This window comes from Methylobacterium sp. D53M, from assembly GCF_053345625.1.
The window spans coordinates 1-182,228 of record NZ_JBKFAL010000010.1 but is presented as its reverse complement, the minus strand read 5'-3'; the positions used below and the strand labels follow the sequence as shown (position 1 = coordinate 182,228).

Here is a 182,228-nt window from a genome sequence, read left to right as displayed (position 1 = left end):
CCTGTCCCCGCAACCAAATCCGACACACAGAACCCGCCGCGCTTAACAGCGCGGCGGGTTCTGTGTTTATGGCTGTCTGTCGCATTGAAGCGCTCGTGACGCGGACACGCTCCGCGACCAGGCCTGCCCTCCGCGAGGGGAGGGGAGTCCGAGCACCGCGCCGCCCCGGGTTTGCGGTCTGTGCCGTCTGCATCACGCGCGTCGAAGCCCGTCGTCGACCAGCCTCATCGCGAGCGGCCGAACCGGTTCCCGGGCGCGGTCCCCGGGCCGCGACCTTGGCGGTGTTGGCCTCGCGGGCACCTGGCCTTAAGATGCGGTGGGGTACGTCGTGATACGGCGTAAGGGGGGAGCGGCAATGATCTCACAGGCAGGCGGCACGGCCGACCTCGATCGGAGCTGAAGAGCGCGGTTTGCGCGTCTCCGCTCCCTCTCATCGTCCAGGCCGACCGGTGATGCGTCGCGCATCGCCGCCGAGGCTGGCCGCCCTGGCCCTGGCCCTGCTGGTCGCCGCGGGGAGCCAACCCGCGCGCGCCTTCGACCTGTTCGGCCTGTTCGGCAGCGAGCCGGAGCCGCCGCCACCGAGCGCCACGGCGCTTCCGTACACGCTGCGGATCACCGGCACGGACGATTCCGACGTACTGCGAGCCCTGCAGGACACGTCCACCCTCTATCGCCTGCGGCAGGAGCCCCCGCCCGACGGCGAGGGCCTGCTGCGCCGGGCCGAGACCGACCGCGCCAAGCTCGCCGACGTCCTGTCGGGCTACGGCTACTATCAGGGAACGGTCACGATCCGGATCGACGGCGCGCCGGTGCCGGGCCAGGCGGCGTCGGCGGTCGGTGCCGCGGAGGCGTGGCGCAACCGCGGCCTCGTCCCGGTGCGGATCGCGGTCGATCTCGGGCCCCTCTACCAGTTGCGCCGGATCACCGTGCGCGATCTGGCGGGCAATCCGTTCCCGGACTCCGCGCTACCCGCGCGGGTCACCCGCGTCGACGACGACGTGCCCGCGCGCTCGGCGACGGTGCTGGCGCGGGAAGCGCAGATCGTCGACCAGTTCCGCGCGCAGGGCCATCCCTTCGCCAAGGTGGTCGCGCGCGACCCCGTGGTGGACGATGCCGCCCACGTCATGGACGTGACCTTCACGGTGGCGCCGGGCCCGGTGGCCGGACTCGGCCCGGTCACGGTCAGCGGTGCGCCGGGCATCGACCCGGCCACCATCCGCTCCTTCATCTACGCCGAGCCGGGCGACCCGTACTCGCCCCAGGCGGTGGCGGCGATCCGCCGGTCGGTGGCGCGGATCGAGGGGATCGGCGGCGTGCGGGTCCGCGAGGGCACGACCCTCGACGCCGACGGGAACCTGCCGCTGTTCGTCGCGGTCACCGAGCGCGAGCGCAACCTCGTGGGCGTCTCGGCGCGCTACTCCACCGTCGACGGGCCGGGCGTGCGGGCCTACTACGCCAACCGCAACCTGTTCGGTGGCGGCGAGTCCTTCCGGGTGGATGCCGACCTCTACTATCTGGGTCTCGGCAACGACCCGTTCGCCAACCAGCGCAAGCTCGCGGGGATCGGCACGAACGGCCTCGGCGGCCGCCTCTCTGCGACCTACGTCCAGCCGGCCCTTTGGGGGACGCGCAACGACTTTCTCGCGAACGCCTTCGTCACCCGCGAGGTGCAGCAGAGCTACCTCGTGGATGGCGGCGGCGTCTCGGGGGCGATCCGGCACCGGTTCTCGGACACGTTCTCGGCGCAGATCGGGCTCGACGCGCAGGCGGGCCGGTCGAAGGACGCCCTCGGCACGGTCAATTACCGGCTGATCGGCGTGCCAGCCTCGGTCACCTACGATTCCACCGACAGCCTCCTCGACCCGACCCGGGGCGTCCGGGCCATCGCGTCGCTGGCGGTCTATCCCGGCGCGATCTCCTCGCCCGGCATCGTCGTGGCCAAGGCGCAGGGCTCCACCTACTACGCCCTCGACGACGAGGCCCGCGTGATCCTCGCCGGCCGCGTCGGCTTCGGCTCGGTCTCGGGGGCGCCGCTTGGGGAGATCCCCGACAATTTCAGGTTCTTCGCGGGCGGCGGCGGCTCGGTGCGGGGCTACCCGTACCGGACCCTCGGGCCGATCGGTCCCTTCAACCTGCCGATCGGCGGCCGCAGCCTGCTGGAGGCCTCGCTCGAGGCACGCATCAAGGTCACCGACACGATCGGCGTGGTGCCGTTCTTCGACGCGGGCACCGCCTTCGCCTCGGCGACGCCGGATTTCGACGAGAAGATCCGCAAATCCGTGGGCATCGGCCTGCGCTACTACACCGGCATCGGGCCGATCCGCGCGGACGTCGCCTTCCCGCTCGACCCCTACAAGGGCGGACACGTGCGTCCCGCCGTCCTGTATCTCAGCCTGGGGCAGGCGTTCTGAATGGTGTTCCGAACCGGACTCACGCCGCGCACCGCGCGTCCGACCGCCCGTCCCGGCCAGTGGAGCCTGGCGCTCGTCCTGGTCTGCCTCGCCCTGCTGCCCTGGACCCTCGCGGCGACGCGCGCCGACGAGGGCGACAAGTCCGTCCTCGGCGGCCTCCTGTCCCGCGCCCTGTCGACGCCCTCGTCGCGGGTGGCGATCGGCGCCATCGACGGCGCCCTGTCCTCGGACGCGACCATCCGGGACGTGGCGATCAGCGACCGCGACGGCGTCTGGCTGAAGCTCGACCGGGCCCGCATCGTCTGGCGGCGGCTGGCCCTCCTGTCGGGACGGCTGGAGGTCGACAGCCTCGAGATCGGGCATCTCGACGTGCTGCGCCGCCCGATCCCCGGACCGCCGCCGCCCGAGGCCAAGCCCGACGGGCGGCTCCTGCCGGACCTGCCGGTCAAGGTCGAGATCAAGGGCTTCAAGCTGGCCGAGCTGACACTGGGCGAGGCGGTGGCCGGGCAGCCGGCGCGGCTGTCGGCGGAGGGCCGGGCGAAGCTCGGCGCCGCCAGCGAGGGGCTCGACCTGCAGGCGAGGGCGCAGCGCCTCGACGCGCCGGGCCGCTTCCTGCTGTCGCTGCTGTTCGTGCCGAACGGCGAGCGGCTGGAACTCAAGGCGAACCTGGTCGAGCCGGCGGGCGGCCTGCTCTCGAAGGCCGCCAACCTGCCCGGCACCCCGCCGATCGACTTCGCGCTCGACGGGACCGGGACACTGGATGCCTGGGGGGCCAAGCTCGACTTCACGGCCGGTCCCGACATCGGCGCTAGGGGCGGGGCGAAGATCTCCCGCATCGGGGCCGAGCGGCGCCTCGCCCTCGACCTCGCGGCCCGGATCGAGGGGCTGATGCCCGGTCCGGCGGCGGCGGTCTTCGCCGGCACCACCAAGCTCGACGGCGGCCTCGCCTTCGCGGATAGCGGCGCCTTCCGGATCGACCGGCTGGAGCTGACCTCCCGCACGGCGCGCCTGACGGCCGGCGGCAGCCTCACCCGCGACCGGGTCGCCGACCTGACGTTGCAGGCGCGCGCCCTGCCGACGGAGGGCGACGTCACCCGGGCCGGCGAGGCCGAGATCGGCAAGCTCGTCTTCGACGGCAGCCTCAAGGGACCGCTGGGGGCGCCCACCGTCCGGGGCCGTCTCGACGCGGCCGCCCTGCGCAGCCGCGATTCCAGCCTGGACCGGATCGAGGCCAGCCTCGGCATCGACCCGCAGGGCGAGCCGTCGGCGCAGCGTTTCGCCATCGCGGCGGACGGCCGGGTCGACGGGCTGAAGCTCGCCGACCCGGCCCTGCGCCGGGCGATCGGCAGCCGGGCCACCGTGACGCTCCGGGCCTCGGCCGGCGCCGACGGCGTTCTCGATATCGCGGCGCTCAACCTCGATTCCGACACGGCGCGGGCCGCCTATGCCGGCCGGGTCGGCCAGAACACCCTGACCGGCACCGTGGACGCGGCGCTGCCGGACCTCTCCGTCTTCTCGGGCCTCGCGGGCCAGGGTCTCGCGGGCAGCCTCGACGCCAAGGCGCGGCTCAGCGGCGACCCGGCGCGCAAGGCCGTCGCCGCCGACCTCGCCGTGACGACGAGCGGCGTCGTCACCGGGATCCGGGCGGCCGACCGCACCCTCGGCCGCGCGCCGAGCCTCCAGGGGCGCGTCTCCCAGACCTTCGACGGGTACGGCTTCGACCATCTGCGCCTGGAAGGCTCCGGCGTCACCGCGACCCTGCAGGGCGAGGCGACGGCGACCCGCGCGGACGTCACCGGCAGGATCGACCTCAAGAGCCTCGCGGATCTCGACGGGCGCCTCACCGGCAGGGCGGGCGTTGACGCGCGCCTGACCGGATCCCTCGAGCATCCGGACGTGACCGCGACCCTGACGGCGCCCTCCGCCACCGCGGCCGGCAAGCCGATCCGGGACCTGCGCGTCGAGGCGGTCCTGCGGGACGCGCTCCTCGCGCCGGACGGCACGGTCCGGCTCGGCGGCGATGTCGGCGGCAAGCCGCTGACCGGCGGCGCGCACCTCGCGCGCGCCGGCGGGGACTGGGTCCTCGACCGGCTCGGCCTCGATCTCGGCTCGGTCTCCGTCGCCGGCCAGGCGACGGTCGCGGCCGACACGTGGCTGTCGGCCGGCGCGCTCACCGTGCGGGCCGGCGACCTGACGGACATCGCGCCCCTGGTCCCGGAACCGGTCGCGGGCCGCCTCGACGCCGCACTGACCCTCGCCCGCGACGGCGGGCGCCAGGACGTGACCGTCCGCGCCACCGGGGCCGGTCTCCGCTACGGCGAGACCGCCCTCGCGCGGCTCGACGCGGACCTCTCGGGACGCGACCTGCGCGCCCACCCGGTCCTCGACGGGCGCGTCGAGGCCGACCGGCTCGTGGCCGCCGGCCAGCAGGTCGACACGATCCGGCTCCTCGCGAACGGCACGCCCGCCTTCAGCGACGTGAACCTCACCGCCCGGGCGCGCGGCTTCACGCTCGACGGTGCCGCGCGGGTCGTCCCGGCCGCGGACACGCGGATCGAGATCCAGCGCCTGTCGGCGGCCCGCGGCAACGACCGCTTCGCCCTCACCGGGCCGGCGGCGATCACCCTCCGGGACGGCGGCGCGGTGATCGACGGCCTGTCGATCGCGGCGGGCTCCGGCCGCGTCACGGTCGCGGGCCGCGCCGGGCGGGATCTCGACCTCAAGGTGGCGATCCGGTCGCTGCCCCTGTCGCTCGCCCGGATCGCCGCACCGAGCCTCGCCCTCTCGGGGACCCTGGACGGGGAGGCGGATCTCCGCGGCCCCGCGACGCGGCCGGAGGGGCGCTACGCGGTCAGCGTCGCCAAGCTCGTTGCCCCGCAGACGCGGCAGGCCGGCTTGCCGGCGATCGACGCGACCGCCAAGGGCACGCTGTCGGACGGGCAGGCGAGCCTGGACGGGCGGGTCACGGCCGGGCGCGGCGTCGCCCTGACGGTCTCCGGGTCGCTGCCCGTGGAGGCCGGGGGTCCGCTGGACCTGCGCGCGCGCGGGACGCTCGACGCCGCCCTCGCCAATTCCCTCCTGAGCGTCGGCGGCCAGAGCGTCACCGGCAAGATCGCCGTCGACGGCGGCGTCACCGGCACGCTCGCGGCGCCGCGGGCCCAGGGCGCGGCGGTGCTGAGCGGCGGGAGCTTCACCGATCCGCTGAACGGGCTCCGCTTCACCGGGATCGAGGGTCGCGTCACCGGCCGCGGCGACAGCGTCGTGGTCGAGCGCCTGACCGCGACCGCCCGCAACGGCGGTCAGGTCTCCGTCACCGGCCGCGTCTCCCTCGCGCCCGACTTCCCGGGCAATTTCCACGTCGTCGCCGACAAGGCCGAACTCGTCTCCAGCCCGCTGATGACGGCCGTGTCGAGCGTCGACATCACGCTGGCGGGGCCGCTGGCGCGGACGCCGCGGATCGCCGGCCGGGTGAACGTCGTGTCGATCGACGTCGCGGTTCCGGACCGGCTGCCGGCCACCATCCGGCCGCTGCCGGGCGTCCGCCACGTCAACACGCCGCCGGCCCTGAAGGCGCGTCTGGCGCAGCGGGCGGAGCGGAAGGCCGCGACCCGGTCCGGGCGACGGGGCGGGAAGCCGGCCGTCCCGTTCGACGCCACCCTCGACGTGACGATCGACGCGCCGAGCCGCATCTTCGTGCGCGGGCGCGGCATCGACGCGGAACTCGGCGGTGCGCTGCGCGTGACCGGCACCTCGGCGTCGCCCAACGCCAACGGCGCGTTCTCCCTACGGCGCGGACAGTTCGAGCTCGTCGGCCAGCGCCTGGATTTCAGCCGCGGCCGGCTGACCTTCGCCGGCAGCCTGACCACGCCGGAGCTCGATTTCGTCGCCGAGACCAAGGCTACCGACGTGACCGCCCGCATCGCGGTCTCGGGCTTCGCGGACGCGCCGCAATTCTCCCTGACCTCGGATCCGGTCCTGCCGCAGGACGAGATCCTGTCGCGGATCCTCTTCAAGAAGGCGTCGGCCGGCCTGTCGCCGTTCCAGGCGCTGCAGCTCGCCCAGGCCGTCGCCCAGCTCTCGGGTGGCGCCGCCGGTCCGGACGTGTTCGAGCAGGCGCGCAAGAGCCTCGGCCTCGACAGCCTCGACGTCTCCACCGGCGCGAGCGGCGGGCCGGCGATCGGCGCCTCGCGCTACATCTCGGATCGGGTCAGCGTCGGCGTGAAGGCCGGGGCGAAGCCCGCCGACACCGCCGTCGGGGTCGACTTCGACGTCACCCGCCGGATCAAGCTGAAGGGCGAGGCCGGGACCGACGGCCGCACCAGCCTCGGCGTCGGCGCCGAGTACGAGTGGTAGCCGGCACGGTCACACAGCCGCCCGTTCCACCGCGCCCGCGGGGCTGCGGGATCGACACGCCCGGTCAATGGTTTAGGTTCGGGACGAGCGGCCGCCAGGGCCGCCGATCGGGCGGGAAACACCACGGGCGATGGACGAGCTTTTCGAGACCGATGACGATCCGCCGGTTCCGGAGGGCGGCCTTATCCGCAAGCTCCCGATCATCAACAGGCGGGGCCTCCACGCCCGCGCCTCCGCGAAGTTCGTGCAGACCGTGGAGCGCTACGACGCCGCCGTGACGGTCACCCGGGCCGGCGAGACGGTCGGCGGGCGCTCGATCATGGGCCTGCTGACGCTCGGCGCCGCCATGGGCACACGCATCGCCGTCACCGCCGTCGGCCCGGACGCGGAGGGCTGCCTCGACGCCATCGAGGCCCTGCTGGCCAACCGCTTCGGCGAGGACGAGTAGCGTCTAGGCCGTCGCCTTGCCCGGCCACGCGCACAGGTCGGAGACCGGGCACCGGGGGCAGGCGGGCTTCCGGGCCGTGCAGGTGTCGCGCCCGTGCCGGAACAGCCAGACATGGGCGTTGTCCTTGAACGCGTCCGGCACGATTCGGGCGAGGCCGTCGGCCACCGCGTCGACCGTCGCGCCCGGGGCGAGGGGGATCCGGTTCGCGATCCGGAAGATGTGGGTGTCGACCGCGATCACCGGCTCGTGGAAGGCGAAGTTCGCCGTGACCTCGGCGCTCTTCCGGCCGATCCCCGGCAGGCGGCGCATCTCCGCGGCGCTGCGCGGGACGGCGCCGCCGTGCTCCGCGAGCAGGACCGCCGACAGCCTGACGATGTTGCGCGCCTTGGAGGGCCCGAGCCCGACCGGCCGGACGATCTCGGTGATCCGGGCCTCCCCCAGGGCCGCCATGGCGGCGGGATCGCGGGCCTCGGCGAACAGCGCGTCCGCGATCCGCGAGACGGTCGGGCCGGTGGACTGGGCCGAGAGCAGCACGGTCACGAGCAGGCGGAACGGGTCGGTGCGGTCGAATCCGGCCTTCGGATCCGGGTCCCGCTCGGCGAGGCGCGCGAGGATGGCGGCCACCCGGTCGGCCTCGCCCGCCCCGCGCGAGCGCGGCACCGTCCGTGCGGCCGCCTTCCGGCGCGGAGCGGGTCGAACGCCGTGGGGCAGGTCGCGGGTCATGTCGGCCAGCTAGGGTTCGCCGCCCCCGTCGACAGGCGCCCCGGACGCGGCGGATTGACCGCTCACCGGCCACTCAGGCCCGGGCGCGGCGCCAGGGCACCGCGTTGGCGCCGGCGCACAGGTGGAGCGTCCCGGCGACCACCGCGCCGGCCCGACGGCGGAACTCGACCCGCAGCGCGCCGCGGCGGGCGAACAGCCGGGTGACCACACGCACCAGCGACGCCTCGGCCGGGTCGGCGATGATCGGCCGCGCGGCCGTGCGGGCGTCGAGGGCGAGGAAGGTCTCGACGGCGTCGCGGACCGCTTCCGGCTCGGTGACGGCGAGCATCTCGGTCTCCGCGGGCTCCCAGCCCTCGGGACGCACGCCGAGCAGTTTCCCGGCCGGGATCGGCCGGGAACGCGCCGGGCGGCTGGCCGCCAGGACGGGGCGCCGCGGCTCCGGATCCGGGGCGGGTGCGGACTGGCCGACGAGTCGGAGCGGGCGGCGCAGCGCCCCGAGCCGCTCCCGCAGCGCCCGGTCGACGGCCTCCGCGGCCGCGCGCTCCACGAGGGCGGCCGCGTCGGGCTCGGCGGGCTGCCAGGGCCGGGCGCGGCGGCCCCAGACCGGATGCGGCATCGCCAGCGGGACCACGCCGCGCAGGGTCTCGTGGCCGTCGCGCGCGTCCCGGCTCCAGGCGAGGGCGACGGCCACGGGACGACCGGCCGGGCAGTGCTGGGCGAGCGGGAGGAGGTGGTCCGGGTCGCGCAGCGGGTCGGTCACCGCGTTGCGCACGAGCATGGCCCGCCACGCGGCGACGGAGGCCGCGTCGACGGCACCGGGTCGCCGCAGATCGACCCGCCAGGTCCCGGTCTCGGCGCCGTCCTCGGCGCCGTCCTCGGCACCGGCTCCGGCTTCCGGATCCGCCGCGCGGTCCGGCCGCTCGGTGAGCCCGCCCTGTATCACGGTGAAGCGTCGCGCCATCCGCGTGTCCTGCCTCTCGACGACCCGTCCCGATCCGGGACGATCCGGCGCCTCCGGGGCGCCCTTCGCGTCGAGGGCTTCAAGGACGGTGCCGACCGCCGGCGTCAGGGGCCGGGGATCGCCAGGGGATTGTCGAAGAGGGCGGCGGCATCCGGCGCGTCGACCCGGGGGCGGCCGAGGAAGGCGTCCCAGAGCTGGCGCACGAAGGCCGGATCGAGGTCGCGCAGGATCAGGACGAGGCGCGAGGTGTGGTCGGGATCCGGCCAGGCCGGGAGGGTGACCGGCGCGTGGAACACGTGCTGGACGCCGTGGACGACGAGGGGACGCTCGGGATCGTCGGCGAGGGCGACGAGGCCCTTGAGCCGGAGCAGCTTCGGCCCGTGGCCGGAGCGCAGGAGATCCATGAACATCTCGAAGGCGGGGCGCGGCACGGGCGCCGCGCTGGTCAGGCAGATCGCCCGGATCGACGCGTCGTGGTGGTTCACGTCGGCGTGGCGGTGATGCGCCTGCTCCAGGGCCGCGTCGCCGAGCCACGCGCGCACGTCGGCGGTCTTGCCGTCGAGGCCGAACAGGCCGCCGAGGAGCGTGTCCGCGGGGGCGTCGGGCGCGACGATCGGGGCGGCCGGGTTGAGCGCCGCGAGGCGCGCGCGGATCCCCGAGAGGTCGCCCGCGAGGTCGGCCTTGGTCAGCACGATCCGGTCGGCGACCGCGGCCTGCCGCAGGGCTTCCGGATGGGCGTCGAGGGTCGCGGCGCCGGTAGCCGCGTCCACCACCGTCACCACGGCCTGGAGACGGTACCGCAGCACCAGATAGGGATGGTAGATCAGCGCGTGCAGGATCGGCGCCGGATCGGCGAGGCCCGTCGTCTCGATCACGACCCGGCGGAACGGCCGGATCCGGCCGTTGTCGCGCTTGCGCAGCAGATCCTCGAGGGTGGCGATCAGGTCGCCCCGCACCGTGCAGCACAGGCAGCCGGCGCCGAGCAGGATCATGTCCTCGTCGACGGTCTCGATCAGCAGGTGGTCCAGGCCGATCTCGCCGAACTCGTTGACGATCACCACCGTGTCGGCGAGCGCGGGATCGCGCAGCAGCCGGTTCAGCAGGGTGGTCTTCCCGGCTCCGAGGAAGCCGGTGAGCACGGTCAGCGGGATGGGCTCCGGGCGGCGCGGGTCCGGAGCGGGGGCGGAAGACTCTGACAGAGGCGGCGACATGGGCGACGAAGTGGGGTGTGGCGACCTCCGCGGCAACGCGGCGGCCGCACGGACACCCGCGCGGACCTACTCGTCGGCCGCCGCCTTCTTGGCGGCCGGCTTCCTGGCCGGGGCCTTGGCCGCCGCCTTGTGGGACGTCGTATCGGCCTTGGCGGGCGCCGCCTTGTGGGCGGCCGCCTTCGGAGCCGGCTTGGTCAGGCCCTTCCCGGGCTTGGCCTCCGGCATCCCGGGCGTGACGTCCGACGTGTAGGCGCTGGCGTTCCGCGGCACGCCGTGGCCCGGCTTCGCGGCGACCTTGGGAGCGGATTTGGCGGCCGCCTTCGCGGCCTCGGCCCGCTCCAGGCGCGCCGCGCGCGCCTGCTTGGCCGCCTCGAGGGCCGCCGCGCGCTTGGCCTTGGCGGCCTCGAGCTTGGCGGCGCGGGTGTTGGCGGCGGCGGCCTTCTGCTCGGCCTCCTGCGCCTCGAGGATCTGCTGGCCCTCGGCCGGGTTGCGACCGACCCAGACGGCGATCGGCTGGAGCGGCGCCCGCGGCGGCAGGGACCGCGCCCGGAGGGCCGGGTTGGAGAACGCGGCGAGCGCCAGCGCCGGCGAGTTCGCCGCCGAGCCGCCGATCAGCTGCGCGGCCGAACCGGGGGCGCTCAGCGCGCCGGGACCGTCCTCGATGGCCGGGGGCTTCTTGCCGCCGCACACGAAGGGACGCATGTCCGGCGGCGCCGGGATCGCGGAGGCCGGCAGCGCGTCGAGGGTCGGGCTGGTCCAGCCGGCGCTCTGGCCGAAGGCGTAGTCGAACAGGTCGGCGGTCTTCACGTCGCGCTCGCGCGGGGTCGGCTGCCCCATCACGATGGTGACGATCCGCCGGCCGTTGCGCGTGGCGGTCGCCACGACGTTGAAGCCGCCCGAGCAGATGAAGCCGGTCTTCATCCCGTCCGTGCCGGGATAGCGCCCGAGCAGCCCGTTGTGGTTCGCCATCACGGCGCGGCCGAACTGGATCGCCGAGATCGAGAACAGGTCGTGGGAATCCGGGAAGTCGCGGATCAGCGCCCGGGCGAGGACCGCCATGTCGCGGGCGGAGGTCCACTGGCGCGGGTCGGGCAGGCCGTTCGGGTTGAACCAGCGGCTGTCGTGCATGCCGATCCGCTGCGCGGTCTCGTTCATCAGCGCGGCGAAGTTCTCGACGGATCCCCCGAGCGACTCGCCGATCGCGTAGGCGACGTCGTTCGCCGACTTGACCATGATGATCTTCAGGGCGTTGTCGAGGGTGAGCTGCGTGCCCGGCTTGAAGCCCATCTTCGACGGCGGCTCCGCGGCGGCAGCGGCCGAGATGGTGATCATCGAGTCGAGCGAGACCTTGCCCTGCCGGACGAGGTCCAGAGCGACGTAGGTCGTCATCAGCTTCGTGATCGAGGCCGGGTACCAGGGATCGGTCGGCGCCTGCGCGTAGATGACCTTGCCGGAATCCACGTCGGCCACGAGGATCGGCACCGTCACGGCGTTCGCGGCGCCGATCCCGACGAGACCCGCCCCGAGCAGACCCGTCAGCGCCGCAAGCCCGACGGTGAGGCGTCGGTAGAGAGAAGAGGACATTCGAGCCCGACTCGTCAGAGGATCGCCTGGATCGACGCCCTGGGGGCGTCGGATTTCCGGCCGGCCAGCCGGAGAGCGGCGCAGCCCGGTCGGCCGAAGGCGGTCGCCGGACTGCATCTCGGCATGAACGAGCCTACCGTGGCAAGAGCAAGGCGAGATCACATCGCGGGTCTGCACGGCGCGGTTGTCGGTGGCCCGCGCGGGCGGCACGGCTTATGTGCAGACCGGGCGCGCAAGCCGGATCGCGCGCGACGGTGACTGGGACGGTTGTGGCTTACGCGGTCAAGGAGATCTTCCACACGCTCCAGGGCGAGGGCGCGCAGGCGGGCCGTGCCGCCGTGTTCTGCCGGTTCGCCGGATGCAACCTCTGGTCTGGGCGCGAGGCCGATCGCGCCGCCGCGGCCTGCCGGTTCTGCGACACCGATTTCGTCGGGATGGACGGGGAGGGCGGCGGGCGCTTCGCGGACGCGGCCTCCCTCGCCGACGCGATCGCCGCCACCTGGGCGGGCGGCACCGCGAACCGCTACGTTGTCTTCACCGGCGGCGAGCCGCTGCTCCAGCTCGACACGCCGCTGATCGAGGCCGTCCACGCGGCCGGGTTCGAGATCGCCATCGAGACCAACGGCACGCTGCCGGCGCCCCCGGGGATCGATTGGATCTGTGTCAGCCCCAAGGGGAGCAACGCTCTCGCACAGGTCTCAGGCCACGAGCTGAAGCTCGTCTACCCGCAGGCGGACAACGATCCCGCGGCCTTCGTGGATCTCGCCTTCCAGCACCGCTTCCTCCAGCCCATGGACGGCCCCGACCGGGTCGCCAGCACCGAGGCGGCGATCGCCTATTGCCGCCGGGACGCCCGCTGGCGGCTCTCTCTGCAGACCCACAAGATGATCGGCATTCCCTGAGAGGCCTGGATTTGGTCCCGGGATTGGGTTCGGACGAAGTGATCGCCAAGCCGGTGCCGCACGAGGCGCCGGTCCCCTCTCCCGTGCGGGAGAGGGACAGGGTGAGGGATCAGGGCCATCCGGACGAGTCGCGGCCTGTCGGCAACCCGAGAGCGCGCCTGATCCTGAAGCTTCTCGTCCCTCACCCCGACCCTCTCCCGCACGGGAGAGGGGGTTACGGCGCGGTTGTCTCGACCGGGATCGCCGTCTCTCCGAACCGTCAGGACGCGATCGGGGACGGCACTACCTGACGATAGCCCCCCGCTGAGCGCGCGCCGCGCGGATCGCCGAGCGCGCGAACCGTCCGCCCGCGCGCGGCGGATCGGGATCCTGGCCGTCCAGCACAGCGCGGCGCAGGGCCACTAACGCGGGATCGCCCCATCGGTCGAGGACGCGTCCGAACGCGGCTTGGCGCCCGGCATCGAACGGGACCGGTCGCCCGGCCCCGTCCCGCGCGGGATGGGCTGGATGCAGCGTCCCGCAGGGTATCCAACCCGGCGGGATCGGCGCGGTGGCCGCGTGCGTGCGTGCGAGTCGCAGGAGTTGCGGCAGCAGGTGGCACCGCGGCCCGGGCCCCGCGGCCGCCCGATCGGCCTCCGACGCGAAGACCTCGACACGACCGATGCGGGTGATGACGATCTGGTCCAGGCCCGAGATGACAGCGGACGGCATCGCCGCGGCGCCGGCGGCGAGGAGCGGACGGCCCGCCAGCGCCCGCAAGCGGGCGATCCGCGCGGGGTCGGCGGTCCGGATGCAGGCATCCGCGGCGCGCAGACCGAGGTCGAGATCGAACAGGCGCGCGGCGCGGTCCTCCGGCCGGATTGCCGCCTCGTCGGGACCCAGTTCGGTCAGAACGGTGCGCCGGCCCATCGCGCAGGCGGCCTCGGGAAGGCAGAGCGCGACCGTCTGGCTCCAGCCGTCGGCGAAGCCGGTCTCGTAGGCGAACGGCCTGAGATCCGGATGCGCCCGGACCGCGAGCGCGCCGCGGGCCGTGCGGAGCCCGATCGCGTCGTCCTCGAGGGGCCGTGCCGGCTCGTCGGGTTCCCGCGCGAACACGGCGGCGGCTCCGTAGCCGCCGAGGCTCCACGTGCAGGCCGGATCGGCCAGCTGGGCACGCAGCAGGCCGCCCACCGCGGGTCCGGCTCCGCCCGTCATCGGCTCCCCTCGTGCACGCCACCGCAGCCCGCACGCCTTGACACGGACGGCGAATGACCGGAAGTCGCGGTGCATCACCGAGGTTGTGGTCGGCGAGGCGGGCGCGCGACCCGGAACGACCGACGCGGAGACGTCCGCTGGACCTCGCGACGGGATCCGCAAGAAGGGCGCTGGCATGGACGTCATCGAGACCGAGATCCCGGACGTGAAGCGCATCGTCCTGAAGCGCTTCGGCGACGCGCGGGGCTGGTTCTCGGAGACCTTCCGGGCCGACACCCTGGCGCGGGCTGGCATCACCACGCCGTTCGTGCAGGACAACCAGTCCTTCTCGGCCCCGCAGGGGACGGTCCGCGGCCTGCACTTCCAGATCGCCCCCCGCGCGCAGGCCAAGCTGATCCGCGTGCTGCAGGGCGCGATCCTCGACGTCGCGGTCGACATCCGCAGCGACTCGCCGACCTACGGGAAGTACGTCGCCGTCACGCTCGACGCCGAGAACGGCGAGCAGCTCTACATCCCGCACGGCTTCGCGCACGGCTTCTGCACCCTGACCCCCGACGTCATGGTCGCCTACAAGGTCGACGACTACTACAGCCCCGAGCACGACCGGGCGCTGTTCTGGAACGATCCGGCGATCGGGATCCCGTGGCCGGTCTCCGGCGAGGCGGCGATCCTGTCCGACAAGGATCGCCGGGCGCCGAAGCTCGCCGATCTCGGCCGCGTCTTCTGAAGAGCGCGGCCCGGCCGCAATTTTGTCACGACGGCCGGTCTTAGGCTGCCCCGGCTTTCTCAGTTCTCGATCGATCCGAAGAGGTAATCCGCCATGCGCATCCTGGTGACCGGAGGCTGCGGCTTCATCGGCTCGGCGCTGGTGCTGCACCTCGTCAACGATCTCGGCCACGACGTCTGCACCCTCGACGCGATGACCTACGCGGCCAACCCGGTCTCGCTGGCGCCGCTCGCCGACAACCCGCGCCATCGCCTGGTCGAGGCCGATATCTGCGACCGCGTTGCCGTGCAGAAGGCCTACGCGGACTTCAAGCCCGAGGCGGTGATGCACCTGGCCGCCGAGAGCCACGTCGACCGCTCGATCACCGACCCGGGCGCCTTCGTGCGCACCAACGTGATCGGCACGCAGACCATGCTGGACGGCGCCCGCGGCCATTACGAGACGCTGCCGGAGGCCGAGAGGAAGACCTTCCGCTTCCTCCACGTCTCGACCGACGAGGTCTACGGCTCGCTGCCGCCGGACGCGTTCTTCACGGAGGAGAGCCGCTACGATCCGCGCTCGCCCTACTCGGCCTCGAAGGCCGCCTCCGACCACCTCGCCCGCGCGTGGCACGAGACCTACGGGCTGCCGGTCCTGGTGACCAACTGCTCGAACAATTACGGGCCGCGTCACTTCCCCGAGAAGCTGATCCCGCTGATGATCCTCAACGCCCTCGAGGGCAAGAAGCTGCCCGTCTACGGCGACGGCCTGAACGAGCGCGACTGGATCCACGTGGAGGACCACGCCAAGGGCCTCGTGGCCGTGCTGGAGCGCGGCCGGATCGGCGAGACCTACCTGCTCGGCGGCCGCGCGGTGCGCAACAACCTCGCGGTGGTCAAGGCGCTGTGCGCCGCCTTCGACCGGCTGCGCCCGCAGGGCGCGCCGCACGAGCAGCTGATCAGCTTCGTGGCCGACCGCCCGGGCCATGACCGGCGCTACGCGATCGACTGCACCAAGGCCGAGACCGAGCTCGGCTGGCGCCCGCAGAAGACCTTTGAGCAGGCGCTGGAGGAGACCGTGGCGTGGTACCTCGGCAACGAGGGCTGGTGGCGCCCGATCCGCGAGGGCCGCTACAAGGGCGAGCGCCTGGGGCTCAACGGCTGATGGACGTCCTCGTCCTCGGCGGCGCCGGCCAGGTCGGCACCGAGTTGCAGGCCCTGACTTGGCCGGACGGCGTCACCGTCCACGCGCCGGGCCGCGCGGATCTCGACATCACCGACGCGGACGCCGTCGCGGCGGCGCTCGCCGCCCGCGACTACCGGGCGGTGATCAACACCGCCGCCTACACGGCCGTCGACAAGGCCGAGTCCGACGTCGTCGCGGCGTGGCGCCTCAACGCGCTGGCCCCGGCGATCCTGGCGGCCGCGACCGCCGCCAAGCGAATCCCGCTGGTGCACGTCTCGACCGACTACGTCTTCGCCGGGACCAAGCCCGACGGGGCCTACGCGCCCGACGCGCCGATCGACCCGCAGAGCGTCTACGGTGCCAGCAAGGCCGCCGGCGAGCTGGCGGTGCGCACCGGCAACCCGCGCCACGCCATCGTGCGGACAGCCTGGGTGGTGAGCCCGCACCGGGGCAACTTCGTCAAGACGATGCTGCGGCTCTCGGCCGAGCGCGACGCCCTGACCGTGGTGAACGATCAGCACGGCTGCCCGACCTCGGCCGCCGACCTCGCCGCGGCCCTCGCGACGATCGCGCAGGCCATGGCCGCGGATCCGGAGGCGCCGACCGGCACGTTCCACTGCGTGAACCGGGGCGACACCACGTGGTGCGGCTTCGCCGAGGCGATCGTGGCGGGCTCGGCCCGGCGCGGCGGGCGCTCCGTGCCGGTCAAGGGCATCCCGACCTCCGCCTACCCGACACCGGCCCGGCGGCCGGCCAATTCGCGCCTGTCCACCGACAGCCTCAACGAGGCCTACGGCATCGCGCCGCGGCCCTGGCAGGCGGCGCTCGACGACATCCTGGACCGGCTCGTCGGGCCGGTCTCAGAGGGAGTTTCCAAGCCATGAAGGGCATCGTTCTGGCCGGCGGATCCGGCACGCGCCTGCACCCGGCCACGCTGTCGATCAACAAGCAGCTCCTGCCGGTCTACGACAAGCCGATGATCTACTACCCGGTCTCGGTGCTGATGCTCGCCGGCATCCGCGAGATCCTGATCATCTCGTCGCCGGAGCACCTCGACAACTACAAGCGCCTGTTCGGCACCGGCGAGCAGTTCGGCCTCAAGTTCTCCTACGCCCTGCAGCCGCGACCGGAGGGCCTCGCCCAGGCCTTCGTGATCGGGCGCGACTTCGTCGGCGACGACGACGTGGCGCTGATCCTCGGCGACAACCTGTTCTTCGGCGCCGGCATGGGCGAGCTCCTGGAGCGCGCGTCGAGCCGCAAGCAGGGCGCGACCGTCTTCGCCTACCACGTCGACAACCCCCAGGCCTACGGCGTCGTCAACCTCGACAAGTCGGGGCGGCCGACGAAGATCGTCGAGAAGCCGCAGAACCCGGAATCGACCTGGGCGGTGACCGGCCTGTACTTCTACGACAACCAGGTGCTCGACATCGCCGCCGACGTGAAGCCCTCGGCCCGGGGCGAGCTGGAGATCACCAGCGTCAACGAGGCCTACCTGCAGCGCGGCCAGCTGCACGTGGAGCGCATGTCGCGCGGCTACGCGTGGCTGGATACCGGCACCCACGACAGCCTGCTGGAGGCGAGCGAGTTCGTCCGCACCCTGCAGAACCGGCAGGGCCTGCAGGTGGCGTGTCTGGAGGAGATCGCCTACCTGCAGAAGTTCATCACCCGCGACCAGCTCGTGGCCCGCGGCGAGATGTTCGCCAAGACCGCCTACGGGCAGAACCTGCTGCGCCTCTCCCGCGAGAGCGAGGACGACCTGCGCCTGCGCCGCGGCAAGTAGCGCCGCCGGCGGCGCGGGGACGCCGCCCCGTCGCCGCCCCCCTTATCGGGGGGCGCAGCCGATGCAGATGCCGCGCATGAGCTTGTCGTTCTTCGCCTCGCGCGGCGTCCGCACGCGCCGGTCGTTCGGCGTCTCGGCACCGCCGCCGCGGCTCGGCGGCATGACGCGGCCGACCGACGAGGTGTTGGGGGCGGTCGCCGTGGAGGCGGGGCCGCCGCCGGTGCCGGTCTGGGCCTGAGCCAGCGCGGGGCCGGTTGCCAGGACCGGCAGGAGGATCGCGAGGCCGAGGGCGGTGAGGGGGCGGGTCATGGGTGCGGAACTCCGTGCCGGGCCATAACGCGGGTGTGACCGTCCGGTTCGATCGGGCCGCGCGATCCCCACCTTTGTTCGCCTTTGCAGAAGCGATGCGGCGCCGTATCAGGGGCCGCGTTCCCGCCGCCACCATCCTGATGCGTCGAAACTCGGAGCCGCCGCGACGATGCGGGACCCCAACGCGATCGACTTCTGGCGCGGCTTCGCCCTGATCACGATCTTCATCAACCACATCCCGGGCAACACCTTCGAGCGCTACACCTTCTCGCAGTACGGCATCTCGGACGCGGCCGAGCTGTTCGTGTTCCTGGCGGGCTGGTCGATCGGGATCGCCACCCGCGGGCGCGACGGCCATCCGGAGCCGCCGGGCCGGAGCGTGGTGCGGCTCCTCGCCCGCACCGTCGAGGTCTACCGGGCGCAGCTGACCGTGATGCTGCTGGCGCTCGCGATCATCGCGGGGGCGGCGCTGCTGCTCGACAACCCGCTGATCCTCGAGTGGCACAATGCCGGCGGCTTCTTCGCGGACCCGATCCAGTCGGTCTGCGGGATGGCGCTGCTGACCTACCAGCTCGGCTACTTCAACATCCTGCCGCTCTACGTGCTGCTGATCGGCATCGCGCCCGTCTTCGTCCTGGTCGGCCGGTTCAGCCTGCTCGGGGCCCTGGGACTGTCCGTGAGCGTCTATCTGGCGAGCCTCGTCTTCGGGTGGAACGTCCCGTCCTGGCCGGGCGAGGGCGACTGGTTCTTCGATCCGCTCTGCTGGCAGCTCCTGCTCGTCCTGGGCTTCGTCCTGCAGGGCTGGAACCTCCGCTCCGACGCCCTGCGCCGCTGGTCGCGGCGCCTGATCCCGGCGGGCGTCGTGATCGTTGTGCTCGGGATCGTGCTCGCCGTGACGGAGATCCGCCCGGATCCGATGCTCGTTCCGGAGCCGCGCCTGCTGTTCACGTTCGAGAAGACTTACCTGACCCCGGCGCGACTGGTTCATTTCCTGGGGGTATTGTTAGCGTTTGCACCGCTTTACGCGGTGCTCGCCCCCCGAATCGGCCGCGTCGTCGGTTATCTGAGTCAGATGGGCCGGAATTCACTGGCTGTGTTCTCGATGGGCTCGATCCTGAGCCTGATCGGACAGCTCGTGCGTTTCCAGACGGGCGGCGGCGCGCTGATCGATATGCTGGTCGCCGGCTCGGGCCTCGTCGGGCTGGGGTTTACGGCATGGTTCGTCGAATGGCGCAGCCGCAGCAGATCGTCGCGACCCCGCGCATGACGCGGGCCCGGCTCGCCGCGGCGCTGGCCGTGCTCCTGCTGTCGGGCCCCGCCGGCGGCGCGGCCGCGGCCGAGCAGGCCGCCGGCCCCGTGGCGGACGATCCGGCCCTGTCGCAGGAATGCCGGGTCCCGGGGGCGCAGCTCTACAGCGTCGCCCAGCTCGGCGCCGTCAAGGCGGCGCTGGCGGAGAACCGACCGCTCAAGATCCTGGCGATCGGCGGCAGCGCGGCGCCGGGCGCCTCGGCCTCCTACCCGGCCAAGCTCGAGGCCGCCCTGGAACACGCCCTGCCGAAGGTCGACGTCGTGATCGACCACCGCGGCCTGCCGGGCGAGATCGCCTCCGGGGCCGCCGAGCGCCTGCGCACCATGGTGGCCGAGGCCGAGCCCGACCTCGTCGTCTGGCAGGTCGGCACCCACGACGCCATCGCCCGCGTCGACGTGGACGCCTTCGCGAGCGCGCTGGCCGAGGCCGTGGGCTGGATGCGGTCCCACGGGATCGACGTGGTGCTGGTCGACCCGATCTACACGGCCAGCATGGCGGCCGACGTCGACTACAACCGGATCGTCGAGGCCGTCCGGAGCGTCGCGACCCAGCAGGGCGTGCCGCTGGTCCGGCGCTACGAGGCCCTGCAGTACCTGTCGCGCCGCAGCGACAAGGGCGAGGGTCACATGCTCGGCCGCCAGTTCCGGCTCAACGACCTCGGCCTGCGCTGCATGGCCGAGCACGTGGCGCTGACGATCGCCACCTCGCTGATGCGGACCGAGGCGCCCAAGGAGCCCAAGGCGGCCCCGGCCCAGCCGCCCTTAACCGAGCCGCAACGCGCCCCGGGCTAGACCGGACGGCCAGAGATCGGCCTCCCGCCGAGTTCGGGACCGGCGCGGAGCGCGTAGTGTCAGCCACGGCCCTCCCTGTCCTCGCGCTCCGGCACCTCCGGGCGCTGCGCAGCGGCCCGCAGCGGGCGGCCCTGACGGTCTTCGCGATCCGCGTGGGGTCGGCCGGCTTCGCCTACGGCGCCCAGGTGCTCGCGGCGCGGCTGATGGGCTGGGACGCCTACGGGATCTTCGCGTCGGTCTGGGTCTGGACCGCGATGCTGGGCCACACCCTGACCCTCGGCCTCTCGCAGGGCGCCTGCCGGTTCGTGCCGGGCGACCAGGCGCAGGGCGACCTCGACCTCGCGCGCGGCTACATCCGGGCCGGCGCCCTCGTGACCGGCGGAGCGGCGCTCGCCGTCGCCTGCCTCGGCGCGGCGCTGCTCGTGCTCGAGCCGGACCTGTTCGCCCCCGCCTACTGGGCACCGATCCTGGTCGCGCTCTGCGTGATGCCGCTCTTCGCGCTCCAGGACTACCTCGAGGGCGTGGCGCGCAGCCAGAACTGGGTCGGGCTCGCCATCGCGCCGCCCTACCTGCTGCGCCAGACCCTGATGATGGCCTGCATGGTCGCGGCGATCCTGCTCGGCGCGCCGCCCCGGGCCGAGGTCGCGATGGCCTGCATGCTGGTCGCCGCCGCGGTCGCGACCGCCCTGCAGGCCGCCCTCCTCGCCGCGCGGCTCCGGCGGGAGCTGCCGGCCGGGCCGCACCGCTACCGGTGGCGCACGTGGCTCGGCACGGGCCTGCCGATCGCCGCGATCGACCTCGCCAATGCCGGCTTCACCTTCGTCGACGTGATCGTGCTCGGCGCCCTGGTGAGCCCGGCCGAGGTCGGGATCTACTTCGCGGCGACCCGCATCCAGCAATTCGTGGTGTTCGTGCACTACGCGGTCAGCGCGGCGACGCTCCAGCGCTACAGCGCCGCCCATGCGCAGGCCAACCGCTTCCTCCTCGCCGAGCTGGTCCGGCGCCAGGGCCGCCTCACGGCGGCCGCGACGCTCGTGGTCGGCGGCGCGATCTTGGCCGTCAGCCCCCTGCTGCTGGCCATGTTCGGGCCGGGTCTCGGCGACAGCGTTCCGATCCTGTGCATCCTGATCGCCGGCAGCGTCGGGGCGAGCCTGTTCGGCCCGGGCGAGGATCTGCTGACCATGCTGGGCGGGGAGCGGCTCTGTGCCGGCATCACGGCGGGGAGTCTCCTCGCCGCCGCCGGCCTGTGCCTCGCCCTGGTCCCGGCGCTCGGGACGCTCGGCGCGGCCGTGGCGGTCGCGGTGGCGAGCGTGGGCCGGGCCGCCCTGCTCGCGCGCGCCGCGGGGCGGATCCACGGGTTGCCGACCCCGGTCTGGGCCGCCGGAGCGGTCCGATGATCCCGGCGAGCCCCCTCCGCGCGCCGTCCGGAGCCGTCGTCACCCTCGGCGACGCGCCGGAGCCGGAGGCCTGGGACGCGCTGGTCGCGGCGGGCGCCGCGGCGCACCCGCACTTCTCCCGGCACGTCATCGAGGCCCATCGGACCGCCGGGCTGCTGCCGGCGGCCCTCCGCTACGTCACGGTCCGCGCGGGCGACCGTCTCGTCGGGCTGCTCCCGTACCGTGAGGCCCGGGACCTGACGGGCCTCGGCGGCCGGGTCCTGCGGCCCTTCCTCTCGCCTTACGTGACCGCCACGGCTCCCCTGGTCGCCGACGGTCCGGACCGGGCCGCGCACGCGCTGGCCCTGGTGGCCGGCCTCGAGGCCGCCTCCGGCGGATGCCCCTGGCGCTGGCCGCTGCTGCCGACCGGGGAGGGCGCCGTGCCGGAGATGCTCGCGGCGATGCGCGCGCGCGGCTGGGCCATCGGCACGGTGGCGGGCTTCGACCGCCCGGTCATGGACCGGCGCGCCGACCACGCGGCGTTCCTCGCCGACCATCCCGGCCGGGCGCGCTTCAAGGATCTGCGCCGCCGGGCGCGCCGCCTGTCGGAGACCGGAACCGTCGCCCACGCGTGCGCCACGGGCGGATCGGATCTCGCCCGCCTCGTCGCGGCCTTCCTCGACCTGGAGCGCGCCGGCTGGAAGGGGCAGGCCGGCACCGCCATGGCCTGCCGGCCCGAGAGCGCCGCGCTGGCCGAGGCGCTGTTCACCGCGGTTCCGGGCCCGGTCGCCGTCCGGGCCGACGCGCTGACCCTCGACGGCCGGCCTGTCGCCGTCAGCCTCGCCCTGGTCAGCGGCGGCACCGCGACCCTGCTGAAGACCGCCTACGACGAGGATCTGCGCGGCCACGCCCCGGGCCTGCTGCTCGAGGCCGAGATCGTGCGGGCCTGCCACGAGACCGGCTTCGCCGACCGGCTCGACTCGGCGACGCTGGAAGGATCGGCGCTGGAAGGTCTCTACCGCGACCGGGTTCCGGTCGCCGAGATCATCGCGGTCCCGCCCGGTCGACAGGTCATCTCGCTGGAGCGGCGCCTCCGGCTCGCCCGGTTCGAGCGGGACGCGCGCGCGGCCGCGAAGCGGGCCCTGCGGCGGCGCTAGGGCCGGTCCCGGTCGGGTTCGAGAGCGTGGACGGAGCCGCTGATCCCGGTCGAGACATCCGCGCCGTGCCCCTCTCCAGCACGGGAGAGGGGTATCGCGCCTCGCTCGGCTCTGGCCCGATCATCGCCGCCGTCGCGCATCGGGCGTGAGCGGGACTACCGGCCCCGGTACAGACCGTCGCCCTGCACCCGATCGTAGACGCCGTGCCCGGTCCGGGCACGATAGGCGCGGCCGGCGATCGCGCCGGGGGTCGGCGGCGTGCCGGGCTGCGCGAAGCTCGTCTCGGGCCGGTAGGCCGGCCCCCAGCCGATCTCCTCGTCGCCCGCGGGATCCTTGCCCGGGAAACCCGTGACGTAGCCCGTGCTCTGGGCGAGCGCGGGCCCGGCGGCGAGCCCGAGCAGGAGCGCCAGCGTGCAGCGGTACGTTGTCCTGGATCGCATCGGCCGTATCCTCCAGTCCGGTCCGCCGGGCGGACCACCTGCGGGGCAAACCCGGATCCGGAACGGAGGGTTTTCCGGCGTGTACTCATGCCGCGGGCGAGACGGCGGGCGGGCTGTTGGGAATTCCGGCCGGCCGCGGGGGCGGGCGATGATCGCGGAGGCGGGCGTCATGGACGACTGGAAGGCGGGGCTCCGGGCGGAAATGCGGGCCATCGACATCGCCACGGGCGAGGCGGCCTCGGCGCAGCTGCCGGACCTGCTGCGACGCCTGAGCCGGCATCAGGCCGGTCTCGGCGGCAACCCGGTCCTGTCGCTGTACCGGCGCTGGCGCATCCGGCGCCTGGCACGCGCCGTCGCGGACGCGCGCTGGCACGCGGAACAGGGCCGCCTCGCACGCCGCGGCGGGCTCGATCCGCGTCCGTGAACGGTCCCGCTCAGGCGGCGGAACGGCCCGCCCGCGGCGCCTCGCGCCTGACAATCGTGGAATCGGCCGTCGCGGAAGGGGCCGAGCCGGCCGGAAAGTTGGCCTCGCGCTCGGCCGGCGTGGCCGGCAGGCGGACGAGCACGATGGTGCCCACCGTCTCCTCGGAGCGGATCCGGAGCGAGCCGCCGTGGAGCTCGACCATCGAGCGGGTGATGGCGAGGCCCAGGCCCGAACCCTTGTGGCACCGGGTCATCTGCCGCTCGACCTGCGTGAAGGGCCGGCCGAGGCGGGCGAGGTCGGAAGTCGGGATGCCGATGCCGTTGTCCTCGATATAGAGGTGGGTGCACGCGCCGGCGCGGCGGCCCCGGACGGCGACGCGGCCGCCGGCGGGCGTGAACTTCACGGCGTTCTGCACGAGGTTGGCGAGGATCTGCCGGATCGCCTGCGGATCGGCCAGCAGCTCGAGGCCGGGCACGACGTCGACGCTGACGGTGATCGCCTTCTCGCGGGCGGCCGCCTCGACGGGCGCGAGGGCCGCGCTGATCGCGGTCTCGGCGGAGATCGCCCTGGGGCTCAGGCGCACGCGCCGGGCCTCGAGCCGGGCCATGTCGAGGATGTCGTCGATCATGGACAGCAGGTGTGAACCGCTCTCGCGGATGTCGCGGCAATACTCGGTGTAGCGCGGGGTGCCGAGCGGCCCGAGAACCGCGTTCTCCATCACGTCGGCGAAGCCGATGATGGCGTTGAGCGGCGTGCGCAGCTCGTGGCTCATATTGGCCAGGAACTCGGCCTTGGCCTGGTTGGCCGCCTCGGCGGCCGCCTTCTGGTCGAGGTAGCGCTCGGCGAGGTCCGCGAGCTGCTGGGTCTGGAGTTCGAGGGTGCGGCGGGACCGTTTGAGGTCCTTGACGGTCTCGATCAGCTCGCGCTCGGAGGCGAGGAGCTGCTCCTGGTTGCGCTTCAGGCTGGTGATGTCGGTCCCGACCGACACGTAGCCCCCGTCCTTCGTGCGCCGCTCGCTGATCTGCAGCCAGCGGCCGTCGGCGAGTTCCGCCTCGAAGGTGCGGGCGGCCATGTCGGTCAGCGCCATCCCGGCCTCGGGCGATTCCCGCCGGACCTGGGGCAGCACGCCGCGTCCCATCACGTCCGTGTAGCTCCGGCCCGCCTGCGCATCCTCGGGGCTCAGGGCGTGGAGGTGGCGGAATTTCGAATTGCACAGGACCAGGCGGTTGCCGGTATCCCAGAGCACGAAGGCTTCCGAGATCGCCTCGACGGCGTCGCGCAGGCGCATGTCGGCCGCGGCGTTGGTCTCCTCCAGGGCCCGCTGCTCGCTGATGTCGTTGGCGATGCCGACGAGGTGGCGGCCGCCGTCGGCGGCGTCGGCCACGACCTCCGCGCGGGCGCGCAGCCAGACGTAGGACCCGTCGGCGCCGCGCATGCGGAAGGCGTGATCGATATGCGTCTGGTTGGCCGCGAGCCCCCGGGCGAGGCTGTACAGGTCGCCGTCGTCGGGATGGACCAGGCCGTTGACGTCCCCGAACGAGAGGTACTCGTGCTGCCGCCTGTAGCCGAGCAGCGTGTACATCGAATCGGACCAGTAGATCCGGCCGCGCGCGATGTCCCAGTCCCACAACCCGCAGGCGCCCCGGCGCAGGGCGGTCTCCAGGCGGCCGCGGATCTGCTCGCGGGCCCGGTCGGCGCGGGCGGCCTGGCGGGTCTGCAGGCCGTAGGCCAGTCCGACTCCGACGATCACGATCGCGGCGGCGGCGATCAGGACGATCTGGTCGCGGGTCCGGGCGCTCCAGCCGCGCAGCAGCGGCTCGATGGGCTGGAGCACCGCCACCTGTCCCGCGCCGCCGGGCAGGCTGTGCACCGCGGCGAGCACGCTCTCGCCGCCGGGAAGCTCGAGGGCCATCGCGCCGGCGCGCTCGCCGAGGCCGGAGAGCGGCTCGCTCTCGCCGAGCACCGCCGAGAGGGTCGTGCGGTCGGCCGGCAGCGGCGGATGGGCGGCGACGATGCGGGTGTCGGGGCGGACCACCAGCAGGCGGCGGCCGGGATGCCGCTCGCTCTCGGGCATCAGGGCGCGCAGGTCCTCCGCCACGGTGCCGGCCGGATCCACCGCCCGCGCGGCCAGACGGGCGAAGCCTTCGACCTCGGCCTTCGCGCCCGCCAGGATCTCGGCACGCTGGCCCTGGATATGGAGGGTGGCGAGCCCGACGAGGCAGGCCAGGAACACCGCGAGCGTTCCCGGCACGGCGTAGCGCAGCCAGCGCTCGGCCTGGCCGAGCCGCGGATCCCGGCTCCGCATGGGCCACGAGATCGTGAGACTCGAATCCGCACGCGCGGAGAAGGAAGCGGAAGCCGCCTCCGGCATGGCCGAACCTCGCCCGTGGGAACTGTGATCCGGTGTGGGCACCCGGCCCCCGAAGGCCCCCCGAATCTGACTGAATACAATCACTTCGGGGGGCAGTTTGTCCACGGATTTTTTACCATAAGGGCTTGACGGAACCCAGGTGTTGCCTGGGAGCCCGAGAATCGATTTCTACCGCAGGTTCAGACGGTTAGCCGCCTCCGAGGGTGCGCGCGAGGATGTCGGCGGTGTCCCGGGAAAGCCCCGGGATCGCCTTGATCCCATTCAGCATTTCGACCGCTTTGGCGCCGCGTGATTTTTCCAGCCGGCGCCAGGATCCGAAGGCCGTGAGGAGCCGTGCGGCCACCTGTGGGTTGGTCGAATCGAGCGCCGCGACCGTCTCGGTCACGCGGGCGAATCCCGCCCCGTCCCGCCGGGCGAACTGGGTCGGGTTGCCGAACGCGAAGCTCCCGATCAGCGCCCGCACGCGGTTCGGGTTGGTCATGGTGAAGGCCGGGTGTTCCTGCAGCCGCGCGATCCGGTCGAGGGTGCCGGGCTCGGGGATCTGGGCCTGGAGGGCGAACCACTTGTCGAGGACCAGTGGCTCGTCGGCGTAGCGGGCCGCGAACTCCGCGAAGGCGGCCTCGCGGGTCTCTCCCGGGATCAGCGCCAGCGTGCCGAGGGCCGCGAGCCGGTCGGTCATGTTGGTCGCCTCGGCCAGCTGCGCGGCGGCGCGGGCGGCCCCCTCCCGGGGATCGCCGGCGGCGATCAGGTCGAGGGCCGCGTTGCGGAGCGACCGGCGCCCCGCCGAGGCGGCGTCGGGGCTGTAGGGCGCACCGGCCACCGGCGCGAGCGCCGCGTCGATCGATTCGAGCCGCGGCCGCAGGGCCTGGCCCAGACGCGCCCGCAGGTTGAATCGCGCCCGGTGGATCGCGTCGGGATCCACGTCGGCCGGCACCGCGTCGGCGGCCTCGCCCTCGCTCGGCAGCGCCAGGACCAGGGCCGCGAAGGCCGGGTCGGCCAGGGCCTCGTCTTCGAGGAACTGGCCGAGTGCCGCGGCGAACGCCTCCGTCCGATCGGCGTCTGGCTCGAGGATCAGCCGCAAAGCGACGTCCTGCGCGGCCTGCCAGCGGTTGAACGGGTCGCTGTCCTGCGCGAGGAGCCGCATCCGCTGCGCGTCGGTCAGGGCGAGGTCGAGCCGCACCGGGGCGGAGAAGTCGCGCAGGAGCGAGGGGACCGGCTCCTCGGCGACCGCGTCGAACACGATCTCGGCCTCGGGGCGGTCGAGCACGTAGACGCCGTCCCGCACGTCCGGGCAGGTCGCCGCCGTCAGCGGCCCGGACGCCCCGACCAGCCCGAGGGCCACGGGGATCACCAGGGGCGGCCCGTCGGACTCCCCGCCGCCGCCGGGCAGGCTCTGGGCGAACCGGAGGGTGTAGCGGGCGGCGGCCGGATCGTACGCGGCCGCGACGGCGAGGCGGGGCGTGCCGGGACGCTCGTACCAGCGGGCGAAGGCGCCGAGATCGCGCCCGGTCACCGCCGCGAAGGCCGCCAGGAAGTCCTCGACGGTGGCGGCGCGGCCGTCATTGTCGGCGTAGTACCGGTCCATGCCGGCCCGGAAGGCCTCGGGACCGATCAGCGTCCGCAGCATCCGGACGATCTCGGCGCCCTTGTCGTAGACGGTCGCCGTGTAGAAGTTGTTGATCTCCGCGTAGGCCCGCGGCCGCACCGGGTGCCGCAGCGGCCCGGCATCCTCGGGGAACTGGCGCGCCCGCAGGGAGCGCACCTCGGCGATGCGGTGCACCGGCCGGGAGCGCATGTCGGAGGAGAATTCCTGGTCTCGGAAGACCGTGAGACCCTCCTTCAGGCAGAGCTGGAACCAGTCCCGGCACGTGACGCGATTGCCAGACCAGTTGTGGAAGTACTCGTGCGCGATGATCGCCTCGATCGCCGCGTAGTCGCCGTCGGTCGCGGTCTCGGGACTCGCCAGGACGTATTTGTCGTTGAAGATGTTGAGGCCCTTGTTCTCCATGGCGCCCATGTTGAAGTCGGACACCGCGACGACGTTGAACACGTCGAGGTCGTAGGCGCGGCCGAAGGCGGTCTCGTCCCAGGCCATGGAGCGGATGACGGCGTCGAGGGCGTAGCCCGCCCGGTCTTCCTTGCCGGGCTCGACGTAGACCGCGCAGGTGACGGGGCGGCCCTCCATCGTGGTGAAGCGCGTCTCGACCTTCCCGAGCCGGCCGCCCACGAGGGCGAACAGGTAGGCGGGCTTCGGGTGGGGATCGTGCCAGATCGCGAAGTGGCGGTCCGGCCCGGCCGCGCCGGTCTCGACGGGATTGCCGTTGCCGAGCAGGACCGGCGCCTCGGCCCGGTCGGCCTCGATGCGCGTGGTGTAGACCGACAGTACGTCCGGCCGATCGAGGAAGTAGGTGATCCGGCGGAAGCCGTCCGCCTCGCACTGGGTGCAGTAGACGCCGTTCGACCGGTAGAGGCCCATCAGCTTCGTGTTGACGGTCGGATCCACCTCCGTGACGAGGCGCAGCGCGAAGGGCCGCTGCGGCGGATCGCGGAGGATGAGGCCGGACGGCGTCGCCGCGTAGGCGTCGGGCGCCAGCGGCGCGCCGTCGAGCGCGACCGAGACCAGCCGGAGATCGTCGCCGTCGAGGGTGAGCGGCGCCGCCGGCACGCCGGCCGGGTTCGGCCGCAGCGTCAGCGTCGCGTCGATGCGGGTCGCGTGCGGGTCGAGACGGATGTCGAGGTCGACGCGATCGATCAGGTAGTCGCTGTGCCGGTATTCCTCGAGGCGGATCAGCGGCGGCGTCTCGGTGCGCATTCGGCTCACTCCGGGTGCGGGGCGGGTCCGTTCTGGTCCCTCGGAGCGCGCGGTGCAACGATCGGAGCCGTCGAAACGGCCGGCGTGGCGCGGTCCTCGCCCGGCTCAGAGCCCGGGGGCGGGGCGTCCTTCCGCGCGGAGCGGCCGCTCGAGGCCGACCCTGTCGAGCGTGGCGGACAGGCGGGCGCGGACGAACGGCTCGGCCCAGCGCATCACGGCGTAGCTCAGCAGGAGCATGGCGCAGCACGCGGCCACGAGCGCCGCGTAGGGCGGAACCCCGCCGCCGACGAGGCGGTGGATCAGGGCGGCTCCGTTGACGTTGTGCAGGAGGTAGAGCGGGTAGGTCATCAGTCCGAGCCGTCGGGCCAGCGCGCAGCCCCGCTCGCCGAGCCGCGCGCGGAGCCACGCGTTGCCGCGCACGCTGGCCACGATCATCAGGACGCAGCCCGCGAAGACGAGGCGCGGGAGGAGCGGATCCTCGCTGCGGCCCATCTGGAACAGGAACGACCCGGCCGCGTCACCGATCTCGACGAGCGCCCCGACGGCGCAGACGGCGATCACGCAGAGCCGACCGGCCGTCGGCCCCTTGACGAGCGACAACCACAGGAAGACGCCGAGCGCGAAGAAGCAGCCGTGGCGCAGGAGCGTCAGCTCGGCCGCGCGGTTCGCCGCCAGGGCGGGGAGGTTCGGCACGGCCAAGGTCGCGACCCAGAAGAGGGTGCTCACACCGCCGACCACGGCGCAGACCGGGCTGATGCTCCGGAATCGCCCGAGCCGCAGCAGCGCGAAGACGAGTGCGTAGAAGGCGATCTCCACGCCGAGGGTCCAGTAGACGCCGTCCAGCCACGGCTCGACCGGAACGAACAGGACGCAGTCGAGATAGGCCCGCAGCACGTGCCGACCGGACCCCATGCGGCCGATGGCGAGCGAGACCAGGGCGGTGAGCGTGGCGCAGATCCAGACCGCCGGCACGAGGCGCAGGATGCGGCTGCGCAGGAAGGCGCGCGCGGTCGCGTGCTCGGCCGAGTAGGCGATCACGAAGCCCGAGATGACGAAGAACAACTCGACCCCGATCCATCCGAACCACGTCCAGGCGAAAAGGCCGGGGTAAGCTGCGGCGGAGTCGAAGGCGCGCCCGGCCGTCGAGAGCGGCGCCTGCCACGCGTAGGCGCCGAGATGAAAGACCATGACCAGCATTGCGGCTAGGAATCGTGCCGCATCGAGACCGATCATCTGTGCATCATGCCTGCCGCCCTCGGATCCCCGCGTCCTCATCACGGCCCCCGACGTTCGAAACCGCTCTCATCATCCCACCGAGTAAGACCAATCCGTCGCGGCTGGGCTACATCTTGCTGGGTAAGACGCGCCCATACTTTCGGCCGAAGGGTCTTTCCTCCGGCGGATCGAGAGTTCGCGGCGGGGCCGACGGGACGCACGCGACGCGAGGCCCGCCGCCGGGCCGACGATGTCGGGGGCTGCCGAAACGCCCGCCCGGTCGGCTCGACGGGGTCCGACCGTGCAAACGCCCGGGCCCGATTGTCCCGAGTCTGTATCGGACGGCCTTCTCACCGCCGGACCGGCCGCTAGCTAGCGGGGCGGGTCAGTCGGAGCGGACCGGCGGTCCGTCTTCGAAGAGAACAGGACAGGATCCGATGGAATTTCTGCACACCATGGTCCGGGTCGCCGACCTCGACCGGGCACTCGCCTTCTACGTCGACACGTTCGGCCTGAAGGAGGTGCGCCGCGTCGAGAACGAGAAGGGCCGCTTCACCCTCGTCTTCCTCGCCGCGCCCGGCGATGTCGAGCGGGCCTCAGCGACCAAGTCGCCCCTGATCGAGCTCACCTACAACTGGGATCCGGAAACCTACTCGGGCGGGCGCAATTTCGGCCATCTCGCCTATCAGGTCGACGACATCTACGGCTTCTGCGCCAAATTGCAGGAGAAGGGCGTCACCATCAACCGGCCGCCGCGCGACGGCTACATGGCCTTCGTGAAGTCGCCGGACGGCATCTCCATCGAGATCCTCCAGAAGGGCGGCGCCAAGGAGCCGCAGGAGCCGTGGAAGTCGATGGAGAACACCGGCACCTGGTAGCGGGCCCGCGCCCTTGACCCGGACGGCCCCGCGGGCGCATCTGCCCGCGGATCAGCCGGCCGGGCGGCCGCTCCGGACGCGCGAGCGTTCGGGGAGGAAAGTCCGGGCTCCATGGAGAGACGGTGCCGGATAACCTCCGGCGGGGGCGACCCCAGGGACAGTGCCACAGAGAGCAGACCGCCCCGGATCCGTCCGGGGTCAGGGTGAAAGGGTGCGGTAAGAGCGCACCGCGGACGCGGCAACGCGGACGGCACGGCAAACCCCACCGGGAGCAAGACCGAATAGGGGCGGCGCGCCCTTCGCGAGAAGGGCAGGCCGGCTCTCCAGGCCAGTCGCCCGGGTTGGTTGCTCGAGGCGATCGGCGACGATCGTCCCAGAGGAATGGCTGCCACGCCGGCGCGCGCGAGCGCTCCGGCCCTACAGAACCCGGCTTACAGGCCGGCTGATCCACCTCCCGATAAGACTTGCACCTGCAAGGCTTTATCGCCCCGCCGGCGTTCCCGCGCGGACGGCCGGCGCGCCGAAGATTCCGCGGCGGTAAAAACCTTCGGTTAACCTTGCCGGGTTCAGATCGGTCCGCGCGGCAGTGCCAAGCTTGTGCGTTGACGATCCTCCGAGGCCCATGATACCCGGCATCCTCCCGTCAACGGCGTGTATCGGATCGCCGGGCGCACCCTGCCATCGCGCAGGTCCCGTCCGTGCGCGGCGTCTTGCGCGCTCCGCATCCGGTGCCGTTCCCGTCACGCGCGCCGCGCTCGCGCGGCCCGGCACAGGGCACCATGAGACGCACGAGCCGCATCCGCGCCCGGGTTTCCGGGACGCGCCGACAATCCGCCCATCCGCGCGCGCCACGGCGCGCCGGCGCGTCGAGGCGGCCATGAGCAGGCGCCGCTCCTCCCCCGAGAGTTCGCCCCGCCACGGCGGCGCCGAGGCGCCGTCCGAGCCGCACGTCCCCGTCCTCCTCGCGGAAGTCGTCGACGCGCTCGGCACCGCGGGCGGGATCGCGGTCGACGGCACGTTCGGTGCCGGCGGCTACACCCGCGCGCTCCTCGCGGCGGATCCGGCCCTGCAGGTCGTCGCGATCGATCGTGACCCCACGGCCATCGCGGGCGGACAGGCGCTCGTCGCGGAGTCCGGCGGGCGCCTGCGCCTCCTCTCCGGCCGCTTCGGCGACCTCGACAGCCTCCTCGCGGAGGCCGGCATCGCGCAGGTCGACCGGGTCGTCCTCGATATCGGCGTCTCGTCGATGCAGCTCGACGCGCCGGAGCGGGGCTTCTCGTTCCGCAGCGACGGCCCCCTCGACATGCGCATGGCCTGCGACGGGCCGAGCGCCACCGACCTCGTGAACGAGGCCGACGAGACCGTTCTGGCCGACATCATCTACCATTTCGGCGAGGAGCGGCGCTCGCGCGCGGTCGCCCGGACCATCCTCGAGGCGCGGCGCCGCGGGCGGATCGAGACCACCGCGCAGCTGGCCGAACTCGTCGCCGGCGTGGTCCGGACCGAGCCCGGCAGCCACATCCACCCGGCGACGCGGACCTTCCAGGGCCTGCGGATCGCCGTGAACGACGAGCTCGGCGAGCTGGTCCGTGCCCTGCACGCGGCCGAGCGCGTGCTCAGACCCGGCGGCCGGCTCGCCGTCGTGACGTTCCACTCGCTCGAGGACCGCATCGTCAAGCAGTTCTTCGCGGCGCGCAGCGGCCGCTCCGCGCAGGGCTCCCGGCACCTGCCCGGGGGCCCGGTCGAGACCGTCCGCAGCTTCCGTCCCGTCACGAAGGGCCCGGTCCTGCCGGGCGAGGCCGAGACCGCCCGCAACCCGCGCGCGCGCTCGGCCAAGCTCCGGGCCGCGGAGCGCACCGAATCCGACGTTCCCGAGCCGCTGGCCGCGCTGACCGCGCTGGCGAGCCTGCCCGACGCGGCCCGCGGAGGCCATCGCCGATGATCCGCCTCCTGAACCTGCTGGCGGTGGCCGGCCTCGTCGCCTCGGCGATCTACGCCTACTCGATCAAGTACGACACGCTCTACCAGGGCGGTCAGGTCTCGAAGCTCCAGACCGCCCTGCACAAGGAGCGGCAGGCGATCGCCGTGCTGCGCGCCGAGTGGCAGCTCCTGACGCGGCCCGACCGGCTCCAGGCGGCCGTCGACAAGCATCTCGCCCTGGAGCCGATCGGCACCAGCCACTTGGCGCGCCTCTCGGATCTGCCTGCCCGGCCGGAGCGCGGCGACGAGATCGGCCGTCTGCTCGCCGCCACGGCGACGCCCAAGGACAAGGGCGCGATCGAGCCGCGCACGACCGGCTCGATCACCCGCACCGTCACCACGACCCGCACCCCGACGACGGCTTCGAGGTAAACCCCCGTGTCCGATCACGCCGACGAGACCCTAGACCCGGCGGTCGAGCCCGCCGTGTCGGACCACGAGGCGGCGCTGCTCGAAGCCGCCGCGCTGGCGCATGCCGCCGGCGCGCCGCGCCCCTTGGAGGAGGAGGCGCGCGAGCCCGAGCCGCGCGCCGACCGCGCCAAGGCGCTCCTGCGCAGCATGTTCCGGCTAGCGATCGAGCGCTCCCACCTGCGGGTCGCGATGGTCGGGCTGGTCTTCGTCGGCGTGTTCGGGACGATCTCGGCCAAGCTCCTGATGATGGCGATCTTCGGGGAGCCGCCCAGCCAGGAGCACCGGGTCGCGGCCGCGTCCTCGACCGCCTTCCGGCCCGACATCATCGACCGCAACGGCGAGATCCTGGCCACCGACATCCGCACGGTCTCGGTCTTCGCCGAGCCGGGCAACATCTACGACAAGGACGAGGCGGTCGAGCTGCTCACCGCCGTCCTGCCGGAACTCAACGCCTCCGAGCTGCGCGCCAAGCTCACGCAGCGCAAGGACAAGAGGGGCGCGGGCTTCGTCTGGGTGAAGCGCGAGCTGACCCCGAAGCAGCAGGCCGAGGTCCACCGGCTCGGCATCCCCGGCATCGGCTTCCTGCCCGACCACAAGCGGGTCTACCCGAACGGCGTCGCGGCCGCCCACATCCTGGGCGCGACGAACCTCGACGGCATCGGCATCGCCGGCATGGAGAAGTACATCGACTCCACCGGGCTGCAGGCCCTCAACAGCTTCGGGCTGATCAACAAGCAGGCCGACCTGAAGCCGGTGCAGCTCTCGCTCGACCTGCGCGCGCAGTTCGCCGTGCGCGACGAGCTGGCCTGGGGCATCGACCACTTCAAGGCCAAGGCCGGCGCCTCGATGATCCTCGACGTGAAGACCGGCGAGGTCATCGCGCTCGTCTCCATGCCGGATTTCGACCCGAACGACCCCAAGGACGCGCTCTCGCCCGACCGCATCAACCGGATGAATGTCGGCGTCTACGAGATGGGCTCGACCTTCAAGGCGATGACGCTCGCCATGGCGCTCGATTCCGGCAAGTACAACGTCAACTCGACCTTCGACACCCGGGGCGGCGTGCTGAACTGGGGCCGGCAGAAGATCCACGAGTACCACGGCACGAACCGCGTCATCACCATGCCGGAGGTGTTCACCCACTCCTCCAACATCGGCTCCGCCAAGATGGCGCTCGGCGTCGGCGTCCCCGGCCACAAGGCCTTCCTGAAGAAGATGGGCCTGCTCGACCGGCTGCGCACCGAGCTGCCGGAGAGCGCGGCGCCGATCGTCCCGTCCCGCTGGACCGAGATCAACACCATCACCATCGCGTTCGGCCACGGCATCGCGGTGGCGCCGATCCAGGCCGCGGCCGCGGTGGCGGCCATCGCCAACGGCGGCGACCTGATGACGCCGACCTTCCTCAAGACGACGCCCGAGGCGGCGCGGGCGCGGGCCACGCACGTCCTCTCGGGCCAGACCTCCGAGGCGATGCGCTACATCATGCGGCTCAACGCCGCCGAGGGCTCGGCCAAGAAGGCGGCGGTCCCGTACTACTTCGTGGGCGGCAAGACCGGCACCGCCGAGAAGGTCATCGGCGGCCGCTACATCCACAACCGCCTGTTCACGACCTTCATGGCGGCGGCGCCGATGAACGATCCGAAGTACCTGTTCGTCACGATCATGGACGAGCCGCAGGGCCTGCCGGAATCGGGCGGCTACGCCACGGCGGCCTGGAATTCCGGCGTGGTCACCGGCAAGGTGATCGAGCGCGTCGCGCCGATCCTCGGCCTGCCGCCGCAATTCGAGCCGCCGGTGAGGCCGTTCCCGCAGATGGTCAAGCTCAACGCCTACCACGTCAACCAGCTGGGCGGCCCGTGAGATCGGATCGATGAGGGTGCAGCGATGAGCGCGCGGCTCGCCGACCTCTTCCCCGAGGCTGCTGGCCCCGCCGCGGACCTGACCGTCTCGGACCTCACGGCCGACAGCCGGCAGGTCGCGACCGGCACGGTGTTCGTCGCCGTTCCCGGCACGAAGGCCGACGGCCGACGTTTCGCCGCGCAGGCCGCGCAGCGCGGCGCCGCCGCGGTCGCCGGGGAGGGGACTCGCCCCGCCGACCTGCCCGACGCGGTCGCCTGGATCCCGGTCGCCGACGCGCGCCGGTCGCTCGCCCTCGCGGCGGCCCGCCTCGCGGGCCCGCAGCCCGAGACCGTGGTGGCGGTCACCGGCACCGCCGGGAAGAGCTCGGTGGCCGACTTCGTCCGCCAGATCCTGGCGCGTCTCGGCCGCGACTCCGCGAGCCTCGGCACCGTCGGCATCGTCACCAACCGCGGCGCGCAGTACGGCTCCCTCACGACCCCGGACCCCGTGACGCTGCACCGGACGCTGGCGCAACTCGCCGCGGACGGCGTCACCGACCTCGCCATGGAGGCGTCCTCCCACGGGATCGAGCAGCGCCGGCTCGACGGCGTGCGCCTCGACGCGGCCGGCTTCACCAATCTCGGCCGGGACCATCTCGACTACCACGCGAGCCTCGAGGAGTACCTCGCGGCCAAGCTGCGGTTGTTCACCGAGCTGCTGCCGCCGGGCCGCCCGGCCATCGTCAACGCCGACGGCGCTTACGCCGAGCGCGTCATCGCCGCCGCCGAGGCCGCCGGCCGGCCGGTCCGCACGGTCGGGCGGGGCGGCCGGGACCTGCGGGTCGAGGCGGTCCGCACGGAGGGGTTCGCGCAGGTCGCCCGGATCCTGTTCGCGGGCCGGGCCCGGGAACTGCGCCTGCCGCTCGTCGGCGAGTTCCAGGTCGAGAATGCCCTGGTGGCGGCCGGCCTCGCACTGGCTACCCCGGCGGGGGCGGCCGATCCCGACGGCGTCCTGGCGGCCCTCGACCATCTCACCGGCGTCCCCGGCCGCATGGAGCGGATCGGCGAGGCGCGGGGCGGCCTCTGCCTCGTCGACTACGCCCACAAGCCCGAGGCCCTGGAGAGCGTGCTCGCCGCGCTCCGCCCCTTCGCGTCGGGCCGGCTGATCGCGGTGTTCGGCTGCGGCGGCGACCGCGACCGGGGCAAGCGGCCGCTGATGGGCGCCATCGCGCAGCGGCTCGCCGACGTCGTCATCGTCACGGACGACAACCCGCGCACCGAGGACGCGGCCGCCATCCGCCGGGCCATCCTGGACGCGGCGCCGGGCGCCGAGGAGATCGGCGACCGGTCGGAGGCGATTCACAGCGCCGTCGACCGGCTCGGGCCGGGCGACGTGCTGGTCGTGGCCGGCAAGGGTCATGAAACCGGCCAGATCGTGGGAGATCGCACGCTGCCGTTCTCGGACCACGCGGTCCTGCGCGCCGCGATCGCCGCGGCGGCCTGAGGACGACGGGGGACCGACGATGACCGCACTCTGGACGCGGGAGGAGCTGGAATCCGCGACGGGCGGCCGGTTGGCCGGCGCCGGGCGCGCGATCGGCGGCGCCTCGATCGACACCCGCACGCTCCAGCCCGGCGACCTGTTCTTCGCGATCCGCGGCGACACCCGCGACGGCCACGATTTCGTCCCCGACGCCCTGGGGCGCGGCGCCGGCGCCGCCGTGGTGAGCGCCGCGCGCGCAGAGGCGCTCGCGGTCCACGGCCCCGTCCTGGCGGTGCCCGAGGGGGGCGCCGACCCGGTTCTCAGAGCGATGGTGCGCCTCGGAGCCGCCGCCCGGGCCCGGACGCGCGCGCAGGTCGTGGCGGTCACCGGCTCGGTCGGCAAGACCGGGACCAAGGAGGCCCTGCGCCACGTCCTGTCCGAGCAGGGCGAGACCCACGCCTCGGCGGCCTCCTACAACAACCACTGGGGCGTGCCCCTGACCCTGACGCGGATGCCGCGCTCCGCGCGCTACGGCGTGTTCGAGATCGGCATGAACCACGGCGCCGAGATCGTGCCGCTGACCGCGCAGGTCCGGCCGGACATCGCGCTGATCACCACGATCGCGCCCGCCCATATCGAGCATTTCGCCTCGCTGGCCGCGATCGCGGACGCGAAGGGCGAGATCTTCTCCGGGCTCCAGCCCGGCGGCGTCGCCATCCTGAACCGCGACGCCCCGCATTTCGACCGCCTGGCCGCCCACGCCCAGGCCTCCCGGGCGGGCCGGGTGGTGACCTTCGGCGAGCACGCGGATGCCGACGTCCGCGCCCTGAAGATCGTGCTCCGGCCCGACCTGTCGGTGATCGACGCGGTGGTGATGGGCCAGCCCGTCACCTACAAGCTCGGCACCGCCGGCCGGCACGCGGCGCTGAACTCCCTGGGCGTCATGGCGGTGGTGCACAGCCTCGGGGCCGACCTCGCGCGCGCGGCCCTGTCGCTCGGGGGGCTAAAGCCGCCGGCGGGGCGCGGCGAGCGCACCGCCCTCGAGGTCGGCGGCGGCACCGCCTACCTCGTGGACGAGAGCTACAACGCCAATCCCGTCGCCGTCCGCGCGGCGCTGGCGACCCTGGCGGGGATCGAGACCGGGCCCCGCGGCCGCCGGATCGCGGTGCTGGGCGACATGCTCGAGCTCGGCGCCGCCGCGCCCGACCTGCATCGCGGCCTGGCAGAGGCGATCGAGGCGGCCCGGGTCGACCTCGTCTTCACGGCCGGTCCGCTGATGCGCCACCTGTTCGAGGCCCTGCCGGTGAGCCGCCGCGGCGCGGTGGCCGACACCGCGGCCGACCTGCTCGAGCCGCTCGCCCGGACCCTGCGGTCCGGCGACGCCGTCATGGTGAAGGGATCGAACGGCAGCCGCATGGGCCGGATTGTCGAGGCGCTGAAAGCCCGCTACGCGGTCGATCCGACCCGGCGGACCCAGGCCGTCCCGTGACCGGCACGCCTGCGCGTGCGGCGCCGTCCCCCGAAACCTGAGCCTGAACAAGGGGGCCGAGCGCCCGGATGCTGTACCTTCTCTCGGATCTGAGCAGCAGCTTCACGCCGCTCAACGTGTTCCGCTACATCACCTTCCGCACCGGCGGCGCGCTGTTCACGGCGGGCCTGTTCGTGTTCTGGTTCGGGCCCTGGATCATCTCGCTGCTGCGGATCCGCCAGGGCAAGGGCCAGCCGATCCGCGAGGACGGGCCGCAGACCCATCTGCTGACCAAGCGCGGCACGCCGACCATGGGCGGCCTGATGATCCTGGCCGGCGCCGTCGTGGCGATCCTGCTCTGGGCCAACCCGCGCAACCACTACGTCTGGGTGACGCTGACCGTCACCCTCGGCTTCGGCGCGATCGGCTTCTACGACGACTACCTCAAGGTCACGAAGCAGTCGCACAAGGGCTTCTCGGGCAAGTTCCGCCTCGCCCTCGAGGCGGTGATCGCCATGGCGGCCTGCGTGACCATCGCGGTCTACTCGCCTGCCGCGCTGCAGAATCAGCTCGCCTTCCCGGTGTTCAAGGACGCGCTGCTGAACCTCGGCTGGTTCTACCCGCTGTTCGGCGCCTTCGTGATCGTCGGGGCGGGCAATTCCGTGAACATGACCGACGGCCTCGACGGCCTCGCGATCGTGCCGGTGATGATCGCCTGCGGCACGTTCGGCTTCATCGCGTACCTCGTCGGCAACTCGTTCACCGCTAGCTACCTGCAGGTGAACTACGTCCGCGACACGGGCGAGCTCGCCGTCGTCTGCGGCGCGGTAATCGGGGCCGGGCTCGGCTTCCTCTGGTTCAACGCGCCGCCGGCCCAGATCTTCATGGGCGACACCGGCTCCCTGGCGCTGGGCGGCCTGCTGGGCTCCATCGCGGTGGCGACGAAGCACGAGATCGTCCTGGCGATCGTCGGCGGCCTCTTCGTGCTGGAGATGATGTCGGTGATCATCCAGGTCGCGTCGTTCAAGCTCACGGGCAAGCGCGTGTTCCGCATGGCGCCGATCCACCACCATTTCGAGCAGAAGGGCTGGAAGGAGCCGCAGGTCGTGATCCGCTTCTGGATCATCGCGGTGATCCTGGCGATGGCCGGCCTGGCGACGCTGAAGCTGCGCTGAGAAATCGTGCTAGAGGGGCGGCCTGAGAGGTCGATCCGATCCTCGCCCTCGTCCTGAGGCGCGGCCGCGGAGGGGAGCCTCGAAGGAGGCTTCCGGTCGGCCGCGCGATCCCGGGAGCCCGCCTTCGGGGTCGCCGATGCGGGGCGCCCGGGAGGAGGGTCCGGTTCGGGTCGGCCGGGTCCGGTCGCCGCATCCAGAGTTCCGCATGACACCCGTCACCGTCTTCCAGGACAAGACCGTCGCCCTGTTCGGGCTCGGCGGCTCGGGGCTCGCCACGGCGCTGGCGCTGAAGGCGGGTGGCGCGGCCGTGCAGGCCTGGGACGACAATGCCGACAGCCTCGCCCACGCGCGGGAGGCCGGCATCGAGACGCGGGACCTGCGCGCGGCCGACTGGTCCGCGTTCGCCGCCTTCGTGCTGAGCCCGGGCGTGCCGCTGACCCATCCCGAGCCGCACTGGAGCGTCCGGCTCGCCCGGGATGCCGGCGTCGAGATCATCGGCGACATCGAGCTATTCTGCCGGGAGCGGCGGGCGCAGGCGCCGGGGGCGCCGTTCGTGGCGATCACCGGGACCAACGGCAAGTCGACCACCACGGCGCTGATCGCCCACGTGCTCGCGCAGGGGGGCCGCGACGTGCAGATGGGCGGCAACATCGGCACCGCGATCCTGTCGCTGGAGCCCCCGGCCGCCGACCGCGTCCACGTGATCGAGATGTCGTCGTTCCAGATCGACCTGACGCCGAGCCTCGACCCGAGCGTCGGCGTGCTGATGAACATCACGCCGGACCATCTCGACCGGCACGGCACGATGGAGCAGTACGCGGCCATCAAGGAGCGTCTGATCCAGGGCGCCGGCCTCGCGGTGGTCGGCGTCGACGACGCCCCGAGCCGCGCCATCGCGGACCGCCGCGGCGCCGACCTCGTGCGCGTCCACGTGCCCCACGGCGACGTGCTGTGCACCGACGCGCTGACGGTGCGCGACGGGATCGTCCGCGAGCCGGACGGGACGGCCCTCGCCGACGTCAACGGCATCGGCTCGCTCCGGGGGGCGCACAACTGGCAGAACGCCGCGGTGGCGGTGGCCGTCGCGCGGGCCCTCGACCTGTCGCCGGAGCAGATCCAGGCCGGCCTGACCTCGTTCCCGGGCCTGCCGCACCGGATGGAGGAGGTCGGGCGGCGCGGCCACGTGCTGTTCGTCAACGACTCCAAGGCGACGAACGCGGATTCCACCGAGAAGGCCCTCACCGCCTTCCGGGACATCCACTGGATCCTCGGCGGCAAGGCTAAGGAGGGCGGGATCTTCCCGCTGGTGCCGTATTTCGAGCGGGTCGCGCACGCCTACCTGATCGGCGCGGCGTCGGACGCCTTCGCGGCGACCCTGGAGGGCGCCGTGCCCTACACGCGCTGCGAGACCCTCGAGAACGCCGTCCCGAAGGCCGCCGAGAACGCCGCCGCCTCGGGCGCACCGGAGCCGGTGGTGCTCCTGTCGCCGGCCTGCGCGTCCTACGACCAGTTCCGGAACTTCGAGATCCGCGGCAACCGCTTCCGCGAGCTGGTGCAGGCGCTGCCCTGAGGCAGCGCCACCTCAGCGCACCAGGACCTCAGCGCGCCAGAACCTTGGCGGCGTCGCGGGTGGTGTCGACCGCATGCGAGACGTTGGCCACCGACTGGACGATCGCCCCGATATTGCCGGTGATCTCCGTGACGGCCCCCGCGGCGCTCTGCATGCTCTCGGCCAGATCCCGGGTCACGGCACTCTGCTCCTCGATGGCGGCCGCGGTGGCCACCACGGTCTCGCGCATCACCGAGACCGAGGACCCGATCGAGCTGAGAGCCTGCACGACCTCCTGCGAGACCCGCTGCACGCTGGCGATCTCGCCGTTGATCTGACCGGTGGCGCGCGCCGCCTGGTCGGCCAGCGCCTTAACCTCGGAGGCGACGACCGCGAAGCCGCGGCCCGCCGCGCCCGCGCGGGCGGCCTCGATGGTGGCGTTCAGCGCCAGCAGGTTGATCTGGCCGGCGATGTCCTGGATCAGGCCGACGATGCCGGTCATGGCGGTGGCGGTCTCGGCCAGCCGCTTGGTGTGGCCGTCCGCGTCCTGAACGCAGGCATAGGCGGTGTCGGTGGCGCTCTGGGAGCGCACGATGCTCTGGGACATCTCCGCCACCGAGGCCGCCAGCTCCTCGGCGGCGGCCGCCACGGTCTGGACGTTCCCGGAGGTCGAGTCCGCCGCCGACGAGGCCAGCGAGGCCGCCGTGGTCGAGTGCGTCACCGCCTGCTCGATCTCGCCGAAGTTCTGATCGATCAGGGTCCGCAGGTTGGCGAACAGCCGGACCTGGTCGCTGATGTCGGTGGCGAATTTCACCACCTTGTAGGGCCGGCCGGCGGCGTCGAGGATCGGGTTGTAGGAGGCCTGGATCCAGACTTCGCGCCCGTCCTTGCCGATCCGCCGGAACTGGGCCGCCTGATAGGTGCCGTTCCGCAGGGCCGCCCAGAAGGCCCGGTAGGCCTCGCTCTCCCGGTAGGCGGGCTCAACGAACAGGCTGTGATGCTGCCCGAGCACCTCGGCGCGGCTGTAGCCCATCGCGGCGAGGAAATTGTCGTTCACCGCGATCACCGTGCCGTCGAGGTCGAAGGCGATGACCGCCTGCACCTTGTCGATCGCGGCGATCTGCCCGGCGCGGTCGGCCTCCTCGGTGCGCTGCTGCGTGATGTCGGTGGCGAACTTCACCACCTTGTAGGGCCGGCCGCGGACGTCGAGCATCGGGTTGTAGGAGGCCTGGATCCAGATCGACCGGCCGCCCCGGCCGACCCGCTGGAACTGGCCCGACTCGAAGGTGCCGGAGCGCAGGCGTTCCCAGAAGGCCCGGTAGTCCGGCGCGTCCCGCCGGGCGGGCTCCATGAACATGCTGTGGTGCTGACCGACGATCTCCGGCAGCGTGTACCCGACGACGTCGAGGAAATTCCGGTTCGCCGACAGGATCCGCCCCGCCAGGTCGAACTCGATCACGCCCTGAACCCGGTCGAGGGCCGCGAGCTTGGCATGCGCTTCACGGACGTTCAGGGCAGAGAACATGGCGCGTCGGCTTCCGCTGGGCGGATCGGGCGCGGCGCACCGCGACCCGCCGGGTCGATACATCCGAAAGTTGCAATGGGAAGATTAACATAGAGTGTCTTTTTACTAGTATTGCGCGGTCCTAATACAGCATCCCAGGGGCCGCCGGCTGCGTGGCCGGCGCGTCCTGACGTGCCCCGGCGCGCCCCGACCTGTCGGTCATAAGGCTCCGTTTACCATTCCTGCCGAGGATCCCGGCCGACCCGCGCGGATCGGCATCCGCGCGGCCTGGAGTCGTTGCCCGGCATGATGTCACGCGCGGAACGCACCCCCCTGACGGACTGGTGGTGGACGGTGGACCGCGGCCTGCTCGCGGCGCTGTTCGCGCTGATGGTCGCGGGCCTCGTCTTCCTGATGGGCGGCGGCCCGCCCGTGGCCGAGCGGATCGGCCTGCCGACCTTCTACTTCCTCAATCGGCAGGCGATGTACCTCGCGCCGACCATCCTGCTGATCTGCGCGGTCTCGTTCCTGTCGCTGCGCGGCATCCGGCGGCTCGCGCTCGTCACGTGGATCCTGGGCGTCATCCTGTGCCTGCTCGCCGGCAAGTTCGGGCCCGAGATCAAGGGCGCGCATCGCTGGATCCAGTTCGGCTCCTTCGGCCTGCAGCCCTCGGAGTTCGTGAAGCCGGCCTTCGTGGTCGTCGCCGCCTGGGCCTTCTCGGAGGGCGCCCAGCGCCGCGACATGCCGGGCGGCATCCTGGCGCTGCTGCTCCTGCCGATCACCATCGTGCCGCTGCTGCTCCAGCCCGATTTCGGCCAGACCATGCTGATTACCATGGTGTGGTGCGCGCTGTTCTTCGTGGCCGGCCTCCACCTGATCTGGGTGGCCGTCCTCGGCGTGCTGGGCCTCGGAGGTGTGTTCGCTGCCTACCTGTTCTTCCACCACGTCCGCGAGCGCTTCAACAAGTTCCTCGACCGGGATTCCGGCGGCGGCTTCCAGGATTTCTGGTCGCGCGAATCGTTCCGCTCGGGCGGCTGGTTCGGCACCGGGCCGGGGGAGGGCGTGGCCAAGCGCCACCTGCCGGACGCGCATACCGACTTCATCTTCTCGGTCACCGGCGAGGAGTTCGGCGTGATCGTCTGCCTCTGCCTCGTGGCGCTGTTCGCCTTCATCGTCCTGCGCGGCCTCAAGCTGGCGCGGCGCACCGACGACACCTTCTCGCGGCTGGCGATCACCGGCCTGACCACGCTGTTCGGCCTCCAGGCCTGCATCAACATGGCGGTGAACACCCAGCTGATGCCCGCCAAGGGCATGACGCTGCCGTTCGTCTCCTACGGCGGCTCCTCGCTGATCTCGCTGGCGCTCGGCACCGGCTTCCTCGTCGCCCTGACCCGCAAGCGCCCCCGCACCGTCATGCTCAGCCAGAAGCCCCCCGGCACCGCGCCGGCCACCGTCGCCGGGGTGATGCGGTGACCGTCTTCACCCCCACGATCCTGCTCTGCGCGGGCGGCACCGGCGGCCACCTGTTCCCGGCCGAGAGCCTCGCCCACGCCCTGCGGGCCCGCGGCATCCGCGTGGCGCTCGCCACCGACGCCCGGGTCGATTCCATCGCGTCCGAGTTCCCGGCCTCGGAGGTCGTCACCATCGCGTCGGCGACGCCGTCCGGCCGCTCGCCGCTGAAGCGGGCCGGCGCCGTGCTGACCCTCGGCCGGGGCTTCGGCGTGGCCGCGAAGGAGATCCGCCGGATCAACCCGGCCGCCATCGTGGGCTTCGGCGGCTACCCGACCGTGCCGCCGGTGCTCGCCGGCCAGATCCTGCGCGTGCCGACGATCCTGCACGAGCAGAACGCCGTGATGGGCCGGGCCAACGCCTTCCTGGCGCGGGGCGCGCGCACCATCGCCACCGGCTTCAAGGTCGTGCGCGGCGTGCCCGACAAGGCCAAGGCCCCGCGGATCCACACCGGCAACCCGCTCCGCCCGGCGGTGATCGAGGCGGCCAAGGTCCCGTATCCCGCTTTCGGCGAGGGCAACGCCCTGCGGCTCCTAGTGTTCGGCGGCAGCCAGGGCGCGCGCGTGATGGGCGAGGTCGTGCCGGAGGCGATCGCCCGCCTGCCCGACGCGCTGCGCGCCCGCCTGCACCTCGTCCAGCAGGTCCGCCCCGAGGACCTGACGGCCGTTCAGAACCGCTATCTCGCCATGGGGCTCGCCGGAATCGAGGCGGCGCCGTTCTTCAAGGACCTGCCGGCGCGGATGGCCGCGAGCCACCTCGTGGTCTCACGCTCCGGCGCCTCGACGGTCTCCGAGCTCGCGGCGATCGGCCGCCCGTCGATCCTCGTGCCGCTGCCGGGCTCCCTCGACCAGGACCAGGCCGCCAACGCCGCGACTCTCGACGCCATCGGCGCGGCGCTGGCGGTGAAGCAGCCGGATTTCACGCCCGAACGGCTCGCCGCGGAGCTGACCGCCTGCTTCGAGACGCCAGCAAAATTGACCGCGGCGGCCGATGCGGCCAGAAGCGCGGGCATCCACGACGCCGCCGAGCGGCTGGCCGAGGTCGTCGTCGAGACGGCCGCCCGCACCTGATTTCTTGAGGGATTCCGCACCGGCGGTCCCGCCACCAGACGGTTCGACCCATGAAGCTGCCCGACAAGCTCGGCCCCATCCACTTCATCGGCATCGGCGGCATCGGCATGTCCGGCATCGCCGAAGTGATGCACAACCTCGGCTACACGGTGCAGGGCTCGGACGCCTCCGACAACGCCAATGTCCGCCGTCTCGCCGAGAAGGGCATGCGCACCTTCGTGGGCCACGATGCCAAGAACGTCGAGGAGGCCGCCCTCGTCGTCGTCTCGACCGCGATCCGGCGCGACAACCCCGAGTTGCAGGCCGCCCGCGAGCGACGCCTCCCCGTGGTGCGACGGGCCGAGATGCTGGCGGAGCTGATGCGCTTCAAGTCCTGCGTGGCGATCGCCGGCACGCACGGTAAGACCACGACCACGTCGCTCGTCGCCACCCTGCTCGACGCCGGCAACCTCGACCCGACCGTGATCAACGGCGGCATCATCAACGCCTACGGCACCAACGCCCGCATGGGGGCGGGCGAGTGGATGGTGGTGGAGGCCGACGAGTCCGACGGCACCTTCCTGAAGCTGCCGGCCGACGTCGCGATCGTCACCAACATCGATCCCGAGCATCTCGACCATTTCGGCTCGTTCGACGCGATCAAGGACGCGTTCCGGCGCTTCATCGACAACATCCCGTTCTACGGCTTCGCGGTGATGTGCATCGACCACCCGGTGGTGCAGGACCTCGTCGGCCATATCGAGGACCGGCGGATCATCACCTACGGCGAGAACCCGCAGGCCGACGTGCGCCTGATCGACGTGGACCTGCGCGGCGGCCAGAGCCGCTTCCGGGTGATGATCCGCGACCGCCGTCCGGGCTACCGGATGGAGATGGAGGATCTCGTCCTGCCGATGCCCGGCAAGCACAACGCCCTCAACGCCACCGCGGCGCTCGCCGTCGCGCACGAGCTCGGCGTGAAGCCGGACGCGATCCGCCAGGCGCTCGCGGGCTTCGGCGGCGTGAAGCGGCGCTTCACCCGCACCGGCGAGTGGAACGGCGCGACGATCTTCGACGATTACGGACACCATCCGGTGGAGATCAAGGCGGTGCTCAAGGCCGCCCGCGCCTCGACCGAGCACGGCGTCGTCGCCATCGTGCAGCCGCACCGCTACACCCGCCTGCAGTCGCTGTTCGACGATTTCTGCACCTGCTTCAACGATGCCGACACGGTCATCGTCGCGCCGGTCTACGCGGCCGGCGAGCAGCCGATCGAGGGCTTCGACCGCGACAGCCTCGTGGCCGGCCTGCGCTCGCGCGGCCACCGCGACGCCCGGGCCCTGGAGCGGCCGGAGGAACTCGCGGGTATCATCGCGGAGCTCGCCAAGCCCGGCGACTACGTGGTGTGCCTCGGCGCCGGCACGATCACCCAGTGGGCCTACGCCCTGCCGGACGAACTCGCCGCGCGGGGACGGTAGGCGCGGTGCGCGCGCCCGCCCCGGGAGGCCTCTCGGGTCGGCAGCACCCTCGACCGTCCACACTGGGCTGCGCTCCGAGGATGAACCCGGCGGTGACTCTCCGGACCCCGGCCTCGCAGCGTCCGCTGCCACCCCGATGCGACGACACCAGGATCGCCGCATCCCTCTCCCCGCGGGCGGGGCGAGGGGAGACACACAGATGACCGCCTCTCTGCACGATCGCATCCGGGCCGCCGCGCCCGACCTCCGCGGGCGCCTGCTCGCCGACCAGCCGCTCGCCGACCTCACCTGGTTCCGGGTCGGCGGACCGGCCGAGGTGCTGTTCACCCCGGCCGACGAGGAGGATCTCGCCCGCCTCCTCGCCGCTCTCGATCCGGACGTGCTGGTCACGGTCATCGGGCTCGGCTCGAACTTGATCGTGCGGGACGGCGGCGTGCCGGGCGTGGTCGTGCGCCTCGGCGGCAAGGCCTTCGGCAGCATCGCGATCGACGGCGACGCGCTGACCGTCGGCACCGCGGTCCCGGACATGCGCCTCGCCAAGGCGGCGGCCGAGGCCGGGCTCGACGGGCTCGCCTTCTACCGCGGCATCCCGGGTTCGATCGGCGGAGCGCTGCGCATGAACGCGGGCGCGCATGGTGGCGAGACCACCGACGTGCTGGTCGAGGCCCGCGGCATCGACCGCGGGGGCGCGCTGCGCACCTTCAGCCACGCCGACATGGGCTTCTCCTACCGGCACTCGGACGCCCCGGAGGACGTGATCTTCACGCGCGCCGTCTTCCGCGGACGGCCCGGCGACCGGGTTGCCATCGAGGCCGAGATGGAGCGGGTCACCGCCGCCCGCGAGGCCGCGCAGCCGATCCGCGAGCGGACCGGCGGCTCGACCTTCGCCAACCCGGACGGCGGCAAGGCGTGGCAGCTCGTCGACGCCGCCGGCTGCCGCGGATTGAGGCGGGGCGGCGCCCAGGTCAGCGAGATGCACTGCAACTTTCTGATCAATACCGGTACTGCGAGCGCGGCCGATATCGAGGGTCTCGGCGAGGAGGTCCGCCGCCGCGTCCGGGAGACCAGCGGGGTCGCATTGCGCTGGGAGATCCGGCGCATCGGCCAGCCCGCCGGCACGACGTGAGAGCGGTGTTCCGGACGGTCCGGTGCGCTCAGATCCTAAATGAAGCCGACCTATTCGAGGTGCCCTGATGTCCAAGCACGTCGCCGTCCTGCTGGGCGGCACCTCCGCCGAGCGCGAGGTCTCCCTCAGTTCCGGCAAGGCCTGCGCCGACGCGCTCGAAGGGGAGGGCTACCGGGTCACCCGGGTCGATGTCGGCCCCGACATCGCCGCGGTGCTGACGGCGCTCCGGCCTGACGTGGCCTTCAACGCGCTCCACGGGCCGGACGGCGAGGACGGCACCATCCAGGGCCTGCTGGAGATCCTCAAGATCCCCTACACCCATTCCGGCGTCCTCGCGTCGGCGCTCGCCATGAACAAGGAGCGGGCCAAGACCGTCATGCGCGCCGCCGGCGTCGACGTGCCCGAGGGCCGGATCGTTAACCGTCGTGAGGCCGCCAGGACACACCCCCTGCCGCCACCGTACGTCGTGAAACCGATCGCGGAAGGCTCATCGGTGGGTGTGATCATCGTGCGCGACGGCCGCTCGCACCCGCCCCAGATCCTCGCCTCCGAGGAGTGGACGTTCGGCGAGCAAGTCCTTGCAGAACCTTACATTGCTGGCCGCGAACTCACCTGCGGCGTGATGGGCGACAAGGCCCTCGGAGTGATCGAGGTGAAGGCCGCCACGGGCGATTGGTACGATTACGACGCCAAGTACGCCCCGGGGGGCTCGGTGCACGTGCTCCCGGCCGAACTTAAACCAAATGTTTACCAGCGTGTCCAAGAACTGTCGTTAACGGCGCATCAAGCACTGGGCTGTCGGGGCGTCAGCCGTGCCGACCTTCGCTACGACGACACACCGGGTGGAACCGGTCTGCTCGTGGTGCTGGAGGTCAACACGCAACCCGGCATGACCCAGACGAGCCTTGTGCCGGAGATGGCGGCCCATGCGGGCCTGAGTTTCGGTGAGCTCGTCCGATGGATGGTGGAGGACGCTTCCCTGAATCGCTGAGCGGCGACGCCGCCGGCCGGAGTGGTCCCGCGCGCCTCGCCGGCGCGATCCTGGGCCGGCTCACCGGCCGCGGCACGTCCCGGTCGCTCTCGGTTCGTCGGGCCCGCCCGAGTCAGCGCCTGAGCGAGCGCCTGCCCCGGGGCGCCGGGATCGTGGCGGTCTCCGTCTCCGCCGCCGCCGTGGCGCTCGCCGGTTTCGTGGCGAGCGGCCGCTACGACGCGTTCGTGGCCGAGCAGGGCCGCCCCCTCGACATCGCCGCGCGCGTCGCCGGCTTCGGCGTCGAGCGCGTCACCATCTCGGGCATCTCCCGCATGTACGAGCGCGAGGTCCTGGCGGCCGCCGGGATCGACTGGCGCTCCTCGGTTCCCTTCCTCGACGTCGCCGACGTGCGCGAGCGGCTGCTCCGCGTGCCGCTGATCGCGCAGGCCTCGGTCCGGAAGATCTACCCCAACGAGATCGCCATCACCCAGGTGGAGCGCGAGCCCGCGGCCCTCTGGCAGAAGAACGGCGAGATCAGCGTGATCGCCGCCGACGGCACCGTCATCGACGCCATGCGCGACGACCGCTACGCCAGCCTGCCCCTGGTGGTCGGCGAGGACGCCAACACCAAGCTTCCGGAATACCTCGCCCTCATCGCCGCCGCGGGGCCGCTCGCCGAGCGGATCAAGGCCGGCACCTACGTGTCGGGCCGGCGCTGGACCCTCAAGTTCGACGGCATCGACGTGCGCCTGCCCGAGGTCGATCCGGCCGCGGCGCTCGCCCGCCTCGTCCGGTTCGAGCGCGAGGCCCACCTGCTCGAGAAGGACGTCATCGCGGTGGACCTGCGCATGCCGGACCGCCTGGTGGTGCGCCTGACCGAGGAGGCCGCCGCCGCCCGCGCGGAAGCCCAGAAGGCGAAGAAGAAGGGCGCGGCCAGCTGATGCCCTTCCTGTCGATCTCCGCCCGTCCCGCATCCCGCGCCCGGTAGCGTCAATGCACAGCCAACACGGCCTCACGCCGCGCTTGAAGCCGCTCTCCGCCCGGCGCTCGACCACCCTCTCGGTGCTCGACATCGGCACGAGCAAGGTGGTCTGCCTCATCGCCGAATTGCAGCCCGCCGAAGCGCTCACGACGCTCCGCGGCCGCACGCACCTCGCGCGCATCATCGGCATCGGCCACCAGCGCTCCCTGGGCCTGAAGGGCGGCGCCATCGTCGATCTCGCCGCGGCCGAGAGCGCGATCCGTCAGGCGGTCCACGCCGCCGAACGCATGGCCAAGGTCGAGGTCCAGTCGGTCATCGTCAACATGTCGGGCGGCCGGCTCGCCTCGCAGCATTTCCAGGCGCGGGTGAACGTCCGCTCGGGCACCGTCACGGGCAGCGACGTCGAGCGGGTGCTCGAGACCGCCAGCGCCCACGGCGTCAGCCCCGGCCGGGCCGTGCTGCACGCGCTGCCCACCGGCTACGCCCTCGACGGGCAGGGCGCCGTCATCGACCCGTCGGGCATGATCGGCGAGGCGCTCAGCGTCGACCTGCACGTCGTCACCAGCGAGCTCGCGGCCGCCCGCAACGTCATGCTGGCGGTGGAGCACTGCCACCTCGGCGTCGAGGCGGTGATCGCCACGCCCTACGCGGCCGGCCTCTCGGCGCTGGTCGACGACGAGGCCGAGATGGGCGTCTGCGTCGTCGACATGGGCGGCGGCACCACCAGCGTCGGCGTGTTCTCCGGCGGCCACCTCGTTCACGTGGACGCCCTCGCGGTCGGCGGCCACCACGTCACCATGGACATCGCCCGCGGCCTCTCCACCCGCATGGCGGCGGCCGAGCGGCTGAAGACCCTCTACGGCTCGGCCCTCTCCACCCCCTCCGACGACCGCGACATGATCGCCGTGCACGGCGTCGGCGAGGACGAGGGCGAGGCGCCGGCCCACATCCCGCGCTCGCAGCTCGTGCGGATCATCAAGCCGCGCGTCGAGGAGGTGGTCGAGCTGGTGCGGGACCGCCTGCGCGACGCGGGCTTCGCCGCCCAGGCCGGGCGGCGCGTCGTCCTCACCGGCGGCGCCAGCCAGCTCGTCGGTCTGCCCGAGGTCGCCCGCCGCGTCCTCCAGGGTCAGGTGCGGATCGGACGGCCCCTCGGCATCCGGGGCCTGCCGGAAGCCGCCAAGGGTCCGGCCTTCTCGGCGGCGGTCGGCCTGCTCGTCTACCCGCAGGTCGCCCATGCCGAGCATTTCGAGCCGCGGGGGCACGGCGCCTTCGCGGCGACCGGGACCGACAACTACCTGAACCGGGTCGGCCGCTGGCTCCGGGACAGCTTCTAGGTTTCACGCCCGCCCGCTCGCGCGGGGGGATCGAAGGGATCCGGCGCCCAGGCGTCGCACGGACAGCACAGTTAGCGAGAGGCTCGACACCATGGCCATCACCCTCCAGGCGCCGGACATCCGGGAACTGAAGCCCCGCATCACCGTCTTCGGCGTCGGCGGCGCCGGCGGCAACGCCGTCAACAACATGATTGAGTCGGGCCTCCTCGGCTGCGAGTTCGTCGTGGCCAACACCGACGCGCAGGCGCTCACCTCCTCGAAGGCCGAGCGGGTGATCCAGATGGGCCTGGGCGTCACCCAGGGCCTCGGCGCCGGATCGCACCCGGAGGTCGGCTCGGCCGCCGCCGACGAGGTGATCGACGAGATCCGCGACCAGCTCTCCGGCGCCCACATGTGCTTCATCACCGCCGGCATGGGCGGCGGCACCGGCACCGGCGCCGCGCCGGTCATCGCCCGGGCGGCCCGCGACATGGGCATCCTGACGGTCGGCGTCGTGACCAAGCCGTTCCAGTTCGAGGGCATGCGCCGCATGCGGACCGCCGAGTCCGGCATCCAGGAGCTGCAGGCCGCGGTCGACACCCTGATCGTGATCCCGAACCAGAACCTGTTCCGGGTCGCCAACGAGAAGACCACCTTCGCGGACGCCTTCGCGATGGCCGACCAAGTGCTCTACTCGGGCGTCGCCTGCATCACCGACCTGATGGTGAAGGAAGGCCTCATCAACCTCGACTTCGCCGACGTCCGGGCGATCATGCGCGGCATGGGCAAGGCCATGATGGGCACCGGCGAGGCGTCCGGCGAGAAGCGCGCCAACCGCGCCGCCGAGGCCGCCATCGCCAACCCGCTGCTCGACGACGTCTCGATGAAGGGCGCCCGCGGCCTGCTGATCTCGATCACCGGCGGCTCCGACCTGACCCTCTACGAGCTCGACGAGGCCGCCACCCGCATCCGCGAGGAGGTCGACCAGGACGCCAACATCATCCTGGGCGCCACCTTCGACGAGAGCCTCGACGGCATCATCCGCGTGTCGGTGGTCGCCACCGGCATCGAGCCGGCGCTGATCTCGGCGAACTCGCCCAACAACCCGGCCATCGCCGAGACCGAGCAGCGCATCGCCGAGGTCGCCGAGCGCCTGCGCGCCGAGGCCCGCTCGCGCGCCGCCTCGCCGGTGCCGAGCATCCGCACCGAGTCGGTCGCCCCGGCGCCGATGCCCGCCCCGGCCCCCGCGCCGCTCGCGGCCCCCGAGATGCGCCCCGAGTCGCGGATCGACAGCCGCATCGAGGCCGCCGCGCCGATGACCCGCGACGACGTCGTGCTCGCCCCGGTCCAGGCGCGCGCCGCGGCGCCGTTCGTCCCGGCCCCCGCGCCGCAGCGCGTCGAGGCGGCGCCCGCCGTCGAGGCCGGCCCGTTCGTGCCGCCGCGTCCGGCCGCCCCGACGGGCACGCCGCTCGCCCGCGCCCCGCGGATGCCGCAGATCCACGAGCTGCCGCCGATCGCCCAGACGCAGATCATGGCGAACCGCGCTGCCGAGGAGGCCGCCCCGGAATCCAAGCGGACCTCGCTGCTGCGCCGGCTCGCGACGGTGGGCTTCGGCGGCCGCCGCGAGGACATGGACGGCGCCCCGGCGGCCCGGCCGGCCTCGCCCGCCGCCCCGCAGCCGCATATGGCCCAGTCGCACATGGCCCAGTCGCACATGGCCCAGCCCCACATGGCGCAGCCCCACGTGCCGCCGGCCCCGCGCGCTCCGGCCGCCCCCGCGGTCCCGCAGTACCGCCCGGCCCAGGGCAACCTCGACGGTCAGGGACGGACCGCGCCCCAGCCGCGGATGATGGACGACGATCAGCTCGAGATCCCGGCCTTCCTCCGCCGTCAGGCGAACTGACCGGGCCGGGTCTCCGGCACGGCCCGGGGCTGGCGGGAAACCGCCGGCCCCTTCGCGCTGCAGCAAAGCAACTCATGGTTGTTGCGGTGAGAAATAGGGCTCGACGAGGCTGTGCGCCGCGGCTCTCGAGCGGTGGCGCATGGTGCATCCGCGCCACAGAACGGCCGCGGGTTAGTCACGCATTAACCAACCTTTAAGCCTTTGGTGGAGCAGCGCTTTGTGGTTACGAACCGCTAAGCGTGTCTGTAACAGACCGTAAGAATCCGTGATTTGGCTGCCCTGTGCGGCGCAGCTATAGAAACCATGTGATCGAGACGACACGCAGCAGGACACAACCTGATCGCGTGGGCTAGGGCATCAAGCAGCGGACGGATCAGTCAGTTTCTCCTCACCCCCAGTCGGGGTGGCGGAAATGATCGCGCCCGGGGGCTAAGGAATGCGAACGCATAAACAGACGACCCTCAAAGGGCCGGCGACTCTCTCGGGGATCGGAGTTCACTCCGGCAACCCCGCCGAGATCACCATCCGACCCGCTCCGGCCAATCACGGCATCGCCTTCCTCCGCACCGGCACCACCCACGGCAACGACCGCCTGATCAAGGCGCATCACGCCCTCGTCTCCGCCACCGAACTCTGCACCGTCCTGGGTGACGTCGAGACCGGCGCGGTCGCCACCGTCGAGCACCTGATGTCCGCCCTGTACGGGCTGGGCGTCGACAACGCTCTGGTCGAGATCGACGGCCCCGAGATGCCGATCCTCGACGGGTCCGCGCTCCCCTTCGTCCAGGCGATCGACCAGACCGGCATCGCCACCTGCGACACGCCGCGGCGCTGGCTCAAGATCCTCCGCCACGTCCGCATCGAAACCGGGACATCCTTCGCGGAACTGCGCCCGATCGACCGCGGCTTCCGCCTCGACGTCGAGATCGACTTCGAGAGTCCGGTGATCGGCCGCTCCCGGAAGGCGATGGACCTGTCGCCCGCGACCTACCGCCGCGAGATCGCCGGCGCCCGCACCTTCGGGATGATGCGGGACGTGGAGCGCTACTGGAAGGCGGGCTTCGCCCTCGGTGCCTCCCTGGAGAACACCGTGGCGGTCGGCGAGACCGCGGTGGTCAATCCCGAGGGCCTGCGCTTCCAAGACGAGTTCGTCCGCCACAAGATCCTCGACGCCATCGGCGACCTCGCCCTGGCGGGCCTGCCGATCCAGGGAGCCTACCGCTCCTATTGCGGCGGCCACCGGATGAATGTCGGGGTGCTGTCGGCCCTGTTCGCCGACCGGGCGAACTACGCCATCGTCGAGGCGCAGGGCTCGCGCCGCGAGACCGTGCTGTCCGAACTCGGCGCCGGCCTGGGCCTCGCCGCCTTCGCGGGCGACCTGTAGCCCCTGTGACCGACGGGCCACAGCCCGCAACCGATCCTGACTGCCGCAGCCTTGCCGCTTTCGTGCCCGAATCGAACGGCACGGTTTAACGGTCCGTGAACGGCGGGCACGGCCCGGGGCGGGCCGGATCCACCCACGCGATGGCATGACGGCGCGCAACGGCGCCGGTTCCGGGAAAGAGCGCCAGATGCCTGTCACCATTCGTCATCGCCGGGCAGCGGCCTTCGCGGCGCCCCTCGTGGCCGTCCTTGGCCTGGGCCTCGGCGGCTGCGACTTCGACCCGACGAGCATCTTCGCCGAGAAGTACAAGCCCGAGGTCGTGCCGGACGTTCCGGCCGACAAGCTGTACAGCGACGGCCTCGCCAAGCTCGAGGACAGCGACTACGAGGGCGCGGTCAAGAAGTTCGACAGCCTGGACAAGCAGTACCAGTACTCCGATTGGTCCCGGAAGGCGCTGCTGATGACGGCATACGCCAATTACGAGGGCCAGAAGTACGACGACGCGATCAGCGCCTCGAAGCGCTACCTGCAGCGCCATCCGGCCAGCAAGGATGCGGCCTACGCGCAGTACCTGATGGCGATGTCGAACTATAAGCAGATCCCGGACGTCACCCGCGATCAGGAGCGCTCCGAGAAGGCCCTCGTCGCGCTGCAGGAGCTGGTGCAGAAGTACCCGACCTCCGAATACGCCGCGGACGCGAAGGCGAAGATCCAGATCACCCGCGATCAGCTCGCCGGCAAGGAGATGGAGATCGGCCGCTTCTACCTCGAGAAGCGCAATTTCCCGGCGGCGATCAACCGCTTCCGCGACGTGGTCGCCAAGTATCAGACCACCCGGCACGCCGAGGAGGCGCTCGAGCGCCTGACCGAGGCCTACTGGGCGCTCGGCATCACCCAGGAGGCGCAGAACGCCGCCGCGGTGCTCGGCCACAACTTCCCGGAGAGCCCCTGGTACAAGGACGCCCACGCGCTGCTGGCGCAGGGCGGTCTCGAGCCCCGCGAGGAGAAGAGCTCGTTCCTCTCGAAGATCTACCGGACCGTCACGGGCAAGACCGCCTCGGCCCAGTAAGCCGCCGCGCCCGCGCGGGGACCGCCCACGAAACGTCGAGGCCCGGAGCCGCCGCTCCGGGCCTTTCCCATTGCGGCGCCCGGCGCGTTGCATCAACCGCGCGGTGCGACGCATTTTTGGGGTGAATCCGCGCCGCGGCGGCCTTATGTCTGCGGTCCCATCCTGAGGAATCCCCGTCGCCGCATGCTGGCGCAGCTCGCGATCCGCGACATCGTCCTGATCGACAGGCTCGAACTTAATTTCCGATCGGGGCTCAGCGTCCTGACCGGGGAGACAGGCGCGGGCAAATCGATCCTGCTCGACGCCTTCGCCCTGGCGCTCGGCGGCCGCGGCGACGGCCGCCTCGTCCGCCACGGCGAGGCGCAGGGCGCGGTCACGGCGGTGTTCGATCTGCCCCTCGACCATCCGGCGCGCCGGATCGCGGCCGAGGCCGAGATCGACACCGAGGGCGACCTGATCCTGCGCCGGACCCAGATGGCGGACGGCCGGACCCGCGCCTTCGTCAACGACCAGCCGGTAGGCGTGCAGGTCCTGCGGGCGATCGGCGCGGCCCTCGTGGAGATCCACGGTCAGCACGATGACCGGGCGCTGGCCGACCCCGCCTCGCACCGGGCGATCCTCGATGCCTTCGGCGGCCTCCAGACCCAGCTCGCGAAGGTCGCCGCCGCGTCGCGGACCGTGCGGCATGCCCGCACCGAACTCGCCGAGCACCGCGCCCGCGTGGAGGCGGCCCGCAAGGAATCCGACTTCCTGCGCCACGCCGTGGAGGAGCTCGCCGCACTGGCGCCGCTCGCCGGTGAGGAGGCCCAGCTCGCCGAGCGCCGCACGATCATGCAGCAATCCGAGAAGGTCGCGCGCGAGCTCAACGAGGCGCTCGAGGCCGTCGGCGGCCCCCATTCCGGCGTGCCGCACCTCTCGGCCGCCCTGCGCAAGCTGGAGCGGCGCGCCGCGCAGCTGCCGGCCCTGGTGGACCCGTGCGTGAACGTCCTCGACGCCGCGATGGTCGCCCTCGACGAAGCCCGCGCGGTCCTCGAGGCGGCGGTGGCCGAGACGGAGTTCGATCCCCGCGACCTGGAGCGCGTCGAGGAGCGGCTCTTCGCCCTGCGCGCCGCGTCCCGCAAGTACGACGTCGCGGCCGACGACCTCGCCGCCCTGGCGGAGCGCTACGCCGGCGACGTGGCGGCGATCGATGCCGGCGAGGCGGCTCTGGCCGGACTGGAGCAGGCGCTCGCGACGGCGGAGGCCGCCTACGCCGAGGCGGCCGAGAAGCTCAGCGCCGGGCGGCGCCGGGCGGCCAAGCAGCTCGACGCGGCCGTGAAGGCCGAGCTGCCGCCGCTCAAGCTGGAGCGCGCCCGCTTCATCACCGAGATCGCCACGGACCCGGATTCCCGCGACCCGGCCGGCACCGACCGGGTCGAGTTCTGGGCCCAGACCAATCCCGGGACCAAGCCCGGCCCGATGATGAAGGTCGCCTCGGGCGGCGAGCTGTCGCGCTTCATGCTGGCGCTGAAGGTCGTGCTGGCCGACAAGGGCTCGGCCCCGACGCTCATCTTCGACGAGATCGATACCGGCGTGGGCGGCGCGGTGGCGGATGCCATCGGGATGCGGCTCGCCCGGCTGGCGGCGACCGTGCAGGTGGTCGCGGTCACCCACGCGCCCCAGGTCGCCGCGCGGGCGGAGACGCATTTCCTGATCGCCAAGGCCCCCGTGAAAGGGGCCGGCCGCGTCGCCACGCGGGTCGCGAGCCTGCCGGTCGCCGAGCGCCGCGAGGAGATCGCCCGGATGCTGGCGGGCGCCACCGTCACCGACGAGGCCAGGGCGGCGGCCGCGCGACTCCTCCAGGGTGCCGACGCGTGAACCGGCGTCAACCTTAACCGTTGGTTGAAGGTAATAATTCGTTAACTATTCATCGTGAGAATGCTGTCATCCCGGTACCGCGGCAGGGTTGGGCGGTCGAAGGGCGGGAGGAGCCATGAAGCCGTCAGTCGTCGACTCCGATGGGTCTCTGCCCGCGGGACAGCCCCTGAAGCGGGCGGTCGACACCCGCCAGCTCGGCCTCACGCTCCGCACGGTCTACGAGGGCAGCGTCGACACGCAGCCGATCACCGACACGCATGTCGAGCTGCTCCTGCGCCTGCGCCAGAAGGAGCGGGAGCTGCGCCGGGCGGTCTGACCCGGGGCGGCGGCCTCACCAGCGGCGCGCCCCCGGCCGGCGACGGTACTCGGCCGCACGAATCAGCGTCAGCACGCGGTCGAGACTCACCAGCAGCTCCGCCTCCTCGACGCGCGCCGCGGAGGCCGCATCCGGGTCGGGGCTGAATTTCTGCCGGGCCTGCGCCAGCGCGAGCGCCCGCTCCACGGCCTCCCGCTCGGCGTGCAGGGCCAGCCAGGCCGGATCGGATTCCGTCGCCGCATCCACCTCGTCGCCGCCCACGATCCGCCCGTCCTTCTGCTGCCGGCTGCCGCTCCTGGCGGAGAGGAACGCGCGAGAGGCCGGAACCGTGCCGCGCCCGGCCGACGCGCGGTGTCGTCCCCCGTGTCCTCCCCCCGTCATCCCCCGTGTCATCCCGGTGTCATCTACTTGTCGTAACCGCCCGGCCATCGGGCGGCCGGCGCTGGGTCTCTTCGGAAGATCGGCCGCAGGGCTCTGCCGCGGGCACGGGCCCGCCGGCGGGGCAGCGCAGGCTCTAGCCCGACGGCAACGGAGATTCCTTTGAGACCCTTCGCTTACGCGCTCGCCGTCGGCCTCGCGACGGTTCAGCTGGCGTCCGCGGCGCTCGCCGCCGATATCACCGGCGCCGGCGCCACCTTCCCGTTCCCGGTCTACTCGAAGTGGGCCGAGGCCTATCGCAAGGAGACCGGCTCGGGCCTCAACTACCAGTCGATCGGATCCGGCGGCGGCATCAAGCAGATCCAGGCCAAGACGGTCGATTTCGGCGCCACCGACGCGCCCCTGAAGCCCGAGCAGCTGGCCAAGGACGGCCTCGTCCAGTTCCCGACCGTGATGGGCGGCGTCGTGCCGGTGGTGAACATCCCCGGGATCGAGCCCGGCAAGCTGAAGCTCACCGGCGACGTGCTGGCCGACATCTACGCCGGCAAGATCGCGAAGTGGAGCGATCCGCGCATCGCCAAGCTCAATGACGGGCTGAAGCTGCCCGACGCCAACATCACCCCGGTCTACCGCTCCGACGCGTCGGGCACGACCAACATCTTCACCACCTACCTGTCCCAGGTCTCCGAGCCCTGGAAGAAGGAGTACGGCGCGGCCACGACGATCTCCTGGCCGGTCGGTCAGGGCGGCAAGGGCAACGAGGGCGTGACCGCCACCGTCAAGCAGGTTCCGAACGCAATCGGCTACGTCGAGTCGGCCTACGCCAAGCAGAACAAGCTCTCCTACGCCCTGCTGCAGAACAAGGCCGGCCAGTACCCGCAGCCCGACGACAAGGCGTTCCAGGCCGCGGCGGCGAGCGCCGACTGGAAGGCGACCCCGGGCTTCGGCATCTCGCTGACCAACCAGCCGGGCGAGGCGGCCTGGCCGATCACGGCGGCGACCTTCATCCTGGTCCACAAGGACGCCGCCGACCCGGCCAAGTCCGCCGCCGTGCTCAAGTTCTTCGACTGGGCCTACAAGAACGGCGACACGCTCGCCACCGACCTCGACTACGTCCCGCTGCCGGACAACGTCGTCGAACTGATCCACCAGGAGTGGAGGGACGTGAAGGGCAAGGACGGCAAGCCTGTCCTCAACATGTGAGCGTGGCGGGGAGGGGGTGAGAACCTCCTCCCTCGCTTCCGGGAACGCACCGCGCTACCACGCCCCCCTTCGCAGAGAACCGCGGATGCCCGCTTTGACCGAATCGATCGCCCTCGGCCGAACCCGTTCCGCGACCGCGCGGAAGGCGCCGAGCCGGAGCCTCGACACGCTGTTCCGGACCTGCTCGTACGGCGCGGCCCTGCTGGTGCTGCTCGTGCTCGCCGGCATCCTCGGCTCGATCCTGTACGGCGGCTGGCCCGCCTTCCGCGAGTTCGGCTTCGGCTTCCTGACCTCCAGCGCCTGGAACGTCGGGACCGAGCAGTACGGCGCCCTGGTCGCGGTGATCGGGACCGTCGCCTCCGCCTTCCTGGCCCTGCTGATCGGCGTGCCCGTCTCGCTGGGCATCGCGGTCTACCTCACCCAGCTCTGCCCGGGCTGGGCCCGCAAGCCGGTCGCCATGACGATCGAGCTGCTCGCGGCCGTGCCGAGCATCATCTACGGCATGTGGGGCCTGTTCGTGTTCGCGCCGCTCTTCGCGCGCTACATCCAGATCCCGGTCTCGAACCTCGTGGAGGGCATGCCGATCGTCGGCACGCTGTTCTACGCCCGGGTGCCGTCGGGCGTCGGCGTCTTCACCGCCGGGATCATCCTGGCGATCATGATCGTGCCGTTCATCGCCTCGATCGCCCGGGACATGCTCGACCAGATCCCGACCGTGCTGCGCGAGAGCGCCTACGGCATCGGCTGCACCACCTGGGAGGTCGTGCGCCACGTGCTGGTGCCCCAGGCGGCCGTCTCGATCATCGGCGCGATCATGCTCGGCCTCGGCCGGGCGCTCGGCGAGACGATGGCGGTGACCTTCGTGGTCGGCAACGCCAACCGGCTCTCGGCCTCGATCTTCGACCCGAGCTCGACCATCGCGTCGCGCATCGCCAACGAGTTCAACGAGGCGGACGGCCTCCAGCTGAACGCGCTGATGGCGCTGGGCTGCATCCTGTTCGTGATCACCTTCGTGGTGCTCATCATCGCCCGGCTGCTGACGCGCCGCGTCCAGTCCGCCTGAGGAGCGCGCGCGATGGTTTCCTCCAGCACGATCGCCCCGGCCGCCCAGCGCCGCCCCGGCCGCGTCCGCCAGGGACGCCGCGTCGCCGACCGGACCCTGCGCGTCGCCTGCACCGCCGCGACGGTGGTCGGCGCCCTGGTCCTCGGCTCGATCCTGGTGATGCTGATCGTCCAGGGCGTGCGCGGCTTCACGCCGACCCTGTTCACCAACCCGACCCCGGGCCCGGGCTCCGAGGGCGGCGGCATCGCCAACGCCATCCTGGGCAGCCTCGTTCTGACCGGGATCGGCATCCTCATCGCGACGCCGGTCGGCGTCATGGCCGGGACCTTCCTGGCCGAGTACGGGCGCGGCTCGAAGCTGGCCGCCCTGATCCGCTTCCTCAACGACGTCCTGCTCTCGGCGCCGTCGATCCTGATCGGCCTGTTCGTCTACACGCTGATGGTGCGGCCGATGGGCACCTACTCGGGCTGGGCCGGCGGCGTGGCGCTGGCGATCATCGCCGTGCCGGTGATCGTGCGCACCACCGAGGACATGCTGCGCCTCGTGCCCGGCACCCTGCGGGAGGCCGGCGCGGCGCTCGGCGCGCCGCCCTCGACGGTGATCATGAGCGTGACCTGGCGGGCGGCCTCGGCCGGCATCGTCACCGGCATCATCCTGGCCCTCGCCCGCATCGCCGGCGAGACCGCGCCGCTGCTGTTCACCGCGCTCAACAACAATTCCTGGTTCTCGGCCAACCTGATGGGCGGCGTCGCGAACCTGCCGGTGATGATCTACCAGTTCGCCCTCTCGCCCTACCCGAACTGGCAGGGCCTGGCCTGGGCGGGCGCGCTCCTGATCACCACCACCATCCTGGCGCTGTCGATCATCGCGCGCCTCGTGATCAAGCCGCAGGCCTCGCGCTGAGCCCCCTTTCGAGGACACGACGATGAACGCCGCCTCCGCGATCCCCACGGTCGAGCTGAACCGCAACCGCGCCGAAGAGGGCGGCCCCGTGCGGATCGCCGTCAAGGACCTGAACTTCTACTACGGCAGCTTCCACGGGCTTAAGGACGTCAACCTCAACTTCCACGACCGGCAGGTGACGGCGCTGATCGGCCCTTCCGGCTGCGGCAAGTCCACCCTGCTGCGCTGCTTCAACCGGATCTACAGCCTCTACCCGGAGCAGCGCGCGGAGGGCGAGATCCTGCTCGACGGCGAGAACATCCTCAGCCCCTCCGTCGACCTGAACGAGCTGCGCTCGCGCATCGGCATGGTGTTCCAGAAGCCGACGCCGTTCCCGATGTCGATCTACGACAACGTGGCCTTCGGCCTGCGCCTCTACGAGAAGCTGCCGAAATCCGAGCTCGACGGCCGGATCGAGGAATCCCTGCGCAAGGCCGCCCTCTGGGACGAGGTGAAGGACAAGCTCCGGCAGCCCGGGACCGGCCTGTCGGGCGGCCAGCAGCAGCGCCTGTGCATCGCCCGGACGGTGGCGCAGAAGCCGGAGGTGATCCTGTTCGACGAGCCGACCTCGGCCCTCGACCCGATCTCCACCGGCCGCATCGAGGAGCTGATCGAGCAGCTGCGCGACGAGTTCACCATCGTGATCGTCACGCACAACATGCAGCAGGCGGCGCGCATCTCGCAGTTCACCGCCTTCATGTATCTGGGGCAGCTCGTCGAGTTCGGTCCGACCAACCGGATGTTCATGAACCCGACGGAACGCCGCACGCAGGACTACATCACCGGCCGCTTCGGCTAGTCTGCCGGGCCGCTCCGGTCCCGGGACCGCCGCTCGCGTCTCCGGCGCGCCGGCGGGTCCCGCAAGCCTCCCGGAGGGCCGTCCCCGGGACCCCATCGAAGGATCCGCCATGCCCGGCCATATCGTCACCTCCTACGACACCGACCTGGAGAACCTGCGTCGCTCGATCTCGGAGATGGGCGGCGTCGCCGAGAAGATGACCGCGGAGGCGACCGACGCCCTCGTGCGCCGGGACGACACGCTCGCCCAGGCGGTGATCCTCGCCGACAAGCGCCTCGACGCGCTGCAGCGGGACATCGAGGAGCGCGCCGTGCTGCTGATCGCCCGGCGCCAGCCCCTGGCGATCGACCTGCGCGAGACCATCTCGGCGATCCGCGTCTCCGGCGATCTGGAGCGGATCGGCGACCTCGCCAAGAACGTCGCCAAGCGCGTGGTGGCGATCTCCGACCAGGCGCCGGCCCAGAAGATCGTGCTCGGCGTGCGCCACATGAGCGACCTCGCCGAGGGTCAGCTGAAGGACGTGCTCGACGCCTACGGGAGCCGCGACGTCCAGGCGGCCCACGACGTCTGGGAGCGCGACGGCGAGATCGACGCCCTGTACAATTCCCTGTTCCGCGAGCTCCTGACCTACATGATGGAGGATCCGCGCAACATCTCGTTCTGCACGCATCTCCTGTTCTGCGCGAAGAACGTAGAGCGCATCGGTGACCACACCACCAACATCGCCGAGACGATCCACTACCTCGCCACGGGCGAGACGCTGGCGGGTGACCGGCCGAAGAACGACGCGTCGAACTACGCGACCGTGGACGGCGTGCAGGCGCCGTGAGGCGCCGACCCCGGCGCCTTCCTGTGGGCGCGGCCGGGGTCACTCTCCGTGCGGGTTGAGGCGGGGCGGCGCCTCCTGCACCATCCGGGGACCGCCCGCAGAACGAGTCTTCGAACGTGAGCATGCAAGTCCTGATCGTCGAGGACGAGGAGGCCCTGAGCACGCTGCTCCGCTACAACCTGGAGGCCGAGGGCTTCCTGGTGGATTCGGCGGCGCGCGGCGACGACGCCGAGCTGCTCCTGGCGGAGCGGATCCCGGACCTCGTCCTGCTCGACTGGATGCTGCCCGGCCTCTCGGGGATCGAGCTGTGCCGCCGGATCCGGGCGCGCCGGGAGACCGAGCGCCTGCCGGTGATCATGCTCACCGCCCGGGGCGAGGAGGGCGACCGCGTCCGCGGTCTCGGCACGGGCGCCGACGACTACATCGTCAAGCCGTTCTCGGTCCCGGAGCTGCTCGCCCGGATCCGCGCGCTCCTGCGCCGGGCCAAGCCAGCCCACGTCTCGGACCGGCTGGCGGCCGGCGACCTGGAACTCGACCGCACCGGCCACCGCGTCCGCCGCGGCGGCGAGGAGCTGCATCTGGGCCCCACGGAGTTCCGGCTCCTGGAATTCCTGATGCTGGCGCCGGGCCGGGTCTTCTCCCGCGAGCAGCTCCTCGACGGGGTGTGGGGCCACGACGTCTACATCGACGAGCGCACCGTCGACGTCCATGTCGGGCGGCTGCGCAAGGCGCTGAACGGCCCGCGCCAGACCGACCCGATCCGCACGGTCCGCGGCTCCGGCTACGCCTTCGACGAGACCTTCTCGCTGGAGGCCTGAGGCGGCCTCACGGGCCGTCCGGATAGGACTTCGCTCCGGCGCACCGTCATCGCGAGCGCAGCGAAGCGACCCAGGGCGGCGGGACGCCGGTGCGCGCGGCGCTGCTGGGTTGCTTCGCTCCGCTCGCAAAGACGCTGGGACGGGCCCGCGAAGATTCGCGCGTCCCGGCCTCCAGGGACTCAGCGCGCCAGCGCCGCGCTCCGGCCCGAGGCGGCCGGCACCGCCTCCAGCGCCGCCAGGACCGTCCCCTCGGTGAGGATCTGCGGCAGCACCTGGGGCTCCCCCGTCCCGGTATAGAGCAGGTAGAGCGGGACGCCGCTGCGCCCGTGCTTCTCCAGGAGGCGGGTGATCTCGGGGTTCTGGTTGGTCCAGTCGCCCTTCATGTAGGTCACGCCGCGCTCGGCCATCGCGGCCCGCACGGCCTTCGTGTTGAGCGAGGTCGCCTCGTTGACCGCGCAGGTGATGCACCACGCGGCGGTCATGTCCACGAAGACGGGGCGGTGCGCGTCGACCAGGGCGTCGAGGCGCGCCTGCGTGAACGGCTCGATCCCGTCGGCGGCGGCCTGCGCGGCCGGCGCGGCGCGGTCCCGGGGCAGGGTGACGGCGAGGGCCCCGACGGCGATCAGCGCCAGCGCCGCGGCGGCCTGCGCGACCCGGCCGGCCCGCGGCGGGGCGGCGCGGCCGTGCTCCCAGGCCCAGGCGGCGAAGCCCACGAGGACGAGGCCGATCAGCGCCGCCAGCAGCCCGCGCGGGTCGACCTGCTGCGCCAGCACCCAGATCAGCCACGCCACGGTGGCGTAGACCGGGAAGGCCAGCACCTGCTTGAGGGTCTCCATCCAGGCGCCCGGCCGCGGCAGCGCCCGCAGGGCCGGCGGCCAGAGGGTCAGGAGCAGGAAGGGCAGGGCGAGGCCGAGGCCGAGGCTCGCGAAGACGGCGAGCGCCACGCCGGCGCTCTGGGTCAGCGCGAAGCCCACCGCCGAGCCCATGAACGGCGCCGTGCAGGGCGTCGCCACCAGGGTCGCGAGCACACCGGTGAAGAACGAGCCGCTCAGGCCGCCGCGCCGGGTGAGGCCGTCGCCGAGGCCGGCGAGCCGGCCGCCGACATGGACCGCGCCCGAGAGGCTCAGGCCCATCGCGAACAGCAGGTAGGCGAGCCCCGCCACGATGGCGGGCGACTGGAGCTGGAACCCCCAGCCGATCGCGGCCCCGCCGCTCTTCAGGCCGATCAGCGCGGCGGCGAGCGCCAGGAAGCTCGCCAGGACGCCGGCCGTGTAGGCGAGGCCGTGGAGCCGCAGCCGGGCCGGCCCCTCGCCCGCGTGCCGCACGAGGCTCAGCACCTTGATCGACAGGACCGGGAAGACGCAGGGCATCAGGTTGAGGATCAGGCCGCCGAGGAAGGCGAAGGCCGCGGCGGTCGCCAGCGTCAGCGCGTCGAAGTCGGCGGCGGCCGGCGCGGTCGCGGGCGGCGCGGTCGCGGCCGGCGCCGCGGCGGCCGGGAGGACCGGCTCGTCGCCGTACGCGAAGGCGAGCCGGTGGGTCCCGGCGGCGTCGACCGCCTCGACCGTCAGGACGCCGGGCAGCGCGGCGGGCACCGGGTCGGTCGGGCTGCTCCGGGCGAGAGTCAGGTGCAGGCCGGTCCCGTCGACGCTCATCACCTGCGCGGCGGCGTTGTCGATCGCCGTCTCGGCGTAGGGGAAGTACGCGGCGTTCCGGACCGCCTCGGGCTTGAGGCCGGCCGCGGCGAAATCGAGGCGCAGGGTGTCGCCCTGGCTCGACAGGCTCAGGGGCCAGAGCGCCGGCACGGGGAGCGCAGCGCGGGCGCGCGCGAACAGCGCGGCGTTGGCCGGGTCCGGCTCGGCCTTGCCGACCGGCAGGGTCAGGGCGAGATCGGCCGAGCCGGGCACGCACTCGGTCTCGCAGACGAGGTACGTCAGCTTGGCCTGGATCCGCACCGGGTCGGCCGGGTCGAGGCTCGGCGGCGGCGTCACCGGGACGAGGAGCGTGACCTCACCCTCGTAGCCGTAGTTCATGAGGGTCGCGATCGGGATTCGCTCCGGCGCCGGCCACCGGATCGCGCCGGCGCTGAAGCCGGCCGGCAGGGTCCAGGTCACCTCCGGGGGCAGACCGGAATCGCCCGGGTTGCGCCAGTAGACGTGCCAGCCGGGCTTGACCTGCATCCGCACCGCCAGCGTGAAGGGCTGCGCGCCGGCGACCGCGGCGGGCTCGGCCACGAGGCTCGCGCGCACGAGGTCCGCGGGCGTGCGGAACCCCTGTGCCGCGGCGGCCGAGAGGCCCGCGGCGACGGCCAGGATCAGGAGGGCGAGGCGGCGGATCATGCTGTCCCTTCGCGCGCGGGGCGGTCGCGGTTTCACGCGCGGCGTGTCGGGCTCGGCGCGGGCGTTTCCATGGCGTCCGGTCTTACCATGGCGTCGGGTCTTACCACGGACCGCGTTCGGGATCCCTGCGGCCGGCTCACTCCTCGAGCGGCGCCGTCGCCCGCTCGAGCCAGTCGCGCGTCGCGGTGTCGAGCCCGGGCGCCAGGGTCTCACGGACCCTCGCATGATAGGCGTCGATCCAGGCCCGCTCCCCGGGTTCGAGCAGGTCCGGCCGGATCAGCCGGCGGTCGTAGGGAGCGAGCGTCAGCGTCTCGAAGCCGAGCATCGGGCGCTCCCCGCCCGCGATCGCGCGGGCCTCGACCAAGACGAGATTCTCGATCCGGATGCCGTAGGTGCCGCGGGCGTAGTAGCCCGGCTCGTTCGACAGGATCATGCCGGGCTCGAGCGCCACCGTGCCGGTCTTGGCGATCCGCTGCGGCCCCTCGTGCACCGACAGGAAGGCGCCGACGCCGTGACCGGTGCCGTGGTCGAAGTCGAGGCCCGCCTGCCAGAGCGGTGCCCGCGCGAAGGCGTCGATCTGGGCGCCGGTCGTGCCGACCGGGAATACCGCCCGGGCGATGGCGACGTGCCCCTTTAGCACCCGCGTGAACCGGTCGCGCATCTCCGGGCTCGGCGCGCCGACCGCGACCGTCCGGGTGATGTCGGTGGTGCCGTCCGGGTACTGCGCTCCCGAGTCGATCAGGAACAGCTCGCCCGACTGGACCGCCCGGTCCGTGGCGCGGCTCACCCGGTAGTGGACGATCGCGCCGTTCGGTCCGGAACCCGAGATCGTGGGGAACGAGACCTCGCGCAGGTCGCCGCCGGCGGCCCGGAAATCCTCCAGGGCCTCGACGGCGGCGATCTCGGTGAGGCCGCCGGCCGCGGCCGCACCGTCGAGCCAGGCGAGGAAGCGCACGACGCTCGCCCCGTCCCGGACATGGGCGGCGCGGGCGCCCGCGATCTCGGCGGCGTTCTTGACCGCCTTCATGCCGGTGATCGGGTCCTTGCCGACATCGGCCGTGCCGCCGGCGGCCTCGATCTTCTCCTTCACGGCGACAGCGCCGGTGGCCGCGTCGAGGCGGACGCGCGCGCCCGCCAGGGATGCCAGCCCGTCGTCCAGGTCCGCTCGCGGCAGGATCTCGGCGATCGGCGCGAGTTCCGCCCGCAGAGCCGGATCGATGTTCGGAGAGACGAGGTACAGCCGGGCCCGTCCCTCGCGCGGCAGGATGGCGTAACCCAGCGCCAGGGGCGTGTGGGCGACGTCGGACCCGCGCAGGTTGAAGGCCCAGGCCAGGTTGTGCGGGTCGGAGATCACCAGGGCATCGCAGCCGCCCTCGGCGAGCGCCGCCCGGATCCGGCCGAGCTTGTCGGCGGCCCCCTCGCCGCACAGCGCGTCCGGATGGACCACCACCGGACCGGCCGGCGGCCGCGGCCGACCGGCCCAGACCGCGTCGACGAGGTTCGGCACCGCCCGCACGGTCCCGCCGGCGCGGGTCACGGCCCGCTCCAGGCGCGCCAGACCGTCCGGGGTGTGCAGCCAGGGATCGTAGCCGAGCACCTGATCCCGCCGCAGGTTGGCGCCGACCCAGGCCTCCGCCGTCGACTCGGCGAGCGGCACCACCGTGACGAGGCCGGTATCGACCTGCTCGGGCGCCTGCAGGGTGTAGCGCCCGTCGACGACCAGCGCCGCGGACTCCATCAGGATCACGGCCGTGCCGGCCGAGCCGGTGAAGCCGGTGAGCCAGGCCAGCCGCTCGGCGTCGGCGGGAACGTATTCCGACTGGTGCTCGTCGGCCCGCGGCACGACGAAGCCGTCGAGTCCGGTCTCGCGCAGCGCCGCCCGCAGGGCCTCGATCCGCTCGGCGCCCTTACGGTGGCTCGGGTCGTCGAAGCTCTGGAAGCGCTGGCGCTGTCGGGACGGACGGGTCTCGGTCATGCGGCGAGCCTAGCGCCCGCCGCTCCCGCATCGCAACACCCTGTTGTCATGAGAAAGAGGTTGGTCAGAGGTCGGTTGCGGTGCTTAAAGATCGTTAGCAATCTTATCACGCCGCGGATTTTCGCTTATTACTCAGACATGCCACGCCGCGTTTACTACCGGATCAGCGACAGACCCGACGGCCGCTTCGACGCCGTCGTGACGATCGAGCCCGACACGGTCGTCCGCCGCGACGGCTTCGATTCGCTCGCCGAACTCGAAGAGTGGATCGACGGCCTGCGCGCGCTGATGGCGGCGCTCGGCGCGCCGGTGTCGCAGGGGGATGCACCTGGGTCGCCGGCCGAGACCGCGGGCGCGCCGGACCGGCCGGGCCGGCTGCGCACCGCGCGCTGATCAGCCGTCCGTGATCGGCAGGTCCGGCGCCCGGTCTGCGGGTGCCCCATCGTAGCCCTCGATCCAAGCCCGGCGCGCGGGCGAGTCGGCCGGATAGGGGCAGGCATCCTTGGGCCGCCCCTGCGCCCGGGCGCGAGCGCCCTCGGCGATGGGGTCAGCGGGCGGATCGTGGAGCGACGTCTGGCTCATGGCCGGACAACACGCCGGCGGACGGGGAGTTCGGGGCGATGCCGCGCGGGTCAGCGCCGCGGACGCTGCGCCGCACCGCCGCGCGTCAGGACCAGGGCGACCCACCCCTCGATCACGCCGCGCCGCACGAGGGAGAAGCCCTGGAGGCGGTAGGCGGAGAGCACGCCCGGCACGTCGCGCTCGATCAGGCCGGACAGGACCAACACGCCCTCGGTGGCGACGACCCGCGCCAGGGTCGGCGCCAGGAGCCTGAGTGGCCGGGCCAGGATGTTGGCGAAGACGAGATCGAAATGGCGCGGCCGGTCGGCGAGGCGGTGGCGGACCCCAGGCCCCTCGTAGAGCTTGAGATAGGGGCCGAGCCCGTTGGCGCGGGCGTTCTCGCGGGCCGTGCGCACGGCCTCCGCGTCGAGGTCGCCGGCCACCACGGGCTGCCGCAGGGCCTTGGCGGCCGCGAAGGCGAGGATCCCGGTTCCCGTACCGACATCGAGGACGTGGACCGGGCGCCGGCGCTTGAGTTCCGAGACCAGGGCGCGGAGGCAGCCCAGCGTCGTCCCGTGATGCCCGGTCCCGAAAGCGAGGGCGGCCTCGATCTCGATGGCCAGATCGTTGCCCCGGACCGAGGCGCGGTCGTGCGAGCCGTGCACGAGGAAGCGGCCGGCCCGGACCGGCTTCAGGCCCTCCAGCGACGCGCGCACCCAGTCCTGCTGGGCGATCGTGCGGAACTCCGCCGCGTCGGCCGCGTCGCCGATGACCGGGCGGATCAGCTCGCGGACGTAATCCTCGTCGGGCGCGTCCGCGAAGTAGGCCTCCAGGCGCCACGTGCGCCCGTCCTCGTCCTCGAAGGCCGCCACCGCGGTCTCCGTGGGATCGAACATCTCGCCGAGGAGGTCGGTCATCGCGCGGGCCGAGCGTTCGTCGGTCAGCAGACGCAGGACGTGGGACGGGCGATGGGGCGGCAGGCCTTCGAGCATGGTGCCCGGCTGTAACGCCGGGGCGCGCCGCAGCCCAGGGGCTGGCGCGAAAAAATCCGGGCCCGGCAAGGGTGGGGCCGCGGGGCGGGGCGGCGGAGCGGACCGGCGGCCCCGCCCGTTGTTGCCGGACGGTCACAAGCGCCAATACTTATCTTCTGCGCGACTTAAATCAGTGTCCACAGCCATCGCGTTTGCTTAAACAATCTCGGCTTACCCAAGGCCGGACCCTCAACTCGGGCGCGCCGCACTTCCCGGAGCGGCGCGCCTGTTTTGACAGACGATCGTGCTGCCATGACCGCGCCTCTCCTCATCAGCATCGCCTTCGCGGCCGTGACCGCGGGCACCGCCACGCTCTGGGCCTTGCTGGTCGCGAACGGCATGAACGGCATGCCGGAGGCGCGCCCGACCGAGCGGCACGACATCCGGACCTGGTGACGGCGCGACACCGATTCGCGCGAGCGGGCGCCCAGGAATGAGGCAGGCTGTTCGCGCGTTAACCAAATGATGTACGGCAGCTGCGGAACTGGCCGACTTGCGCGGCGTTTTTGCCGGCTTTTTACGTGAATCACGATTGAGCAGGGTGCGTACAGCGTGACCAAGTCCCGGCGTTCCGGCCCCCGCGGGCCCGTGGTCGTCAACGGTGCGGCCGTGCCTGCCCGACCACGCGAGCGGATCTTCGGCGGTCCCGCACCGGACGGGCCGCTCCCGGGCCATCTCCTCGTCCTGCTGAGCCGCCTCCACCGGGCCGAAGCCGAGCCCAAGGACCGGCCGGAGGCCAAGCTCGGCTGACGCGCGGTCACCCGGGTCGGCCGGGCCTTGGCCGACCGCCCGCGCGCGCCTATGATCCCCGTCGTTCCCCGCCGTATATAGCGGGTCGCGACCGGAGAGATCTGCGTGATGCCCCTGCCTCGACGGATCCTGGTCGCCTGCGCGCTCGCGGCGCTGGTTCTCGCGCCGACCGACAGGGCCGCGCGGGCGGACGAGCCGGTCGTCGTGTTCGCGGCCGCGAGCCTCAAGAACGCCCTCGACGACGCCGCGGCAGCCTGGACGAAGGCGACCGGCAAGACCGCGCGGATCTCCTACGCCGGCTCGAACGCCCTCGCGAAGCAGATCGAGGCGGGGGCGCCGGCGGACCTGTTCATCTCGGCCGACCTCGCGTGGATGGATTACGTCGACCGGGCCGGGCTGCTGAAGGCCGGCTCGCGGATCGACTTCCTGCGCAACGCCCTGGTGCTGATCGCCCCGGGGCCGAAGGACAGCGCCGCGGATCCGCAGGTGGCCCTGGCGCCGAACCTCGGCACCACGCTGACGCGGATCCTCGGCGGCGGGCGGCTGGCGATGGCGACGATCGACGCCGTTCCCGCCGGCAAGTACGGCAAGGCCGCCCTGGAGAAGCTCGGCGCCTGGGACGCCGTGAAGGGGCAGGTCGCCCAGGCCGAGAACGTGCGCGCCGCCCTCCTGCTGGTCGCCCGGGGCGAGGCGCCGCTCGGCATCGTCTACGCCACCGACGCGGCCGCGGACCCGAGCGTCCACGTGGTGGCGACCTTCCCGGCCGACAGCCACCCGCCGATCGTCTATCCGGCGGCGGTGACCCGGGAGTCGCGCAACCCGGATGCCGGAACGCTGCTCGGCTACCTGCGCGGCCCGGAGGCCCGGGGCTCCTTCGAGCGCCAGGGCTTCACGGTGGTCGCGCAGCCCGGTGCCAGCCAGTAGCGGCGCGCCGCCCCCTTGCTCGGGCTCACGCCGGACGAGTGGACCGCCGTCGGCCTGAGCCTGCGGGTGGCGACGGTGGCGACGCTCGCGAGCCTCGTGCCCGGGCTCGCCGTGGCGTGGCTGCTGGCGCGGCGCCGGTTCCCCGGCCGCGCCCTGCTGGACGGGCTGGTCCACCTGCCGCTGATCCTGCCCCCGGTCGTGACCGGCTACCTGCTGCTGCTGGCCTTCGGCCGGCGCGGCCCGCTCGGCGCGCCCCTCGCCGAGATCGGCGTGGTCTTCTCCTTCCGCTGGACCGGGGCGGCGCTGGCCTGCGCCGTGATGGGCTTCCCGCTCATGGTGCGGGCGATGCGGCTGTCGATCGAGGCCGTGGACCGGCGCCTGGAGCAGGCGGCCGGGACGCTGGGCGCGAACCCCTTCGCGGTGTTCCTGACGATCACGCTGCCGCTCAGCCTGCCCGGGTGCCTCGCGGGCGCCGTGCTGGCCTTCGCCAAGGCGATGGGGGAGTTCGGCGCGACCATCACGTTCGTCTCGAACATCCCGGGCGAGACCCAGACCCTGCCGTCGGCGATCTACACGCTGACGCAGGTTCCGGGCGGGGAGGGACCGGCCCTGCGCCTCACCCTGATCTCGATCGCGCTGTCGGTCGCGGCCCTGCTGGTGTCGGAATTCCTGGCGCGGCGGGCCGGTCGGCGCCTGGGGGCGGGCTGAATGGCGACCGATCCGGGGCGGGACGCCCGCTCAGGCATACGCGTAGGGCCCGCCCTGCTGCAGCGCCCTCTGGTAGGCCGGACGGGCATGGATGCGCGCGAGCCAGTCCACGACGCGCGGGCCCGCGCCCGTGCCGCGCGCCGCGAAGGCCTCCAGCGGGAAGCTCATCAGGATGTCGGCCGCGGTGAAATCGGCGCCGCAGAAATACGGGCGGCCGGCGAGTTCCGCCTCCCAGAAGGCCGCGTGCCGGCGCAGGTCCGGATCGACGAAGCCCCGCAGCACCGTGTCGGCGATCCGCCGGACGAGGGGCCGCAGCGGCCAGGGACTGCCCGGCGCCAGCCGCCCGAAGACCAGCTTCAGCAGCAGCGGCGGCATCGCCGAGCCCTCGGCGTAGTGCGACCAGTAGACGTAGCGGCGCCGCTCCTCCGTCCCGGGCCCGGGCACCAGCCGCGCGCCGGCCAGATCCGTCAGGTAGGCGACGATCGCGCCGGTCTCGGCGACCACCGTCCCGCCGTCGGTGATCACCGGCGCCTTGCCCAGCGGGTGGACGGCCAGGAGTTCGGCGGGCGCGCGCAGGGTCCGCGGGTCGCGGGCGTGGCGGATCACGCGGTAGGGCAGCTCCAGTTCCTCCAGCAGCCAGAGCACGCGCTGCGAGCGGCTGTTCTCGAGGTGGTGGACCGTGATCATCGCGGGCAAGTCCGGGCCGGCGCCGGGACGCGCCGGGGCTCCTGTTACGCGAGTCTGTCCGCGTGAGCATCCAGGTCGACGTCCAGCTCCGGCGCGGCACCTTCGCGCTCGCGGCCGCCTTCGAGGCCGGGCCGGGGCTGACCGCCCTGTTCGGGCGCTCGGGCTCGGGGAAGACCACGCTGATCGACCTGATCGCCGGCCTCGCGCGGCCGGACCGGGGCCGGATCGTCGTCGGCGGCACCCCGTGGGTCGACACCGCGTCCGGCCTGGTGCTGCCGTCGCACCGGCGCCAGGTCGGCGTGGTGTTCCAGGACGCGCGGCTGTTCCCGCATCTCAGCGTCCGGACCAATCTCGGCTACGGCCGGGTCTTCGCGCGGCGCCGCGCCGACCCGGCGGCCTTCGCGGCCGTGACCGACATGCTCGGCATCGACCATCTCCTCGACCGGCGGCCCGCCGGTCTCTCGGGCGGCGAGCGCCAGCGGGTGGCGATCGGCCGAGCGCTGCTGGCGAGGCCGCGCCTCCTGCTGATGGACGAGCCCCTCGCGGCCCTGGACGAGGCCCGCAAGGCCGAGATCCTTCCCTACATCGAGCGCCTGCGCGACGAGGCCGGCGTGCCGATCCTCTACGTCAGCCACGCCGTCTCCGAGGTGGCCCGGCTCGCCAACACGGTGATCGTGCTGGAGGCCGGGCGGGTGGCCGCCGCCGGCCCCGCGGAGACGATCCTGCGCCGCGCCGATCTCGTGCCGATCCACGAGGCCGAGGCCGGCGCGCTCCTCGACATGGTCGTCGAGGCCCTCGACGCCGCCACCGGCCTCACGCGCCTGACGGGCGCCGCCGGGAGCCTGCTGGTGCCGGGCCTGTCGCGCCCGGCCGGGACGCGGCTGCGGGTGCGCATCCCCGCCCGCGACGTGCTCGTCGCCACCGAGCCTCCCCGCGGCCTCAGCGCCCGCAACGTGCTGGCCGGCCGGATCTGCGGCCTGACGGCCGCGGGCGCCGAGACGGCGGTGGAGATCGACTGCAACGGCGCCCGTCTCGTGGCGCGCGTGACCGGCGCGGCCGTCCGCGAACTCGGCCTCGCCCCGGGGCGCGAGGTCCACGCCATCGTCAAGAGCGCGTCCTTCGATCCGGCGGGGATCGGCCTGCTGTGGCCTCCGCGGGCGATCTGAGACCGCGACGCGGCTCGGTGCGACGAGCCGGTCGAGCCCGGAAGGCGCACCCGGGACGCGAACCACTCGCTTTGGTTGTAAAATTGAGCATCAAAACAACCATTAGTTAGAACATCGCCGCCACGATGGATCGTGCAGTGGTCGTGCTGCGCGAGTCGCGGAGGGCGATGCGATGGGCATGCGGCGCTTGCGCCGGCGGAGCGCGCCGAACGGATGGACCTGCCGGCGCGGCAGTTCCGCGGTGGAGTTCGCCCTCGTGGCACCCGTGCTGTTCCTGCTCTTCGCCGGGATCGCGGTGTTCGGGATCTGCCTCGGCGCCGCCCACAACCTCCGCCAGATCGCCGCCGAGGCGGCCCGCGCCTCCGTGGCCGGCGTCACGGATGCCGAGCGCGCGAACCTCGCCCAGTCCATGGTGAACCGGAGCCTGAGCGCCGGCGCGATGTTCCGGCCGGGCAGCATCGTCGTGCAGGTCGGGCCGGATCCCAGCGACGCGACGGTGTACACGGTCACCGTCACCCTCGACGCCAACACGCTCGGCATCAACGCCTTCGCGCGCCTGCTGCCGATGCTCCCGACCGTGCTGCGCAGCACCGTCAGCGTCCGGAAGGGCGGCCTGTGATCGGCCGGGGCGGGCGCCTGCGCCGCTTCGGGGCCGCGCGTGGCGGCAACGTCGCGATCCTGGTGGCGCTCGGCAGCGCGATGCTGATGGGGGCGGGTGCGGTCGGGATCGATCTCGGCCTGGTCTTCCAGGCGCGGCGCAAGGCGCAGGGGGCGGTGGACATCGCCGCCATGCTGGCGGCCGTCGATCCGAGCCAGGCCGACACGGTCGCCCGCCGCTCCCTCGGCGACAACGGCTACGGCGCGGCGACCGCCACGGTCGCGCCCGGCAGCTACGACGCGAGCACCAAGGGCGTCGCCCCGGGCGGCCGGTTCAGCGCCGGCGGCAGCCCGGCGAACGCGGTGCGGGTCGGCCTCGCGACCTCGGTCCCGGTGACCTTCGGCCGGGCGATCGGCCTGCCCGCCGCGGTGCCGCTGCGGGTGACCGGCACCGCCGCGAGCGCGCAATTCGCCGCCTTCACGATCGGGTCCGGCACGCTGAAGCTCGACGGCGGCATCGCCAACGCCCTGCTCGGCGCGCTGCTCGGCGCCAAGCTGTCGCTCAGCGTCAGCGACTACGATGCCCTGGCCAGCGCCCGCGTCGACGGGCTGCGCGTCCTCGACGCCCTCGGGGCGAGCCTCAACATGCAGGCCGCGAACTACACCGACATCGTTCAGGCGAATGCCAGCGTCGGTCAGATGCTGATGGCGCTCCGGGTCGCCGCGGCGGACAACGGCAGCGCGGTGTCGGCCCTGTCGGGGATCCTCAACGCCCTGCCGAATGCCGGAAACCTCGTCGCGATCGGCCAGGTGGACGGGCTCGGCGACGCCGCCGCGCTGGCGCCGCCGCGGGGCTTCGCCGGCCCCTCGCTCAACGTGCTGAACCTGCTGGGCGCGGCCGCCTCCCTGGCGAATGGCCAGAATCAGGTGGCGATCGATCTCGGAGCCACGGTGCCCGGCCTGCTCTCGACCCGCCTGACCCTGGCGATCGGAGAGCGCAAGCGCAGCTCCGGCTGGGTCCGGCCGGGCAGCCGGAACGCCACCGTGCAGACGGCGCAGACCCGGCTGCTGATCGAGACCACCGTCACGGCGCTCGGGCTCGGAACCATCACCCTGCCGGTCTACGCGGAGGTGGCACCGGCGCAGGCGACCCTGCGGTCGCTCAGCTGCGCCGGGTCCGGCGGACGCAAGGTCACCCTCGACGCGCAGACGGGACTGGCGACGCTGGCGATCGCGCAGGTGCCGCGCACCGCGATCAACGGGGGCAGCGCGAGCCCCGACCTGTCGCAGCCCGCGCCCCTGGTCACGGTGCTCGGGATCACCGTCTCCGGGCGCGCCCTGGCGACGCTCGGCACCGGGTCGCAGACCCTCGTGTTCTCGGACGCGGACATCGCCAACCACACGGTGCGCACGGTCGCCTCGGGCAACCTGACCCAGTCGCTCACCGGCAGCCTGCTGCGCAATCTCGTGCTGAGCGTCGGCGATGTCGGCGTGCCGCCGCTGATCCAGTCGACCCTGACGACCGCCCTGGGCACCGTGACGCCGGGTGTCGACCTCGTGCTCGACACCGTCCTGCGCAGCCTCGGCCTGCGTCTGGGCTACGCCGACCTCGAGGTCGACGGCACCCTCTGCAACCAGGCCGTGCTGGTGCAGTGAGCCGGGCCGGACGGCCCGGCAGAGCCCCGACAGGACGCGGCAGCCCCGCTCAGTGGCCGCCGCGGCGCGCACCGGTCGTGGAGGCCTTGGCGATGCGCCGTCCGAGGTGCAGCAGCAGCATGTCGATCAGGAGTTGAAGCTCGGAATCCGCCACCCCCTCCAGGGCGTCGCGGCATTCGAGAGCGCGGTCGACCGCCTGGGTGAGCGCGTCCGCGGGCTCGGGCATCGCGCGCGTCGCCGACGGCTCGTCGGTCACGTCGATGATGACACCGTGCCCGAGGCGCCGGCTCGACGCGCCCGGCGGGATCCGGCCGCGATCGAGGATCCGGCGGACCTGCCCCGAGGGCGACAGCGTCCGGTACTCGGCCACGAACAGGCCGCCGCGCTCGCGCAGAGCCTTGAACTGCCGCACCACGGCCGGCCGATCCTCGGGATGGACGCAGGCCTTGGCGACCGAGAGCGGGAGGGGGCGCCCGGCGAGCCCGGCATCCCCGGCCAGCACCTCGGCGGCGCCGGCATCGAGGACGCACCGCTCGGCGCGCGGCGACCACGACCACGCGCCGATGATCCCGGAGGCGTCGAGGGCGGCCGAGAGGTCGACCGGCCGAGGGCGGGGGCCCTGGATTGCGTCGGCCATCATGGGCGAACTCCGGTTCCAGCGCGCACCGTGCCCGCCTTCGTCGGAGACATACAACCGCTGATGGAATTAATGAGCAGTTAACTCAACTCGATAGCCCGTGAAGCATCAACGGCATTCCCCTGCGCGGACGGCGGAATCCCGATCGTCGGGCCGCCGGGCCGCGCCGATCGGGGCCGGGATCGACCCGCTCAGGTTGCAATCGCGGTCGCGCCTCAGCCGAGCTGTGTGAGCAGCGTGAAGGCGCCGAAAATCAGGACCGCCCCCACCGAGGCGGCGAGCAGGATGAGCGCCGCGCGCGATTCCCGCATCTCCGGTGACATGGCGCCCTCCCTTCGTGGCCCGCGTTGGCTCGCGGGCGAGTTCCGTCAGGATTCGCACCGGCCGGCCGCGCTGTCGACGGCCGGACGGGCTCGCGCGGCGACAGCGCCCGCCATCCGGAAAGTCCCGGAGGGCGGGGACGGCGCCCGGCGTCAGGCCGCGGTGCGGCGCTCGACCATCCGCGCCAGGAAGGCGCTACCGATCGGGATGATCGAGTCGTCGAAGTTGTAGCCGGCATTGTGCAGGCCGGGCCCCGGATTGGCGCCGAGCCAGACATAGGCGCCGGGGACCGCCATGGTCATGTCGGCGAAGTCCTCGCTGCCCATCTTGGGCACGACGTTCGACTCGACCTTGTCGGCGCCCAGGAGCTCGGTGGCGACCTCCGTGGCGGCGGCCGCCTGCGCGGGGGCGTTCTCCAGGACGGAGAACACGTCCTGCAGGTCGACCGTGACCTCGGCGCCGTAGGCCGCGCCGAAGCCGGCCGCCAGCTCGCGCATGCGGGTTCCGGCGAGCGCCCGGATCTCCTTGTCGAAGGTGCGGATCGTGCCGGCGAGATGGGCCGTCTCGGGGATCACGTTGTAGGCGGAGCCCGCCTCGATCCGGGTGATCGACAGGACGATGGACTTCAGTGGGTCGGCGTTGCGCGACACGATCGACTGGAGCGCCTGGGCGAGGCCGGTGGCGATGATGATCGGGTCGACGCCCCGGTGCGGCTGGGCGGCGTGGATGCCCTTGCCGCGGATGTGGATGTCGAAGAAGTCCGCCGCCGCCATGATCGGCCCCGGCCGGAGCTTGATCATGCCGTGGCCGCCGCCGGGCTGGTTGTGCAGGCCGTAGATCTCGTCGCAGGGGAAGCGCTCGAACAGGCCGTCCTTCAGCATGGCCCGGGCGCCGCCGCGGCCCTCCTCGGCCGGCTGGAACACGAACACCGCGGTGCCGTCGAAATCGCGGGTCTCGGCGAGGTAGCGCGCCGCCCCCAGCAGCATCGTGGTGTGCCCGTCATGGCCGCAGGCGTGCATCTTGCCCGCGTAGGTCGAGCGATAGGGGAGGTTGGTCTCCTCCACGATCGGAAGGGCGTCCATGTCGGCGCGCAGGCCGATGCGCTTGCCGTTGTCGGTGCGGCCCTTGAGCAGGCCCACCACCCCGGTGCCGCCGACGCCGCGATGCACCTCGCAGCCGAACGTCTCGAGGAGGTCGGCCACGATGCCGGCCGTCCGGACCTCCTCGAAGCCGAGCTCCGGATGGGCGTGCAGGTCGCGGCGCAGGGCCGTCAGCTCGTCGGCGTAGGTCTTGATGCGGTCGATCGGGCTCATGACTCGGAACTCTCGGGGGGGGAGGTGTTGGGGGACGAGGCGTCGGGGGGTGTCGCGCGGGCGTCGCCCGCGTCCGCGCGCCGGAACGGCGTCAGCGTGTCGAGGACGTCGACCGCCTCGGCGACGTGGGCGCGCTCCCGCTGCAAGTAATCGGCCACCGCGCGGCGCAGCGCCGGGTCGGCGATGTCGTGGGCCGAGTGCATCAGGACCGGCCGGTAGCCGCGGGCGAGCTTGTGCTCGCCCTGGGCACCCGCCTCGACCCGCTTCAGGCCCCGGGCGATCGCGAAGTCGATCGCCTGATAGTAGCAGATCTCGAAATGCAGGAAGGGGTGGTCCTCGATGCAGCCCCAGTTGCGCCCGTAGAGCGCGGTATCGCCGATGAGGTTGATCGCCCCCGCGATGTAGGCGTCCCCGCGCTTCGCCATCACGAGGAGCACCCGGTCGGCCATGCGCTCGGACAGGAGCGAGAAGAACCGGCGGTTGAGGTAGGGCCGCCCCCACTTCCGCGAGCCCGTGTCCATGTAGAAGGCGTAGAACGCGTCCCAGTGGGCCTCGGTGATGTCCGCGCCGGTCAGGTGTTCCACGGTGATGCCGGGCGCCAGGGCGTCGCGGCGCTCCTTGCGGATGGTCTTGCGCTTGCGGGAGGCGAGGGCGGACAGGAAGTCGTCGAAGGTCGCGTAGCCGTCGTTCTGCCAGTGGAACTGCTGGTCGGTGCGCTGCAGGAAGCCGGCCGCGCCGGCCCGCTCCCACTCCGCCTCGCGCATGAAGGTGACGTGGATCGAGGAGGCCTTGGTCTCGCCCCGCAGGGCCCGCAGGCCCGCGACGAGGCCGGCCGTGGCCTCGTCGGGATCGGCCCCCGGGGCGATCAGGAAGCGCGGCCCGGTCACCGGCGTGAACGGCACGCTGACCTGGAGCTTGGGGTAGTAGGCGCCGCCGGCCCGCTCGTAGGCGTCGGCCCAGCCGTGGTCGAAGACGTACTCGCCCTGGCTGTGCGATTTCAGGTAGCAGGGCGCGACGCCGAGGCGGACGCCGTCGCGCTCGACCGAGACGTGGAGCGGCAGCCAGCCGGTCCTGCGCGAGACGCAGCCCGAATCCTCCAGCGCCGACAGGAAAGCGTGCGACAGGAAGGGGTTGTGGGTCTCGTCGCCCGCCGCCAGGGTCTCGGGCGAGAAGGCGCAGGCATCCCATTCCGCCGCGCCGATCTCCTTCAATCCGGGAAGCGCCCGCACGGTCAGTGCGGCGGTCTCCGGCGTCGGCCCGGGTGCTTGCTTCATGGGCCGGACTCTAGCCCCTGACCGGCCGGGGGCAAGCGGGCGGATGCGCGCGGCGACCATGGCAGCGTTGTCAGACGGCCGCCGACGTCACCCGCCCCGCGCTTTCGCGCGGCCTCCAGGACGGCGCGCGTCGACGCGCGCGCTCCGAACCGGACGGCGCCGTCGCGGCCCGCGCTCACTCGCCGAGGCGGCCGACGCACGACACGTCGTCCGCCTTGCAGTTGAGGTATCCCTTCAGGACCTTGATCCGCGCGTCGGTCAGCCCCTTCAGGCAGCCGTTGTACTCCATCGCGTAGGCCGAGCCCCCGTCGAGACCCATGGTCTCGAGGAAGCAGGTCGCGTCCCGGTACGACAGCCAGGCCTTCTGGGCGCCCCGCAGGGCGTCCTTCGTCTTCGGGCCGATCTTCTTCATCAGCTGCCCGTAGACGGCGTTCAGCGCCGTGTCGGCGGCCCGGTAATCGGCAGCCGCGCAGGCGTTGAGATCCGCCTGGGTCGTGCCCGCGCACGGGTCGGCCGCCGGAGCGGGCGCCGGGGAGAGCAGGGTGGCGGTGAGGGCGAGGCCCCCGCAGAGCCGCGCGAAGCGGGCGCGGGCGTCACTCGAAGCGGTCATGGCGATCTTGGTCGGACAGAATCGGACAGGGCGTAGGAAAATTTACGGGGCGAAGCCCTCGAACACCATCTGGTCCGCGTGCGCGGCCGCGCGGGCGCGCTGCTCCGCATTCCGGACCGTCCAGGTCATGACGGGGATCTGACCGAGCAGCCGGCAGAGGTAGGTCGGCGCGCAGGGCAGGTCGTCCACCCGCCAGGACAGGAAGTCGGGCCGCGTCTCGGCGAGGTGCAGCAGGTCGGAGAGGGACCGGCGGAGCGAGGGGGTCAGGGCCGCGTAGACCGGGTCGTCCTGCGTCGTCTCCGCCACGATGCCCCGCGGGATCGCGGCGGGGCAGAGGCCGCGCAGGGCCGCGACCACCTGCGGGTCGAAGGATTTCAGCGCCACCGGCCCGTCATAGGCAGCGGCCACTTCGGCGGCGCGGGTCGCGAGCCGCAGGTCGCCGTCGTAGCGGGACTTCACCTCGATCACCACCGGCACCGCCCCGGCCACCGCCGCCAGGAAGGCCGGCAGCGTCGGGATCGTCTCCGCGGACCCGGCGACGGCGAGCGTCCCGAGTTCGGCGGCCGACCGGTCGGCCAGAGCCGCACTCGCCCCGGTCAGGCGCCCGAGCGCGGCGTCGTGGAAGACCATCGCCTCGCCGTCGGCGCTGAGCTGGACGTCGCACTCGATGGCGAAGCCGCCCGCGACGGCCGCCCGGGCCGCTGCCAGCGTGTTCTCCGGCCGGCCCGCCGCGCGGTCGTGCAGGCCGCGATGGGCGATCGGCCGCGCGGTGAGCCAGTCGGGGGCGGCCACCGTCAGCGGACCTCGAACATCGCCTCGACCTCGACGGCGGCGTCGAGGGGCAGCTCGGCCACGCCGACGGTGGAGCGGGCGTGGCGCCCGCGGTCGGCGAGCAGCTCGACCATCAGGTCGGAGGCGCCGTTCATCACCCCGGCCACGGCCGAGAAGCCCGGCGCCGCGTTGATGAAGCCGCCGAGCCGCACGCACTGGACCACCGCGCGGTCGAGGTCGCCCACCGCGGCCTCGAGCTGGGCGAGCACGTTGAGGGCGCAGAGGCGCGCGGCCGCCTTGCCGGCCTCGGCCGAGACGTTGCCGCCGACCTTGCCCTTGTGCTCGGCCGCGATGGCGCCGTCCGCGCCGAAGCAGACCTGGCCGGAGATCACCACGAGGTTGCCGGCGCGCACGAACGGCACATAGTTGGCGACCGGCGCCGCCGCCTTCGGCAGCGTCAGGCCCAGCGCCGCCAGGCGTTCCTTGATCGAGCTCATCGGGTTCTCCCAGGTTCCTGCGAATCCGCGGGAGCAGGAGCACGGCCGCCCCCCGCGGCGCAAGGGCCGCCGCCGCGAAGGCCGGGATCGCGGTCCCGCGATTCTCCGGTGATCCGGGACGGGACCGCCGCAGATTTGCCGTCAGGATCGGCTCTATCGGTGCCGCGCGCAGGGCTGCCCGTCGGGCCTGCCGGGCACTGAAACGTTGACAGGCGCCGGCTCTTTCATAGTAATCGCGCGCGTGCCGCCCAGGACTGAGGCGGCACTTTCATTTGGAGCCGGCTCAACGCTCGCTCCGGGATCCTGCGTGAAACGGAGATGGGACCCGTGACGTCAGCCCTTCTGCCGACCTACGTCCGCGCGCCGCTCGCTTTCGAGCGCGGCGAGGGCGCCTGGCTCGTGACGGAGGGTGGGGAGCGATATCTCGACTTCGGCGCCGGCATCGCGGTGAACGGCCTCGGCCACGCGCACCCGCACCTCGTCGGCGCGCTGACCGAGCAGGCGGGCAAGATCTGGCACACCTCGAACCTGTTCCAGATCCCGGGCGGCGAGCGCCTCGGGCAGCGCCTCGTCGACGCGACCTTCGCGGACGTGGTGTTCTTCTGCAACTCGGGCGCCGAGGCGAACGAGGCGGCGATCAAGATCGCCCGCAAGTACCACGCGGCCGGCGGGCAGCCGGAGCGCTACCGGATCGTCACCTTCGCGGGCGCCTTCCACGGGCGGACGCTGGCGACGCTCGCGGCCGGCGGCCAGCAGAAGTACATCGAGGGTTTCGGTCCGAAGGTCGAGGGCTTCGACCAGGTCCTGGCCGGCGACTGGGCGGCGCTGGAGGCGGTGATCGGGCCGGAGACGGCGGCGCTGATGATCGAGCCGATCCAGGGCGAGGGCGGCGTGCGGGAGATCCCCCACGCGGACCTGCGCCGGCTGCGCGAGATCTGCGACGCCAACGGCCTCCTCCTGATCATGGACGAGGTCCAGACCGGCGTCGGCCGCACCGGGCGGCTGTTCGCGCACGAGTGGTCCGGCATCACCCCGGACATCATGAGCGTCGCCAAGGGCATCGGCGGCGGCTTCCCGCTGGGCGCCTGCCTCGCGACTCGCGAGGCCGCGCGCGGCATGACCGCCGGCACGCACGGCACCACCTTCGGCGGCAACCCGCTCGCCATGGCGGTGGGCAACGCCGTGCTGGACGTCGTGCTCGAGGAGGGCTTCCTCGCGCGCGTCGCCCGCTCCGGCCTGCTGCTCAAGCAGAAGCTCGCGGCCCTGCGCGACCGCCACCCGCACGTCATCCAGGAGATCCGCGGCGAGGGGCTGATGCTCGGCCTCAAGCTCGGCGTGCCGAACACGGACTTCGCCGCCGCCGCGCGGGACGCGCACCTGCTGGTGATCCCGGCGGGCGACAACATCGTCCGCCTGCTGCCGCCGCTGACCATCGGCGAGGCCGAGATCGACGAGGCGGTCCGCCGCCTGGACGCGGCGGCGTCCGGCTTCGAGGCCGTGCGCGGCGCGGCCGAGTAGGATCGATCCGCGCGATTGAGAACACCGCCCCCCGGACCCCGGAGGGCGGCCCGAAGCATTTCCGGGCGCGGTCGATCCCGCCGCGCGTGACGGAGATGCCCCTGCCAGGAGGTAGAGTGCGGTTCATGATCAGGTGATCGGTGAGCAGACTCTAGTGATTGTGACGCGATGAAAGCCCAGATTGACGGCCGGGCACAGGCCCCGGCCAGGCACCTGAACGGTGCCGGCCCTCGTCATTTCCTCGACCTCAAGGATTTCTCCGGTGCGGAGCTGCGCCGAGTCCTCGATGCCAGCGCCGCCATCAAGGCGCGCCGCCGCAAGGGCGAGCTGGCGGCCGAGCGCCCGCTCATCGGCAAGACCCTGGCCATGGTGTTCGACCGGCCCTCGACCCGCACCCGCGTCTCCTTCGACGTGGCGATGCGCGAGCTCGGCGGCGAGACCCTGATGCTCACCGGCTCCGAGATGCAGCTCGGCCGCGGCGAGACCATCGGCGACACCGCGCAGGTGCTCTCGCGCTTCGTCGACGCGATCATGATCCGCATCCTCGACCACGGTCAGATGCTGGAGCTGGCCGAGTACGCCACCGTCCCGGTGATCAACGCCCTGACCAAGGTCTCGCACCCGTGCCAGATCATGGCCGACGTGCTGACCTTCGAGGAGCATCGCGGGCCGATCCGCGGCCGCAAGGTCGCGTGGTCGGGCGACGCGAACAACGTGCTGGCGAGCTGGGTCCACGCCGCCGCCCGGTTCGACTTCACCCTGAACATCGCGAGCCCGCCGGAGCTCGCGCCGCCGCCGGCGCTCCTCGCCTGGGCGCAGCAGGAGGGTGCCGACATCCACGTCACCACCGACGCCTTCGCGGCCGTCGACGGCGTCGATGCCGTGGTCACCGATTGCTGGGTGTCGATGGGCGACGACGACGAGGCGCACCGCCACAATCTGCTCAGCCCCTATCAGGTCAACGACAAGCTGATGGCGGCGGCGAATCCGGGCGCGATCTTCATGCACTGCCTCCCGGCCCACCGCGGCGAGGAGGTGACGGCCGAGGTGATGGACGGCCCGCGCTCCGTGGTGTTCGACGAGGCCGAGAACCGCCTGCACGCGCAGAAGGGCATCCTGGCCTGGTGCCTCGGCGCCAGCGGGCTCTGATCCCGCACTCATACTGTCCGGCCTCGCGCTCGCGGGGTCGGCGCACCATATAGGCGTGAGCGGGCGGCCCGTGCTGCCCGTCTCCCCATCACGGCCGCCGGAAGGCGGCATCCCGGCGACGAACGGAGCGCGCTGCGCCGCCGCTCCCGCTCCGGGCTGGACGGGGTGAGGGATCCGATCGCTCCGCCAAGGTCATCGCCTCACGCCGCCCGGCCCCCGGGAGGACGGATCCCCGCTTTGCCGGCACGCGCCGCCGGACGCATCGATCGGAGAGGGCATGACCTCAGGAACGCAGTCGCACCCCCAGTCGCCATCCCAGCCCCAGAATGCCGGCAACGGCCATGCCGGCGCGGACGACGCCGTCCTGCCCTTCGCCGTCGAGGCGCTGGACGTCCGCGGCCGCGTCGTCCGGCTCGGCCCGGCCGTCGACACGATCCTGCGCCGCCACGGCTACCCGGACCCGGTGGCGCGCCTCCTCGGCGAGGCCGCGGCGCTGACGGTGCTGCTCGGCTCCTCGCTCAAGTTCGAGGGCCGGTTCCAGCTCCAGACCAAGACGGACGGTCCGGTCGCGATGATCGTGGTCGATTTCGAGGCCCCGGACCGGCTGCGCGCCACCGCGCGGTTCGAGCCGGAGCGGGTCGCGGCCCTCGGGACCGGCCCGCTCAAGGATGCCGAGCTGATTGGCACCGGTCACCTCGCCATGACCATCGACCAGGGCACAGCGGCGAGCCGCTACCAGGGCGTCGTCGCCCTCGAGGGCCAGAGCCTGGAGGAGGCCGCGCACCAGTATTTCCGCCAGTCGGAGCAGATCCCCACGCAGGTGCGACTCGCCGTGGCCGAGGCCGTGGAGGAGGGGGCCGGGCGCTGGCGGGCCGGCGGCCTGCTCGTGCAGTTCCTGCCCCAGTCGGTGGATCGGGCGCGCCTCGCCGACCTGCCCCCGGGCGATATCCCGGAGGGCCACGCGCACCTCTCGGGGGACGCGCCGGAGGACGATGCCTGGGTCGAGGCCCGCTCGCTGGTCGCGACCATCGAGGATCACGAGCTGGTCGACCCGAACGTGTCCAGCGAGCGGCTGCTCTACCGGCTGTTCCACGAGCGCGGTGTGCGGGTGTTCGACCGCCAGCCCGTCCAGGAGACTTGCCGCTGCTCGCGAGAGCGCGTGATGGGCATGATCCGCTCGTTCACGCCGCAGGAGCGGCACGAGATGGTGGCGGATGACGGGCGCATCGTCATCACCTGCGAGTTCTGCTCCCGACGCTACGACCTCGACCCCCAGGAGGTCGAGGCCGAGATCGCCGGACAGCCGGGCCAGTAGAGCGCAGGACAGCGGGCCTGCGGACCAGCATGTCCGCGTCTACGGCCAAGCTTTTCCGCGCGAAACGCACGAAGATCGGTATTCGTTGCGTAAATTTTTGAGCCCTCCAGGCTGAACCGTTTCGCGACCTTTGACGTTGCGTCGCAGATTCAACATTGGAGGGTACGCCATGCGGAAATTGTCGATCGGATTGGCCGCGCTGCTGATCAGCACCTCGGCCTACGCCCAGCAGGGTGGCGCCGATCGCGGCGCCGGGATGGGCGGTCGCGGCGGTCAGGGTGGCGCCGAGTCCGGCATGAAGGCCGGCGGCGGCGAGCGCGGCGGCATGCAGGGCGGCGCCCAGGGTGGCATGCAAGGTGACATGAAGGGCGGCCGCCAGGCGGCGTCCGAGCGCTCCGGTGCCGAGGCAGGCCGGTCCGCGCAGGGCCGCGAGGCCGGCGGCGAGGGCCGCACGGGTCAGGATCGCATGGCTCAGGACAAGGACCGGGCCGGCGCCGAGCGGGGCGACCGTCGCGGTGATCGCACCGACCGCGACGAGCGCGGGGATCGCGACGGCGCGCGTGCCGATCGCGGTGACCGCCGCGGTGACCGTCGCGCCGACCGGACCGATTTCCGCGGTCGGACCGACGTGAGCCGGACGGATGTCCGGTCCGAGCGGGTCGAGGGCGGCTTCCGCCGCGAGGGCCGCTACGTGTTCATCGGCGGCCGCCGGGTCGTGTACGGCTCGCCGGAGTATCGCCGCCTGATCGTCACCGAGAATCGCGGCCCGCGCGCGCGCTACGTCGTGATCCGCGGCCAGCGCGTGCTCTACGGTTCGCCCGAGTACCGCCGCCTGGTCAGCGTCCGCGAGACCGGCCCGCGCGAGCGCTACGTCGTCATCCGCGGCCAGCGCGTGGTGTACGGCTCCCCCGAATACCGCCGCCTCGTCTCCGTCCAGGAGGACCGCTTCGTTACGATCCGCGGCCAGCGGGTGCGCTACGGCTCCGCCGAGTACCGGCGCCTGAGCGGCGGCGGCGCGGTCAGCGCGAGCTTCCGCTCCGAGCAGCGCGCCGGCGCGCGCTTCGACAACCGTGGCGAGCGCGACGGCATCCGCAACGCGTCGCGGAACGAGGGCCGCAACGAAGGCCGGATGGACCGGAACGACCGCGGCCAGGATCGCGGGATGGACAAGGCCTCCCGTCAGCAGGAAGGCAACAACGACGGCATGCGCAACAGCGACATGCGCGGCGGTCAGCAGGACGGCATCCGGAACGCGTCGGACCGCGGCGGCCAGCAGGGCGGCATGAAGGCCGGCGCCGAGGGCGGCCGGACGGGCGGCGCGGAGCGCGGCGGCATGAGCGGCGGCAGCGGGGGCGGCAACGGTGCCATGGGCGGCGCCCAGGGTGCCGGCCGGGCCGGCGGCCAGACGGGCGGTGCCGGCCGCAACTGAGCGGCGTGAGCGCGGGGGCGAGGCCGACGGGCTCCGCCCCCGCGTCGTTTCGAGCTCGTCCATCGCCCGTCGGCGGCGGACGAGACCCGGTTCAGACCTTCAGGACGGGCTCGGCGATGTCGCCGCCTCCGCCGCGGGCCCTCAGGTAGTCCGGCTGGAACAGGCACATCCGCACGGCGTCGCGGTAGCGCCCGTTCACGAAGAACTCGTCCTTCAGCACGCCCTCGGGGTGGAAGCCGCAGCGCTCGTAGATCCGCACGGCCCGGGCGTTGTCCCGGTCGACGTGCAGGTAGAGCTTGTGGATGTTGAGCACGCTGAACGCGTAATCCATGGCGATCCGGGTGGCCTGCCACGCGTAGCCGCGGCCCTGGAAGCTCGGGTGGATCGCGATCTGGAACTCGCAGCGCCGGTGCAGGTGGTTGATCTCGACGAGCTCGATCAGCCCGGCCGGCTCCCCGCTCGGATCGGCCACGATGAAGCGCCGCTCGGTCTGGTTGTGGATGTTGCGCTCGTAGAGCTGCTGCAGCTCGGCGAAGGACTCGTAGGCCTCCTCGAACCAGTAGCGCATGATGCTGTCGTTGTTGTTGAGCTGGTGGACGAAGCGCAGGTCCTCCCGCTCCAGCGGACGCAGCTTGATGGTGATACCGGTCACCGCATTCATGACGCACTGGCCTCGATCAGCTCGCGCAGGAAGTGCTCACCCTGGCCCAGGGCGTCGAGGGTGATGAACTCGTCGGGCTGGTGCGCCTGGGCGATGTCGCCGGGGCCGCAGACCACCGTCGGGAGACCGGCCGCCTGGAAGCGCCCGGCCTCGGTGGCGTAGGGGACCGCGACGGTGTGGTTGCGTCCGGCGAGGCGCAGGCAGAGGCGCTCGGCCGCCGAGCCCGGCTCCGGGGCGAGGCCGGGGATGTCGACCTCCTCCAGCGTCTCGATCCGCCCGAACGCGCCGTAGCGGTTGAGGCGCTCGCGGGTGACCCGCTCGACCTCGGCCGCGAAGAGCCGCGGGATCTCGGCCGGGTCGAGATCCGGCAGGCCGCGATACTCCCAGAGGAAGCGGCACTCCTTGGCGAGGATGTTGCGGGCGGTGCCGCCCTGGATCGTCCCGACATGGACCGTGGTCGAGGCCGGGTCGAACCGCCCGGACGGGTCACCGCGCTCGATCATCAGGTCGGCGATCCGGTTGAGGCCGGCGACGAGGTCGCAGGCGGCCGACACGGCGTTCGCGCCGAGGGCGGGGCGGGCGGAATGGGCCTCGTGGCCGTGGACCGTGGTGAGGCAGGTGACGATGCTCTTGTGGGCGTCCGCCACCTCCATCCCGGTGGGCTCGCCGACGATCACCGCGGCCGGCCGGGGCAGGCCGTCGCCGAACCGCGCGATCCCGTCCATCGAGCCGAGGCAGGTCGTCTCCTCGTCGTAGGAGAGCAGGATGTGGATCGGCCGCTTCAGGCCGGCGGCGAGCATGTCGGGCACGAGCGCCAGGGCCAGCGCGTCGAAGCCCTTCATGTCGACCGCGCCCCGTCCGTAGGCACGGCCGTCGGCGACGCGCAGGGTGAACGGGTCGCCGGTCCAGGCCTGGCCCGCCACCGGCACCACGTCGGTGTGTCCGGACAGGACGGTGCCGCCGTCGACCATCGGGCCGACCGTGGCGAGGATGGCGGCCTTGTCGTCCGCCGCGTTCGGGAGGCGCAGGTACGGGACGTCCCAGCCGTCGAGATAGGCGCAGACGGCGTCGATCAGGGCGAGGTTGGACTTGTCGCTCTCCGTGTCGAAGGACACGAGGCGGGCGAGCATGTCGAGCGGGCTCAGCCGCTCGCCGGTCGCGGACATGGATTCCTCCGGGGCGAGGCCCCGGGCCGGGACCTCAGTGCAGGCTGCGGCGGACGTGCGGGCTGTCGAGGGAGAAGGCGGGGATCTCGGCCTCGAAGCTCTCGCCGGCCACCGTCGCCATGGTGTAGCTGCCGGCCATCAACCCGTCGGGCGTGTTGAGCGGACAGCCGCTGGTGTAGCAGAAGGACTCGCCCGGCTCCAGCACCGGCTGCTTGCCGACCACACCGGTGCCGCGCACTTCCTGGCAGGCCCCGTGCCCGTCGATGATCCGCCAGTGGCGCGAGCGCAGCTGGACCTGCTCGCTGCCGTTGTTCACGATCTCGACCGTGTAGGCGAAGAAGTACCGGCTCTCGGTCGGCGAGGACTCCTCCTCGACGAAACGAGACTGGACCGTCACACTTATTCCCCGCGTCTCGGCCTTGTACATCGCCCTAATTGGCCCTTCTTCGGACGGTACGACTCGCTGAAGCCGAATGGAACGCGCTTCCCGGCCGGTGGTAGTGGGCGGCGGAATCGCCGTCAATTGCGGCGGACTACCTCGCGCGGCGCGGCGGGCCGCCGGTCGCGGCGCCGGCCTCACGAGGCCTCCGGACGCGGTTAAGCCCGCGTTAGCGGGTCCCGGCGGACAACGCTGCTCGGCGTGACGCGGACCGGCCGGGGCGCGCGAGGGAGTCAGGGGCGCGATGAACGCGGGCGCAGCCACGGGAGCCGCCGAGACGAGCGCGGACGGCCGATCCGGCATCCTGCCGGCCCAGGCGATCGCCGCCCTCGCGCGGGCGGGCGGCATCCGGAATGCGAGCCCCTTCGCGGCCGATCAGATCCAGCCCGCGAGCCTCGACCTGCGCCTGGGCGCCAGGGCCTACCGGGTGCGGACGAGCTTCCTGCCCGGCTCGGGACGGACGGTCCAGGCGTGCGTCGACCGGCTGTCGCTGCATGCCGTGGACCTGCGCCCGGGCGCCGTCCTGGAGACGGGCTGCGTCTACATCGCGGAGCTTCAGGAGAGCCTCACCCTGCCGGCCGATCTCGCGGCGGCCGCGAACCCGAAGAGCTCGACCGGGCGCATCGACGTCTTCACCCGCGTGATCACCGACCGGGGCGAGGCCTTCGATCAGGTCGAGCCCGGCTACGACGGGCCGCTCTACGCGGAGATCTCGCCGCGCACCTTCCCGGTCCTCGTGCGCAGCGGCTCGCGGCTGTCGCAGATCCGCTTCCGCCGCGGGGCGCCGCGGCTGACCGAGGCCGAGCTCGGCCTGCTGCACGCCCGCTCGGCCCTGGTCGACGCCGGCAGCCCGTCCTTCCAGGGCGGCGTGGCGGTCTCGGTCGACCTCGCCGGCTTCGACGGCCTCGTCGGCTACCGGGCCAAGCGCCACACCGGCCTCGTCGACGTCGACGCCCCCGGCCGCCACCGGGCGGCGGATTTCTGGGAGCCCCTCGCCGCCGACGGATCGGGCAGCCTGATCCTCGACCCCGGCCAGTTCTACATCCTGGCCTCCAAGGAGGCCGTGCAGGTCCCGCCGGACCACGCCGCCGAGATGGTGCCGTTCGATCCCCTCGTGGGCGAGTTCCGCGTCCACTACGCGGGCTTCTTCGACCCGGGCTTCGGCTATGCCGGGGCCGGCGGGGCGGGCGCGCGGGCCGTGCTGGAGGTCCGCTCCCGCGACGTGCCCTTCCTTCTGGAGGACGGGCAGATCGTCGGCCGCCTCGTCTACGAGCGGATGCTCGACCTGCCGGAGACGCTCTACGGGGCGGGGGCCGGCTCGAACTACCAGGCCCAGGGGCTCAAGCTCTCGAAGCACTTCGCCCTGTAGTCCGGCCCGGACGCGCCGACGGGAGCATCGATCGCATGGACGCCGTGGACCGGAAGATCCTCGATCTCCTCCAGCAGGACGCGACGCTCCCGGTGGCCGAACTCGCCGAACAGGTCGGCATCAGCGCGGCGCCGTGCTGGCGGCGGGTGAAGAAGCTGGAGGCGTCCGGGGTGATCCGCCGCCGGGTCGCCCTGGTGGACCGCCGCAAGGTCAACGTCCCCACCACGGTGTTCGTGGCCGTGAAGGCGCCGCGCCACGCCGCAGACTGGTCGGACGCGTTCCGGCGGGTGGTCGCCGGATTCCCGGAGATCGTCGAGGCGTGGCGCCTGACCGGCGAGATCGACTACCTGCTGCGGATCGTGGTGCCCGATATCGAGGCCTACGACGCGGTCTACCAGCGCCTCATCGCCAAGCTCGACTTCTCGAACCTGTCCTCGTCCATCGCCATGGAGGAGATGAAGTACACGACCGCCGTCCCGACGATCTACGTGGCGTGACCCGATCGCGCCGCGGCGGGGCTCAGCCCGCCGCCACCGCGTAGGTCCGATGGATCGACGAATCCTGCGCCCGGTGGTCGTAGCCGTAGACGTGGATCGAGACGGCCGCCTCCGGCCCGTCATTGGCGATCCGGTGCAGGTTCGGCCCCGTGGGCATCATGCAGGCGACGAAGCCGGGCTCGCGGACGGCGTCCATGGTCGCCACCGCGTGGGTCTCGCTGATCGGGCGATACCACGTCTCCCGGAGGCTGCCGCGCAGCAGGCCGAAGCAGCACGAGCAGTGGTGGTCGTGGACCGGCGTGACCGTGCCGGGCGCCCAGACCATCGCCCAGACGCTGATCGCCTCGGTGCCGAACAGGAGATTCCGGCTCAGGCCGGGCCCCCGGCCGACCAGCCGCGACGGGTCGAGCAGATCCGGCTGGGCCAGCAGGCGCACCAGGGTCGCCCGGGCCGAGGCCAGATAGGCCTCCGGCGAGCGGCTCGCGGAGCGCGCGAGGTTCGCCAGCATCGCCTCGACGTCGGTCGGGGTGGTGGTCTGCGGCATCGGCAGGTCTCCTTCGGTGCCCTTTCACGAGGCTGCACGAAGGATACCCAGAGGCTGGCGATGACGGGTTGCGTTCTCGAGCGTCATCACGTGCGACGTGGCAATACCATTGCTCGGAGACGCCCGAGTAGGAAATGGTGTTGCGCGCGCCCGATCATTCCCGCGCGGCTGACGCCGGCGCGGCGGGTTCAGCCGGCCGCGGCCTCGTCGAGCAGCCACGCCACGGCGCCCGCGCTGGTTACGCGGCCGGCCGGCAGAATCTCGCCGGCGGCCAGTCGGGCCAGCGGGGCCCGCTTGCCGGCCCCGGTGACGAGGAACAGCACGTGCCGGGAGGACGCGAGCGCCGGCAGCGTCAGGCTGATCCGCGGAACGAACGGCTCCAGGCCGGCCTCGGGCACGGCGACGACGAGCCGCCGGGTCTCGTCGACGGCGGGCTTGCCGGGAAACAGCGAGGCGGTGTGCCCGTCCTCGCCGAGGCCGAGCAGCACGAGGTCGAACAGCGGGCGGGCCGGATCGAGGCGCTCGGCCCCGTAGAAGTCGAGGAGCGTCCGCTCGTAGGCGCGGGCGCCCGCCTCCGGACCCTCGTCCGAGGGGATGAAGTGGAGATGCGTCGGCGGGATCCGGGACCCGTGCCCGAAGGCCTCCCGAACCATCCGGACATTGCTGCGCGGATCGTCCCACGGCACGGCGCGGTCATCGCCGAAGAACCAGTGGATCCGCTCCCACGGCACCCGGGCCGCGTAGTCCGGCCCGGCGAGCAGGCCGTACAGCACCTTGGGCGTCGAGCCGCCCGAGAGGCAGAGCGCGATCCGGTCGGACCGGCTCTCGCCGCAGGCCACGATGATCCGCTCGGCCGCCTCGCGGGCGACCGCCTCCGGATCCTTCAGGACGTGGGTTCCGACGGGAAGACTCATGGGTTCGGGCCCTGCGGCTTCGGTGGTCGGACAGAGGTCGGCCGGCGGGCGTCCCGCTCAGCCCTTCGGCTCCTGGTGGCCGCCGAAGCCCTTGCGCATCGCCGAGAGCAGCTTGTCGGCGTAGCTCGCGTGCTCGCGGGAGCGGAAGCGGCGGTAGAGGGCGGCGGAGAGCACCGTCGCCGGGACGCCCTCCTCGACGGCGGCGTTGATGGTCCAGCGGCCCTCGCCCGAATCCTCGACGTAGCCGGAGAAGTCGGTGAGCTGCTCGTCGCCCGCGAGTGCCTGGGCGGTCAGGTCGAGCAGCCAGGACGAGACGACGCTGCCGCGGCGCCAGACCTCGGCGATGTCGCCCATGTTGAGATCGAAGCGGCGCTCGGCCGGCAGGTCGGACGCGTTGGCGTGGCGGAGGATGTCGAAGCCCTCCGCGTAGGCCTGCATCAGGCCGTACTCGATGCCGTTATGGACCATCTTGACGAAGTGGCCGGCGCCGGTCGGGCCCGCGTGAATGTAGCCCTGCTCGGCGCGGGGGTCGCGCCCCTCGCGGTTCGGCGTCTTCGGGATGTCGCCGATGCCGGGCGCCAGGGTCTTGAAGATCGGGTCGAGGCGGTCGACGGCTTCCTTGTCCCCGCCGATCATCATGCAGTAGCCGCGCTCCAGGCCCCAGACGCCGCCCGAAGTGCCGACATCCACGTAGTGCAGGCCCTTCTCCTTCAGGGCGGCTCCGCGGCGGACATCGTCGCCGTAGAAGGAGTTGCCGCCGTCGATGATGCAGTCGTCCGCCTGCATCAGCCCCGAGAGCGCCTGGACGGTCTGCTCGGTGATCGCCCCGGCCGGCAGCATCACCCAGGCCGCGCGCGGCACCTCGAGCTTCGAGACCAGGTCCTCCAGGCTCGACGCGCCGACCGCACCGGCCTCGACCAGGGCGGCGACGGCCGCCGGGTTCTGGTCGAACACCACGGCTGTGTGCCCGTCGCGCAGGAGACGCCGGACGATGTTGCCGCCCATCCGGCCGAGGCCGATCATGCCGAGTTGCATTGCTGCCCTTCCTTACCGATTGCCCCCGCGCGGCGAGGGTCAGGCCCCTACGGCTTCACCGACGTCACAGGCGATCCGCCGCGGCGGACCGGCGGCGGGCCGGGAAGCCCCCCGCCGGCGGTCCGGGACGGCTAGACGACCGCCATCTTCAGGGCCGCCGCGACCCGGACGAGGCCGGCCTTCGTGTCGCCGCCCTTGAGGTGGACGCGCAGCGCCCGCCGGCCGCGCTCGGCGAGGACGGCGAAGTCGCCCCGCGCCTGCGCCGCGACGACGGTGCTGAACCCGAGCTTCCGGCCCGGGATCGGCAGGTCCTCGGCAGCGTCCGCGGTGATCTGCAGGAACACGCCGGTATCCGGGCCGCCCTTGTAGGCCTGGCCGGTCGAGTGGAGGAACCGCGGCCCGAACTCCAGGCAGGTCGCGACCTTGCGGGCGTCGCGCACGGCGATCCGCGGCTCCTGCAGGATCGCGGCGGCCTCGGCGTCGCGCGGGACGTAGGCCAGGAGCCCCAGGTAATCGCCGTCCTTCAGGCGGCCGATCTGCGCCTTCATCGCGGCCTCGAGCCCCTCGGCGGCCGGCTTGAGGGCGTCGGCGTTCCGCGGATCGGCGTAGAGCGCGACCCAGTCGTCCTCGTAGAGCGGCGTCTCGGCGGGGAGGGCGCCCTTCGCCTCGGCCTCGGCGAACAGCTTCTTCGTCTCGACCTTGCTGGCCTCGACGTCGGGCTGGTCGAACGGGTTGATCCCGATCACCGCACCGGCCACCGCGGTCGCCATCTCCAGGCGGTAGAATTCCTGCGGCAGCTGCTCGATCGAGTCGAGGGTGATGCGGGCGATCGGGTGGCCGTCCCGCTCCAGGGCGCGCAGGGCCTCGTCCTGCGCGGCCTCGGCGTTGCCGTCGAGGCGCAGGTAGACGAAGAACCGGTCGTGGCCGTAGACCGCCGGAACGCCGACCGGCTCGCCGTCCACCGGCACGAGGCCCTTGCCCTGCTTGCCGGTCGATTCCGCGATCAGCTGCTCGGCCCAGGCGCCGAAGCTCGCGATCGCCGGCGAGGCGACGATCGTCACCTTGTCGCGGCCGGCGAGCGCCGCGGCGCCGATGGCCGTGCCCAGCAGGACGCCCGGGTTCACGGCCGGCGGCACGGCCGGGCCGCAGGAGCGGACCATGATGCGGGCGGTCTCGAGGAGCGCCTTCACGTCGAGCCCCATGGCGGCGGCCGGCACGAGGCCGAAGGCCGAGAGCACCGAGTAGCGCCCGCCGATCTGCTTCACGCCGTAGAAGATCTTTTTGAACCCATCCGCCTTGGCGGCGCGCTCCATGTCGGAGCCGGGATCAGTGACCGCCACGAAATGCTCGCCGGCCTTCTCGCCGAGCACGTCCTTGGCGCGGGCCAGGAAGTAGTCGCGGAAGACGTTCGGCTCCAGGGTCGAGCCGGACTTGGACGCGACGATGAACAGCGTCTTGCCGAGGTCGATGCTCGCCTCCAGGGCGCGCACCTGATCCGGGTGGGTCGAGTCGAGGATCTGGAGCTTCGGGAAACCCTCGCGCTGACCGTAGGTCAGGCTGAGGACCTCCGGTCCGAGGCTCGACCCGCCCATGCCCAGCACCACGGCGTCGGTGAAGCCCTCCGCCTTCACCCAGTCGGAGAAGGCGGCGTAGTCGGCGGCCTTCTCGAGCTCTTCCTCGACGATGTGCAGCCAGCCGAGCCAGTTCGCCTCGTCGTGGCCGGACCAGACCGAGGCGTCGCCCGCCCAGAGCCGGCGGATCGACCCGCTGGCGCGCCAGGATTCGACGGCCTTCTTGGCCTCGGCCGCCAGGGTGTCGTCCATGGCGAGGCTCTGCCCGTCCAGGCGGTGGCCCAGCAGCGCGACGCGCTTGCCGGCGACGGCGCCCAGCAGGTTGTCGGCGGCGTCGATGAAGAGCTGCACGCCCTCCTTCACCAGTCGCTCGGCCACCGCCTCGATGTCGATGCCGGTCCGCGCGAGCCGGGCCATCACGGCCTCGGCGCCGGGCACGTCCTCCTCGATCGTGGCCCGCACCACGCCGTGGTCGCGGAACGCGTCCATGGTGGCCGGCGGCATCGTGTTGACGGTGTTCGGCCCGATCAGCTCCTCGACGTAGAGGACGTCGGAATAGGCCTTGTTCTTCACGCCCGTGGAGGCCCAGAGCAGCCGCTGCGCCTTGGCGCCCTTCTCGGCCAGCGCGGTCCACTTGGATTCGGCGAAGATCGTCTTGTAGCGCTGGTAGGCGAGCTTGGCGTTGGCGATCGCCACCTTGCCCTTCAGCTGCTCCAGGGCGAACTTCTCGTCCGGGTCGTTGGCCTGCGCGATCTTCTCATCGAGGAGCTTGTCGACCAGGACGTCGATGCGGCTGATGAAGAAGCTCGCCACGCTGGCGATCCGCGAGACGTCGTGGCCGGCCTTCGCGCGCGCGTCGAGACCGTCGATGAAGGCGCGCGCCACGGCCTCGTAGGCCTCCTGCGAGAACAGCAGGGTGACGTTGATCGAGATGCCCTCGCTCGTCAGCTGCTGGATCGCCGGGATCCCCTCCGGGGTGGCCGGCACCTTGACCATCAGGTTGTCGCGGGAGACCGCCTTGTGCAGGCGGCGCGCCTCGGCCAGCGTCGCCTCGGTGTCGAGGGCGAGGTAGGGTGAGACCTCCAGGCTGACGTAGCCGTCGGCACCGTCGCTCGCCTCGTAGACCGGGCGGAGCACGTCGGCGGCCGCCTGGATGTCGGCGATGGCGAGCCCCTCGTAGAGGTCGATGACGCGGCTGTCGCCGGTCGCCTGCACGGCCTTCAGGCTGTCGTCGTACTCGTCCGAGTGGCCGATCGCCTTCTCGAAGATCGACGGGTTGGAGGTGACGCCCCGCAGGCCGTCGCGCTCCACGAGCTGCTTCAGCTCGCCCTTCTCGATGAATCCGCGGGCCACGAAGTCGAGCCAGACCGCCTGATCCTGTTCGTCGTGCAGGGCCTTGAGCGCGTTCATGTCGGTTCCTCGCCTCGCGTACCGCGTACTCTCGCCCGAACGCACCCTCCCGCCCGGACCGGGCGGGAGAGCAGGCCCCCGGACTACTTCCTGTGCTTGGCCACCTGCGCCTTCGCGGCGTCCAGGACCTTCTCGGGGGTAAAACCGAACTTGGTCTGGAGATCCTTGATCGGCGCCGAGGCGCCGAAGGTGTGCATGCCGATGATCGCACCCTCGGAACCGGCGTAGCGGTCCCAGCCGATGACGCTGCCCTGCTCGACGGCCACCCGGGCCTTGACGGCGGGGGGCAGCACCGAGTCGCGGTAGGCCTCGTCCTGGCGCTCGAACAGGTCCCAGGACGGCATCGACACGACCCGGGCCTTCACCCCCTCGGCCTTCAGGGCCTCGTAGGCACCGACGCAGAGCTGCACCTCGGAGCCCGAGGCGAGCAGGATCACGTCGGGCGTGCCCTCGCTGTCGGCCAGCACGTAGCCGCCCTTGGCGGTGCCGGAGGCGGCCCCGTACTTCGCGCGGTCGAGGGTCGGCAGCGGCTGGCGCGAGAGGGCGAGAACCGCCGGCTGGTTCTTCAGCGTGAAGATCACCCGGTAGGCCTCGGCGACCTCGTTGGCGTCGGCCGGGCGCAGGGTCACGAGGCCCGGGATGCAGCGCAGCGACAGGAGCTGCTCCACCGGCTGGTGGGTCGGCCCGTCCTCGCCCACGCCGATCGAGTCGTGGGTGAAGATGTGGAAGACCGGCAGCTCCATGAGCGAGGCGAGCCGGATCGGCGGGCGCATGTAGTCGGCGAAGACCAGGAAGGTCGCGCCGTAGGCCCGCAGCCCGGAGAGGCCGAGCCCGTTCACGATCGAGCCCATGGCGTGCTCGCGGACGCCGAAATGCAGGTTGCGGCCGCCCGGCGAGAACGGGCCGAACGAGCCCGCGCCCTCGAAGGTCAGGTTCGACTTGTTGGACGGCGCCAGATCGGCCGAGCCGCCGAGCAGGAACGGCACGTGCTGGGCGATGGCGTTCAGCACCTTGCCGGAGGATTCGCGGGTGGCGAGGCCCTTGGCGTCCGGCTCGAAGACCGGGATGTCCTTGTCCCAGCCCTCCGGCAGGCGGCCTTCCAGGAAGGCGTTCAGGTCCTCGGCGTGGGCGGCGTCCGCCTCCTTCGCCTTGGCGAGCAGGCCCTGCCACGAATCGTAGAGGCCGGCGCCGCGCTTGCCGATGCCGTTCCGGAAGTTCTCCTGCACGCCGTCCGGCACGAGGAACTGCGCGTCCTCCGGCCAGCCGTAGGCGCGCTTGGCGCCCTTCACCTCGTCCTCGCCGAGCGCGTCGGAGTGCGCCTTGGAGGTGCCCTGCTTCTTCGGGGCGCCGTAGCCGATCACCGACTTGACGATGATGAGCGTCGGGCGGTCGTTGGTGGCCAGGAAGGTCTCGATCGAGCCCGCCAGCGCGTGCACGTCGTTGGCGTCGGCGACGCGCAGCACCTGCCAGCCGTAGGCCAGGAAGCGGGTCGCGACCTCCTCGCCGAAGGCCAGCTCCGTGTGGCCCTCGATGGTGACGGTGTTGTCGTCGTAGATCCAGCAGAGGTTGGCGAGGCGCAGGTGGCCGGCGAGCGAGGCGGCCTCCGAGGCGACGCCCTCCATCAGGTCGCCGTCCGAGCAGACGGCGTAGACGTTGTAGTCGAACAGCGGCAGGTTCGGCCGGTTCAGGTGCTGGCCGAGGAAGCGGCTGCCCATGGCCATGCCGACCGAGTTGGCGACGCCCTGGCCGAGCGGGCCCGTGGTGGTCTCGACGCCGGTGGTGAAGTGGTATTCCGGGTGGCCCGGGGTCCGGCTGTCGAGCTGCCGGAACTTCTTGATGTCCTCCAGCGACACCGCCGGGGCATTGCCGCCGTCGCTCTCGGCGACGCCCGCGAGGTGCAGCAGCCCGTAGAGCAGCATCGAGGCGTGGCCGCAGGACAGCACGAACCGGTCGCGGTTCGGCCAGTGCGGATGCGCCGGGTCGTAGCGCAGGTAGCGGTTCCACAGCGTGTAGGCGACCGGCGCCAGCGCCATGGGCGCGCCGGCATGGCCCGAATTGGCCTTCTGCACCGCGTCGATCGCGAGCGTCCGGATCGTGTTGATGCTGAGCGTATCGATCTCAGCGAGGGCCGCCTTGGCGGGAGTGTCAGCACCGCTCATGATGTCGCGTCTTCCAGTTCGCCTCGCGCGGTCCGCTTCGCGGCTTCGCGCTGCCGTAGGACGGCGGGAGGAGCTCCGTTGGCCTTACCACCCTGCCGATCCGCCGGCCCTTCGCCGCGCGTATAGCTGAGGAGCGTGTTGACGAGGGCGACGTGGGTGAACGCCTGAGGGAAGTTACCCACAAGACGCTTGGCTTGCACGTCGTATTCCTCGCTGACGAGGCCGAGATCGGTGCAGATGCCGATCAGGCGCTCGATCAGTGCCCCGGCCTCGTCGCGCCGCCCCAGGCCGATGAGGTTGTCCACGTACCAGAAGGTGCAGGGCAGGAAAGCCCCCTCGGAGCCGGTCAGCCCGTCGGTGGTCTGCCCCTCGGTCTCGTAGCGGAGGATGAAGCCGTCCCGCATCAGCCCCTTGCCGATCGCCTCCACGGTGCCGACCACCCGGGGATCGTGCTGCGGCAGGAAGCCGGTATGGGCGATGAGCAGGAGGCTCGCGTCCAGGGCCTTCGCGCCGTAGGACTGGACGAAGCTGTTGAGGGCGGGGTCGAAGCCCTTCTCGCAGACCTCGGCGTGGATCTCGTCCTTGACGGCGCGCCAGCGCTCGGCCTGCTCCTGCGTGGCGCCGTTCTCGTGCATCTCGTGCATGCGCAGCGCCCGGTCGAACGCCACCCAGGCCATGACCTTCGAGTGCGTGAAGTGGCGACGCCCGCCGCGCACCTCCCAGATCCCCTCGTCGGGCTCGCGCCACGCGGTCTCCAGGTGGTTCAGGATCGCGAGGCCGACCCGCAGGCCGTCCTTGCTCACCGGCAGGCCGCGGGCATGGGCCTGGTAGAGCGCGTCGAACAGCTCGCCGTAGACGTCGAGCTGGAACTGGCTGGCGGCGGCGTTGCCGATGCGGACGGGCCGCGAGTTCTCGTAGCCCGGCAGCCAGTCCAGCTCGATCTCGGGCAGCAGCCGCTCGCCCGCGATGCCGTAGAGGATGTGCGCCTGCTCGGGATTGCCCGCCACGGCCCGCAGCAGCCAGCCCAGCCAGTCGCGCGCCTCGTCGATGTAGCCGCCGTCCATCAGGGCGATCAGCGTCAGGGTCGAGTCGCGCAGCCAGCAGAACCGGTAATCCCAGTTCCGGATCCCGCCGAGCCCCTCCGGCAGGGAGGCCGTGGGCGCCGCCACGATGCCGCCGGTGGGCTCGTAGATCAGCGCCTTGAGGGTCAGGAGGGAGCGCTGGAGCATCCGGTCCCAGCCCGTGCCGCCGGCGCAGCGCGACGACCATTCGCGCCAGTGCTGGTCGGTGGCCTCGAGGACCTTGCGCGGCTCGATCGGGGGCGGGTCGTCCTCGTGGGAGGGACCGTAGCTCAGGACGAACCGGTGCTTGTCACCGGCATGGACGGTGAACTCGGACACCGTCGTCTGCGCGTCCGATCCCTTGAGATGGACGTCGGTGCGCAGCACGACCTTGTGCGGGCCCGAGACGGCGCGCAGGTCGCCCAGCTCCGAGCGGGAGACCCAGGGCACGGCCGAGCCGTAATCGAACCGGACCGCCATCTCCATCCGCATGGCGACGCGCCCGTGCACGCCCTCGACGAGCCGCACCAGATGGGACCCGTCGCCGACCGGCATGAAATCCGTGACCAGGACCTCGCCCTGCCGCGTGGTGTGGCGGGTTTCCAGCACGAGGCTGCCCGGCCGGTAGGACCAGCGCGTCTCGACGTGCTCGGCCTCGGGGAAGATCTTCCAGAAGCCGTGCGCCTCGGTTCCCAGGAGGCTGGTGAACAGGGCGGCCGCGTCGAAGCGCGGCCAGCACAACCAGTCGACGCTGCCCTGACGGCTGATCAGCGCCGCGCTCCGGCAATCCCCGACGAGCGCGTAATCCTCGATGCGTGCAGCCATCCGGCCCCGGCCCCGGTCCGCGGCCGGCAGTCCGGGCCGTCCGCTGCGACGCACCTAGGACGTCCGGTCACGAGATCCAGAGGTCGGGGTGCCCGCTGCCCGACGCGGTCAGCGCAGGCAGTCGGCCACCGCCAGGGCCACCGTGCCCTGGACCACTCTCGCGCTGCTGCGCACGAGATTCGCCGCGTCGCCGACGGCCCGCGCGGCCGGAACCAGGGTCTCCACCACCGAGGCCGCGAAGGGCATGGCCTGCGACGGGAGCAGGGCGTCCTCGGCCTCATCGGCCGCCCCGCGGGCGGGCGCCATGGGATCGGTGTTGCTGCGGGGCGTCTCGGGGCAGCGCCGGCCGGGGCAGGCGCGCCGGCCCGCGGCCGCGACGTGGGCGTTCGCCCGTGCGGCCACGGCCGGACGGGCGGGCAGGGACCCCGTCCGCGCGATCACGGCGTCGAGCGGGTACTGCTCGGCGAACGCGATCACGGCGGGCGGGCGGCCCGGCGCCGCGACGGCGGCGATCGGCGCGAAATCCGTGGGTCCGGGCGCGGCGGACACGCCCGCTTCGACCCGGGCGCCGGGCTGCCCCGGCTTCGAGGTCGGGCAGTAGAGCGAGGCCACGCCCAGGATTGCCACGACGGCCAGCGTCGGCAGGAAGGGCATGGATACGCGGCCGTGGGCGGCGGCCGTCAGGGCGGGCTGATCTGGCCTGCGCATCCGAATCACCGATCTCCTTGACAGCCGCGAGGCCTGTACAGTGCGGCCAGCATTGCGGCGGAAGCTGGACCGTTTCTTTGCGCAGCGGTTACTGGTGCCGCAAGGTGGGGTTCCGCGGAAACGGGCGCCGCGGGCCCAGCACGGGCACGGGCCTTGCTTAGCTCGCGGCGGCCCGCGCCGGGCCGGCCTCGAGAAGAAGACCCGCCCCGTACCGGGCCACGATGACTGAAACCAATCTCACCGTCGCCGTGATCGACCCGAGCCGCGCCCGCGCGGCCATCCTGGAAGAGGGCCTGCGCGCCGCCGGGATCGGGCGCGTGGTCGTGATTCCCGACACCGCCGACCTCATGGAGCGCGTCGCCGCGCTCAAGCCCGACGTGGTGGTGATCCATCTGGAGAGCCCGAGCCGGGACATCCTGGAGCAGATGTCGGGTGTCTCCCGGCAGGTCGAGCGGCCCGTGGCGATGTTCGTCGACCGCTCAGACTCGACCATGATGCAGGCCGCCGTCGATGCCGGGATCTCCGCCTACGTGGTGGACGGGCTGCGGGCCGAACGGATCAAGTCGATCCTCGACATCGCGATCCTGCGCTTCAACGCCTTCGCGCGCCTCCAGCGCGAGCTGACGGAGGCGCGGGGCGAACTCGCCGACCGCAAGCTGATCGAGCGGGCGAAGGGCATCCTGATGACCATGAAGGGCCTCTCCGAGGACGAGGCGTACAAGCAGCTGCGCCGCAAGGCCATGAACGAGAAGCGCAAGATCGCCGACATCGCCCGGGCGATCGTCACCACCGCGGACCTGCTCGGATGAGGCTCCAGCTCGGCTACGTTCCGCTCTGCGACGCGGCGCCCCTAATCGCGGCCCACGAACTCGGCTTCGCCCGGGCCGAGGGGCTCGACCTCGACCTCACCGCCGAGCCCTCGTGGGCGACGCTGCGCGACCGGCTGGCGCTGGGCCATCTCGACGGCGCGCACATGCTGGCGCCGCTGGCGCTGGCGAGCCGGCTCGCCCTGTCGGGGCCGCCCTCCGACCTGATCGTGCCGCTCCAGCTCAGCACCGACGGCAACGCCGTCACGCTGTCCAACACGCTCTGGGGCGCGATGGACCCGGCCAGCGAGGCCCTGGCGGATGTCGCCCGCGCCTTCGCGGGCGTGGCGGAGGCCCGGCACCGCGCCGGCACCCCGCTGACCCTGGGCACGGTGCATCCCTTCTCGTGCCACAGCTACCAAGTGCGGCTGTTCGCCGAGGCCGGCGGCCTCGACGCGGCGGCGTTCCGCACCGTCGTGGTCCCGCCGCAGCACTGCGTGGAGGCGCTGGCGCGCGGTCTGGTCGACGGGTTCTGCGCGGGCGCGCCCTGGAACGACGTGGCGGTCGCGGCCGGCCACGGGCGTGTGGCCGTCCACGGCAGCGCCCTCGCGCCGAACGCGACCGAGAAGGTGCTGGCCGTCTCCGCGCGGCTCGACGGCGCGATCCTGCCGCTGGTGCGGGCGGTCGCCCGGGCCGGACGCTGGTGCGCGGATCCGGAGAACCGGACCGAGCTGATCCATCGCCTCGCCCGCCGGACCTATCTCGATCTCGATCCCGCCCTGGTCGGCCGGGCCTTCGGCGATCCGGACCCGTCCGCCGGGCCCGGCACGCGCATCCGCTTCGGCGCGGCGGTCGAGGAGCCGCGCGCCGCGCAGGCCCGGTGGCTGCTGGAGCAGATGCGGGCGTCGCAGCAGGTGCCCGCGCAGCTCGACATCACGGCGGCGATCGCGACCGTCTACAGGGCGGATCTGTACAGGGCGGCGATGGCGGATCTCTGACGACGGCGACACTTCGCGCGGTTCGTCATCGGCGCGCGGAATCGCGGCGAACAGCGGCGGAACGCGCGGCACGCTCGCCCGTTGTGCTTGAGCCATGCCCGGATGCCGCAAACTCGAAACTGGATCGTTGATCTCGCATCCGCGCGGGCGGGTCGAGCTTCGACGCTACGTCACGCGGGGCGGCCGCGTGCCCCGCGCCTGCAACGACAACCGTCGGGCGGGATCGCACCACGCCTGGTACTGGGTCCTGGCCGCCGGCGCGATGCCGACGCTGGGGCTCCTGGCGATGCTGTCGACACTCCTGTAACGGACCGCGACGTCGATGCGGGCGCGTTCCAGGCGCCGGCATTGCGCGCCTGCGATTCTACAACTCGAGAATCGGTGTGACTCGCGGCGATATAGCCGCGAGAACTGACGTAGTACGTTCATCATAATCCGAAGCTGCGCGTTGCCGGTCAGCCTATCGGGTCCGACGCGGCGATCGCTTGCGCGCGGTAGGCCCCCGTCGACGCGCCTCCGGAAATTTCCGGACCTTCCTGTCGCTGCCGGAAAGCGCGGTCCGCCCGTGATCGCTTTTGCGACGGGTCGCACAGTTTTTGTGCAGTGCCGAAGCCGCCGCCTCGACGGCCGAAACGTCCCGGCCGCCCCACCGATCCTGCGGGTCCGCGCGGCGCTCGCGGACCGCGCGGCGTCTGGCACGGAACCTGCAAACCTCCCCCCGTCCGTCAACGGCGACGGACAGCGCCGTCAGCGAGGCCGCTGATCCGGTTCTCCCTGGGGCTGAAGCCTGCCGGGAGACGACCGGCAGCGGCTTTTTCGTGGGCGGTCCGCCAACGACCCTGCACTCGAGGTTCCAGACGCGATCGAGCGATGGCGACATCCCCCATGGACACACGCGGACACGACGCGGGCGCCGGGAACGGCCCGCCGCGCGAGAGGCTGGTCGTCGTCGGCAACGGCATGGCCTCGCTGCGCTTCCTGGAGCGGCTGACCGAGGCCGCGCCCGGCCGCTACGACATCACCTGCATCGGGGCCGAGCCCACGGCCGCCTACAACCGGGTCCTGCTCTCCTCGCTGCTCGGCGGCGAGGTCGACGAGGCGGCCTGCGCCTTCCGGGGCCTCGACTGGTACGCGGATCACGGCATCCGCCTGATCACCGGCGCGCCGGCGACCCGGATCGACCGGGAGAACGGGCTCGTCATCGTGGGCGAGACCCACGTCCTGCCCTTCGACCGCCTGGTCCTCGCGGTCGGCTCCCTGCCGATCCGCCTGCCGAAGCCCGGCATGGACCTTCCGGGCGTCATCACCTTCCGCGACCTCGCCGACGTGGCGGCGATCCGCCGTGCAGCCGTGCAGCACGCGAAGGCCATCGTCATCGGCGGCGGCCTCCTGGGCCTCGAGGCGGCGGTCGGGCTCGCGCGCCTCGGCGTCGAGACCACGCTGCTCCACGTCATGGACCGGCTGATGGAGCGCCAGCTCGATCACCACGCCGCCGGGCTGGTGAAGCGCGCCATGGAGGCGCGGGGCGTGCGCGTCATCCTCAAGGCCGACACCGCCCGGATCGAGGGCGCGTCCCGGGTCGAGCGCCTCGTGCTGGCGGACGGCACCGCGCTCCCGGCCGACCTCGTGGTGATGTCGGTGGGCGTGCGCCCCTCGGTGGCGCTGGCGCAGGAAGCCGGGCTGGCCATCGGCCGGGGCATCACGGTCGACGACCGGATGACCACCTCGGACCCGCGGATCTTCGCGCTCGGCGAGTGCGCCGAGCACCGCGGCCAGATCTACGGTCTGGTCGAGCCCGCCTACGAGCACGCCGACACGCTCGCCCGCCACCTCTCGGGCGAGCCGGCCGAGTACCGGGGCACGGCCCTGTCCACGAGCCTGAAGGTTTCGGGCCTGCCGGTCTTCTCGGCCGGGATCGTGGACACGCCCGACGACGCGGAGGCGATCGTGCTCTCCGACCCCGGCGCCGGCCTCTACCGCAAGCTGCTGGTGCGCGGCGGCCGGCTGATCGGCGCGGTGTTCGTCGGCGACATCGCCGAGCAGGGCGCCTGCAAGGGGCTGATCCGCTCCGGCGACCCGATCGAGAACGTGGACGACTTGATGTTCGGGCGCCCCGCGCCCGAGCCCCTGGCTGCTTGAGGAGGCGCGGATGTCCGAGACCACCACCCAGACCGCCGCGGGCGCGTTCGAGGCCGAGCAGAAGCGCTACCTCGAGGGCTTCGCCTCCGGCATCGCCGCCGTCCGCCTGACCGGCGGCCTGGCCGCGGGCGGGGCGGGGGCGGCCGCGCCGCCGGCCGAGCCGACGGGCCCGGACGCGATCCACATCAAGGCGCAGGACCGGACCGTCAAGGACGGCGGCAAGCTCTGCGACCAGGAGAAATGGAAGCGCGCCGAGAACCCGTTCGACGGCCACAACCGCCTCATCCAGGAGGCCGCCGCCGGCAAGCAGCCGAAGCCCGAGGACAATTTCCGCTGGCGCTACCACGGGATGTTCTGGGTGGCGCCGAACCAGGTCTCGTACATGTGCCGGCTGCGGATCCCGAACGGGATCCTGCACCACTGGCAATTCGCCGGCATCGCCGACCTCGCCGACCAGCACGGCGGCGGCTACGTCCACGTGACCACCCGGGCGAACCTGCAGGTGCGGGAGATCGATCCCGAGCACGCCCAGCCCTTCCTCGACGGGCTCACCGATATCGGTCTCACGGCCCGGGGGGCGGGCGCCGACAACATCCGCAACGTCACCGGCTCCTCGACCGCCGGCATCGACGCCCAGGAGCTTCTGGACACGCGCCCGCTCGCCAAGTCCTGGCACAACTGGATCCTGAACGACCGCTCGCTCTACGGCCTGCCGCGCAAGTTCAACGTCGCCTTCGATGGCAGCGGCGTGATGCCGACCCTGGAGGAGACCAACGACATCGGCTTCCAGGCCGTGGAAGTGCTGGACGGCGCCGCCGTGCCGCCCGGCATCTACATGCGCCTCGTGCTCGGCGGCATCTCGGGCCACCGGGACCTCGCCCGCGATACCGGCATCGTGCTGAAGCCCGAGGACTGCAACGCCGTCGCCGACGCGATCATCCGGGTGTTCATCGAGAACGGCGACCGGACGAACCGCAACAAGAGCCGGATGAAGTACGTCCTCGACGCCTGGGGCTTCGACAAGTACCTCGCGGCCGTCGAGGACAAGCTCGGCCGCAAGCTCGACCGGGTCGCCCCGGAGCACGTCGCGCCGCGGAAGGCCACCGACCGGTTCGCCCATGTCGGCGTCCACGCCCAGAAGCAGCCCGGCCTCAACTGGATCGGCGTGGTCCTTCCGGTCGGCAAGATGACCAGCGATCAGGTCCGGGCGCTCGCCAAGATCGCCGCCGAGTGCGGCGATGGCCAGATCCGCCTCACCGTCTGGCAGAACTTCATCTTCTCCGGGGTTCCGGACGCGAAGGTCGCCGAGGTTGAGCAGCGGGTGCTCGATCTCGGCCTCACCACCAAGGCGGCGGGCATCCGCTCCGGTCTCGTGGCCTGCACGGGGGCGAAGGGCTGCAAGTTCGCGGCCTCCGACACCAAGGGCCACGCGCTGATCATCGCCGACCACGTCGAGACGGCCCTGCCGAACCTCGACGTGCCGGTGAACGTCCATCTCACCGGCTGCCATCACAGCTGCGCCCAGCACTACATCGGCGATATCGGGCTGATCGGCGCCAAGGTCGTCGTCTCGGAGGAGGGCGACACCGTCGAGGGCTACGACGTCGTGGTCGGCGGCGGCTTCGCCGAGAACCCGAAGATCGGCACCGAGATCTGGAAGGCCGTGAAGGCCGAGGATGCGCCCGCCCGCGTCGAGGCGCTGCTGCGCGCCTACCTCGCCCTCCGCCAGGGCCCCGAGGAGAGCTTCCAGGCCTTCACCAGCCGCACCGGCGCGGAGGCGCTCCGCGACGCCGCCGAGGACCAGCCCGCCCTGAAGGCCGCCGCATGACCCAGCACGTCTCGCCCCCCCTCGTCCTGATCCCCGAGACCGCGCCCTTCAACGAGGACCAGCGCGCCTGGCTCTCGGGCTACTTCGCGGCCCTGCTCGGCCCCGCCGTCGCGGGCGCGACGGCGCTCGCGCCCGGCGAGGGCCCCGCCACGGGCCCCAAACTCGCCGACAACGACGACGCCCCCTGGCACGACCCGTCCGTGCCGATCGCCGACCGGATGGCGATGGCCAAGGACCGGCCCGAACCGCAGAAGCTGATGGCCGCCATGGCCCAGCAGGATTGCGGCCAGTGCGGCTACAACTGCGCCGACTACGCCAACGCCATCTTCCTCAAGAACGAGGCGCGCCTGAACCTTTGCCAGCCCGGCGGCAAAGAGACCCTGCGCATGCTCAAGAAGCTGGACGAGGAGTTCGGCGCCGCAGGCGGCGCCTCCGCGGCGCCGAAGGCGGAGGACGACGCCCCGAAGGCGGCGGCCGATCTCGGCCCGCTCGGCTACTGCCGCGAGAACCCGGTCGAGGCGCTGTTCCTGTCCCGCCGACGCCTCAACGATCCGGGCGGCGAGAAGGAGACGTGGCACATCGAGATCGGGCTCGACGGCACGCCGATCCAGTACGAGGTCGGCGACTCGCTGGGCCTGTTCCCCGCCAACGCCCCGGCACTGGTGGATGCCGTGATCGCGGAACTCGGCGCCCGGCCCGAGCGGGTGATCGGGGAAAGGACCCTGCGTGAGCACCTGCTGATCAACTACGCGCTCGGCGCGGCGCCCGACAATCTGTACCAGCTGCTGTCGCTGCTCACCTCCGGGGCGGCGCGCAAGAAGGCGCAGGCGCTCGCCTCCGGCGAGGATCCGGACGGCGACGCCGCCTATCTCGACGTGCTCGGCGCGCTCCACAAGTTCCCGGGCGCGCGGCCCGACGCCGAGGTCTTCCTGGAGGCCTTGGACGAGCTGCAGCCGCGGCTCTACTCGATCTCGTCCTCGCCCAAGATGGATGTCGGCCGCGTGTCGCTGACCGTGGACGCGGTGCGCTACAACCACCGCTCGCGGCTGCGGCTGGGCGTGGCCTCGACGCACCTCGGTGAGCGTCTTCCGGAGCAGACCAAGGTGAAGGTCTACCTCCAGAAGGCGCACGGCTTCGGCCTGCCGGCCGACCTGTCGAAGGACGTGATCATGTGCGGTCCCGGCACCGGCATCGCGCCGTTCCGGGCCTTCCTGCGCGAGCGCGCCGCCACGCGGGCGCCGGGCCGCAACTGGCTGTTCTACGGCCACCAGCGGCAGGCCTCGGACTTCTTCTACAAGGACGAGCTGAACAGCCTGAAGGACGACAAGGTGCTCACCCGCCTGTCCCTGGCCTGGTCGCGGGACGGGACGGAGAAGACCTACGTCCAGGACCGGATGCGCGAGAACGGCGCCGAGCTGTGGAAGTGGCTCGAGGGCGGCGCGCATTTCTACGTCTGCGGCGACGCCAAGCGCATGGCCAAGGACGTCGAGCGGGCGATCATCGACGTGGCGGCGCAGTTCGGCGGCAAGAGCCCCGAGGACGCGGTGGCCTATCTCGCCGCGCTCAAGAAGGCCGGGCGGTATCAGGCCGACGTGTACTGAACCGCAACTTGCTCTCCTCCCCTGGCGACCCCGGGCTTGCCCGGGATCGCTCGAGCCTGTGGGGAGGAGCCGGAGGTGGGGGTGGCGCAGGATGGGGCTCGGGCGGTGCCTTCTGCACCACCCCCACCCCTGACCCCTCCCCACAGGGGGGAGGGGAACGGCGGCGCGAAGCTTGCTCCCGCCCAGGACGACCCTGCGAGGATTGAGCCATGACCCAGCCAGTGGCGGCGCCGACGGTGCGGACCACCTGCCCCTATTGCGGGGTCGGGTGCGGCGTGCTCGCGACCCCGGACGGGCAGGGCGGCGCCACCATCGCGGGCGATTCCGAGCACCCGGCCAATTTCGGCCGCCTGTGCTCGAAGGGCTCGGCGCTGGGCGAGACCCTGTCGCTCGAGAACCGCCTGCTCCACCCGCAGGTCGACGGCGCCCAGGTCTCGTGGGATGCCGCGCTCGACACGGTCGCGGGCAAGCTCCGCGCGGTGGCGGACGAGCACGGGCCGGACGCGATCGCCTTCTACCTCTCGGGCCAGCTCCTCACCGAGGATTACTACGTCGCCAACAAGCTCGCGAAGGGCTTCATCGGCACGCCGCACGTGGACACCAACTCGCGCCTCTGCATGTCGAGCGCGGTCGCGGCCCACCGCCGGGCCTTCGGCTCCGACACGGTCCCGGGCTGCTACGAGGATCTCGACGAGGCCGACCTGATCGTGCTGGTCGGCTCCAACACCGCGTGGTGCCACCCGGTCCTGTTCCGCCGCATGGCCGACGCCAAGGAGCGCCGCGGCACCAAGTTCGTGGTCATCGACCCGCGCCGGACCCAGACCGCGCAGGAATGCGACCTGTTCCTCGGCATCCGGCCGGGCACCGACACCGCCCTGTTCTCGGGCCTGCTGGTCTACCTGTCGGACAACGGTTTCCGCGACCGCGCCTTCATCGATTCCCACACGGCCGGCCTCGACGGCGCCCTCGACCGCGCCCGCCAGATCGCGCCGGACCTCGCGGCTGTCGCCGGCGTCACCGGCGTGACCGAGGCCGACATCGCGGCCTTCTACGCCCTGTTCGCCGGCACCCGCCGGGTGGTCACGGCCTTCTCGCAGGGGGTGAACCAGTCGGCGCAGGGGACCGACAAGGGCAACAGCATCATCAACTGCCACCTCGTCACCGGCCGGATCGGCGAGACCGGGATGGGGCCGTTCTCGCTGACCGGCCAGCCGAACGCCATGGGCGGGCGCGAGGTCGGGGGGCTCGCCAACATGCTGGCCGCCCACATGCACTTCACCCCCGAGGAGGTGGACCGGGTGCGCCGCTACTGGGGCGCCCCGCGGATCATCACCGGCGAGGGCATGAAGGCGGTGGCCCTGTTCGAGGCGATCGGCCGGGGCAAGATCAAGGCGCTGTGGGTGATGGGCACCAACCCGCTGGTCTCGATGCCGCGGGCCGACGCGATCCGGGACTCGCTCGCCGGCCTCGACCTCTACGTGGTGTCCGAGGCGGTGGCGGATTCCGACACCGCGCGGGGGCGGGCCAGGACCACCGTGCTTCTCCCCGCCCAGGCCTGGGGCGAGAAGGACGGCACGGTCACCAATTCCGAGCGCCGGATCTCGCGCCAGCGCCGCTTCCTCGCGAGCCCCGGCGAGGCCAGGCCGGACTGGGCGGCGCTGGCGGATGTCGGGCGCCGCCTCGGCCACGGCCGGGCCTTCGCGTTCGATTCCGCCGCCGCGATCTTCCGCGAGCATGCCGGGCTCTCGGCCTACGAGAACAACGGCACCCGCGATTTCGACCTCGGCGCGCTCGCGGACATCGGCGACGCCGCCTACGAGGCGGCCCTGCCGGTGCAGTGGCCGATCCCGAGGCGCTCCGGCTTCCGGGGCGCCCCGCAGGGGAAGGCGAGGCTGTTCGGCGACGGCCGGTTCTACACCTTCGACCGGCGCGCCCGCTTCGTCGCGGTGCAGCCGCCGGCCCTCGCGCTCGCGGCCTCTACGGCGTTCTCGCTCATGCTCAACACCGGCCGGGTCCGCGACCACTGGCACACGATGACGCGCACCGGGAAGAGCCAGCGGCTCTCCGCGCACCGGGCCGTGCCGTTCGTCGAGGTCCATCCGGACGACGCGGCGGTCCACGGCCTCGCGGAGGGCGACATCGCCCGGCTCACGACCGCGCACGGCGCAGCCGAGCTGGAGGTGACGGTCACCGACACGGTGGTGCCAGGCAGCCTGTTCATGCCGATGCACTGGGGCGGCGCCTTCGCGTCGCGAGCCCGGGTCGGCGCGCTGGTGCGGGGCATGACCGACCCGGTCTCGGGTCAGCCCGAGCTCAAGGCGACCCCCGCGGCGATCGCGTCCGTCGGCTACCGCGCCCGCGGCTTCCTGCTGACGCGCCGACAGGTGGCGCTGCCCGAGGGCTGGTGGTGGGCGCGCGCCGCGATCACCGGCGGCTGGGGCGCGCAGTTCGCCACCGCCGACAGCTCCCGCGCCGTGGCGCTGATGGTGCGCGGGCTGATCCAGAGCGAGGCGCTGCCGGGCGGCGAGCTGGCGGAATATGCCGACCACGCCCGCGATCGCTACCGCTGCGCGGTCTACGACGGCGACCGCCTCGTCGCCTGCCTCGCCTACGCCCCCGCCGCCGAGCGGCCGGACTGGGAGGCCGCCAAGGTCCTGTTCGCCGCCGAGGCGCCCGACGCCGCCGAGCGGCGGGCGCTGCTCTCGGGCCGCGCGGCGACCGCCTCGGCGGGTCCGGTGGTCTGCGCCTGTCACGGCGTCGGCGCGGACGTCATCGCCGCGACCATCGCCGGAGGCGCCGGCTCCGTGGAGGCGGTGGGCGCCGCCTGCAAGGCCGGGACGAATTGCGGCTCGTGCATACCGGAGATCCGCAAGATGCTGGCCGGGCAGACCGCATGCGCCGCGTGATTTTCTGATACACTCGCCGGCGAGGATGGATCGGCTTCTCCTGTCAGATCACCTCATCCTGAGGTGCCCGCGTCAGCGGTCCTCGAAGAAGAGCTCCAGGGATCGCGGCCGACTGGAGCCCCCTTCGAGGCCTCCGCTCCGGCACCCGAGGATGAGGGGGCAGTCGGGACCGGCCGGATCAGGACGATTCAGGACAGGCCCGTGACCGAGACCCCCCTGCGCGCAGCCCGCGCCCCCCGCGAGACCAAGGCTGCCGGCCTGGAACCGCTGGCGGTGCTGCCCGTCTTCGTCCCCCTGCGCGGCAAGCGGGTGGTGCTCGCCGGCTCGTCCGGCGGCGCCCCCTGGAAGGTGAAGGTGCTGGCCGCCGCCGGCGCCCATGTCGACGTCTACGCGCCCGAGCCCGGCGAGGAGCTGCGCGCCGTGCCGGGCGAGATCGTCGACGGGCAGGTGGTCCTGCACGAACGCCCCTGGAGCCCGGACGATCTCTGGGGCGCGGCCTTCTGCATCGGCGCGATGGAGGACGAGGCCGAGTGCGTCGCCTTCGTGGCGGCCGCCCGCGGCGCCGGCGCCATCGTCAACGCGGTGGACCGGCCACACCTCTGCGACGTGAAGTTCGGCGCCATCGTCAACCGCTCGCCGCTCGTGGTCGGCATCTCGACCGAGGGCGCGGCCCCGGTCTTCGGGCAGACCGTGCGCGCCCGGATCGAGGCGATGCTGCCCCGCGGGTTCAGTCGCTGGGTCGCGGCCGCCCGCGACTGGCGCGACGGCGTCACGGCCCGCTTCCACGGCTTCGCCGACCGGCGGTTCTTCTGGGAGCGCTTCACCGACCGGGCCTTCGCGGAGCCCGACCGGGCGCCGTCGGACCGGGATCTCGCCGAGCTGCTCGGCGAGACCGAGACCGCCCCGAAGGGCGGCGCCGTGACGCTGGTCGGGGCCGGCCCCGGCGACGCGGAACTGCTCACGCTCAAGGCGCTGCGGGCGCTGCGCAACGCCGACGTCATTCTCTACGACGACCTCGTCGCGCCCGAGATCCTGGACTACGCCCGCCGCGAGGCCCGCACCATGCTGGTGGGCAAGACCGGCCACGGCCCGTCCTGCCGCCAGGACGACATCAACGCGCTGATGGTGCAGCTCGCCCGCTCCGGCAAGCAGGTGGTGCGGTTGAAATCCGGCGACCCGCTGGTCTTCGGCCGGGCCGGCGAGGAGATCGAGGCCTGCCGGGCCGCCGGCATCCCGGTGACCGTGGTGCCGGGCGTCTCGGCCGCGCAGGGTGCGGCGGCGTCCCTCGGCCTGTCCCTGACCCATCGCGACGCCGCGCGCCGGCTCCAGTTCGTCACCGGCCACGACCGCCGCGGGGCGCTGCCGGACGACCTGAACTGGGGCGCGCTCGCCGATCCGAGCGTCACCACGGTCGTCTACATGCCGAAGCGGAGCCTGCGGGCCTTGCTGGCGCGCGCCGTGGAGGAGGGCCTGGCGCCCACGACGCCGGCGCTGCTGGTGTTCAACGCCACCCGCCCGAACCAGCAGGCCCTGCGCGGCACGGCCGCCGACCTCGCCGACCGGGTCGAGGCGGCGGGCCTCGACGGTCCGGCGCTGCTGATGGTGGGCGAGGCCTTCTCGGAGATGCGGGGCGCGCTCCCGGCCCGGGCGGAGCAGGCCCGCGTGGCGGTCTGAGGCCGCTGGCACGGGCGCGGCGGGGGAGCTGAAGATCAGCGGCTCCGGCGCGTCCGGCTGATCCGGATCAGGTCTCGCCGGCCACGAAGGCGCGCATCAGGTAGTTGGCGATCGCCATAGGCGGCGGCGCCAGGATCCCCTCGGGATGCGTTCCCGCCAGCATGGCCGCGACGTCGGCCCGGCTGAACCAGCGCGCATCCTCCAGCTCGCTGGGATCGGTCACGATAACCTCGTCGAGCGCCTCGGCGGCGCAGCCCATCATCAGCGACGACGGGAACGGCCAGGGCTGCGACGTCCGGTAGGTGACGGCGCCGACGCGGATCTGCGTCTCCTCGAACACCTCGCGGCGCACCGCGTCCTCGATCGTCTCGCCGGGCTCCAGGAAGCCCGCGAGGCAGGAATACATGTGCGGGCGGAAATGCGGACCCCGGCCGAGCAGGCAGGTGTCGCCCCGGCGCACCAGCATGATCACCACCGGGTCGACCCGGGGGAAATGGTGGGCGCTGCAACCCGGGCATTCCCGGCGGAAGCCGCCGGCCTTCGAGACGGTGGCGGTGCCGCAATTGGCGCAGAAGCCGTGGCGGGCGTGCCAGTCGAGCATGGACTTGGCCACGGCGAGTAGGCCGAGCTCCTCGGCCGCCACGGCGGAGTCGGTGGCGATCGACCTCAGGTCGAGGGTACGGGTCGGCCCCTCGGAGAAGCGCTCCGCGGCCTCGGCCGGCGCGGCGGCGGCGAAGACGGGCTGCCCGTCCCGGTGCCCGAGGAAGATGCGCATCTCGCCGGCGAGGTCCGCCGCCTCCGCGACCGCGATCAGTGCGGTCTCCCCGCGCAGCACGATCCGGTCGCCGCAGATCAGCACGAGGCGGGCTTCGGGCGTGTCGAAGGCGGGCACCGCCTCCTCGGGCTGCTCGGCCGAGTGCCGGTCGAGGCGGTTTCGGACGAAGCCGAGGGTGTCGCGGGGATCGGTCATGCGAGGGTCAGGCCGCGGAGAAGAGGGCGCCGGCGCGCTCGAGGAGCTGGGCGCGGGCGTGGGGCGGATAGGGCTTGCGGGTCTCGAACCCCCAGACCGGCCCCGGCCAGGCGGGATCCGACCGGAAGCGGCCGACCACGTGGACGTGGAGCTGCGACACTACGTTGCCCAGGGCGCCGACATTCACCTTGTCGGGCTTGGACAGGGCCTGCATCACCCCCGTGGTGAGGCGGATCTCCTTCCAGAGCGCCGCGGCATCGGTCTCGGAGAGGTCGGTGATCTCGGTGAGGTTCGGGCGGCGCGGCACTAGGATCAGCCACGGGAACCGGGCATCATCCATCAGCAGCACGCGGCACAGGGCGAGGTCGCCCACTTCGGCGGTGTCAGCCGACAGGCGCGGGTCGAGGGTGAAGGCGGGCTCGGTCATCGCCGACCGGTGTAGCGCAGCTTCCGCGTCGGCGCGCGGGTTTGCTGCGCCGTCGGTGACGCAGCGGCCCGATCGGCTCAGAGACCCGGCACGACGCCCTGGCGGCCCACCGCGATCGTCCCCGCCATCAGCCCGCCGGCCTCGTCCGGGCGCGCGAAGATCGTCACGGCGGCGCCCCGCTGAAGCATCGCCTTCTCACCAGGCGAGAACTGCGTCACCGGCGTGTCGTCGGGGATCGCGAAGGACGATTGGCCGCCGTTATAGGCGAGGGTCAGACGCATCGGCGCGCCCCGCTGCACGTCGGCCACCCAGCCGGCGGTGAGGCGCGCGCCCTGCGCGGTGTCCCAGGGCTGGCTGCCGGCCTCGAACCCGCGCTCGGACGGAGAGTACAGGGTCACGGCGGTCGCCTGCCGCGGCTCGGAATCGGACGCACCGAGGACGCTGACGTAGCTCTCCGGCTTGATCGCCCGCAGGCTGGCGCCGTTCACCGCGTAGATGCGGGTCCGGGGGCCCATCCGCACGGCCAGGGTGCTGCCGCTGGTGCGGCGGATCTCCACGCGCTCCGAATCGGCCTGGACCACGGTGCCGCGGAACCGGACGGTCGCCGGCTCAGCGCGGGCGGCGGGGATGGTCGCGATCGCCAGAAGGCCGGCGAGGAAGAGACGTCTCACGGGGCTCTTCACGGGGGTCCTTTCCGAGCGTGTGGACAATGGGCGTGCCGTCCGGCTGCGGGACCCGAACGCCGGGGACCGGGCAGGGTTCCCGGCGCCGAAGGACGTGCGGTGCCGCAATCCGTCGGCCGGGCTCGCGGAGCGCTCAATGCGCCATCAGCACCGGCATGTCGGCGTGGGCGAGAACGTGGCTGGTGACGCCGCCGAAGATCATCTGGCGCAGGCGGCTCTGTGTGTAGGCGCCCTTGATGAGAAGATCGCAGCCGAACGCCTTCGCCTCCGCCAGAAAGGTCTCGCCGGGCACGCGCCGGCCGGCCGGCAGGGCCCGGTGCGACGCGTCCACACCCTCGCAGGCCAGGGCCTGGGCGAGGTCCTGCGCGGTCGGGCCCGGCACCATGCCGCCCTCGACGCTGAGCACGAGCACCCGCTCGGCCCGCCGCAGGAACGGCATCGCGAAAGCCACCGCCCGGGCGGTCTCGGTCGACCCGTTCCAGGCGATGACTACGGCGTCACCGAGGCTGGCCGGTGCCGTAGGCGGCGCCAGCAGGATCGGGCGGCCGCTCTCGAACAGGGCCGTCTCGAACGTGGTCATGCGCGGGGCGTTGTCGGTCGTGCCGGGGCGCCCGACCACCGTGGCCGAGAACAGCCGCGCGTACTGCCCGAGGAACGCGTCGCCGGTGGGGACGTCCTGTCGCCAGCGGTAGCGCGGTCCGGCATCCGGCACGCGGTCCGGTATGCAGAGCCCGTCGCGGGCGTGCCGCGGGATGCCGGCGCCGTCCATGAAGGCCACGAAGCGGCCGCCCGCTTCCTCGGCCTCGGCCCGGTCGGCCTCCTCGTCGCGCAGCCAAGTCATGCCGCCGACCATGTCGACCGGCACGTACTCGGCCAGCGCCGGGCGCAGGGACACGCCCTCGATCAGACTGCCGAAGCGCGTGGCCGCCAGCCGGGTCGTCTCGAAGACGGAGGGCAGGGCGTCGTGCATCGCGACGGGTACGAGCAGGGTCTTCATGCTGGCCTCCTCCTCGGGCACGCGAGGCTAATCCGCCCGGCCGCGCGGTGGAACCGGGCCCGGCACGGCGCGCACACGCTTTTGCGGCGCACCCGGATCGAGCCGGTTGCGGAGGGCCCCAGCCAGGGGCCGCTCGACGAGGCGGTGGACCACGAGCGCGGCCGCGGCGCTGACCGCGAGCATCAGCGCCATGCTGCCCCAGGGATGCAGGGCGGGGGCGAGACCGAGCCGCAGCAGCGCCTCGCGCACGAGTCGTAGCGCGAACGGATGCACGAGGTAGAGGGCGTAGGACGCGTCGCCGAGCGCGACGAGCACGCGCACGGGGGACGGCAGCCGCGCGACCGCGGCCGCGTCGCGGGGTGGCCCGAGGGCGGCCGCCACCAGCAGGACGGCCGGCCCGCCGACGAGGAGCGGGCGCAGGAACCCGTCGGCCTCGCCGAGACCCGCGAGCACCCGCGCGGCCAGGATCAGCCCCAGCACGCCCAGCACCGCGAGCCCGACCCGCAGGGGGAGGGCCGGCCGGAACCCCGCGCCCCAGGCGAGGGCGAGACCGGCGCCGGCGGCGAATTCGAGTACGATCGGATCCGACCAGAAGCGCAGCGGCACCGGCAGGCCCGGCACGAGGGCGCCGACCGCCACGAGGACGGCCAAGCTCCCGCACAGCCACGCGACGGCGCCACGCCGCCCGAAGCCGAGACCCGCGGCGAAGAGTGCGTAGAAGGCCGCCTCGTAGTTCAGGGTCCAGCCGAGGCCGTAGAGCGGCTGGACGGTGCCGTCGGGGCGGGCCGCCGGCCAGAACAGGAAGCTCGCCGCGAGGGCGACCGGGTCGCGCACCAGCGCGGCGGCCTCGCCCAGGAGGTCCGGCCGCGCGAGCGCCAGGACGAGGTAGAGCAGGCTCACCAGCCAGTAGAGGGGCACCACCCGGGCGACCCGGTGGGCGAGGAAGCGGGCGCGGCCGCCCGACCGGCCCGCGAGCCGGCCGCCGGCATGGACGATGACGAAGCCGGAGATCACGAAGAACAGGTCGACCCCGCCCCACCAGGGCAGCAGCGTCGCGGGATCGAGCGCCGGGCCGGCGCCCCGGTCAGCGAGGAGGCCCGCCTCGTGCCGCGCGTGGTGCCATGCCACCATGAGGGCGGCGGCGGCGCGGAGGATCTGGACGGCGACGACGATCACGGGCTGCCCGCGCGCGTCGCGCTTCGAGCCCTGCCCGGAGGTGCGGCCGGAAGGACCCACCCGCCGAGGCCACCGTCCCGGACGAGCGCAATCGGCATCCTGCGGGATCCACCGAGAGGGCACGCGCGCCGGATTAGATCCGCTCGGGAACCGTATTGTCCGATGCGAAAACGGCAGGAACCATAAGCCGATAGCCTCGTTGACGGACCAATTCGCGAACCCGCCGGCTCCGAGTTGCCTGCGACGTCGTCTGCCGAGGCGTCCGTGCTGCACATGCGGCGTCCTTCCGCGGTTCGCGTGCCCATCTCGAACAGAGGTCCCGATGCTGAAGAACTACGCTGCCGCGTCCGCGCTCGTCCTGGCGCTGTCGACCCCGGCCATGGCCCAGAGCGCCAACGACTTCCGCATGCAGTCGATGCAGGCGAACGCCTTCGAGATCCAGTCCTCGCAGATCGCCCTGTCCAAGTCGCGCAACCCGCGCATCCGCTCCTACGCCCAGGAGGTGCTCCGTGACCACCGCGCCGCCAACGTCGCCCTGGCCGGCGGCCAGATGAACGGCGTCGCCGGCGATCCGGGCCTCGGTGGCTTGGTCACCGCCCCGATCGCGGTGGCGGGCAGCGCCGTGGGCGCCGGCGTCGGCGCGGCGACCGGCGTGGTCGGCGGCACCCTGGCGGGCGGCCCGGTCGGCGGCCTCGAGGGCGCGGGTGCCGGCGCGGCGCGCGGCGCCGCCGCGGGTGGCCAGATCGGCCGCGGCGACGTGATGGCGACCGGCGCCTCGACGATCGTCCCGCCGAACCCGGAGCAGCAGGCGATGCTGGCCCAGCTCTCGGCCGCCCCGGCCGGCGCGCGCTTCGACCGCCTGTACGCGTCGCAGCAGATCCAGGCCCATCAGATGACCATCGCGATGACCCAGGCCTACGCTCAGGGCGGCCCGAACCCGGCCCTGCGCAACTACGCCCAGCAGGCCCTGCCGGCCCTGCAGATGCACCTGCAGCAGGCCGAGCGTCTCCCGGGCGCCATGTAAGCGGCACGGACTTCGGCGGCCCGGCCTCGGCCGGGCCGAACGAGAAGGCGGCGGGCGCGAGCCCGCCGCCTTTCTCATGTCGATGGCTGTTCGAGCCAGGATGATCGCCGGCCGACCGCGGCGAACGACCTTCGCGGACGCGCCGCGCCGGCGCGTCCCAGCATCATAGGATCCGGGACCGGCCGACCGGTCCAGAATCTCAGCGCCCGCGCCGTGCGCTCACTCGCACGCGATGGCGGCGACGGAACGGACCGACTGGCCGGTCGTGTCGATCGGCGGCTTGAACTCGCCGGACTGCGGATCGCGCACCAGCAGGGAGCCGCTGGCCACGCCGAAATGCGCGCCGTGGATCTCGAGGCGGCCGTCGTCGACCCGCTCCTTCACGAACGGGAAGGTCAGCAGGTTCTCCATGCTCTGGACGACCACGGCGTGTTCCAGCTTGGTCAGGTAGTTCGGCGCGGCGGGATCGCCGGCCTTGTCCTCGGCCTGACCCACGAGCGAGACCCACTTGCCGATGAAGTCGCCGGGCGAGAGCGGCTTCGCCTTGTTGGCCCAGGCCTTGATGCCACCGCAGGTGGCATGCCCGAGGACGACGATGTGCTTCACCTCCAGGGCCTGGACGGCGAATTCCAGGGCCGCCGAGGTGCCGTGATACTGGCCGTCCGGCTGATAGACCGGCACGAGGTTGGCGACGTTGCGGATCGTGAACAGCTCGCCCGGGCCGGCATTGAAGATCGCGCTGGGCGAGACCCGGCTGTCGCAGCAGCTGATGACCAGGATCTCCGGATTCTGCGTCGAGGCGAGCTGCGCGAAGCGCCGCCGCTCGGTCGGAAAGCGGTCGAGGAGGAAGGACCGGTAGCCTTCGGTCAGGTAGACGGGGAACATAAAGTCGTCTCCAGTTAGACAAATCCGCGACAGCGGGAGTGAAATCAAAGTCCTCGCCAAGCAAGAACGCGCGGCTGGGCCGGAATAGTCCCGCCCACGAGATCCGAGGCCAGATCCGCGAGGCCGGCCGGCTCGACGTGCTCACCGCTGGCGCGCAACTCGTCGAGCGGCCACCAGCGCGTCCCGATCAGCGGGTTGTCCTCGGTCTCGGCGAGCCGGCTCGTGTCGACGCGGTCGTCCGGAAGGCGGACGAGGAAGTAGCGCTCCCGGGCGTCCCGCGCTTGGCGGAACAGGTGGAACAGGCCGTCGCAGGCCGCGACCTGCGGGCCGATCGCGGCGTCGCCCCGGCCGATCTCCTCCTCGAGTTCCCGCCGGCAGGCGGTGACGTGGTCCTCGCCGGGCTCAAGGCCGCCGCCGGGCATGAACCAGAACCGGAGCGGCGCCCCGTCCGGCCCCCTCGCGTGGACCGACGTGTAGGCGATGAGCAGGATCCGGTCCCGCGGATCGAGGACGATCGCGCGGGCGATGTGACGGACGGGCAGGGGGTTCGCGGCGCTCATGCAGCCAGAGCTAGAGCGCGCGCCGGGGACGGACACCGGCCGCGCGCGCGCCTGCGTGCAAAACAGCACGTTGCGGCCGCCGACGCGCCCGGCGGAGGTGCGGGGCGCCGGTTCAGGACGGCGGGCGGGGTGCCGGTGCCCAGATCACGACGGGGAGCCCGAAGGCGTCGCGCTCGGGTGGATCCGGCAGCGGCACGGCCTGTCCGAGGCTTATGTCGCGGGCCACCACGAGGGAGGCCAGCGCGTCGAGATGGTCGTCCTCCGGAACGCCCTTGACCCGGGACCCGATCAGCGCGTCCGGCAGGCCCGCCGCCGCGAGGAGCGCCCGCCGGCGGTCCAGCCCTTCGCGGGCGCGCCTGCCCTTCTTGGGCAGGCCGAGCGGCCGGCCGCCGTTGAGGGCGTGGAAGGCCACCTCGGGATGGACCTCGTGGACCCGCGCGCGCGCCTCCGGGCGCTGCCGCAGGAGCGTGTCGACCGCGCGGACGTAGCGGAAGATGTTGTAGCCCTGGATCGACGGCGCGAAGGGCGGGTCGCTCGCGGCCCGCGAGGCGGCCTTCGCGGCGGCGTAGTCGGGGGCGTAGACCGCGCTCCGCGGCGGCATCGGGAACACCGAGGCCCGCGCCGGCCCGAGCCGGGCGCGCGCGGCCCGGTCGGCGCCGCGGCCGCCGCCGGTGATCCGGTCGGGCAGCCCGATCGGCACGTCGATCCCGACGATGTCGGGCCGCTCCGGCGCGTCGAGGAGCGCGGCGACGTCCGGGAACAGGGCGCAGCGGTGCCGATCGGGGTCGTCGAGGTCGAGGAGCGCCCCCGCCCAGGCGCCGCGGCAGCCGTCCAGTCCCGCGATCCAGCGCGCCATGCCATTCCCCCGCCGCGGTGCGTGCGGCCGCCGTTCCGGCCCGCGTTCTTGCCGGGATGCGCGCGGAAAGCTATCCGCGTCGCCGAGGGCGCCGCCGGCCCGGGAGAAGCGTGATGAGCGAGATCCGTCCCCGTCGCAGCGTGCTGGCGATGCCGGGCTCCAACGCCCGGGCGCTGGAGAAGGCGCGGTCGCTCCCCGCCGACGTGATCCTGATCGACCTCGAGGACGGCACCGCCCCCGCCGCGAAGGCGGCGGCCCGCGCCCAGGTCGCCGCCGCGGTCGCCGCGCGAGGCTTCGGCCCGCGCGAGGTCGTGGTCCGCATCAACCCGCCGGAGACCGAGGACGGCGAGGCCGACCTCGTGGCGCTCGCGCCGGCCGCCCCGGACGCGATCCTGGTGCCGAAGGTCCGGACCTCCGACGCGCTGATCGCCGTGGGCTCCCGCCTGCGCCGCCTCGGCGCGCCCCTGGCGACGCGGGTCTGGGCGATGATCGAGACGCCGATGGCGGTGGTGAACGCCGCCGAGATCGCGGGCGCGGCCCGGGACGTGGACGGCCGGCTCGGCGCCCTGGTGATCGGCCCGAACGACCTCCTGAAGGCGTCGCGGATCCGGCCGCCGGGGCGGGCCGCCCTGCTGCCCTGGCTGATGAACGTCCTGGCCGCCGCCCGGGCCTACGAGATCGAGGCGATCGACGGCGTGTTCACCGACCTCGAGGATGCGACCGGGTTCGAGGCCGAGTGCGCGCAGGGCCGCGACCTCGGCTTCGACGGCAAGATGCTGATCCACCCGAGCCAGATCGGCCCGGCCAACGCCGCCTTCGGGCCGGATGCCGAGGAGATCGCGCAGGCCCGCCGGCTGATGGACGTGTTCGACGCGCCGGAGAACCGCGAGCGCGGGGTCATCGCGGTAGACGGCAAGATGGTCGAGCGCCTCCACGTCGAGGCCGCCCGGCGGACGCTCGCCATGGCCGAGGCGATCGCGCGGATGACCGCGTGAGCGACCTGCCGGAGGTCGGGCTGCGGCTGCTCGACCCGCGCCTGCCGGGCTGGGGCTTCCCGCGCTGGGGTTCGTCGGCCGCGGCCGGCCTCGACCTGCACGCCTGCCTCGACGCGCCCCTGGAGTTGCAGCCTCAGGGGAAGGCGGTCCTGATCCCGGCGGGGGTCAGCGTGCTGATCCGCGATCCCGCCTGGTGCGGGCTGATATTCCCGCGCTCGGGGCGCGGACACCGGGACGGTCTGGTGCTCGGCAACGGCACCGGCGTGATCGACGCGGATTACGAGGGTCCGCTGCTGGTCTCCGCCTGGAATCGCGACGCATCCGAGCCCGTGCGGATCGAGCCGGGCGAGCGGATCGCGCAGCTCGTCTTCACGCGGATCACGCGGCCGGCGCTGACTGTGCTGGAGGGCGCGCCCGGCCCCGGCTCGGAGCGGGGCGCGGGCGGGTTCGGGTCGAGCGGGCGCTAGCGCGCCCTCCGCCGACTGGGATACCGGTTCGGCCCGGGAGAGGACGTCAGACCCGTTCCGATCGAGGCCTCGGTGGGTGTCCCAATCCGTCATCACGAGCGGAGCGAAGGGACCCAGGGCAGCGCGACATTGCCAAGCGTGGCGCTGCCTGGATTGCTTCGCTCCGCTCGCAAAGACGGCGGGGCCGACGCCATCGACCAGGACGCGGATGACGACAGGAGCTCGGCGCCGCCCCTCAGTCCAGCGTCTTGCCGAGCCGCCCGGCCAGGTCCTGGATGAACTGGAACGCGGTCCGGCCCGAGCGCGAGCCGCGGGTGGTGGCCCATTCCAGGGATTCGGCGCGCAGCTGGTCCGGCGCCACGGCGAGACCGTAGCGGTCGGCGTAGGCGCGGATCATCGCCAGGTACTCGTCCTGGCTGCACTTGTGGAAGCCGAGCCAGAGGCCGAACCGGTCCGAGAGCGAGACCTTCTCCTCCACCGCCTCGCCGGGGTTGATGGCGGTCGAGCGCTCGTTCTCCACCATGTCGCGGGCGAGCAGGTGGCGGCGGTTCGATGTGGCGTAGAACAGCACGTTCCCCGGCCGCCCCTCGATGCCGCCGTCGAGCGCCGTCTTGAGCGACTTGTACGAGGTGTCGTCGGCGTCGAAGGAGAGGTCGTCGCAGTAGACGAGCCAGCGGTGCGGGTCCGGCCGCAGCAGGGCCATCAGGTCGGGCAGCGCCTCGATGTCCTCGCGGTGGATCTCGACGAGCTTCATCGGCAGGCTGCCGGCGGGCCGGCGGGCGTTGATCTCGGCGTGGGCCGCCTTGACCAGCGAGGACTTGCCCATGCCGCGGGCGCCCCACAGCAGGGCGTTGTTGGCCGGCAGGCCGCGGGCGAAGCGCTCGGTGTTCTCCACCAGGGTGTCGCGCGCCCGGTCGATGCCGGTGAGCAGGCCCATCTCCACCCGGGCCACCTGCGGCACCGGGGTCAGCCGGCGCTCGGGCCCCCACAGGAACGCGTCGGCGGCGCTCGGGTCGAAGGCTGGCGGGACGGCGGGCGCGGTCCGCTCCAGCGCGGTGGCGATGCGCTCCAGGAGCGGCATCAGGGTGTCGAGGGTGGCGGGGCTCGTCATCGGATCGGGGGGTTCGCGTGCGGGTCGGTCAGGCGGCCGGTTCTACGGGGAAGAACCGGGGAAATCATCCGTGTCCGGACGCATGGCGCGGTCCTCCCGAACGCGAACCGGGATCGAGCGTTGGTATACCCGGCCGGTCGCGCCGAAACGTCCTCCGGGGAGTATCGATGGAAGCGGAACCGACGATCCGGATCACCCAGGTCGCGGATTACGTCTTCACGGTCGATTTCAGCGCGGCCCTCCCGGCGCTGCGCACCGACGAGGCGCCCCCGATCGGCGGCGGGACCGGGCCGTTCCCCGAGCAGCTCCTGATCTCCGGCGTCGCGAACTGCCTCTGCGCCAGCCTCGTCTTCGCCCTGGGCAAGTTCCGCCAGGACGCGCGCGGCGTCGCGGCCGAGGCGTCCTGCCGGGTGGAGCGCAACGCCGAAGGGCGGCTGCGCGTCACCGGGATCGGCGTCCACATCCAGCTCGGCGCCGCCGCCGCCGACATGCCGCGGATCGACCGGGTCCTGGAGCAGTTCGAGCGGTTCTGCACCGTCTCGGAGAGCGTGAAGGCCGGGATTCCGGTCGCCGTGTCGGTAGCCGACCGCCATGGCACGCGCCTGAAATGACGCGCGTCGGGGAAAGATCGGCCGCCCGGCGCATTGCCGCAGCACCGAACGGCCGCGATGGCCGCAATGGCCGCAATGCCCGGAGTGAGGAGACGCCATGCAGGACCAGACGCGAGAGCCCGCCCGCGCCCCCGAGGCGCTCGCCGCCCTGTTCAATCAGCGCGCCAATGCCGGCGACGTCGAGGGCCTCGTCGCCCTCTACGAGCCCGACGCGGTGCTGGCGGCGGGCCGCGTCGTCGCCACGGGCCACGCCGAGATCCGGACCTTCTATGCCGACCTGCTGGCGCGCAAATCCGACTTCCCGGCGCCGGAAACACCACCGCCGCTGCGCAACGGCGCGCTGGCCATGACCTTCGCGCGGCTGCCCAACGGCGCGTTCTCGGTGGAGGTCGCCCGCGAGCAGGCGGACGGCACGTGGCTCTGGGCGATCGACCAGCTGAAGCTCGCGCCGCCGAAGGGCTGACGGCCGGCTCGGACGCTCCCGCGCGCTTGTCCCACCGGACGCGATGCGGCAAAGCGGGACCCGCGCGCTCGACGCCGCGCAGAAGACCCGAGCCGACTCGATGCACGACATCCGCGCCATCCGGGAGAACCCGGACGCCTTCGACCGCGACCTCCAGCGCCGGGGCCTCGCGCCGCTCTCGGCCGAGCTGATCGCCCTCGACGAGGCGCGGAAATCGTCGGTCTCGGCCGCGCAGGCCAACCAAGAGCGGCGCAACGCGCTGGCCAAGGAGATCGGCGGCGCCAAGAAGGCCAAGGACGAGGAGCGCGCCGCCGCCCTGATGGCCGAGGTCGCGGCCCTGAAGGGGGCCGAGCCGGAGCTGAAAGCCGCGCAGGACGCGGCAGACAAGACCCTAGCCGACCGCCTCGCCGCGATCCCGAACCGGCCGAAGCCCGACGTGCCGGAGGGCGCGGACGAGCACGGCAACGTCCTCTACCGCAGCCACGCCGCGACCCGCGAGCGGCTGACCGAAGGCCGCGAGCATTTCGAGCTCGGCGAGGCCTCGGGCCTGATGGATTTCGAGGCGGCGGCCAAGCTGTCCGGCTCGCGCTTCGTGGTGCTGAAGGGCCAGCTCGCGCGGCTGGAGCGGGCGCTCGGCCAGTTCATGCTCGACCTGCACACGCAGGAGCACGGCTACCTGGAGGTGGCGCCGCCGGTGCTGGTGCGCGACGCCGCCATGTTCGGCACCGCGCAGCTGCCGAAGTTCGAGGACGACCAGTTCTCGGTCTTCAAGGGCCTCGATTACGTCAGGTCGCTGCAGGGGCAGGCGGGCGCGGATGCCGCGCCGGTCAGCGACGAGCATTTCTGGCTCGTGCCCACCGCCGAGGTGCCGCTGACGAACCTCGTGCGCGAGGCGATCCTCCGCGAGGAGGAGCTGCCCCTGCGCTTCACCGCCCTGACGCCCTGCTTCCGGGCCGAGGCCGGGGCGGCGGGGCGCGACACCCGCGGCATGCTGCGCCAGCACCAGTTCAGCAAGGTCGAGCTGGTCTCGATCACGACGCCGGAGGAATCCGCCAACGAGCACGAGCGGATGCTGACCAGCGCCGAGGCGGTGCTGAAGAAGCTGGATCTGCCCTATCGGGTGATGACGCTCTGCACCGGCGACATGGGCTTCGCCAGCCAGAAGACCTACGACATCGAGGTCTGGGTGCCCGGCCAGCGCACCCACCGCGAGATCTCGTCCTGCTCGGTCTGCGGCGACTTCCAGGCCCGGCGGATGAACGCCCGCTACCGGGGCAAGGACGGCAAGCCGGCCTATGTCCACACGCTCAACGGCTCGGGCGTCGCGGTCGGCCGCGCGCTCATCGCCGTGATGGAGAACTACCAGAACCCGGACGGGAGCATCACCATCCCGTCGGTGCTCCACCCCTACATGGGCGGGCTCAACCGGATCGAGGGCACCCGCTGATGCGCATCCTGGTCACCAACGACGACGGCATCCACGCGCCGGGGCTCAGTACCCTGGAGGAGATCGCCCGGGAGATCTCGGACGACGTCTGGGTCGTGGCGCCGGAGAGCGACCAGTCCGGCGTGTCGCACTCGCTCTCGCTCAACGATCCGCTGCGGCTGCGGCAGGTCTCGGAGCAGCGCTTCGCCGTGAAGGGCACGCCGTCGGACTGCGTGATCCTGGGCGTGCGCCACATCCTGGGCGATCACGGGCCTGACCTCGTCCTGTCGGGAGTCAACCGCGGCCAGAACGTCGCCGAGGACGTGACCTATTCGGGCACGATCGCGGCCGCCATGGAGGGGACGATCCTCGGCATCCGCTCCATCGCCATGAGCCAGGCCTACGGCGCCGGCGGGCGCGGCGCGCTCAAGTGGGACTGCGCCCGGACGCACGGCGCGAAGGTCGTCCGCAAGATCCTGGAGACCGGGATCGAGCCCGGCATCCTGATCAACGTGAACTTCCCGGACTGCGAGCCGGCCGACGTGCAGGGCGTCGCGGTGGCGGCGCAGGGCTTCCGCAACCAGGCGCTGCTGTCGATCGACGCGCGTGTCGACGGGCGCGGCAACCCGTATTTCTGGCTGGCCTTCGCCAAGGCCCGGTTCGAGCCGGGCCACGGCTCGGATCTCAAGGCCATCGCCGAGAAGCGGATCTCGGTGACGCCCCTGCGCCTCGACCTCACTGACGAGCCGACGCTGACGCGCTTCGCGCAGGCCTTCGCCGAGTGATCGAAAGGACGTCGATCGATCTGGGCAGCCTGGAGGAGGCTGCCGGCAACGCGGCCTTCGTGATGGCGCTCCGGGGTCGCGGCCTGCGGGACACCGCGGTGCTGCGGGCCATGGAGCAGGTCCCGCGGGACACCTTCGCGCCACCGCCGCATCGGGAGCAGGCGCGGCGCGACATCGCGCTGCCGCTGTCCTGCGGCGCCTCGATGACGGCGCCGTCGACGGTGGCGCTGATGCTGGCGCAGCTGCGGCTGGAGCCCGGCCAGCGCGTCCTGGAGATCGGCACCGGCTCGGGCTACGTGACCGCGCTGCTCGCCCAGCTGGGCGCCGGGGCGGTGCTTAGCCTGGAGCGCTACACATCGCTGGCCGGGGCGGCGACGCGGCGGCTCGCGGCCCTGTCCGAGGTGCACATCGTCCGGGCGGACGGGCTGGCCCCGGACCTGCCGGACGGCGGCTTCGACCGGATCCTCGTCCACGGAAGCGTTCCCGCGATCCCATCGCACTGGCGCGCGGCCTTGGAACCGGGCGGACGGCTGGTGACGGGCCTGCGCGGCGACGGCGGCTGCTGGGTGGCGGTGCTGGCGACGCCGGAGGCCGTGCCGGAACTCGGCGCGCCGGTGCGCCTGGCAGCCCTGGTGCCGGGACTGGCGCAGGTGCTCTGACAGCCCTCCGTCATCGCGCGCGGCGACGCGACGCGGGGCCGCGCGCCCTCCGCAGGCGTGGCGCCGCTGGATCGCCTCGCGGCGCTGGCGAAGGCACCGGAGTGGCGGTTAGCCCACCCGCCGCGCCGCCCACCACAGCCGCCACAGCCGGCGCCAGCGCGGCAGCTCGACGGACGTGTTGAGCGGGTCGTAGGAGGCCCGCTCCATGGCGGCGAGGTAGGGCTCCACCAGGGCCGTGGGCAGGAAGGCGGCGCCCGCCGAGGGCGCGATGGTCGGGCGGGCCGCCTCGAAGGCCTTCAGGTGCTGCCGGGCGAGGGCGCGCAGGTCGGCGCAGGCCCGGCGCAGGCCCGGACCGCCGCGGCCCGTCACGATATCCTCGCGGGTGACGCCGTAGCGGCCGAGGATGTCGGCCGGCAGGTAGACCTGCCCCGCGCGGGCGTGCCAGGGCAGGGCGCGCAGGAGCCCGGTGATGCCGTACGCCACGCCGGCATGGCCGGCCGCGCCCGCGCCGCCCGGTTCGGTGCCGTTGCCGATCACGAGGCTTGCCAGCCGGAACAGCGCCGAGGCGGTCTCGCCGCAATAGCCCTCCAGGTCGTTCACCCGGGGCATCGGATCCTCGTAGAGGTCGAAGACGCGGGCGTCGATCAGGTCGACGAAGGGCTGGCGCCCGAGGCGGTTCGCCCGGATCGCCTCCTCCAGGGCGGCCGCCACCGGGTTGGCGCGCACGTCGCCGCGCGCCTCGCCCTGCAGGGCGTCGCGCCACCATTGCAGGCGGATCTCGCCGGCCATCGGGTTCGAGACGGCCTCGCGTACCCGCGCGATGGTCAACGAGAAGGCGTAGAGGGCGAAGAGGTGCGGGCGGGCGGCGGCCGGGGCGAACAGGGTCGCGTAGTAGCGGTCCGGGTCGCCGGCCCGCACGAGGCCCTCGCAGTGGGACTGCGCGAAGGCGAGCCCGGTCTCGGCGGTCTGGCCGTCGACCTCCGGCATCAGGCCACCGCGATCAGCGCGGCGGCGACCTTGCGGTTCTCGGCCACCAGGATGTTGTAGGTCCGGGCGGCGGCGCCGGTCTGCATCACGTCGAGGCCGACGCCGAGATCCTTCAGCCAGACCCGGAGCGCGGGATCGATCGCCGCGATGTCGAGGCCGGTCCCGACGAGCAGCAGCTCGATGCCGCCGGCCTCGGCCTGGACCGGGCGCAGGGCCGTGCGGTCGATGGCCCGCGGCTCCGTCACCTCCCAGGCGCGGACCCCGGAGGGCAGCAGCAGGATCGAGCCGCGATGCGACATCCCGGCGAAGCGGAAGCCGCCGTTGCCGTAGGTGTCGATGATGTGCCGCCCCGGCACGAAGCCGGAGTCGAAATTCTTCGGACTTGGCTGATCGGCCATCTGGGAAAAGGGACTACTCCGCCGGTTGCGGGACGCCGGACCGCTCCGAGGCCGCGCGGGCGCCCGAGAGCATCAGGCCCAGATAGATCAACACCGGCGTCGAGACGAAGATCGCCGAGTACGTGCAGATCAGGACGCCGCAGAGCATCACGACGGCGAAGCCCTTGATCGCCTCGCCGCCGAACAGCACCAGCGCCAGCAGCGACAGCGCCGACGAGATCGACGTCATCACCGTGCGCGACATGGTCGAGTTGATCGACAGGTTGAGCAGGTCGACGGTCGGAATGGTCTTGTAGCGGCGCATGAGCTCGCGGGTCCGGTCGAACACCACCACGGTCTCGTTCAGCGAGTAACCGACGATCGTCAGGATCGCGGCGATCGAGGTCATGTTGAACTCGATGCGGCTGATGATGAACACGCCGACGGTCAGCACGATGTCGTGGAGGGTGCCCACGATGGCGCCGAGCGCCAGTTCCCGCTCGAACCGGAACCAGAGGTAGAGCAGCACCGCCACGACGGAGAGCACGACGCCGAGCGTGCCGGACTGGACGAGCTCGCCGGAGACGCGCGGACCGACGGTCTCGGTGCGGCGGAAATCGTAATCCTTGTCGAAGGCGGCGTGCGCCTTGTTCATCACCGCGGTCTGGCCCTGCTCGCCGGGCTGGAGCGGCAGGCGGACCAGCACGGTGCCCTGGTTGCCGAGTTCCTGCACCTCCGGCTCGCCGAAGCCGAAGCCCGCGGCCGTGTGCCGGATCGACGCCACGTCCGCGGTGCCGGATTTCGCCTGCAGCTCCACCAGAGTGCCGCCCTTGAAGTCGATGCCGAAATTCAGCCCGATCGTCAGGAACAGCGCCACGGTCGCGAGCGACAGCACCGCCGAGAGCGGGAAGGTGAAGCGCCGGAATCGCATGAAGTCGAAATGCGATTCATCGGGCCAGAGGCGGAGCAGGCGCATGGTCGGTACTCTATTCGCGGACATCGCGATGGAGGACGGTCGAGGCGCGGGTCCCCTCTCCCGTGCGGGACAGGGGGGGTCACGTCGCGCCGCCCGCGCTCCTTCGATGGCCTCCCAGACTAATCAGAACGGCAGGGTCTTCGGCCGGAACGTATTGTACCACACCGCGATCATCATCCGGGTCAGCGTCACCGCGGTGATGACCGTGGTGAGGATGCCGAGGATGAAGACCACGGCGAAGCCCTTCACCGGGCCCGAGCCGAGGAAGAACAAGATCAGGGCGGCGATCGCCATGGTCGAGTTCGAGTCGATGATGGTGGCGAAGGCCCGGTCGAAGCCCGCCTGCAGCGCCGAGATCAGCGAGCGGCCGGCCCGCTGCTCCTCGCGCATGCGCTCGTAGATCAGCACGTTCGAATCCACCGCGGTGCCGATGGTGAGCACGATGCCGGCGATGCCCGGGAGCGTCATGGTCGCCTCCAGCACCGACATCAGGCCGAGGATCAGCCCGACGTGGACGATGAGGGCGATGTTGGCGATGAAACCGAAGGTCCCGTAGGTCGCGAACATGAAGGTCACGACGAGGGCCGCCGCCACCAGGGTCGCGAGCTTGCCGGCCTCGATGGAGTCGCGGCCGAGGCCCGGGCCGACGACGCGGCGCTCGACCACGGTGAACTTCGCGGGCAGCGCGCCGGCGCGCAGCAGGACCGCCAGATCGTTGGCCTGCTGCACGGTGAAGTTGCCGGTGATCTGGCCCGAGCCGCCGGTGATCGCCGAGCGGATCACCGGGGCCGACACGACCTCGTTGTCGAGCACGATCGCCATGCGCCGGCCGATATTCTCCGAGGTCGCCTGTCCGAAGCGCTGCGCGCCGCGCAGGTTGAACTTGAAGCTCACCATCGGCTCGTGGGACTGCTGGTCGAAGGACGGCTGCGCATCGGTCAGCTCGCCGCCGTCGGCCATGACCCGGCGCTCCACCGGGACCTTGGCGCCCTTCTCGTCCTTGGAGGGCAGCATGTCGACGTCGCCCGAGGGGCTGTCGGCGAGCATGCGGAACTCGAGCTTGGCGGTGGAGCCGAGCAGCTTCTCGAGCCGCTCCGGGTTCTGCTCGCCGGGCACCTGGATCAGGATCCGGTCCGCGCCCTGCTGCTGGATCGAAGGCTCGGTGGTTCCGGTCGAGTCGAGGCGGCGCCGGATGACCTCGATGCCCTGGCTCACGGCCCGGCGGGTGCGGTCGGTGATGCCGGCATCGGTGAGGGTCAGGCGGATCACCCCGCCCGGCTGCTCGGCGATGTCGAGGGTGCGGGCCGCCGTCTGGCCGATCGAGGTGGTGATCGGCTGCGACAGCTCCTGGAGCTTCGGCAGGACCTTGGCCCGGGCGGCGGCGTCGTCGATCTTCACCTGCACGCCGCGCGGCAGCAGGCCGATGCCGCCGTCGGCGCGGACGTTCTCCTGCTGGAGCACGCGGCGCACGTCGTCGCGCAGGGCCTTCGCCTGCGAGGCGATCAGCTCGTTCTGGTCCACCTCGAGCAGGAGCTGCGAGCCGCCCTGCAGGTCGAGGCCGAGCACGATCGCGCGCGTCGGCACCACCCAGCTGGGGAACCAGGGGGGCAGGCTGGCGACGAAGCTCTTGCGCTGCTCGGGCGAGAAGAAGCTCGGCACGGCGAGCATCAGCCCCACCAGGATCAGGCCCAGTGTCGCGATGATCTTCGCACGGGAGAAGCGCAGCATCGGCCGTTTTTTCTCTTTTGGGCCGGCGCGCGGCGCCGGCCGGTTCAACCGGGAATCAGGCGGCCTTCACCGTGCCCTTGGCGCGGACCTCGGAGATCATCGACCGGACCACCCGCACGCGCACGTTCGGGGCGATCTCGACCTCGATCTCGGCCTGGTCGTCCGAAGCCTTGGTCACGCGGCCGACGAGGCCGCCGTTGGTGACGACCGTGTCGTCCCGGCGCACGGACTTGAGCAGCGCTTGGTGGTCCTTGACCCGCTTCTGCTGCGGTCGCAGGATCAGGAAGTACATGATCACGAAGATCAGGACGAACGGGACCACCTGAAAGGCGATCTCCGCTCCGCCAGCGGCCGCACCGGCCCCTTGCGCGAAGGCGGGGGTGATCAACGAGCGTCTCCTGCGAATGGCGCGCAGGCCTGCCGCCGGATGTGGCGCCCGCAGACCTGTCGAAAAGCGCGCGGACTATAGCCAGGGGCTTCCCGAAAGCAACGCCGAACCGCCGGGCATCGGCGGCGCGCTCATAGCAGGGCGCGTATCGCCGCCGCGAAGGCGTCCGGCGCCTCCTGGGGAAAGTTGTGGCCGACCCCCGCGACGATCTCACGCCGGTACGGGCCGGTGAAACGGCGGGCGTCGGTATCCGTGGCGGTCGGCGGCCCGACGCCGTCATCGCCGCCGAGCAGGACGATCGACGGCACGGCGATCGCCGGCTGGGCCGCCAGCCGCCCCTCGATCGCCACCAGCGCCGGATCGCTCGGAACGAGGCCGAAGCGGTGTCGGTAGGAATGCACCACCACGTCGACGAAGTCGGGATTGTCGAAGGCGCGGGCGGTCCGCGCGAAAGTCTCCGCGTCGAAGGCCCAGGTCGGCGACCAGAGCTGCCACAGCAGGCGGCAGAAGGCGTCCCGGTTCTCCGCGAGGCCGGCGCGGCCGCGCTCGCCGTGGAGATAGTACTGGTACCAGAGGCGGTGCTCGGTCTCCGGCGCGGCCGGGCGCCCGGCGGCCGGGATGTTCTGGATGTTGTAGCCGACGCCGCAGCTGACGAGGCCCCGGGCCCGGCCCGGCCAGAGCGCCGCCACCACGCAGGCGGCCCGGCCGCCCCAATCGTAGCCGGCGAGCACGGCGCTCCCGACGCCGAGGGCGTCGAGGAAGGCGAGCAGGTCGGCCCCGAGCGCCGCCTGCTCGCCGGAGCGCGGCGTGGCGGCATCCAGGAAGCGCGTCGGCCCGTAGCCGCGCAAGTACGGCACGAGACAGCGCACGCCGTCGGCGGCGAGCCGCGCGGCCGCGGCCGCGCAGGCGTGGACGTCGTAGGGGAAGCCGTGGAGCAGCACCGCCGTCGGCCCGCCGGCCGGACCGAACTCGAGATAGGCGACCTCCAGGACGCCGGCCCGCACGCGCTTCATCGATGGCTCCCGGGTTCGCGATGCCGGGATCCTAGCCGGTTCGCCGCGCAATTGCCGCACGCGCTTGCCGTCGCCGGTTCGCGCCCGACTTCACCCTGCGACGAAGAAGCGCGACGGTGGAGAACCATGGGCCTGCTCGACGGTGCGAAGACCCTGATCGGCGATGTGGTTGCGGCGGCCGACCGGGCCCTCGAGGAGACCGGCAGCGGCAAGCTCGCCTTGTCGCTGGCGAAGTTCTATCCCGGCGGCCTCCCGGCCTTCCTCGACCGCCTGCGGGAGACCGGGCACGGGGAGGCGGTGGCATCCTGGCTCGGCTCGGGCGCGCGGCAGTCGGTGCCGGAGAGCGCCATCGCGGCCTGCCTGCCGCAGGGCGTGACCGAGCGCCTCGCCTACGATCTCGGCGTTCCGGAGGGGCGCGTCCCCACGGTGCTGGCGGAGTTCCTGCCCGCGGCGGTCGCCGACCAGAGCGAGAACGGCACGCTGAAGCCGCAGCCGAATTTCAGCACCCAGGTCCGCTGATCGCCCACCTCACGGGGCGGCGCACTTCATCTGCGGCGGCGCGGTCGCGCAGCTCAGGTGGCAGCTCTGCCTGGCGAAGCAGAACCACGACAGTTCGCCGCTCTTCAGGCAGGAGCCGCCGCAATGGCGGTACGTCCCGTAGAGCGGCCGAACGAAGACGGCATCCGCCAGCGGGCGCTCCTGGGCCGGGCGCGCCGTCTCCGCGTCCGACGACGCCGCGGAGACGGACGCGAGCGCGAGCACACATGACAGCGCCAGGGATTTCATGAGAGCCGACCGCGGACCGATGTCCCGGACGGCATTCCGGGCCAGAGGCCGGCCGCTGTCGACTAAATTGCGGTTCACACCGGCGCGTCGCGGACCACCGGCCTCTCCCGCTTCGCGGAGATTGCTCTAGACTCGCGCCACTGACCATTCGACGGGGGTCCACATGAGTCTGCTCAACACTCTCGGCGGCTCGCTGGGGCAGATCGCGCTGAAGGCACTGCCGGGCGTGATCCAGCAGGTGCTGCCCGGCGGACTGAACGCGCTGCTCGATCAGCTCCGGCGCTCCGGCTACGAGAGCCAGGTCAATTCCTGGCTCGGCCGCGGCCCGAACGAGCCGATCACAGCCGAGGATCTGCGCAAGGTCCTCGACAACGAGCAGGTGCGCCAGATGGCGGAGAAGCTCGGCGTTCCGATAGACCAGCTGTTCCCGACCCTGGCGCAGGCTCTGCCCGAGACCGTCGACCGTCACAGCCCCGAGGGGACGCTGCAGGCGCCGAAGACTTAGGACAGCCGGCGCGGGTCGCGAGTCGGGGCGGCCGGACGGCGGACGACGCGAAACGGCGGCCCCGTCCGGGACCGCCGCCGCATCTTGCCGTCTCGTTCGGTCCCGCGCGGGCCGGCCTCGGCCCCGCGCGGTCCGTCTCAGTTGCTGGCGAGCTGGGACATCGGATCCACGGGCGCGCCGCCCTTGCGGATCTCGAAGTGCAGCTGCGGCGAGGTCACGTTTCCGGAGGCGCCGGACTTCGCGATTGTCTGGCCGCGCTTGACCTTCTCGCCGGGCTTCACGTCGATCTCGCCGTTATGGGCGTAGGCCGAGACGTAGCCGTTGGCGTGGCGCACGAGGACCAGCTTGCCGTAGCCCTTCACGTCGGAGCCGGCATAGGCGACCGTGCCCTCCTCGGCGGCCTTGACCGGAGTACCCTCCGGCACGGCGATGTTGATGCCCTCGTTTCCGGAGGTGCCGTAGCCGGAGATCACCCGGCCCTTGGCGGGCCAGCGGAAGTTCTCCGTCGCCTCGGCCACGGAGCCGGTGGCGGCGGGCTCGGGCTTGGCCGGCGCGGCAGCGACCGGGGCCGCCTTCGGCGCCTCCTTGGCGGCGACCTTCTCGACCTTCTCGGCGGCGGCAGCCTCCTTGGCAGCCTCCTTGGCGGCCTTCTGGGCAGCTTCCTTGGCGGCCTTCGCCTCGGCCAGCTTCTGGGCGGCCTCCGCCTTCGCGGCGGCCTTCGCCTCGGCCTTGGCCTCCTGAGCCTTCGCCTCGGCCTTCGCCTTGGCCTCGGCCTTCGGATCCGCCTTCTTCTCGTCGGCCTTCTTCTCGTCCGCCTTGGCGACCTGTCCCGGGCGCACGTGCTTCGGCTTCTCGCCCTCCTTCAGGGCAACGTCCTTGCGGGTCTTGGCGTCGGCAACCTTGCGGGCGGCGGCGTCGCGGGCGAGCGCCTCCTTGCGCTCCGCCTCCTTCTCGGCGGCGGCGGCCTTCTGCGCGGCCTCCTTGGCGGCCTTCGCCTCGGCCAGCTTCTGGGCGGCCTCCTTGGCCTCCTCGCGCTTGGTCGCGATCTTGTTCTCGACCTGCTTGGCGTCCTCGCGCTTCTCCTCGGCGGCCCGGGCCGGCCGGGCCGTCATCGGGGACGCGGCGGGGTTCAGCCCGGAGGCGTTGTAGACCGGGATCACGATCTGGCGCCCGGGCGTGATCTGGTTCGCGTTGCTCAGGCCGTTGGCGGCCAGGATCGCCGAAGCGGGCACGCCGAAGCGGGTCGACATCTGGTTCAGGCTGTCGTTGCGCGACACGGTGATCTGGGTGCCGCCCTCGGCGCTCCAGCCGACCTTGCCGGTCGATGCGACGCGGGTCGCGGGGGGGGCGGCGTTGGTCTGGACCGGCGTCGCGGCGGCGGCCGGCCGCGCGGCGGCTGGCGCGCCCAGCGCCTCCGACTGGATGCGGCCGGTCCGGACCGGCGGGACGGATTTGAGGCTCCCGTCCGGCAAGCTGCCGGTCGCGGAGGGTTCCGAGTCGAACGGGTTCGAGAACGGGTTCGTCAGACGCGACGCGTCCGACGAACAGGCGGCAGCCGCACCGCCGATGATGCCGATGAGCGCGACGCGCGACAGCGTCCGCAACATCTGACCCGTACCGCGCACCCGCATCGACGCACCCGTTTGCCTGACGCAACCTGATGCGCCAATGAAGACGGATTCAGGTTAAGCAACCGTTCCCGTTCCGGCGGTCTGCGACCCTGGAGCGAAGGCAGGTGCAAGGTTTTCGCGTGGCCCCGAGGATGATTCCCGCTCGCGGAATCGTCTCTTTTCGTAACCGGCCGGCACCCCACATCGCATCCATGTTTACCATCCGCAGCGCGCGCGACACCCTGGCCGACCTGCCCGCGCTCGAGACGGCGCGCCTCGCGATCGCCGCCCTCCGGCCTGCCGACGCGCCGGCCGTCCGCGCGCTCACCGACGATCCGGCCATCACCGCGGCGGTGGATTTCCTGCCGACGCCGTTCACCCTGCAGGATGCCGAGGATCTGATTCGCAGCTGCGCCCGGGGCCGGGACTGCTTCCTCGGCGCCTGGACGCGGGACGGCGCGCCCGATCCGCCCGGGCGCGCGCTCGTCGGCGTCTTCGGCACGCATCTGCGCGGCGCCGGCACGATCGAGATCGGGTACTGGGTCGGCGGCGCCGCCCGCGGGCGCGGCTACGCCTACGAGGCCGTCTCGGCGATCCTCGGGCTCCTCGGCGGGCGCTTCCCGGCGCGCGTCGTCGTGGCGGAGTGCCGCCCCGCCAACGTCGCCTCCTGGGGCCTTCTGGAGAAGCTCGGCTTCCGCGACACCGGCGAGGAAGGCCACCGGCCGGGCCGGCGCCTGCTCAGGCGAGCCTGACCCCCCGGGGTCGAGCCGGACCGGGACCGATGGCGCGCGGCCACGAAAAAGCCCCCGGCCGGAGGCCGGGGGCTCGCTGACAGGCGGCGTCCTGAGCCGGACCGGGCGGTCCGATCAGAAGGTGATGCCGGTCTCGACCATGTAGCGGTCCTGCGAGGTGCGGTTGCCGGTGCGGCCGAAGCCGGTGCCGAGCGTGCCTTCCGCGAGGTTGCCGCGGGTGATCCCGCCGAGCTCGACGTGGGCGTACTCCACCCGGAAGAAGTAGCGGTCGAAGGTGAAGGTCGGCGTGACGGTCACCGAGAAGGCGTTGCTGCCGGCGCCGAAGCCCAGCAGGTTGGTGCCGCCCGACCCGCGGACGCCGGTCTGCTCGGTGTACTCGACGCGGCCGGCCAGGGCGAAATTGTCGGTGAAGGAGTAGGCCGCCAGCAGCGCGCCGCCGTAGGTCGAGGCCGAGTTGGCGATGCCGACGCGCAGGTCACGCTCGACGTTGGTGAATTGGAAGTACGGCGAGATGATCCACGGGCCGTTCGCGTAGGTGTAGTTGATGTTGAAGATGCCGCTGTTCTGCTGGAGGTTCGGCGTCGCGAACTGGTAGCGCGGGCTGCGGTCGAGGGCGTTGGTCCGGCCGAGGTTCAGGCCGCCGTTGACGCCGATCGTGTTGTAGTCGTCGAGCTTGTAGGCGACGTTGCCGGTGAACCACGAGATCTCGTTGGAGAAGAACCCATCCGTGCCGGCGACCGACACCGAGAGCGGCCCGCTGCTGTAGTTGACCTGCACGCCCTGGTTGATGAAGTTCTCCTGCACGAACAGGAGGCCGCGGTTGATGTTCAGGTTCTGGTAGGTGAACAGCAGCTCGGTGCCGATCATGGTGAACATCCGGCCGCCCTGGACCGACCATTCATCGTTGATCTGGATCTTGCCGTAGGCGACCGGGACCGGGCCGAACAGGAGGTCGGTCTGGGTGAAGGTGCTGAGGGTGGGGAAGCCGAGCTGCGGGATCGAGTAGCCGCCGGCCTGGATGTAGAACTGGAACGCGCCCTCGGGCTTCTGGATGATGCCCTGCACGTTCGAGAAGTCGAACCGGGCCGCGCGGTCGCGGTCGTTGGGCGCCGCCGGGGTCGAGAACGACGCGAACGGGTTCGACTGGGTGTAGCCGTAGCCGGTGATGGCGCCGCCCACGTAGAGGTCGCCGAGCGGTCCGGCCGAGAAGCAGCTCGGATTCGGGTTGGCCTTGATCACGCCGCCGTAGGCCGGGCCGAGGAGCGTGGCCTTGCAGGGCTCGGCGGGGGGCGCGACCGGAACCGGCGCCGGGGCCGACAGGTCGGCCGCGAGGATGCTGGTCGAGGACAGCAGCACGGTGGCCAGTCCGGCCAGGGTGGATCGCTTCAGCATGGTGTCGCAGCTCGTTCGGGTTCGTCGACGGCCAAGCTGACATCGCGGTGCGATTGACACAAAATCAAACATAGAGCAGTTGCATAATTTTTGGGCAGTTCCGTATCGCTGATCACGTTCGATGCGGAAATGTGACTTTGCCGCCACAATTGTATCGGAACCCCGGCCCTTTCCTTCCGCGCAGGCCCGGAGGTCTTCCGCGCGGCGCCCCAATTCTACCGAGTCAGGCGGCCGGGCCGATCGGATCGCAGCGAAATCCTCCGAAGTCCTGCCGGGCCAGACGTTCTGCGAGCGCCGGCAGGAACAGCATCGCCTCATCGGCGAGGCGCCAGGGCGGGTTGACGACGATCAGGCCGCTGCCGGTCAGCCGCGTCGGGTCGTCCGGCCGGTCGATCAGCAGGTCGAGGCGCAGCGCGGGGCGGGGCAGGGCGGCCCCGAGATCGCGGACCATCCGGTCGAGGGCCGCGACGTCCTTGATCGGGTACCAGGCCAGGAACAGGCCGGTCGGCCATTTCGCCACCGCGCGGGCGAGATGGGCGCCGAGGCGCTCGATCTCGCCGGGCACCTCGTAGGGCGGGTCGATCAGCACGAGGCCGCGCCGCTCCGGCGGCGGGATCTGCGCGTTGATCGCGGTCCAGCCGTCGAGGTTCATCACCTTGGTGCGGGGATCGCGGGCGTAGCGGTCCTGCAGGGTCGCGGCGTCCGCCGGGTGCAGCTCGACGAACACGCCCTTGTCGCCGGGGCGGAGCGCCTCGCGGATCACGGCCGGCGAGCCCGGATAGGCGGTGGTGCCGTGTCGAGCGCGCGCCGCCGCCACCGCGGCCCGGTAGGGCTCCAGCAGCGCTTCCACCTCCGGCGCGAAGGGCGCCGCCATCCGGCCCCAGCCGTCCCGCCACTCTCCGGTCCGGGCCGCCTCGTCGGCCTCGAGATCGTAGACGCCGAGGCCCGCGAAGGCGTCCAGCGCCCGGAACGGCTTGTCCTTGAGGCGCAGGTGGTCGAGCACCCGCGCCAGGACGAGGTGCTTGAGGACGTCGGCGTGGTTGCCGGCGTGGAAGGCGTGCCGATAGTTCATGGCAGCGCGCTGAAGCCGATCCCGGGCGCCGGGTCCAGGGGCCGGCGTGCGAAAGGCGGAAAAAACTCAGCGCGCGGCGTCGAGGCTCACCTCGGGCGCCCGGCAATTGCCGCGGGCAACCTCGGGACAGGGGGTGAAGCCGCGCAGGTCCTTGCCGAAGCAGATCCGGACCTCCTGCAGCTGCCCGCGGGTGCAGGTGACCGCCATCATGTCGGGGCGCAGGCCGCGATTGGCCGCCACGAACTGCCGGGCGATCTCGATCGGCGCGAGGGTCTGCGGCGGGGCGCCGCCCTTGAGCCCGTTGGGGATCGTCACCGCGAGCCGCGCCGTGCGGGCGGCCGCGAAATAGGCGGCGGGATCGAGACCCGAGCAGGTGCCGTGCTTGCGCCACTCGTACCGCGCGAGGCCCTCGCTCGGGTAGACCTGCCCGGCGACCTCCATGGCCTGCCGGGTCGGGGCGCGGTTCACCGCCGAGCAGTTCTGCGGGTACCCGCTCGCGTATTGCGGCCACAGGCCGTGGACGACGAAGCCCAGGCCGCGTCCGGGGGCGCACTGGACGTCGTCCCGGCGGGCGCCCGGCCCCGCGCAGTAGGTCGGCGACCACGACAGGGCGAGGACGTAGAAGTCGAAGTCGCCGGGCGCGCCGCGCCGGGCGAAGCCGCCGTAATCCTGGGCGGCGGCCGACCCGGCGAGGAGCAGGCCCGCGAGGCCGGCGGCGCGCCCGCGCATGGTCAGGGACGCGCCATCCGGCAGGCGGTGGCGTAGGCGTAGGAGAGGTCCCGGTCGAGGCCGTGGATGCAGAACTCGACGCCCCAGGTCGCGCCGATGATGCCGAGGCTCTCGCGCACCGAGTAGTCGACCTTGCGGCGGACCCCGTCGGAGGTGGTCACGGTCGCGGTGCAGAACCGGCGCGGATAGGTGTCGAGGCCCCAGGGCCGCCACGCCGTGCGCTCGATCGTGTCGAAGGACAGGATCGTCATCGACGAGTTCCAGAACTTCGCCTCCTTCTCGGCGAAGTTGGTCGAGACCCGCTCCAGCACCGACGGGTCCTGGCAGCCCGGGATCTGCGCGTCGAACGGGAAGATCCGCTCCTCGGCGGGCTCGATGTCCTCCCGGGCCGACCGGGCGAGCGCCGGCTGGGCCAGGGCGAGAAGGGCCAGCCCGAGGGCGAAGCCGTGAAGAACCGGGCGCATGGCGCGTGCCTCGACGGATGTGCGATCCTGCATCCGCGAACGATGGCTTCGCCGCGCCGCCAGTCAAGCTCCGGCAGTCCCGCCCCGGCGCTTTGCCAGCCTGTGCGGCGCGGCCGCTACAGTCCCGCTTGGGGCGCGGCGCGGGAGCGGCGCCCGGCGCGAGCCCCGCGGGTCGCGCCCGCCTCTCAGTAGATCGGCTCCGCGCTCGGCGGCGCGCCGAGCTGCAGCGGCTCGTCGTACTCCTGCGCGGGCTCCTCGTGGGCGGCGGCGACCCGCGGCGTCGGCCGCGCGGGCGGCGCCGCGGTGTAGGCCGAGGCCGCGGCCGGACGGTCGAGGGGCCGGGCGGGCGCACGGGCGACCTGGGTCGCGCTCCCGGCCTTCGACATCGGCGACACGCCGTAGGGATCGTCCTCCTCGACGTCCACCGGCGCCTGAGGGCCGGCGGGCTGGCGCTGCGGCGGGATCGGACGGCTCAGCGGCCGCTCGGCCCCGGTGCCGAGCTGCGGCGTGAACTTGATCAGCGGCTTGCAGATCCGGCGCAGACCGCGCGGGTCGTGCCGTGCGAGATCGACGTGGATGTGATCGTAGTGGAACACGTTCGAGCCGGGCGCCAGCACGGTGGTGAAGCGCTGGCAGGCGCCCAGGAAGATCTCGCGCAGGAAGCCCTGCTCGGCCTCCGTGCCGCGCCAGCCGCCCTTGACGGTGATCACGTGGCCGTCGGCGAGCTTGATCGACATGACGTCGATCGCGTTCCCGAAGCCGTGCTCGGAGAGCTTGGCGCCGGGCTGGTTGTTGCGGCCGCGGCAGGAATAGGAGCCGGCGTTGATCTCGGCCACCGGCACGCCGAAGTAGAGGTTGGCGGCCGGCTGGATCGTGTCGGCGAGCCACGCCTCGGCCTCGGCCAGCGCCGGGCAGCCCAGCGTCATCCGCTGCTTCAGCAGGACAGAGCCGCCGCCGAGCCGCGTCACCCGGAAGGGCTGCTGCATGCCGCACGGCCCCGGGCCATCCATCGCCGCGATGGGCGTGATGTACTCCGAGGGCTCGACGAGCTTCTTGGCCAGGCAGACCTGCTCCGCCTGATCGCGCCACGGTTCACGTCGCTCGAAATGATTGATCGAGCACGCGGTGAGGCCCGCACCGAACAGCGCAAGGGCCGAGAACAGGGATACGCCACGCCACATGACCCGGACGATGCGCACGGTCGCGTAAAGCGTTCGTCAACGGCGTTTCGGGAATGCCGTCGGCTGTGGCGTCTCGGTTGACAGCGCCGCGGACCGCGGACTGAATGCATTATGCTCTCGCTTCTCGACCTCCGCGCCCGCATCGAAGCCGGCACCCTGACGCCCGCGGGCGCGATCGACCTGTGCCGCGCCGCGATCGCCGCGCGGGAGCCGGACCTGCGCGCGCTGGTCACCCTCGACGCGGCGCCGGCGATCCCCGAGGCCGGGCCGCTCGCCGGCATCGCGGTCGGCGTGAAGGACATCATCGACAGCGCGGGCCTGCCGACCCAGATGGGCTCGCCGATCTACGCGGGCTGGAAGCCCCGGGGCGACGCCGCGGTCGTGAGCCGGCTGAAGCAGCTCGGTGCCGTCGCCCTCGCCAAGACCACCACCACGGCCTTCGCCAGCAGCGATCCGACCGAGACCGTCAACCCGCACGATCCCGGCCACACGCCGGGGGGCTCCTCGGCGGGCTCGGCCGCCGCCGTCGGCGCCGGGATGCTGCCGCTGGCCCTGGGCACGCAGACGGCGGGCTCGGTGATCCGGCCCGCGAGCTTCTGCGGCTGCGCGGCGGTGAAGCCGTCGTTCCGGCTGATCCCCACGGTCGGCGTGAAGACCTACTCGTGGGCCCTCGACACGGTCGGGCTGTTCGCCGCCGGGGTCGCGGACGTCGCCCACGCCCTCGCGCTCGTCACCGGGCGGCCGGAGATCGAGCGGGCGGAGGGGGGCTCGGCGCCGCGCATCGCCGTGGTGCGGCAGGATTTCGCCGGCCCCCCCGAGCCGGAGGCCGAGGCGGCGCTCACCCGCGCCCGGCAGGCGGCCGAGCGGTCCGGGGCGCGGGTGAGCGACCTCGCCCTGCCGACCGAGCTGGCGCAGGCCTGGGAGCGCCACCGCCTCATCCAGAACTACGAGGGTCGGCTGGCGCTGGCCTGGGAGTACGACACGCAGGCCGACGCGCTGCCGCCGCGCACCCGCGCCCATCTCGATGACGGGGCGGCGATCAGCCCGGCCCAGTACGATGACGGGCGCCGCCACGGCCATCACGCCCGCCGGGTGCTGAAGGGCCTCTTCGCCGATTACGACGCGATCCTGACCTTCTCGGCGCCGGGCCCGGCGCCCGCGACCCTGGCCTCGACGGGCGACCCGCGCTTCAACCAGCTGTGGACGCTGATGGGCGTGCCCTGCGTGAACGTGCCGGTGCCCGGCCACCGCCTGCCGGTGGGCGTCCAGGTGATCGGCCGCTTCGGCGACGACGGCCGGGCCCTGGCGGTCGCCCGGATGATCGAGGCCGCGCTGCGCGGCTGACCGGCCGCCCGCGCCCGTCGACGGCGCGGGCGCCCGGGGCGCTCAGCTGCTCGGCTGCTCGTGGAGCGTGTCCTCCACGTAGAGCTGCTCCAGCAGGACCTTGATCACCGCCATCAGCGGCAGGGCGAGGGCGATGCCCCAGAGCCCGAAGATCACGCCCAGGATCAGCTGGCCGGCGAAGATCGTGGCCGGCGGGATGTCGAGCGCCCGCTTCTGGATGAACGGCGTCAGGCCGTAGCTCTCCAGGCACTGGACCGCGAGATAGACGCCGATCGCGCCGATCACCGCCTTCGTGCCCGAGGCCAGGGCGGCCAGGACGATGACGAGGCCCGCCACCAGCGGCCCGACCGTGGGCACGAAGGCGAGCAGGCCAGCCTGCAGGCCGAGGATCAGCGCGCCGCCGATACCCAGGAAGGCGAGGCCGGCCCAGGTGCACAGGAAGATCACCGCCATGATGATCAGCTGGCCGAACAGCCAGTGGCGGAGGGTCTCGCCGGCCCCGTCGAGGACCTGGCTGGCGCGCCAGCGCTTCGCCGGCGGCACGAACCGGACCACGCCGTCCCGGTAGGCCTTCGGGTCGGCCGCGAAGGCGAGACCCAGGAAGGCGATCACCAGGAGGTTGCCGAGGGCGTCGAACAGGCCGAGGATCACGGCCGCGGCCGGTCCGAGGACGCTGCCGGCATCCGAGACGATCGAGCTGCTGCCCTTCAGGAGTCCGTTCGCGAGGCCGCCGAGCCCCCCCTCACGCTGGCCCGAATCGGTCGAGCCGTCCTTGCCACCGCCCTGCGGCGCGAGGCTCGGCACGTCGATGCCGCGCTCCGACAGCCAGCCCGTGACGGTTCCGGCCTGATCCTTGATCGTCGTCCCGAGGTCCCGGCCCTGCTGGACGATGGTGGCGCCGCCGTAGCTCCCGAAGCCGATCACCGCGACCGCGACCGCCACGCTGGCGAGGGACAGCCGCAATCCTCGTCGGAGGGGCAGGACGCGGCCGAGCCCTCGGGTCAGGCCGTCGAGGAACACGCCGAGGAGCACCCCGGCGAAGATCAAGAGGAGCGTGCCGGCCGACATCCAGGCCAGGGCCAGCGCCGCAACGAAGCACACGACGGCGATCCCGGAGGCCGCGAGCGGTGCGGCCCCGCGCCAGGGCCCGACGGGACCGTCCAGTTCCTGAAGGCTGCTGTCCGACATCGTCGCTCCTAAACCGCGGGCTCACGAACGCCGCGGGCTCTCAGGGGTCAAGTCCGGCGGCCGGCTTCTGTGCAATCCGGGGTGGGGATGCGCGTCCGCGCAAGTCGCCGGACCGCAGGCTCCGGCCGCCGGGAGCCGCACCGTCGGCATGGACGGCGACCGACAGGGTCCGCCCCTCGGCCCGGGCCGGCCCGTCGACACCGGCCATCGGCCCGGCGGCGTGGTCCGTCCCGGACTCGCGCGTCGGCGCCGCGGGCGCGGCCCCGATCATCGCGCCGATCGTCGAGCGCCCTGGGGCAGCCTGAGCGCGCCCCCGGGCACGTCCATCAGGCCCAGCGGCCGGCCGCGGCCTCGTCGTGGGCCGCCGCCTCGACCCAGCCGCCGGTCGTGCCGTCGGCGAGGTGCTCCCGCTTCCAGAACGGGGCGCGGGTCTTGAGGTAGTCCATCAGGAAGTCCGCGGCCTCGAACGCCGCGACCCGGTGGCTGGCGGCGGTGACCACCAGCACGATGCCGTCGCCCGGACGGACCAGGCCGTGCCGGTGGATCACCCGCAGGGCCTGGAGCGGCCAGCGCGCCATCGCCTCGTCGGCGACGCGCCGGATCTCGGCCTCGGCCATGCCGGGGTAGTGCTCCAGCTCGAGGGCGGTCAGCCGCCCGCCCTCGTCGCGGCACAGGCCGGTGAAGGTCACGACGGCGCCGGCCCGGCCGCCCAGCGCGGCGCTCAGGCCGGCGATCTCGGCCGCGGTGTCGAAGGGCTCGGCCTGGATGCCGACGCTCGGGACGGGGGCGCTCATGGCCCGATCCATAGGAGTCCCCGGCTTCGCGGACCAGCCCCGTCCCTGTCACACCCGGTCCCGCCTCTATATGACACGGTCCGTCGCGCCCTGCCGGCCCGGCGCGCGGCCCGCCATCGTCCGGATGTCCCCGCGCGCTCCGGACGGCGCTGGAGAAGGATACCCGCGTGACCCCCGACCTGATCCTGCCCTACGACGGCGAGCAGCCGGACTTCGCCAGTCGCCCCGTCTGGTGCGGCCGCGGCAGCACGGTGATCGGCGCCGCCCGGATCGGCGCGCAGGCCTGGATCGGCGACGAGGCGGTGATTCGCGCGGACGGCCAGACCGTCACCCTCGGCGACCGCTTCTGGCTCGGCCACCGCTCGACGGTGCACATCGCCACCGCGACGCACGGCACCCGGTGCGGCGACCGGGTCACGGTCGGGCGCAACAGCGTGGTCCACGCCTGCACGCTCGGCTCCGACGTCGTCGTCGAGGACGACGTGGTGATCCTCGACGGCGCCGAGGTCGGCGACGGCGCGGTCCTCGAGGCCGGCGCGACGGTCTTCCCCCGGGCGACGCTGCCCGGCGGCTTCGCCTACGCGGGCAGCCCGGCCCGCCCCAGCCGCGCGATCGGATCCGACGAGGTCGCCGAGCGGGCCGAGCGGTTGCGCGAGCGGATGGGCGACGGGCCCGCGCTCCCGGCCGGGGAGGCGCTGGAGGTCGAGGACAGCGTCTTCGTGGCGCGCACCGCCCGCCTGCGCGGGCGGGTGAGCCTCGGCGCCGGCGCGAGCGTGCTGTTCTGCTGCGACCTCAACGCGGAAGTCGGACCGATCGTGGTCGGCGCGGACACCAACATCCAGGACAACACGGTGATCCGAACCCGGGCGGACGGGGTGGTGATCGGGCGGGACACGACCATCGCCCACAACGTCCGGATCGCCGATTGCCGGATCGGGGCGCGGGCGCTGATCGGCATCGGCGCGACGATCGCGGCCGGCACCCTCATCGCCGACGACGTCATGCTGGCGGCCGGGGCCACCACCGATCCCGGGCAGATCCTGGAGGCCGGCTACCTCTGGGGCGGCCGCCCCGCCCGCATCCTGGGGCCCCTCGACGCCGAGAAGCGGGCCATGATGATCCGCATCGTCGAGGGCTACTGCCGGCACGGCCGGGAATACCGGGCCGCGCAGGAGGCGCTGGCCTGACGGCCCGCCGTCAGTGCTGCAAGATCTTCGACAGGAAGGTCTGCGCGCGCTCGGAGCGGGGGCTGCCGAAGAACTCGTCCTTCCGGGCGTCCTCGACGATCTCGCCGCGATCCATGAAGATCACCCGGTCGGCGACCTTGCGGGCGAAGCCCATCTCGTGGGTCACGACCATCATGGTCATGCCCTCCTTGGCGAGCTCCACCATCACGTCGAGCACCTCGCCGACCATCTCGGGGTCCAGCGCCGAGGTCGGCTCGTCGAACAGCATCACCACCGGGTTCATGGCGAGCGCCCGGGCGATGGCCACGCGCTGCTGCTGACCGCCCGAGAGCTGCCCCGGGAACTTGTTCGCGTGGGCGCCCAGGCCGACGCGGGCGAGCAGGTCGAGGCCGCGCTTCTTGGCGTCCTCGGCGCCGCGGCCGAGCACCTTGCGCTGGGCGATGGTGAGGTTGTCGGTGATCGACAGGTGCGGGAACAGCTCGAAGTGCTGGAACACCATGCCGACCCGCGAGCGGAGCTTCGGCAGGTTGGTGGCCTTGTCGGCGACCTTCGTGCCGGCCACCGTGATCTGGCCCTTCTGGAAGGGCTCCAGGGCGTTGACGCACTTGATCAGGGTCGACTTGCCCGAGCCCGAGGGACCGCAGACGACCACGACCTCGCCCTTGGCGACCTGGGTGCTGCAGTTCGTCAGCACCTGGAAGTCGCCGTACCATTTGCTGATGTTGTCGATGGCGATCATCGTCTCGCCGGGGGCCACCGCCTGAGCGCCGGAGATCAGGCTGCCCGGCTGCAGGCCGGCATCCTTCGGCGCGTGGCTGGCATCGGCGACGGGTTCGGCGGCGGTGGGGGCCGGCATCGGGGACGAGGTCATGACACGGTCTCCAGTGTCGGTCAGCGGATGATGGCCACGCGGCGCTGCAGGCGGCGCACGAGGTACGAGGCCGAGAAGCAGATCGCAAAATAGACCACGGCGGCGAAGACATACATCTCGACGAGACGGCCGTCGCGCTGGGCGACCTTCGAGGCGGCGCCCATGAAGTCGGTGAGCGAGAGCACGTAGACCAGCGACGTGTCCTGGAACAGGATGATGGTCTGGGTCAGCAGCAGCGGCAGCATGTTGCGGAAGGCCTGGGGCAGGATCACGTTGCCCATGGTCTGCCAGTAGTTCATCCCGAGGGCCTGGGCGGCGGCCGTCTGACCCTTCGGGATCGACTGGATGCCGGCGCGCATGATCTCCGAGAAGTAGGCCGCCTCGAAGGCCATGAAGGTGATCAGGGCCGACGGGAAGGCGCCGACCTGGATCGGCGTCGTGGATCCGGTCAGGTAGGCGCCGATATACGGCACCAGGAAGTAGAACCAGAAGATCACCAGAACCAGTGGCAGCGAGCGGCAGAGCTCGACGTAGCCCTTGGCGACGTGCCACAGGCCGGGAATGCCCGACAGGCGCGCCATCGCCAGCAGCGTGCCGATGATGACGCCGCCCACGGCGGCCATGGCGGTGAGCGTCACGGTGAAGACCATGCCCTGACCGAACAGGTAGGGCAGGGACGAGGCGATGACGGAGAAGTCGAAATTCGAGAGCATCGGGGCCTGTTACCGGTGGCCGTCGGGCGGGGTGGCGGAGCGGAAGCGGGCGGCCCTCAGCGCTGGCCGGGGATGGCGACCGCCTTCTCCAGGAAGGTCGCCGCCGTGACGACCACGAGGTTGATGATCACGTATAGGATCGTCGCGGCCGTGAAGGCCTCGAACACCTGGAACGAGAATTCCTGCATCGAGCGGGCCCGGGCGGTCAGTTCCAGCAGGCCGATGGTCAGCGCCACCGACGTGTTCTTGAGATTGTTGAGGAATTCCGAGGTCATCGGCGGCAGGATGATCCGGTAGGCGTTGGGCAGCAGCACGTAGCGGTAGGTCTGATAGGTGGTGAAGCCCATGGCGGTGCCGGCCATGCGCTGGCCCCGCGGCAGCGACTGGATGCCGGCGCGGACCTGCTCGGCCACGCGCGACGCGGTGAAGAAGCCGAGGCAGACCACCGCCGTGTAGAACGGCGCGTCCGGCAATTGCTTGATCGCGTCGCCGATCCGGGTCGGGACCACTTCGGGCAGCACGAAGTACCAGAGGAACATCTGCACCAGCAGCGGCACGTTGCGGAACAGCTCGACATAGGCCGTGCCGATCGCGTTCGCGGGCTTCGACGGCAGGGTGCGCATCACGCCGATCAGGGAGCCCAGGAAGAAGGCGATCACCCAGGAGCAGAGCGCGGTCGTGATCGTCCACATGAGCCCCGAGAGCAGCATGTCGAGATACGTGCCGTTGCCCTCCGGCGAGGCGTCGAAGAAGATCCGCCAGTTCCAGTTGTAGTTCATCGCGCCGCTTCTACTTTGAACTTAAAGAGACGCACCGCGGGCCGGAGCCCGCGGTGCGCATCATGGCATGAAACCGGACCGAACGGGTCTCAGTAGGCCGCCGGATCGGGGCTCGAGATCGGGGTCGTGAACTGCTTCTTCATCTCCGCGCTCATCGGCAGGTTGAGATTGATGTTGCGCGGCGGGATCGACTGGGTGAACCACTTCTCGTAGAGGGCCTTGCCCTCGGGGCTCGTGTAGAGCTTGGCGGTGGCGTCGTCCGCGACCTTCTTGAACTCCGTGTCGTCCTTGCGGAGCATGATGCCGTAGGGCTCGGGCTTCGACAGGGCCTCGGTGGAGATCTCGTAGGCGGAGGGGTCCTTCGACGAGGCGGCGAGCGAGGCGAGGAGCACGTCATCCATCACGAAGGCGGCGGCGCGGCCGGTCTCGACCATTAGGAACGCCTCGGCGTGGTCCTTGGCCGGCAGGATCGTCAGGCCGAGCTTGCGCTCCGTGTTGGCCTCGTTGATCTGCTTGATGTTCGTGGTGCCCGAGGTCGACACGACGGTCTTGCCCTTCAGGTCCTCGATCGTGTGCAGGTTGGCCGACTTCTTCGAGACGTAGCGGGTCGCGGTCAGGAAGTGCGAGTTGGTGAACCACACCTGCTTCTCGCGCTCGGCGTTGTTGGTGGTCGAGCCGCACTCGAGGTCGATCGTGCCGTTCGCCATCAGCGGGATGCGGGTGGCGGAGGTGACCGGGTTGAGCTTCACCTCGAGGTTCGGGAGGTTGAGCTTGGCCTTCACCGCGTCGGCGATCTTGTAGCAGATGTCCATCGCGTAGCCGATCGGCTTCTGATCGGCGCCGAGATACGAGAACGGCACGGAGGCGTCGCGGTAGCCGATGACGATGGCGTTGGCGTCCTTCACCTTCTTGAGGGTGCCGGTCAGCTCCTGCGCCCCGACGCTCATCGGAGCGAGGACGAGGGTCAGGCCCAGCGCCGCGGCGGCGCCGCGGCGAGCGATATCAGACTGCATCGGTACGGAACTCCTGGATCGGGCCGAACGACATCGGCCGGCGGCGGGGTACGCGGGCCCGCCCGCTCGGGCGACGCCTTTGCAATGATGGTGCCGGGAGAAAGCGCGATGCGCCGCGCGAGCCTGCGGCTGAGTACGGACAAGTTGCGGCCAAGCCTCTGCGCACGTCCGCAGATGCGGTCCCTGCCGTCCTCATGGCCTCCTCCCAAGCGCTGAGCCGGCCTCACGCTCGCGCCGGCGGCATCATGCACACTTCTTAGGCGTACGCACGCGGTGCGGAGGACGGATCCGCCCGGAAAGCTGACGAATCCACGGTATAGAAAACGACGACGCCGCCCCCCGCGGTATCGGGAGGCGGCGTCGGACTGAAAACCCGGCTCGTGGCCGCGGCTTACTTCGTCAGCTCATTGCCGCTGTAGTCGATCTTGCCGTCGGGTCCCTTCTTCCACTCGTACATGACGTAGTCGGGCCGGGTGATGTCGCCCTTCTTGTCGTAGGCGATCGGGCCGACCACCGTGTCCACCGGCTTGCCCTGGTGCAGCCATTCGGCGAGCTTCTTCCCGTCGCTGGAGCCGGTCTCGGCCATCGCCTTGGCCAGGACCTGCACGGCCGCGTAGGAGTAGAGCGTGTAGCCCTCGGGATCGATGTTCTTGGCCTTGAAGGCCGCCAGCGCCGCTTTGGCGTTCGGGTTCTTCCGGGCGTCCGGCGGGAAGGTGGTCAGCGTGCCCTCGGCCGCGGGACCGGCGATCGCCACCAGCTCGCGGTCGACCATGCCGTCGCCGCCCATCATCGGCGCCTTCAGGCCCTGATCGCGCATCTGGCGCAGGATCAGCCCGGCCTCGGTGTAGTAGCCACCGAAATAGACGACGTCGACGTTGGCGGACTTCAGCTTGGAGACGAGCGCCGAGTAGTCCTTCTCGCCCGGGTTGATGCCCTCGGACATGACCTCCTTGCCGCCCTTGGCCTTGAAGGCCTTCAGCGTCTCGTCGGCCAGCCCCTTGCCGTAGGGGGTCTTGTCGTGGACGAAGGCGACCTTCTTGCCCTTGAAGTGATCGGCCAGGTAGTTGCCGGCGACGGCACCCTGCTGGTCGTCGCGGCCGCAGGTGCGGAACGTGTTCCACATGCCGCGCTCGGTGAACTTCACGTTCGTGGAGGCCGGCGTGACCTGGATGATGCCGGCGTCCAGGTAGACGTCGGAGGCCGGGATCGACACGCCCGAGTTGTAGTCGCCGACGACCATCTTCACGCCGTCGCTGGCGAACTTGTTGGCCACCGAGACGCCCTGCTTCGGGTCGGAGGCGTCGTCGCCGACCGTGACGGTCAGCGTCGTGCCCTTCAGCGTGCCGGCCTTGTTGAGGTCCTCGACCGCCTGGCTCGCGCCGTTCTTGAGCTGCGCGCCGATGGCGGCGCTGTTGCCGGTGATCGGCGCGGCGACGCCGAGCTTGACCTCGGCGGCCTGCGCGGCCGCCGCCATGGCGCCGAGGGCGAGCCCGGCCAGCAGAATCGATCTCATCGCGTACTTCCCCTAAGTGTCAGGACCGCACGTGCGGATCCGGCCGCACTCATCGGACCTCGCCGGCCGCGGGCGCCCGTGCGCGCCATGTCAGCGGTGAGGTCTTCTCGTAGAGCCAGCGGTACTGGCTCGTCATCTGGCGCGTCCGCGTGTAGCGGAAGCCCGCAGCGCCGATGATCATGACGATGACCGCGTCGACCGCATAGTAGTGCAGCGACAGCAGGGTGCCCGAAAACAGGGCGTAGTGAATGAAGCGCACGGCGGCTGCCACCAGAAGCAGCGCCAGGGCGCATTGCCAGAACGGCCGCCAGCCCCGGGCGATGCCGCGGGCGGCCATCCATCCGGCCCACCCGCCCATCACGACGGTCACCAGCAGGAACAGCCAGGCCGACGGCTCCTCGTACAGGATCCCCTGCAGCATGCTCATGTGATGTCCAGTCGATTGCTTCGGTTAACGCGCCCCTCGCCGTCATCGCGAGCGCAGCGAGGTGACCTGGGGCAGCGCAGCCTCGAAAGGTGGGGCGCCGCCCTGGATTGCTTCGCTCCGCTCGCAAAGACGGGGATGCCAATGGCATCAACCGAGAACGGCATCATGCCCCGACCGGGCCGGCATGGCCCCCCTCCAGGTAGGCGGCCTGGACGTTCGGATCGTCGAGCAGCGCCCGACCCGTCCCGCTCATCGTGACCCGACCGTTGACTAGCACGTAGCCGCGATGGGCGAGCTTGAGGGCGTGGTAGGCATTCTGCTCGACGAGGAAGATCGTCATGCCGTCGGTCCGGTTCAGCTCCCGGATCGCGTCGAAGATGCCCTTCACCACGAGCGGCGCGAGGCCGAGCGACGGCTCGTCGAGCAGCAGCAGCCGCGGCCGGCTCATCAGCGCCCGGGCGATGGCCAGCATCTGCTGCTCGCCGCCCGACATGGTGCCGGCGCGCTGGTTGAGGCGCTCCTTGACCCGCGGGAACAGGGTGCAGACCTTCTCCAGATCCTCGGCGAAGAAGCGCCCGTCATGGAGCGCGGCGCCCATCTGGAGGTTCTCGTAGACGGTCATGCGCGGGAAGACCCGGCGCCCCTCCGGCGACTGGGCGATGCCGAGCCGGGCGATGGCGTGGGTCGGCAACCGGGTGATGTCGCGGCCATCGTAGGTGATCGTCCCCGAGCGCGCCTGGGGGCTGCCGAAGATCGTCATCATCAGGGTCGACTTGCCGGCGCCGTTGGCGCCGATCAGCGTGACGATCTCGCCCTCGGCCACGTCGAGATCGACCCCGCGCAGGGCCGCGACGCTGCCGTAATAGGTCGAGACGTCGCGCACCGCGAGGAGCGGCGGCTTCCGTCCCGCCTGGATCGCCCGCGTCTCCTCGACGAGGACGTTGATGCCGGCGACGCTCATGCCGAGGCTCCCGTGTGCGCCGCGTCCCCGTGCGGCACGGTGATCCCGACCTCGGCCTCCACGGCCTCGACCTCCTCGTCCTCGACGCCGAGATAGGCGGCGATCACCTTCGGGTCGGCCCGCACATCGCCGGGGGAGCCGTCGGCGATCTTCACGCCGTAATCGAGCACGACCACGTGGTCGGAGATCTCCATCACCACCGACATGTCGTGCTCGATCAGCAGCACCGAGGTGTCGTGCTCGTCGCGGATGTGGCGCAGGAGGCCGTTCAGCTCGGCCGATTCCCGCGGGTTGAGGCCGGCCGCCGGCTCGTCGAGGCAGAGCAGCACCGGGTCGGTGCACATCGCCCGGGCGATCTCCAGGCGCCGCTGCGCGCCGTAGGGCAGGGCGCCCGCCGGATCATCCGCCCGCTTCATCAGGTCGATGCGCTCGAGCCAGGCCTTGGCCCGCTCGATCGCCGCGGCCTGCGCGTCCCGGTAGGTCTTGAGGCCGAGCAGCCCGAGGATCGTGTAGCCAGAGGCCCGCATCAGCGGCGCGTGCTGGGCGACGAGCAGATTCTCCAGGACGGTCATGCCCTGGAACAGGCGGATGTTCTGGAAGGTGCGGGCGACCCGCGCGGTGCGGTTCACCTTGTGGTTCGGAAGCCGCTCCAGCAGGTGCGCCGTGCCGTCGGCGTGCGCCAGCGTCAGCATGCCCTCGGTGGGTTTGTAGAAGCCGGTGATGCAGTTGAACACCGTGGTCTTGCCGGCCCCGTTCGGGCCGATCAGCGCGGTGATGTAGCCGCGGCGCGCCTCGAAGGACAGGTCGGAGACGGCGGTGAGCCCGCCGAACCGCATGGTCAGGTGCTCGACCGTGAGCACCGGCGGGGGGAGGGGTGACGTCGCCATCAGCCGTGCCCCTCGCTGACATGGGCGCCCGAGACCGCGCGCCGCTGACCGAGCGACACGGACGGCATCCGCTCCGAGATCAGCCCGCGCGGCCGCCAGACCATCATGGCGACCATGGCGAGCCCGAACAGCAGCAGCCGGTACTCGCTGGGGTCGAAGCCCTCGCCGAACACGGCCTTCAGGAACCCGAGGTTGCGCAGCATCTCCGGCCCGCCGACCATCGCCACCGCGGCGATCGCGACGCCGACCTGGCTGCCCATGCCGCCGAGGACGACGATCGCCAGGATGATGGCGCTCTCCAGGAAGTTGAAGCTCTCCGGGCTGATGAAACCCTGGCGCACGGCGAAGAACGAGCCGGCGAAGCCCCCGAAGGCCGCGCCCAGCGCGAAGGCCGTGAGCTTCGTGGCGGTGGTGTCGATGCCGAGCGAGCGGCAGGCGATCTCGTCCTCGCGCAGGGCCTCCCAGGCCCGCCCGATGGGCAGGCGGCGCAGGCGCAGGGTGACGAAGTTGGTGATCAGGGCCAGCCCGAGGATCAGATAGTACAGGAAGATCAGCCGGTGCATCGAATCGTACGGGATGCCGAAGGTGGCGGCGAACCCGCCCTCGCCCGCCGTGAACGGGATGCCGAAGAAGGTCGCCCGCGGGATCGACGAGATGCCGGCCCCGCCGCCGGTGACGTCGGTCCAGTTGATCAGGACCAGGCGGATGATCTCGCCGAAGGCCAGGGTGACGATGGCGAGGTAGTCGCCGCGCAGGCGCAGCACCGGGAAGCCGAGGATCATGCCCCACAGGCCGGCGAACAGGCCCGCCAGCGGCAGGCAGACCCAGAACGACAGGCCGAAGGTCGTCGATAGCAGCGCGTAGGAATAGGCCCCGACCGCGTAGAAGGCGACGTAGCCGAGGTCGAGCAGGCCCGCGAGGCCGACCACGATGTTCAGGCCCCAGCCGAGCATGACGTAGGTCAGGATCAGGATGCCGAGGTCGATCCAGTAGCGGGCCGAGGACAGGCCGCCGGTCGCCAGCGCGGAGATCATCGGCAGGGTCAGCGCGACGAAGATGAACAGCCAGAGACCGACCTTCGAGGTCTTCTGCCCGGCATCGGGCTCGCCGTGCACCGCCTCGGTGGCCTGGACCGGGGAGGGGGTCAGCGCCCGCCGCGCGTCGCGGCGCAGCAGCACGAGGCGCTGGACGAGGCGCAGCGCGAAGATCGCCGCGCAGAGCGCCGCCACCAGCCCCCAGCGCGGCACGAGCACCAGCTCGCTCCCGGGCCCGGGATCGGTCCGGTAGGCGATGATCGGGACGCAGAGGCCGAAGGTGACGAGGGCGTAGAGGGCGGCGTCGCGCAGGATGCCGGCCATCGCGGAGCCGGGGAGAGCGTTCTGCGAGGCGGCCATCAGACTTTCTCGACCTCGGGCCGGCCCAGGATGCCCGACGGCATGAAGATCAGCACGATCGCCAGGATCGAGAAGGCGGCGACGTCCTTGTACTCGATGGAGAAGTAGGCCGACCAGAAGGTCTCGATCAGGCCGATGATCAGGCCGCCGAGCACGGCGCCGGGCAGCGAGCCGATGCCGCCGAGCACCGCCGCCGTGAACGCCTTCACGCCGGGCACGAACCCGTCCGAGAAGGACACGACGCCGTAGTACATGAGGTAGAGGACGCCCGCGACGGCCGCGAGCGCGGCGCCGAGCACGAAGGTCAGTGAGATCGTGCGGTCCACGTCGATGCCGAGCAAAGCCGCCATCTTGCGGTCCTGCTCGCAGGCGCGCTGCGCCCGGCCGAAGGGCGTGCGCTGCACGAGGTACCAGAAGCCGGTGAGCAGCACGGCGGTCACCGCCATGATCAGCACCTGCTTCCAGGCCAGGAACACCGCGTAGCCGTCGCGCTCGAACAGCGTGATGCCGCCCGACAGCATCGGCGGGGTTGGCTTGTTGCGCGCGCCCTGCACGACCTGCACGAAGTTCGACAGGAAGATCGAGACGCCGATCGCCGAGATCAACGGCGCGAGGCGGAACGAGCCGCGCAGCGGCCGGTAGGCCACCCGCTCGATCGCCCAGCCCCACAGGGCGGTCAGCACCATGGCGACCACCAGCACCACCAGGAAGGCCAGCGCGATGGAGCTGACCCCGAGCCAGACCGTCAGCAGCAGGAAGGTGATGAGCGCGATGAAGCAGGAGACCATGAAGACGTCGCCGTGGGCGAAGTTCACCATGCCGATGATGCCGAACACCATCGTGTAGCCGATCGCGATCAGGCCGTAGATCGAGCCGAGCGTCAGCCCGTTGATGAGCTGCTGTACGAAGACGTCCATGAACTCTCGCGCGCAGGTTGCTTGGGCCGCCTACGGAGAGCGCAGGCAGCTTGGCGGGGCAAGTCTCGTACCGCAGCCGTAGCACACCGGCCACCGGTTTCATCGCCGCCCGAGCGTCGCGTGAAAACAGTCGACCACGCCAGTAACGCCCCCTGGCCGGGCTTGCGTGTGGCGCAGTTCCTGCGACACGTTAACGAATTGCAATGCTCGATCATCCCGGGCCCAGGCGAGGAGCAGTACCGATGGCAGGGTCGCGACTCACGACGATGATCTTCATCGGCATGCTCCTCGGCATCGCCGTCGGCTACGCCTGCAGCATCACCTGGCCCGATCCGCAGACCGCCAAGGAGATCGCCGGCTACATCGCGCTGGTCTCCGACGTGTTCCTCCGCCTGATCAAGATGATCATCGCGCCGCTGGTCTTCTCCACGCTGGTCGTCGGCATCGCCCATCTCGGGGATACCGCCTCGGTCGGCCGGGTCGGCGGCAAGGCGCTGCTCTGGTTCGTCGGCGCCTCGTTCTGCTCTCTGATGCTCGGCCTCATCATGGTCAACCTGATGCAGCCCGGCCACAACCTGAACCTGCCGCTGCCCGATGCCGGGGCCGGCACCGGGCTCAAGGCGGCCTCCCTCTCGCTCAAGGAGTTCGTCACGCACCTCGTGCCGAAGAGCGCCGTCGAGGCCATGGCCAACAACGAGATCCTGCAGATCGTGGTCTTCTCGATCTTCTTCGGCGTGGGCCTCGCCGCCCTCGGCGAGAAGGGCCGCCTGCTCGCGCAGGGCATCGAGGGCATCGCCGACGTCATGCTCAAGGTGACGGGCTACGTGATGATGTTCGCCCCCGTTGCGGTGTTCGCCGCCATCGCGGCGACGATCACCACGCAGGGCATCGGCGTGCTCGTGACCTACGGCAAGTTCCTCGTGGAGTTCTACATCAGCCTCGGCGTGCTCTGGACGCTGCTGATGGGCGTCGGCTTCCTGCTGCTCGGGGGCGGCGGCATCATGCGCCTGTTCAACCTGATCAAGGAGCCCTTCGTGCTGGCCTTCTCGACGGCGTCGAGCGAGGCCGCCTACCCCAAGATGCTCTCGAACCTGGAGAAGTTCGGGGTGCCGAACCGGATCACCTCGTTCGTGCTGCCGATGGGCTACTCGTTCAATCTCGACGGCTCGATGATGTACTGCACCTTCGCGGTGATGTTCATCGCGCAGGCCTACAACATCCCGCTGAGCTGGGGCCAGCAGCTCACGATGCTGCTCCTGCTGATGGTGACCTCGAAGGGCATGGCCGGCGTGCCGCGCGCCTCGCTGGTGGTGATCTCGGCGACGCTGTCGCACTTCAACATCCCGGAGGCCGGGCTGCTGCTGATCATCGGGATCGACCAGTTCCTCGACATGGGCCGGTCGGCCACCAACGTGCTCGGCAACAGCGTCGCCACCGTGGCGGTCGCCAAGTGGGAGGGCCAGCTCAGCACCACCGACCAGCGCCTCGACCATGTCGGCACGGTGGCCTCGCCCGCGGAGTAGGGGCCAGTCCGGGGAAATCTGCGCGCGCCGCGATGGCGGGCGCAGGACGGCCGCTCTCATGAGCGCTCTCACGGGTGCCCTGAATCGCGGCGTGGCTTGTTCGGTGCCCTTCGGAGGCGGAGTGATGACGATGCGGCTCGTCGCGGTTCTGGCGCTGGCGCTGGCGGCGACGCCCGCCTCCGCCGTCGAGGTACTCACCGGGACGCTCAGGAGCGTCGCCGAGCGCGGGGAGATCGTCCTCGGCTACCGGGAGAGCTCGGTGCCGTTCTCCTTCGTGGAGGGCAAGCAGTCGGACGGGAACCCCCGACCGATCGGCTACGCCATCGACCTCTGCGGCGAGATCGCGGACGACATCCAGGCGGCGATCGGCCGGCCGGTGAAGATCCGCTACGCACCGGTCACGGCCGAGAGCCGCATCGAGGCGGTGACCTCCGGCAAGATCGACCTCGAATGCGGCTCGACCACCGCCAATGCCGAGCGCCGCAAGCAGGTCGCCTTCTCGCCGGTGGACTACATCAGCGCGACGCAGCTGCTGGTGAAGCGCGGATCGGGCATCGCCTCCTACCGGGATCTCGGCGGGAAGACCGTGGTGGTCACGGCCGGCACCACCAACGAGAAGGCCGTGCGCGACCAGTTCGCCCGCCTGAAGATCGACGCGCAGGTGGTGACGGCGCCCGACCACGCCGCCTCCTACGCGATGGTCAAGGCCGGCAAGGCCGACGCCTTCGCCACCGACGACGTGCTGCTCTACGGGCTGATCGCCACGGACGCGAAGGACGGGGCGAACTACACGGTGCTGCCCGACAAGCTCTCCTACGAGCCCTACGGCATCATGTTCCGCAAGGACGATCCGGAACTCGCCGGCCTCGTGCAGCAGACCTTCACGCGGCTCGCCGAGTCGCGGGCGCTGCGCTGGACCTACGAGCGCTGGTTCCTCAAGCGCCTGCCCAACGGCGAACGCCTGGACATCCCGATGTCGAACGACCTGCGGGTCAGCTTCCAGCTGATGGGCCTCGACGGGGGCGAGTGACCGGCGCGGGGACAGGCGCGACGACCGGACGGCGCCTCGCTTTCGCCCAACCGGCACGCGAGGAAGACGCGACCTGATCGCTTCCCTCCCGCCGCGAGCGTGCCACCGTCCATGCTGATCGCCGCGCCCTGCCCGAAACCGCTCGCCCTGGCGCTGGCCGCCGCCCTCGGCTGCGCCGCCTCGGCGGCCTCCGCCCACCCGCACGTCTGGGTGACCGCCAAGGCGCAGCTCGTCTACGCGGACGGCAAGCTCGTCGGCGTCCGCGACACGTGGAGCTTCGATCCCGAGTACACGGCCTTCGTCACGCAGGGCCTCGACACCAACAAGGACGGCAAGCTCAGCCCGGAGGAGCTCGCCGGGCTCGCCGCCGAGAACACCGCCAACCTCGCCGAGTTCGGCTACTTCACGAAGCTGAAGGTCGGCGGCAAGGAGCAGGCCTTCGGCGATCCGAAGGAGCCGGCGGCGCACATGGACGACCGGGCGCTGGTCATGACCTTCCTGCTGCCCCTGAAGACCCCGGTCCAGCAGGGGCGGGGGGTCGCCGCGCTGGAGGTCTACGACCCGACCTACTTCGTCGCCTTCTCGTTCGCCGAGGGCGCGGACGCCGCCACCCTCGCGGGTGCGCCCCAGGGCTGCGCCGCCACGGTCACCCGGCCGAAGACCGAGCAGCCGAAGACGGCCGATGCCGGGTCGCCGGGCATGACCGAGGCCTTCTTCGAGGCGCTCACCGCCGCCTCGACCTACGGGGTGCAGTTCGCCAGCCGGGTTCTCGTGGCATGTCCGTAGGCATCGGGATCGTCGCCCCCGCCGGGGCGGGACGGCTGGGGCTGAGGCTCGGCCTCATGGCCGCGGCCATCGCGCTGGCCGCGCTGCTCGCGGCCGCGATCGCGTGGCTGGTCGCGCCCGGCCTCGCCGCGCCGCCGCCGCGCTCGCCCTTCGGGATCGGCTTCCGCGAGGCCGCGCCGGCCGCCACGGGTCTCGGCGGCGTCATCCTGGCGCTGCAGGCGAGCTTCTCCCGCAGCCTCAACGCCGCGGTGAGCGCGCTGCGGGGCGGCGGCAGCTGGACCCCGCTGATCGGCCTCGCCTTCGCGTACGGCGTGTTCCACGCCGCCGGCCCGGGCCACGGCAAGGCGGTGATCGCCGGCTACATCCTGGCGGGGGAGCGGGCGCTCCGGCGCGGCGCCGCGCTGAGCGTCTGCGCCGCGCTGCTCCAGGCCTGCGTGGCCGGGGCGATCGTCGGCCTCGGCACGCTGGTCCTCAACGCCACGGCGGCGAGCATCACCCGGGCCGGCACCCTGATCGAGACCGTGAGCTTCGCCCTCGTCGCCCTGATCGGGCTGGTCCTGACGTGGCGCAAAGCCGGTCGCCTCGCCAATCTCGGCGCGGGCTGCGGCCCGGGCTGCAGCCACCTGCCGGAACCGCAGGCCCTCGACACCCTCGACACGTGGCGCGAGCGGGCCGGGGTGGTGCTGGCGGCCGGGACACGACCCTGCGCCGGCGCCGTGCTGGTCCTCGTCTTCGCGGTGTCGCAGGGCGTGCCCGGCGCGGGCGTGCTGGCGGTTCTGGCGATGGCGCTCGGCACCGCGCTGACCACGACGGCCCTGGCCTGCCTCGCGGTCTTCGCCAAGCGGATGGCGCTGCGCCTCGCGGGCGGACGGGGACAGGCCGGCCTCCTGGCGCTCGGTGGCCTCGAACTCGTCGCTGCCGCCTTCGTGCTGGTCCTGGGCGCCGCGATGCTCTCGGGCCTCGCCCCGGGCCTCGGCGGCTGAAGGGCCTCGCCTTCCGGGGCGCGGCGTGCCACGCTGCGCGACCGAGACGGAGCGCGCGCCGATGCATCCCGACTTCGCGACGATCCTGAACTGGCGTCTGCTCGCCGGATCGCATCCCTTCCCCGGGCCAGACGGCGGGACCTGCATCAACGAGGCCGCGATGGTGGCCGCGGGCCTGCCCTACCGGGCGATCCGCTCCAGCGCGGACTGCCCACCCTGCTTCTCGCGGCCGGCCGCCGCCTACGCCCTCGGGCTCAACGACGCCATGCCGGACGAGGCGCGGCCGCAGCTGATGGCCTTCGTCCTGCGCCTGTCGGGCAGCGCCGACACGGCGGAGATCGAGGCCGCCCGCACCCGGCAGCTGGCGCTGGAGAGCGTCCGCCGCATCCTGGCGCCGCTCTGCGCGGTCGCCGGGATGGTCGAGGACGCGGAAGCCTGCTCCGGCGCGCCGGACTGGCCCGCGGCCCTGGCGGCGGCCCGCGCGGCCGCGTGGCGGGGCGGGGCGCGCGCGCAGGCGGCGGCCCAGGCGCGGCGCTGGCGGGAAGGCGCGCTGACCGCGGCGGTGTCCCGCACCGCGACGGCCGCGGAACGCGCCGGCGAGGACGCGCGCTGCGCCGCCGAGGTGGCCGAGGGGGCGGCGCCGTTCCTGACCGGAACCTGGGCCGAGGCCTGCACGATCCTCGCGGAGACCCTCGCCATCGGCCGGCAGGCGCCGGAGATCGCCGTCGCCGGCGCCCGACAGCGCATGGATGCGGCGCGCGCCCGGGTGCCGGCCTGATCAGGCCGCCGCGGGCGCGGCGTCGAGATCGAAGTCGATGGTGCCGCAATTCTCCAGGAACGTGCCGGTGAGGTGGTAGAAGAACGTCCCGTGGCCGACCACCGCGATGGTGGTCTCCGGCCGGGCCCGCAGCCAGTCGCGGAACGCCGCGACCCGGGCGTCGAACAGGGGGCGGGGCTCCACCGGGTAGCCGCCGACCTCGCAGCCGGGCTCCGCGTGCCACCAGACCTCGGGCAGGTGCCCGACATCGAGGTGGGGGAAGTCCGCGGCGATCTCCGAGGCGGCCCGGCCGACATCGCAGCTGCTCTCCTGGCACTCGCGGTGCAGCACCTCGACCAGCACCCGCGGCCGGCTCGGATGCTCGCCGAACAGGATCGCCGCGGTCTCGATGGCGCGGGTCAGGGGCGAGACCACCACGAGGTCGAAGGGGATCGGCCGCAGCCGCTCCCGCGCGGCCCGGGCCTGGGCCTGGCCCAGCTCGGTCAGGCGGGCGTCGGGCAGGCCGGGATCGCCGCCCCCGTGCCGGTGGGCGGCGTTGAAGGTCGACTGCCCGTGGCGGATGCAGACGATGCGGGTCTTGTCCTGCATGGATCTCGAAGACGTTCCGGAGAGGGAATGGCGGACCGGACCGGTCACGCGAAGCGGCCGCCGCGCTGGATGACCTCGATCTTGTAGCCGTCCGGGTCGGTGGCGAAGAAGAACCGCGCGAGCACGTCGTCCCCGTGCTTGAGGGTCTTGACGTCGGTGGCCGTGAAGCCCTCGCGCCGGTGCCGGGCGTGCTCGGCCTCCACGTCGTCGACCACGAAGGCGATGTGCCCGTAGCCGTCGCCGAGATCGTAGGGCTTGTCGCGGCCCTTGTTCACCGTGAGCTCCAGCTCGAACGGCGAGTCCGGATCCCGCATGTAGACGAGGGTGAAGTCCGGGAAGTCGAACCGGCCGGACACCGCGAGACCAAAGGCACGGGCATAGTAGTCGCGCGCGCGCTCTTCCTCGAGGACGCGGATCATGGCGTGGACGGGCTTGGACATGCGCGCGGAGTTCCGTGGGCACGCCGGCGGCGTGCAGCGCCCACTATGTGGCGCGATCCGCAGCCGCGAAAAGGCCGGTGGCGCGGCGCCGGGGTCGCGCCCCGGGACGTCGCCCACGAGCTGTCGAAGAACCCGGCCCGTGTAGACCGATCCCATATTGCATATCCTGGATCAATATCTGTTCTTTAAATCGTTCCAAGGAGTGTATTGGAGTCAATATATGAGGAGCCATGCTGATATAAGATATCGCAAAAGGCTCGGACACACAAAATCAAACCGCAAAATGATATTTGTCATTGACACAATCGCGCTTCCAACGCTTTATCGCAATCGACGACCAAAGTGAATCCCATGAGATCATGAGGCCGATCATCGATCGAGCAAAGGGATTTCAAGACAGTGATACGTCTATCCAATATCAATATACTTCCAAAAATTGCTGCCGTCATCGCGCTGATAAGCGTGATTGTCGGCGGATGTATCTGGTACGCTCAGGCGCGGATGACGGTCATCGACGACCGCTACAGCGAGTTCCTCGCCCGCGAGGCGACGGCGGTGGCGGAGGCACGCAGGCTGAACCGCCTGGTGATCGAGTTGAATTACTGGGTCTACCGGATCATCGCGGAGACCGATCAGGGCCAGATGCAGGCCGCCAACAGCGGCTTCGAGGCCGCGCTGCCCGCGGTGAGGGCGCTCCTTCCGAGCCTCCGATCGCACGCGCCGACCTTCGCCGCGCGCATCGATGAGCAGGCCGCGCGGATCGAGCGCTATCTCAGGGACGTGAGCGAGGTCCGCCGGCTGGGCACTGCCAATCAGAACGAGCAAGCCATCGCGCTGATCCACACGGCGATCGACCCGACGTTCTCCGGCTTGCTGACCGACGGCAACCGGATGGCCGAGGACATCGATACCTACATGCAGAAGGGCTCGGGCGACCTGACCGATCAGACCAACGAGACCCGCCGGACGCTGATGATCGTCAGCGGTCTCGGCATGCTGGCGGGGCTGCTGGCGGCGGTGTTCATCGCCACGGTCGGGATCACGCGGCCGCTCGACCGGCTGGTCAAGGTCCTGCAGCGGATGGCGCAGGGCGAGGTCGAGGCCGAGATCACCGAGGCCGCCCGAAGGGACGAGGTGGGGGCCGTCGGCAAGGCCGTCGAGGGCATCAAGGTCATGGTCGCCCGCAAGGCCGCCGAGGAAGCCGAGATGAAGCGCCGCGCCGACGAGGCGGCGGCGGCCGCGCGCAGGCGGACCATGGTGGAACTCGCGGACGGGTTCGAGCGGGCCGTGGGGAGCATCGTCGGGATGGTCTCGTCCTCGGCCACCGAGTTGCAGGCCACGGCCCAGACCATGACGTCGAGCGCGACCGAGACGGCCAGCCAGTCCACCACGGTGGCGGCCGCCGCCGAGCAGGCCGCCGCCAACGTCCAGACCGTGGCGGCCGCCGCCGAGGAGCTGGGCACCTCCGTGCAGGAGATCGGCCGGCAGGTCCTCGGCTCGGCCAACCTCGCGCAGGCGGCGGTCGGCGAGGCGGACGAGACCCAGCACCTCGTTCAGGCGCTCAGCCAGGCAGCGACGCGCATCGGCGATATGGTCGGGCTCATCGCGAACATCGCCGGCCAGACCAACCTGCTGGCGCTGAACGCCACGATCGAGGCGGCGCGGGCCGGCGAGGCCGGCCGCGGATTCGCGGTCGTCGCCGCCGAGGTCAAGGAGCTCGCCGGCCAGACCGCCCGGGCCACCGAGGAGATCAGCCAGCAGATCGGCCAGATCCAGGGTGTGACCGGCCAGGCGGTCTCGGCCATCGACACGATCGCCGCCCGGATCCGCGAGATCGACGCAGTCGCCGCCACCATCGCGGCGGCGGTCGAGGAGCAGGGCGCGGCCACGCAGGAGATCGTCCGCAACGTCTCGCAAGCGGCGGCCGGCACCGACGAGGTGACGAGCAACATCGCCGGCGTGGCGCGGGCCTCGGAAGAGACCGGCGCCGCGGCAGCCCAGGTTCTGGGGGCGGCGGGCGAGCTGTCGCGCCAGTCCGAGCATCTGGGCGCCGAGGTCTCCCGCTTCCTCGGGTCGGTCCGGGCGGCCTGAGGCCGATCAGCCGCCGACCCGCAGGACCTGCGTCCGGGTGCCGGCCTGCGCGAAGGCGTCCGGGTCGGCGCCGGTCATCCAGACCTGCCCCGGCAGGGCCTCGAGGGCCTCGAACAGGCCGGCCCGGCGGCGTGGATCGAGGTGGGCCGCCACCTCGTCCAGGAGGATCAGCGGGGCGATGCCGCTCATGGCCCGCACCAGCCGCGCGTGGGCGAGGACGAGGCCGATGAGCAGCGCCTTCTGCTCGCCCGTGGACGCCGTCCCGGCCGGCACGTCCTTCGGGCCGTGGCGGACCACGAGGTCGCTGCTCTGCGGCCCGATCAGCGTGCGGCCGGCGGCCCGGTCCCGGTTGCGGCCGTTGCGGAGCGCCATGCGGTAGCGGTCCTCGGCCTCGAGGGCCGGCCAGACCGCGACCAGATCGTCGAGGTCGCCCTCGAGGCGGATGGCCGCCCAGGGGAAGGGCTGCGCGTCGTCCCGGGTCTCGACGATCAGCCGGTCGAGGCGCTCGGCGGTCTCGCGCCGGGCGAGCGCCACGGCGACGCCGAGCTCCGCGACCTCCCGCTCCACCGCGTCGAGCCAGCGGTCGTCGTCGGGCCGCTCCTCCAGCAGGCGGTTGCGCGAGCGCAGGGCCCGCTCCAGCGCGGAGACCCGGGCGCCGTGGGCGGCGTCGACCGCCAGCACGAGACGGTCGAGGAACCGTCGCCGGTCTCCGGCCGCCCCGCGGAACAGGCCGTCGAGGTCGGGGGTCAGCCAGACGACCCGTAGGAACTCGCTGAACGCCACCGGCGAGGCCGCGGTGGCGCCGTCGATCCGGCACAGCCGGCTCGCGCGCCCGTCGGGACCCGGCGGCTCGAGCCCGGTGCCGAGCCGGTGCTCGGCGCCGTCGCGGTCGAGGGTGAGCGAGACCGCGAATCCGCCCGGGCCGCCGCTGCGCGCCATGGCGGCGAACTCCGCCCGGCGCAGGCCCCGGCCCGGTACGAACAGCGAGAGCGCCTCGAGCAGGTTGGTCTTGCCCGCGCCGTTCTCCCCGACCAGCGCGACGAAGCGGGCCTCGGGCGTCAGTTCGAGGTCCGCGTGGTTGCGGAAATCGCGGGCGATCAGGCGGGTGACGCGCAGGCTCGACCCGTCGAGGTCGTCCCGCGGATCGCGGATGTCGCTCATCGGTGAACCGAGGGGTGAACCGAGGGGCCGAGACGCGCCGCGCTCAACCGTCCCTTGCTGTCTGACATCCCATCCAACCACCTCGCCCCGTGGCGCCCGCGTCAGCGGGCCGCGCGGGCGGGCTCCAGAAACCACATCGCCGTCCGGGGACCTCCCGCGCGGCCCCCGCTGCGCTCCGGCACCTCGGGACGAGGGCGGGACCGGGATCCGCGCGGCCGCCTCACACCCGCATCGGCATCAGCACGTACAGCGCCGGCGCGCCCTCGCGGTCCTGGATCAGGGTCGGCGAGCCGGGATCCGCGAGCTTGAACAGGGCGGTGTCGCCCTCGAGCTGCGCGGTGATGTCGAGGAGATAGCGGGCGTTGAAGCCGATATCGAGGCCGGCCGCCTCGTAATCGACGTCGAGTTCCTCGGTGGCACTGCCGGAATCCGGGTTGTTCACCGAGAGCGCGAGGCGCCCTTCGGCGAGCCCGAGCTTAACCGCGCGCCCGCGCTCCGACGAGATCGTCGAGACCCGGTCCACGGCCTTTGCGAAGGCGTCGCGCTCGACGGTCAACCGCTTGTCGTTGTTGGCCGGGATCACCCGCTGGTAATCCGGGAAGGTGCCGTCGATCAGCTTGGAGATCAGCGTCAGGCCACCGGCGAAGCGCAGGCGGATCTTCGCGGGCGACAGGTCGACCGCGACGGTCTCGCCGCCGTCGTCGAGGAGCTTCTGGATCTCGGCGACCGCCTTGCGGGGCACGATCACGCCCGGCATGCCGACGCTGCCCTGCGGGGCCGGGATCTCGACGCGGGCGAGCCGGTGGCCGTCCGTCGCCACCGCCCGCATCGCCGGGCCGTTCTCGGTCTCCAGCGTGTGCAGGTAGATGCCGTTCAGGTAGTAGCGGGTCTCCTCGGTGGAGATCGCGAACTGGGTCTTCTCGATCAGCCGCTTCAGGTCGGCGGCGGCGATCTCGAAGCCGTGCGGCATCTCGCCGGCGGCGAGGTCCGGGAAGTCGCCCTCCGGGAGGGCGCCCAGGGCGAAGCGCGAGCGTCCGGACCGGATCGTCATCTGGCCGGACTCGCCGCCGGTCTCCAGGGAGACCTGCGCGCCGTCGGGGAGCTTGCGCACGATGTCGTAGATCACGTGCGCCGGCACGGTCGTGGCGCCCGCATCCGCCACGTCCGCCGGCACGCTCTCGGTCACCTCGATGTCGAGATCCGTCGCCCGGAGCTGGAGACTCGACCCTTCCGCGCGCAGGAGCACGTTTGACAGGATCGGGATCGTGTTGCGGCGCTCGACGACCCGGTGCACGTGGCCGAGCGACCTGAGCAGGGCCGCGCGCTCGACAGTGACTCTCATCGCAATACTCAAGTGATAGGGACGGCGCCGCGGCCGGCGACCGTCGCGGAATATGGCCGTTCAGCTTGGCGAAGGGGACAGGGGAACGCAAGGCCGCCGTCGGTGCACCGCACAGCGACCTCCGCGTCTAGGGCGGATGCCCATGTCCGGAGCGGGGTATCGGCCCCCGGCGGCCCGTGCGAAAGCGCCGCGACCGACCCGGACCCCCATCCCGATCATGCTGCAGACCATCGACCCCGCGGGCAACACCGCAGACCCCTCGCAGGCCACCCCGAGCGCCCCCCCGAGTGCTCGGCGGATCCTCGCCGCGAGCTTCGTCGGGACGGCGATCGAGTTCTTCGACTTCTACATCTACGCCACCGCCACCGCCCTGGTGATCGGCCCGGTCTTCTTCCCCGCCGGCGCGCCCGGCGTGCAGCAGCTCAGCGCCTTCGCGACCTTCGCCATCGCGTTCATCGCGCGGCCCGTCGGCGCGGCCCTGTTCGGGCATTTCGGCGACCGGGTCGGCCGCAAGGCGACGCTGGTGGCGTCGCTGCTGATCATGGGCATCTCCACGGTGCTGATCGGCTGCCTGCCGACCTACGCGTCGGTCGGCTGGTGGGCGCCGGCGGCGCTGTGCATCCTGCGCTGCGGGCAGGGGATCGGGTTCGGCGGCGAGTGGGGCGGCGCGGCGCTGCTGGCGGTCGAGAACGCGCCGCCGGGCCGGCGCGCGTGGTACGGCATCTTCCCGCAACTCGGGGCGCCGGTCGGCTTCGTCCTGGCCAATCTCGGCTTCCTCGCCCTCAGCTTCGGCCTGACGCCCGAGAGCTTCCAGGCCTGGGGCTGGCGCCTGCCGTTCCTGGCCTCGGCGGCGCTCGTCGGCGTCGGGCTCTACGTGCGCCTGAAGCTCACCGAGACACCGGCCTTCAAGGCGGCGCTCAGCCAGGCCCGGCCGGAGCGCGTGCCCTTCGCCACCATGCTGACCCAGCACGGACACGCCGTCCTGGTCGGCACCTTCGCGATGGTGGCGGTCTACGCGGTGTTCTACCTCTCGACCGTCTTCGCCCTGGGCTACGGCACCGGCACCCTCGGCTACAGCCGGCCGACCTTCCTGCTGTTCGAGTGCATCGCGGTCTGCTTCATGGCGCTCGGCACCGTCGTGTCGGGGGCCGCGGCCGACCGCTTCGGCCGCCGGCCTGTGCTGCTCTCCGGCATGGCTGTGACGTTCCTGCTGGGCTTCCTCATGGGGCCGATGCTGGGCCACGCCGCCGGCACCGGCACCTGGCCGCCGGTTCTCGGCTTCCTGTGCCTCAGCCTCCTGACAATGGGGTGGGTGTTCGGACCGATGGGCGCCGTCCTGCCCGAGCTGTTCCCGACGCGGGTGCGCTACACGGGCGCCTCGGTGACCTACAACCTCGCGGGGATCCTGGGGGCCTCGGGGGCGCCCTACATCGCGCAGCAGCTCGCGGCCTACGGCGGCATCGGCTTCGTCGGGTTCTACCTGGCGGGGGCCGCGATCCTCAGCTTCCTCGCCGTGCTGGCCATGCCGGAGACTGCCGGCCGCTGACGGGACGGGCGGGCGCCGGCCTCAACGGCCGGCGCGATCCTGAGCCGCCGTGACGGTGGGCTCGAAGCGCCCGAGGAAGCGCGTCCGCTCCCACAGCTCGATCGCGTCGCGCCCGACCATCGCCCGGGCGCGGCGGCGCGCCTGCGTGTCGTCCTCGGCCGACAGGATCTCGGCCGCGCGGACGCGGCCGGCCCGGTCGAGCCGGAAGGCCCTGTAAGCGCGGCTCCGGTGAGCCGTTCCAGCATCCAGCGCGAGCATAGCGACATCCTCCGGGCCGGAACGTCCCGGAAGACGGTTAACCATCGGTAAATCGCAGCTCTCGCGATCGAGGATGCGGTCCCGACGCGCCCGCTCGGCGGGGGCGGAGCTCCTCAGCTCCGCTTGTCGAGCGGGCGACCGAGGAGGCGGGCGAACTCGGCCTCGATCTCCTCCACCGAGAACGGGTTGCCGGATCCCTTCGCGTCGGGCGTGGGCGCGGACGGCGGCGGCGGCGGCGGGGCCGGCACGTGCGGAGGGGGTTCGACCTTGGGCATCGCCGGCGGCGGCACGGGTTTGGCCGGAGGCGGCGGCGGAGGCGGCGGGGCCTCCGGCTCTTCGACCGGGGCGGGGGCGGGCACCGGCTCGACCGGGACGCTCGCCATCGCGGCGGCCAGCGGATCGACGCCCTCGGGCGCCGGCGGGGCGGGCGCGGGCTGCGGCGGCGGCGTCACGGCCGAGGACGAGCGCGACAGGGCGGCCTGGAGCTGCCGGGCCATGTCGGACAGGACCACCGGATCGACCGACTTGCGCTCGGAGGGCACCGCGAGGCTCGGGGCCAGACGGGCGGGCTCCGGCTCCGCCGGTGCCGGCTCGGGCTTGCGCTCGGAGGCCGGGTTGGGCCGCGGCTCGATCAGCGGCGGCGCGGTCCGGCTCAGGATCCGCCGCGGGGCGACCGGCTCGCGCGGCGGGAGCGCGGGCGTCTCCACCGCCGGCGGCGCGATCGGCGGCGACTCCATCGGCGGTGGCACCACCGGCTCGGGCGCGGGCGGCGCCGGGGGTTGAGGCGCGGGCGGCTGGGGCGGCGCGGCACGCAGAGGTGCGGTGACGTCCTGGCCGGGCTCGTCGCCGCCGAACAGCCCGGGATCGAGGGGCAGCGTCACGGGCGGAGCGGAGGCCGAGCGCGGCACCGGCGACGGCACCACCACCGGCATCGCGAAGCCCGGATCGAACAGCGGTTCCGCGCGCCGGCCGCCGGATTCCGGCAGACCGCGGGGCGGCTCGGGCAGGCGGCCGCCCTGGACGAGGGGGTCCGGGAGCGGCTCGTCCAGCGGCTCCGGCGCCAGATCCGGCCGGATCGCCGCCTCCGGCAGGGGCCGCTGGCCGCGCTGGATATTGCGCTCGACCACCACGTCGTTGGGGCCGCCCACGAGGAGCAGGTGCTCGACATTGTCCCGGCGCAGCAGGATGAGCTGCCGGGCCCGGTCGAGCTCGTACACGTCGACGATCCCGAGGCGCGGCTGGCGCCCGCGGCTCCCGGACCGCCCCGGCAGGGCGAGGCTCCGGCCGGTGAGCCGGCGCACCGTGAACACGATCGCCGCGAGCGCCGTGAAGATGACGGCGAAGATCACGATATACTGGACGATGGGGGAGCCGTCAGAGCCGAACACGGATTGCAGCCATCGCAAGATTACGCACTCGCACGTTCCGACCGCCGCGGGTGCGCGCCGGCACGGACTTGATCCATACCACGCCGGAGGGGCGGCAAGGCAAACGACGTTAAGAGTTCGTTAACAGACCTTTTAATTGAGCGCGCGCAAGACAATAGGTCGGGACTGCGCCGCCGGCCCGGCCGAACCGGGGGTTCACTCCCCCCGTGGCGCGAGCTGATGCGGGCACCGGCCGGCCCGGAGATCGGGCTTAACGCGCCGTTAACCATGCAGGCGGCAGATTTTGCCGAGCCCGCTCGTCCCGGCGCGGCCACGCCATCCCGGAGGCGACCATGGCCCTCACCGATCTGCCCGTGCTGAGCATGCTGCGCACGCGGATGCAATGGGCGCAGGCGCGCCAGGGCGTGATCGCCGAGAACGTCGCCAACGCCGACATGCCGGGGTTCAAGCCCCGCGACCTCGTGGAGCCGCGCTTCGACCGGGCGACCGGCGCCCTCGCCACCAGCGGCTCCGGCCTGACGCTCACGAGCGCGGGCCACATGGCGCCGCCCGGTCAGACGGTCGGCGCCGACTCCAAGCGCGCCAAGGGCTTCGAGGTCCGGCCCAGCGGCAACGGCGTCAACCTCGAGGACGAGATGATGAAGGCCGGCGAGAACCAGGCGGACTACCAGCTCGCCGCCTCGCTGTACCAGCACAGCCTGACCACCCTGAAGATCGCGATCGGCAAGAGCTGACGCGCGACGGCCGAATGTGGAGCGCCGACGGCCGCGGGGTCGCGGCAGCGGGAGGGTCCTGAGCCATGGAATTCACGAAGTCGCTGGCGGTGGCGGCCGCGGGCCTCAAGGCCCAGTCGGGCCGGATGCGCATCATCGCCGAGAACATCGCCAACGCCGATTCCGCGCCGGCCTCCGCCGGGGCGCAGCCCTACCGCCGCAAGATCCCGACCTTCACCAGCCACCTCGACGACGAGACCGGTGCCAAGCTCGTCGAGGCCGGCCGCGTCAGGCGCGACCCGTCGGCCTTCCGGACCAAGTACGAGCCCGGCAACCCCGCGGCCGACGCCCAGGGCGTGGTGCAGATGCCCAACGTCAACGCGCTCATCGAGAACATGGACCTGCGGGAGGCCCAGCGCTCCTACGAGGCGAACCTCAACATGATCAGCGCCACTCGCAAGATGCTGGCGCAGACCCTCGGCATCCTGAAGTGACCCCCGAAGCCCGCGGCAGGACCGCTTAGCAAGGACGCATGGCGATGGCTTCGAGCAACTTCGCGGCGGGTGCCTACGCGGCCGTCCAGGGCCTCGCCGGCGGCCGGCCCGCCCCCCGGGTGCAGCCGACGACCGGCACCGGCACCGACTTCATGCAGATGCTCGGGCAGACCCTGGACAGCGTCGGCGATGCCGGCCGTCGGGCCGATTCCCAGGCCGTCTCCGCGGCCGCCGGCAAGGCCAACGTCGTGGACGTGGTCACCGCGGTCGCCGAGAGCGAGACGGCCCTGCAGACCATGGTGGCGGTGCGCGACCGCATGATCTCCGCCTACGAGGAGATCATGCGGATGCAGATCTGACCGGCCGACCGTTTTCCCGCCCGCTCCCCCCGCACTGAGCGCACCCCCATGACCGGTCTCGCCATCCTCGACATCGCCCGCGACGGCATCTTCGTGTTCCTCAAGGTGGCCGGGCCCCTGATGCTGGTCGCGCTCGCGGTCGGCCTCGCCGTGTCCCTGGTCCAGGCCCTGACGCAGATCCAGGAGCAGACGCTGATCTACGTGCCCAAGGTCGTGGCGGTGTTCGCCGCGCTGCTGCTGATGCTGCCCTTCATGGGCGACGCCATGGCCGGCTACATGACCCGCATCGCCGCCCGCATCGCGGCCGGCGGCTGATGCGCCCGCCGGCCGGGACAGGCGCGGCCCCCGCGTGCCATAGGGGCCGCGATGAACCTGCTACTGCCCGGCATCGCCTCGGCCTACCTGATCACCTTCGCGCGCATCGGCACGCTGATCATGCTGATGCCGGGGATCGGCGAGCAGACGGTGTCGCCGCGCCTGCGCCTCGCCTTCGCGCTGCTCACGTCCCTGGTGCTGTTCCCGACCGTGCGCCCGCTGCTCGGCGGCACGGAGGGCGTGGCCGGCCCGCGGCTGATCGGGCTCCTGTTCGGCGAGACGATCATCGGGCTGGTGCTCGGCCTCACGGTGCGGATGATCCTCGCCGCCCTTCAGACCGCCGGGGTGATCATCTCGGCGCAGGTCGGGCTGTCCTACGCGATGACGGTGGATCCGAGCCAGGGCGGCCAGCAGGTGGCGATCGGCAACTTCCTGTCGTTGCTCGGGATCACGCTGATCTTCGCCGCGGACCTGCACCATCTCGCCATCGAGGGCGTGGCCCGCAGCTACGTGGTGCTGCCCCCCGACGGCGTGCCGTCCTTCTCGGACGCGCTGATGCTGGCCACGAAGGCGCTGGCCCGGGGCTTCACCCTGGCGGTGCAGATCGCCGGCCCGTTCATCGCCTTCGGGATCCTGTTCAACCTGGGTCTCGGCGTGCTGTCGCGGCTGATGCCCCAGATGCAGGTGTTCTTCCTGGCGGTCCCGGCCTCGGTGCTGATCGGCATGCTGCTGCTGATGGGCTGCCTCGGCGTCATGATGGGCGTCTTCCTGGACGACCTGGGCCGGTATCTCGGGGATTACGTCGGCCGCTGAGCGGCCGGACCGCCCGTGCCCCGACGATGCCCACGCTCTGAGCCCGACGCGCGATGGCCGACGATACCGACGACGAGGACAAGACCGAGGAGCCGTCCCAACGACGGCTCGATCAGGCGATCGAGCGCGGCGACGTCGCGACCAGCACCGAGATCAACACCTTCGCGATACTGGCCGCGTTCACCCTGGCGCTGCTGGTCGCGGCCCCGACCATCGCCTCGAACCTGCTGCACGGGCTCAAGGCCTACCTCGCCAACGCCCATACCCTCCCGGACGACGCCACGGCCATGAAGGCGGCCATGACGCGCGGCCTGTGGCTGTGGCTCCAGGCGGTGGCGGTGCCGGTCGGGCTGGCGGTCGTGGCCGGGCTGGCCGCGGGGCTCCTGCAGCACCCGCTGGTCTTCTCCGCCGAGACGCTGATGCCGAAATTCTCGCGCCTCTCGCCGATGGCGGGCGTGAAGCGGCTCCTCGGCGTCGAGGCCCTGTTCCAGTTCGGCAAGGGGCTAGCGAAGATCGCCGCCGTTGGCTTGGTCGGCGCGGTGATGCTGTGGAACGACCGCGACCGGCTGGAAGTGTTCGCCCAGCTGGACCCGGCCGCCTCCATGCCGGCGATCCTGTCCCTCAGCCTGAAGCTGCTCGCCGGCATGCTGTGCATGCACCTCGCGATCACCCTCGGCGACGCGCTCTACGCGCGGTTCCGCTGGCGCAAGCGCCACCGGATGTCGAAGGAGGAGCTCAAGCAGGAGATGAAGGAGTCGGAGGGCAATCCCGAGGTGAAGGGGCGCCTGAAGCAGCTCCGGATGGCCCGGGTGAAGAAGCGCATGATGGCCGCGGTCCCCACCGCCACCGTCGTGGTGACGAACCCCACCCACTACGCGGTGGCGCTGCGCTACGAGACCGGCATGGCCGCGCCGGTCTGCGTCGCCAAGGGCGTCGACGCGCTCGCCCTGCGCATCCGCGCGGTGGCGGCCGAGCACGGGGTCGCGGTGATCGAGAACCCGCCGCTCGCCCGGGCGCTCCACGCCACCGTGGAGATCGACCGGGAGATCCCGGCCGAGCACTACCGCGCGGTGGCGGAGGTCATCGGGTTCGTGCTGCGCCTGCGGAGACGGGCGGCGTAGCCCCGCGCCATCCGCGCGCCGCGCCGTCTCGCCGAACGCCCGGGCGGGCGAAAGCCACGCTTCCTCCACCTTTTTTCGCGAGGCTGTGTCAAGGCTTGGCGCGACGAGACTGATGCCGCGCCCCGCATGTCCTGATATGGCCGGCGGACTAACCGGGTGACTGTTCTGGAATGAAGCCGATGGCCGACGTCACTGGACCTCCGGCGCCCGCCGCGGGCCCGCAGAATTCGGGTCCCCCGGTCGCGCAGGCCTCGTCCCTGCTCGGAACGGGCTCGATCGACCGCTCGGAACAGCCGGGCCGGGTCGGCCTGCTCCTCGTGCTCGCCGGCCTGCTGGTCGGCGCGGCCATCGGCCTGTCCTTCGTGGCCAACGAGCAGGCCCAGTCGCTGATCGTCTGGCTGCTGGCCCTGCTGGCCATGGCGGGCGTGTTCTTCCTGTTCGCCCTCGCCATCGGGGCGCTCCAGCTCAGCGGCAGCGCCGCCCGGGACGACATCACCAAGGGCATCGTCGACGCCTCGCCGGACGGCCAGCTTGTCGTCGAGGACGGCGGCCGGCTGATCTACGCCAACGAGGCCTATCTCCGGATCGCCAGCGGCGACACCTTCTCCAACCTCGTGCCGGTGGAGCGCATCCTCGTCGGCTCTCCGGAGGTCTCCGAGGCGGTCTACCGCCTGTCGCAGGCCTCGCGCGACGCCCGGGCCCACACCGAGGAGGTGCGGATGTCGCCGCCCCTCGGGCCCACGGCCGGCGAGCGCGGCTTCGGCTGGTACCGGGTCTCGGTGCGGCCCCTCGCGCGCCCGCGCCGGGCGGCCTCCCTCTGGACGGTGGCCGACATCACCGCCGAGCGCGAGAGGCAGGAGAACGTCTTCCAGGAGCTCCAGCACGCCATCGACTACCTCGACCACGCCCCGGCGGGCTTCCTGTCGATCGATCCGGCGGGCGCCATCGTCTACATGAACGCGACCCTGGCGGCCTGGCTCGGCTACGACCTCGCCAGCGTCGGCCCCGGCGGCCCGCACCTCACCGAGATCGCCCCGGAGGCGGACGTTCTCGTGCGCACGGCCGGCCTGCCGGGCGAGGTCCGCACCGACCGCTTCGACCTCGATCTGCGCCGCCGCAACGGCCACACCCTGCCGGTCCGGCTCTACCACCGGGTCGCCTTCGGCAAGGACGGCAAGCCCGGCTCGTCGCGGACCTTCGTGATCAACCGCTCCGCCGGGGCCGAGACCGACGAGCCGCAGCGCGCCGCCGAGGTCCGGCTCGCCCGCTTTCTCAACAACTCGCCGATCGCCATCGCGACCCTCGACAGCGGCGGCCGGATCGCCCGCGCCAACGCCTCGTTCACGCGCCTGTTCGGCACGGTCCCGCGGCAGGCCGACGACGGCGCCCCGGACGGGGAGGGTGTCCCGCGGGTCGAGCCCAACGTCGCCGACTCGGTGGCCGACCGGACCGCCCTGGAGGCCGGGCTCGCCCGCGCCGCGAGCGGGCGGACGGATCCGGAGCCCATCGAGGTCCAGCTCAACGGGCCCGGCGGCCGCTCGGCCCGGGTCTGGCTCAGCCCGGCCGACGGCGGCGATGCCGGCCAGCAGACCGACGAGGCCGAGCGGGTGATCCTCTACGCCCTCGACACGACGGCGCAGCGCCAGCTGGAGCAGCAGGTCGCCCAGGCCCAGAAGATGAACGCGGTCGGCCAGCTCGCCGGCGGCATCGCGCACGACTTCAACAACGTCCTGCAGGCGATCATCGGCTACTCGGACCTGCTGCTCGCGAGCCACCGGCCGACCGACCCGGCCTTCCAGGACATCATGCAGATCAAGCAGAACGCCAACCGGGCGGCGGGCCTCGTCCGCCAGCTCCTGGCGTTCTCCCGCCGGCAGACGCTGCGCCCGGAGGTGATGAATGTCGGGGAGGCGCTCTCCGAGCTGACCCTCCTCCTCAAGCGGCTCCTCGGCGAGCGCGTCGCGCTGGAGCTGAAGCACGGCCGCGAGGTCTGGCCCGTGAAGGCCGACGTCAACCAGTTCGAGCAGGTGATCGTCAATCTCGCGGTCAACGCCCGCGACGCCATGCCGGAGGGCGGCAAGCTGATGATCCGTACCGAGAACGTCTCCGATCCGGGGGCGGCCGCCGGTGCGGAGGGGCGCGGCGGGGCGCCGGCGGGCGACCACGTGCTGATCGAGGTGCGCGACACCGGCCAGGGCATCCCGCCCGAGCTGATGGAGAAGATCTTCGAGCCGTTCTTCACCACCAAGGAGATCGGCAAGGGCACCGGCCTCGGGCTCTCGACGGTGTTCGGCATCGTCAAGCAGTCCGGCGGCACCATCGACGTCCAGTCGAAGGTCGGGGAGGGCACGGCCTTCCGCATCTACCTGCCGCGTCACGTGCCCGTGGCGGAGCCCGAGGAGGTGCCGGTCGCGGCGGCCGAGCCGGCACTGCCGCGCGCGGAGCCGCTCGCGCCGGCTTCCACCACCGCCCATCCCGATTCCGGGTCGGACGCCAAGCCGGTCACCGCGCCGGCCGCGGGCGGCGACGCCGCTGTGCCGAAGGGGGAGACGCCGCCCGCCAAGGTCGACAAGCCGGCGCCGCGCAAGCCCGCCGCCGATCATACGGGGCAGGGGACCATCCTGCTCGTCGAGGACGAGGACCCGGTGCGGGCGGTCAACAGCCGGGCGCTCTCGGCCCGCGGCTACACGGTGCTGGAGGCGGCCTCGGGCCTCGAGGCCCTGGCGATCGTCCGCGAGGGCGCGCAGACCATCGATCTCGTCGTCTCCGACGTGGTCATGCCCGAGATGGACGGCCCGACGCTCCTGCGGGAGGTGCGCAAGCATCAGCCCGACCTGAAGGTGATCTTCGTGTCCGGCTACGCCGAGGACGCGTTCCGCAAGAACCTGCCCGAGGGCGAGACCTTCAACTTCCTGCCCAAGCCCTTCAGCCTGAAGCAGCTCGTCGAGACCGTGAAGAAGACGATGGCGGACTGACCGGCCCGCCGCGTCCGGTCACCGTCGCTCAACGAAGAGCGGCCCCGGAGAGACTCCGGGGCCGCGCATCTTCGAACGTCGCCAGGTCCGCCGCGCGCCGTCGCCGGCCCGCGGCGGCGCGGCCTAGGCCTCGCCCTCGTCGAGATCGTCCGCCGTCGGCGCGGCGTTCTCAAGGATCTTCTCGGCGACCAGACCGGAATTCTGCCGGATCGAGCCCTCGATCTCGGCCGCGATCTTCGGGTTGTCGCGCAGGAAGCCCTTCGAGTTCTCGCGGCCCTGGCCGAGGCGCTGGCTGTTGTACGAGAACCAGGCGCCCGACTTCTCGACGATCCCGGCCTTCACGCCGAGGTCGATCAGCTCGCCGACCTTCGACACGCCCTCGCCGAACATGATGTCGAACTCGACCTGCTTGAAGGGCGGCGCGACCTTGTTCTTCACCACCTTGACGCGAACCTGATTGCCGATCGCCTCGTCGCGGTCCTTGAGCGTCGAGATGCGGCGGATATCGAGGCGCACCGAGGCGTAGAACTTCAGGGCGTTGCCGCCCGTGGTCGTCTCGGGGCTGCCGTACATGACGCCGATCTTCATCCGGATCTGGTTGATGAAGATGACCATGCAGTTCGAGCGCGAGATCGAGCCGGTCAGCTTGCGCAGGGCCTGGCTCATCAGGCGGGCCTGGAGGCCCGGCTGGCTCTCGCCCATCTCGCCCTCGATCTCGGCCCGCGGGGTCAGCGCGGCCACCGAATCGACCACCAGCACGTCGATGGCGCCCGAGCGCACCAGCGTGTCGGTGATCTCGAGCGCCTGCTCACCCGTGTCGGGCTGAGAGATCAGCAGGTCGTCGAGGTTCACGCCGAGCTTGCGGGCGTAGACCGGGTCGAGGGCGTGCTCGGCATCCACGAAGGCGCAGACGCCGCCCTTCTTCTGGGCCTCCGCGATCGTGTGGAGCGCCAGCGTCGTCTTGCCGGACGATTCGGGACCGTAGATCTCGATCACGCGGCCACGGGGAAGGCCGCCGACGCCCAGCGCGATGTCGAGGCCCAGCGAGCCGGTCGAGACGGTCTCGACCTCCTGGACCTTGTCGCTCTTGCCGAGCCGCATGATCGAGCCCTTGCCGAAGGCGCGCTCGATCTGAGACAGGGCGGCGTCGATCGCCTTGGACTTGTCCTTGTCCACCGGGGGCATGTCGACCACTTTCAATGCGGGCTGGGCCATCTGGCGGGCTCCTTATGAAGGGGTTGGACGCAGTTCACAACGCGCGTCGCCACCGCCTCCATGTACCCGTTTTGTTCTCCACCAGCAAGGCCGGAACGCGGTTTTGCTGCACGCAAGTCACGAAATCCCGGCTCGACACCCGGATGCCCCGCGACAGCAATCCAATCCGGTAATCGGCCGCCAGGCCCCGTACGAATGCCGACACAACCCGCCGGACGGGACGGCCGCCAGCCGCAATGGCGACGCCTCCCGCGGTCCCGCACCAGGCTCGGCCCGCCGGCGACCGGGACCCAACCGCCAGACATGCGGCCGAAAACGACGACGCCCGGCACGAATCCGGCTCTCGCGAGTCGAATTGCGTCCGGGCGTTCGTCGTACCGGTCGCCGGGCATCCCCGGGATGGTCACCCCAGAGGAGGCACCATCCCGCGACGCCGCGGGCGAGAGTCTGGCGGACGCGGAGACCGCAGCCGCCGGGATCCCGGGATCAGGCGGCCTCGCCGGCCTCGGCCTGGGCGGCCTCGCCCTCGACCAGCTTCCAGGTCTTGGTCTTGGAGAACGGACGGCACTCCTCGATGAACACCGTCTGCCCGACCTTGGCGACGTTGCCCTCGTCGTGCGCGTGGTAGTTCTTCGACCGCCGCACGGTCTTCTTCATCACCGGGTGCGTGAAGCGGCGCTCCACCTTCACCACGATGGTCTTCTCACCCTTGTCGCTGACGACGGTGCCCTGAAGGATGCGCTTCGGCATGGTTGTCTCCTAAAACCCGCCTCAGCCCTTGGCCTGCTGCAGCGTCTTGGAACGCTGCAGAGTCCGGACACGGGCGATGTCGCGACGGACCTCGCGGACGCGGGCGACGTTCTCGAGCTGGCCGGTGGCCCCCTGGAAGCGCAGGTTGAACTGCTCCTTCTTGAGGTTGATCAGCTCGTCATTCAGCTGATCCGGCGACAGCGCCTTCAGATCAGACAGTCTCTGGGTCGACTTCACGATATCCTCCGTTCAGTCGGCGATGCGCTGGACGACCCGCGTGCGGATCGGGAGCTTCGCGGCGCCGAGGCGGAGCGCCTCCTTGGCGATGTTCTCGGCAACGCCGTCGACCTCGAACATGATCCGGCCGGGATGGACCCGGGCCGCCCAGTAATCCGGGGCGCCCTTACCGGAGCCCATGCGGACCTCGGTCGGCTTCGACGACACCGGGACGTCCGGGAACACCCGGATCCAGACGCGGCCCTGGCGCTTCATCTCGCGGGTGATCGCGCGGCGGGCCGCCTCGATCTGGCGGGCGGTGACGCGCTCGGGCTCCACCGCCTTCAGGCCGAACTGGCCGAAGTTCAGCTCGAAGCCGCCCTTGGCCGCACCGTGGATGCGGCCCTTGAACTGCTTGCGGAAGCGGGTCTTTTTCGGTTGCAGCATGGCTTCCTACCTTACGCGTGCTCGCGCTCGCGGCGTCCGCGCTCGCGGCCGCCCTCGCCATCGCGCTCACGGCGTCCGCCAGAGCGGCCGCCCTCTTCCTGGGCCTTCTTGTCCTGGGCCATCGGGTCGTGCTCGAGGATCTCGCCCTTGAACACCCACACCTTGATGCCGCAGGTCCCGTAGGTCGTGAACGCCGTAGCGGTGCCGTAGTCGACGTCGGCGCGCAGCGTGTGCAGCGGGACGCGCCCCTCGCGGTACCATTCCTGGCGGGCGATCTCGGCGCCGCCGAGACGGCCCGAGCAGTTGATCCGGATGCCCTCGGCGCCCAGACGCATGGCCGACTGCACGGCCCGCTTCATGGCGCGCCGGAAGGCGACGCGGCGCTCGAGCTGCTGGGCGATCGAGTCGGCCACCAGGGTGGCGTCGATCTCGGGCTTGCGCACCTCGACGATGTTGATGGTCACGTCGGCCTTGGTCATCGTGCCGACGAGCTTGCGCAGCTTCTCGATGTCCGCGCCCTTCTTGCCGATCACCACGCCCGGACGGCCCGAGTGGATGGTGACCCGGCACTTCCGGTGCGGGCGCTCGATGACGATCTTGGAGACCGCCGCCTGCTTGAGCTGCTTCATGAGGGCGGCGCGGATCGCGACGTCCTCGTGCATGAGCTTCGCGTAGTCGCCCTTGTTGGCGAACCAGCGGGAATCCCAGGTCCGGTTGATGCCGAGCCGGAGACCGATCGGGTTGACTTTCTGACCCATCAGATCCTCCTCAAGCCGCTTCGGCTTGGCGGACTTCGCGAACCACGATGGTGAGGTTCGAGAAGGGCTTCAGGATGCGCGCGCCGCGGCCGCGGGCGCGGGCGTGGAAACGCTTGAGAACCAGCGCCTTGCCCACGAAGGCCTGGGACACGACGAGGTCGTCGACGTCCAGGTCGTGGTTGTTCTCGGCGTTGGCGATGGCGCTCTCGAGGCACTTCTTGACCTCGGTCGAGATCCGCTTGCGCGAGAACTGCAACTCGGCGAGCGCCGTGTCGACCTTCTTGCCGCGGATCATCTGCGCCACGAGGTTGAGCTTCTGCGGGCTGACGCGCAGCATGCGCGCGACGGCCTTCGCCTCGTTCTCGGGGAGCGCGCGGGGGGTGGCTTGCTTGCCCATCTCAGCGCCTCTTCGCCTTCTTGTCGGCCGCGTGGCCCGGGAAGGTGCGGGTCGGCGAGAACTCGCCGAACTTGTGCCCGACCATCTCCTCGGTGACGTAGACCGGGATGTGCTTCTGCCCGTTGTGCACACCGAAGGTGAGCCCGACGAACTGCGGGAGGATCGTGGAGCGGCGGCTCCAGATCTTGATGACCTCGGAGCGCGAGGAGCCCCGCGCCGCCTCGGCCTTCTTGAAGAGATAGCCGTCGACGAACGGCCCCTTCCAGAGAGAGCGTGCCATAGCGATTACTTCTTGCGGTTGTGGCGGCTGGACAGGATGAACACGTCGGTCCGCTTGTTGGACCGGGTCTTCTTCCCCTTGGTGGGCACGCCCCAGGGCGTGACCGGGTTGCGGCCGCCCGAGGTGCGACCCTCGCCGCCGCCGTGCGGATGGTCGACCGGGTTCATCGCCACACCGCGGTTGTGCGGGCGCTTGCCGAGCCAACGGTTGCGCCCGGCCTTGCCGAGCGAGATGTTCATGTGGTCCGGGTTCGAGACCGCGCCGACGCTGGCGAAGCACTGGCCGTGGACCAGGCGCTGCTCGCCCGAGTTCAGGCGTAGCGTCACGTAGCCCTGGTCGCGGCCGACGATCTGCGCGTAGTTGCCGGCCGAGCGGGCGATCGCGCCGCCCTTGCCGATCTTCAGCTCGACATTGTGGACGATCGTGCCCACCGGCATCGAGCCGACAGGAGCGGCGTTGCCCGGCTTGATGTCGACGCTCTCGCCGGCCACCACCTTGTCGCCCGGCTGCAGGCGCTGCGGGGCCAGGATGTAGCTCTGCTTCCCGTCGGGGAAGTTGATCAGCGCGATGAACGCCGTGCGGTTCGGATCGTACTCGATCCGCTCCACCGTGGCGGCGACGCCGAGCTGCTCGCGACGCTTGAAGTCGACGTTGCGCAGCACGCGCTTGTGGCCGCCGCCGCGGAAGCGGACGGTGATGCGACCCAGGTTGTTACGACCGCCGGAGGACGACTTGCCCTCCGTCAGCGCCTTCACCGGCTTGCCCTTGTAGAGCTCACGGCGGTCGACGAGCACGAGCTGGCGCAGGCTCGGCGTGACCGGTTTGAATGTCTTCAAGGCCATCGGCTTGGATCCCTAAATCCCGTCCTCAGAGCCCGGTCGTGACGTCGATCGAGTGGCCCTCGGCCAGGGTCACGATCGCCTTCTTCACGTCGGAGCGCTGTCCGCGGAGACCGCGGAAAATCTTCTTCTTACCCTTGGTGACAAGGGTGTTCACGGCCGTGACCTTCACGTCGAACAGCTTCTCGACGGCCTCCTTGATCTGAGGCTTCGTCGCCTTGGGGGCGACGCGGAAGACGACCTTGTTCTGCTCGGTCAGGTTGGTCGCCTTCTCGGTGATGACCGGGGAGACGACGATGTCGTAGTGGCGCGGATCGGCACTCATTTGAAACGCTCCTCCAGCGCGTCGACGGCAGCCTTCGTCAGGACGAGCGTGTCGCGGCGCAGGATGTCGTAGACGTTGATGCCCTGCACGGGCAGCACGTCGATCTGCGGGATGGCGCGGGCGGCCCGGCCGAAATTCACGTCGACCTCGGCACCGCCGATGATCAGCGCGTTCGAGAGGCCCATCTTGCCGAAGCGCTCGATGAGACCCTTGGTCTTGTGATCCTCGATCTTGATGTCGTCGACGACGATCAGGGTCGAGGCCTTGGCCTTGGCCGACAGGGCGTGGCGCAGGGCCAGCGCACGGACTTTCTTGGGCAGGTCGTGGCTGTGGTCGCGCGGCACGGGGCCGAAGGCGCGCCCGCCGCCGCGGAACTGCGGCGCCGAGGCCGCGCCGTGGCGGGCGTTACCGGTGCCCTTCTGCTTGTAGAGCTTCTTGCGGGTCCGGTTCACGTCCGAGCGGTTCTGCACGGCGTGGGTACCGGCGCGCCGCTTGGCGAGCTGCCAGCGGACCATGCGCTGCAGCAGGTCGGCGCGCGGCTCCAGGCCGAAGATCTCTTCGTTCAGCTCGACCGAGCCGGCGCCGGCACCGTCGAGGGTTTTGATATCGAGCTTCATCACGCGGTCTCCTCAGCCGCAGGGGCCTCGGTCGCCGGGGCGGAGGCGCCGTTCTCGCGGAACTTGCCCGGCAGCGGAACGTCGGCGGGGAGCTTGCGCTTCACCGCGTCGCGGATCTGGATCCAGCCGCCGGCGACGCCCGGGACCGCGCCCTCGACCAGGATCAGGCCGCGCTCGGGATCGGTGCGCACGACGCGCAGGTTCTGAGTGGTGACCCGCTCGACGCCGAGGTGACCCGGCATCTTCTTGTTCTTGAAGGTCTTGCCCGGATCCTGGCGGCCGCCGGTCGAACCGATCGAGCGGTGCGAGATCGACACGCCGTGGGTGGCGCGCAGGCCGCCGAAGTTCCAGCGCTTGATACCGCCGGCGAAGCCCTTACCGGTCGTGGTGCCGGTGACATCCACGAACTGGCCGGGGATGAAGTGGTCCGCGGTGATCTCGGCGCCGACCGGGATCAGCGCGTCCTCGGACACGCGGAACTCGGCGAGCTTCTTCTTCGGCTCGACCTTGGCGACCGCGAAGCGACCCCGCTCGGCGGCCGAGACGTTCTTGACCTTGGCCTTGCCGACGCCGACCTGCAGCGCGACGTAGCCGTTCTTCTCGACGGTGCGGTGGGCAACCACCTGGCACTGATCGATCTTGAGCACGGTGACGGGGACATGCTCCCCCGCGTCCGTGAAGACGCGGGTCATGCCGACCTTCTGTGCGATGACGCCTGAGCGCATAGGTTCTCTCCCTCGCGCGATGAAACGGTAAGCTCTAAGTCCTCAGCGGACTCAGAGCTTGATCTCCACGTCCACGCCAGCGGCGAGGTCGAGCTTCATCAGCGCGTCCACGGTCTGAGGCGTCGGATCGACGATATCGAGCACCCGCTTGTGCGTGCGCATCTCGAACTGCTCGCGCGACTTCTTGTCGATGTGGGGCGAGCGGTTCACGGTGAACTTGGCGATGTGCGTCGGGAGCGGGATCGGGCCGCGGATGGTCGCGCCCGTACGCTTGGCCGTGGAGACAATCTCCTTGGTCGACGCATCGAGGATGCGGTGATCGAACGCCTTGAGGCGAATGCGGATATTCTGACCGTTCATGATCCTGGAACCTTGAGAGGGACGGCGGGGTACGCGAGGCCTTCACCCCGCCGCGCCCTGCTAAGGATGCTTGCTCGAGC

172 protein-coding genes, 1 other RNA gene and 1 pseudogene are annotated in these 182,228 nt (G+C 72.0%); 89 read left to right on the top strand and 85 right to left on the bottom strand.

Features of this window, described 5'->3' with window-relative positions; all coding sequences use genetic code 11:
• Positions 1–452: 452 nt before the first annotated feature.
• From ACLBYG_RS16540 to ACLBYG_RS16530, 3 genes are all read left to right on the top strand, one after another.
• Positions 453–2,411, top strand: a complete 1,959-nt coding sequence (locus tag ACLBYG_RS16540; RefSeq protein WP_447682109.1) for an autotransporter assembly complex protein TamA — start codon at positions 453–455, stop codon at positions 2,409–2,411.
• Positions 2,412–6,764 carry a translocation/assembly module TamB domain-containing protein gene (locus tag ACLBYG_RS16535; protein ID WP_447682108.1) on the top strand — a complete coding sequence of 1,451 codons (4,353 nt, stop codon included), beginning with the start codon at positions 2,412–2,414 and terminating at the stop codon, positions 6,762–6,764.
• Between the two features lie 130 nt (positions 6,765–6,894).
• Positions 6,895–7,212: an HPr family phosphocarrier protein gene (locus ACLBYG_RS16530; RefSeq protein ID WP_447682107.1), complete on the top strand. Its 318-nt coding sequence runs from the start codon at positions 6,895–6,897 to the stop codon at positions 7,210–7,212.
• A gap of 3 nt (positions 7,213–7,215) precedes the next feature.
• Here the strand turns inward: ACLBYG_RS16530 and ACLBYG_RS16525 are convergent, their stop codons facing one another.
• The 4 genes from ACLBYG_RS16525 to ACLBYG_RS16510 form a co-directional block, all read right to left on the bottom strand.
• Complete coding sequence (locus ACLBYG_RS16525; RefSeq protein ID WP_447682106.1) at positions 7,216–7,935, bottom strand: endonuclease III domain-containing protein; 720 nt, start codon at positions 7,933–7,935, stop codon at positions 7,216–7,218.
• Positions 7,936–8,008: 73 nt separating this feature from the next.
• Complete coding sequence (locus ACLBYG_RS16520; protein ID WP_447682105.1) at positions 8,009–8,896, bottom strand: hypothetical protein; 888 nt, start codon at positions 8,894–8,896, stop codon at positions 8,009–8,011.
• Between the two features lie 104 nt (positions 8,897–9,000).
• Entirely contained in the window at positions 9,001–10,107 is a 1,107-nt protein-coding gene (locus ACLBYG_RS16515) for a CobW family GTP-binding protein (protein WP_447682104.1), read from the bottom strand.
• A 66-nt stretch (positions 10,108–10,173) separates the two neighbouring features.
• The gene (locus tag ACLBYG_RS16510; RefSeq protein ID WP_447682103.1) at positions 10,174–11,691 is read right to left on the bottom strand and encodes a D-alanyl-D-alanine carboxypeptidase family protein; all 1,518 of its coding nucleotides are present in this window, start codon (positions 11,689–11,691) and stop codon (positions 10,174–10,176) included.
• 269 nt (positions 11,692–11,960) lie between these two features.
• Between ACLBYG_RS16510 and queE the strand changes: the two genes are divergently transcribed.
• Positions 11,961–12,593 (top strand): 7-carboxy-7-deazaguanine synthase, encoded by a 633-nt coding sequence (queE, locus tag ACLBYG_RS16505; protein ID WP_447682113.1) that lies wholly within the window; start codon positions 11,961–11,963, stop codon positions 12,591–12,593.
• 282 nt (positions 12,594–12,875) lie between these two features.
• Here queE and ACLBYG_RS16500 read toward each other — a convergent pair whose 3' ends face one another.
• Positions 12,876–13,787, bottom strand: coding sequence for a DUF6925 family protein (locus tag ACLBYG_RS16500; RefSeq protein WP_447682102.1), 912 nt, complete (start codon positions 13,785–13,787; stop codon positions 12,876–12,878).
• 175 nt (positions 13,788–13,962) lie between these two features.
• Here ACLBYG_RS16500 and rfbC point away from each other — a divergent pair, with 175 nt between their 5' ends.
• The 4 genes from rfbC to rfbA all read left to right on the top strand — a co-directional run bounded on the left by rfbC (position 13,963) and on the right by rfbA (position 17,458).
• Positions 13,963–14,514 carry a dTDP-4-dehydrorhamnose 3,5-epimerase gene (gene rfbC, locus ACLBYG_RS16495; protein ID WP_020094104.1) on the top strand — a complete coding sequence of 184 codons (552 nt, stop codon included), beginning with the start codon at positions 13,963–13,965 and terminating at the stop codon, positions 14,512–14,514.
• Positions 14,515–14,607: 93 nt separating this feature from the next.
• Positions 14,608–15,657 carry a dTDP-glucose 4,6-dehydratase gene (rfbB, locus tag ACLBYG_RS16490; RefSeq protein WP_331298936.1) on the top strand — a complete coding sequence of 350 codons (1,050 nt, stop codon included), beginning with the start codon at positions 14,608–14,610 and terminating at the stop codon, positions 15,655–15,657.
• A complete protein-coding gene (rfbD, locus tag ACLBYG_RS16485; RefSeq protein ID WP_447682101.1) occupies positions 15,657–16,562 on the top strand; it encodes a dTDP-4-dehydrorhamnose reductase in 906 nt (301 codons plus the stop codon). The genes rfbB and rfbD overlap by 1 nt, the downstream gene beginning before the upstream one ends.
• Positions 16,559–17,458 carry a glucose-1-phosphate thymidylyltransferase RfbA gene (rfbA, locus tag ACLBYG_RS16480; RefSeq protein WP_056534087.1) on the top strand — a complete coding sequence of 300 codons (900 nt, stop codon included), beginning with the start codon at positions 16,559–16,561 and terminating at the stop codon, positions 17,456–17,458. Before rfbD ends, rfbA begins: the two co-directional genes overlap by 4 nt.
• 42 nt (positions 17,459–17,500) lie before the next feature.
• Here rfbA and ACLBYG_RS16475 read toward each other — a convergent pair whose 3' ends face one another.
• Positions 17,501–17,767: a hypothetical protein gene (locus ACLBYG_RS16475; RefSeq protein ID WP_447682100.1), complete on the bottom strand. Its 267-nt coding sequence runs from the start codon at positions 17,765–17,767 to the stop codon at positions 17,501–17,503.
• Between the two features lie 169 nt (positions 17,768–17,936).
• On the opposite strand from ACLBYG_RS16475, the gene ACLBYG_RS16470 reads away from it, so the two are divergent.
• From ACLBYG_RS16470 to ACLBYG_RS16455, 4 genes are read left to right on the top strand one after another with little or no spacing between them, the layout of a single operon-like run.
• On the top strand, positions 17,937–19,034 hold the full coding sequence (locus tag ACLBYG_RS16470) for an OpgC family protein (protein WP_447682099.1): 1,098 nt from the start codon (positions 17,937–17,939) through the stop codon (positions 19,032–19,034).
• The gene (locus ACLBYG_RS16465; protein WP_020094110.1) at positions 18,995–19,867 is read left to right on the top strand and encodes an SGNH/GDSL hydrolase family protein; all 873 of its coding nucleotides are present in this window, start codon (positions 18,995–18,997) and stop codon (positions 19,865–19,867) included. The genes ACLBYG_RS16470 and ACLBYG_RS16465 overlap by 40 nt, the downstream gene beginning before the upstream one ends.
• 56 nt (positions 19,868–19,923) lie before the next feature.
• Positions 19,924–21,264, top strand: coding sequence for a lipopolysaccharide biosynthesis protein (locus ACLBYG_RS16460; RefSeq protein ID WP_447682098.1), 1,341 nt, complete (start codon positions 19,924–19,926; stop codon positions 21,262–21,264).
• Positions 21,261–22,400 (top strand): GNAT family N-acetyltransferase, encoded by a 1,140-nt coding sequence (locus tag ACLBYG_RS16455; RefSeq protein ID WP_447682097.1) that lies wholly within the window; start codon positions 21,261–21,263, stop codon positions 22,398–22,400. The genes ACLBYG_RS16460 and ACLBYG_RS16455 overlap by 4 nt, the downstream gene beginning before the upstream one ends.
• Before the next feature lie 155 nt (positions 22,401–22,555).
• Here ACLBYG_RS16455 and ACLBYG_RS16450 read toward each other — a convergent pair whose 3' ends face one another.
• Positions 22,556–22,840: a hypothetical protein gene (locus ACLBYG_RS16450; protein ID WP_020094113.1), complete on the bottom strand. Its 285-nt coding sequence runs from the start codon at positions 22,838–22,840 to the stop codon at positions 22,556–22,558.
• A 169-nt stretch (positions 22,841–23,009) separates the two neighbouring features.
• On the opposite strand from ACLBYG_RS16450, the gene ACLBYG_RS16445 reads away from it, so the two are divergent.
• Positions 23,010–23,264, top strand: coding sequence for a hypothetical protein (locus tag ACLBYG_RS16445; RefSeq protein ID WP_026605077.1), 255 nt, complete (start codon positions 23,010–23,012; stop codon positions 23,262–23,264).
• A 10-nt stretch (positions 23,265–23,274) separates the two neighbouring features.
• On the opposite strand, the gene ACLBYG_RS16440 is transcribed toward ACLBYG_RS16445, so the two are convergent.
• The 3 genes from ACLBYG_RS16440 to ACLBYG_RS16430 all read right to left on the bottom strand — a co-directional run bounded on the left by ACLBYG_RS16440 (position 23,275) and on the right by ACLBYG_RS16430 (position 29,680).
• Positions 23,275–25,569 (bottom strand): PAS domain-containing sensor histidine kinase, encoded by a 2,295-nt coding sequence (locus tag ACLBYG_RS16440; RefSeq protein ID WP_447682096.1) that lies wholly within the window; start codon positions 25,567–25,569, stop codon positions 23,275–23,277.
• 253 nt (positions 25,570–25,822) lie between these two features.
• A complete protein-coding gene (gene pepN / locus ACLBYG_RS16435; RefSeq protein ID WP_447682095.1) occupies positions 25,823–28,447 on the bottom strand; it encodes an aminopeptidase N in 2,625 nt (874 codons plus the stop codon).
• A gap of 105 nt (positions 28,448–28,552) precedes the next feature.
• The gene (locus ACLBYG_RS16430; RefSeq protein ID WP_447682094.1) at positions 28,553–29,680 is read right to left on the bottom strand and encodes an acyltransferase family protein; all 1,128 of its coding nucleotides are present in this window, start codon (positions 29,678–29,680) and stop codon (positions 28,553–28,555) included.
• Between the two features lie 419 nt (positions 29,681–30,099).
• Between ACLBYG_RS16430 and ACLBYG_RS16425 the strand changes: the two genes are divergently transcribed.
• From ACLBYG_RS16425 to murD, 9 genes are all read left to right on the top strand, one after another.
• Positions 30,100–30,540, top strand: coding sequence for a VOC family protein (locus ACLBYG_RS16425; RefSeq protein ID WP_056534063.1), 441 nt, complete (start codon positions 30,100–30,102; stop codon positions 30,538–30,540).
• Positions 30,541–30,591: 51 nt separating this feature from the next.
• An RNA gene (gene rnpB, locus ACLBYG_RS16420) (RNase P RNA component class A) lies at positions 30,592–30,990 on the top strand.
• A 427-nt stretch (positions 30,991–31,417) separates the two neighbouring features.
• Positions 31,418–32,482, top strand: a complete 1,065-nt coding sequence (gene rsmH / locus ACLBYG_RS16415) for a 16S rRNA (cytosine(1402)-N(4))-methyltransferase RsmH (protein ID WP_447682093.1) — start codon at positions 31,418–31,420, stop codon at positions 32,480–32,482.
• Positions 32,479–32,892 carry a cell division protein FtsL gene (gene ftsL / locus ACLBYG_RS16410; protein WP_012319332.1) on the top strand — a complete coding sequence of 138 codons (414 nt, stop codon included), beginning with the start codon at positions 32,479–32,481 and terminating at the stop codon, positions 32,890–32,892. The genes rsmH and ftsL overlap by 4 nt, the downstream gene beginning before the upstream one ends.
• Positions 32,893–32,946: 54 nt before the next feature.
• The gene (locus ACLBYG_RS16405; RefSeq protein WP_447682112.1) at positions 32,947–34,791 is read left to right on the top strand and encodes a peptidoglycan D,D-transpeptidase FtsI family protein; all 1,845 of its coding nucleotides are present in this window, start codon (positions 32,947–32,949) and stop codon (positions 34,789–34,791) included.
• A 24-nt stretch (positions 34,792–34,815) separates the two neighbouring features.
• Positions 34,816–36,273: a UDP-N-acetylmuramoyl-L-alanyl-D-glutamate--2,6-diaminopimelate ligase gene (locus ACLBYG_RS16400; protein ID WP_447682092.1), complete on the top strand. Its 1,458-nt coding sequence runs from the start codon at positions 34,816–34,818 to the stop codon at positions 36,271–36,273.
• Between the two features lie 19 nt (positions 36,274–36,292).
• A complete protein-coding gene (locus ACLBYG_RS16395) occupies positions 36,293–37,741 on the top strand; it encodes a UDP-N-acetylmuramoylalanyl-D-glutamyl-2,6-diaminopimelate--D-alanyl-D-alanine ligase (RefSeq protein ID WP_447682091.1) in 1,449 nt (482 codons plus the stop codon).
• A 68-nt stretch (positions 37,742–37,809) separates the two neighbouring features.
• On the top strand, positions 37,810–38,895 hold the full coding sequence (gene mraY / locus ACLBYG_RS16390; protein WP_012319328.1) for a phospho-N-acetylmuramoyl-pentapeptide-transferase: 1,086 nt from the start codon (positions 37,810–37,812) through the stop codon (positions 38,893–38,895).
• Positions 38,896–39,100: 205 nt separating this feature from the next.
• Positions 39,101–40,465, top strand: a complete 1,365-nt coding sequence (gene murD, locus ACLBYG_RS16385; protein ID WP_447682090.1) for a UDP-N-acetylmuramoyl-L-alanine--D-glutamate ligase — start codon at positions 39,101–39,103, stop codon at positions 40,463–40,465.
• 28 nt (positions 40,466–40,493) lie between these two features.
• Here murD and ACLBYG_RS16380 read toward each other — a convergent pair whose 3' ends face one another.
• Positions 40,494–41,969, bottom strand: a complete 1,476-nt coding sequence (locus tag ACLBYG_RS16380; RefSeq protein WP_447682089.1) for a methyl-accepting chemotaxis protein — start codon at positions 41,967–41,969, stop codon at positions 40,494–40,496.
• A 285-nt stretch (positions 41,970–42,254) separates the two neighbouring features.
• Between ACLBYG_RS16380 and ACLBYG_RS16375 the strand changes: the two genes are divergently transcribed.
• The 12 genes from ACLBYG_RS16375 (at position 42,255) to ACLBYG_RS16320 (ending at position 56,904) form a co-directional block, all read left to right on the top strand.
• Positions 42,255–43,421 carry an FtsW/RodA/SpoVE family cell cycle protein gene (locus ACLBYG_RS16375; protein ID WP_020094126.1) on the top strand — a complete coding sequence of 389 codons (1,167 nt, stop codon included), beginning with the start codon at positions 42,255–42,257 and terminating at the stop codon, positions 43,419–43,421.
• The gene (gene murG / locus ACLBYG_RS16370) at positions 43,418–44,527 is read left to right on the top strand and encodes an undecaprenyldiphospho-muramoylpentapeptide beta-N-acetylglucosaminyltransferase (RefSeq protein ID WP_447682088.1); all 1,110 of its coding nucleotides are present in this window, start codon (positions 43,418–43,420) and stop codon (positions 44,525–44,527) included. Before ACLBYG_RS16375 ends, murG begins: the two co-directional genes overlap by 4 nt.
• A 50-nt stretch (positions 44,528–44,577) precedes the next feature.
• Entirely contained in the window at positions 44,578–45,984 is a 1,407-nt protein-coding gene (gene murC, locus ACLBYG_RS16365) for a UDP-N-acetylmuramate--L-alanine ligase (RefSeq protein ID WP_331298920.1), read from the top strand.
• Positions 45,985–46,183: 199 nt separating this feature from the next.
• A complete protein-coding gene (gene murB / locus ACLBYG_RS16360; protein ID WP_447682087.1) occupies positions 46,184–47,110 on the top strand; it encodes a UDP-N-acetylmuramate dehydrogenase in 927 nt (308 codons plus the stop codon).
• Positions 47,111–47,177: 67 nt separating this feature from the next.
• On the top strand, positions 47,178–48,101 hold the full coding sequence (locus tag ACLBYG_RS16355) for a D-alanine--D-alanine ligase (protein ID WP_020094130.1): 924 nt from the start codon (positions 47,178–47,180) through the stop codon (positions 48,099–48,101).
• Positions 48,068–49,021 carry a cell division protein FtsQ/DivIB gene (locus tag ACLBYG_RS16350; RefSeq protein WP_091927095.1) on the top strand — a complete coding sequence of 318 codons (954 nt, stop codon included), beginning with the start codon at positions 48,068–48,070 and terminating at the stop codon, positions 49,019–49,021. The genes ACLBYG_RS16355 and ACLBYG_RS16350 overlap by 34 nt, the downstream gene beginning before the upstream one ends.
• Positions 49,022–49,073: 52 nt before the next feature.
• A complete protein-coding gene (gene ftsA / locus ACLBYG_RS16345) occupies positions 49,074–50,396 on the top strand; it encodes a cell division protein FtsA (protein WP_012319319.1) in 1,323 nt (440 codons plus the stop codon).
• 91 nt (positions 50,397–50,487) lie between these two features.
• Entirely contained in the window at positions 50,488–52,278 is a 1,791-nt protein-coding gene (ftsZ, locus tag ACLBYG_RS16340; RefSeq protein ID WP_447682086.1) for a cell division protein FtsZ, read from the top strand.
• Positions 52,279–52,714: 436 nt separating this feature from the next.
• Complete coding sequence (gene lpxC, locus ACLBYG_RS16335; RefSeq protein ID WP_020094133.1) at positions 52,715–53,662, top strand: UDP-3-O-acyl-N-acetylglucosamine deacetylase; 948 nt, start codon at positions 52,715–52,717, stop codon at positions 53,660–53,662.
• A 187-nt stretch (positions 53,663–53,849) separates the two neighbouring features.
• Positions 53,850–54,731: an outer membrane protein assembly factor BamD gene (locus tag ACLBYG_RS16330; RefSeq protein WP_091979221.1), complete on the top strand. Its 882-nt coding sequence runs from the start codon at positions 53,850–53,852 to the stop codon at positions 54,729–54,731.
• 183 nt (positions 54,732–54,914) lie between these two features.
• Complete coding sequence (recN, locus tag ACLBYG_RS16325; RefSeq protein WP_056534038.1) at positions 54,915–56,588, top strand: DNA repair protein RecN; 1,674 nt, start codon at positions 54,915–54,917, stop codon at positions 56,586–56,588.
• A gap of 115 nt (positions 56,589–56,703) precedes the next feature.
• Complete coding sequence (locus tag ACLBYG_RS16320) at positions 56,704–56,904, top strand: hypothetical protein (protein WP_020094136.1); 201 nt, start codon at positions 56,704–56,706, stop codon at positions 56,902–56,904.
• A 15-nt stretch (positions 56,905–56,919) separates the two neighbouring features.
• Here ACLBYG_RS16320 and ACLBYG_RS16315 read toward each other — a convergent pair whose 3' ends face one another.
• A complete protein-coding gene (locus ACLBYG_RS16315) occupies positions 56,920–57,165 on the bottom strand; it encodes a hypothetical protein (RefSeq protein ID WP_020094137.1) in 246 nt (81 codons plus the stop codon).
• A 279-nt stretch (positions 57,166–57,444) separates the two neighbouring features.
• On the opposite strand from ACLBYG_RS16315, the gene pstS reads away from it, so the two are divergent.
• The 6 genes from pstS to phoB all read left to right on the top strand — a co-directional run bounded on the left by pstS (position 57,445) and on the right by phoB (position 62,936).
• Positions 57,445–58,485: a phosphate ABC transporter substrate-binding protein PstS gene (gene pstS, locus ACLBYG_RS16310; RefSeq protein WP_447682085.1), complete on the top strand. Its 1,041-nt coding sequence runs from the start codon at positions 57,445–57,447 to the stop codon at positions 58,483–58,485.
• 85 nt (positions 58,486–58,570) lie between these two features.
• Positions 58,571–59,548, top strand: a complete 978-nt coding sequence (pstC, locus tag ACLBYG_RS16305) for a phosphate ABC transporter permease subunit PstC (protein ID WP_447682084.1) — start codon at positions 58,571–58,573, stop codon at positions 59,546–59,548.
• A 12-nt stretch (positions 59,549–59,560) separates the two neighbouring features.
• Positions 59,561–60,451: a phosphate ABC transporter permease PstA gene (pstA, locus tag ACLBYG_RS16300; RefSeq protein ID WP_447682083.1), complete on the top strand. Its 891-nt coding sequence runs from the start codon at positions 59,561–59,563 to the stop codon at positions 60,449–60,451.
• A 22-nt stretch (positions 60,452–60,473) separates the two neighbouring features.
• Entirely contained in the window at positions 60,474–61,289 is an 816-nt protein-coding gene (gene pstB / locus ACLBYG_RS16295) for a phosphate ABC transporter ATP-binding protein PstB (protein WP_020094141.1), read from the top strand.
• Positions 61,290–61,398: 109 nt separating this feature from the next.
• Positions 61,399–62,118: a phosphate signaling complex protein PhoU gene (phoU, locus tag ACLBYG_RS16290; protein ID WP_020094142.1), complete on the top strand. Its 720-nt coding sequence runs from the start codon at positions 61,399–61,401 to the stop codon at positions 62,116–62,118.
• A gap of 122 nt (positions 62,119–62,240) precedes the next feature.
• Positions 62,241–62,936, top strand: coding sequence for a phosphate regulon transcriptional regulator PhoB (phoB, locus tag ACLBYG_RS16285; RefSeq protein WP_042671704.1), 696 nt, complete (start codon positions 62,241–62,243; stop codon positions 62,934–62,936).
• A 179-nt stretch (positions 62,937–63,115) separates the two neighbouring features.
• Here the strand turns inward: phoB and ACLBYG_RS16280 are convergent, their stop codons facing one another.
• Both ACLBYG_RS16280 and ACLBYG_RS16275 read right to left on the bottom strand, forming a co-directional pair.
• Positions 63,116–65,272 carry a protein-disulfide reductase DsbD family protein gene (locus ACLBYG_RS16280; protein WP_447682082.1) on the bottom strand — a complete coding sequence of 719 codons (2,157 nt, stop codon included), beginning with the start codon at positions 65,270–65,272 and terminating at the stop codon, positions 63,116–63,118.
• A gap of 136 nt (positions 65,273–65,408) precedes the next feature.
• Positions 65,409–67,247: an aminopeptidase P family protein gene (locus ACLBYG_RS16275; RefSeq protein WP_447682081.1), complete on the bottom strand. Its 1,839-nt coding sequence runs from the start codon at positions 67,245–67,247 to the stop codon at positions 65,409–65,411.
• Between the two features lie 138 nt (positions 67,248–67,385).
• Between ACLBYG_RS16275 and ACLBYG_RS16270 the strand changes: the two genes are divergently transcribed.
• Complete coding sequence (locus tag ACLBYG_RS16270; protein WP_447682080.1) at positions 67,386–67,640, top strand: hypothetical protein; 255 nt, start codon at positions 67,386–67,388, stop codon at positions 67,638–67,640.
• Here ACLBYG_RS16270 and rmf read toward each other — a convergent pair whose 3' ends face one another.
• Both rmf and ACLBYG_RS16260 read right to left on the bottom strand, forming a co-directional pair.
• Positions 67,641–67,829 carry a ribosome modulation factor gene (gene rmf, locus ACLBYG_RS16265; RefSeq protein ID WP_091681112.1) on the bottom strand — a complete coding sequence of 63 codons (189 nt, stop codon included), beginning with the start codon at positions 67,827–67,829 and terminating at the stop codon, positions 67,641–67,643.
• Between the two features lie 50 nt (positions 67,830–67,879).
• Positions 67,880–68,800, bottom strand: a complete 921-nt coding sequence (locus ACLBYG_RS16260) for a 50S ribosomal protein L11 methyltransferase (RefSeq protein WP_447682079.1) — start codon at positions 68,798–68,800, stop codon at positions 67,880–67,882.
• 291 nt (positions 68,801–69,091) lie between these two features.
• On the opposite strand from ACLBYG_RS16260, the gene ACLBYG_RS16255 reads away from it, so the two are divergent.
• The 4 genes from ACLBYG_RS16255 to modB all read left to right on the top strand — a co-directional run bounded on the left by ACLBYG_RS16255 (position 69,092) and on the right by modB (position 71,221).
• Positions 69,092–69,235, top strand: a complete 144-nt coding sequence (locus ACLBYG_RS16255; protein ID WP_170862986.1) for a hypothetical protein — start codon at positions 69,092–69,094, stop codon at positions 69,233–69,235.
• A 213-nt stretch (positions 69,236–69,448) separates the two neighbouring features.
• Positions 69,449–69,589, top strand: a complete 141-nt coding sequence (locus tag ACLBYG_RS16250) for a hypothetical protein (RefSeq protein ID WP_234082796.1) — start codon at positions 69,449–69,451, stop codon at positions 69,587–69,589.
• Between the two features lie 108 nt (positions 69,590–69,697).
• Entirely contained in the window at positions 69,698–70,513 is an 816-nt protein-coding gene (gene modA, locus ACLBYG_RS16245; protein ID WP_100252398.1) for a molybdate ABC transporter substrate-binding protein, read from the top strand.
• 15 nt (positions 70,514–70,528) lie between these two features.
• Positions 70,529–71,221 (top strand): molybdate ABC transporter permease subunit, encoded by a 693-nt coding sequence (modB, locus tag ACLBYG_RS16240; protein WP_020094152.1) that lies wholly within the window; start codon positions 70,529–70,531, stop codon positions 71,219–71,221.
• A gap of 30 nt (positions 71,222–71,251) precedes the next feature.
• Here the strand turns inward: modB and ACLBYG_RS16235 are convergent, their stop codons facing one another.
• The gene (locus tag ACLBYG_RS16235; protein WP_447682078.1) at positions 71,252–71,908 is read right to left on the bottom strand and encodes a glutathione S-transferase; all 657 of its coding nucleotides are present in this window, start codon (positions 71,906–71,908) and stop codon (positions 71,252–71,254) included.
• Between the two features lie 62 nt (positions 71,909–71,970).
• On the opposite strand from ACLBYG_RS16235, the gene modC reads away from it, so the two are divergent.
• The 3 genes from modC (at position 71,971) to ACLBYG_RS16220 (ending at position 75,327) form a co-directional block, all read left to right on the top strand.
• Entirely contained in the window at positions 71,971–73,074 is a 1,104-nt protein-coding gene (gene modC / locus ACLBYG_RS16230) for a molybdenum ABC transporter ATP-binding protein (RefSeq protein ID WP_447682077.1), read from the top strand.
• Positions 73,075–73,252: 178 nt separating this feature from the next.
• Positions 73,253–73,693, top strand: a complete 441-nt coding sequence (locus ACLBYG_RS16225; RefSeq protein WP_234082799.1) for a TadE family protein — start codon at positions 73,253–73,255, stop codon at positions 73,691–73,693.
• Positions 73,690–75,327 (top strand): TadG family pilus assembly protein, encoded by a 1,638-nt coding sequence (locus ACLBYG_RS16220; protein WP_091927085.1) that lies wholly within the window; start codon positions 73,690–73,692, stop codon positions 75,325–75,327. The genes ACLBYG_RS16225 and ACLBYG_RS16220 overlap by 4 nt, the downstream gene beginning before the upstream one ends.
• A gap of 49 nt (positions 75,328–75,376) precedes the next feature.
• Here ACLBYG_RS16220 and ACLBYG_RS16215 read toward each other — a convergent pair whose 3' ends face one another.
• The 6 genes from ACLBYG_RS16215 to ACLBYG_RS16190 form a co-directional block, all read right to left on the bottom strand.
• The gene (locus ACLBYG_RS16215) at positions 75,377–75,967 is read right to left on the bottom strand and encodes a PAS domain-containing protein (protein WP_020094157.1); all 591 of its coding nucleotides are present in this window, start codon (positions 75,965–75,967) and stop codon (positions 75,377–75,379) included.
• A 470-nt stretch (positions 75,968–76,437) separates the two neighbouring features.
• On the bottom strand, positions 76,438–77,598 hold the full coding sequence (locus tag ACLBYG_RS16210) for a M20 aminoacylase family protein (protein WP_447682076.1): 1,161 nt from the start codon (positions 77,596–77,598) through the stop codon (positions 76,438–76,440).
• On the bottom strand, positions 77,595–78,872 hold the full coding sequence (locus ACLBYG_RS16205; protein WP_447682075.1) for a GNAT family N-acetyltransferase: 1,278 nt from the start codon (positions 78,870–78,872) through the stop codon (positions 77,595–77,597). The genes ACLBYG_RS16210 and ACLBYG_RS16205 overlap by 4 nt, the downstream gene beginning before the upstream one ends.
• Before the next feature lie 175 nt (positions 78,873–79,047).
• Positions 79,048–79,482 (bottom strand): lysozyme inhibitor LprI family protein, encoded by a 435-nt coding sequence (locus ACLBYG_RS16200; protein WP_447682074.1) that lies wholly within the window; start codon positions 79,480–79,482, stop codon positions 79,048–79,050.
• Positions 79,483–79,524: 42 nt separating this feature from the next.
• On the bottom strand, positions 79,525–80,274 hold the full coding sequence (locus ACLBYG_RS16195) for a glycerophosphodiester phosphodiesterase family protein (RefSeq protein ID WP_447682073.1): 750 nt from the start codon (positions 80,272–80,274) through the stop codon (positions 79,525–79,527).
• Positions 80,275–80,276: 2 nt separating this feature from the next.
• A complete protein-coding gene (locus ACLBYG_RS16190) occupies positions 80,277–80,750 on the bottom strand; it encodes a RidA family protein (RefSeq protein ID WP_020094162.1) in 474 nt (157 codons plus the stop codon).
• A 327-nt stretch (positions 80,751–81,077) separates the two neighbouring features.
• On the opposite strand from ACLBYG_RS16190, the gene ACLBYG_RS16185 reads away from it, so the two are divergent.
• The 4 genes from ACLBYG_RS16185 to ACLBYG_RS16170 all read left to right on the top strand — a co-directional run bounded on the left by ACLBYG_RS16185 (position 81,078) and on the right by ACLBYG_RS16170 (position 86,161).
• Entirely contained in the window at positions 81,078–82,268 is a 1,191-nt protein-coding gene (locus tag ACLBYG_RS16185) for an acetylornithine transaminase (RefSeq protein WP_447682072.1), read from the top strand.
• A 168-nt stretch (positions 82,269–82,436) separates the two neighbouring features.
• The gene (gene argF, locus ACLBYG_RS16180; RefSeq protein ID WP_447682071.1) at positions 82,437–83,417 is read left to right on the top strand and encodes an ornithine carbamoyltransferase; all 981 of its coding nucleotides are present in this window, start codon (positions 82,437–82,439) and stop codon (positions 83,415–83,417) included.
• A gap of 277 nt (positions 83,418–83,694) precedes the next feature.
• Complete coding sequence (locus ACLBYG_RS16175; RefSeq protein WP_447682070.1) at positions 83,695–84,732, top strand: Hsp33 family molecular chaperone; 1,038 nt, start codon at positions 83,695–83,697, stop codon at positions 84,730–84,732.
• Between the two features lie 169 nt (positions 84,733–84,901).
• Complete coding sequence (locus ACLBYG_RS16170) at positions 84,902–86,161, top strand: hypothetical protein (protein ID WP_447682069.1); 1,260 nt, start codon at positions 84,902–84,904, stop codon at positions 86,159–86,161.
• Positions 86,162–86,252: 91 nt separating this feature from the next.
• Here ACLBYG_RS16170 and speG read toward each other — a convergent pair whose 3' ends face one another.
• Genes speG through apaG form a run of 3 tightly spaced genes read right to left on the bottom strand, consistent with a single transcriptional unit; the run spans position 86,253 to position 88,415 of the window.
• Entirely contained in the window at positions 86,253–86,822 is a 570-nt protein-coding gene (speG, locus tag ACLBYG_RS16165; protein ID WP_056533992.1) for a spermidine N1-acetyltransferase, read from the bottom strand.
• The gene (argE, locus tag ACLBYG_RS16160) at positions 86,819–87,988 is read right to left on the bottom strand and encodes an acetylornithine deacetylase (RefSeq protein WP_447682068.1); all 1,170 of its coding nucleotides are present in this window, start codon (positions 87,986–87,988) and stop codon (positions 86,819–86,821) included. The genes speG and argE overlap by 4 nt, the downstream gene beginning before the upstream one ends.
• A 34-nt stretch (positions 87,989–88,022) precedes the next feature.
• Positions 88,023–88,415 (bottom strand): Co2+/Mg2+ efflux protein ApaG, encoded by a 393-nt coding sequence (apaG, locus tag ACLBYG_RS16155; RefSeq protein WP_012319280.1) that lies wholly within the window; start codon positions 88,413–88,415, stop codon positions 88,023–88,025.
• A gap of 256 nt (positions 88,416–88,671) precedes the next feature.
• Between apaG and ACLBYG_RS16150 the strand changes: the two genes are divergently transcribed.
• Entirely contained in the window at positions 88,672–89,796 is a 1,125-nt protein-coding gene (locus tag ACLBYG_RS16150) for a 2'-deoxycytidine 5'-triphosphate deaminase (protein ID WP_091927075.1), read from the top strand.
• A gap of 35 nt (positions 89,797–89,831) precedes the next feature.
• Positions 89,832–90,293 carry an Lrp/AsnC family transcriptional regulator gene (locus ACLBYG_RS16145; protein WP_012319278.1) on the top strand — a complete coding sequence of 154 codons (462 nt, stop codon included), beginning with the start codon at positions 89,832–89,834 and terminating at the stop codon, positions 90,291–90,293.
• 22 nt (positions 90,294–90,315) lie between these two features.
• Here the strand turns inward: ACLBYG_RS16145 and ACLBYG_RS16140 are convergent, their stop codons facing one another.
• From ACLBYG_RS16140 to ACLBYG_RS16110, 7 genes are all read right to left on the bottom strand, one after another.
• A complete protein-coding gene (locus ACLBYG_RS16140; protein ID WP_100252413.1) occupies positions 90,316–90,837 on the bottom strand; it encodes a cysteine dioxygenase family protein in 522 nt (173 codons plus the stop codon).
• 188 nt (positions 90,838–91,025) lie between these two features.
• On the bottom strand, positions 91,026–91,751 hold the full coding sequence (gene pgl, locus ACLBYG_RS16135) for a 6-phosphogluconolactonase (RefSeq protein ID WP_447682067.1): 726 nt from the start codon (positions 91,749–91,751) through the stop codon (positions 91,026–91,028).
• Between the two features lie 57 nt (positions 91,752–91,808).
• Positions 91,809–92,786, bottom strand: a complete 978-nt coding sequence (gene gnd / locus ACLBYG_RS16130) for a phosphogluconate dehydrogenase (NAD(+)-dependent, decarboxylating) (protein WP_020094173.1) — start codon at positions 92,784–92,786, stop codon at positions 91,809–91,811.
• A 131-nt stretch (positions 92,787–92,917) separates the two neighbouring features.
• A complete protein-coding gene (locus ACLBYG_RS16125) occupies positions 92,918–95,767 on the bottom strand; it encodes a bifunctional transaldolase/phosoglucose isomerase (protein ID WP_447682066.1) in 2,850 nt (949 codons plus the stop codon).
• A gap of 83 nt (positions 95,768–95,850) precedes the next feature.
• Positions 95,851–97,926 (bottom strand): transketolase, encoded by a 2,076-nt coding sequence (tkt, locus tag ACLBYG_RS16120; protein ID WP_091681140.1) that lies wholly within the window; start codon positions 97,924–97,926, stop codon positions 95,851–95,853.
• A complete protein-coding gene (locus tag ACLBYG_RS16115) occupies positions 97,923–99,812 on the bottom strand; it encodes a glycoside hydrolase family 15 protein (protein WP_447682065.1) in 1,890 nt (629 codons plus the stop codon). Before ACLBYG_RS16115 ends, tkt begins: the two co-directional genes overlap by 4 nt.
• 108 nt (positions 99,813–99,920) lie before the next feature.
• A complete protein-coding gene (locus ACLBYG_RS16110; protein WP_091681144.1) occupies positions 99,921–100,520 on the bottom strand; it encodes a hypothetical protein in 600 nt (199 codons plus the stop codon).
• 221 nt (positions 100,521–100,741) lie between these two features.
• Here ACLBYG_RS16110 and ACLBYG_RS16105 point away from each other — a divergent pair, with 221 nt between their 5' ends.
• The 8 genes from ACLBYG_RS16105 (at position 100,742) to cysG (ending at position 112,472) form a co-directional block, all read left to right on the top strand.
• Positions 100,742–101,329 carry an ANTAR domain-containing response regulator gene (locus ACLBYG_RS16105; RefSeq protein WP_026605088.1) on the top strand — a complete coding sequence of 196 codons (588 nt, stop codon included), beginning with the start codon at positions 100,742–100,744 and terminating at the stop codon, positions 101,327–101,329.
• The gene (locus tag ACLBYG_RS16100) at positions 101,326–102,324 is read left to right on the top strand and encodes a CmpA/NrtA family ABC transporter substrate-binding protein (protein WP_447682064.1); all 999 of its coding nucleotides are present in this window, start codon (positions 101,326–101,328) and stop codon (positions 102,322–102,324) included. Before ACLBYG_RS16105 ends, ACLBYG_RS16100 begins: the two co-directional genes overlap by 4 nt.
• Positions 102,325–102,451: 127 nt before the next feature.
• A complete protein-coding gene (locus ACLBYG_RS16095; RefSeq protein ID WP_020094181.1) occupies positions 102,452–102,631 on the top strand; it encodes a hypothetical protein in 180 nt (59 codons plus the stop codon).
• Between the two features lie 578 nt (positions 102,632–103,209).
• Positions 103,210–104,463 (top strand): NAD(P)/FAD-dependent oxidoreductase, encoded by a 1,254-nt coding sequence (locus tag ACLBYG_RS16090; RefSeq protein ID WP_020094182.1) that lies wholly within the window; start codon positions 103,210–103,212, stop codon positions 104,461–104,463.
• A 10-nt stretch (positions 104,464–104,473) separates the two neighbouring features.
• Complete coding sequence (locus tag ACLBYG_RS16085; protein WP_447682063.1) at positions 104,474–106,291, top strand: NirA family protein; 1,818 nt, start codon at positions 104,474–104,476, stop codon at positions 106,289–106,291.
• On the top strand, positions 106,288–107,892 hold the full coding sequence (locus ACLBYG_RS16080; protein WP_447682062.1) for a sulfite reductase subunit alpha: 1,605 nt from the start codon (positions 106,288–106,290) through the stop codon (positions 107,890–107,892). The genes ACLBYG_RS16085 and ACLBYG_RS16080 overlap by 4 nt, the downstream gene beginning before the upstream one ends.
• Before the next feature lie 209 nt (positions 107,893–108,101).
• A complete protein-coding gene (locus tag ACLBYG_RS16075) occupies positions 108,102–110,798 on the top strand; it encodes a nitrate reductase (RefSeq protein ID WP_447682061.1) in 2,697 nt (898 codons plus the stop codon).
• Positions 110,799–110,999: 201 nt separating this feature from the next.
• On the top strand, positions 111,000–112,472 hold the full coding sequence (gene cysG / locus ACLBYG_RS16070; protein WP_447682060.1) for a siroheme synthase CysG: 1,473 nt from the start codon (positions 111,000–111,002) through the stop codon (positions 112,470–112,472).
• Positions 112,473–112,539: 67 nt separating this feature from the next.
• Here cysG and nudC read toward each other — a convergent pair whose 3' ends face one another.
• From nudC to ACLBYG_RS16045, 5 genes are all read right to left on the bottom strand, one after another.
• Positions 112,540–113,442, bottom strand: coding sequence for an NAD(+) diphosphatase (gene nudC / locus ACLBYG_RS16065; protein WP_447682059.1), 903 nt, complete (start codon positions 113,440–113,442; stop codon positions 112,540–112,542).
• Between the two features lie 7 nt (positions 113,443–113,449).
• Positions 113,450–113,869: an HIT domain-containing protein gene (locus ACLBYG_RS16060; RefSeq protein ID WP_020094188.1), complete on the bottom strand. Its 420-nt coding sequence runs from the start codon at positions 113,867–113,869 to the stop codon at positions 113,450–113,452.
• Between the two features lie 77 nt (positions 113,870–113,946).
• Positions 113,947–114,540 (bottom strand): hypothetical protein, encoded by a 594-nt coding sequence (locus ACLBYG_RS16055; protein WP_244539963.1) that lies wholly within the window; start codon positions 114,538–114,540, stop codon positions 113,947–113,949.
• 145 nt (positions 114,541–114,685) lie between these two features.
• Positions 114,686–115,549 carry a universal stress protein gene (locus ACLBYG_RS16050; protein ID WP_020094190.1) on the bottom strand — a complete coding sequence of 288 codons (864 nt, stop codon included), beginning with the start codon at positions 115,547–115,549 and terminating at the stop codon, positions 114,686–114,688.
• 27 nt (positions 115,550–115,576) lie between these two features.
• Entirely contained in the window at positions 115,577–116,725 is a 1,149-nt protein-coding gene (locus tag ACLBYG_RS16045; RefSeq protein WP_447682111.1) for an acyltransferase family protein, read from the bottom strand.
• A gap of 322 nt (positions 116,726–117,047) precedes the next feature.
• On the opposite strand from ACLBYG_RS16045, the gene ACLBYG_RS16040 reads away from it, so the two are divergent.
• Positions 117,048–117,749: a DUF4142 domain-containing protein gene (locus tag ACLBYG_RS16040; protein ID WP_020094192.1), complete on the top strand. Its 702-nt coding sequence runs from the start codon at positions 117,048–117,050 to the stop codon at positions 117,747–117,749.
• A gap of 219 nt (positions 117,750–117,968) precedes the next feature.
• Here the strand turns inward: ACLBYG_RS16040 and ACLBYG_RS16035 are convergent, their stop codons facing one another.
• The 3 genes from ACLBYG_RS16035 to ACLBYG_RS16025 form a co-directional block, all read right to left on the bottom strand.
• Positions 117,969–118,634, bottom strand: a complete 666-nt coding sequence (locus ACLBYG_RS16035) for a carbonic anhydrase (RefSeq protein ID WP_020094193.1) — start codon at positions 118,632–118,634, stop codon at positions 117,969–117,971.
• Positions 118,635–118,678: 44 nt separating this feature from the next.
• A complete protein-coding gene (locus ACLBYG_RS16030) occupies positions 118,679–119,194 on the bottom strand; it encodes an NUDIX hydrolase (protein WP_447682058.1) in 516 nt (171 codons plus the stop codon).
• A 112-nt stretch (positions 119,195–119,306) separates the two neighbouring features.
• Entirely contained in the window at positions 119,307–120,050 is a 744-nt protein-coding gene (locus ACLBYG_RS16025; protein WP_447682057.1) for a DUF429 domain-containing protein, read from the bottom strand.
• 113 nt (positions 120,051–120,163) lie between these two features.
• On the opposite strand from ACLBYG_RS16025, the gene ACLBYG_RS16020 reads away from it, so the two are divergent.
• Positions 120,164–121,045 carry an HpcH/HpaI aldolase/citrate lyase family protein gene (locus ACLBYG_RS16020; protein WP_447682056.1) on the top strand — a complete coding sequence of 294 codons (882 nt, stop codon included), beginning with the start codon at positions 120,164–120,166 and terminating at the stop codon, positions 121,043–121,045.
• The gene (dut, locus tag ACLBYG_RS16015) at positions 121,042–121,512 is read left to right on the top strand and encodes a dUTP diphosphatase (RefSeq protein WP_020094197.1); all 471 of its coding nucleotides are present in this window, start codon (positions 121,042–121,044) and stop codon (positions 121,510–121,512) included. The genes ACLBYG_RS16020 and dut overlap by 4 nt, the downstream gene beginning before the upstream one ends.
• A 235-nt stretch (positions 121,513–121,747) precedes the next feature.
• On the opposite strand, the gene ACLBYG_RS16010 is transcribed toward dut, so the two are convergent.
• A complete protein-coding gene (locus ACLBYG_RS16010) occupies positions 121,748–122,623 on the bottom strand; it encodes an ATP-binding protein (protein WP_020094198.1) in 876 nt (291 codons plus the stop codon).
• A gap of 167 nt (positions 122,624–122,790) precedes the next feature.
• Between ACLBYG_RS16010 and ACLBYG_RS16005 the strand changes: the two genes are divergently transcribed.
• The 5 genes from ACLBYG_RS16005 (at position 122,791) to ACLBYG_RS15985 (ending at position 126,567) form a co-directional block, all read left to right on the top strand.
• Positions 122,791–123,234 carry an OsmC family protein gene (locus tag ACLBYG_RS16005; protein WP_056533937.1) on the top strand — a complete coding sequence of 148 codons (444 nt, stop codon included), beginning with the start codon at positions 122,791–122,793 and terminating at the stop codon, positions 123,232–123,234.
• 97 nt (positions 123,235–123,331) lie between these two features.
• Complete coding sequence (locus tag ACLBYG_RS16000; protein WP_447682055.1) at positions 123,332–123,697, top strand: YybH family protein; 366 nt, start codon at positions 123,332–123,334, stop codon at positions 123,695–123,697.
• A gap of 100 nt (positions 123,698–123,797) precedes the next feature.
• Positions 123,798–125,144 (top strand): serine--tRNA ligase, encoded by a 1,347-nt coding sequence (gene serS, locus ACLBYG_RS15995; RefSeq protein WP_447682054.1) that lies wholly within the window; start codon positions 123,798–123,800, stop codon positions 125,142–125,144.
• A complete protein-coding gene (gene surE / locus ACLBYG_RS15990; protein ID WP_100252427.1) occupies positions 125,144–125,908 on the top strand; it encodes a 5'/3'-nucleotidase SurE in 765 nt (254 codons plus the stop codon). Before serS ends, surE begins: the two co-directional genes overlap by 1 nt.
• Positions 125,909–125,970: 62 nt before the next feature.
• Positions 125,971–126,567, top strand: coding sequence for a protein-L-isoaspartate O-methyltransferase family protein (locus tag ACLBYG_RS15985; protein WP_447682110.1), 597 nt, complete (start codon positions 125,971–125,973; stop codon positions 126,565–126,567).
• Between the two features lie 108 nt (positions 126,568–126,675).
• Here the strand turns inward: ACLBYG_RS15985 and ACLBYG_RS15980 are convergent, their stop codons facing one another.
• From ACLBYG_RS15980 to ACLBYG_RS15955, 6 genes are all read right to left on the bottom strand, one after another.
• On the bottom strand, positions 126,676–127,554 hold the full coding sequence (locus ACLBYG_RS15980) for a phytoene/squalene synthase family protein (protein WP_447682053.1): 879 nt from the start codon (positions 127,552–127,554) through the stop codon (positions 126,676–126,678).
• A complete protein-coding gene (locus ACLBYG_RS15975) occupies positions 127,554–127,952 on the bottom strand; it encodes an Mth938-like domain-containing protein (RefSeq protein WP_447682052.1) in 399 nt (132 codons plus the stop codon). The genes ACLBYG_RS15980 and ACLBYG_RS15975 overlap by 1 nt, the downstream gene beginning before the upstream one ends.
• Before the next feature lie 13 nt (positions 127,953–127,965).
• Positions 127,966–128,907, bottom strand: a complete 942-nt coding sequence (gene secF / locus ACLBYG_RS15970) for a protein translocase subunit SecF (protein ID WP_012319245.1) — start codon at positions 128,905–128,907, stop codon at positions 127,966–127,968.
• A gap of 123 nt (positions 128,908–129,030) precedes the next feature.
• The gene (secD, locus tag ACLBYG_RS15965) at positions 129,031–130,635 is read right to left on the bottom strand and encodes a protein translocase subunit SecD (RefSeq protein ID WP_020094207.1); all 1,605 of its coding nucleotides are present in this window, start codon (positions 130,633–130,635) and stop codon (positions 129,031–129,033) included.
• A 55-nt stretch (positions 130,636–130,690) separates the two neighbouring features.
• Positions 130,691–131,023, bottom strand: coding sequence for a preprotein translocase subunit YajC (yajC, locus tag ACLBYG_RS15960; protein ID WP_020094208.1), 333 nt, complete (start codon positions 131,021–131,023; stop codon positions 130,691–130,693).
• A 131-nt stretch (positions 131,024–131,154) separates the two neighbouring features.
• Positions 131,155–132,036 carry an alpha/beta fold hydrolase gene (locus ACLBYG_RS15955; protein ID WP_447682051.1) on the bottom strand — a complete coding sequence of 294 codons (882 nt, stop codon included), beginning with the start codon at positions 132,034–132,036 and terminating at the stop codon, positions 131,155–131,157.
• Between the two features lie 126 nt (positions 132,037–132,162).
• Between ACLBYG_RS15955 and ACLBYG_RS15950 the strand changes: the two genes are divergently transcribed.
• A complete protein-coding gene (locus tag ACLBYG_RS15950; protein ID WP_447682050.1) occupies positions 132,163–132,555 on the top strand; it encodes a YidB family protein in 393 nt (130 codons plus the stop codon).
• Between the two features lie 9 nt (positions 132,556–132,564).
• On the opposite strand, the gene ACLBYG_RS15945 is transcribed toward ACLBYG_RS15950, so the two are convergent.
• On the bottom strand, positions 132,565–132,822 hold the full coding sequence (locus tag ACLBYG_RS15945; RefSeq protein WP_447682049.1) for a hypothetical protein: 258 nt from the start codon (positions 132,820–132,822) through the stop codon (positions 132,565–132,567).
• A 151-nt stretch (positions 132,823–132,973) separates the two neighbouring features.
• On the opposite strand from ACLBYG_RS15945, the pseudogene ACLBYG_RS15940 reads away from it, so the two are divergent.
• A pseudogene (locus ACLBYG_RS15940) lies at positions 132,974–133,327 on the top strand (YidB family protein); the annotation flags it as partial.
• Between the two features lie 137 nt (positions 133,328–133,464).
• On the opposite strand, the gene ACLBYG_RS15935 reads toward ACLBYG_RS15940, so the two are convergent.
• Complete coding sequence (locus tag ACLBYG_RS15935; RefSeq protein WP_447682048.1) at positions 133,465–134,958, bottom strand: peptidoglycan DD-metalloendopeptidase family protein; 1,494 nt, start codon at positions 134,956–134,958, stop codon at positions 133,465–133,467.
• A gap of 191 nt (positions 134,959–135,149) precedes the next feature.
• Between ACLBYG_RS15935 and ACLBYG_RS15930 the strand changes: the two genes are divergently transcribed.
• Positions 135,150–135,689, top strand: coding sequence for a GNAT family N-acetyltransferase (locus ACLBYG_RS15930; RefSeq protein WP_447682047.1), 540 nt, complete (start codon positions 135,150–135,152; stop codon positions 135,687–135,689).
• A 114-nt stretch (positions 135,690–135,803) separates the two neighbouring features.
• Here the strand turns inward: ACLBYG_RS15930 and ACLBYG_RS15925 are convergent, their stop codons facing one another.
• The 5 genes from ACLBYG_RS15925 to ACLBYG_RS15905 form a co-directional block, all read right to left on the bottom strand.
• On the bottom strand, positions 135,804–137,081 hold the full coding sequence (locus tag ACLBYG_RS15925; RefSeq protein ID WP_020094215.1) for a porin: 1,278 nt from the start codon (positions 137,079–137,081) through the stop codon (positions 135,804–135,806).
• Positions 137,082–137,304: 223 nt separating this feature from the next.
• Positions 137,305–138,153, bottom strand: coding sequence for a 23S rRNA (adenine(2030)-N(6))-methyltransferase RlmJ (locus tag ACLBYG_RS15920; protein WP_447682046.1), 849 nt, complete (start codon positions 138,151–138,153; stop codon positions 137,305–137,307).
• Positions 138,154–138,219: 66 nt separating this feature from the next.
• The gene (locus tag ACLBYG_RS15915; RefSeq protein WP_447682045.1) at positions 138,220–138,882 is read right to left on the bottom strand and encodes a ribonuclease T2 family protein; all 663 of its coding nucleotides are present in this window, start codon (positions 138,880–138,882) and stop codon (positions 138,220–138,222) included.
• A 2-nt stretch (positions 138,883–138,884) separates the two neighbouring features.
• On the bottom strand, positions 138,885–139,346 hold the full coding sequence (locus ACLBYG_RS15910) for a hypothetical protein (RefSeq protein WP_020094218.1): 462 nt from the start codon (positions 139,344–139,346) through the stop codon (positions 138,885–138,887).
• 185 nt (positions 139,347–139,531) lie between these two features.
• The gene (locus ACLBYG_RS15905) at positions 139,532–140,527 is read right to left on the bottom strand and encodes an extensin family protein (RefSeq protein ID WP_447682044.1); all 996 of its coding nucleotides are present in this window, start codon (positions 140,525–140,527) and stop codon (positions 139,532–139,534) included.
• Between the two features lie 111 nt (positions 140,528–140,638).
• Here ACLBYG_RS15905 and ACLBYG_RS15900 point away from each other — a divergent pair, with 111 nt between their 5' ends.
• Positions 140,639–141,871, top strand: coding sequence for an amidase (locus ACLBYG_RS15900; protein ID WP_447682043.1), 1,233 nt, complete (start codon positions 140,639–140,641; stop codon positions 141,869–141,871).
• Positions 141,872–141,913: 42 nt separating this feature from the next.
• Here ACLBYG_RS15900 and ACLBYG_RS15895 read toward each other — a convergent pair whose 3' ends face one another.
• Both ACLBYG_RS15895 and ACLBYG_RS15890 read right to left on the bottom strand, forming a co-directional pair.
• Positions 141,914–143,059 (bottom strand): AI-2E family transporter, encoded by a 1,146-nt coding sequence (locus ACLBYG_RS15895; protein ID WP_447682042.1) that lies wholly within the window; start codon positions 143,057–143,059, stop codon positions 141,914–141,916.
• 326 nt (positions 143,060–143,385) lie between these two features.
• Entirely contained in the window at positions 143,386–143,853 is a 468-nt protein-coding gene (locus ACLBYG_RS15890; RefSeq protein WP_020094223.1) for a molybdenum cofactor biosynthesis protein MoaE, read from the bottom strand.
• Positions 143,854–144,020: 167 nt separating this feature from the next.
• On the opposite strand from ACLBYG_RS15890, the gene ACLBYG_RS15885 reads away from it, so the two are divergent.
• Positions 144,021–145,040, top strand: coding sequence for a gamma carbonic anhydrase family protein (locus ACLBYG_RS15885; protein ID WP_020094224.1), 1,020 nt, complete (start codon positions 144,021–144,023; stop codon positions 145,038–145,040).
• A gap of 10 nt (positions 145,041–145,050) precedes the next feature.
• On the opposite strand, the gene ACLBYG_RS15880 is transcribed toward ACLBYG_RS15885, so the two are convergent.
• The 10 genes from ACLBYG_RS15880 to ACLBYG_RS15835 all read right to left on the bottom strand — a co-directional run bounded on the left by ACLBYG_RS15880 (position 145,051) and on the right by ACLBYG_RS15835 (position 154,515).
• Positions 145,051–145,779, bottom strand: a complete 729-nt coding sequence (locus ACLBYG_RS15880; protein ID WP_024830078.1) for an amino acid ABC transporter ATP-binding protein — start codon at positions 145,777–145,779, stop codon at positions 145,051–145,053.
• Between the two features lie 152 nt (positions 145,780–145,931).
• Complete coding sequence (locus tag ACLBYG_RS15875) at positions 145,932–146,624, bottom strand: amino acid ABC transporter permease (protein WP_447682041.1); 693 nt, start codon at positions 146,622–146,624, stop codon at positions 145,932–145,934.
• 56 nt (positions 146,625–146,680) lie between these two features.
• Entirely contained in the window at positions 146,681–147,403 is a 723-nt protein-coding gene (locus ACLBYG_RS15870) for an amino acid ABC transporter permease (RefSeq protein ID WP_100252439.1), read from the bottom strand.
• A gap of 89 nt (positions 147,404–147,492) precedes the next feature.
• Complete coding sequence (locus tag ACLBYG_RS15865; RefSeq protein WP_091681189.1) at positions 147,493–148,416, bottom strand: amino acid ABC transporter substrate-binding protein; 924 nt, start codon at positions 148,414–148,416, stop codon at positions 147,493–147,495.
• A 391-nt stretch (positions 148,417–148,807) separates the two neighbouring features.
• Positions 148,808–149,929, bottom strand: a complete 1,122-nt coding sequence (locus tag ACLBYG_RS15860; RefSeq protein ID WP_020094229.1) for a branched-chain amino acid ABC transporter substrate-binding protein — start codon at positions 149,927–149,929, stop codon at positions 148,808–148,810.
• Positions 149,930–149,978: 49 nt separating this feature from the next.
• Positions 149,979–150,347, bottom strand: coding sequence for a DUF6867 family protein (locus ACLBYG_RS15855; protein WP_026605095.1), 369 nt, complete (start codon positions 150,345–150,347; stop codon positions 149,979–149,981).
• A 172-nt stretch (positions 150,348–150,519) separates the two neighbouring features.
• The gene (locus ACLBYG_RS15850; RefSeq protein WP_100252441.1) at positions 150,520–151,317 is read right to left on the bottom strand and encodes an ABC transporter ATP-binding protein; all 798 of its coding nucleotides are present in this window, start codon (positions 151,315–151,317) and stop codon (positions 150,520–150,522) included.
• On the bottom strand, positions 151,314–152,204 hold the full coding sequence (locus ACLBYG_RS15845) for an ABC transporter ATP-binding protein (RefSeq protein WP_447682040.1): 891 nt from the start codon (positions 152,202–152,204) through the stop codon (positions 151,314–151,316). The genes ACLBYG_RS15850 and ACLBYG_RS15845 overlap by 4 nt, the downstream gene beginning before the upstream one ends.
• Positions 152,204–153,598, bottom strand: a complete 1,395-nt coding sequence (gene livM / locus ACLBYG_RS15840; protein WP_447682039.1) for a high-affinity branched-chain amino acid ABC transporter permease LivM — start codon at positions 153,596–153,598, stop codon at positions 152,204–152,206. The genes ACLBYG_RS15845 and livM overlap by 1 nt, the downstream gene beginning before the upstream one ends.
• Positions 153,598–154,515 carry a branched-chain amino acid ABC transporter permease gene (locus ACLBYG_RS15835; protein WP_020094234.1) on the bottom strand — a complete coding sequence of 306 codons (918 nt, stop codon included), beginning with the start codon at positions 154,513–154,515 and terminating at the stop codon, positions 153,598–153,600. The genes livM and ACLBYG_RS15835 overlap by 1 nt, the downstream gene beginning before the upstream one ends.
• Before the next feature lie 242 nt (positions 154,516–154,757).
• Here ACLBYG_RS15835 and ACLBYG_RS15830 point away from each other — a divergent pair, with 242 nt between their 5' ends.
• From ACLBYG_RS15830 to ACLBYG_RS15810, 5 genes are all read left to right on the top strand, one after another.
• On the top strand, positions 154,758–156,038 hold the full coding sequence (locus tag ACLBYG_RS15830) for a dicarboxylate/amino acid:cation symporter (RefSeq protein ID WP_026605096.1): 1,281 nt from the start codon (positions 154,758–154,760) through the stop codon (positions 156,036–156,038).
• A gap of 124 nt (positions 156,039–156,162) precedes the next feature.
• Entirely contained in the window at positions 156,163–157,068 is a 906-nt protein-coding gene (locus ACLBYG_RS15825; RefSeq protein WP_447682038.1) for an amino acid ABC transporter substrate-binding protein, read from the top strand.
• Positions 157,069–157,179: 111 nt separating this feature from the next.
• Positions 157,180–157,854 (top strand): DUF1007 family protein, encoded by a 675-nt coding sequence (locus ACLBYG_RS15820; RefSeq protein WP_091927041.1) that lies wholly within the window; start codon positions 157,180–157,182, stop codon positions 157,852–157,854.
• Positions 157,845–158,837 carry a nickel/cobalt transporter gene (locus ACLBYG_RS15815; RefSeq protein WP_100252447.1) on the top strand — a complete coding sequence of 331 codons (993 nt, stop codon included), beginning with the start codon at positions 157,845–157,847 and terminating at the stop codon, positions 158,835–158,837. The genes ACLBYG_RS15820 and ACLBYG_RS15815 overlap by 10 nt, the downstream gene beginning before the upstream one ends.
• Positions 158,838–158,898: 61 nt before the next feature.
• Entirely contained in the window at positions 158,899–159,615 is a 717-nt protein-coding gene (locus tag ACLBYG_RS15810) for a hypothetical protein (RefSeq protein ID WP_020094239.1), read from the top strand.
• Here the strand turns inward: ACLBYG_RS15810 and ACLBYG_RS15805 are convergent, their stop codons facing one another.
• Together ACLBYG_RS15805 and ACLBYG_RS15800 are read right to left on the bottom strand one after the other, a co-directional pair.
• Positions 159,616–160,203 carry a histidine phosphatase family protein gene (locus ACLBYG_RS15805; protein WP_020094240.1) on the bottom strand — a complete coding sequence of 196 codons (588 nt, stop codon included), beginning with the start codon at positions 160,201–160,203 and terminating at the stop codon, positions 159,616–159,618.
• A 44-nt stretch (positions 160,204–160,247) separates the two neighbouring features.
• Positions 160,248–160,643 carry a VOC family protein gene (locus tag ACLBYG_RS15800; protein ID WP_020094241.1) on the bottom strand — a complete coding sequence of 132 codons (396 nt, stop codon included), beginning with the start codon at positions 160,641–160,643 and terminating at the stop codon, positions 160,248–160,250.
• Between the two features lie 501 nt (positions 160,644–161,144).
• On the opposite strand from ACLBYG_RS15800, the gene ACLBYG_RS15795 reads away from it, so the two are divergent.
• Positions 161,145–162,734, top strand: a complete 1,590-nt coding sequence (locus ACLBYG_RS15795) for a methyl-accepting chemotaxis protein (protein WP_447682037.1) — start codon at positions 161,145–161,147, stop codon at positions 162,732–162,734.
• Between the two features lie 6 nt (positions 162,735–162,740).
• Here ACLBYG_RS15795 and recF read toward each other — a convergent pair whose 3' ends face one another.
• On the bottom strand, positions 162,741–163,895 hold the full coding sequence (gene recF, locus ACLBYG_RS15790; RefSeq protein WP_447682036.1) for a DNA replication/repair protein RecF: 1,155 nt from the start codon (positions 163,893–163,895) through the stop codon (positions 162,741–162,743).
• A 220-nt stretch (positions 163,896–164,115) separates the two neighbouring features.
• Positions 164,116–165,237, bottom strand: a complete 1,122-nt coding sequence (gene dnaN, locus ACLBYG_RS15785; protein WP_447682035.1) for a DNA polymerase III subunit beta — start codon at positions 165,235–165,237, stop codon at positions 164,116–164,118.
• 217 nt (positions 165,238–165,454) lie between these two features.
• Here dnaN and ACLBYG_RS15780 point away from each other — a divergent pair, with 217 nt between their 5' ends.
• Positions 165,455–166,783, top strand: a complete 1,329-nt coding sequence (locus ACLBYG_RS15780) for an MFS transporter (protein ID WP_020094244.1) — start codon at positions 165,455–165,457, stop codon at positions 166,781–166,783.
• 21 nt (positions 166,784–166,804) lie between these two features.
• Here ACLBYG_RS15780 and ACLBYG_RS15775 read toward each other — a convergent pair whose 3' ends face one another.
• Positions 166,805–167,041, bottom strand: a complete 237-nt coding sequence (locus tag ACLBYG_RS15775) for a hypothetical protein (RefSeq protein WP_331327307.1) — start codon at positions 167,039–167,041, stop codon at positions 166,805–166,807.
• Positions 167,042–167,154: 113 nt separating this feature from the next.
• A complete protein-coding gene (locus tag ACLBYG_RS15770; RefSeq protein WP_447682034.1) occupies positions 167,155–168,429 on the bottom strand; it encodes a hypothetical protein in 1,275 nt (424 codons plus the stop codon).
• Positions 168,430–168,761: 332 nt separating this feature from the next.
• Here ACLBYG_RS15770 and flgB point away from each other — a divergent pair, with 332 nt between their 5' ends.
• The 7 genes from flgB (at position 168,762) to ACLBYG_RS15735 (ending at position 175,219) form a co-directional block, all read left to right on the top strand.
• Positions 168,762–169,163 carry a flagellar basal body rod protein FlgB gene (gene flgB / locus ACLBYG_RS15765; RefSeq protein ID WP_056533882.1) on the top strand — a complete coding sequence of 134 codons (402 nt, stop codon included), beginning with the start codon at positions 168,762–168,764 and terminating at the stop codon, positions 169,161–169,163.
• A 65-nt stretch (positions 169,164–169,228) separates the two neighbouring features.
• On the top strand, positions 169,229–169,636 hold the full coding sequence (gene flgC, locus ACLBYG_RS15760; protein ID WP_020094248.1) for a flagellar basal body rod protein FlgC: 408 nt from the start codon (positions 169,229–169,231) through the stop codon (positions 169,634–169,636).
• 44 nt (positions 169,637–169,680) lie between these two features.
• The gene (gene fliE / locus ACLBYG_RS15755; RefSeq protein WP_012319201.1) at positions 169,681–169,995 is read left to right on the top strand and encodes a flagellar hook-basal body complex protein FliE; all 315 of its coding nucleotides are present in this window, start codon (positions 169,681–169,683) and stop codon (positions 169,993–169,995) included.
• 48 nt (positions 169,996–170,043) lie between these two features.
• Entirely contained in the window at positions 170,044–170,310 is a 267-nt protein-coding gene (gene fliQ / locus ACLBYG_RS15750) for a flagellar biosynthesis protein FliQ (RefSeq protein ID WP_012319200.1), read from the top strand.
• A 51-nt stretch (positions 170,311–170,361) separates the two neighbouring features.
• The gene (gene fliR, locus ACLBYG_RS15745) at positions 170,362–171,123 is read left to right on the top strand and encodes a flagellar biosynthetic protein FliR (protein ID WP_042675345.1); all 762 of its coding nucleotides are present in this window, start codon (positions 170,362–170,364) and stop codon (positions 171,121–171,123) included.
• A 53-nt stretch (positions 171,124–171,176) separates the two neighbouring features.
• Positions 171,177–172,244: a flagellar biosynthesis protein FlhB gene (gene flhB, locus ACLBYG_RS15740; protein ID WP_132367463.1), complete on the top strand. Its 1,068-nt coding sequence runs from the start codon at positions 171,177–171,179 to the stop codon at positions 172,242–172,244.
• Positions 172,245–172,423: 179 nt separating this feature from the next.
• Entirely contained in the window at positions 172,424–175,219 is a 2,796-nt protein-coding gene (locus ACLBYG_RS15735; protein WP_082558137.1) for a hybrid sensor histidine kinase/response regulator, read from the top strand.
• Positions 175,220–175,342: 123 nt separating this feature from the next.
• On the opposite strand, the gene recA is transcribed toward ACLBYG_RS15735, so the two are convergent.
• From recA to rpsJ, 12 genes are all read right to left on the bottom strand, one after another.
• Positions 175,343–176,404, bottom strand: coding sequence for a recombinase RecA (gene recA, locus ACLBYG_RS15730; RefSeq protein WP_373866322.1), 1,062 nt, complete (start codon positions 176,402–176,404; stop codon positions 175,343–175,345).
• A 516-nt stretch (positions 176,405–176,920) separates the two neighbouring features.
• Positions 176,921–177,184 carry a 30S ribosomal protein S17 gene (gene rpsQ, locus ACLBYG_RS15725; RefSeq protein ID WP_020094254.1) on the bottom strand — a complete coding sequence of 88 codons (264 nt, stop codon included), beginning with the start codon at positions 177,182–177,184 and terminating at the stop codon, positions 176,921–176,923.
• A gap of 21 nt (positions 177,185–177,205) precedes the next feature.
• Positions 177,206–177,421 carry a 50S ribosomal protein L29 gene (gene rpmC / locus ACLBYG_RS15720; protein ID WP_020094255.1) on the bottom strand — a complete coding sequence of 72 codons (216 nt, stop codon included), beginning with the start codon at positions 177,419–177,421 and terminating at the stop codon, positions 177,206–177,208.
• A gap of 12 nt (positions 177,422–177,433) precedes the next feature.
• Positions 177,434–177,847 (bottom strand): 50S ribosomal protein L16, encoded by a 414-nt coding sequence (gene rplP, locus ACLBYG_RS15715; RefSeq protein WP_012319193.1) that lies wholly within the window; start codon positions 177,845–177,847, stop codon positions 177,434–177,436.
• An 11-nt stretch (positions 177,848–177,858) separates the two neighbouring features.
• A complete protein-coding gene (gene rpsC / locus ACLBYG_RS15710) occupies positions 177,859–178,605 on the bottom strand; it encodes a 30S ribosomal protein S3 (RefSeq protein WP_012319192.1) in 747 nt (248 codons plus the stop codon).
• A 10-nt stretch (positions 178,606–178,615) separates the two neighbouring features.
• A complete protein-coding gene (rplV, locus tag ACLBYG_RS15705) occupies positions 178,616–179,002 on the bottom strand; it encodes a 50S ribosomal protein L22 (protein WP_012319191.1) in 387 nt (128 codons plus the stop codon).
• Position 179,003: 1 nt separating this feature from the next.
• Positions 179,004–179,282: a 30S ribosomal protein S19 gene (gene rpsS, locus ACLBYG_RS15700; protein WP_012319190.1), complete on the bottom strand. Its 279-nt coding sequence runs from the start codon at positions 179,280–179,282 to the stop codon at positions 179,004–179,006.
• A 5-nt stretch (positions 179,283–179,287) separates the two neighbouring features.
• Complete coding sequence (rplB, locus tag ACLBYG_RS15695) at positions 179,288–180,124, bottom strand: 50S ribosomal protein L2 (protein ID WP_020094256.1); 837 nt, start codon at positions 180,122–180,124, stop codon at positions 179,288–179,290.
• Between the two features lie 25 nt (positions 180,125–180,149).
• Positions 180,150–180,446, bottom strand: coding sequence for a 50S ribosomal protein L23 (locus ACLBYG_RS15690; RefSeq protein WP_020094257.1), 297 nt, complete (start codon positions 180,444–180,446; stop codon positions 180,150–180,152).
• The gene (rplD, locus tag ACLBYG_RS15685) at positions 180,443–181,063 is read right to left on the bottom strand and encodes a 50S ribosomal protein L4 (RefSeq protein ID WP_020094258.1); all 621 of its coding nucleotides are present in this window, start codon (positions 181,061–181,063) and stop codon (positions 180,443–180,445) included. Before rplD ends, ACLBYG_RS15690 begins: the two co-directional genes overlap by 4 nt.
• A complete protein-coding gene (rplC, locus tag ACLBYG_RS15680; protein ID WP_020094259.1) occupies positions 181,063–181,788 on the bottom strand; it encodes a 50S ribosomal protein L3 in 726 nt (241 codons plus the stop codon). The genes rplD and rplC overlap by 1 nt, the downstream gene beginning before the upstream one ends.
• 51 nt (positions 181,789–181,839) lie before the next feature.
• Complete coding sequence (gene rpsJ, locus ACLBYG_RS15675; RefSeq protein ID WP_007569268.1) at positions 181,840–182,148, bottom strand: 30S ribosomal protein S10; 309 nt, start codon at positions 182,146–182,148, stop codon at positions 181,840–181,842.
• Between the last annotated feature and the right edge of the window lie 80 nt (positions 182,149–182,228).

Excerpts from the sequence above, each read along its gene's own strand:
- ACLBYG_RS15830 (WP_026605096.1), top strand. The coding sequence starts at position 154,758 with ATGGCAGGGTCGCGACTCACGACGATGATCTTCATCGGCATGCTCCTC.
- ACLBYG_RS15810 (WP_020094239.1), top strand. The coding sequence starts at position 158,899 with ATGCATCCCGACTTCGCGACGATCCTGAACTGGCGTCTGCTCGCCGGA.
- ACLBYG_RS15835 (WP_020094234.1), bottom strand. The coding sequence starts at position 154,515 with ATGGACGTCTTCGTACAGCAGCTCATCAACGGGCTGACGCTCGGCTCG.
- livM (WP_447682039.1), bottom strand. The coding sequence starts at position 153,598 with ATGGCCGCCTCGCAGAACGCTCTCCCCGGCTCCGCGATGGCCGGCATC.
- ACLBYG_RS16125 (WP_447682066.1), bottom strand. The coding sequence starts at position 95,767 with ATGAACGCGCTCAAGGCCCTGCACGACGAACAGGATCAGGCGGTCTGG.
- ACLBYG_RS16190 (WP_020094162.1), bottom strand. The coding sequence starts at position 80,750 with ATGAGCTCGATCAAGGAACGCCTGGCGGCGCTGGGCCTGACGCTGCCG.
- ACLBYG_RS16060 (WP_020094188.1), bottom strand. The coding sequence starts at position 113,869 with ATGACCGAGCCCGCCTTCACCCTCGACCCGCGCCTGTCGGCTGACACC.
- ACLBYG_RS15890 (WP_020094223.1), bottom strand. The coding sequence starts at position 143,853 with ATGAGCGCCCCCGTCCCGAGCGTCGGCATCCAGGCCGAGCCCTTCGAC.
- ACLBYG_RS16020 (WP_447682056.1), top strand. The coding sequence starts at position 120,164 with ATGAGCGAGATCCGTCCCCGTCGCAGCGTGCTGGCGATGCCGGGCTCC.
- rpsQ (WP_020094254.1), bottom strand. The coding sequence starts at position 177,184 with ATGCCGAAGCGCATCCTTCAGGGCACCGTCGTCAGCGACAAGGGTGAG.
- murB (WP_447682087.1), top strand. The coding sequence starts at position 46,184 with ATGACCGCCTCTCTGCACGATCGCATCCGGGCCGCCGCGCCCGACCTC.
- pepN (WP_447682095.1), bottom strand. The coding sequence starts at position 28,447 with ATGCGCACCGAGACGCCGCCGCTGATCCGCCTCGAGGAATACCGGCAC.
- ACLBYG_RS16175 (WP_447682070.1), top strand. The coding sequence starts at position 83,695 with ATGACCTCAGGAACGCAGTCGCACCCCCAGTCGCCATCCCAGCCCCAG.
- ACLBYG_RS15895 (WP_447682042.1), bottom strand. The coding sequence starts at position 143,059 with ATGTCGGACAGCAGCCTTCAGGAACTGGACGGTCCCGTCGGGCCCTGG.
- ACLBYG_RS16270 (WP_447682080.1), top strand. The coding sequence starts at position 67,386 with ATGCCACGCCGCGTTTACTACCGGATCAGCGACAGACCCGACGGCCGC.
- ACLBYG_RS16280 (WP_447682082.1), bottom strand. The coding sequence starts at position 65,272 with ATGATCCGCCGCCTCGCCCTCCTGATCCTGGCCGTCGCCGCGGGCCTC.
- ACLBYG_RS16030 (WP_447682058.1), bottom strand. The coding sequence starts at position 119,194 with ATGAGCGCCGCGAACCCCCTGCCCGTCCGTCACATCGCCCGCGCGATC.
- secF (WP_012319245.1), bottom strand. The coding sequence starts at position 128,907 with ATGCGCCTGCTCCGCCTCTGGCCCGATGAATCGCATTTCGACTTCATG.
- ACLBYG_RS16050 (WP_020094190.1), bottom strand. The coding sequence starts at position 115,549 with ATGAAGACCCTGCTCGTACCCGTCGCGATGCACGACGCCCTGCCCTCC.
- ACLBYG_RS16210 (WP_447682076.1), bottom strand. The coding sequence starts at position 77,598 with ATGAGCCCGATCGACCGCATCAAGACCTACGCCGACGAGCTGACGGCC.
- ACLBYG_RS16215 (WP_020094157.1), bottom strand. The coding sequence starts at position 75,967 with ATGATGGCCGACGCAATCCAGGGCCCCCGCCCTCGGCCGGTCGACCTC.
- pgl (WP_447682067.1), bottom strand. The coding sequence starts at position 91,751 with ATGAGTCTTCCCGTCGGAACCCACGTCCTGAAGGATCCGGAGGCGGTC.
- ACLBYG_RS15795 (WP_447682037.1), top strand. The coding sequence starts at position 161,145 with ATGACGGTCATCGACGACCGCTACAGCGAGTTCCTCGCCCGCGAGGCG.
- surE (WP_100252427.1), top strand. The coding sequence starts at position 125,144 with ATGCGCATCCTGGTCACCAACGACGACGGCATCCACGCGCCGGGGCTC.
- pstB (WP_020094141.1), top strand. The coding sequence starts at position 60,474 with ATGAACGCCGCCTCCGCGATCCCCACGGTCGAGCTGAACCGCAACCGC.
- rfbD (WP_447682101.1), top strand. The coding sequence starts at position 15,657 with ATGGACGTCCTCGTCCTCGGCGGCGCCGGCCAGGTCGGCACCGAGTTG.
- fliQ (WP_012319200.1), top strand. The coding sequence starts at position 170,044 with ATGACCGGTCTCGCCATCCTCGACATCGCCCGCGACGGCATCTTCGTG.
- ACLBYG_RS16430 (WP_447682094.1), bottom strand. The coding sequence starts at position 29,680 with ATGATCGGTCTCGATGCGGCACGATTCCTAGCCGCAATGCTGGTCATG.
- ACLBYG_RS16260 (WP_447682079.1), bottom strand. The coding sequence starts at position 68,800 with ATGCTCGAAGGCCTGCCGCCCCATCGCCCGTCCCACGTCCTGCGTCTG.
- ACLBYG_RS15950 (WP_447682050.1), top strand. The coding sequence starts at position 132,163 with ATGGGCCTGCTCGACGGTGCGAAGACCCTGATCGGCGATGTGGTTGCG.
- recA (WP_373866322.1), bottom strand. The coding sequence starts at position 176,404 with ATGCCCCCGGTGGACAAGGACAAGTCCAAGGCGATCGACGCCGCCCTG.
- ACLBYG_RS15945 (WP_447682049.1), bottom strand. The coding sequence starts at position 132,822 with ATGAAATCCCTGGCGCTGTCATGTGTGCTCGCGCTCGCGTCCGTCTCC.
- lpxC (WP_020094133.1), top strand. The coding sequence starts at position 52,715 with ATGCGAACGCATAAACAGACGACCCTCAAAGGGCCGGCGACTCTCTCG.
- secD (WP_020094207.1), bottom strand. The coding sequence starts at position 130,635 with ATGCTGCGCTTCTCCCGTGCGAAGATCATCGCGACACTGGGCCTGATC.
- ACLBYG_RS16395 (WP_447682091.1), top strand. The coding sequence starts at position 36,293 with ATGACCGCACTCTGGACGCGGGAGGAGCTGGAATCCGCGACGGGCGGC.
- ACLBYG_RS15905 (WP_447682044.1), bottom strand. The coding sequence starts at position 140,527 with ATGTGGCGTGGCGTATCCCTGTTCTCGGCCCTTGCGCTGTTCGGTGCG.
- ACLBYG_RS16255 (WP_170862986.1), top strand. The coding sequence starts at position 69,092 with ATGACCGCGCCTCTCCTCATCAGCATCGCCTTCGCGGCCGTGACCGCG.
- ACLBYG_RS16075 (WP_447682061.1), top strand. The coding sequence starts at position 108,102 with ATGACCCAGCCAGTGGCGGCGCCGACGGTGCGGACCACCTGCCCCTAT.
- ACLBYG_RS15805 (WP_020094240.1), bottom strand. The coding sequence starts at position 160,203 with ATGCAGGACAAGACCCGCATCGTCTGCATCCGCCACGGGCAGTCGACC.
- ACLBYG_RS16350 (WP_091927095.1), top strand. The coding sequence starts at position 48,068 with ATGGATGGTGGAGGACGCTTCCCTGAATCGCTGAGCGGCGACGCCGCC.
- ftsL (WP_012319332.1), top strand. The coding sequence starts at position 32,479 with ATGATCCGCCTCCTGAACCTGCTGGCGGTGGCCGGCCTCGTCGCCTCG.
- ACLBYG_RS16455 (WP_447682097.1), top strand. The coding sequence starts at position 21,261 with ATGATCCCGGCGAGCCCCCTCCGCGCGCCGTCCGGAGCCGTCGTCACC.
- ACLBYG_RS16040 (WP_020094192.1), top strand. The coding sequence starts at position 117,048 with ATGCTGAAGAACTACGCTGCCGCGTCCGCGCTCGTCCTGGCGCTGTCG.
- flhB (WP_132367463.1), top strand. The coding sequence starts at position 171,177 with ATGGCCGACGATACCGACGACGAGGACAAGACCGAGGAGCCGTCCCAA.
- ACLBYG_RS16515 (WP_447682104.1), bottom strand. The coding sequence starts at position 10,107 with ATGTCGCCGCCTCTGTCAGAGTCTTCCGCCCCCGCTCCGGACCCGCGC.
- ACLBYG_RS15780 (WP_020094244.1), top strand. The coding sequence starts at position 165,455 with ATGCTGCAGACCATCGACCCCGCGGGCAACACCGCAGACCCCTCGCAG.
- pstA (WP_447682083.1), top strand. The coding sequence starts at position 59,561 with ATGGTTTCCTCCAGCACGATCGCCCCGGCCGCCCAGCGCCGCCCCGGC.
- ACLBYG_RS15935 (WP_447682048.1), bottom strand. The coding sequence starts at position 134,958 with ATGCGGGTGCGCGGTACGGGTCAGATGTTGCGGACGCTGTCGCGCGTC.
- ACLBYG_RS16440 (WP_447682096.1), bottom strand. The coding sequence starts at position 25,569 with ATGCGGAGCCGGGATCCGCGGCTCGGCCAGGCCGAGCGCTGGCTGCGC.
- ACLBYG_RS16520 (WP_447682105.1), bottom strand. The coding sequence starts at position 8,896 with ATGGCGCGACGCTTCACCGTGATACAGGGCGGGCTCACCGAGCGGCCG.
- ACLBYG_RS16330 (WP_091979221.1), top strand. The coding sequence starts at position 53,850 with ATGCCTGTCACCATTCGTCATCGCCGGGCAGCGGCCTTCGCGGCGCCC.
- ACLBYG_RS15825 (WP_447682038.1), top strand. The coding sequence starts at position 156,163 with ATGACGATGCGGCTCGTCGCGGTTCTGGCGCTGGCGCTGGCGGCGACG.
- modA (WP_100252398.1), top strand. The coding sequence starts at position 69,698 with ATGCCCCTGCCTCGACGGATCCTGGTCGCCTGCGCGCTCGCGGCGCTG.
- ACLBYG_RS15865 (WP_091681189.1), bottom strand. The coding sequence starts at position 148,416 with ATGCAGTCTGATATCGCTCGCCGCGGCGCCGCCGCGGCGCTGGGCCTG.
- ACLBYG_RS15920 (WP_447682046.1), bottom strand. The coding sequence starts at position 138,153 with ATGAACTATCGGCACGCCTTCCACGCCGGCAACCACGCCGACGTCCTC.
- ACLBYG_RS15735 (WP_082558137.1), top strand. The coding sequence starts at position 172,424 with ATGGCCGACGTCACTGGACCTCCGGCGCCCGCCGCGGGCCCGCAGAAT.
- ACLBYG_RS16380 (WP_447682089.1), bottom strand. The coding sequence starts at position 41,969 with ATGTTCTCTGCCCTGAACGTCCGTGAAGCGCATGCCAAGCTCGCGGCC.
- ACLBYG_RS16200 (WP_447682074.1), bottom strand. The coding sequence starts at position 79,482 with ATGACCGCTTCGAGTGACGCCCGCGCCCGCTTCGCGCGGCTCTGCGGG.
- ACLBYG_RS16475 (WP_447682100.1), bottom strand. The coding sequence starts at position 17,767 with ATGACCCGCCCCCTCACCGCCCTCGGCCTCGCGATCCTCCTGCCGGTC.
- ACLBYG_RS16540 (WP_447682109.1), top strand. The coding sequence starts at position 453 with ATGCGTCGCGCATCGCCGCCGAGGCTGGCCGCCCTGGCCCTGGCCCTG.
- rpsS (WP_012319190.1), bottom strand. The coding sequence starts at position 179,282 with ATGGCACGCTCTCTCTGGAAGGGGCCGTTCGTCGACGGCTATCTCTTC.
- argF (WP_447682071.1), top strand. The coding sequence starts at position 82,437 with ATGAAAGCCCAGATTGACGGCCGGGCACAGGCCCCGGCCAGGCACCTG.
- ACLBYG_RS15930 (WP_447682047.1), top strand. The coding sequence starts at position 135,150 with ATGTTTACCATCCGCAGCGCGCGCGACACCCTGGCCGACCTGCCCGCG.
- ACLBYG_RS16100 (WP_447682064.1), top strand. The coding sequence starts at position 101,326 with ATGAGGCTCCAGCTCGGCTACGTTCCGCTCTGCGACGCGGCGCCCCTA.
- ACLBYG_RS15910 (WP_020094218.1), bottom strand. The coding sequence starts at position 139,346 with ATGCGCCCGGTTCTTCACGGCTTCGCCCTCGGGCTGGCCCTTCTCGCC.
- rsmH (WP_447682093.1), top strand. The coding sequence starts at position 31,418 with ATGAGCAGGCGCCGCTCCTCCCCCGAGAGTTCGCCCCGCCACGGCGGC.
- ACLBYG_RS16145 (WP_012319278.1), top strand. The coding sequence starts at position 89,832 with ATGGACGCCGTGGACCGGAAGATCCTCGATCTCCTCCAGCAGGACGCG.
- ACLBYG_RS16465 (WP_020094110.1), top strand. The coding sequence starts at position 18,995 with ATGGCGCAGCCGCAGCAGATCGTCGCGACCCCGCGCATGACGCGGGCC.
- ftsA (WP_012319319.1), top strand. The coding sequence starts at position 49,074 with ATGCACAGCCAACACGGCCTCACGCCGCGCTTGAAGCCGCTCTCCGCC.
- ACLBYG_RS16470 (WP_447682099.1), top strand. The coding sequence starts at position 17,937 with ATGCGGGACCCCAACGCGATCGACTTCTGGCGCGGCTTCGCCCTGATC.
- ACLBYG_RS16225 (WP_234082799.1), top strand. The coding sequence starts at position 73,253 with ATGCGGCGCTTGCGCCGGCGGAGCGCGCCGAACGGATGGACCTGCCGG.
- ACLBYG_RS16085 (WP_447682063.1), top strand. The coding sequence starts at position 104,474 with ATGTCCGAGACCACCACCCAGACCGCCGCGGGCGCGTTCGAGGCCGAG.
- ACLBYG_RS15775 (WP_331327307.1), bottom strand. The coding sequence starts at position 167,041 with ATGCTCGCGCTGGATGCTGGAACGGCTCACCGGAGCCGCGCTTACAGG.
- ACLBYG_RS16090 (WP_020094182.1), top strand. The coding sequence starts at position 103,210 with ATGGACACACGCGGACACGACGCGGGCGCCGGGAACGGCCCGCCGCGC.
- tkt (WP_091681140.1), bottom strand. The coding sequence starts at position 97,926 with ATGAGCGGTGCTGACACTCCCGCCAAGGCGGCCCTCGCTGAGATCGAT.
- rplB (WP_020094256.1), bottom strand. The coding sequence starts at position 180,124 with ATGGCCTTGAAGACATTCAAACCGGTCACGCCGAGCCTGCGCCAGCTC.
- flgC (WP_020094248.1), top strand. The coding sequence starts at position 169,229 with ATGGAATTCACGAAGTCGCTGGCGGTGGCGGCCGCGGGCCTCAAGGCC.
- phoU (WP_020094142.1), top strand. The coding sequence starts at position 61,399 with ATGCCCGGCCATATCGTCACCTCCTACGACACCGACCTGGAGAACCTG.
- ACLBYG_RS15870 (WP_100252439.1), bottom strand. The coding sequence starts at position 147,403 with ATGAACTACAACTGGAACTGGCGGATCTTCTTCGACGCCTCGCCGGAG.
- ACLBYG_RS15820 (WP_091927041.1), top strand. The coding sequence starts at position 157,180 with ATGCTGATCGCCGCGCCCTGCCCGAAACCGCTCGCCCTGGCGCTGGCC.
- apaG (WP_012319280.1), bottom strand. The coding sequence starts at position 88,415 with ATGTACAAGGCCGAGACGCGGGGAATAAGTGTGACGGTCCAGTCTCGT.
- ACLBYG_RS15690 (WP_020094257.1), bottom strand. The coding sequence starts at position 180,446 with ATGAGTGCCGATCCGCGCCACTACGACATCGTCGTCTCCCCGGTCATC.
- ftsZ (WP_447682086.1), top strand. The coding sequence starts at position 50,488 with ATGGCCATCACCCTCCAGGCGCCGGACATCCGGGAACTGAAGCCCCGC.
- ACLBYG_RS16500 (WP_447682102.1), bottom strand. The coding sequence starts at position 13,787 with ATGACGGGCGGAGCCGGACCCGCGGTGGGCGGCCTGCTGCGTGCCCAG.
- ACLBYG_RS16105 (WP_026605088.1), top strand. The coding sequence starts at position 100,742 with ATGACTGAAACCAATCTCACCGTCGCCGTGATCGACCCGAGCCGCGCC.
- rfbB (WP_331298936.1), top strand. The coding sequence starts at position 14,608 with ATGCGCATCCTGGTGACCGGAGGCTGCGGCTTCATCGGCTCGGCGCTG.
- ACLBYG_RS16450 (WP_020094113.1), bottom strand. The coding sequence starts at position 22,840 with ATGCGATCCAGGACAACGTACCGCTGCACGCTGGCGCTCCTGCTCGGG.
- argE (WP_447682068.1), bottom strand. The coding sequence starts at position 87,988 with ATGTCCGCGACCGGCGAGCGGCTGAGCCCGCTCGACATGCTCGCCCGC.
- ACLBYG_RS16375 (WP_020094126.1), top strand. The coding sequence starts at position 42,255 with ATGATGTCACGCGCGGAACGCACCCCCCTGACGGACTGGTGGTGGACG.
- ACLBYG_RS15860 (WP_020094229.1), bottom strand. The coding sequence starts at position 149,929 with ATGAGATCGATTCTGCTGGCCGGGCTCGCCCTCGGCGCCATGGCGGCG.
- ACLBYG_RS16235 (WP_447682078.1), bottom strand. The coding sequence starts at position 71,908 with ATGATCACGGTCCACCACCTCGAGAACAGCCGCTCGCAGCGCGTGCTC.
- ACLBYG_RS16025 (WP_447682057.1), bottom strand. The coding sequence starts at position 120,050 with ATGGCGCGCTGGATCGCGGGACTGGACGGCTGCCGCGGCGCCTGGGCG.
- ACLBYG_RS15955 (WP_447682051.1), bottom strand. The coding sequence starts at position 132,036 with ATGAAGCGCGTGCGGGCCGGCGTCCTGGAGGTCGCCTATCTCGAGTTC.
- ACLBYG_RS16010 (WP_020094198.1), bottom strand. The coding sequence starts at position 122,623 with ATGACGAGCCCCGCCACCCTCGACACCCTGATGCCGCTCCTGGAGCGC.
- ACLBYG_RS16535 (WP_447682108.1), top strand. The coding sequence starts at position 2,412 with ATGGTGTTCCGAACCGGACTCACGCCGCGCACCGCGCGTCCGACCGCC.
- ACLBYG_RS16150 (WP_091927075.1), top strand. The coding sequence starts at position 88,672 with ATGAACGCGGGCGCAGCCACGGGAGCCGCCGAGACGAGCGCGGACGGC.
- ACLBYG_RS16510 (WP_447682103.1), bottom strand. The coding sequence starts at position 11,691 with ATGTCCTCTTCTCTCTACCGACGCCTCACCGTCGGGCTTGCGGCGCTG.
- ACLBYG_RS16140 (WP_100252413.1), bottom strand. The coding sequence starts at position 90,837 with ATGCCGCAGACCACCACCCCGACCGACGTCGAGGCGATGCTGGCGAAC.
- ACLBYG_RS15875 (WP_447682041.1), bottom strand. The coding sequence starts at position 146,624 with ATGCTCTCGAATTTCGACTTCTCCGTCATCGCCTCGTCCCTGCCCTAC.
- ACLBYG_RS15800 (WP_020094241.1), bottom strand. The coding sequence starts at position 160,643 with ATGTCCAAGCCCGTCCACGCCATGATCCGCGTCCTCGAGGAAGAGCGC.
- ACLBYG_RS15850 (WP_100252441.1), bottom strand. The coding sequence starts at position 151,317 with ATGAGCGTCGCCGGCATCAACGTCCTCGTCGAGGAGACGCGGGCGATC.
- ACLBYG_RS15880 (WP_024830078.1), bottom strand. The coding sequence starts at position 145,779 with ATGATCGCCATCGACAACATCAGCAAATGGTACGGCGACTTCCAGGTG.
- ACLBYG_RS16425 (WP_056534063.1), top strand. The coding sequence starts at position 30,100 with ATGGAATTTCTGCACACCATGGTCCGGGTCGCCGACCTCGACCGGGCA.
- ACLBYG_RS15980 (WP_447682053.1), bottom strand. The coding sequence starts at position 127,554 with ATGCCGGAGGTCGACGGCCAGACCGCCGAGACCGGGCTCGCCTTCGCG.
- ACLBYG_RS15985 (WP_447682110.1), top strand. The coding sequence starts at position 125,971 with ATGGCGCTCCGGGGTCGCGGCCTGCGGGACACCGCGGTGCTGCGGGCC.
- rmf (WP_091681112.1), bottom strand. The coding sequence starts at position 67,829 with ATGAGCCAGACGTCGCTCCACGATCCGCCCGCTGACCCCATCGCCGAG.
- ACLBYG_RS15900 (WP_447682043.1), top strand. The coding sequence starts at position 140,639 with ATGCTCTCGCTTCTCGACCTCCGCGCCCGCATCGAAGCCGGCACCCTG.
- ACLBYG_RS16005 (WP_056533937.1), top strand. The coding sequence starts at position 122,791 with ATGGAAGCGGAACCGACGATCCGGATCACCCAGGTCGCGGATTACGTC.
- ACLBYG_RS16080 (WP_447682062.1), top strand. The coding sequence starts at position 106,288 with ATGACCCAGCACGTCTCGCCCCCCCTCGTCCTGATCCCCGAGACCGCG.
- ACLBYG_RS16445 (WP_026605077.1), top strand. The coding sequence starts at position 23,010 with ATGGACGACTGGAAGGCGGGGCTCCGGGCGGAAATGCGGGCCATCGAC.
- fliR (WP_042675345.1), top strand. The coding sequence starts at position 170,362 with ATGAACCTGCTACTGCCCGGCATCGCCTCGGCCTACCTGATCACCTTC.
- nudC (WP_447682059.1), bottom strand. The coding sequence starts at position 113,442 with ATGACCGATCCCCGCGACACCCTCGGCTTCGTCCGAAACCGCCTCGAC.
- rplV (WP_012319191.1), bottom strand. The coding sequence starts at position 179,002 with ATGGGCAAGCAAGCCACCCCCCGCGCGCTCCCCGAGAACGAGGCGAAG.
- ACLBYG_RS16320 (WP_020094136.1), top strand. The coding sequence starts at position 56,704 with ATGAAGCCGTCAGTCGTCGACTCCGATGGGTCTCTGCCCGCGGGACAG.
- serS (WP_447682054.1), top strand. The coding sequence starts at position 123,798 with ATGCACGACATCCGCGCCATCCGGGAGAACCCGGACGCCTTCGACCGC.
- ACLBYG_RS16035 (WP_020094193.1), bottom strand. The coding sequence starts at position 118,634 with ATGTTCCCCGTCTACCTGACCGAAGGCTACCGGTCCTTCCTCCTCGAC.
- pstC (WP_447682084.1), top strand. The coding sequence starts at position 58,571 with ATGCCCGCTTTGACCGAATCGATCGCCCTCGGCCGAACCCGTTCCGCG.
- rplC (WP_020094259.1), bottom strand. The coding sequence starts at position 181,788 with ATGCGCTCAGGCGTCATCGCACAGAAGGTCGGCATGACCCGCGTCTTC.
- recN (WP_056534038.1), top strand. The coding sequence starts at position 54,915 with ATGCTGGCGCAGCTCGCGATCCGCGACATCGTCCTGATCGACAGGCTC.
- phoB (WP_042671704.1), top strand. The coding sequence starts at position 62,241 with ATGCAAGTCCTGATCGTCGAGGACGAGGAGGCCCTGAGCACGCTGCTC.
- murC (WP_331298920.1), top strand. The coding sequence starts at position 44,578 with ATGAAGCTGCCCGACAAGCTCGGCCCCATCCACTTCATCGGCATCGGC.
- gnd (WP_020094173.1), bottom strand. The coding sequence starts at position 92,786 with ATGCAACTCGGCATGATCGGCCTCGGCCGGATGGGCGGCAACATCGTC.
- murD (WP_447682090.1), top strand. The coding sequence starts at position 39,101 with ATGACACCCGTCACCGTCTTCCAGGACAAGACCGTCGCCCTGTTCGGG.
- ACLBYG_RS16355 (WP_020094130.1), top strand. The coding sequence starts at position 47,178 with ATGTCCAAGCACGTCGCCGTCCTGCTGGGCGGCACCTCCGCCGAGCGC.
- recF (WP_447682036.1), bottom strand. The coding sequence starts at position 163,895 with ATGAGCGACATCCGCGATCCGCGGGACGACCTCGACGGGTCGAGCCTG.
- rfbC (WP_020094104.1), top strand. The coding sequence starts at position 13,963 with ATGGACGTCATCGAGACCGAGATCCCGGACGTGAAGCGCATCGTCCTG.
- ACLBYG_RS16115 (WP_447682065.1), bottom strand. The coding sequence starts at position 99,812 with ATGGCTGCACGCATCGAGGATTACGCGCTCGTCGGGGATTGCCGGAGC.
- ACLBYG_RS16400 (WP_447682092.1), top strand. The coding sequence starts at position 34,816 with ATGAGCGCGCGGCTCGCCGACCTCTTCCCCGAGGCTGCTGGCCCCGCC.
- ACLBYG_RS16000 (WP_447682055.1), top strand. The coding sequence starts at position 123,332 with ATGCAGGACCAGACGCGAGAGCCCGCCCGCGCCCCCGAGGCGCTCGCC.
- ACLBYG_RS15915 (WP_447682045.1), bottom strand. The coding sequence starts at position 138,882 with ATGCGCGGGCGCGCCGCCGGCCTCGCGGGCCTGCTCCTCGCCGGGTCG.
- speG (WP_056533992.1), bottom strand. The coding sequence starts at position 86,822 with ATGAATGCGGTGACCGGTATCACCATCAAGCTGCGTCCGCTGGAGCGG.
- rpsC (WP_012319192.1), bottom strand. The coding sequence starts at position 178,605 with ATGGGTCAGAAAGTCAACCCGATCGGTCTCCGGCTCGGCATCAACCGG.
- rplD (WP_020094258.1), bottom strand. The coding sequence starts at position 181,063 with ATGAAGCTCGATATCAAAACCCTCGACGGTGCCGGCGCCGGCTCGGTC.
- flgB (WP_056533882.1), top strand. The coding sequence starts at position 168,762 with ATGGCCCTCACCGATCTGCCCGTGCTGAGCATGCTGCGCACGCGGATG.
- rfbA (WP_056534087.1), top strand. The coding sequence starts at position 16,559 with ATGAAGGGCATCGTTCTGGCCGGCGGATCCGGCACGCGCCTGCACCCG.
- mraY (WP_012319328.1), top strand. The coding sequence starts at position 37,810 with ATGCTGTACCTTCTCTCGGATCTGAGCAGCAGCTTCACGCCGCTCAAC.
- ACLBYG_RS16205 (WP_447682075.1), bottom strand. The coding sequence starts at position 78,872 with ATGAAGCAAGCACCCGGGCCGACGCCGGAGACCGCCGCACTGACCGTG.
- ACLBYG_RS15975 (WP_447682052.1), bottom strand. The coding sequence starts at position 127,952 with ATGGCCGATCAGCCAAGTCCGAAGAATTTCGACTCCGGCTTCGTGCCG.
- ACLBYG_RS16275 (WP_447682081.1), bottom strand. The coding sequence starts at position 67,247 with ATGACCGAGACCCGTCCGTCCCGACAGCGCCAGCGCTTCCAGAGCTTC.
- fliE (WP_012319201.1), top strand. The coding sequence starts at position 169,681 with ATGGCTTCGAGCAACTTCGCGGCGGGTGCCTACGCGGCCGTCCAGGGC.
- rplP (WP_012319193.1), bottom strand. The coding sequence starts at position 177,847 with ATGCTGCAACCGAAAAAGACCCGCTTCCGCAAGCAGTTCAAGGGCCGC.
- ACLBYG_RS16530 (WP_447682107.1), top strand. The coding sequence starts at position 6,895 with ATGGACGAGCTTTTCGAGACCGATGACGATCCGCCGGTTCCGGAGGGC.
- ACLBYG_RS15845 (WP_447682040.1), bottom strand. The coding sequence starts at position 152,204 with ATGGCGACGTCACCCCTCCCCCCGCCGGTGCTCACGGTCGAGCACCTG.
- ACLBYG_RS15815 (WP_100252447.1), top strand. The coding sequence starts at position 157,845 with ATGTCCGTAGGCATCGGGATCGTCGCCCCCGCCGGGGCGGGACGGCTG.
- dnaN (WP_447682035.1), bottom strand. The coding sequence starts at position 165,237 with ATGAGAGTCACTGTCGAGCGCGCGGCCCTGCTCAGGTCGCTCGGCCAC.
- rpsJ (WP_007569268.1), bottom strand. The coding sequence starts at position 182,148 with ATGAACGGTCAGAATATCCGCATTCGCCTCAAGGCGTTCGATCACCGC.
- ACLBYG_RS16525 (WP_447682106.1), bottom strand. The coding sequence starts at position 7,935 with ATGACCCGCGACCTGCCCCACGGCGTTCGACCCGCTCCGCGCCGGAAG.
- ACLBYG_RS15925 (WP_020094215.1), bottom strand. The coding sequence starts at position 137,081 with ATGCTGAAGCGATCCACCCTGGCCGGACTGGCCACCGTGCTGCTGTCC.
- ACLBYG_RS16110 (WP_091681144.1), bottom strand. The coding sequence starts at position 100,520 with ATGCGCAGGCCAGATCAGCCCGCCCTGACGGCCGCCGCCCACGGCCGC.
- ACLBYG_RS16170 (WP_447682069.1), top strand. The coding sequence starts at position 84,902 with ATGCGGAAATTGTCGATCGGATTGGCCGCGCTGCTGATCAGCACCTCG.